This window comes from Xanthomonas sp. CFBP 8445, from assembly GCF_025666235.1.
Taxonomy (GTDB): Bacteria; Pseudomonadota; Gammaproteobacteria; order Xanthomonadales; family Xanthomonadaceae; genus Xanthomonas_A; species Xanthomonas_A indica.
This window is the reverse complement of record NZ_CP102594.1, coordinates 2258805-2484387: the sequence shown is the minus strand read 5'-3', so window position 1 is coordinate 2484387 and position 225583 is coordinate 2258805. Positions and strand designations below refer to the sequence as shown.

201 protein-coding genes, 5 tRNA genes, 2 pseudogenes and 1 riboswitch (2 of these 209 only partly in view) are annotated in these 225583 nt (G+C 67.2%); of the genes and pseudogenes, 80 read left to right on the top strand and 128 right to left on the bottom strand.

Annotation, left to right across the window (positions count from 1 at the left end; all coding sequences use genetic code 11):
* The 29 genes from NUG21_RS10605 to NUG21_RS10465 all read right to left on the bottom strand — a co-directional run.
* Positions 1-468, bottom strand: partial view of an aromatic ring-hydroxylating oxygenase subunit alpha gene (locus NUG21_RS10605; RefSeq protein WP_263390835.1) — the start only. The gene continues 672 nt to the left of window position 1, outside the view; 468 of the gene's 1140 nt are visible here — the first part of the coding sequence; the start codon lies at positions 466-468; its stop codon lies off the left edge, out of view.
* Positions 469-493: 25 nt separating this feature from the next.
* Complete coding sequence (locus NUG21_RS10600) at positions 494-1135, bottom strand: acetyltransferase (protein ID WP_263390834.1); 642 nt, start codon at positions 1133-1135, stop codon at positions 494-496.
* Positions 1132-1893, bottom strand: coding sequence for an SDR family NAD(P)-dependent oxidoreductase (locus tag NUG21_RS10595; RefSeq protein WP_160947174.1), 762 nt, complete (start codon positions 1891-1893; stop codon positions 1132-1134). Before NUG21_RS10595 ends, NUG21_RS10600 begins: the two co-directional genes overlap by 4 nt.
* Positions 1894-1907: 14 nt before the next feature.
* Entirely contained in the window at positions 1908-2669 is a 762-nt protein-coding gene (locus NUG21_RS10590; RefSeq protein ID WP_263390833.1) for an SDR family NAD(P)-dependent oxidoreductase, read from the bottom strand.
* 2 nt (positions 2670-2671) lie between these two features.
* Complete coding sequence (locus NUG21_RS10585; protein WP_019796188.1) at positions 2672-3712, bottom strand: ketoacyl-ACP synthase III; 1041 nt, start codon at positions 3710-3712, stop codon at positions 2672-2674.
* Between the two features lies 1 nt (position 3713).
* Complete coding sequence (locus NUG21_RS10580) at positions 3714-3938, bottom strand: acyl carrier protein (protein WP_019796187.1); 225 nt, start codon at positions 3936-3938, stop codon at positions 3714-3716.
* Positions 3935-5113 (bottom strand): DegT/DnrJ/EryC1/StrS family aminotransferase, encoded by a 1179-nt coding sequence (locus NUG21_RS10575; RefSeq protein WP_019796186.1) that lies wholly within the window; start codon positions 5111-5113, stop codon positions 3935-3937. The genes NUG21_RS10580 and NUG21_RS10575 overlap by 4 nt, the downstream gene beginning before the upstream one ends.
* A gap of 271 nt (positions 5114-5384) precedes the next feature.
* Positions 5385-6872 (bottom strand): sigma-54 dependent transcriptional regulator, encoded by a 1488-nt coding sequence (locus NUG21_RS10570; protein WP_242083494.1) that lies wholly within the window; start codon positions 6870-6872, stop codon positions 5385-5387.
* Complete coding sequence (locus NUG21_RS10565; RefSeq protein ID WP_010341669.1) at positions 6869-7252, bottom strand: response regulator; 384 nt, start codon at positions 7250-7252, stop codon at positions 6869-6871. The genes NUG21_RS10570 and NUG21_RS10565 overlap by 4 nt, the downstream gene beginning before the upstream one ends.
* 15 nt (positions 7253-7267) lie before the next feature.
* Positions 7268-8671, bottom strand: coding sequence for an RNA polymerase factor sigma-54 (rpoN, locus tag NUG21_RS10560; RefSeq protein ID WP_263390832.1), 1404 nt, complete (start codon positions 8669-8671; stop codon positions 7268-7270).
* Positions 8672-8939: 268 nt separating this feature from the next.
* On the bottom strand, positions 8940-9572 hold the full coding sequence (locus tag NUG21_RS10555; RefSeq protein WP_017908534.1) for a response regulator: 633 nt from the start codon (positions 9570-9572) through the stop codon (positions 8940-8942).
* 90 nt (positions 9573-9662) lie between these two features.
* Positions 9663-10241 (bottom strand): PilZ domain-containing protein, encoded by a 579-nt coding sequence (locus NUG21_RS10550; protein WP_263390831.1) that lies wholly within the window; start codon positions 10239-10241, stop codon positions 9663-9665.
* On the bottom strand, positions 10238-10537 hold the full coding sequence (locus NUG21_RS10545) for a hypothetical protein (RefSeq protein WP_160947182.1): 300 nt from the start codon (positions 10535-10537) through the stop codon (positions 10238-10240). Before NUG21_RS10545 ends, NUG21_RS10550 begins: the two co-directional genes overlap by 4 nt.
* The gene (gene fliS / locus NUG21_RS10540; protein WP_010341674.1) at positions 10534-10953 is read right to left on the bottom strand and encodes a flagellar export chaperone FliS; all 420 of its coding nucleotides are present in this window, start codon (positions 10951-10953) and stop codon (positions 10534-10536) included. The genes NUG21_RS10545 and fliS overlap by 4 nt, the downstream gene beginning before the upstream one ends.
* A gap of 147 nt (positions 10954-11100) precedes the next feature.
* Positions 11101-12423 (bottom strand): flagellar filament capping protein FliD, encoded by a 1323-nt coding sequence (gene fliD, locus NUG21_RS10535; protein WP_160947183.1) that lies wholly within the window; start codon positions 12421-12423, stop codon positions 11101-11103.
* A gap of 198 nt (positions 12424-12621) precedes the next feature.
* Positions 12622-13809: a flagellin gene (locus NUG21_RS10530; protein WP_160947184.1), complete on the bottom strand. Its 1188-nt coding sequence runs from the start codon at positions 13807-13809 to the stop codon at positions 12622-12624.
* A 571-nt stretch (positions 13810-14380) separates the two neighbouring features.
* A complete protein-coding gene (locus NUG21_RS10525) occupies positions 14381-15568 on the bottom strand; it encodes a flagellin (protein ID WP_160947185.1) in 1188 nt (395 codons plus the stop codon).
* 336 nt (positions 15569-15904) lie between these two features.
* Entirely contained in the window at positions 15905-17107 is a 1203-nt protein-coding gene (flgL, locus tag NUG21_RS10520; RefSeq protein WP_160947186.1) for a flagellar hook-associated protein FlgL, read from the bottom strand.
* Positions 17104-18978, bottom strand: a complete 1875-nt coding sequence (flgK, locus tag NUG21_RS10515) for a flagellar hook-associated protein FlgK (RefSeq protein WP_160947187.1) — start codon at positions 18976-18978, stop codon at positions 17104-17106. The genes flgL and flgK overlap by 4 nt, the downstream gene beginning before the upstream one ends.
* Before the next feature lie 11 nt (positions 18979-18989).
* Positions 18990-20198: a flagellar assembly peptidoglycan hydrolase FlgJ gene (gene flgJ, locus NUG21_RS10510; protein WP_263390830.1), complete on the bottom strand. Its 1209-nt coding sequence runs from the start codon at positions 20196-20198 to the stop codon at positions 18990-18992.
* 1 nt (position 20199) lies between these two features.
* Complete coding sequence (locus NUG21_RS10505) at positions 20200-21318, bottom strand: flagellar basal body P-ring protein FlgI (protein WP_019796242.1); 1119 nt, start codon at positions 21316-21318, stop codon at positions 20200-20202.
* Between the two features lie 8 nt (positions 21319-21326).
* A complete protein-coding gene (gene flgH, locus NUG21_RS10500; protein ID WP_160947189.1) occupies positions 21327-22028 on the bottom strand; it encodes a flagellar basal body L-ring protein FlgH in 702 nt (233 codons plus the stop codon).
* A gap of 23 nt (positions 22029-22051) precedes the next feature.
* A complete protein-coding gene (flgG, locus tag NUG21_RS10495) occupies positions 22052-22837 on the bottom strand; it encodes a flagellar basal-body rod protein FlgG (protein WP_019800423.1) in 786 nt (261 codons plus the stop codon).
* Positions 22838-22940: 103 nt separating this feature from the next.
* Positions 22941-23696 carry a flagellar basal-body rod protein FlgF gene (locus NUG21_RS10490; protein ID WP_010341757.1) on the bottom strand — a complete coding sequence of 252 codons (756 nt, stop codon included), beginning with the start codon at positions 23694-23696 and terminating at the stop codon, positions 22941-22943.
* Positions 23697-23844: 148 nt separating this feature from the next.
* Positions 23845-25068 carry a flagellar hook protein FlgE gene (gene flgE / locus NUG21_RS10485; protein ID WP_160947191.1) on the bottom strand — a complete coding sequence of 408 codons (1224 nt, stop codon included), beginning with the start codon at positions 25066-25068 and terminating at the stop codon, positions 23845-23847.
* Positions 25069-25098: 30 nt separating this feature from the next.
* Positions 25099-25773 (bottom strand): flagellar hook capping FlgD N-terminal domain-containing protein, encoded by a 675-nt coding sequence (locus tag NUG21_RS10480; protein ID WP_019796597.1) that lies wholly within the window; start codon positions 25771-25773, stop codon positions 25099-25101.
* A 40-nt stretch (positions 25774-25813) separates the two neighbouring features.
* A complete protein-coding gene (flgC, locus tag NUG21_RS10475) occupies positions 25814-26221 on the bottom strand; it encodes a flagellar basal body rod protein FlgC (RefSeq protein ID WP_160947193.1) in 408 nt (135 codons plus the stop codon).
* Positions 26222-26224: 3 nt separating this feature from the next.
* Complete coding sequence (gene flgB, locus NUG21_RS10470; RefSeq protein ID WP_242083481.1) at positions 26225-26623, bottom strand: flagellar basal body rod protein FlgB; 399 nt, start codon at positions 26621-26623, stop codon at positions 26225-26227.
* A gap of 164 nt (positions 26624-26787) precedes the next feature.
* Entirely contained in the window at positions 26788-27738 is a 951-nt protein-coding gene (locus tag NUG21_RS10465; RefSeq protein WP_160947292.1) for a chemotaxis protein, read from the bottom strand.
* A 113-nt stretch (positions 27739-27851) separates the two neighbouring features.
* Between NUG21_RS10465 and flgA the strand changes: the two genes are divergently transcribed.
* From flgA to NUG21_RS10445, 4 genes are all read left to right on the top strand, one after another.
* Complete coding sequence (gene flgA, locus NUG21_RS10460) at positions 27852-28496, top strand: flagellar basal body P-ring formation chaperone FlgA (RefSeq protein WP_160947195.1); 645 nt, start codon at positions 27852-27854, stop codon at positions 28494-28496.
* A 66-nt stretch (positions 28497-28562) separates the two neighbouring features.
* Positions 28563-28880, top strand: coding sequence for a flagellar biosynthesis anti-sigma factor FlgM (flgM, locus tag NUG21_RS10455; protein ID WP_048489805.1), 318 nt, complete (start codon positions 28563-28565; stop codon positions 28878-28880).
* A gap of 2 nt (positions 28881-28882) precedes the next feature.
* Entirely contained in the window at positions 28883-29221 is a 339-nt protein-coding gene (locus tag NUG21_RS10450; protein WP_209231584.1) for a flagellar protein FlgN, read from the top strand.
* An 84-nt stretch (positions 29222-29305) separates the two neighbouring features.
* A complete protein-coding gene (locus NUG21_RS10445) occupies positions 29306-30526 on the top strand; it encodes an ATP-binding protein (protein ID WP_160947197.1) in 1221 nt (406 codons plus the stop codon).
* Between the two features lie 134 nt (positions 30527-30660).
* On the opposite strand, the gene NUG21_RS10440 is transcribed toward NUG21_RS10445, so the two are convergent.
* Both NUG21_RS10440 and NUG21_RS10435 read right to left on the bottom strand, forming a co-directional pair.
* Positions 30661-32385 (bottom strand): EAL domain-containing protein, encoded by a 1725-nt coding sequence (locus tag NUG21_RS10440; RefSeq protein ID WP_160947198.1) that lies wholly within the window; start codon positions 32383-32385, stop codon positions 30661-30663.
* 4 nt (positions 32386-32389) lie between these two features.
* On the bottom strand, positions 32390-34492 hold the full coding sequence (locus NUG21_RS10435; protein ID WP_237473153.1) for a PAS domain-containing sensor histidine kinase: 2103 nt from the start codon (positions 34490-34492) through the stop codon (positions 32390-32392).
* A gap of 163 nt (positions 34493-34655) precedes the next feature.
* Here NUG21_RS10435 and NUG21_RS10430 point away from each other — a divergent pair, with 163 nt between their 5' ends.
* The 3 genes from NUG21_RS10430 (at position 34656) to NUG21_RS10420 (ending at position 41058) form a co-directional block, all read left to right on the top strand.
* Positions 34656-37445 carry a sensor domain-containing protein gene (locus NUG21_RS10430; RefSeq protein ID WP_263390829.1) on the top strand — a complete coding sequence of 930 codons (2790 nt, stop codon included), beginning with the start codon at positions 34656-34658 and terminating at the stop codon, positions 37443-37445.
* Positions 37446-37964: 519 nt separating this feature from the next.
* Positions 37965-39722, top strand: a complete 1758-nt coding sequence (locus NUG21_RS10425) for an ABC transporter permease (RefSeq protein WP_263390828.1) — start codon at positions 37965-37967, stop codon at positions 39720-39722.
* A gap of 16 nt (positions 39723-39738) precedes the next feature.
* Positions 39739-41058 (top strand): ABC transporter ATP-binding protein, encoded by a 1320-nt coding sequence (locus NUG21_RS10420; protein ID WP_160947201.1) that lies wholly within the window; start codon positions 39739-39741, stop codon positions 41056-41058.
* Between the two features lie 1005 nt (positions 41059-42063).
* On the opposite strand, the gene NUG21_RS10415 is transcribed toward NUG21_RS10420, so the two are convergent.
* The 6 genes from NUG21_RS10415 to NUG21_RS10390 form a co-directional block, all read right to left on the bottom strand.
* The gene (locus NUG21_RS10415; RefSeq protein WP_263390827.1) at positions 42064-42363 is read right to left on the bottom strand and encodes a hypothetical protein; all 300 of its coding nucleotides are present in this window, start codon (positions 42361-42363) and stop codon (positions 42064-42066) included.
* A 131-nt stretch (positions 42364-42494) separates the two neighbouring features.
* Positions 42495-43685 carry a methyl-accepting chemotaxis protein gene (locus NUG21_RS10410; protein ID WP_160947203.1) on the bottom strand — a complete coding sequence of 397 codons (1191 nt, stop codon included), beginning with the start codon at positions 43683-43685 and terminating at the stop codon, positions 42495-42497.
* Positions 43686-43847: 162 nt separating this feature from the next.
* Positions 43848-44462 carry a high frequency lysogenization protein HflD gene (hflD, locus tag NUG21_RS10405; RefSeq protein ID WP_160947204.1) on the bottom strand — a complete coding sequence of 205 codons (615 nt, stop codon included), beginning with the start codon at positions 44460-44462 and terminating at the stop codon, positions 43848-43850.
* On the bottom strand, positions 44459-45601 hold the full coding sequence (gene mnmA, locus NUG21_RS10400) for a tRNA 2-thiouridine(34) synthase MnmA (protein ID WP_263390826.1): 1143 nt from the start codon (positions 45599-45601) through the stop codon (positions 44459-44461). Before mnmA ends, hflD begins: the two co-directional genes overlap by 4 nt.
* Positions 45598-46056, bottom strand: coding sequence for an NUDIX hydrolase (locus NUG21_RS10395; protein ID WP_242083469.1), 459 nt, complete (start codon positions 46054-46056; stop codon positions 45598-45600). Before NUG21_RS10395 ends, mnmA begins: the two co-directional genes overlap by 4 nt.
* Positions 46056-46559, bottom strand: a complete 504-nt coding sequence (locus NUG21_RS10390; protein WP_263390825.1) for a hypothetical protein — start codon at positions 46557-46559, stop codon at positions 46056-46058. The genes NUG21_RS10395 and NUG21_RS10390 overlap by 1 nt, the downstream gene beginning before the upstream one ends.
* A 76-nt stretch (positions 46560-46635) precedes the next feature.
* On the opposite strand from NUG21_RS10390, the gene clpS reads away from it, so the two are divergent.
* Entirely contained in the window at positions 46636-46956 is a 321-nt protein-coding gene (clpS, locus tag NUG21_RS10385; RefSeq protein ID WP_019796528.1) for an ATP-dependent Clp protease adapter ClpS, read from the top strand.
* A 124-nt stretch (positions 46957-47080) separates the two neighbouring features.
* Positions 47081-49363: an ATP-dependent Clp protease ATP-binding subunit ClpA gene (gene clpA / locus NUG21_RS10380; protein WP_160947208.1), complete on the top strand. Its 2283-nt coding sequence runs from the start codon at positions 47081-47083 to the stop codon at positions 49361-49363.
* A gap of 126 nt (positions 49364-49489) precedes the next feature.
* On the opposite strand, the gene infA is transcribed toward clpA, so the two are convergent.
* The 4 genes from infA to trxB form a co-directional block, all read right to left on the bottom strand.
* The gene (infA, locus tag NUG21_RS10375; protein WP_004425677.1) at positions 49490-49708 is read right to left on the bottom strand and encodes a translation initiation factor IF-1; all 219 of its coding nucleotides are present in this window, start codon (positions 49706-49708) and stop codon (positions 49490-49492) included.
* A gap of 92 nt (positions 49709-49800) precedes the next feature.
* On the bottom strand, positions 49801-50538 hold the full coding sequence (gene aat, locus NUG21_RS10370; protein WP_263393010.1) for a leucyl/phenylalanyl-tRNA--protein transferase: 738 nt from the start codon (positions 50536-50538) through the stop codon (positions 49801-49803).
* 22 nt (positions 50539-50560) lie between these two features.
* Complete coding sequence (locus NUG21_RS10365; RefSeq protein WP_263393009.1) at positions 50561-51685, bottom strand: GNAT family N-acetyltransferase; 1125 nt, start codon at positions 51683-51685, stop codon at positions 50561-50563.
* 114 nt (positions 51686-51799) lie between these two features.
* A complete protein-coding gene (gene trxB, locus NUG21_RS10360; protein ID WP_010341722.1) occupies positions 51800-52768 on the bottom strand; it encodes a thioredoxin-disulfide reductase in 969 nt (322 codons plus the stop codon).
* 287 nt (positions 52769-53055) lie between these two features.
* On the opposite strand from trxB, the gene NUG21_RS10355 reads away from it, so the two are divergent.
* From NUG21_RS10355 to lolA, 3 genes are all read left to right on the top strand, one after another.
* A complete protein-coding gene (locus tag NUG21_RS10355) occupies positions 53056-55413 on the top strand; it encodes a DNA translocase FtsK (RefSeq protein WP_017909556.1) in 2358 nt (785 codons plus the stop codon).
* 53 nt (positions 55414-55466) lie between these two features.
* Positions 55467-57407, top strand: a complete 1941-nt coding sequence (locus NUG21_RS10350) for a DUF3857 domain-containing transglutaminase family protein (protein WP_263393063.1) — start codon at positions 55467-55469, stop codon at positions 57405-57407.
* Between the two features lie 86 nt (positions 57408-57493).
* Positions 57494-58120, top strand: coding sequence for an outer membrane lipoprotein periplasmic chaperone LolA (gene lolA / locus NUG21_RS10345; protein WP_010341718.1), 627 nt, complete (start codon positions 57494-57496; stop codon positions 58118-58120).
* Between the two features lie 46 nt (positions 58121-58166).
* Here lolA and dmeF read toward each other — a convergent pair whose 3' ends face one another.
* Positions 58167-59294, bottom strand: a complete 1128-nt coding sequence (gene dmeF / locus NUG21_RS10340) for a CDF family Co(II)/Ni(II) efflux transporter DmeF (RefSeq protein ID WP_263393008.1) — start codon at positions 59292-59294, stop codon at positions 58167-58169.
* 141 nt (positions 59295-59435) lie between these two features.
* On the opposite strand from dmeF, the gene NUG21_RS10335 reads away from it, so the two are divergent.
* Entirely contained in the window at positions 59436-60809 is a 1374-nt protein-coding gene (locus NUG21_RS10335) for a replication-associated recombination protein A (RefSeq protein ID WP_184502430.1), read from the top strand.
* Between the two features lies 1 nt (position 60810).
* Positions 60811-60880: riboswitch (Fluoride riboswitch) on the top strand.
* Between the two features lie 110 nt (positions 60881-60990).
* A complete protein-coding gene (gene crcB / locus NUG21_RS10330; RefSeq protein WP_263393007.1) occupies positions 60991-61410 on the top strand; it encodes a fluoride efflux transporter CrcB in 420 nt (139 codons plus the stop codon).
* 46 nt (positions 61411-61456) lie between these two features.
* On the opposite strand, the gene NUG21_RS10325 is transcribed toward crcB, so the two are convergent.
* From NUG21_RS10325 to NUG21_RS10245, 17 genes are all read right to left on the bottom strand, one after another.
* Positions 61457-61789 (bottom strand): DUF3325 domain-containing protein, encoded by a 333-nt coding sequence (locus tag NUG21_RS10325; protein ID WP_263393006.1) that lies wholly within the window; start codon positions 61787-61789, stop codon positions 61457-61459.
* A complete protein-coding gene (locus tag NUG21_RS10320) occupies positions 61786-63402 on the bottom strand; it encodes a PepSY-associated TM helix domain-containing protein (RefSeq protein ID WP_263393005.1) in 1617 nt (538 codons plus the stop codon). Before NUG21_RS10320 ends, NUG21_RS10325 begins: the two co-directional genes overlap by 4 nt.
* Positions 63399-63674: a DUF3649 domain-containing protein gene (locus NUG21_RS10315; protein WP_160947216.1), complete on the bottom strand. Its 276-nt coding sequence runs from the start codon at positions 63672-63674 to the stop codon at positions 63399-63401. Before NUG21_RS10315 ends, NUG21_RS10320 begins: the two co-directional genes overlap by 4 nt.
* A 339-nt stretch (positions 63675-64013) precedes the next feature.
* Positions 64014-64664, bottom strand: a complete 651-nt coding sequence (locus tag NUG21_RS10310) for a tetratricopeptide repeat protein (RefSeq protein ID WP_160947217.1) — start codon at positions 64662-64664, stop codon at positions 64014-64016.
* A complete protein-coding gene (locus NUG21_RS10305; RefSeq protein ID WP_160947218.1) occupies positions 64661-65137 on the bottom strand; it encodes a cytochrome c-type biogenesis protein in 477 nt (158 codons plus the stop codon). Before NUG21_RS10305 ends, NUG21_RS10310 begins: the two co-directional genes overlap by 4 nt.
* Positions 65134-65676 carry a DsbE family thiol:disulfide interchange protein gene (locus tag NUG21_RS10300; RefSeq protein WP_263393004.1) on the bottom strand — a complete coding sequence of 181 codons (543 nt, stop codon included), beginning with the start codon at positions 65674-65676 and terminating at the stop codon, positions 65134-65136. Before NUG21_RS10300 ends, NUG21_RS10305 begins: the two co-directional genes overlap by 4 nt.
* Entirely contained in the window at positions 65673-67643 is a 1971-nt protein-coding gene (locus NUG21_RS10295; protein WP_263393003.1) for a heme lyase CcmF/NrfE family subunit, read from the bottom strand. The genes NUG21_RS10300 and NUG21_RS10295 overlap by 4 nt, the downstream gene beginning before the upstream one ends.
* 37 nt (positions 67644-67680) lie before the next feature.
* Complete coding sequence (gene ccmE, locus NUG21_RS10290; RefSeq protein ID WP_242083432.1) at positions 67681-68145, bottom strand: cytochrome c maturation protein CcmE; 465 nt, start codon at positions 68143-68145, stop codon at positions 67681-67683.
* A complete protein-coding gene (gene ccmD / locus NUG21_RS10285) occupies positions 68129-68341 on the bottom strand; it encodes a heme exporter protein CcmD (protein WP_160947222.1) in 213 nt (70 codons plus the stop codon). Before ccmD ends, ccmE begins: the two co-directional genes overlap by 17 nt.
* A complete protein-coding gene (locus NUG21_RS10280) occupies positions 68338-69141 on the bottom strand; it encodes a heme ABC transporter permease (RefSeq protein ID WP_263393002.1) in 804 nt (267 codons plus the stop codon). The genes ccmD and NUG21_RS10280 overlap by 4 nt, the downstream gene beginning before the upstream one ends.
* Positions 69142-69150: 9 nt before the next feature.
* The gene (locus NUG21_RS10275; protein WP_263393001.1) at positions 69151-70470 is read right to left on the bottom strand and encodes a S8 family serine peptidase; all 1320 of its coding nucleotides are present in this window, start codon (positions 70468-70470) and stop codon (positions 69151-69153) included.
* Positions 70467-71108 (bottom strand): zf-HC2 domain-containing protein, encoded by a 642-nt coding sequence (locus NUG21_RS10270; protein WP_160947225.1) that lies wholly within the window; start codon positions 71106-71108, stop codon positions 70467-70469. The genes NUG21_RS10275 and NUG21_RS10270 overlap by 4 nt, the downstream gene beginning before the upstream one ends.
* Positions 71108-71689 (bottom strand): RNA polymerase sigma factor, encoded by a 582-nt coding sequence (locus NUG21_RS10265; RefSeq protein ID WP_242083424.1) that lies wholly within the window; start codon positions 71687-71689, stop codon positions 71108-71110. The genes NUG21_RS10270 and NUG21_RS10265 overlap by 1 nt, the downstream gene beginning before the upstream one ends.
* Before the next feature lie 63 nt (positions 71690-71752).
* Positions 71753-72442 carry a hypothetical protein gene (locus NUG21_RS10260; RefSeq protein WP_263393000.1) on the bottom strand — a complete coding sequence of 230 codons (690 nt, stop codon included), beginning with the start codon at positions 72440-72442 and terminating at the stop codon, positions 71753-71755.
* Between the two features lie 240 nt (positions 72443-72682).
* The gene (locus NUG21_RS10255; RefSeq protein WP_263392999.1) at positions 72683-73078 is read right to left on the bottom strand and encodes a c-type cytochrome; all 396 of its coding nucleotides are present in this window, start codon (positions 73076-73078) and stop codon (positions 72683-72685) included.
* A 23-nt stretch (positions 73079-73101) separates the two neighbouring features.
* Positions 73102-74466 (bottom strand): cytochrome C, encoded by a 1365-nt coding sequence (locus tag NUG21_RS10250; RefSeq protein WP_242083420.1) that lies wholly within the window; start codon positions 74464-74466, stop codon positions 73102-73104.
* Positions 74467-74528: 62 nt separating this feature from the next.
* Positions 74529-75041, bottom strand: a complete 513-nt coding sequence (locus tag NUG21_RS10245; protein ID WP_317852489.1) for a cytochrome b — start codon at positions 75039-75041, stop codon at positions 74529-74531.
* Between the two features lie 278 nt (positions 75042-75319).
* On the opposite strand from NUG21_RS10245, the gene NUG21_RS10240 reads away from it, so the two are divergent.
* From NUG21_RS10240 to NUG21_RS10170, 15 genes are all read left to right on the top strand, one after another.
* On the top strand, positions 75320-75736 hold the full coding sequence (locus tag NUG21_RS10240) for a sugar 3,4-ketoisomerase (protein ID WP_019798041.1): 417 nt from the start codon (positions 75320-75322) through the stop codon (positions 75734-75736).
* Between the two features lie 3 nt (positions 75737-75739).
* The gene (locus NUG21_RS10235) at positions 75740-76405 is read left to right on the top strand and encodes an acetyltransferase (RefSeq protein ID WP_019798042.1); all 666 of its coding nucleotides are present in this window, start codon (positions 75740-75742) and stop codon (positions 76403-76405) included.
* 5 nt (positions 76406-76410) lie between these two features.
* Positions 76411-77370, top strand: coding sequence for a glycoside hydrolase family protein (locus NUG21_RS10230; RefSeq protein WP_263392997.1), 960 nt, complete (start codon positions 76411-76413; stop codon positions 77368-77370).
* The gene (locus NUG21_RS10225) at positions 77357-78292 is read left to right on the top strand and encodes a GNAT family N-acetyltransferase (RefSeq protein ID WP_263392996.1); all 936 of its coding nucleotides are present in this window, start codon (positions 77357-77359) and stop codon (positions 78290-78292) included. Before NUG21_RS10230 ends, NUG21_RS10225 begins: the two co-directional genes overlap by 14 nt.
* Positions 78289-79419: a DegT/DnrJ/EryC1/StrS family aminotransferase gene (locus NUG21_RS10220; RefSeq protein ID WP_263392995.1), complete on the top strand. Its 1131-nt coding sequence runs from the start codon at positions 78289-78291 to the stop codon at positions 79417-79419. Before NUG21_RS10225 ends, NUG21_RS10220 begins: the two co-directional genes overlap by 4 nt.
* Entirely contained in the window at positions 79416-80669 is a 1254-nt protein-coding gene (locus NUG21_RS10215) for an O-antigen translocase (protein ID WP_263392994.1), read from the top strand. The genes NUG21_RS10220 and NUG21_RS10215 overlap by 4 nt, the downstream gene beginning before the upstream one ends.
* A complete protein-coding gene (locus NUG21_RS10210) occupies positions 80669-81610 on the top strand; it encodes a glycosyltransferase family 2 protein (protein ID WP_263392993.1) in 942 nt (313 codons plus the stop codon). The genes NUG21_RS10215 and NUG21_RS10210 overlap by 1 nt, the downstream gene beginning before the upstream one ends.
* Positions 81607-82773 carry a hypothetical protein gene (locus tag NUG21_RS10205; RefSeq protein WP_263392992.1) on the top strand — a complete coding sequence of 389 codons (1167 nt, stop codon included), beginning with the start codon at positions 81607-81609 and terminating at the stop codon, positions 82771-82773. Before NUG21_RS10210 ends, NUG21_RS10205 begins: the two co-directional genes overlap by 4 nt.
* A gap of 11 nt (positions 82774-82784) precedes the next feature.
* On the top strand, positions 82785-83630 hold the full coding sequence (locus NUG21_RS10200) for a Wzz/FepE/Etk N-terminal domain-containing protein (RefSeq protein ID WP_160947236.1): 846 nt from the start codon (positions 82785-82787) through the stop codon (positions 83628-83630).
* Between the two features lie 109 nt (positions 83631-83739).
* Positions 83740-84588, top strand: a complete 849-nt coding sequence (locus NUG21_RS10195; RefSeq protein WP_263392991.1) for a class I SAM-dependent methyltransferase — start codon at positions 83740-83742, stop codon at positions 84586-84588.
* Positions 84589-84590: 2 nt separating this feature from the next.
* Positions 84591-85823 (top strand): amidohydrolase family protein, encoded by a 1233-nt coding sequence (locus NUG21_RS10190; RefSeq protein WP_263392990.1) that lies wholly within the window; start codon positions 84591-84593, stop codon positions 85821-85823.
* Positions 85820-86515 carry a class I SAM-dependent methyltransferase gene (locus NUG21_RS10185; RefSeq protein ID WP_263392989.1) on the top strand — a complete coding sequence of 232 codons (696 nt, stop codon included), beginning with the start codon at positions 85820-85822 and terminating at the stop codon, positions 86513-86515. Before NUG21_RS10190 ends, NUG21_RS10185 begins: the two co-directional genes overlap by 4 nt.
* Before the next feature lie 23 nt (positions 86516-86538).
* Entirely contained in the window at positions 86539-88050 is a 1512-nt protein-coding gene (locus NUG21_RS10180; RefSeq protein ID WP_263392988.1) for a B12-binding domain-containing radical SAM protein, read from the top strand.
* Between the two features lie 2 nt (positions 88051-88052).
* A complete protein-coding gene (locus NUG21_RS10175; protein ID WP_263392987.1) occupies positions 88053-89201 on the top strand; it encodes a glycosyltransferase family 4 protein in 1149 nt (382 codons plus the stop codon).
* Complete coding sequence (locus tag NUG21_RS10170; RefSeq protein ID WP_263392986.1) at positions 89198-90334, top strand: glycosyltransferase family 4 protein; 1137 nt, start codon at positions 89198-89200, stop codon at positions 90332-90334. The genes NUG21_RS10175 and NUG21_RS10170 overlap by 4 nt, the downstream gene beginning before the upstream one ends.
* Before the next feature lie 165 nt (positions 90335-90499).
* Here the strand turns inward: NUG21_RS10170 and NUG21_RS10165 are convergent, their stop codons facing one another.
* The gene (locus NUG21_RS10165; protein WP_263392985.1) at positions 90500-91783 is read right to left on the bottom strand and encodes a nucleotidyltransferase family protein; all 1284 of its coding nucleotides are present in this window, start codon (positions 91781-91783) and stop codon (positions 90500-90502) included.
* On the bottom strand, positions 91780-93282 hold the full coding sequence (locus NUG21_RS10160; protein WP_263392984.1) for a B12-binding domain-containing radical SAM protein: 1503 nt from the start codon (positions 93280-93282) through the stop codon (positions 91780-91782). Before NUG21_RS10160 ends, NUG21_RS10165 begins: the two co-directional genes overlap by 4 nt.
* A 184-nt stretch (positions 93283-93466) precedes the next feature.
* Between NUG21_RS10160 and NUG21_RS10155 the strand changes: the two genes are divergently transcribed.
* From NUG21_RS10155 to NUG21_RS10145, 3 genes are all read left to right on the top strand, one after another.
* Complete coding sequence (locus NUG21_RS10155; RefSeq protein ID WP_263392983.1) at positions 93467-94528, top strand: phosphoenolpyruvate carboxykinase (ATP); 1062 nt, start codon at positions 93467-93469, stop codon at positions 94526-94528.
* A 99-nt stretch (positions 94529-94627) separates the two neighbouring features.
* Positions 94628-96349, top strand: coding sequence for an ATP-binding cassette domain-containing protein (locus NUG21_RS10150; protein WP_263392982.1), 1722 nt, complete (start codon positions 94628-94630; stop codon positions 96347-96349).
* 134 nt (positions 96350-96483) lie between these two features.
* Complete coding sequence (locus NUG21_RS10145; RefSeq protein ID WP_263392981.1) at positions 96484-96924, top strand: hypothetical protein; 441 nt, start codon at positions 96484-96486, stop codon at positions 96922-96924.
* Positions 96925-97024: 100 nt separating this feature from the next.
* On the opposite strand, the gene NUG21_RS10140 is transcribed toward NUG21_RS10145, so the two are convergent.
* The 3 genes from NUG21_RS10140 to NUG21_RS10130 form a co-directional block, all read right to left on the bottom strand.
* Positions 97025-97306, bottom strand: coding sequence for a hypothetical protein (locus tag NUG21_RS10140; protein WP_019797703.1), 282 nt, complete (start codon positions 97304-97306; stop codon positions 97025-97027).
* A 279-nt stretch (positions 97307-97585) separates the two neighbouring features.
* A complete protein-coding gene (locus tag NUG21_RS10135; protein ID WP_263392980.1) occupies positions 97586-98863 on the bottom strand; it encodes a phospholipase D-like domain-containing protein in 1278 nt (425 codons plus the stop codon).
* A gap of 375 nt (positions 98864-99238) precedes the next feature.
* Positions 99239-99469, bottom strand: a complete 231-nt coding sequence (locus NUG21_RS10130; RefSeq protein ID WP_019798004.1) for a hypothetical protein — start codon at positions 99467-99469, stop codon at positions 99239-99241.
* A 161-nt stretch (positions 99470-99630) separates the two neighbouring features.
* On the opposite strand from NUG21_RS10130, the gene NUG21_RS10125 reads away from it, so the two are divergent.
* From NUG21_RS10125 to NUG21_RS10100, 6 genes are read left to right on the top strand one after another with little or no spacing between them, the layout of a single operon-like run.
* Positions 99631-100167, top strand: coding sequence for a ZrgA family zinc uptake protein (locus NUG21_RS10125; protein ID WP_263392979.1), 537 nt, complete (start codon positions 99631-99633; stop codon positions 100165-100167).
* Positions 100164-100877, top strand: a complete 714-nt coding sequence (locus NUG21_RS10120) for an ABC transporter ATP-binding protein (protein ID WP_263392978.1) — start codon at positions 100164-100166, stop codon at positions 100875-100877. The genes NUG21_RS10125 and NUG21_RS10120 overlap by 4 nt, the downstream gene beginning before the upstream one ends.
* A gap of 2 nt (positions 100878-100879) precedes the next feature.
* The gene (locus NUG21_RS10115; RefSeq protein WP_317852488.1) at positions 100880-102133 is read left to right on the top strand and encodes an ABC transporter permease; all 1254 of its coding nucleotides are present in this window, start codon (positions 100880-100882) and stop codon (positions 102131-102133) included.
* 2 nt (positions 102134-102135) lie between these two features.
* Positions 102136-102729 carry a DUF3299 domain-containing protein gene (locus NUG21_RS10110; protein ID WP_263392976.1) on the top strand — a complete coding sequence of 198 codons (594 nt, stop codon included), beginning with the start codon at positions 102136-102138 and terminating at the stop codon, positions 102727-102729.
* Positions 102716-103375 carry a DUF3299 domain-containing protein gene (locus NUG21_RS10105; protein ID WP_263392975.1) on the top strand — a complete coding sequence of 220 codons (660 nt, stop codon included), beginning with the start codon at positions 102716-102718 and terminating at the stop codon, positions 103373-103375. Before NUG21_RS10110 ends, NUG21_RS10105 begins: the two co-directional genes overlap by 14 nt.
* A 12-nt stretch (positions 103376-103387) precedes the next feature.
* A complete protein-coding gene (locus NUG21_RS10100) occupies positions 103388-104194 on the top strand; it encodes a hypothetical protein (protein WP_263392974.1) in 807 nt (268 codons plus the stop codon).
* A 122-nt stretch (positions 104195-104316) separates the two neighbouring features.
* Here the strand turns inward: NUG21_RS10100 and NUG21_RS10095 are convergent, their stop codons facing one another.
* Positions 104317-105234 carry a LysR family transcriptional regulator gene (locus tag NUG21_RS10095; protein WP_263392973.1) on the bottom strand — a complete coding sequence of 306 codons (918 nt, stop codon included), beginning with the start codon at positions 105232-105234 and terminating at the stop codon, positions 104317-104319.
* A gap of 137 nt (positions 105235-105371) precedes the next feature.
* Here NUG21_RS10095 and NUG21_RS10090 point away from each other — a divergent pair, with 137 nt between their 5' ends.
* Positions 105372-105749 (top strand): FAD-dependent oxidoreductase, encoded by a 378-nt coding sequence (locus NUG21_RS10090; RefSeq protein WP_019796030.1) that lies wholly within the window; start codon positions 105372-105374, stop codon positions 105747-105749.
* A 299-nt stretch (positions 105750-106048) separates the two neighbouring features.
* Here NUG21_RS10090 and NUG21_RS10080 read toward each other — a convergent pair whose 3' ends face one another.
* Positions 106049-107056 carry a hypothetical protein gene (locus tag NUG21_RS10080; RefSeq protein WP_263392972.1) on the bottom strand — a complete coding sequence of 336 codons (1008 nt, stop codon included), beginning with the start codon at positions 107054-107056 and terminating at the stop codon, positions 106049-106051.
* A 271-nt stretch (positions 107057-107327) separates the two neighbouring features.
* Here NUG21_RS10080 and NUG21_RS10075 point away from each other — a divergent pair, with 271 nt between their 5' ends.
* Genes NUG21_RS10075 through NUG21_RS10050 form a run of 6 tightly spaced genes read left to right on the top strand, consistent with a single transcriptional unit; the run spans position 107328 to position 118265 of the window.
* Positions 107328-108263 (top strand): DUF4007 family protein, encoded by a 936-nt coding sequence (locus tag NUG21_RS10075; RefSeq protein ID WP_263392971.1) that lies wholly within the window; start codon positions 107328-107330, stop codon positions 108261-108263.
* On the top strand, positions 108253-111579 hold the full coding sequence (locus NUG21_RS10070) for a hypothetical protein (protein WP_263392970.1): 3327 nt from the start codon (positions 108253-108255) through the stop codon (positions 111577-111579). Before NUG21_RS10075 ends, NUG21_RS10070 begins: the two co-directional genes overlap by 11 nt.
* Positions 111572-112408, top strand: a complete 837-nt coding sequence (locus tag NUG21_RS10065) for a phosphoadenosine phosphosulfate reductase domain-containing protein (protein WP_263392969.1) — start codon at positions 111572-111574, stop codon at positions 112406-112408. Before NUG21_RS10070 ends, NUG21_RS10065 begins: the two co-directional genes overlap by 8 nt.
* Positions 112405-113616: a cysteine desulfurase family protein gene (locus tag NUG21_RS10060; RefSeq protein ID WP_263392968.1), complete on the top strand. Its 1212-nt coding sequence runs from the start codon at positions 112405-112407 to the stop codon at positions 113614-113616. Before NUG21_RS10065 ends, NUG21_RS10060 begins: the two co-directional genes overlap by 4 nt.
* A 54-nt stretch (positions 113617-113670) precedes the next feature.
* On the top strand, positions 113671-116082 hold the full coding sequence (locus tag NUG21_RS10055) for a sensor histidine kinase (protein WP_263392967.1): 2412 nt from the start codon (positions 113671-113673) through the stop codon (positions 116080-116082).
* Complete coding sequence (locus NUG21_RS10050; RefSeq protein ID WP_263392966.1) at positions 116079-118265, top strand: hypothetical protein; 2187 nt, start codon at positions 116079-116081, stop codon at positions 118263-118265. The genes NUG21_RS10055 and NUG21_RS10050 overlap by 4 nt, the downstream gene beginning before the upstream one ends.
* 30 nt (positions 118266-118295) lie before the next feature.
* Here the strand turns inward: NUG21_RS10050 and NUG21_RS10045 are convergent.
* The 3 genes and pseudogenes from NUG21_RS10045 to NUG21_RS10035 form a co-directional block, all read right to left on the bottom strand.
* Positions 118296-118883, bottom strand: a pseudogene (locus NUG21_RS10045) (site-specific integrase); the annotation flags it as partial.
* 793 nt (positions 118884-119676) lie between these two features.
* Positions 119677-120204 (bottom strand): hypothetical protein, encoded by a 528-nt coding sequence (locus tag NUG21_RS10040; RefSeq protein WP_263392965.1) that lies wholly within the window; start codon positions 120202-120204, stop codon positions 119677-119679.
* On the bottom strand, positions 120201-120827 hold the full coding sequence (locus tag NUG21_RS10035; protein ID WP_263392964.1) for a VC1465 family Xer recombination activation factor: 627 nt from the start codon (positions 120825-120827) through the stop codon (positions 120201-120203). The genes NUG21_RS10040 and NUG21_RS10035 overlap by 4 nt, the downstream gene beginning before the upstream one ends.
* Positions 120828-121312: 485 nt before the next feature.
* Between NUG21_RS10035 and NUG21_RS10030 the strand changes: the two genes are divergently transcribed.
* From NUG21_RS10030 to NUG21_RS10020, 3 genes are all read left to right on the top strand, one after another.
* Positions 121313-123154 carry a TnsB C-terminal domain-containing protein gene (locus tag NUG21_RS10030; protein WP_263392963.1) on the top strand — a complete coding sequence of 614 codons (1842 nt, stop codon included), beginning with the start codon at positions 121313-121315 and terminating at the stop codon, positions 123152-123154.
* Positions 123151-124008, top strand: a complete 858-nt coding sequence (locus NUG21_RS10025; RefSeq protein ID WP_263392962.1) for a TniB family NTP-binding protein — start codon at positions 123151-123153, stop codon at positions 124006-124008. The genes NUG21_RS10030 and NUG21_RS10025 overlap by 4 nt, the downstream gene beginning before the upstream one ends.
* Before the next feature lie 962 nt (positions 124009-124970).
* Positions 124971-125258, top strand: coding sequence for a hypothetical protein (locus tag NUG21_RS10020; RefSeq protein WP_263392961.1), 288 nt, complete (start codon positions 124971-124973; stop codon positions 125256-125258).
* 51 nt (positions 125259-125309) lie between these two features.
* Here the strand turns inward: NUG21_RS10020 and NUG21_RS10015 are convergent, their stop codons facing one another.
* Positions 125310-125693 carry a helix-turn-helix domain-containing protein gene (locus NUG21_RS10015; protein ID WP_317852479.1) on the bottom strand — a complete coding sequence of 128 codons (384 nt, stop codon included), beginning with the start codon at positions 125691-125693 and terminating at the stop codon, positions 125310-125312.
* Positions 125694-126101: 408 nt separating this feature from the next.
* Here NUG21_RS10015 and NUG21_RS10010 point away from each other — a divergent pair, with 408 nt between their 5' ends.
* Both NUG21_RS10010 and NUG21_RS10005 read left to right on the top strand, forming a co-directional pair.
* Positions 126102-126506, top strand: a complete 405-nt coding sequence (locus tag NUG21_RS10010) for an H-NS histone family protein (RefSeq protein ID WP_263392960.1) — start codon at positions 126102-126104, stop codon at positions 126504-126506.
* Between the two features lie 634 nt (positions 126507-127140).
* Positions 127141-127362, top strand: a complete 222-nt coding sequence (locus tag NUG21_RS10005) for a hypothetical protein (RefSeq protein WP_019797490.1) — start codon at positions 127141-127143, stop codon at positions 127360-127362.
* Between the two features lie 1064 nt (positions 127363-128426).
* Here the strand turns inward: NUG21_RS10005 and NUG21_RS10000 are convergent.
* On the bottom strand, positions 128427-129005 hold the full coding sequence (locus tag NUG21_RS10000) for an HNH endonuclease (RefSeq protein WP_263392959.1): 579 nt from the start codon (positions 129003-129005) through the stop codon (positions 128427-128429).
* Positions 129002-130348, bottom strand: coding sequence for an AAA family ATPase (locus tag NUG21_RS09995; protein ID WP_263392958.1), 1347 nt, complete (start codon positions 130346-130348; stop codon positions 129002-129004). The genes NUG21_RS10000 and NUG21_RS09995 overlap by 4 nt, the downstream gene beginning before the upstream one ends.
* Positions 130349-130763: 415 nt before the next feature.
* Between NUG21_RS09995 and NUG21_RS09990 the strand changes: the two genes are divergently transcribed.
* The 3 genes from NUG21_RS09990 (at position 130764) to NUG21_RS09980 (ending at position 140391) form a co-directional block, all read left to right on the top strand.
* Complete coding sequence (locus NUG21_RS09990) at positions 130764-131525, top strand: hypothetical protein (RefSeq protein WP_263392957.1); 762 nt, start codon at positions 130764-130766, stop codon at positions 131523-131525.
* Between the two features lie 302 nt (positions 131526-131827).
* Entirely contained in the window at positions 131828-135019 is a 3192-nt protein-coding gene (locus NUG21_RS09985) for a CHAT domain-containing protein (RefSeq protein WP_263392956.1), read from the top strand.
* A 266-nt stretch (positions 135020-135285) separates the two neighbouring features.
* A complete protein-coding gene (locus NUG21_RS09980) occupies positions 135286-140391 on the top strand; it encodes a P-loop NTPase family protein (protein ID WP_263392955.1) in 5106 nt (1701 codons plus the stop codon).
* A 126-nt stretch (positions 140392-140517) separates the two neighbouring features.
* Here the strand turns inward: NUG21_RS09980 and NUG21_RS09975 are convergent, their stop codons facing one another.
* The 4 genes from NUG21_RS09975 to NUG21_RS09960 form a co-directional block, all read right to left on the bottom strand.
* Positions 140518-141447 carry a hypothetical protein gene (locus NUG21_RS09975; protein WP_263392954.1) on the bottom strand — a complete coding sequence of 310 codons (930 nt, stop codon included), beginning with the start codon at positions 141445-141447 and terminating at the stop codon, positions 140518-140520.
* Entirely contained in the window at positions 141444-142400 is a 957-nt protein-coding gene (locus NUG21_RS09970) for an MvdC/MvdD family ATP grasp protein (RefSeq protein ID WP_263392953.1), read from the bottom strand. The genes NUG21_RS09975 and NUG21_RS09970 overlap by 4 nt, the downstream gene beginning before the upstream one ends.
* Positions 142400-142858, bottom strand: coding sequence for a hypothetical protein (locus NUG21_RS09965; protein WP_263392952.1), 459 nt, complete (start codon positions 142856-142858; stop codon positions 142400-142402). The genes NUG21_RS09970 and NUG21_RS09965 overlap by 1 nt, the downstream gene beginning before the upstream one ends.
* A 269-nt stretch (positions 142859-143127) precedes the next feature.
* On the bottom strand, positions 143128-144213 hold the full coding sequence (locus NUG21_RS09960) for a site-specific integrase (RefSeq protein ID WP_263392951.1): 1086 nt from the start codon (positions 144211-144213) through the stop codon (positions 143128-143130).
* Between the two features lie 104 nt (positions 144214-144317).
* Here NUG21_RS09960 and NUG21_RS09955 point away from each other — a divergent pair, with 104 nt between their 5' ends.
* Complete coding sequence (locus NUG21_RS09955) at positions 144318-145262, top strand: DNA-binding protein (RefSeq protein WP_263392950.1); 945 nt, start codon at positions 144318-144320, stop codon at positions 145260-145262.
* 667 nt (positions 145263-145929) lie between these two features.
* On the opposite strand, the gene NUG21_RS09950 is transcribed toward NUG21_RS09955, so the two are convergent.
* From NUG21_RS09950 to NUG21_RS09900, 11 genes are all read right to left on the bottom strand, one after another.
* Positions 145930-146061 (bottom strand): hypothetical protein, encoded by a 132-nt coding sequence (locus NUG21_RS09950; RefSeq protein WP_263392949.1) that lies wholly within the window; start codon positions 146059-146061, stop codon positions 145930-145932.
* A gap of 6 nt (positions 146062-146067) precedes the next feature.
* Positions 146068-146346 carry a hypothetical protein gene (locus tag NUG21_RS09945; RefSeq protein ID WP_263392948.1) on the bottom strand — a complete coding sequence of 93 codons (279 nt, stop codon included), beginning with the start codon at positions 146344-146346 and terminating at the stop codon, positions 146068-146070.
* A 2-nt stretch (positions 146347-146348) separates the two neighbouring features.
* On the bottom strand, positions 146349-147521 hold the full coding sequence (locus tag NUG21_RS09940; protein ID WP_263392947.1) for a zonular occludens toxin domain-containing protein: 1173 nt from the start codon (positions 147519-147521) through the stop codon (positions 146349-146351).
* Positions 147521-147811: a DUF2523 family protein gene (locus NUG21_RS09935; protein ID WP_019795968.1), complete on the bottom strand. Its 291-nt coding sequence runs from the start codon at positions 147809-147811 to the stop codon at positions 147521-147523. The genes NUG21_RS09940 and NUG21_RS09935 overlap by 1 nt, the downstream gene beginning before the upstream one ends.
* Entirely contained in the window at positions 147811-149178 is a 1368-nt protein-coding gene (locus NUG21_RS09930; protein ID WP_263392946.1) for a hypothetical protein, read from the bottom strand. The genes NUG21_RS09935 and NUG21_RS09930 overlap by 1 nt, the downstream gene beginning before the upstream one ends.
* A gap of 151 nt (positions 149179-149329) precedes the next feature.
* Positions 149330-149548, bottom strand: coding sequence for a hypothetical protein (locus NUG21_RS09925; RefSeq protein WP_019795971.1), 219 nt, complete (start codon positions 149546-149548; stop codon positions 149330-149332).
* Positions 149549-149803: 255 nt separating this feature from the next.
* Positions 149804-150091 (bottom strand): G5P family DNA-binding protein, encoded by a 288-nt coding sequence (locus tag NUG21_RS09920; RefSeq protein ID WP_263392945.1) that lies wholly within the window; start codon positions 150089-150091, stop codon positions 149804-149806.
* Positions 150092-150194: 103 nt separating this feature from the next.
* Positions 150195-151253, bottom strand: a complete 1059-nt coding sequence (locus tag NUG21_RS09915; RefSeq protein ID WP_263392944.1) for a replication initiation factor domain-containing protein — start codon at positions 151251-151253, stop codon at positions 150195-150197.
* The gene (locus NUG21_RS09910; RefSeq protein WP_019795975.1) at positions 151250-151387 is read right to left on the bottom strand and encodes a hypothetical protein; all 138 of its coding nucleotides are present in this window, start codon (positions 151385-151387) and stop codon (positions 151250-151252) included. Before NUG21_RS09910 ends, NUG21_RS09915 begins: the two co-directional genes overlap by 4 nt.
* Positions 151380-151565 (bottom strand): hypothetical protein, encoded by a 186-nt coding sequence (locus NUG21_RS09905; protein ID WP_019795976.1) that lies wholly within the window; start codon positions 151563-151565, stop codon positions 151380-151382. Before NUG21_RS09905 ends, NUG21_RS09910 begins: the two co-directional genes overlap by 8 nt.
* Positions 151565-151717 carry a hypothetical protein gene (locus NUG21_RS09900; protein WP_019795977.1) on the bottom strand — a complete coding sequence of 51 codons (153 nt, stop codon included), beginning with the start codon at positions 151715-151717 and terminating at the stop codon, positions 151565-151567. The genes NUG21_RS09905 and NUG21_RS09900 overlap by 1 nt, the downstream gene beginning before the upstream one ends.
* Before the next feature lie 128 nt (positions 151718-151845).
* Between NUG21_RS09900 and NUG21_RS09895 the strand changes: the two genes are divergently transcribed.
* Positions 151846-152232 carry a DUF3693 domain-containing protein gene (locus tag NUG21_RS09895; protein WP_019795978.1) on the top strand — a complete coding sequence of 129 codons (387 nt, stop codon included), beginning with the start codon at positions 151846-151848 and terminating at the stop codon, positions 152230-152232.
* A 41-nt stretch (positions 152233-152273) separates the two neighbouring features.
* On the opposite strand, the gene NUG21_RS09890 is transcribed toward NUG21_RS09895, so the two are convergent.
* Genes NUG21_RS09890 through NUG21_RS09880 form a run of 3 tightly spaced genes read right to left on the bottom strand, consistent with a single transcriptional unit; the run spans position 152274 to position 154482 of the window.
* On the bottom strand, positions 152274-152489 hold the full coding sequence (locus NUG21_RS09890; RefSeq protein ID WP_263392943.1) for a hypothetical protein: 216 nt from the start codon (positions 152487-152489) through the stop codon (positions 152274-152276).
* Between the two features lie 56 nt (positions 152490-152545).
* On the bottom strand, positions 152546-153796 hold the full coding sequence (locus NUG21_RS09885) for a sensor histidine kinase (RefSeq protein ID WP_263392942.1): 1251 nt from the start codon (positions 153794-153796) through the stop codon (positions 152546-152548).
* Positions 153793-154482: a response regulator gene (locus NUG21_RS09880; protein ID WP_019796034.1), complete on the bottom strand. Its 690-nt coding sequence runs from the start codon at positions 154480-154482 to the stop codon at positions 153793-153795. Before NUG21_RS09880 ends, NUG21_RS09885 begins: the two co-directional genes overlap by 4 nt.
* 108 nt (positions 154483-154590) lie before the next feature.
* On the opposite strand from NUG21_RS09880, the gene NUG21_RS09875 reads away from it, so the two are divergent.
* The 5 genes from NUG21_RS09875 to NUG21_RS09855 are packed head-to-tail and all read left to right on the top strand — an operon-like array spanning position 154591 to position 162977.
* Positions 154591-156051 (top strand): efflux transporter outer membrane subunit, encoded by a 1461-nt coding sequence (locus NUG21_RS09875; RefSeq protein WP_263392941.1) that lies wholly within the window; start codon positions 154591-154593, stop codon positions 156049-156051.
* A gap of 26 nt (positions 156052-156077) precedes the next feature.
* Positions 156078-156896, top strand: coding sequence for a MipA/OmpV family protein (locus NUG21_RS09870; protein WP_263392940.1), 819 nt, complete (start codon positions 156078-156080; stop codon positions 156894-156896).
* 23 nt (positions 156897-156919) lie between these two features.
* Entirely contained in the window at positions 156920-158038 is a 1119-nt protein-coding gene (locus NUG21_RS09865; protein WP_263392939.1) for an efflux RND transporter periplasmic adaptor subunit, read from the top strand.
* On the top strand, positions 158035-161109 hold the full coding sequence (locus NUG21_RS09860) for an efflux RND transporter permease subunit (protein ID WP_263392938.1): 3075 nt from the start codon (positions 158035-158037) through the stop codon (positions 161107-161109). Before NUG21_RS09865 ends, NUG21_RS09860 begins: the two co-directional genes overlap by 4 nt.
* Complete coding sequence (locus NUG21_RS09855) at positions 161106-162977, top strand: esterase/lipase family protein (RefSeq protein ID WP_263392937.1); 1872 nt, start codon at positions 161106-161108, stop codon at positions 162975-162977. Before NUG21_RS09860 ends, NUG21_RS09855 begins: the two co-directional genes overlap by 4 nt.
* Positions 162978-163283: 306 nt before the next feature.
* On the opposite strand, the gene NUG21_RS09850 is transcribed toward NUG21_RS09855, so the two are convergent.
* The 4 genes from NUG21_RS09850 to NUG21_RS09835 all read right to left on the bottom strand — a co-directional run bounded on the left by NUG21_RS09850 (position 163284) and on the right by NUG21_RS09835 (position 163788).
* A tRNA-Glu gene (locus tag NUG21_RS09850) sits at positions 163284-163359 on the bottom strand.
* A gap of 44 nt (positions 163360-163403) precedes the next feature.
* Positions 163404-163479 (bottom strand) — tRNA-Ala (locus NUG21_RS09845).
* A 112-nt stretch (positions 163480-163591) separates the two neighbouring features.
* Positions 163592-163667, bottom strand: a tRNA-Glu gene (locus NUG21_RS09840).
* A gap of 45 nt (positions 163668-163712) precedes the next feature.
* Positions 163713-163788 (bottom strand) — tRNA-Ala (locus NUG21_RS09835).
* Between the two features lie 423 nt (positions 163789-164211).
* Here NUG21_RS09835 and NUG21_RS09830 point away from each other — a divergent pair.
* The 3 genes from NUG21_RS09830 to NUG21_RS09820 all read left to right on the top strand — a co-directional run bounded on the left by NUG21_RS09830 (position 164212) and on the right by NUG21_RS09820 (position 168822).
* Positions 164212-164298, top strand: a tRNA-Leu gene (locus NUG21_RS09830).
* A 179-nt stretch (positions 164299-164477) separates the two neighbouring features.
* On the top strand, positions 164478-164858 hold the full coding sequence (locus tag NUG21_RS09825; protein ID WP_048489724.1) for a response regulator: 381 nt from the start codon (positions 164478-164480) through the stop codon (positions 164856-164858).
* Between the two features lie 160 nt (positions 164859-165018).
* On the top strand, positions 165019-168822 hold the full coding sequence (locus NUG21_RS09820) for a PAS domain-containing protein (RefSeq protein ID WP_263392936.1): 3804 nt from the start codon (positions 165019-165021) through the stop codon (positions 168820-168822).
* A gap of 55 nt (positions 168823-168877) precedes the next feature.
* Here the strand turns inward: NUG21_RS09820 and NUG21_RS09815 are convergent, their stop codons facing one another.
* From NUG21_RS09815 to NUG21_RS09805, 3 genes are all read right to left on the bottom strand, one after another.
* On the bottom strand, positions 168878-171247 hold the full coding sequence (locus NUG21_RS09815) for a Tex family protein (RefSeq protein ID WP_263392935.1): 2370 nt from the start codon (positions 171245-171247) through the stop codon (positions 168878-168880).
* 96 nt (positions 171248-171343) lie between these two features.
* Positions 171344-172909, bottom strand: a complete 1566-nt coding sequence (locus tag NUG21_RS09810; protein WP_237473194.1) for a hybrid sensor histidine kinase/response regulator — start codon at positions 172907-172909, stop codon at positions 171344-171346.
* A 144-nt stretch (positions 172910-173053) separates the two neighbouring features.
* Positions 173054-173269, bottom strand: a complete 216-nt coding sequence (locus NUG21_RS09805; protein WP_019795894.1) for a hypothetical protein — start codon at positions 173267-173269, stop codon at positions 173054-173056.
* Between the two features lie 177 nt (positions 173270-173446).
* Between NUG21_RS09805 and NUG21_RS09800 the strand changes: the two genes are divergently transcribed.
* Positions 173447-174658 (top strand): NAD(P)/FAD-dependent oxidoreductase, encoded by a 1212-nt coding sequence (locus NUG21_RS09800; protein ID WP_242083288.1) that lies wholly within the window; start codon positions 173447-173449, stop codon positions 174656-174658.
* Between the two features lie 138 nt (positions 174659-174796).
* Here the strand turns inward: NUG21_RS09800 and NUG21_RS09795 are convergent, their stop codons facing one another.
* From NUG21_RS09795 to NUG21_RS09775, 5 genes are all read right to left on the bottom strand, one after another.
* A complete protein-coding gene (locus NUG21_RS09795) occupies positions 174797-175252 on the bottom strand; it encodes a hypothetical protein (RefSeq protein ID WP_242083306.1) in 456 nt (151 codons plus the stop codon).
* The gene (locus NUG21_RS09790; RefSeq protein ID WP_026144177.1) at positions 175249-175449 is read right to left on the bottom strand and encodes a PspC domain-containing protein; all 201 of its coding nucleotides are present in this window, start codon (positions 175447-175449) and stop codon (positions 175249-175251) included. Before NUG21_RS09790 ends, NUG21_RS09795 begins: the two co-directional genes overlap by 4 nt.
* An 81-nt stretch (positions 175450-175530) precedes the next feature.
* Positions 175531-176607, bottom strand: coding sequence for a class III poly(R)-hydroxyalkanoic acid synthase subunit PhaC (locus NUG21_RS09785; protein WP_263392934.1), 1077 nt, complete (start codon positions 176605-176607; stop codon positions 175531-175533).
* Positions 176604-177716 (bottom strand): class III poly(R)-hydroxyalkanoic acid synthase subunit PhaE, encoded by a 1113-nt coding sequence (phaE, locus tag NUG21_RS09780; protein ID WP_263392933.1) that lies wholly within the window; start codon positions 177714-177716, stop codon positions 176604-176606. Before phaE ends, NUG21_RS09785 begins: the two co-directional genes overlap by 4 nt.
* Positions 177717-177761: 45 nt before the next feature.
* The gene (locus NUG21_RS09775) at positions 177762-178376 is read right to left on the bottom strand and encodes a CDP-alcohol phosphatidyltransferase family protein (RefSeq protein WP_017909499.1); all 615 of its coding nucleotides are present in this window, start codon (positions 178374-178376) and stop codon (positions 177762-177764) included.
* A gap of 143 nt (positions 178377-178519) precedes the next feature.
* Here NUG21_RS09775 and NUG21_RS09770 point away from each other — a divergent pair, with 143 nt between their 5' ends.
* Positions 178520-179278, top strand: a complete 759-nt coding sequence (locus NUG21_RS09770; protein ID WP_263392932.1) for a 3-hydroxybutyrate dehydrogenase — start codon at positions 178520-178522, stop codon at positions 179276-179278.
* A 478-nt stretch (positions 179279-179756) separates the two neighbouring features.
* Here the strand turns inward: NUG21_RS09770 and NUG21_RS09765 are convergent, their stop codons facing one another.
* The 3 genes from NUG21_RS09765 to NUG21_RS09755 form a co-directional block, all read right to left on the bottom strand.
* Positions 179757-180245: an NUDIX hydrolase gene (locus NUG21_RS09765; RefSeq protein ID WP_160947273.1), complete on the bottom strand. Its 489-nt coding sequence runs from the start codon at positions 180243-180245 to the stop codon at positions 179757-179759.
* 69 nt (positions 180246-180314) lie between these two features.
* On the bottom strand, positions 180315-180821 hold the full coding sequence (locus NUG21_RS09760; RefSeq protein ID WP_160947274.1) for a DUF1249 domain-containing protein: 507 nt from the start codon (positions 180819-180821) through the stop codon (positions 180315-180317).
* 137 nt (positions 180822-180958) lie between these two features.
* The gene (locus tag NUG21_RS09755; RefSeq protein WP_160947275.1) at positions 180959-181780 is read right to left on the bottom strand and encodes a posphoenolpyruvate synthetase regulatory kinase/phosphorylase PpsR; all 822 of its coding nucleotides are present in this window, start codon (positions 181778-181780) and stop codon (positions 180959-180961) included.
* A 145-nt stretch (positions 181781-181925) separates the two neighbouring features.
* Here NUG21_RS09755 and ppsA point away from each other — a divergent pair, with 145 nt between their 5' ends.
* Both ppsA and NUG21_RS09745 read left to right on the top strand, forming a co-directional pair.
* The gene (ppsA, locus tag NUG21_RS09750; protein ID WP_152237568.1) at positions 181926-184301 is read left to right on the top strand and encodes a phosphoenolpyruvate synthase; all 2376 of its coding nucleotides are present in this window, start codon (positions 181926-181928) and stop codon (positions 184299-184301) included.
* The gene (locus NUG21_RS09745) at positions 184301-185263 is read left to right on the top strand and encodes a mechanosensitive ion channel family protein (protein ID WP_160947304.1); all 963 of its coding nucleotides are present in this window, start codon (positions 184301-184303) and stop codon (positions 185261-185263) included. Before ppsA ends, NUG21_RS09745 begins: the two co-directional genes overlap by 1 nt.
* Positions 185264-185360: 97 nt before the next feature.
* Here NUG21_RS09745 and orn read toward each other — a convergent pair whose 3' ends face one another.
* The 3 genes from orn to mntR all read right to left on the bottom strand — a co-directional run bounded on the left by orn (position 185361) and on the right by mntR (position 186995).
* A complete protein-coding gene (gene orn / locus NUG21_RS09740) occupies positions 185361-185933 on the bottom strand; it encodes an oligoribonuclease (protein ID WP_263392931.1) in 573 nt (190 codons plus the stop codon).
* Between the two features lie 100 nt (positions 185934-186033).
* The gene (gene tadA / locus NUG21_RS09735) at positions 186034-186534 is read right to left on the bottom strand and encodes a tRNA adenosine(34) deaminase TadA (RefSeq protein ID WP_263392930.1); all 501 of its coding nucleotides are present in this window, start codon (positions 186532-186534) and stop codon (positions 186034-186036) included.
* On the bottom strand, positions 186531-186995 hold the full coding sequence (mntR, locus tag NUG21_RS09730; protein WP_019798789.1) for a manganese-binding transcriptional regulator MntR: 465 nt from the start codon (positions 186993-186995) through the stop codon (positions 186531-186533). The genes tadA and mntR overlap by 4 nt, the downstream gene beginning before the upstream one ends.
* 149 nt (positions 186996-187144) lie before the next feature.
* On the opposite strand from mntR, the gene NUG21_RS09725 reads away from it, so the two are divergent.
* Positions 187145-188494 (top strand): Nramp family divalent metal transporter, encoded by a 1350-nt coding sequence (locus tag NUG21_RS09725; RefSeq protein WP_263392929.1) that lies wholly within the window; start codon positions 187145-187147, stop codon positions 188492-188494.
* An 84-nt stretch (positions 188495-188578) separates the two neighbouring features.
* On the opposite strand, the gene NUG21_RS09720 is transcribed toward NUG21_RS09725, so the two are convergent.
* Positions 188579-188944 (bottom strand): nuclear transport factor 2 family protein, encoded by a 366-nt coding sequence (locus tag NUG21_RS09720; RefSeq protein ID WP_019796068.1) that lies wholly within the window; start codon positions 188942-188944, stop codon positions 188579-188581.
* A 374-nt stretch (positions 188945-189318) separates the two neighbouring features.
* On the opposite strand from NUG21_RS09720, the gene NUG21_RS09715 reads away from it, so the two are divergent.
* The gene (locus tag NUG21_RS09715) at positions 189319-190896 is read left to right on the top strand and encodes an MASE1 domain-containing protein (RefSeq protein WP_263392928.1); all 1578 of its coding nucleotides are present in this window, start codon (positions 189319-189321) and stop codon (positions 190894-190896) included.
* Here the strand turns inward: NUG21_RS09715 and NUG21_RS09710 are convergent.
* Positions 190818-191237, bottom strand: coding sequence for a hypothetical protein (locus NUG21_RS09710; protein WP_160947280.1), 420 nt, complete (start codon positions 191235-191237; stop codon positions 190818-190820). The two genes, NUG21_RS09715 and NUG21_RS09710, sit on opposite strands and share 79 nt — an antisense overlap.
* Before the next feature lie 316 nt (positions 191238-191553).
* Between NUG21_RS09710 and NUG21_RS09705 the strand changes: the two genes are divergently transcribed.
* Positions 191554-191997, top strand: a complete 444-nt coding sequence (locus tag NUG21_RS09705) for an Rrf2 family transcriptional regulator (RefSeq protein WP_019798467.1) — start codon at positions 191554-191556, stop codon at positions 191995-191997.
* A 2-nt stretch (positions 191998-191999) separates the two neighbouring features.
* Positions 192000-192908 carry an NAD(P)/FAD-dependent oxidoreductase gene (locus NUG21_RS09700; RefSeq protein WP_263392927.1) on the top strand — a complete coding sequence of 303 codons (909 nt, stop codon included), beginning with the start codon at positions 192000-192002 and terminating at the stop codon, positions 192906-192908.
* Positions 192909-193075: 167 nt separating this feature from the next.
* Here NUG21_RS09700 and NUG21_RS09695 read toward each other — a convergent pair whose 3' ends face one another.
* From NUG21_RS09695 to NUG21_RS09685, 3 genes are all read right to left on the bottom strand, one after another.
* On the bottom strand, positions 193076-195202 hold the full coding sequence (locus NUG21_RS09695; protein WP_263392926.1) for a hybrid sensor histidine kinase/response regulator: 2127 nt from the start codon (positions 195200-195202) through the stop codon (positions 193076-193078).
* A 557-nt stretch (positions 195203-195759) separates the two neighbouring features.
* Positions 195760-196539 (bottom strand): glycine betaine ABC transporter substrate-binding protein, encoded by a 780-nt coding sequence (locus tag NUG21_RS09690; protein ID WP_263392925.1) that lies wholly within the window; start codon positions 196537-196539, stop codon positions 195760-195762.
* 106 nt (positions 196540-196645) lie between these two features.
* Positions 196646-197932, bottom strand: a complete 1287-nt coding sequence (locus tag NUG21_RS09685; protein ID WP_263392924.1) for an L-dopachrome tautomerase-related protein — start codon at positions 197930-197932, stop codon at positions 196646-196648.
* 35 nt (positions 197933-197967) lie between these two features.
* Between NUG21_RS09685 and NUG21_RS09680 the strand changes: the two genes are divergently transcribed.
* From NUG21_RS09680 to NUG21_RS09670, 3 genes are all read left to right on the top strand, one after another.
* Complete coding sequence (locus tag NUG21_RS09680; RefSeq protein ID WP_263392923.1) at positions 197968-198849, top strand: LysR family transcriptional regulator; 882 nt, start codon at positions 197968-197970, stop codon at positions 198847-198849.
* Between the two features lie 183 nt (positions 198850-199032).
* Positions 199033-200046: a zinc-binding alcohol dehydrogenase family protein gene (locus tag NUG21_RS09675; protein WP_019795900.1), complete on the top strand. Its 1014-nt coding sequence runs from the start codon at positions 199033-199035 to the stop codon at positions 200044-200046.
* A gap of 87 nt (positions 200047-200133) precedes the next feature.
* A complete protein-coding gene (locus tag NUG21_RS09670) occupies positions 200134-200952 on the top strand; it encodes a DJ-1/PfpI family protein (protein ID WP_263392922.1) in 819 nt (272 codons plus the stop codon).
* Between the two features lie 124 nt (positions 200953-201076).
* Here the strand turns inward: NUG21_RS09670 and NUG21_RS09665 are convergent.
* Positions 201077-201338, bottom strand: a pseudogene (locus NUG21_RS09665) (LysR family transcriptional regulator); the annotation flags it as partial.
* A gap of 61 nt (positions 201339-201399) precedes the next feature.
* Positions 201400-202287, bottom strand: a complete 888-nt coding sequence (locus NUG21_RS09660; RefSeq protein WP_019796253.1) for a LysR family transcriptional regulator — start codon at positions 202285-202287, stop codon at positions 201400-201402.
* A 110-nt stretch (positions 202288-202397) separates the two neighbouring features.
* Here NUG21_RS09660 and NUG21_RS09655 point away from each other — a divergent pair, with 110 nt between their 5' ends.
* Positions 202398-203174 carry a class I SAM-dependent methyltransferase gene (locus NUG21_RS09655; protein ID WP_263392921.1) on the top strand — a complete coding sequence of 259 codons (777 nt, stop codon included), beginning with the start codon at positions 202398-202400 and terminating at the stop codon, positions 203172-203174.
* Positions 203175-203453: 279 nt separating this feature from the next.
* Positions 203454-203909, top strand: coding sequence for an acetyltransferase (locus tag NUG21_RS09650; protein WP_019796255.1), 456 nt, complete (start codon positions 203454-203456; stop codon positions 203907-203909).
* A gap of 69 nt (positions 203910-203978) precedes the next feature.
* On the opposite strand, the gene NUG21_RS09645 is transcribed toward NUG21_RS09650, so the two are convergent.
* The 3 genes from NUG21_RS09645 to NUG21_RS09635 form a co-directional block, all read right to left on the bottom strand.
* Entirely contained in the window at positions 203979-205664 is a 1686-nt protein-coding gene (locus NUG21_RS09645; protein ID WP_263392920.1) for an FAD-dependent monooxygenase, read from the bottom strand.
* A gap of 43 nt (positions 205665-205707) precedes the next feature.
* Positions 205708-206163, bottom strand: coding sequence for a MarR family winged helix-turn-helix transcriptional regulator (locus NUG21_RS09640; RefSeq protein WP_263392919.1), 456 nt, complete (start codon positions 206161-206163; stop codon positions 205708-205710).
* Positions 206164-206330: 167 nt separating this feature from the next.
* A complete protein-coding gene (locus NUG21_RS09635) occupies positions 206331-207221 on the bottom strand; it encodes a LysR family transcriptional regulator (RefSeq protein WP_263392918.1) in 891 nt (296 codons plus the stop codon).
* 107 nt (positions 207222-207328) lie between these two features.
* Between NUG21_RS09635 and NUG21_RS09630 the strand changes: the two genes are divergently transcribed.
* Both NUG21_RS09630 and NUG21_RS09625 read left to right on the top strand, forming a co-directional pair.
* Complete coding sequence (locus tag NUG21_RS09630) at positions 207329-208900, top strand: proton-conducting transporter transmembrane domain-containing protein (protein ID WP_263392917.1); 1572 nt, start codon at positions 207329-207331, stop codon at positions 208898-208900.
* A 24-nt stretch (positions 208901-208924) separates the two neighbouring features.
* Positions 208925-211360 carry a YbcC family protein gene (locus NUG21_RS09625; RefSeq protein ID WP_263392916.1) on the top strand — a complete coding sequence of 812 codons (2436 nt, stop codon included), beginning with the start codon at positions 208925-208927 and terminating at the stop codon, positions 211358-211360.
* A 147-nt stretch (positions 211361-211507) separates the two neighbouring features.
* Here the strand turns inward: NUG21_RS09625 and guaA are convergent, their stop codons facing one another.
* From guaA to folD, 3 genes are all read right to left on the bottom strand, one after another.
* Positions 211508-213073, bottom strand: coding sequence for a glutamine-hydrolyzing GMP synthase (guaA, locus tag NUG21_RS09620; RefSeq protein ID WP_263392915.1), 1566 nt, complete (start codon positions 213071-213073; stop codon positions 211508-211510).
* Between the two features lie 126 nt (positions 213074-213199).
* Positions 213200-214657, bottom strand: coding sequence for an IMP dehydrogenase (gene guaB / locus NUG21_RS09615; protein WP_160947802.1), 1458 nt, complete (start codon positions 214655-214657; stop codon positions 213200-213202).
* Between the two features lie 286 nt (positions 214658-214943).
* On the bottom strand, positions 214944-215837 hold the full coding sequence (gene folD, locus NUG21_RS09610) for a bifunctional methylenetetrahydrofolate dehydrogenase/methenyltetrahydrofolate cyclohydrolase FolD (RefSeq protein WP_263392914.1): 894 nt from the start codon (positions 215835-215837) through the stop codon (positions 214944-214946).
* Positions 215838-215888: 51 nt separating this feature from the next.
* On the opposite strand from folD, the gene NUG21_RS09605 reads away from it, so the two are divergent.
* Both NUG21_RS09605 and NUG21_RS09600 read left to right on the top strand, forming a co-directional pair.
* Positions 215889-216185 carry a DUF1244 domain-containing protein gene (locus NUG21_RS09605; RefSeq protein WP_019800098.1) on the top strand — a complete coding sequence of 99 codons (297 nt, stop codon included), beginning with the start codon at positions 215889-215891 and terminating at the stop codon, positions 216183-216185.
* A 2-nt stretch (positions 216186-216187) separates the two neighbouring features.
* The gene (locus NUG21_RS09600) at positions 216188-216961 is read left to right on the top strand and encodes an alpha/beta hydrolase (RefSeq protein WP_263392913.1); all 774 of its coding nucleotides are present in this window, start codon (positions 216188-216190) and stop codon (positions 216959-216961) included.
* Between the two features lie 300 nt (positions 216962-217261).
* On the opposite strand, the gene NUG21_RS09595 is transcribed toward NUG21_RS09600, so the two are convergent.
* The 7 genes from NUG21_RS09595 to NUG21_RS09565 form a co-directional block, all read right to left on the bottom strand.
* Positions 217262-219112, bottom strand: a complete 1851-nt coding sequence (locus NUG21_RS09595) for a monovalent cation:proton antiporter-2 (CPA2) family protein (protein ID WP_263392912.1) — start codon at positions 219110-219112, stop codon at positions 217262-217264.
* 428 nt (positions 219113-219540) lie between these two features.
* Positions 219541-220677: a molybdopterin-synthase adenylyltransferase MoeB gene (moeB, locus tag NUG21_RS09590; RefSeq protein ID WP_263392911.1), complete on the bottom strand. Its 1137-nt coding sequence runs from the start codon at positions 220675-220677 to the stop codon at positions 219541-219543.
* Between the two features lie 51 nt (positions 220678-220728).
* The gene (gene glp / locus NUG21_RS09585) at positions 220729-221946 is read right to left on the bottom strand and encodes a molybdopterin molybdotransferase MoeA (protein WP_160947807.1); all 1218 of its coding nucleotides are present in this window, start codon (positions 221944-221946) and stop codon (positions 220729-220731) included.
* Positions 221943-222548 carry a molybdenum cofactor guanylyltransferase gene (locus NUG21_RS09580; RefSeq protein ID WP_263392910.1) on the bottom strand — a complete coding sequence of 202 codons (606 nt, stop codon included), beginning with the start codon at positions 222546-222548 and terminating at the stop codon, positions 221943-221945. Before NUG21_RS09580 ends, glp begins: the two co-directional genes overlap by 4 nt.
* Positions 222549-222555: 7 nt before the next feature.
* On the bottom strand, positions 222556-223953 hold the full coding sequence (gene der / locus NUG21_RS09575; RefSeq protein ID WP_263392909.1) for a ribosome biogenesis GTPase Der: 1398 nt from the start codon (positions 223951-223953) through the stop codon (positions 222556-222558).
* Between the two features lie 18 nt (positions 223954-223971).
* Positions 223972-225327, bottom strand: a complete 1356-nt coding sequence (gene bamB, locus NUG21_RS09570) for an outer membrane protein assembly factor BamB (protein WP_160947810.1) — start codon at positions 225325-225327, stop codon at positions 223972-223974.
* On the bottom strand, positions 225327-225583 hold the end of the coding sequence (locus NUG21_RS09565; protein WP_160947811.1) for a YfgM family protein. 382 nt of this gene lie beyond the right edge of the window; only the last 257 of its 639 coding nucleotides appear in the window; the start codon falls outside the window, past its right edge; its stop codon occupies positions 225327-225329. The genes bamB and NUG21_RS09565 overlap by 1 nt, the downstream gene beginning before the upstream one ends.

Genomic DNA, 225583 nt, shown 5'->3' with positions numbered 1-225583 from the left:
GTCAAGGAACGCCGGCGCGAACTGTTCCTCCAGCGGCAGCGGCTGCGTGGCCATGTTCACGAACAACAGTTCGCCGACCTGCTGCACATGCAGTTTGGTCAGGCAGATGCCGGCCTTCTCTTCGGCGGTGAACTGGTACAGGCCGGAATTGGGCAGCCCGCGCAGTTCGCCCTCGGCGCCGAACGACCAGGCGTGGTACGGGCACACCAGCGGGCGCTTGCCGTGCGATTCGATCTGGATCGCCGACTGCCGGTGCGGGCACTGGTTGAGGAAGGCGCGGATGCCGGCCTCGGTGCGCTGCACCAGCACCGGCACCCCGGCCACCTGGCGCGCGAAGAACTGGTTGCGCTCGCGCACCATGGAGGCGAAGCCGACGAAGATCCACAGCGTGCCGAACAGCCGCTGCTGTTCCAGGCGCAGGCTGTGCGGGCTGACGTAGTGCTCGGCATCGAGGGCGTGGCGGGTCATGCGGAACGGCGTCCTGAGTGTGGAGTCAACGGCTGAAGATGGTCCGCGCCGGATTCCCGGCGACGGTGACGTTGGGCGGGACGTCCTTGACCACCACGCTGCCGGCACCGATCACCGCGCCGTCGCCGATCGCGATGCCGGGCAGCACGGTGGCGTGGGGGTGGATGACCACGTCGTTGCCGATGCGCGCGCCGCCGCCGACGAACACGAAGTTGCCGATCTGCACGTAATCGCCGATCACCACATCGTGGCCGATGATGGTGGTGGCGAGGATGGTGACGAACTCGCCGATGCGGCTGTCTGCGCCGATCGACACACCGACCTCGAACAGGCTGCCGCGCCCGATCGGCGTCTCCGAGGCTTCGCGCAGGCGAGGGCGCAGCACCATGAAGTCGGCCCCGCGTTCCAGCAGCGGCTGGCTGTAGCGGCGGCGCGCGGCCGGATCGCCCAGCGCACAGACGAACAGGTCGCCGGGCGCCGGCTGGTAGGTGTCCGGGTCGCCGAGCAGCGGCCAGCGCAAGCCGGGCGCCAATGCGCTGCGGCTGTCCAGGAAGCCCTTGATGTCCCAGGCCTGGCCATAGTCCGGATCGTCGGCGCATGCCATCGCCGCCACGCCGCGGCCGAAGCCGCCGGCGCCGACGATCAGGACATGTTGCGGCACGGTCATACGTACTCCACGCCGCCATCCATGCTGAAGGCCTGGCCGGTCACCTTGCTGCTCGCCTGCGACAGGAAATACAGGCATGCCAGGGCGACGTCCTGGGGCGTGCCGATGCCCAGCGGATAACGCGCGCGGTTCTCCTCGAGCCAGGCCTTGTCCTCGCTGGTCAGCGGCGTTTCGACCAGACTCGGGCACAGGGCGTTGGCGCGGATGTTACGCCGCACCAATTCCAGTGCCAGCGGGCGCAAGGTGCCGATCAAGGCGGCCTTGGAGCCGGCATAGGGGCCCACGCCGACGGTGCCGGTGAGCGCGGCGATGGACGACAGGAACACGATCGAACTGCCGGGGCGCAGCGACTGCCGCGCCAGCAGATGCCGGGTGAGCATCGTCGGCGCGATGTAGTTGATCGCCATCACTTCGTTGAGAAACGGTTCGCTGACCAGCTTCATCGGCGACAGGCCACGGATGCCGGCGCTGTGCACGACGCCATCGAGCGGGCCGCACTCGGCGGCGAGCCGTTGCACGGTGGCTGCCTCGCTCAGGTCGCCGGCGAACAGGCGATGGCCGTTGCCAGGCAAGGCGTCCAGCACGGCCTGCAGACGTGCCTGATCGCGTCCAGCCACGATCAGTTGCGCACCCGCGCCGGCGCAGGTCTTCGCGACCGCCTCGCCGATCCCCTTCGAGGCGCCGGTCACCAGCACGGCCTTGCCGTCCAGTCCATACAACCCACGCAGCAGCGCGGAGGGTTCGTCCAACAGGGACATCAGGGTTTCCATGTTCATAGGCGCATCGGCAGGGAGAGGCCGCCATCGATGGTCAGGGTGCTGCGGGTGATCCAGCGGCTGGCGGCGGACAACAGATAGACCGTGCCCTTGGCGATATCGTCGGCATCGATGCGCCCGAGCGGCGTCAGGCTGATCTTGTTTTCCATTTTCGCCGTGGCGCCGAGGGCGTCGAGCATTGGCGTATGCACATAGCCAGGTGCGATGCAGTTGGCGCGGATGCCACGCTTGGCCTGTTCCAGCGCCAGCGTGCGTACCGCGGCCTCCAGCGCGGCCTTGGATCCGGCATAGCCGGCGCTGGCCTGCGGTGCTGCCCGTGCGGTCAGGGCGGATACGTAGACCAGCGACGCACCCGAGGCCAGGCGACGTTTGGCCAGCAACTGTTGAGTAAGTGCGACCGGCGCCAGATAGTTCACCGCCAGCATCTGTTGCAGGTGCTGTTCGGCGGCCATGTGGAACGGCACCAGGGTCGCGATCCCGGCGCACGACGCCAGCCCGTGGTAGTGCTCCGCCGCTTCCAGCAGGCGCGTGCGGGTGGCCGGTTCGGTCAGGTCGCCATCGATGGTCCGATGCCCGGCGCCGTGCAGCGCGTCGGCGACCGCCTGCAGCCGCGCGCGATCGCGTCCGTTGAGCACCAGGGTGGCGCCGAAGCGCGCGCACAGCGTCGCGACAGCGGCGCCGATGCCCGAGGAAGCACCGGTCACCAGGATGGTCTTGCCCTGCAGCCCGAAGGCGTCGGTGGGTGCGGCAGGCGCCATCGTCAGGACTCGATCAGGTCGGGGAACACCGCGCCGTCGATATCGACCAGGCAGGTGCCCCAGGACAGGCCGATGCCGAAGCCGCACAGCAGCACGCGCTTGCGACTTTCTTCCAGCTCCTTGTTGATTCGCGCGGTCATGGTCACCGGCAGCGAGGCGCCGCTGGTGTTGCCGAAATCGTGCAGGGTGGAGGGCACCTTTTCCGGGGGCAGGCCGAGCTTCTTGCGGATGGTCTCGTTGATCATCCGGTTGGCCTGGTGGAACACGAAGTAATCGATCTCGTCCTTGGACACGCCGCTGTAGTCGAGCAGCTTCTGCACCGCCGGCGGTACCCGCTGGGTGGAGAAGCTCAGCACTGCCACGCCGTCCAGTTGCAGGTCCACGCCGCGGTGCCAACGGTCGTGCTCGTCGGCCCGGTACGGGATCAGGTGCTGCACCCCGACCGGTTCGCGATGGCCGCCCACCGGCAGGATGATCGCGCGGTAGCCGCTGCCGTCGCTGTTGAGGTCGAAATGCATCGGCGCCGCATCGGCGCTGAATTCCAGCGCGGTAGCGGTGCCGGAGTCGGAAAAGATCGGGTCCTCCAGGTTGGCACTGCGGTCACCGACCAGCAGCAAGCCCTTCTTGACCCCGCCGGCGGCGATCATGGAGCCAAGCAGATTGATGCCGAACGGATAGGCCGAGCAGCCCAGGTTGACGTCGAAGGCCACGGTGGCATGCGACAGGCCCAGGCGGTCCTGCAGGATGATGGCGGTCGCCGGGATCGGATAATCCGGCGACTGGGTGACCACGATCAGCGCATCGACCTCCTCGCGCTGCCATTGCAGGCGCTCCAGCAGCACCTGCGCCGCGTCGAAGGCCAGGTCGGAAAAGCACTGCCATTCCGCGGCCATGCGTCGGGTCTCGATGCCGATGTTGCGCACCAGCCGCTCGCGCTCGGAGCGGATCTGCGGCCGGCAATCGGTCAGATTGGAGACAACGCGCTTGGGTACGCAGGTCGCCATGCCGGCGAAGCGTACGTTGTGCAGCGTGGAGGTCGGCATGCTACGCCTCGGTCAGCTTGTAGAGGTCGCCCAGGGTGACCACGGCGGCCAGATGCTCGCCGGTGATGGTCTTGCCGTACTCCGAGTCGAACATCACGATCACGCCCAGCGCGGCCAGCGAATCCCACTCGGGCAGGTCGCGCAACACCGTGTCCATGTTCACCTCGACCGGATTCTGGAAGTCGGTCGCGGACAGGAAATTCTCGATAAACGTCTTTTGGCTCATGCTGCGGGTTCCACGGGTTGGGCGAAGGAGGGAGGGACGAGGGTGCAACGGGAATCGGACGCGGGCATGACGCCGCCCGCCGCGGCGATCAGGTCGACGATGGCATCCACCTGCTCGGCCGCCAGTCCGGGAAAGATCGGTAGGCACAGCACGCGTTCGGCCATCTGCCGCGCCACCGGCAGGCCGGCCGGCGCCGAGGAGGGCAGGCCGCGGTACATCGGGAAATCGCTGATCAGCGGGTAGAAATAGCGGCGCACCAGGATGTCGTGGCTGCGCAGCAGCCGGTGCAGTTCGTCGCGCGCCAGCGGGAAGGCGTCCTCGACCAGGATCGGGAACGAGGCGTAGTTGGACAGCGCCGGCGCCCTCGGCGCCAGGCAACGGATTCCCGGCACCTGCGCCAGGCGCCGCCGGTACTGCGCATCGATCGCGCCGCGCTGCGTCAGCGCGTCGTCGATGTGCTGCAGTTGCAGCAGCCCGAAGGCGGCGTTGATCTCGCTCATCTTGCCGTTGATGCCGGTCGCCACCACGGTGGTCTCGTCGACGAAACCGAAGTTCTTCAGCCGGCTGATGCGCTGGTAGGTCTTGGCGTCCGGGCAGACGATGGCGCCGCCCTCGAAGGTGTTGAACACCTTGGTGGCGTGGAAGCTGAGCACGCTGAGGTCGCCGTGGCGCAGGATCGAGCCGCCCTCGTCCTTGACCCCGAATGCATGCGCGGCGTCGTAGATCACCTTGAGGTTGTAGGTGTCGGCGATGCGTTCGATCGCGGTGGTGTCGCAGGGCGTGCCGTAGCAGTGCACCGGCATGATCGCGGTGGTGTGCGGGGTGATCGCTGCTTCGATCTTCAGCGGATCCAGGTTCATGGTCTGCGGATCGATGTCCACGAACACCGGCTTGATGCCGCGCCACAACAGCGAATGCGCGGTGGCGACGAACGAATACGGCGTGGTGATGACCTCGCCGGTGATGCGCAGCGCCTGCAGCGCAGTCAGCAGGGCCAGAGTGCCGTTGGTCAGCAGCGCCAGGTGGTTCACCCCCAGGTACTCGGCCAGGGCCTTCTCCAGCGCCCGGTGCATGTCGCCGCCGTTGGTCAGGATGCGGCTGCGCCAGATCTGCTCCAGGTACGGGACGAACGCCTCCAGGGGCGGCAGCAGCGGACTGGTGACGGGGATGGACATGGGACCTGCCTGGCGACGGGTGGAAGTCCCCGGTGCGGAACGCGCCGCCCGGTGCTGTGGAAACGTGAAGCAAGCCACATGCCAAACCCGCTGTCCACTGTCGGCGTGGCCGACCAGGATGCGCTGCCGGCGAACGCCGCGTGGCCATCGCGCACGCATGCCGCCTGCGCGCGCTCGCGCGCGTGGATGGGGAGAGCAGGGAAGGAAGGGAAAGGAGCCCGTGGCCAGGCGGGCGCGCCGGGTGCGGCCGCACCCGGCGCCGTGCGCCGACTCAGCTGGCCAGTTCGGTCTGGTCGCGGTCGATGCCGTACTTGCGCAGCTTCTCGACCAGGGTGGTGCGCCGCAGGCCCAGCAATTGCGCTGCATGCGCGACCACGCCCTGGGTGCGCTCCAGCGCCTCGTTGATCAGCGCCAGCTCGATGTTGGCCATGTGCCCACGCAGGTCCAGGCCGCTTTCCGGCAGCGTCGCTGCAGCCGCCGTCGGCGCATCGGCGTCCGCGCTGGCCGGCTTGCCACCGGCGTGCAGGTCGACCACGTTGGGCACCCGCCGCGGATCGGCCGCGATCGGCGCCGGCGGCGCCGATACGTCGATGGACGAGGCGAAGTCGCCGCGGTAGCGCGCCGGCAGGTCCTGCACCCGCACCAGGCCGCCGGGATGCAGCACGGCCAGGCGTTCGACCAGGTTGGTCAGCTCGCGCACATTGCCCGGCCACTCGTAGCTGCGCAGCGCCTGCAAGGCCTCTTCGGAGAAGCGCACTTCGCCGCGCCCGGTCCGCGCCAGCTGCGCGGCGATGGTGTGCACCAGCGCCGGCAGGTCGTCGCTGCGTTCGCGCAGCGCTGGCATCTCGATCGGGAACACGTTGAGCCGGTAGAACAGATCCTCGCGGAACTGGTTGCCGGCGATGCGCTCTTCCAGGTTGCGGTGGGTGGCGGCGATCACCCGCACGTTGCAGCGGATGGTGACGTTGCCGCCGACCCGCTCGAAGCTGCGCTCCTGCAGCACGCGCAGCAGCTTGACCTGCATCGGCAGGCTCATGTCGCCGATCTCGTCGAGCAGCAGGGTGCCGCCCTCGGCCATCTCGAAACGGCCCTTGCGCGCGCTCAGCGCGCCGGTGAACGAGCCCTTCTCGTGGCCGAACAGCTCGCTTTCCAGCAGATCCGGCGGGATCGCGCCGCAGTTGATCGCCACGAACGGGCCGTCGCGGCGCGGCGACTGCTGGTGGATCGCCCGCGCCACCACTTCCTTGCCGGTGCCGGACTCGCCCAGCACCAGCACGGTGGTATCGAACGCGGCGACCTGGTCGATCAGGCGGCGCAGGCGGGTCACCGCCGCGCTTGTACCGGTCGGGCCGTTGTCCTGTGCGGCACCGGCCTGGTGCTCGGCGTCCAGCCGCTTGAGGCTGGCGCGGCGCAGCAGGGTTTCCAGTTGCGCGTGGCGCAGCGGCGCTTCCAGCTGCCACACGTTGGCTTCGTGCAGGCCGTGGCGCTGGGCGAACGCCTGCGCGTCGTCATTGAGCAGCAGCACCGGCGGCGGCAGCGAACTGCGTGCCACCCAGCCGAAGAAGGCATCGGCCTGCTCCTGGTCGTCGAGCCCGCCGACCAGGATCGCCATCCATTCGGTCTGCCGGTGCCGGCCGGGCTGCACGTCGGCGACGTCGGTGACCCAGCGCGGGTTGAGGTCCATGAATTCGAGCAGGCTCACGGTCCGCTCGGCGCGCACCGCGTCGTCGTCGATCACCAGGATCCGCGATTCGCTCATGCCGGTACTCCTTCGGTCCGAAGCCCCTCCAGGATCGGCATCACTTCCTGGATGTAGGACAGCTTGCTGACGAAGTTGTCGGCGCCGGCGCGCATGGCATGCTCGCGGTGCTCGGCGTCGTCGAAATGGCTGGCGATCACGATGTACGGCGCCTGGTCCTGGGTCTTGATCAGGCGCGTGGCCTGCAGGCCGCCCATCTCGGGCATGGCCAGGTCCATCAGCACCACCTGCGGGCGCAACGACTCGGACCGCTCGATGGCTTCCAGGCCATTGGCGGCGCTGCCGATCACTTCCATCCAGTCGAGCTTGCGGAAGTGGCGCATGGCGGCGTTGATGAAACCTTCGTGGTCGTCGACCAGAAGCACGGACAATTTGTTCATATGCGTCGTTTTTCCTTAGCCCACACGGGCCAGCAGCGGTTTGCTGCCGCGGCGGCGTTCGCGTGCGGGAGCGATGTCCAATTGTTCACGATACTTGGCGACTGTGCGCCTTGCCACGTTCACGCCCTGTCGCGACAGCAGTCCGGCGATGGCCTCGTCGGCCAGCGGCCGCCCGGCCGGCTCGGATTCGATCAGGCGCCGGACCATGGCGCGCACCGCCTGCCCGGACACCGCGGCGCCTTCCAGGCGCACGGCGAAGAAGTGCTTCAGCTCGAACGTGCCGCGCGGGGTCTGCAGGTACTTGCCGGTGGTGATGCGCGAGATGGTCGACTCGTGCATGCCGATCGCCTCGGCCACCTCTTTCAGGGTCAGCGGCGCCATCGCTTCCTCGCCCTTGACCAGGAACGCCGACTGGCGCTCGACGATGGCGCGGGTGGTGCGCAACAGGGTCTCGTAGCGCATCGACAGGCCGCGGGTCAGCCAGCGCGCTTCCTGCAGCATCTCGCGCAGCGGCTGCGCGGCGTCGCCGGCCTCGGCCAGGGCGCGCTCGTGCATCGGGTTGACGGTGACGCGGTGGGTGGTGGCCGGGTTGAGCGCCACCCGCCAGGTGCCGTCGGCATGCCAGGCGACCACGTCCGGCAGTACATGGCCGGCGTCCTGCGGCTGCAGGCTGTCGCCGGGCCGCGGCTGCAGCGACAGGATCAGTCGCACCGCCTCGCGCACGTCGTCGGTCTCGGCATCGAGCTGGCGCCCGAGCAGCGCGTAGTCGTGGCTGGCCAGCAGGTTGAGATCGCCCTCGAGGATGCGCGCGGCCAGGTGGCGGCCCGGCACGCGGCCGGGCAGGTCGCTCAACTGCGCCTGTAGGCATTCGCGCAGGTCGCAGGCGGCCAGGCCGGCCGGGTCGCCGTGCAGCAGGCGCTGGCGCACCGCTTCGGCCTGCGCCACCGGCAGGCCCAGGCGTGCGCTGGCCAGTTGCTGCAGGGTGTCGAGCGGGCCGTCCAGGTAACCGGCATCGTCGCAGTGTTCCAGCCAGAACGCGGCCGCTTCCAGTTCCAGTGCCGGCAGTTCCAGGGCCAGCCGCTGCAGCACGCGCAGGTGCGGGTCGGTGGATTCGCCGGCGGCGATGCGCTGCATGCGATCGTCTTCGCCGTCGTTCCAGCCGGCGGCCGGGATGTCCCACATCGAGGATTCGGGCAGTTCGTCGAACGCCGCGGTTTCCAGCGCCGCATCCTCGTGCTTGACCACCGGCTCGATCACGCCCTCGGGCTCTTCCAGTTCGAGCAGCGGATTGGTTTCCAGCGCGCGGCGGATTTCCAGTTCCAGTTGCATGCCGTCGAGTTGCAGCAGCCGGATCGACTGCAGCAGTTGCGGGGTCAGATGCAGTTGCTGGCCCAGTTGGGCGGAAACGGTCGGCTTCATGCGGACTCCCTCGGTTCGGCGCCAATACGCTGGCGCCCGTGGAACGCATACTGCTTGTCGCCCGACGGTAACAGAATCGGGGGGTTCCTGAGTAGGGTGGTCAAATTCCTGACAGGCTGTCAGGAATTTCCCGACGTACGGGTCGTGGACGCCGGACAGTCGACGGCGCAATGCCTTATTTGGCGGGCATCGGATGGATCGGTGCCGCCTGCTGACCGGTTAAGGCAAACGCCATGCCAATGTTCCGTGTCGGGATGCCGTCCCCAATTCAGCTCAACTCGCCCTGGTGGCGTGCGGCCAGCAGGACCAGATCGTTGGCACGGCGGCAGCCCAGCGATTCCATCATTCGCGCGCGGTGCGTCTCCACGGTCTTGACGCTGATGCCCAGGTCCGAGGCGATTTCCTTGTTGCTCTGGCCGCGGCCGATCTGGCGCAGGATCTCGCGCTGCCGCGGCGACAGCGCGGCGATGCCCACCGGGCGCTCGCGGCCGAGCATCGGCGCGATCATCTTGGAGGAGATCTGCGGGCTCAGGAACACCTGGTTGGCGCTGGCCGCGCGCAGCGCCAGTTCCAGTTCCAGCGGGGCGGCGTCCTTGACCACGAAGCCAGTGGCGCCGCGGTCCAGCGCATCGCGCACGTGCACCGGATCGTCGTGCATCGACATCATCACCACCCGGGTCTTGGGCGAGCTGTGCAGTACGTCGGTGAGGGCGTCCAGGCCGCTGCGTCCCGGCAGGGACAGGTCCATCAGGACCAGGTCGGGGCGGTGCAGGGTGGCCAAATCCACCGCTTGCTGCGCGTTGCTGGCCTCGGCGACCACATCGACGTCCGCAAACGTCTGCAGCAGCCGGCTCAGGCCGGCGCGTACCAGGGTGTGATCGTCGACGATGATGACTCGCACGGTGAGGTCCTTCTATTCAGATCCGCACCTTAGCCGAGCCGCTCGCCGCCGCCAACCTCGGCGCGGCGGCCGGGCGCGGCGGGAGCCGGCTCAGCGCGCCCGCCGGCTGTCGGCGATCTGCCGGCGGTGCAGCCGGAACAGGTGGCGTTCCAGAGCCTCTTCCAGGCCGGGCGGCTGTGTCTCGAACCGTAGCCAAAGTTGCACGACCCCGGCAGTGGTGGCCTCGGCCAGCACCCGCACCGGCAGTTCCAGGTGGTCCGGCAGCCAGTCCGAGGGCTGCAGGCGCAGCAGGCCGGCGGCGCCGGCGCCGGCGCCGGAGCGCGCGCCCAGTTCCAGTCGCACGCCGCGCCGCGACCAGCACAGCGGCCGCAGCGGCAGGGCATCCTCGTGCTGGCGTGCCAGCCGACCTAGCAGGACCAGCATCAGGTCGAGCTTGGCCTCCATCCGCTGCGTCTGCGCATTGGCGTCGCTGCGCTCGTCGTTGCCATCTTCGCCGCGCAGATCCTCGATCTGCGCCAGGCTGCGCAGCAGCGCTTCGCCGGCGGCGAGGCGGCCGGCGCCATTGCCCAGGCGGAAATCCGCTGGCAGCGCCAGTTCGCAACTGAGCGTGTCGTGGAACAGCTCGGCGTCGGCCGGATGCTGCGCCGCGCTGTCCGGGCCCACGTTCATCCCAGCAGTCCGGCCTGCGAATAGAGCCGCGCGGCGTGGCTGGACTGGCGGCTGCTGCGCAGCCAGGCCGCCGCATGGTCGCGCTCCATGCGCATCTGAGCGGTCACCGCCTGCTGCAGGGCGAGCAGCGGCTTGAGCGCCTCGCGCGAGCGGTCCGCGTCGTCCTGCTGCAGATACGCCTGCAGGCGCCGCGCATGGTCGGTCACCATCGCCTGGGCCAGGGCATAGTCGTCGCCGCGCAGGATCTCGCGCAGTTCGTGCAGGTCGTTGTGCAGGTCGGCGAGCTGGATGCTCACGATGCGTTCGCCGTGGCCAGTTCGCGCTGCTGCGCGGGAATGGCGGCCCAGGCCGCGTCGATTTCGCTGAGCAGTTCCAGCGCTTCGGTCAGCGCGGCGTCGTCGTTGTGCAGGTTGGCTTCGGTGAGCCGGTGCATCACGTAGTCGTAGAGCGCCGACAGGTTGCCGGCGATCTCGCCGCCGGCCTCGTGGTCGAGCGAGCCGTTGAGATGGCCGACGATGGCGCAGGCCTCGCCGATCGCCTTGCCCTTGCGCGCCTGGTCGCCCTGCGCGAGGCAGGCCTGGGCCTGGCGGATGCGCTGGCAGGCGCCGGCGAACAGCATGGCGACCAGCTTGTGCGGATCGGCATCCGTGACGCTGGTGGAAATGCCCATCTTGCGATATTGCTCAGCGTACTGGCGGCTGGAACCGTACATGGAAAACTCCTCGGGTGGACTGGCGGGCCTGGCGCTATGCCGGTTGGCGGCGGCGCCGGGCGGTTGTTGCCGCAGATCCACAATGACTGTCGATACTCTTCATATCGGCCGCGACGCGCTTCGACTTGAGCCGCGGCCGTGCGTGCGTCAGCTGAATTGCTTGGTCAGACTGTCGCTCACGCCCTGCATCTGTGTGACCAGGGTTTCCATCGCCGTGAAGCGCGCGGTGTACTGGTCGCTCAGCGTCTGCATGCGCGCGTCCAGATCGTTGAGCTGGTCGGTCAGATCGGAAATGTGCTTGTTGAGCGCGTCGGTCCGCTGGGTCAGCGTGCCATTGGTGGTGTCCAGGTTGCTCTTCAGCAGCGTGCTCATCCCGGTGCCGAAGGTGCCGGCGCTGCCGAGCATGGTCTTGGCCGCCGAGGGATCGGCGGCCACGGCGGTATCGAACTTGCTGCTGTCCAGGCTCATCACACCGTCTTTGTCGATGGTGACGCCCAGCGCCATCAACCCGCTGACGTTGTCGCTGACCAGCCGCCGCAGCGACTGCTGCAGGCCGCGCACCATCGCATCGCCGGTCATCGGCGAGGCCTTCTTGTTGGTGGCGTCGTAGGCGCTGGAGGACTTCAGGACGCTGTTGGCCGAGTTGTAGGCGCTGACCAACGCGGTCAGGTTCGCTTTCAGCGGGCTGTTGTCGCTGGTGATATTGAGATTGTAGGTGGTGCCGGCAACCGCCTTGGTCAGATTGATCGCGACCCCGGGGACGATGTCGGCGATGGTGTTGCTGCTGGACGTACGCTGGAAGCCGTCCACCTTCACCACCGCGTCGTCGGCGGCGATGGTCTGGGTCAGGCCGCCGTTGTTGCCGGGCGGGTAGGTGAGATTGGCCAGGCCGCCGTCGCCGCCGGAGGTGGTGATAGTCAGCGCGCCCTTGGTGCCGGAGTTGACCGCGTTGAGCACCAGGTGGTCGCCATCGTCGGCAGTGACCACGCTGGCGGTCACGCCGGCGCCGTTGGCGGCCTTGTTGATGAAGGCGGCCACGTCGCTGAGTTTGCTGCCAGCATCGACGTTGACATTGAGCGTAGTGCTGCCGTAGGCGATCGTCAGGGTGCCGCCGCCGACCACAGCGCCGCTGGCGTAGGCCGACGAGGTCAGCTTCTGCGACTGCGCCAGTTTCACCACCTCGATGCCGTACTTGCCGGCATTGGCGCTGGAGGTGACCGTGGCGGTATAGCCCGCGCCGTCGTCGATGTTCGCCTTGTAGGCGCCCTTGTCGGCGCTGTCGGAGAGGGTGTTCATCGCCGTCTGCAGGTTGGACAGCGCGCTCTTGATCGTACTCAAGGACGACAGCTGCGCGGTGGAGGCGGTGCCGTCGCGGTTGATCCGGTCTTCCTGCGGCTGGCGTTCCTTCGACACCAGTTTGGCGACGAAGGTCGGGATGTCCAGGCCTGAGCCGATTCCAGTGGTGGACATGATCGCGTTCCTTGAGGTGGCCGGCGCGCGATGCGCCAGCGGCTGAGGGGAGTATCGGCGCGCGGAGGAGCTTCTTGAGCGCCGCCTGCGCGTCGTGACGGCTTCCCGTTGCTATGCAAATCCTGTGCCGAGTCCCTGGCGTCAAAAAAAAGGCCCCTCCTTGCGGAGGGGCCTGGTGTCGCGCTGCGGCTGCGACGCTTAGCCCTGGAGCAGGCTCAGCACGCTCTGCGGCGCCTGCTTGGCCTGGGCCAGCATCGCGGTGCCGGCCTGCTGCAGGATCTGCGTGCGGGTCAGCTCGGCGGTTTCCTTGGCGTAGTCGGTGTCGCGGATGCGGCTGCGCGAGGCCGACAGGTTCTCCGAGGTGGAGCTCAGGTTGGCGATGGTGGAGGTGAAGCGGTTCTGGATCGCACCCATGTCGGCGCGCGAGGAGTTCACCGCGGTCAGCGCGTTGTCGACGATGCTCAGCGCCTTCTGCGCGCCCTGGAAGGTGGAGATGTCCAGGTCCTGCAGGTAGTTGGTGGTACCGGCGTTGGCGGTGGCGCTGGCGGCGATGCCGGCGTTGCTGAAGGTGATGCCGGTGGCACCGGTGGCCGAGCCTGCGGTGAACGAGAAGTCCTGGCCGCCCTTCACCGATTCCAGCTTCAGCGCGCTGCTGGTCGGATCGATCGAGGCGTACACGCCGGTCTGGGCCAGCTGGTCGTTGATCGCCGAGGCGATCTTCTTGGCCACGTCGGCACCGGCGTCGCCGTTGGCCACGGCGACCGAGGCGATGCTGACGCCGTTGATGACCATGCCGGAGAAGCTGCCGCTGGCGGTCGCGGTGCCGGAGGCCAGGGCAGCCGAGCCGGTCTGGGTGGCGGCGAAGCCGGCCTTGCCCAGGGCCGAGGCGCTGGCGTTGACGATGCTGTTGATGCCGATGGTCTGGCCGGCGTCGGCGCCGACCTGGAACAGCGCGCCGGAGAACGAGCCGTCCAGCAGCTTGGTGCCGTTGAAGTTGGTCTGCTTGGAGACGCGGTCGATTTCCGCGGTCAGCTGCTTGACTTCCGAGTTCAGCGCACCACGGTCGGTGGTGGAGTTGGTGGCGTTGGCCGACTGCACCGACAGCTCGCGGATACGCTGCAGGTTGTTGCCGATCTCGACCATCGCGCCTTCGGCGGTCTGCGCCAGCGAGATGCCGTCGTTGGCGTTGCGCGAGGCCACGTCCAGACCACGGATCTGGGTGGTGAAGCGCTCGGAGATCGCCAGACCGGCGGCGTCGTCCTTGGCGCTGTTGATGCGCAGGCCGGAGGACAGACGCTGGATCGTCGTCGCCAGGCTGGCGCTGGTGGTGTTGAGGTTGCGCTGAGCATTCAGCGACATTACGTTGGTATTGATTACCTGTGCCATTTTGACATCTCCTCTAAGCGATTTGTCCGGCAACCCGTTGGTGCCTGGAGCCTCCGCAGGGGGCCATCAATTGGCCAGTGCCGCTGCTGGTATAAGTAACGGCACTCGGTGCGCAACCTTTAGCGATTCGCTGCGAAAAAACACAGCAATTCGCTGATTTGCAACGGGTCCGGAATGCGGCGAAAAGCTTGTTTCGGCCGCGCCCGGACAAACTTTAGGTCGATCGTTCACATCCGCTACAAGGTGGGGGAGGAGCTTGAAGAAAGGCTGGCTCGACCGTCTCCCGGCAATGCTTGTTGCCCACGACCGGAACAGGTCGCAGATCATCCGCGCTGTGCCAAGCGGCGTACTACCGGGCCACGCAGGTCGAGCCAGTCCTGCCGCTGCAACCGGACCGACGGCCGAACACGCGACCTGGAGAGCGGCGGCGAGTGTGGCTCTACCGGCACGGTGAATACCGATGCAGGGCGGATGCGCCGCCGCCTTCAACATGCGCGCCCGGTGCTGGAGGAAGGAATAAAAAAGGCCCCTCCTTGCGGAGGGGCCTGGTGTCGCGCTGCGGCTGCGACGCTTAGCCCTGGAGCAGGCTCAGCACGCTCTGCGGCGCCTGCTTGGCCTGGGCCAGCATCGCGGTGCCGGCCTGCTGCAGGATCTGCGTGCGGGTCAGCTCGGCGGTTTCCTTGGCGTAGTCGGTGTCGCGGATGCGGCTGCGCGAGGCCGACAGGTTCTCCGAGGTGGAGCTCAGGTTGGCGATGGTGGAGGTGAAGCGGTTCTGGATCGCACCCATGTCGGCGCGCGAGGAGTTCACCGCGGTCAGCGCGTTGTCGACGATGCTCAGCGCCTTCTGCGCGCCCTGGAAGGTGGAGATGTCCAGGTCCTGCAGGTAGTTGGTGGTACCGGCGTTGGCGGTGGCGCTGGCGGCGATGCCGGCGTTGCTGAAGGTGATGCCGGTGGCACCGGTGGCCGAGCCTGCGGTGAACGAGAAGTCCTGGCCGCCCTTCACCGATTCCAGCTTCAGCGCGCTGCTGGTCGGATCGATCGAGGCGTACACGCCGGTCTGGGCCAGCTGGTCGTTGATCGCCGAGGCGATCTTCTTGGCCACGTCGGCACCGGCGTCGCCGTTGGCCACGGCGACCGAGGCGATGCTGACGCCGTTGATGACCATGCCGGAGAAGCTGCCGCTGGCGGTCGCGGTGCCGGAGGCCAGGGCAGCCGAGCCGGTCTGGGTGGCGGCGAAGCCGGCCTTGCCCAGGGCCGAGGCGCTGGCGTTGACGATGCTGTTGATGCCGATGGTCTGGCCGGCGTCGGCGCCGACCTGGAACAGCGCGCCGGAGAACGAGCCGTCCAGCAGCTTGGTGCCGTTGAAGTTGGTCTGCTTGGAGACGCGGTCGATTTCCGCGGTCAGCTGCTTGACTTCCGAGTTCAGCGCACCACGGTCGGTGGTGGAGTTGGTGGCGTTGGCCGACTGCACCGACAGCTCGCGGATACGCTGCAGGTTGTTGCCGATCTCGACCATCGCGCCTTCGGCGGTCTGCGCCAGCGAGATGCCGTCGTTGGCGTTGCGCGAGGCCACGTCCAGACCACGGATCTGGGTGGTGAAGCGCTCGGAGATCGCCAGACCGGCGGCGTCGTCCTTGGCGCTGTTGATGCGCAGGCCGGAGGACAGACGCTGGATCGTCGTCGCCAGGCTGGTGCTGGTGGTGTTGAGGTTGCGCTGAGCGTTCAGCGACATTACGTTGGTATTGATGACCTGTGCCATTTTGATATCTCCTCTTAGCGATTTGTCCGGCGACCGGTTGGTGCCTGGAGTCTCCGCAGGGGGCCATCAATTGGCCAGTGCGGCTGGTGATATAAGTAACGGCGACAGGCTCGCAACCTTTAGCGATTCACTGCAGAAAATTTGCCGTTCCGGCGATGCGCCAAACATCGGGAACACCGCGGAGAGCCTTTCTCGGCCGCATTCCGGCAAACTTTAGGGCTGCATGCGCGTTGTCTACTTATCCAGCGGCGATGGCGATCTTTTGTATAACGCGAAAGGCCCGGAGGCGTCGCCGCGCTCCGGGCCTTTTGGTATATCGGGTTTATTGCGTGATGATCAGAGCCGGTCGAACAGCGACATCTTCTGCATCTGGGTAAAGATGGTTTGTGCCGCTTTCAGCGCCGACTGTTCCAGCTGGTACTGGGAAATCGCCTGGGCGTAGTCGAGGTCGCGCAGCGAGGACAGGGTGGTCTTCAGGGTGACGTTGTTGGCTTCGCGCAGGTCGGTGGCGTTGTCGATCGCCGCCAGTTGGGCGCCGCCGGCGGCGCGCGCGTCGATCATCTTCGATGAGGCCTGGGTGATGTCGCGCATCGACGATTGCAGGCCGTTCTGCAGCGCGGCCTTGGCGGTGGGGGTGATGGGATCGGTGTTGAGCAGGTTGACCAGGTTGCTGATCGTGGAGAACACGTCCTTGGTGGTCGATGGGCCGATCTGGAAGCTGTCGCCGGCGGCGGGCGCGCCGTCCACGCGCATCTTCAGCCCGGGCAGGCCAATGCTCTCGCCGGCGGTATACGTGCCGGTGTTGACCACGGTGCCGCTGCTGTCGCGTACCTCGTAGGTGGTGGCGGCGGTGAACACGACGTTGTAGCTGCCGCCGTTCCAGGCGCTGCCGGAGCCGTCGCGGCTGAAATCCAGCAACAGGCCGGTGCCGGTGTTGCCGGCGGCCGCGTGCGCGTCCACGGTGCCGTCGCCGGTGGGCACGCGCATGAAGATCTCGCTGCCGGGCAGGGCGTCGGAGACCTTGGTATCCGGCGCGATCTCCACGCTGCGCTGGGTCTGATTGCCGCTGTAGACCACGTTGCCGGAGACCACCGCGAACGGCGCGGCGTCGTCGGCGGTGCCGCCGAACAGGTAGCGGCCGGAGCCGTCGGTGCTGTTGGACAGGCTCAGCAGGCTGTCGTGCAGGGTCTTCAGTTCCGCGGCGATGGCCTTGCGGTCGGGGGTGGCCAGCGCCGAACTATTGGCTTCGACCGTCAGATCCTTGACCCGGGCCATCAGGTCGCCGGCCTGCGACAACGCGTTTTCCTGCAGGTTGAGGCGGTTCTGCACATTGGTGGCGTTGTCGCCGAAGCGCGCCAGCGCCGCTACCGTGCGATCCAGGCTGACCGCGGTGCCGGCGGCGACTGGGTCGTCGGCGGCGCTGACAATGCGCTGGCCGGTGGAGAGCTGCTGCTGCAGGTGCGAGATCGTCGCCTGCTTGCCGAGCATGGTGTTGAGCGACTGATTGAAGATCATGCCGCTGGAGATGCGATTGCTCATCGGACCGCGCTCAGGATGGACTGGAACAGGGTGTCGGCGGTGGAGATCAGGCGCGAGGCCGCCTGGTAGGCCTGCTGCAGCCGCAGCATGTCCGCCGCTTCCTCGTCGAGGTTGACGCCGGACAGCGAGTCGCGCGCGTCCTGGGCGCTGCTCTGGATCACGTCCTGCGCGTCGGCCGCGTACTTGGCCTGGCGCGCCGACGAGCCGATCGTGGTGGTCAGGCCGGCCACCGCGCCGTTGAGGGTGATGGTGCCGCCGTTGAAGGCCTTGGAATCGTCGAGGTTGGACAGCAGCAGCGCGTTGCCGTTGTTGCTCGAGCCGACCCCGGTCGGGCCCACCGCGAAGCTGTCGCCGGCGGACGGGACGCCGTCCATGGTCAGGCTCCAGCCGTTGGCGCTGATGGTCTGGCCGGCGGTGTAGGTCTGCGGTGCGCCGCCGTTGATCGAGTAATGGGTGGAATCGATGAAGGCGATGTTCGCCGGCGTCAGCAGATTGGCGTTGCTGGCGTCGGTCGCGGAGACGTTGCTGACCTTGCCGGTCCCCAGGTTGCTCAGCGTGGCGCTGGCCTGGATCGGCGTGGCCGCGGCGATGCGCGAGGGGTCGGTGATGGCCACGGACAGCTTGCTGATGGCGTTGGCGGTGGGCTGCAGCAGGAACTTGTCGCCGCTGGCGGCGGTGCCGGATACCTGCAGGGTCACGCCGTTGACCACGAACGGATCGGCGCTGGTGCCGGACCCGGTCATCGGGATGCTGGCGCCGGTATCGGCGCGGCTGGCGTTCCAGCTCGTGCCGTTGTAGGTCAGCAGCAGGTTCTGCCCGTCGAGCTTGCTCAGGTCGCTGACGCTGGCGGTGAATGCGGCCGTGCCGGTGTTGGCGCTGTTGCCGTCCACGCTCGGCGGCGGCAGATTGAAGAAATCGCCGCCCATCTGCCCGTACAGGTCCATGCCGGCGTGGTGCTGCTGGTTGTAGCTGCTGGCCAGCCCGGTGGCGATGCGGCCGAGCTCGGCCTTGGTCGGGTCCAGGACGGTGCTGCGGAACTCCAGGAAGCCGCCGATCTGCCCGCCCAGCGCCTTTTCGCTCAGCGGAGTCGTGCCGCCCTGGGTCTTCACCGCGATTTGCAGCCGCTCCGGCTGGTAGGGATCGGGACTAGCGACCAGCGTCGAGGCGTTGGTCCCGACCACCATCGCCTGGCCGCCGGAGGTGTAGACGTTCATCATCCCCCCATCCTGCTGGATGACGCTGCCGCCGGTGTAGCCGATCAGCTGGCTGATCATCTGGTCGCGGCGATCGAGCAGGTCCGGCGCGGCAGCATTGGCGTTGGAGCCGATCTGGCCGTTGAGCTTGGCGATCTCGGTGGCCAGGCGGTTGGCTTCGGCGGTGCCGGCCAGCAGGCCGTTGTTGACCTCGCTGCCGAGCGAGTCGAGCTGGCCGTTGAGCTGCTTGAAGCGGGTCACCAGCGAATTGCCGGCGTCCAGCAGGTTCTGCCGGTTGGCGCTTGCCGAAGCGTTGGAGGACAGGCCGCTGGTGGCGTCGAAGAAGTTCGACCACTGCCCGGCGATGCTGGTGGCCTTGTCCGAGAACAGCCCGTCGACGCGGCTGGACAGGCTGGACAGCTGCTTCAGCCGCGCGACTTCGCCAGTGCTGTCGAACAGGCGCGAGATCGCCAACTGGTCGGCGACGCGGGAAACGTCGGTGATCTGGGTGCCGTTGCCGATGAACTCGCTGCCGTACTGGCTGGGGACCGTGGTCGCGAACGTCGTCCGCTGCCGGCTGTAGCCGTCGGTGTTGATGTTGGCGACGTTGTGGCTGACCGTCGACAGGGCCCGCTGGAAGGCGAGCAGGGCACCGGTACCGGTAGAGAGGATGGACATGGGCGGCTACCTCAGCGGCGCACGAGGCCGGACGAATCGACGGTGCTGGCCAGCACGCGCTCGATGCCGCCGGCGGCGGCGCTGCCGATCGCGGCGACCGCGCGGCCGATGGTCGGGCCGCCGGCGATGGCGGCGATCTTGGCCGCGTAGGCCGGGTCGGTGGCGTAGCCGGCGCGCTGCAGGCCCTGGGCGAAGCCGCGGATGTCGGTGCCGGCCTTCAGCGCCTGCTGGTAGCGCGGATTGGTCTTCAGCAGGCGCACGTAGTCGGCGAAGCTCTCCGCTGGCGAGGAATAGGCGCGGAAATCGGCGGTCTGCGACTGCTTGACCCCGTCCACGTACTCGTGGGTGCCGGTGGTCACGCGATCGCCGTCCCAGCCGGTGGCCTTGATCCCGAACAGGTTGTTGGAACTGGCGCCGTCGCCGCGGGAGATGCCGCGGCGGCCCCAGCCGGTTTCCAGCGCGGCCTGCGCGACCAGGGCGCGGGCGTCCACGCCCAGTTCCTGCGCGGCCTTCTGCGCATGGTTCCAGATCTTGGCGACGAAGCCTTCCGGGGTGCGCTCGCCGAGGCTGGCCGCGGCGGCGTTGGCGGCCGCGGCGGCGCTGGGATCGATGGCATTGCCGCTGTCGGCGGCCGCCTGCACGTTCGACCAGCGGTCGTCGGCGCCGGCCCAGGACAGGCCGGCGCTGCCGTCGGCCGGGCTGCTGCCGATGGCCTGATGCATGGCGCTGCTCTCGCGGCCGGCGATCATGTCCAGCACTTGCTGCTGCGGCGAGGCGGTCGCCTCGGCGCCGCTCCACGGGCCGACGCCGGCGCCGGCTGCGGCACCGGCGGCGAGCGCGGCCTCGCCCTGCAGCGGCATCGGGCCGTTGCCGGATTGGCCGGACACCAGCGAATAGGCCTTGGCCGCCTTGGCCGCATCCAGCGCGGTGTTCGGGGTGCCGGTCGCCGCCGGCTGCCCGCCGCCGAGCTGCTTGGCGATCATCGCCGCCAGGCCCAGCCCCTTGCCGTCGGTCAGGCCCTTGGCCAACTGCTGGTCGTACATGTCGCGGAAGGTCTGGTTCTCGCCCGGGAACAGCGAATTGCCGAAGCTGGCCTGGCGCATGCTCTTGACCAGCATGTTGGCGAACTGCCCTTCGAGCTGGCGCGAGACCTTGTCGATCTTGGCCGGATCGTTCTGGGTAGAGGCGTGCAGGTCGAAGGGAGCGGCCGAGATACGCATGTCAGATCACCTCCAGCTCCGCGCTCAGGGCACCGGCCTGCTTGAGCGCTTCCAGAATCGCGATCAGGTCGCCAGGTGCGGCGCCGACCTCGTTGACCGCCCGTACGATCTGATCCAGCGAGGTGCCGCCCTCGAACTTGAACATGCGGCTGCCTTCGTTGGTGGCGGTGATGGTGGACTTGGGCGTGGCCACGGTCTGGCCGCCGCTCAGGGCATTCGGCTGGCTGACCTGGGTGCCTTCGCTGATGGTCACCGTCAGCGAGCCGTGCGAGATCGCCGCCGGGCTGACCCGGACCTGCGAGCCGATCACCACCGTGCCGGTGCGGGCATTGACCACGACCTTGGCCGGTGCCGCGCCCGGCGACAGCTCGACGTTCTCGATGCGTGCCAGCAGGCCGATGCGCGCGCTCTGGTCGGTGGGCGAACGCACCGCCACGGTGGAGCCGTCCACCGCGTGCGCGCTGCCGGGGCCGAAGGTGCTTTCCAGCGCCGAGACCATGCGCGAGACGGTGGTGAAATCGGGCTGATGCAGGTTCAGGGTGATCTCGCCGGTGTTGCCGAACACGTCCGGCAGCGCACGTTCTACCGTCGCGCCGTTGGGGATCAGGCCGACGCTGGGCACGTTCACCGAGATCCGCGAACCGTCCTTGCCCTGCGCACCGAAGCCGCCGACCACCAGGTTGCCCTGGGCGACCGCATAGACCTGGCCGTCGGCGCCCTTCAGCGGCGCCATCAGCAGCGTGCCGCCGCGCAACGAGATGGCGTTGCCGATCGAGGAGACGGTGATGTCGATGGTCTGGCCCGGCTTGGCGAACGCCGGCAACTGCGCGCTGATCGCCACCGCGGCGACGTTCTTCAACTGCGGGTTGACGTTGGCCGGCACGTTGACGCCCAGCTCGCCGAGCATGTTCTTCAGGCTCTGCACGGTGAAAGGCGCCTGGCTGGTGCGGTCGCCGCTGCCGTCCAGGCCGACCACCAGGCCATAGCCGACCAGCGCGTTGTTGCGCACGCCGCCGACCTGGGCCAGGTCCTTGATGCGTTCGGCCGCGGCCGGCGCGGCCAGGCCCGCGCACAGGGCGACGGCGGCGAGCAGGCGGCAGGGCAGGGACAGGAGATTCATGGCGGGCCTCAGTACGGCGAGATGCGCGAGTTGAAGAAGCGGCTCAGCCAGCCCATCGCGTTGGACTGCGCGACCGCGCCGCGGCCGCCGTAGGCGATGCGCGCTTCGGCCACCTTGCTGGAAGGGATGGTGTTGTCCGGGGCGATGTCGGCGGCGCGGACCACGCCCTGCACCTGCACCAGTTCGTCGCCCTGGTTCAGCCGCAGGTTCTTCTGGCCCTGGATCACCAGGTTGCCGTTGGGCAGGCGCTGCATCACGGTCACGGTGATGCTGCCCTGCATGGTGTTGCTCTGCGCGGTGTTGCCCTTGCCGGCGAAGCTGCGGTCGCCGCTGGTGGAATTGTTGAGGATGTTGGTGCCGTTGACGGTCAGTGGCGCGCCGAGCAGGGTCGGCGTGGCCATGGTCACCGCATCCTTCTTGCTGATGCTGGTGTTGGCGGTGCTGCTGGCGTTGGTGCTTTCGACCAGGGTGATGGTCAGCAGGTCGCCGACGTCGCGGGCACGGCGGTCCGAATACAGCTGCAGGCCGGGGCCGGCGGCGTAGATCGCACCGGCGGTGGGTTGCGCCTGCGGCGCCATCACCGGCGTGATCGGCGCCATCGGCGCGTACGGGCGCACGTCGCCGGCGGCGACGCCCAGGCCGGCGCAACCGCCGAGCAGGACCGGCAGCAGCAGCGCGGCGGAGAAGGAGAGAGAGGACAGGCGCGACATGGCGGATTCCGGAGGCGAGGGGATCAGACGTTGTTGTTCAGATAGCCGAGCATGGAGTCGGTGGTGGAGATGGCCTTGGCGTTCATCTCGTAGGCGCGCTGGGTCTCGATCATGCTCACCAGCTCTTCCACCACATTGACGTTGCTGCCTTCCAGGGCGCCCTGCGCGATCTTGCCCAGGCCGTTGAGGCCGGGCGTGCCGTTGGTGGCCGGGCCGGAGGCGGCGGTTTCCACGTACAGGTTCTGGCCCTGGGCCTGCAGGCCGGAGGGATTGATGAAGTCGGTGAGGGTCAGCGAGCCGACCTGCAGCGCGGCGGCGGTGCCGGCGACCTGCACGCTCACCGTGCCGTCGGAGCCGATGGTCACCGACTGCGCGCCTTCCGGGATCTGGATGCCCGGCTGGATCGGGTAGCCGCTGTTGGTGACCAATTGGCCCTGCGCATCGATCTGGAAGCTGCCGTCGCGGGTGTAGGCCGAGGTGCCGTCCGGCATCTGCACTTCGAAGAAGCCGCGGCCGTTGACCATCACGTCCAGGGCGCGGTCGGTCTGCTGCTGGCTGCCCTGCTCGAAATCCTTGGCGGTGGCGACCACGCGCACGCCGGTACCCACCTGCAGGCCCGAAGGCAGCTGCGTCTGCGAGGAGCTGGCGCCGCCGGGCTGCCGCAGCTGTTGGTACAGCAGGTCCTCGAAGTTGGCGCGGTCGCGCTTGAAACCGGTGGTGTTGGTGTTGGCCAGGTTGTTGGAGACGACCGACATGCGCGTCTGCTGCGCATCCAGTCCGGTCTTGGCGACCCACAAAGCCTGATTCATGACCCGAATTCCTCTGATGGTGGCCCCGGCACGACGCGCCGCGGGCGCAGGGACTGATGCATGTGCCGTGCCAAACCGGCGCCTGCAGGCGCCGCGGCGCGCCTTAGCCGTTCAGACGCAGCAGGGTGTTGGCCGACTGCGCGTTCTCGTCGCCGTTCTTGATGACCTTCACCTGCATTTCGAACTGGCGCTGCAACTGGATCATCTGCACCAGCGCGCCGGCGGCATCGACGTTGCTGCCCTCGAGCACGCCGGTGCGCAGCGAATTGCCGGTCGCCGGCGCGAAGGCCTTGGCCGGATCGTCGCTGACGTTGCGCATCAGGCCGTCGGGACGGCGGGTGAGCTGGTCCGCCGGCGCCTGCACCACCTTCAGGGTGGCGACGGTGCTCATCGCGGTGGGGGCTTCGCCCAGCGGCACGATCGACACCGTGCCGTCGTTGCCGATTTCCAGCGACTGATGCGGCGGGATCGACACCGGGTTGCCCTGGTCATCGAGCACCGCATGGCCGCTGGCGGTGACCAGCTGGCCGTTCGGGGTCAGCGCCAACTCGCCGCCGCGCGTGTACGCCTCCTTGCCGTCGGCGGACTGCACCGCCAGCCAGCGGTCGGCGTCCAGCGACAGATCCAGCGGATTGCCGGTCTGGTGCTGCGCGCCGACATCGCGGTTGAACCCCTGGTCGATGTGCAGCGCATCGATGCGCGACGGATAACCGGCGCCGGGAATCCGATACGCCTCGGTGTTGGCCAGCGCCGCCTTGAACCCGGAGGTCTCGACGTTGGCCAGATTGTGCGACACGGTGGCCTGCGCCTGCAGCGAAGCGCGGGCGCCGGTCATGGCGACGTAGAGGGCTTTGTCCATGGGTGTGAACCGTGATTGGAGAGACGGGATTCGGGATTCGAAGAAGCTGCAGTGCCGCAGACGATCGGAAATGGTGGCTCAAGCTGACGCCCGTTCGGCAGGGCGCCAGCGGTGACGAATCACCAATCCCGAATCACCAATCCCAGCCTTAACGCATATTGATGATCGTCTGCGTGACCTGATCCTGGGTCGAGATCACCTGGGAGTTGGCCTGGAAGTTGCGCTGGGCCACGATCATGTTCACCAGCTGCTCGGTCAGGTCGACGGTGGAGGATTCCAGTGCGCCGGACTGCACGCTGCCGAAGTCCGAGGTCGCCGGCGAGCCGGTGCGGGCGATGCCCGAGGCCGAGCTTTCCGCCCAGGCGTTGTCGCCGAGCGAACTCAGGCCCTGCGGGTTGACGAAGTTGGTCACCGCGATCTGGCCCAGCGCCTTGTCCGCGTTGTTGGAGTAACGCGCGTAGACGATGCCTTTCTCGTCGATGCTGATCGAGTTGAGCTTGCCGCTGGCGTAGCCGTCCTGGGTCGCGCCGCGCAGGGCGAAGGCCTCGCCGTACTGGGTCGACCCGAACATGTTCAGGGTCAGCGACAGGGTGCCGGCACCGGTGGCGGGGGTGAAGGAACCCAGCGCGATCTTGCCGTCGGCCGGGCTGACCAGCGCGCCGCTGCTGGAGAACTGCAGCGTGCTGGCGCCGCCGGCGGCCACGCCGTCCACGTAGTTGTAGACGGTCCACTGGTTGGGCGTGGAAGTCTTGACGAAGTACGAGGTCTGCACGTGGGCCACGCCCAGCGAATCGTAGACCGTGGTGCCGCCGCTGGAGTTGTTGTAGCTGTTGGCGTCGTTCGGATCGAACGTGGCCACCGTCGGCGGCTGGGTGTTGCCGGGCAGGGTGAAGGTCAGGTTGACCGTGCTGGACTGCTTGGGCGGGCTGTCGGTGGTCAGCAGCTGCAGGTCGGTCAGGGTGCCGGCCGCGAAGCCGTTGCCGTTGCTTGCCGGCGGGAACACCTGCAGCCGCGCGCCCTGCGGATTGACCACATAGCCGTTGGCGTCGGTCTGGAAGTTGCCGGCGCGCGAGTACACGCGGGCGCCGTTGTTGGACAGGGTGAAGAAGCCGGAACCGGAAATGGCCAGGTCCAGGCTGCGCCCGGTCGGATCGATGGTGCCCTGCGAGAACTGCTGGGCGACGTTGCTGACACGCACGCCCGAACCCACCGCGTTGCGCGCCAGGCCGTAGCCGTTGAGCGTGAACTGGTCGGCGAACTCGGCGCGCGAGCCCTTGAAGCCGGTGGTGTTGGCGTTGGCGATGTTGTTGGCGGTGACGTTGAGGTCGGTATTGGCCGCCCTGAGGCCGGACAGCGATGTATTGAAACCCATGGTGGACTCCTGTGGATGGTCGGCGTGGCGTTAGCTGACGCGGAGAACGTTGGTCAGCGGCGTGGTGCCGAGCCCGGTCAGGTCGAGATAGATGCCGTCCGATCCGATGATGGCGCTCTCGACCGGCGCCTGGACGTAGGTGGACAGGGACAGCTGGTTGCCCTGGGCATCGGTCTGCCCAGCGGTGATGCTGTAGCTGCCGGCCGGCATGCGCTTGCCGCTGGCGTCGGTGCCGTCCCAGGCGAAATCGAGCTGGCCGGCCTTGTCGGCGGTCAGGCTGATCTTCTTGATCGGCTGGCCGTTGGCGTCGCTGACGGTGACGTCGACCACGCCCGCGGCCTTGGCCGCGACCAGGCCGCCGGTGCTGCCCTCGGCACCCAGCGGCAGCGTCGCCGACGGCACCAGCACCTTGTGCCCGATCAGGTTGGCGCCGCGCAGCACCTGGTCGGTGCTCATCGACGAGGACAGCGCGGTCACGGTCTTGTTGAGGTCGCCGATGCCCTGCACGGTGGACAGCTGCGCCATCTGCGCGACCATCTGGCTGTTGTCCATCGGCTTGAGCGGATCCTGGTGCTGCAGCTGCTCGGTCATCAGCTTCAGGAAGTCGGCCTGCTGCAGCGCCTTGTTCTTGGTCGTGCTGGTGTTGCTCGAGGCGCTCAGGCCCAGGCTGGAATAGGTAGTGTCGGTGGAGGTGACGCTGGTCATGGAAGCGGTCCTGGAACGTGACGCGGCGGAGGGAGGGCGATCAGCGGCCCATGGTCAAGGTAGCCAGCGCCAGTTCCTTGGCGGTGTTGAGGACCTCCACGCCGGCCTGGTAATTGCGCGAGGCGGAGATCAGGTTGACCATCTGCGAGACCGGGTCCACATCGGGCGAATAGATGTAGCCGTCGGCGTCGGCGAGCGGATGGCCGGGTTCGTAGCGCTTGATCGGCGGTGCGTTGGTCGTGGCGATTTGCTTGACGTTGACCGAGGTCAGGCTGCTGTCGTGCGGATTGCGCACCGCCTGGAAGATCGGCTCGATCGGCTTGTAGGCCGCCTCCGCCGAACCGGCCACCGAATCGGCGTTGGACAGGTTGCTGGCGATGGTGCTCATGCGCACCGACTGCGCCTGCAGCGCGGAGCCGGCGACGTCGAAGATCGGCAGGTTGCTCATGGCTTATTGGCCTGTGATCGCGGTGAGCATGCTGCGCACCTTGGATTCGAGGAAGCTCAGCGAGGCGCGGTACTCCAGCGCGGCGCGGCCGTAGGCGGCGCGTTCGGCATCCGGGTCGACGGTGTTGCCGTCCAGGCTGGGCTGGCTGGCGACGCGGGTGACCTGGAACGGGTTCAGGCCATCGCCGCCGACCGCGATGTGGCGGCTGTCGTCGACCGCGAGTTGGGTACCCTCGCGCTGTCCCTGCGCGGCGCGCATCGCCGCGTCGAAATCCAGGTCCTGGGCCTTGTACCCGGGCGTGTCGACGTTGCTGAGGTTGCTGGCGATCAGCTTCATGCGCTGCTCGCGCAGCGGCAGGGCGTCGCCGTGGACGCCGAAGTAGGCTGTGATCGGATTGGACATGGCACGATCCCGCGGTTCGTTGCCGAAACCACAGGCAAGGCGCGTGCCAAAGTCGGGCGCAAGGCCCGTGAAATCAGGGGTTGCCGCGGGAGGCGGGGAGCGCCCGCGCGCGCTATAGCGCTATAGAAGGTCAGGCAGGCCGCGCGGCAGGCGCGGCGCCCGGGTCAGGCGGCCGCCTGCGCGGCCGCGGCCACGACCCGCAGCCGCGCCAGCACGTACTCGGCCAGCTCGTTGGGGCTGTACTTGGCCACGAAGGCGTTGGCGCCCACGCGCTCGACCATCGCATTGTTGAACACGCCCGACAGCGAGGTGTGCAACAGCACGTACAGGCCGGACAGGCCGGCATGGCGGCGGATTTCCGTCGTCAGCGTATAGCCGTCCATCGCCGGCATCTCGATGTCCGAGATCACCATGGCGTAGCGCTCGGCCGGATTCTCGCCCGCGGCGTGGATCTGCAAGAGATGGTCCAAGGCCTGGCGGCCGTCGGAGAGCAGGGTCGCCGCGACCCCGAGCTGGTCCAGCACGCTGCGGATCTGCTGCCGCGCCACGCGCGAGTCGTCGACCACCAGCACCTGCAACTGCGGGCCGGTGAGCGCCAGCGACGGGTCCAGGTTGGCCTCGACCCGGGTCTGGGCGATGTCGGCCAGCACGCTTTCCACGTCGATCACCTGGATCAGTTCGCCCTGGAAGCGGGTCACCGCGGTCAGGTAGCTGGATTCGGCGCCCAGTTCCGGCGGCGGATGGATGTCTTCCACCGCGATGTTGACGATGCGCTCCACGCCGCTGACCAGGAAGCCCTGCACCGAGCGGTTGAACTCGGTCACCACCAGATAGCCTGGCGCGGTGTCCGCGTTCGGCTCGCGCTCCGGGTGGCCGATGGCCAGGCCCAGGTCGAGCACCGGGACCGAGCGCCCACGCACGTCGGCGACGCCGGAGAACTGCAGCGGCAGCCCCGGCACCTGGAACAGCTCCGGCCGGCGCAGCACTTCCTGCACCTTGAAGACGTTCACGCCAAAAAGCTGGCGACCACCCAGCCGGAACAACAGCAGGGCAAGCCGGTTGTGGCCCGCCAAGCGGGTGCGCTGGTCGATTCGGTTGAGAAGGTCGTGACTCATGGCGTTCATATCGGCGCTGTCGCGGCGGAACTTGAGGGCAGCGCGCAGATCGACCATGCGGTTTCCGGCACGGTCTTTGCATCGTGTCGGCGACCTTTCCGAGAGAGACGGCGATGCGCCCGATCCTATTGCTGGTCCTGCTGGCTGCCACGCCGGCCTGGGCCACGGACTTCCAGTCGGTGGACTCGATCCGCGCTGCGGCGCTGTCCCTGGCCGGTGCCGACGCCGATGCCGAGGCGACCCTGGACCCGTCGGTGCGGGTGCCGCTGTGCCCGGTGCCGCTGCAGGCCCAGCCGACCGGCACCACGACCGTGGAAGTGAGTTGCCCGCGCGACACCGGCTGGCGCCTGTTCGTGCCGGTCAAGGTGCGGCGCATGCAGCACGTCCTGGTGCTGGCGCGCGGCCTGTCCGCTGGAGAAACCATCGGCGCGGCCGATATCGTCCCCGAGAAGCGCGACGCGGCGCGCATCGTCGGCGCCGCGATGACCGAGCCGGAGGCGGCGATCGGCAAGGTGGTACGGCGGACCCTGCCGGCCGGCACCTTGTTGTCCGCCACCGATCTGGTCGCACCGCGGCTGGTCCGGCGCGGCGACAATGTGGCGCTGGTGGCCCGCAGCGGCGGCCTGGAAGTGCGCATGTCCGGGCGCGCACTGGGCGATGCGGGCGAAAACGAGCGGGTGACCGTCGAAAACCTGTCGTCCAAACGCATCGTTCAGGGAACTGTGTCACAAAATGGCGACGTTTTAGTGACGCGATGAGATCCCGGCTAAAGTTCTCCGACGCTGTGCCGTTACTTACACCGAACCCGTAACAGGATGTCCGTCATGACCCAGAAAATTGAAGGGAGTTTGCCGAGCCCGGCCACCCTTCGCACGTCGTCCGTCTCGACCAAGGCCGCCTCCGGCGCGTCCGAGGAAGGCAAGGACCGTGCGGTCGGTGCGGCCGCTGCAACCGACAGCCTGCGCCTGACCGGCGAAGCCTCCGGCCTGCAGACCCTGCAACGCCAACTGTCGGCCGCTCCGGCGGTGGACAGCAGCCGCGTCGACGCGGTGCGCTCGGCGCTGCAGAACGGCAGCTACAAGATCAACCCCGACGCGATCGCCAGCCGCATGATCGACATGGATCGGCAACTCGGCGCATGAACATGTCCGTGACCAACCCCCTGCAGCAGCTCAGCGACGCGCTCGCCGGCGAGCGCCAGGCGTTGTTGGATCACAACGTGGAAGGCCTCATGCAGGCGACCAGCGCCAAGCTGGCGGCCCTGCGCGCACTGGAGGCCGACGTGCCCGCCGGCGCCGAGGCCGAACTGCGCCTGCGCGAACTGGCCGACGCCAACCGCGCCAACGGCGCGCTGCTGTCGCGGCGCAGGCGCGAGGTCAATTGGGCGCTGCGCCACCTCGGCCGCAGCGAGAGCGCGTCGTCCTACGACGCCAACGGCCAGTCCAGCACGCCGCTCGCCCAGCGTCCCCTGGCGATCGCGTAAGCCGCAGCGCGTCCCTGTGCGGGGCGCGCATCCGCCGGCGGCAACGGCGTATATTGGGCATCCATCGATCGCCCGCGGCCTGTCGTGAATTTCGCCGAAATCAATCCCACCGAACCGCTTGTCCTGCCTGCGCGCGAGCAACTGCTCGCCCTGAGCGAACTGTTGTACGAAGGCGTGGTGCTGTTCCGCGCCGACGGCCAGCTGCTGCTGGCCAACAGCGCCGCGCGCCGCCATCTTTCCGGCGCCGACGCCGGCGGCCTGGCTGCGCACCTGGCGCAGTGGCTGCCCAGCGATGCGTTGTCGCAGGCGCGCAGCAGCGGCCGCTGGAGCGGCAGCCTGCCGACCGAGCAGCACGTGGTGCTGGCGCATCTGTACTTCCATGCCGACGCGAGCGGCGGCCATTACCTGATGCTGATCCAGGGCATCGAAGGCCAGCAGGACTACGAACAGGAACTGCAGCAGCGCCACGCCGAACTGCGTCAGGCCTATCTGCGCCTCAACGGCGCCCAGGAAAAACTGCTGCAGTCGGAGAAGATGGCCTCGATCGGCCAGCTCGCCGCCGGCGTCGCCCACGAGATCAACAACCCGATCGGCTACGTCCACTCCAACCTGGGCAGCCTGCAGGAATACCTGCGCAGCCTGTTCACCCTGATCGAGGCCTACGAGCGCGCCCTGCGCGCGCCCGACCCGAAGGCGCTGATCCCGGAGATCGACGACATCCGCAACCGCTTCGACATCGACTTCATCAGCCGCGACCTGCCGCAACTGATGGCCGAGTCGCGCGAAGGCATCGAGCGGGTCACCCGCATCGTCCGCGACCTCAAGGACTTCTCGTATTCCGGCCGTGAGGAGTCGTGGAAGCTGGTGGACCTGCACTCGGGCCTGGAATCCACGATCAACATCATCTGGAACGAGCTCAAGTACAAGGTCACCCTGGAGCGCCACTACGGCAACCTGCCGCTGGTGGAGTGCCTGCCGTCCGAGCTCAACCAGGTGTACATGAACCTGCTGCTCAACGCCGGCCAGGCGATCGGCGAGCGCGGCACCATCGTGGTCAGCACCGGCCAGGACGGCGAAGAGGTGTGGATCGAGTTCAAGGACTCCGGCGCCGGCATTCCTGCGGACCTGCTGCAGCGCATCTTCGACCCGTTCTTCACCACCAAGCCGGTCGGCAGCGGCACCGGCCTGGGCCTGTCGATTTCCTACGGCATCATCAACAAGCACCACGGCCGCATCGACGTCAGCAGCACCGTGGGCGAAGGCTCCACGTTCCGGATCGTGATTCCGGTGAGGCAGCCGAAATAGGGCGGGGATTCGGGATTGGGATTGGGGATTCGTGAAGGCGCGGTGTCGGCGTTTCATTTTCATGCACGGATGGGAGCAGAAGACGCCAAGCCGCTTTTGCCAATCCCTAATCCCCAATGCCCAATCCCGGCTTCTCAGGGCCCCGCATCCCGGCGCTGTTCGTCGTGCGTGCGGAAGGCCTGGCGGATGTGTTCGCGGAGTTCGTCGTCGTTCCAGGGCTTGGTCAGGAAGCGGTAGATCGCGCCCCGGTTGATCGCGTCGGTGACGGTGGCCAGGTCGGTGTAGCCGGACAGGACCAGGCGGATGGTGTCGGGGTAGAGCATCTTCACCCGGCCCAGGAACTCGGTGCCGCTCATGTCGGACATGCGCTGGTCGGACAGGATCACCTGCACGTCGTTGGTGGCGAGCAGGTCGAAGGCGTCGCGGACGTTGCCGGCGGCGAGGATGCGGTAGCCGTCGCGGCGGAACAGGCGCACCAGCGAGCGCAGCACGTTCTCCTCGTCGTCGAGCAGCAGCAGGGTGCGGTCCGGGCGGGTCTCGGTGAACGATTCCGGGCGCAGGTAGCGCCGGCGCAGGGCCATGCCGGCGGCTTCGGCCGACATCGGTTCGCCGAACAGGTAGCCCTGGAAGATGTCGCAGTCGTTGCGGCGCAGGAAGCCCAGTTGCGCCTGCGATTCGACGCCGTTGGCGATCACCACCATGCCCAGCTGGTGGCCCATGGCGATGATCGCACGCGCGATCGCCGCCTCGCGGTTGCCGGCCGGCGCGCTCTTGATGAAGCTGCGATCGATCTTGAGCTTGTCCACCGGGTAGCGCACCAGCGCGCTGAGGCTGGAATCGCCGGTACCGAAGTTGTCCAGGCTCAGGCTGATGCCTTCGCGGCACAGGTTGGCCAGGGTCTCGTGGACGAAGTTGACGTTGTTGGTCAGCGCGCTCTCGTTGATCTCCAGCACCACCATCTGCGGCGGCACCCCGGCCACCTGCAGCGCCGACATCACTTCGTTGAAGAAGGTCGGGCGCAGCAGCTGCAGGGTGGAGACGTTGACCGCGATGGTGAAGTCGTCGAAGCCCTGGTCGCGCCATAGCCGCGCCTGGCGCAGCGCGCCTTCCATCACCCAGGTGCCGATCTGCACGATCACGCCCAGGCGCTCGGCGGTGCGCATGAAGCGCTCCGGCACCAGGATGCCCAGGGTCGGCGACTGCCAGCGCAGCAGCGATTCCATGCCGACCACGCGGCCGTCGCGGGCGCTGACCATCGGCTGGTAGCGCAGGCGCAGTTCGCCGTTGGGAATGGCGTCGACGATCTGCCGCGAGATGATGCTCTCGCTGTGCGCGCTCGGCGGGCCGTCGGCGGCGTACAGGCGCACCAGGTTGCCGCCTTCGCGCGCGGCCTGGTAGACCGCGTCCTCGGCGAAGTCGAGCAGGGTCGACAGCCGCGTGGAATGCTCGGGGCACAGGCTCACGCCGATCTTGCCGGTCATGAACAGGGTGTACGGCAGCACCGACAGCGGCAGCTCGATCTGTTGCCGGATCTCCTCGGCGAAGGCTTCCGGCGGCGGCACGTCGGCGGTGCGCGGCACCGCCATCACCAGTTCGTCGCTGCCGTGGCGCCACAGCAGGCCGCGGCCGCGCAGGTGCGCCTGCAGCCGGTGCGCGAGCAGCGCCAGCGCCTGGTCGCCGACCTCCGGACTCATGTTCTCGTTGATCGAGGCGAAGTGGTCGATGTCGATGTGCAGCAGCATCACCCCCGGCCCGCCGGCCAAGGCCTCGGCGATCATGCCGGTCAGGGCGGGGTGACCCGCACCCAGGCGCGACGGCAATTCGTCGTCCACGGGTACGGCGCTGGCGGGATTCCACATCGGCTCAGGCTCCAGGCGGGGGCGACGGCGGTGCCGCGGTGGTGTAGGGCAGGCACAGCGTCACCCGGGTGCCGGCGCCGGGCGCGGTGTCGATCTGCAGGGTACCGCCGGCGCTCTGCGCGCGCTCGCGCATCACGATCAGGCCCAAGCCGCGCGGCCCGGCCGGATCGAAGCCGTCGCCATCGTCGACCACTTCCAGGCGTAGGCGCTGGCGTTCCTCGTCGCCCAGGGTCATCCGCACCTCGCCGGCGCTGGCATGGCGCAGCACGTTGGTCAGGCTCTCCTGGGCGATGCGGAAACAGGCCTGTTCGACCTCGCCGCTGGGCCGCTCGGGCAGGGGCGCGATGTCCAGTTGCAGGCGCACCGGCGAGGCGCGGAACAGCATGCCGGCCTGCCAGCGCAGCGCCGCTTCCAGGCCGAGCGCGTCCAGTTGCGGCGGCCGCAGCAGGGTGGAGAGGTTACGCAGCTTGGTGATGCTGCTGTCGGCCAGATTCACGATCTCGCTCAGGTCCTCGCGGCGGCGCTCGGCGTCGGTCTCGTCCAGCGCCGCATGCGCGGACAGCTTCATCGCGGTGATCGCCTGGCCGATGTCGTCGTGCAGGTCGCGCGAGATCGCGCGGCGCTCGTCTTCCTGCAGCGAGAACAAGCGCCGCGCCATCGCCTGCAGTTCGCGGTTGCTCTGCGCCAGCGCATCGCGCATGCGTTCCGGTTCGCTGAGGTCGCGCACGATCAGCAGCTTGCAGTCGCGCCCGCTGTAGCGGACGTTGCCGAACGACAGCCCGGCGTGGAACAGCGAACCGTCGCGGCGGCACATGCGCGCGGTGGCGCCGCGCTCGCCCTTGGCGCCGGCCGCGCCCATCCGCTGCCGCACCAACGCCAGGTCGGCGCTGTCGACCAGGCCCTGCAGCGGCTCGCCGAGCAGGTTCTCGCCCTCGAAGCCGAACTGCCCGGCGCAGGCGGCGTTGGCGTACAGCACGTGTTCCTGGTGCAGGATCGCCACACCGTCGGGCAGCACCCGCACCAACTCGCGGAACTGCTCCTCGCGCTCGTGCAGCAGGCGCCGCGAGCGCTCGTGCTCGGTCACGTCCTGCAGGGTGCCGTGCACGCTGGCGCCGCCCGCGTCGTCGGCGACCGATTCGGCGCGCAGGTGCAGCATGCGCGCCTGGCCGTCGGCGGCCAGCACCGGCAGCAGCATGTCCAGTTGCAGCGGCGCGCTGCCGCACAGGTCCTCGATCACCCGCTGGATGCGCGCCTGCGACGGCACGTCGGGCGGTACCAGCAGCTCTTCCAGGCGGTGTTGGCGCGGCTGGTCCGGGACGCGCCGGCCGAGCATCCGGTAGACCTGCTCGGAATAGCTGCCCAGGCCGCTGGCCCGGTCGAGCTGCCAGGAGCCCAGCCGCGCGATCGACTGCGCCTCCTGCAGATGCCGCAGGGCCTGGTCGCGGCGGCGCTGCGCGTCGTACTCGGCGCTGCGGTCGCTGATCACCACCAGCCGCGCCTGCCGGCCGTGGTAGTCCAGGCTGGTGCTGCGCGCCTCGGCCATGCATTGGCTGTCGTCGCGCAGGCGCAACGGCTCGGCCACCACGCAGGTCTTGGACGGGGTCTGCCGGATCGTCTCGATCACCTCGGCCAGGCGGGCGCTGACGCTGGGCGGCCACAGCCGGGACAGTTCCAGTCCGACGAATTCGTCGTGCGACCAGCCGAAGAAGGCGACCGCGGCGGGGTTCACATCGAGGATGCGCAGGGTTTCCAGGTCGTAGACCAGCATCGGGCTGGGATTAGCATGGAACATTTGCCGGTAGCCGGCCTCCGACAGCGCCAGCCGGGTGTGCGCCTGCACCGCGGCGCGCACCAGCGGGCGCAGCAGGTAATACAGGGCGACCGCGGTCAACGCCAGGAACAGGGCGTCGTTGACCAATTGCAAGGCGATCAACGTGCCGGGATCGTCTACGAAATGCGCCAGAACCAGGTCGCTGCCGATCGACAGCGCCAGTCCCAGCAGGACGTACAGCAGCACCGCGCGCCAGATGCCGCGATCCAGGCGTTGCGCCAGGCGCATGCCGGAGGTCGCCTGGATGGGCAGGGAACTGTCGCGTTGTGGTTGCATGCCCCGGCAGCCTGCTGCGGTGGTCCGTGTCCGGCGGACATCTTAGCCGCTGATGGCCGCCGCGGCCCATCGCCGGGCGGCGCGGGCGCTCAATTAATGCCACCGGGTGCCGTTATCACCTTCGACCGCTGGCCTTCAGGGCGGCGAAACGGAGTATCTCGGCGTGGATCAAGGCGTCATCGCAAGCTTGCTGCAGCACCCGCTCACCTCGGCGCTCGTCCTGCTGGACGCCGATGGCAGGCCGCTGGCGGCGAACCGGGCAGCGCAGGCACTGGAGTTGCCGCGCACCGTGGAGGCGTACGCCGAGCTGTTGCGTGCGGCCCGCGAGCGCCTGCTCGGCGGCGAGACCATGCTGGCCTGCGCGCTGCCGGGCACCGCCGGGCGACGCCTGGACGGCTGGCTGCGCGCGGTCCGTGACGACAGCGGCGGCCTGCTGGCCTACACCCTCAGCGTGCCCGAACCGGTCGGCAGCGACGGCGCCACCCGCTGGGAGATCGCCCTGGACAGCGCCGAGCACGGCCTGTGGGACTGGGACATCCCCAGCGACACCATTTTCCGCTCCGAGCGCTGGAAACGCATGCTCGGCTATGCCGGCGACGCCCCGGCCGACGGCCTGAACGCGCTGCTGCCGCTGGTCCACGGCGACGACCAGGAGCGCCTGCGCCAGGCGATCCGCACGCATTTCGAGGGCCGCACCGAAACCTACATGTGCGAGTTCCGCCTGCGCCGGCAGGACGGGCAGTGGCACTGGATCCTGGACCGCGGCCGCATCGTCGCGCGCACCGCCGACGGCAGCCCGCTGCGCATGATCGGCACGCACACCGACATCCACGAGCAGAAGCTGCTCGAGCAGCGCCTGCGCGACCAGCAGACCCTGCTGCGCGAGGCGCAGCGCATGACCCGCATGGGCAGCTGGTCCTGGGACCCGCTGGGCGACCGGGTATGGTGCTCGCGCGAGTTCCTGCGCGTCACCGGCCTGGACGAACAACGGGCGCCGAGCAGCCGTGGCTGGCTGCGCCTGCTCAGCCGCGATTCGCGGGCGCAGCTGGTCTCGATCTGGCGGCGCATGGCGCGCGAGGCCAAGCCGGCCAATTTCGAGGTCGAGCTGGTGCGTGGCAGCGAGTCGCCGCTGCACCTGCGGGTGTGGGCGCAGCCGCAGGTGGAGGCCGATGGCCGCATCCAGCGCGTGCTCGGCCAGGTGCAGAACATCACCGAGCAGCGCCAGACCGACGCGCTGATCCGCTGGCGCACCGAACTGCTCAACCGCGTTTCGGCGCTGGGCAAGATCGGTGGCTGCGAGATCGAGGTCGGTACCCGGCGCATGCAATGGACCGAGGAGTGCTACCGCATCCATGGCCTGCGCAAGGAGGCCATCGACCTGGACCACGCGCTGGCGCTGTACACCCAGGACTCGCGCGATGCGTTCGAGTCGGCGCTGGTGCGCATCGCCGAGGGCGGCCTGCCGGAGCAGTTGGACCTGTGCTTCCACCGCCCGTCCGGGCAGCGCATCTGGGTGCAGGTACTGATCGAACTGGACGAGCGCGACGGCCTGCCGCCGCGCTTCGTGGTGCTGTTCCGCGACATCACCCGCGAGCGCGAGGCCAGCGAGCGCATCGAGTTGCTGGCCCACTACGACCTGCTGACCGGCCTGCCGAACCGGCAACTGCTGCGCGAGCAGGCCGAGAAGGCGATGCACGATGCGGTGGAGCGCGGCACCACGCTGGCGATGCTGTTCGTCGACCTGGACGGCTTCAAGAGCATCAACGATTCCTTCGGCCACGCCACCGGCGACGCCTTGCTGAAGCTGGCGGCCACCCGCATGCACCAGCAACTGCGCACCAGCGACCTGTTCGGCCGCTTCAGCGGCGACGAGTTCGTGGTGGTGCTGCGCGACCTGGCCGAGCCCGGCGACGCCGGACACGTGGCGCGCAAGCTGATCGCGGCGCTGGCCGAGCCGCTGCACAGCGGCGAGAACGTGATCAAGATCGGCGCCAGCATCGGCATCGCGCTGATGGAGGACGGCCGCCAGGACTTCGATGGCCTGCTGCGCGCGGCCGACGCGGCGATGTACGCGGCCAAGGAATCCGGGCGCAACACCTGCCACTACTACAGCCAGGACGTGCTGCTGCGCGCGCAGCGGCGCCTGGAGATCGAGCACGCCCTGCACGGCGCGCTGGACCGCGAGGAGTTCTCGCTGGTGTACCAGCCGCTGGTGCATGCGGCGGGCGAGCGGGCGCCGGCGGTGGAAGCGCTGCTGCGCTGGCATCGCCCCGGCCACGGCCACTGCAACCCGGCCGAGTTCATCCCGATCGCCGAGGAATGCGGCGAGATCGTGCGCCTGGGCGATTGGGTGATCGGCGAGGCCTGCCGCCAGGCCGCGGCCTGGGATGCGGCGGGGCTGAGCTTCGACCGCGTCTCGGTGAACGTCTCGGCAATGCAGTTGCGCGACCGCGGCTTTGCCGAGCGGGTGATTGAACTGTGCCAGCGCAATGGCTGGTCGCCGAAGCGGCTGGAACTGGAGCTGACCGAGTCGGCGCTGATCCGCGACAGCGAGTCGCTGCGCCGCTGCTTCGAGCTGTTCGAGCAGGAAGGCGTGCTGCTGGCGGTGGACGATTTCGGTACCGGCTTCTCCAACCTGCATTACCTCAACCGCTTCCCGGTGCAGCGGCTGAAGATCGACCGCAGCTTCGTGCAGGACATGTTGCACGACAGCGGCACCGCCAAGGTCACCCAGGCGATCGTGCAACTCGGCCACGCGCTGGGCATGCAGGTGGTGGCCGAGGGGGTGGAGACGGTGCAGGAAGAAGCCTTGTTGCGCGAGCAGGGCTGCGACGAGATCCAGGGCTATCTGCACTCGCGGCCGTTGCCGCCGCGCGAGCTGGCGGCCTGGTTGCGCGCGCGCAACCAGGTGGCGCCGGCGACGCATCCGCGGCTGGTGCTGGCTGCGCAGTGAACGCGCGGCGCCGCGTGCGCCGCGCGGACTTGCGGCGCCGCAGCAGCTGGCTATACTGCGCGCGCCCATCGTTTCCCGGCCAGAGGCCACCTTCCTTGGACAGTCATCCTAGACCGACGCTGCAGCGACAGAGCTGACAGGACCGCCACGGTCTGGGTCGTCCCAGATGGGTCCCGTCCGCTCAGGACGGGATCGTTCGCCAGCCTCTCGCGGCTGGCCTTGATTCCGAGAATGCGCAAGCCCGATCCGCGAGGACTCCGAGCGTAGCCCCTGGCGTTCCCATCGTCGGAGCCGCCCATGCGCCTGCCATCGCCATCGTCCCTGATTCGTTCGCCGCTGTGCGCTTGCGTGGCGCGGCGACGACGTGCGTACGCCATCCCGTCGGTGCATGCCCGCGCGGCCGGCAGCGGCTGACGCACGGCGTACATCTTCCCCGGTCACACTGGGCGGTCCGCGTCGCGACCCGCGCCAGCGTCCTTTTATCTGCGGCGCCGCCTGCCGCTCCTGCCGGATCTTCCCATGCTGCCATTCGCCCGCGACCGCTCCGCGCCCGGACAGCTCGCCGCACGTCCCGGCGTGCTGCCCAACCTGCACGATCTTGCGGTGTTCGCGCTGCTGCTGGGCCTGGGCGCGCTGCTGCTGCACGGCGCATCGGACATGCGCGCGCCGCTGCCGCCAGCCGGCACCGCCGCGGTGTCGCTGGATCTGTGGCAGTTGCCCGAGTACGGCCTGCGCACCACCTTGCGCATGTTCGCGGCGATGGCCGCCTCGCTGGTGTTCACCTTCGTGGTGGCGACCCTGGCCGCCAAGAGCCGGCGCGCCGAGCGGGTGATCGTGCCGGCACTGGACATCCTGCAGTCGGTGCCGGTGCTGGGCTTCCTCACCTTCACCGTGACCTTCTTCCTGGGCCTGTTCCCCGGCCGCCAGATCGGCGCCGAACTGGCCTCGATCTTCGCCATCTTCACCAGCCAGGCCTGGAACATGGCGTTCTCGTTCTACCAGTCGCTGCGCAACGTGCCGCGCGACCTGGACGAGGTGTCGCGCGGTTTCGGGCTCAGCGCCTGGCAACGCTTCTGGCGGCTGGAGGCGCCGTACGCGACGCCCTCGCTGATCTGGAACATGATGATGTCCATGTCCGGCGGCTGGTTCTTCGTGGTCGCCTCCGAGGCGATCAGCGTCGGCGACCACACCCTGGAACTGCCCGGCATCGGCTCGTACCTGGCGCTGGCGATCGCCCAGCGCAACTTCGCCGCGGTCGGCTGGGCGGTGGTGGCGATGGCGGTGCTGATCGCGCTGTACGACCAGCTGCTGTTCCGCCCGATCGTGGCCTGGTCGGACAAGTTCCGCGCCGAACTCACCGCCTCGCAGGACAAGCCGCAGTCGTGGCTGTACGACCTGTTGCGGCGCACGCGCCTGGCCAAGCGGCTGGTCGCGCCGCTGGCCTGGGTCTGGCAGCGCGCCATGCTGGTTCGCTGGGCGCCGCGGCACCAGCCGCAGCCCGTGGCGACGACGCGCGAACCCGGCCGCAGTGGCGTGTGGGGCGATCGGTTGTGGAGCGCGGCGCTGGCGCTGGCCGGCGCGGCCGCGGCCTGGTTCGCCTACGACTATGGCCGTCGCCACCTGGGCCTGCACGACCTGGCCGAGGCCTTCGGCGGCGGTCTGGCTACGCTGTTGCGCGTGGTGGTGCTGATCGCCCTGGCCAGCGTGGTGTGGGTGCCGATCGGGGTGTGGATCGGGCTGCGCCCGAAGGTGGCGCAGCGGGTGCAGCCGCTGGCGCAGTTCCTGGCCGCGTTCCCCGCCAACGTGCTGTTCCCGTTCGCGGTGCTGGCCATCGTCAGCACCGGCGCCGATCCCAACATCTGGCTGTCGCCGCTGATGATCCTCGGCACCCAGTGGTACATCCTGTTCAACGTGATCGCCGGCGCCAGCGCGTTCCCCACCGACCTGCGCGAGGCCGCCACCATCTACCACCTGCGCTCGTGGACCTGGTGGCGGCGGGTGATCCTGCCCGGCATCTTCCCGTACTACATCACCGGCGCGCTGACCGCGTCGGGCGGTTCCTGGAACGCCAGCATCGTCGCCGAACTGGCCAGCTGGGGCCACACCCAGGTGCAGGCCTACGGCCTCGGCGCCTACATCGCCCGTGCCACGGCCGCCGGCGATGGCCCGCGGGTGTTGCTCGGGGTGGCGGTGATGTCGCTGTTCGTGACCCTCTTCAACCGCGCGGTCTGGCGACGCCTGTACGTCTTCGCCGAACGCCGCCTGCGTTTCGACTGATTCCTGGAGACCGACCATGAGCTATTCCGCAAGCGTGCCCGAACGCGCCCCGCTGGTCCGCGTGCAGGGCGTGCGCAAGAGCTACGACAAGGGCGGGGCGACGCCGCTGGTGGTGCTGGAGGATGTCGACCTGACCCTGCACTCGGGGCAGATCGTGGGCCTGCTCGGCCGTTCCGGCTCGGGCAAGTCGACCCTGCTGCGCGCCATCGCCGGGCTGCTGCAGCCCAGCGCGGGCAGCATCGCCTTCCGCGACGCCGCGCCGGGCCAGGTGGCCGACGACATCGCCATGGTGTTCCAGAGCTTCGCCCTGTTCCCGTGGCTGACCGTGCTGCAGAACGTGGAAGTGGGCCTGGAGGCGCGCGGGGTGGCTGCCGACGAGCGCCGCCGGCGCGCCCTGGCGGCGATCGACCTGATCGGCCTGGACGGTTACGAAGGCGCCTACCCGAAGGAACTGTCCGGCGGCATGCGCCAGCGCGTGGGCCTGGCGCGGGCGCTGGTGGTGCGGCCGAAGCTGCTGCTGATGGACGAGCCGTTCTCCGCGCTGGACGTGCTGACCGCCGAGACCCTGCGCACCGACCTGCTGGACCTGTGGTCGGAAGGGCGCATGCCGATCGAATCGATCCTGATGGTCACCCACAACATCGAGGAAGCGGTGCTGATGTGCGACCGCATCGTCATCTTCGGCGCCAATCCCGGGCGGGTGATCGGCGAGATCGAGGTGACCCTGCCGCAGCCGCGCAACCGCCTGGCGCCGGCGTTCCGTGCGTTGGTGGACGACATCTATGCACGCATGACCGCCAGCCCGCAGCGGCCGCAGACCCGCGAAGGCGTGTTCCCGGGCAGCGGCATCGCCATGGTGTTGCCGCGCGTCTCGAGCAACCTGCTGGCCGGCCTGATCGAAGCGGTGGCGGCCGAGCCGTACCATGGCCGTGCCGACCTGCCGCCGCTGGCGGCCGGGCTGCAGCTGGAAGTGGACGAACTGTTCCCAATCGCCGAGACCCTGCAACTGCTGCGCTTCGCCGTGTTCGAGCAGGGCGACCTGCAACTGACGCCGGCCGGGCAGCGCTTCGCCGAACTGGGCACCGACGCGCGCAAGCAACTGTTCGCCCAGCACCTGGCCACCTACGTGCCGCTGGCGGCGCACATCCGCCGCGTGCTCGACGAACGTCCGGCGCATCACGCGCCGGCACGCCGTTTCCGCGACGAGTTGGAAGACCACATGTCCGAGAGCTATGCGGCGGAGACGGTGCAGGCGGTCACCAGCTGGGCGCGCTACGCCGAGTACTTCGCCTACGACAAGCAGGCGGATCTGTTCTCGCTGGAAAATCCGAGCTGACCGGGAGGTGGTGTAGGCGTCGCGTAGAAGCGGCGTCAGCCGCGACCCGAGACCGAACATTGCAGGAGCTGTGGCTGCCGCGACCGGGCATTCCCGCGGCAGCCGGGGCTGCGACGAAGGGAGCGGCGTTAGAGCGTGCTGTCGCCACACGCAAAGGAGCTTGTGCGAGGGACTTCAGTCCCGACGGCAGGAACATCAATGTCACCGGACGGCGTCATGCGTCGCGACTGAAGTCGCTCCCACCGTGATGCTTTGCAGCGATCGGACGCTCCTGATCGCGGAATGGCTCAGCGGCGCGCTGGGTGCCGTGCTTGCTGGTTTGCGATGCGTAATGGCGTGCTGGTCGATGTATCGCATCTCGCCACCGAATGCATCTTCGCATCGATGCCGGGATCTGCCAAAGGTGTGGGAGGGACTTCAGTCCCGACTGCAGGAACATCAATGTCACCGGACGGCGTCATGCGTCGCGACTGAAGTCGCTCCCACCGTGATGCTTTGCAGCGACCGGACGCTCCAGATCGCGGAATGGCTCCAGCGGCGCGACTGGATGCCGTGCTCGCTGGCTTTTTGCGATGCGTAATGGCGTGCTGGTCGATGTGTCGCATCTCGCCACCGAATCCGCTCTCGCATCACCGATGCCGGGATCTGATCGCAAGGTGTGGGAGGGACTTCAGTCCCGACTGCATGCGGCCGGCCGGGCACGTGTCGCTCGCTTGTCACGTTTGAAAAACGCCGCGCATCGCGGCCTTTGCCAAGGTCGGCAAGTTCCGCCGTGCCCGCGTAGGAGCGGCTTCAGCCGCGACGGGGCATTCCCGATACCGCCTGTCGCGGCTGAAGCCGCTCCTGCGGCCGCGAAGTGTGCATTGATTGATCGGCCTCCTGCACCAAACGAAATCGAGGGAGATGAGGCCGGGTCACGCTCTACCGGCTCCCTCTCTGGCGGTGCCCTGAACCCACTGCCACAGCAAGCTTCGCTCGGTACCGGCGCGGCCGCCGCGATCCCGCTCAGTCGCCGTCGTAGAGCGGAAAGTGCACCGGTGGCGCCGGCGTGCCGGCGGCCGCCACCGCGCTGCCGTTCAGGCCCATGTCCCAGGCCAGGCCGGCCCAGATCGGGTCGGCGATGCGCGCGTCCTGTGGTGCCGGGGCGCGCGCGATCAGCAACTGCCGCAGTTCGGCCTGGGCCAGCGTCTCCAGCCGCCGCAGTGCGTGGCCGGGTTGGCGCGGCGCGGCCACCGGCCGGAGGCCAGTGTCCGTCACCGGCTCGGACGAGGGCGCGTGGGCGCTGCTGCTTTCATCGCAGGACATGGCCGCAACTCGGGACAGGGACTGGAGAGGCATCGACATCGACGGGGCCGGACGGGAAGGGCAGAGACGACAAGCCCCGGCAGGGGCCGGGGACTCGTCGGTTCATGGCACGGAGGACGACAAGGCGGGCTTTAGAACAGCTCGACCGTGCCGGCGCCCATGCTCTGCTGCGCCACCGGCTTGTGCGGCGGACGCTCCCACTCGGTGCGCATGTCGCGCAGACGGTTGCCGACCCGCTGCAGGGCGTCGATCAGTTCGTGATCGAACACGCCGCCATTGCGGTGCAGCAGTTCCTGCAGCGCCACGGCCTCGCGGTTGATCGCGGTCAGGCGGTCCAGGTGGGTGTGCACGCCGCCCAGGGCCTGGGTCGCGATGTCCTCGAACTGCAGGGCGCGCACCGCTTCGGCGACGCTGCTGTCGATGGCGCGGCCGCACTCGGAGATCTCGCGCATGCCGTCGCCCAGCGAGTGGTTGATCGCGGCCACGTTGTCCAGCATCGCCGCGGCTTCGGCCCGCGCCTCGCGGGAGCGGTCCATGTCGCGCGAGGCCATGTTCGAGACCGTCTCGCGGACCTTGGCGATGGCGTCCTTGGAGCTGTGCGCCAGCTTGCGGATCTGCTCGTTGAAGGTGGTCGAGCGCTCGGAGAGGTTGCGCACCTCGTCGGCCACCACCGCGAAGCCGCGGCCCGCCTCACCGGCGCGCGCCGCTTCGATCGCCGCGTTCAGCGCCAGCAGGTTGGTCTGGTCGGCGATCGACTTGACGTCCTCCAGCAGGGCGAAGATGCCGTCCAGGTGCTGGGACATGTCGTCGATGTAGTGCACCGTGGTGCTGCTCTGGCCGCTGACCTGCTCCAGCGCCTCCACCAGCTGCTCCATGCGCTGGCTGGCATGCTGGGCGAAGCGGGCCACGTCCACGCCGGCACCGCCGTCTTCGCCGGCGCGGTCGACGATGCGGGCCAGCGCCACGCTTTGCTGCCGCGACTTGCGGTTCATCGCCTCGAAGCTGCCGCCCAGGCCGCTGACCGCCTGGCGGATCAGTTCGCGGGCACGTTCGATCTCGGAGCGGGAGCCCTCGATCTCGTTGCCGACGAAGCTGCGCAGCTCGGTCAGCAGGTGGTCCTGCTCGCGCATGACCTTGGCCTGCTCCGGCGAGCGCCGGGTCTGGCTGTACGCGGTCCAGCCGGCGAAACCGAGCCAGCTCAGCGTCATCGTGGTGAGGATGGCCCAACGGACCGGGGCCGGCCAATCGAAACCGGCGGCGATGGGGAACAGCAGCGTCAGGGCGAGCGGGGCGGCCAGACGGATCAGGAGGCGTGAGTACATGGAAGTTCTCGGCAGATTCACGATTGCTGTATCGGCCGTCCCCCCCGGGTCTTTAGCAACGCAGTGAGCGGATCATCGAAACCTGCCGACATTCGTACGATCGACGTCGCAGAACGGCCGCGAGCGGCGCACTGACGACTTCGCAACGGCGCCCCAACGGGCTCAGCGCAGCGCGCGGTCCACGGTCTCGCGCATGCGCCGCTTGGCCAGCAGGAAGTCCCACAGGCTGCCGCCCATCTGCCGCCACAGCACCGCCGAGCGCACTGCCGCCAGCAGCAGCGCACGGATCTCCGCCACCACCCCGGCCTGGCCCAGGTAATGCGGGTTGCCTTGCACCATCACCCGCGGGCGCAGGTGGCTGATGGTGTCGGCATAGAGCTGGCCCAGCGCCGCGATCACCTCCGGGTGGGTGCTGTCGCCATGGCGCTCCACCAGCGGTGCGATCCGGGCGAGGCCGGCGTCGACCTTGGCATCGGTCTCGGCATCGCCGGCGAAGCGCCGTTCCAGCTGGATCACCGCCAGCGCCAGCCGCGGCAGCACCTCGTCCTGGCCCTGGTTGCGGAAGTAGTTGTGCAGCAGGCGCAGGCCCGGCGCCAGGTCGGCACGGCGGCCGTAGACCGCTTCGGGGCTGGGCGCATCGATGCGGAACACGCTGTCGAGCAGGGTGCGCACCAGCGACGCCTCCGACTGGCCGGTCTCGGCGATGCGCCGCACCTGCTGCAGGGCCTGGGCCACGCCCGCCAGCGCCAGCATGCGCGCGTCCATGGAATCGGTCATCGAATGGTGTCCTCGTGTACGGCGGGGGCCTGCTGCGCCAGGCGGCGCTCCAGCGGGGCATCGGTGGTGGCGATCACGGCGCCGCCCAGGCATTCCTCGCCCTGGTACAGCACCAGCGATTGCCCGGGGGTGACGGCGCGCTGCGGGCGCGCGAAGCGCACCGCCAGGCGGCCGTCGTCGCCGACCTCGACCGTGCACGGTTCGTCGGCCTGGCGGTAGCGGGTCTGTGCGGTGCAGTCGAAGCGCCGTGCCGGCGGCGCGCCGGCGATCCAGTGGGCGGTCTCGGACTGCAGCCGGTTGGCCATCAGGTAGGGGCTGTCGCGGTCCTGGTCGACGTACAGCACGTTGCGGGCGACGTCCTTGCCGATCACGTACCACGGCGCCGCGGCGCGGCCGCGCACCCCGCCGATGTTCAGGCCCTCGCGCTGGCCCAGGGTGAAGTAGAACACGCCCGGATGCTCGGCCACGACCTGCTCGTGCGGGTCGCGGATCTCGCCGCGCCGCGCCGGCAGGTACCGGCCCAGGAATTCGCGGAAATCGCGCTCGCCGATGAAGCAGATGCCGGTGGAGTCCTTCTTGGCGTGGGTCGGCAGGCCGGCCTCGCGGGCGATGCGCCGCACCTGCTCCTTGGGCAGTTCGCCGACCGGGAACAGGGTCGCGGCCAGTTGCGCCTGGCCCAACTGGTGCAGGAAGTAGCTCTGGTCCTTGTTGCGGTCCAGCCCGCGCAGCAGCCGCCAGCGGCCACCGACGCTGTCCACCCGCGCATAGTGGCCGGTGGCGATGCGCTCGGCGCCGAGCTCGCGCGCCGCGTCCAGGAAATGCTTGAACTTGACCTCGCGGTTGCACAGTACGTCCGGGTTGGGCGTGCGCCCGGCGGCGTACTCGGCCAGGAAGTGCGCGAACACCCCTTGCCAGTACTCCTGCGAAAAATCGCGGAAATGGAACGGGATGCCGAGCCGGCCGCACACCGCCACCGCATCGCGGCGGTCGTCGTCGGCGCGGCAGTCGCCGCTGCCGTCGTCGGCCCAGTTCTGCATGAACAGGCCGGACACCGCCGCGCCCTGCTGGACCAGTTGCCAGGCCGCCACCGACGAATCCACGCCGCCGGAGACCCCGACCATGACCGCAGCGCCGCTCATGCCACCTGCCGCAACAGGTCCAGCGGGTAGCGGCGCCCGGCCAGGTAGTCGGCCACCACCTGCCACACCAGCGGGCTGCGCCAGCGCGGCGCGGCGGCCTCCAGCTCGGCCGGGGTCATCCACAGCGCCCGCACGATGCCGGTGTCCAGCGGCCGCTGCGGATCGTGCGCGACCGGGTCGGCGGCAAAGGCGAAGCGCAGGTAGTGGCGGCCGTTGTCGGCCTTCCACTGGTAGGCGCCGATGAAGGCGGTCGGCTGCACCTGCCAGCCGGTTTCCTCCAGCGTCTCGCGCACCGCGGCCTCGATCAGGCTCTCGTCCGGTTCCAGGTGGCCGGCCGGCTGGTTCAGCACCAGCGCACCGGCGATCGCTTCCTCGACCTGCAGCAGGCGCCCGTCGCGCACCACCACCGTGGCCACGGTCACATCGGGCTGCCAGGGTTCGGCGGTCGCCGTCATCAGAACAGGTCCTTGCCGCCGTTGAGTTCGGCGTCCATCGCGTCGGCGCCGCGTGCGGCCGCCTCCAGCGCCTCGCGCAGCGCCGCATCGTCGGCATCGGCGGGGATCTTGACCACGAACACCGCGGTGCCGCCCTGGCGCACCCAGCCGCCGAGGATGTCCGACTGCGCGTCCTCCAGCAGCCGGTTGGCGACCTTGGCGGGCAGGCTGTCGCCCTGCGCCTGGTAGGCCGGCGACCACACCTCGCGGATGCGGTAGCTGCCGAAGGTCTCCACCAGCGAGCGCACGTAGGTGAGCTGCTTGCGCTCGCCGCCGTTCTCGCGCAGGCCGAACAGCACCTGGTAGTCGCCGTCCTCGTCGGCCTGCGCGTCGTAGCCCAGCGCCTGCAAGCGCTTGCCCAGCGCCGCATCCGGCGGCGTGGCGGCCGCCGGCATGGCGGCGGCGAGCAGCGCGGCGAACAGCGGAAGCTTGGGGAACATCGTCGAATGCATGCGAAGCGCCATCGAAAGGAGGGGAATTGTGCGGGCAGGGCCGGCGATCGTCCAATCCGGGCCGGCGGCCCCCGTATATAATGGGCAGATGCCCCGCAAGAATTCCCCCGAGCACGATCATGGCGTCATGGTGGAGACCGGCAAGCCGGAAATCGCCCGACCGCCGATGTATCAGGTGCTGCTGCTGAACGACGACTACACCCCGATGGACTTCGTGGTGACCGTCCTGCAGCAGTTCTTCTCCCTGGACCTGGAACGCGCCACCCAGGTGATGCTGCACGTGCATACCCGCGGCCGCGGCGTCTGCGGGGTGTATACCCGCGAGGTGGCTGAATCCAAGGTGGCTCAGGTGAACGAGTTCTCGAGGATGAACCAGCACCCCCTGTTGTGCACGATGGAAAAAGCCTGATAGTGGGAGGCGTCGGCTCCCGGTCTGCCCGGACTAACGCGGTCTGAACACACTGATCCGATAGGGTTGTGGAAATCTCGCAGCTCAAGCCACATATCGTTGGCAACAGACGTCGGAGTGCACCATGTTCAGCAAAGATCTCGAGCAGACCATCGGCCAGTGCTACAAGCGCGCCCGGGAAGCCCGTCATGAGTTCATGACGGTGGAACACCTGCTGTTGGCGCTGCTCGACAATCCCTCCGCCCAGGCCGTGCTCAAGGCCTGCGGCGCCGATGTCGACCGCCTGCGCAGCGACCTGGAACAGGCCATCGAAGCCTCGGTGGCGCGCCTGGCCGACGACGACGGCCGCGACACCCAGCCCACCCTGGGCTTCCAGCGGGTGCTGCAGCGGGCGGTCTACCACGTGCAGTCCTCGGGCAAGAAGGAGGTCAGCGGCGCGAACGTGCTGGTGGCGATCTTCGGCGAGAAGGACTCGCACGCGGTGTATTTCCTGAACCAGCAGGACATCACCCGCCTGGACATCGTCAACTACCTGTCCCACGGCATCGCCAAGATGGGCGAGGACGGCGAACACGCGGCCCCGGCCGACGGCGAGCCCAAGGGCGAGGCGGGCGAGGGCGAGCCGAAGGGCGACGCCCTGGCCGAATACGCCACCAACCTGAACGAGCAGGCCCGCAACGGCCGCATCGACCCGCTGGTGGGCCGCGGCGACGAGATCGAGCGCACCATCCAGGTGCTGTGCCGCCGCCGCAAGAACAACCCGCTGTACGTGGGCGAGGCCGGCGTCGGCAAGACCGCCATCGCCGAGGGCCTGGCCAAGCGCATCGTCGAGGGCAGCGTGCCCCAGGTGCTGGCCGATGCGGTGATCTTCTCGCTCGACCTGGGCGCGCTGGTCGCCGGCACCAAGTACCGCGGCGACTTCGAGAAGCGCCTGAAGGGCGTGCTGACTTCGCTGAAGAAGGTGCCCAACGCGGTGCTGTTCATCGACGAGATCCACACCATCATCGGCGCCGGTTCCGCCTCCGGCGGCACCATGGACGCGTCCAACCTGATCAAGCCGGCGCTGTCCTCGGGCGAGTTGCGCTGCATCGGTTCGACCACGTTCCAGGAATACCGCGGCATCTTCGAGAAGGATCGCGCCCTGGCGCGGCGCTTCCAGAAGATCGACATCGTCGAGCCGACCGTGGGCGAGACCTTCGAGATCCTGCAGGGTCTCAAGCCCAAGTACGAGGCGCACCACGGCGTGACCTATGCCGACGACGCGCTGCAGGCGGCGGTGGACCTGTCGGTCAAGCACATCGGCGACCGGCTGCTGCCGGACAAGGCGATCGACGTGATCGACGAGGCCGGTGCGCGCCAGCGGCTGCTGCCGGAAGGCCAGCGCAAGGAACTGATCGACATCGAGGAGATCGAGACCATCGTCGCCAAGATGGCGCGGATCCCGGCCAAGCAGGTCAGCGCCACCGACAAGGACGTGCTGCAGCACCTGGAGCGCAACCTGAAGATGGTGATCTTCGGCCAGGATCCGGCGATCGAGACGCTGTCCTCGTCGATCAAGCTGGCGCGCTCGGGCCTGGCCAATCCGGAGAAGCCGATCGGCAACTTCCTGTTCGCAGGCCCCACCGGCGTGGGCAAGACCGAGGTCACCAAGCAGCTGGCGCTGCAGTTGGGCATCGAACTGGTGCGCTTCGACATGTCCGAATACATGGAGCCGCATTCGATCAGCCGCCTGATCGGCGCGCCTCCGGGCTATGTCGGCTTCGACCAGGGCGGCCTGCTGACCGAGAAGATCGTCAAGACCCCGCACTGCGTGCTGCTGCTGGACGAGGTGGAGAAGGCGCATCCGGACATCTTCAACATCCTGTTGCAGGTCATGGACCGCGGCGTGCTCACCGATACCAACGGGCGCGAGGCGAACTTCAAGAACGTGATCCTGGTGATGACCACCAATGCCGGCGCCACCCAGGCCTCGCGGCGCTCGATCGGCTTCACCCAGCAGGACCACTCCACCGATGCGATGGAGATCATCCGCCGCAGTTTCACCCCGGAGTTCCGCAACCGCCTGGACGCGGTAGTGCAGTTCCAGCCGCTGGCCTTCAGCCACATCCTGCGCGTGGTCGACAAGTTCGTGATCGAGCTGGAGATGTTGCTGCAGGAGAAGCACGTGTCGCTGTCGGCGACTCCGACCGCCCGCGACTGGCTGGCCCAGCACGGCTTCGACCCGCTGATGGGCGCGCGGCCGATGGCGCGGGTGATCCAGGACAAGGTCAAGCGCCCGCTGGCCGACGAGTTGCTGTTCGGCAAGCTGGTCAACGGCGGCCGCGTCACCATCGACGTGCGCGACGGCGAGCTGGTGGTGGAGACCCAGGCCGAACCGGAGCGCCTGCTGCCGGCGACGGTGGACTGAGGCCGGGCAGGCACGACGAAAGGCGGCTGCAGAGGCTGCAGCCGCCTGGCGAGGTCACCGTCGTTCCATCGTTGCAGACGCGAAAGGCGGCCATTGGCCGCCTTCTTCATGTCCGCCCGTGGCGGATTACTTCATGCGGTAGGTGATGCGACCCTTGGTCAGGTCGTACGGGGTCATTTCGACCTTCACCCGGTCGCCGGTCAGGATGCGGATGTAGTTCTTGCGCATGCGGCCGGAGATGTGGGCGATGATTTCGTGCCCGTTTTCCAGCTTGACCCGGAACGTGGTATTGGGCAACGTCTCGCTGACGGTGCCTTCGAATTCGATGGAGTCGTCTTTCGACATGTAATCCTGTGCGATTCGGAACGGCCAAAGGCCTGAAGAGCGAGGATTTTACTCGCCTGGGCCGCGCCATGCAAAGTTTGCGTTAATCCCGCTCAGCCCTGGGCCAGTTCCAGCGCCGCCAGCGACCCGAATCGCGACGTCCACGACCCGGTCTCGGCGGGCGCCGCCGCCAACGGGGCGATGGCCTCCAGGAAGCGGGTACGCGGCCAGCGCTCGGCGCCGAGGCTGAGCAGGTGGGCGTTCTCCACCTGCGCATCGATCAGCGGCCAGCCCCAGCCGTGCAGGCGCCGCGCCAGCGCCGCCAGCGCCACCTTGGAGCCGCCGCTGCGGGCGCTGAACATGCTCTCGCCGAAGAACATGTGCCCGCGCGTCACCCCATAGATGCCGCCGACCAGGTCGCTGCCGTCGAACACCTCCACCGAATGCGCGTGGCCGGCCTGGTGCAGGGCCAGGTAGGCCGCGCGCATCGGTGCGGTGATCCAGGTGCCGTCTTGGCCGCGGCGCGGGAGTTGCGCGCAGGCGTCGATGACCTGGGCGAAGGCGGTATCGGCGCGCACCGTCCACGGCGAGCGCCGCAGGCTGCGGCGGAAGCGCGAGGACAGGCGCACCCCGTCGCTGCGGAACACGGTGCGCGGGTCCGGGCTCCACCACAGGATCGGCTCGCCATCGGAATACCAGGGGAAGATGCCCTGCGCATAGGCCGCGAGCAGCCGGGTCGGCGACAGGTCGCCGCCGACCGCGAGCAGGCCGTCCGGTTCGCGCAGGGCGCTGGACGGCGGCGGGAACGGGGCGGCGGGATCGGCCGCGAGCAGGGCAGGGAGACGACGCATCGCCGGAAGCCTAGCCGATGCCTCAGGCGTCGTGGCGGAACGGCGAATGGCGCTGCAGCGCCGCCGCGTGCTGGCGGACCTCGGCACGCTCCTGCGCGCACCACTCGGCCAGGGGCGCGCGGAAGCCGGGGTCGGCAATCCAGTGGCGGCTGCGCACCAGCCGCGGCAGGAAGCCGCGGGCGATCTTGTGCTGGCCCTGCGCACCCGGCTCGAAGCGGGTCAGGCCCTCGCGCAGGCAATAGTCGATGCCCTGGTAGTAGCAGGTCTCGAAGTGCAGGCCGGGCAGGGGCTCGCCGCCCCAGTAGCGGCCGTACAAGGTGTCGCCGCCGCGCAGGCAGAACGCGCCGGCGACCGGCACACCTTCATGCATGGCCAGGAAGATCAGCAGGTTGCGCGGCATCGTTCGCGCAAGATGCGCGAAGAAGTCCAGGGTCAGCGCCGGCGAATTGCCGTAGTCATCGAAGGTGCGCAGGTAGAACCCGTACATCGCCTCCAGATCGGCAGCGCTGGCCTCGTCGCCGTGCAGTACGCGGAAGCCGACGCCAGCGCGCTGCACCTTGGCCCGCTCCTGGCGGATGTTCTTGCGGTGCTTGTGGTCCATCGCGCCCAGGTAGTCGTCGAAGCCAGCCCAGCCGGCCTCGTTGTGCCACTGGTACTGCACGTCGTTGCGCTCCAGCCAATCGGCGCCGAACGCGGCGTCCTCCTCGGCGCGGTGGAAGTTGACGTGGGCCGAGGACAGGCCGGTGCTTTCGGCGAGCGCCTGCATGGCCGCCAGCAACTCCTGTCGGGCGGCCGGGTCGCGCGCCAGCAGCCGCGGCCCGGTCACCGGCGAGTAGGGCACCGCGCACAGCCACTTGGGGAAGTAGTCCTGGCCGTAGCGCGCGTAGGCATGCGCCCAGGCGTGGTCGAACACGAATTCCCCGTGCGAGTTGCTTTTCAGGTACCCGGGCGCGGCCGCGACCAGCGTCTCGCCGTCCCAGACGCTGAGATGCAGCGGGCTCCAACCCCAGTCCGGGCGCAGGCAGCCGTGCTGCTCCAGGCCGGCCAGGAAGGCGTGGGCGACGAACGGATTGCGGCCGTCGTGCAGCGCGTCCCAGTCGGCGGCGGCGACGGTGTCGAGCCGGCGCAGCCAGCGGATCCGGCTCATCGCCCCGGCCGCCGCAGCAGAACGGCGACCCGACCGCCGGTTGCCTCGGCGCGCGCGCTTGCCGGCGCGCGGCGACTGCCGGCGCGAGGCCGGCAGCTCAGAACGTGCGCGGACTCAGGCACCCTTGTCCAGATAGCGCTCGGCGTCCAGCGCGGCCATGCAGCCGAAGCCGGCCGAGGTGATCGCCTGGCGGTAGTGCTGGTCGGCCACGTCGCCGGCGGCGAACACGCCCGGCACCGAGGTCTCGGTGGCGGCGCCGCCCAGGCCGGAGCGGATCTCCAGGTAGCCGTTGTGCATGGCCAACTGGCCATCGAACAGCTGGGTGTTCGGGTGATGGCCGATGGCGACGAAGAAGCCGTGCGCCTCCAGGTCGCGGGTGCTGCCGTCCTGCACCGACTTGACCCGCACGCCGGTGACGCCGGCCTCATTGCCCAGCACTTCGTCCACCTGGTGATGCCAGACGGTCTCGATCTTGCCGGCGGCGACCTTGGCGAACAGCTTGTCCTGCATGATCTTCTCCGCGCGCAAGGTGTCGCGGCGGTGCACCAGGTAGACCTTGCGGGCGATGTTGGACAGGTACAGCGCCTCTTCCACGGCGGTGTTGCCGCCGCCGACCACGACCACGTCCTGGTCCTTGTAGAAGAAGCCGTCGCAGGTGGCGCAGGCGGACACGCCGCGGCCCTTGAACGCCTCTTCCGAGGGAATGCCCAGGTACTTGGCGGTGGCGCCGGTGGCGATGATCAGCGCGTCGCAGGTGTAGTCGCCGCTGTCGCCGCTGAGCCGGAACGGGCGCTGCGACAGGTCGGCGGTGTGGATGTGGTCGAAGATCACCTCGGTCTCGAAGCGCTCGGCATGCGCCTGCATGCGCGCCATCAGGTCCGGGCCCATCAGGCCGTGCGGGTCGCCGGGCCAGTTGTCGACCTCGGTGGTGGTCATCAGCTGGCCGCCCTGCTGCAGGCCGGTGATCACCACGGGCTTGAGGTTGGCGCGCGCGGCGTAGACCGCGGCGGTCCAGCCGGCCGGGCCGGAACCCAGGATCAGCAGGCGGGAATGCTTGGCGGAATTGGCGGCAGAGGGGCTCATGTATACTCGCGAACAGGGTGAAATGGCGGCGGAAACGCGGCATTGCGCGGGGTCCGGCGAAGGCGCATAGAGTGGCGGCCGGCCTGGAACGAATCAAGCCGCGTGGCGGAAACGCTGCGGCCCGCCGCGACCGACGGCCTCCGCGGCACGCCAGTGCATGCTGCCAGCAGGCACCGCCGCGGCACAGCGGCGCGAGACCGGACGATTCAGGTAGCGCCTGCTGAAATGCAAGGGCGAGTCGTTTATTATCAATCACTAACGATGCATTTCTAAGGTTTGGTCATAGCGTGGCGAAGCAGGTTCCGGAACGCGGCAAATCCCAGGGCGCCAATGCGGCGGCACGCAAGCAGGGCGCCGCGCCCAACCCACGCCGGCAGAAGCTGTGGCGCGATCTGGCGCTGATCGCGATCGCGCCGCTGTTGCTGTACCTGCTGGCCAGCCTGGCCACGTATTCGGCCACCGATCCGGGCTGGTCGCATACCGGCAGCGTGGTCGCGCCGGTGCACAACATGGGCGGCAAGTTCGGCGCCTGGATCGCCGACGTGCTGCTGCAACTGTTCGGCTACGTGGCCTTCCTGCTGCCGGTGGTGATCGGCGCGATCTCCTGGATCGCGCTGTTCGGCATGGACCAGGACGGCGACGGCGAGGCCGACCTCGGCCCGGCGCTGCGCCTGGTCGGCATCGTCGGCTTCCTGATCGCCGCCACCGGGCTGCTGCACCTGCGCCTGTTCGCCGGCGACGTGGCCGGCGCCGGCGGCATCCTCGGCAAGCTGGTCGGCAATTCGCTGGGCGCCGGCTTCGGCGCGCTCGGCGCCAACCTGTTCGTGCTGGTGCTGCTGCTGGTGTCGGTGACCCTGGCCACCGGGCTGTCCTGGTTCGCGGTGATGGAGCGCATCGGCAAGGCGGTGATGACCCTGCCGGCGCTGGCCCGACGCGGCACCCAGCAGGCCAACGAATGGCAGCAGACCCGCGCCATGCGCGAGGAACGCGAGGAAGTGCGCAAGGTCGACGCGGTGCAGCGCGCCAAGCGCGAGCCGGTCAAGATCGAGCCGCCGCCGGCGCCGGTGGTGGAGAAGAGCGAGCGCGCCAAGCGCGAGCAGCAGATCCCGCTGTTCCACGGCACCGGCAGCGACCCGTCCGGGGTGCCGCCGCTGGCGCTGCTGGACGACCCCAAGCCGCAGGCCAAGGGCTATTCCGAGGAGACCCTGGAAACCCTGTCGCGGCAGATCGAGTTCAAGCTCAAGGACTTCCGCATCGAGGCGCAGGTGGTCGGCGCCTATCCCGGTCCGGTCATCACCCGCTTCGAGATCGAGCCGGCGCCGGGCATCAAGGTCAGCCAGATCAGCTCGCTGGACAAGGACATCGCCCGCGGCCTGTCGGTGAAGTCGGTGCGCGTGGTCGACGTGATCCCGGGCAAGTCGGTGATCGGCCTGGAAATCCCCAACGTCAGCCGCGAGATGATCTATCTCAGCGAGCTGCTGCGCTCCAAGGAATACGACAAGTCGGCCAGCCCGCTGACCCTGGCCCTGGGCAAGGACATCGCCGGGCGTCCGACCGTGGCCGATCTGGCGCGCATGCCGCACCTGCTGGTCGCCGGTACCACCGGCTCGGGCAAGTCGGTGGCGGTCAACGCAATGGTGCTGAGCCTGCTGTACAAGGCCTCGGCCAAGGACCTGCGGATGCTGATGATCGACCCGAAGATGCTCGAACTGAGCGTCTACCAGGGCATCCCGCATCTGCTGGCGCCGGTGGTCACCGACATGAAGGAGGCCGCCAACGGCCTGCGCTGGTGCGTGGCGGAGATGGAGCGCCGCTACAAGCTGATGAGCGCGGTCGGCGTGCGCAACCTGGCCGGCTTCAACAAGAAGGTCAAGGACGCGCAGGACGCCGGGCAGCCGCTGATGGACCCGCTGTTCAAGCCCAACCCGGACCTGGCCGAGGCGCCGCGGCCGCTGGACACGCTGCCGTTCATCGTCATCTTCATCGACGAATTCGCCGACATGATGATGATCGTCGGCAAGAAGGTCGAAGAACTGATCGCGCGCCTGGCGCAGAAGGCCCGTGCCGCCGGCATCCACCTGATCCTGGCCACCCAGCGCCCCTCGGTGGACGTGATCACCGGCCTGATCAAGGCCAACATCCCGACCCGCATCGCCTTCCAGGTCAGTTCCAAGATCGACTCGCGCACCATCCTCGACCAGTCCGGCGCCGAGACCCTGCTGGGCCACGGCGACATGCTGTACCTGCCGCCGGGCACGGCGATGCCGGACCGCGTGCACGGCGCCTTCGTCAGCGACGAAGAAGTGCACCGCGTGGTGGAGCACCTCAAGGCCAGCGGCCCTGCCGACTACATCGAGGGCGTGCTCGACGAGGTGCAGACCATGGGCGACGGCACCGTGATCGGCGCCACCGGCCTGCCCGAAGCCGGCGGCGGTGGCGGCGACGAGTCCGACCCGCTGTACGACGAGGCCCTGCGCATCGTCACCGAGACCCGCCGCGCCTCGATTTCCGGCGTGCAGCGGCGGCTGAAGATCGGCTACAACCGTGCCGCGCGGCTGATCGAGGCGATGGAAGCCGCCGGCGTGGTCAGCCCGCCCGAACACAACGGCGACCGCAGCGTGCTGGCGCCGCCGCCGCCGAAGTGAGCCGCACCGCGCCCTCGGCCGGCCATGGCCGGCGCCTGCGTGGACCGGCGCCACTGCGCGCGGTGGGATGGTTGCTCGGCTCGTCGCTGCTGGCGCTGGCCGGCCTCGCCACGGCGCAACCGGCGCCGACCGCGGAGCGCGACACCGACCAGCCGGCCACGACCGCACCGGTGGTCAGCAACAACTACAGCTACGTGCGCTACCGCGCCGACTACGAGGTGCGCGAGGACGCCACCAGCGTGGAGACCGACGAGGTCGAACTGCTGCTCAAGACCAAGGCCGGCGTCGACCAGTTCAGCCAGGTGCGCCTGAGCTACAGCGAGAAGCTGGAGACGCTGGAGGTGCTGTCCGCCTACACGCTGACCCCGGACGGGCTGCGCCACGACGTGCCGGCCGACAAGATCTACACCCAGGAGAGCTATTCCAGCGCGGCGGCGGCGATGTACGCCGACCGCAAGGTCAAGGTGGTGGTGTTTCCCAACCTGATGCCCGGCGCGCGCCTGGTGTACCGGGTGCGCCGTACCCAGAACGTGCCGTACTTCCCCGGCTACTTCAGCCTGTGGGAGACCTTCAGCGTGTTCTCCCAGTACGACGACGCCACGGTGACCCTGGTGGCGCCGCGGCGCTTGCAGATGCACCTGTACACGCGCGGCGTGCAGGGCAGCAACACGCCGCAGATCGACGGCGAGCAGGCGCGCTGGCAGTGGCACTACAGCCGCCGCGAGCCGATGAAGAGCCAGAACTGGTCGGCGGCGACCTGGGAATTCAGCCCGACCATCATGGCCAGCAGCTTCCGCCGCTGGGCGCAGATGGCCCAGGCCTACCAGAACAGCAGCGCCGCCGCCGCGCAGGTCACGCCCAAGGTGCGCGCCCGCGCCGAACAGATCACCGCCGGCATCAGCGATCGCCGCGCGCAGGCCGCGGCGCTGTACGAATGGGTGGCGCGCAACATCCGCTACGTGGCGGTGTACCTGGGCAACGGCGGGCTGCAGCCGAACAGCGCCGACAGCATCCTCGACAACCACTACGGCGACTGCAAGGACCACACCGTGGTGCTGGAAGCGCTGCTGGCGGCCAAGGGCATCGCCAGCACGCCGGTGTTGATCGGCGCGCAGGGCGGGCCGACCCTGCCGGAGGTGCCGGTACTGGGCCGGTTCAACCACGCCATCACCTATCTGCCCGAGTTCAAGCTGTACGTGGACTCCACCAGCCCGTACGCGCGCTTCGGCCAGTTGCCGGCCGGCGACCTCGGCGCGCCGGTGCTGCACACCGCCGACGGCACCCTGGCGCGCACGCCGCCGGACGACGCCAAGCGCAACCGCTACCTGGTCGAGACCGACTATCGCTTCGCCGCCGACGGCAGCCTGAGCGGCATCACCCGCCTGGACAGCGGCGATGTCGGCGAGGTCGGCCTGCGCACGATGTTCGTGCAGCTCAACGCGCAGAACCGCACCCGCATCGAGGAATCGATCCTCGCCGCCTCCGGCTTCGACGGCAGCGGCGAGTTGCTGCTGCAGGGCGCGCCGCAGGATCTGCGCCGGCCGTTCGGCTACGCCTACCGCTTCCGCGCGCACGACTACGTGGACTTCGGCGTGGTCGGCGGCATGAGCCTGCCGCTGATGCCCGGCGCCGATTCGGTGCGCGGGGTCTACAGCACCGCCTCGGCCGAGCGCAATCTGACCCCGTTCTACTGCAACGACAACGCACGCAGCGAGACCTACCGGCTGACCTTCCCCGACAGCGTGCCGATCATCGCGATTCCGGCCGACACCCATTTCCGCAATGCCGCCGGCGAATACGCTGCGACCTGGGTGCGCGACGGGCAGACCGTCACCGCCACGCACACGCTGCACCGGCGCGCGATCCACGGCCCGGCGGCGCTGTGCCAGCCGCAGGATTACGCCGCCTTCCGCGAGCTGTACCAGCAGGTGCGGCGCGGCTTCCGCGGGCAGATCCTGTACGGCGACCTGAGCCGGATGCAGACCGGGCCGTAGCCCTGGCTCGGCCGCGACATCACTCTGATCGCCTATTCAGGCGTGCCGCGTCACACTTCCCACACTCCATCCGGAAATCCATCCGCATGCTTCGCACACTTCGCTACACCGTCCTCGCCACCGCGCTGCTGGCCGGCTCCGCCTTCGCCGGCGCCCGCGAGGACCTCACTGCCTTCACCCGCGGGCTGAAGGGCCTGGACGGCCAGTTCGCGCAGAAGGTCTACGACGGCAAGGGCACGCTGAAGGAAAGCTCCAGCGGCCGCGTCGCCCTGTCGGCGCCGCGCCTGTTCCGCTGGGAGTACCGCAAGCCCTATACCCAGCTGATCGTCGCCGACGGCAGCAAGGTCTGGGTGTACGACCCGGACCTGAAGCAGGCCACGGTGCGCGCGCAGGGCAGCGAGGAACAGAACAGCCCGCTGACCGCGCTGATCGATCCGGGCAAGCTCGACCGCCAGTACGACGTCAGCGAGGAAGCGGTGGCCCGCGACGGGCTGCAGTGGCTGACCATGACGCCGAAGGTGGACACCGAGGCCAGCTTCCAGATGGCCAAGCTCGGCTTCGACCGCAACGGCCTGGCGCGCATGGAAGTGGTCGACCCGGTCGGCCAGCGCACCGAGATCAGCTTCAGCGACTGGAAGCGCAATCCGGCCTTCGCCACCGGCACCTTCCGCTACGTCCCGGACAAGGACGTGGACGTGGTCGGCGACCGCTGAGCCGGCTGCTGCCGCGCGCCGTCTCGGTGCGCGGCGGTCTTCCCGGTCATTCCGGGCAGGTCTGCACTTCGATGCTGACGTGGCCCAGGGTGGCCACGCCCTGCAGGCGCGCGTGGTAGAACGCCGCCGGCCGCGGCCGGTGGGTCACCAGCGACACGATCGCCGCGTGCTGGCCGGGGCCGACCCGCCACACGTGCAGGTCGGCGATGCGCTCGTCGTCCTGCTGCAGGCGGTCGCGAATCTGCGCCTGCAGTGCCGCCGGCGCCGAGGCGTCGAGCAGCACCGCGCCGGTGTCGCGCAGCAGCGCCAGCGACCAGCGTGCGATGACGATGGCGCCGACGATGCCCATCAACGCATCGGTCCAGGTCCAGCCCAGGTACTTGGCCAGCAGCAGGGCGACGATCGCCATCACCGAGGTCAGCGCGTCGGCCAGCACGTGCATGTAGGCCGAGCGCAGGTTGTGGTCGGCGTGCGCGTGGCGGTCGTGGCTGGCGGCCTGCGCGGTCGCGACGTGGGCGTGTGCGTGCCCGTGGTGATCGTGCGGGGGGTGATGGTCGTGACCGTGCGCGTGATCGTGGTCATGCCCAGCGTGGTGCGCGTGCGCATGGTCGTCATGCCGGTGCCTGGCATGGGCATGGCCGTGTTCGTGATGATGGCCGTGACTATGGCCATGCCCATGCCCGTGCCCGTGCCCATGCCCGTGATCATGATGGTGGTCGGCGCCCAGCATCCAGGCGCTGAGCAGGTTCACCAGCAGGCCCAGCGCCGCGATCCACAGGGCCTCGTCGTAGGCGATATGGACCGGCTGCGCCAGGCGCAGCGCCGACTCCACGCCGATGCCCAGCGCGATCAGCGCCAGGATCAGCGCGCTGGAAAAGCCCGCCAGGTCGCCGACCTTGCCGGTGCCGAAGGTGAAACGCGGATTGTGCCGGTGCCGCCGCGCGAACCAGTAGGCGAAGCCGGCCAGCGACAGCGCGCCGGCGTGGGTGGCCATGTGCAGACCGTCGGCCAGCAGCGCCATCGAGCCGGTCCACCAGCCGGCGACGATCTCCACGAGCATCATCGCGGCGGTCAGCGCCACCACCGACCAGGTGCGGCGCGCATTGCGCTCGTGGCGCGTGCCGAGGAAATCGTGCTGATGGGTGAACGCATCCAGGGTGTCGTGGTGGCTCATGGCAGGGGCGGCCGGGCAGGGGAGGCGTCGCGATTCTAGCGCTCGCGTTGGCGCCACGCGGGCCTGCGGCGCCAGGCACACCGCGGCCGGGCTGCATGCTGGAGGCAAGGCGTGCACGGGCCGCGGCGATAGAATGGGCGCATGGCCAAACGCAGACCCTTCGCTTCCGACACCCCCGATCTGCTGAGCGTCGACCGCGAGGCCATGCGCCCGCTGGCCGAGCGCATGCGCCCGCGCACGCTGGACGAGATGGTTGGGCAGAAGCGCCTGCTCGCGCCGACCAGCGCACTGCGCCGCGCGGTCGCCGCCGGTCGCGTGCATTCGATGATCCTGTGGGGGCCGCCCGGCTGCGGCAAGACCACCCTGGCATTGCTGCTGGCGCAATACGCCGAGGCCGAGTTCAAGGCGATCTCGGCGGTGCTGTCCGGCCTGCCGGAGGTGCGGCTGGTGCTGGCCGAGGCCGCGCAACGTTTCGCCGACGGGCGCCGCACGGTGCTGTTCGTCGACGAGGTGCACCGCTTCAACAAGGCGCAGCAGGACGCGTTCCTGCCGCACATCGAGCGCGGCACCATCCTGTTCGTCGGCGCCACCACCGAGAATCCCTCGTTCGAGCTGAATTCGGCGCTGCTGTCGCGCTGCCGCGTGCACGTGCTGGAGGCGGTGTCGCCGCAGGACATCGCCGAGGCGCTGCAGCGGGCGCTGCACGATCCCGAGCGCGGGCTCGGCGCCGAGCCGTTGCGCGTGTCCGACGCGGCGCTGCTGGAGATCGCCGGCGCCGCCGATGGCGACGTGCGGCGTGCGCTGACCCTGCTGGAGATCGCCGCCGAACTGGCCCAGGACGAGGGCGGCGAGATCACCGCGCAGACCCTGCAGCAGGTGCTGGCCGACCGCACCCGCCGCTTCGACAAGGGCGGCGAGCAGTTCTACGACCAGATCTCGGCGCTGCACAAGTCGGTGCGCAGCTCCAATCCCGACGCGGCGCTGTACTGGCTCACGCGCATGCTCGATGGCGGCTGCGACCCGGCCTACCTGGCGCGGCGGCTGACCCGCATGGCGATCGAGGACATCGGCCTGGCCGATCCGCGCGCGCAGTCGATGGCGCTGGAAGCCTGGGACATCTACGAGCGCCTGGGCAGTCCCGAAGGCGAACTGGCCTTCGCGCAACTGGTGCTGTACCTGGCCAGCACCGCCAAGTCCAACGCCGGCTATGCCGCGTTCAACCAGGCCAAGGCCGAAGTGCGCGAGACCGGCACCCAGGAGGTGCCGCTGCACTTGCGCAACGCGCCGACCAAGCTGATGAAGACCCTGGGCTATGGCGCCGACTACCAGTACGACCACGATGCCGAGGGCGGCATCGCCCTGGACCAGACCGGCTTTCCCGATGCGATGGGCGAGCGGGTCTACTACCGGCCGGTGGAACGCGGCCTGGAGATCAAGCTCAAGGACAAGCTCGACCGCCTGCGCGCCGCGCGCGAACAGGCGCGGGCTGACAAGGCCGGGCGATCGACCGCATAATCGGCGCACAGGAGATGGCATTCCTCCTCGAACCGCCCGCAGCACTGCGCGCTGATGATGCCTGCCCAACCCCCGCCGGGGTGGCAGGTCCGCGCCCCGGCATCGTCCTTGTGGAGAATCCGATGCCCGTTCTTTCTGGTTTTTCTGCTGCCGCTCCGGCGTTCGTCTCGCGGAGGCGCGCATGAACCTGACCCTGTGGTGGCAGCAACTGCTGCTGGCGATGGCCGGCGGCGCGGTCGGCTCCGGTCTGCGCTTCGCGGTCGGCAGCGCGCTGCTGCAACGCTACGGCGCCGGTTTCCCGTGGGGCACGCTGGCGGTGAACCTGGTCGGCGCCTTCGTCGGCGGCTTCCTGCTGGTGTGGGTCGAAGGCCGCGGCGCCAGCGCGCCGTACTGGCGGGCGCTGCTGATCGTCGGCCTGGTCGGCGGACTGACCACGTTCTCCTCGCTGATGATGGAAAGCATGGTGTTCGTGCGCAACGGCCGCCTCGGCATGGTCCCGCTGTACCTGGCGATCACCCTGGCGGCAGGGCTGGTGCTGGTGTTCGCCGGCGCGCGCACCGCCGCGGAACTGCGGGCGCCGACGGTGGCCGCCGATCGCTGAGTAAGGCGGGCCTAGGGCCGGCCGGAGAAGTGGTGGCAGGCCCGCCCTAGGCCAATAGGGCGGCGCCCACGCCCAGCGGCGGCGCCAGCAGCGCCAGCGGCACGATCAGCCGTGGCCGGTACGGCAGCAGGCCCAGGGTCAGCAGCGCCGCACTGGCGCTGAGCGAGCCCACCCACAGCACTGGGCCGATACCCCAGCCGCGCGCGGCGACGCAGCAGGCGAATGCCGCGCCCAGCAGCAGCCAGCCGGCGGCCTGCAGTTGTCGCATCCGCGGCGCCGACGCGCGATGTGCGCCATACAGTTCGAGCTGGTGCTTCTCCATGCCCAGGCACAGCGCAACGAAGCCGGAGAAGGCCAGGCACAGGCCGAGCGCGGTCATGCGCCCTCCGTGGCCAGCACCGGCTTGCCCGATCCGCCGCGCTCCCGGGCGCGGCGTTCGGCCGCCGATAGCGGCGGTTGCCAACGCTGCATGCGTCGCGCAGCCAATGCCAGGGCCAGGCCGAGGAACAGGCAGACCAGATCGAATCCGGCCAGCGCCCAGTCGCCCGCCAGCAGGCTCACGCCCAGGTGCGCGTCGGTGGTGACGGCGTTGAGCAGCGGCAGCAAGCCGAACAACGCCGCCCCCGCATACAGTTGCCAGACCCACATCGCCCGTTTCGGCCACACCTGCGCAGCGAGCAGGGCCGCGGCCCAGGCCAGGAAGAACACCGCCGCTTCGCGCTCCGGGCGTGCCTCCAGGTGCAGCGGCAGCAGCCGGTTGCCCCAGAAATAGGCGGCGAAGGCGATCGGCAGCCCGGCCACGGTGCCGATGTTGAGCGCGTCGACCAGGCGCAGGCCCAGGCCGATGCGTCCGGCCTTGGCGTGCTTGGGCCGCTCCTTGACCGCCCACAGGATCGCGCCGCTGGCCACCATCAGGCAGCCGAGCAGGCCGCAGCCGAAGAACAGCCAGCGCAGCCAGGGGCCGGCGAAGTGCGCCAGGTGCAGGCCGTACAGGGTGCTGCGGGTTTCCGCGGCGGCGCCCAGCTCACCGCTGCGGCCGAGGATCTGGCCGCTGCCCGCGTCCAGCAGCAATGATGGCGTGGTGTAACCCAGGCGCTGGCCGTCGCCCTGGCGGATCTGGATGGCCGCGGCCGCGTCGCCGGCGTTGTACACGGTGAAGCCGGCGATCGGCGCCTGCGCGCCCCATTCGCGGCGCGCCACGTCCAGCAGTTGCGCGATCGGCAGCATGCGCCCGGGCGTGCCGCTGGCCTCGCGCAGGTTCTGCGGTTCCTGGAATGCCTCGGCGTAGAACGCCTGCTCGGCGTCGGGGTAGGCGGTCTTGATGCCCCAGGGCAGGTACATCAGCATCAGCGTGACCAGCCCGGTGTAGGTGATCATCGCGTGGTAGGGCAGGGCGAGCACCGCGCTGGCATTGTGGAAGTCCAGCCACGAGCGCTGGCCCTTGGCCGGACGGAAGGTGAAGAAGTCCTTGAAGATCTTCTTGTGGGTGATCACGCCGCTGATGATCGCCACCAGCATGAACATCGCGCAGAAGCCGACGATGTAGCGCGCCCACAGCGCCGGGATGTAGTGCAGGTCGAAGTGCAGGCGGTAGAAGAAGTCGCCGCCGCGGGTGTCGCGGGTCTGGCTGGCCTCGCCGCTGACCGGGTCGAGCAGGGCGTTGCCGAACATCTCCTTGCGGCTCTGGCGGGCGCCGTCGGCCGGCGGCGGATTGCGCCAGAACAGGTCGGTGAACGGCGCGCGCGGATTGGCCAGCGACACGAACCACTGCGGCGACTGCGGCGCCTCGCGCTGCAGCAGCGCCACCGCGCGTGCGGCGACCACGTCGGTGCTCGGTTGTGCGGCCGGCAGCTCCGGACGCATCCAGCGGCTGATCTCGTTGCGGAAATAGCTGGCGGTGCCGGCCATGAAGATCAGCAGCAGCACCCAGGACACCAGCAGGCCGCTCCAGGTGTGCAGCCAGGCCATCGATTGGCGGAATCCCTGCTTCATGGCGCGTGCTGCTGCAGCCAGGCGATAGCCAGCGCCATCGGCGCCAGCAGCGCCGCGATGCCCAGCCAGGCACGCCCGGCGCTGTGCGCGGCGAACGCCCACAGCGCGGTGCAGGCGCAGACCAGGATGCCCAGCATCATCCCGCTCAATACCGCCTGCGCGCGCACCGAGGGCCACAGCAGCGGCAGCAGCACCGCGGTGGCCGCGGCCAGCGCATAGCCGCCGACGATCGCGGCCAGGGTGCGCGCCAGCACGCCCAACCACGGTGGCAAGGAGCGGCGCCGCGGCGTCGCCGGGGCGTCAGGGGCGTGGAGCGAGGAGGAAGAAGCAGACATGCAGGCCCGTAGGGAGGAAGCACCGGCTGGGCAGCGGAGGACAGCGCGTGGCGGCGGTGGGTGAGATGTCAGTTAATGATACGCATTCCTATCTTTGGCGCAAATGCGGGGAGATGAACCGGGCGCTGGTGTAGTTGGCGCTGCCGCCACGCTGGGCTGCGTCATGGCATGTTCCGCGATCCCTTCATGCAAGCCGTCGCTGCGGACACGCTGAAACGCATGCTCGAGCAGGCTCTTTGAACAACTCGCGTCGCCGCCGCGATGGCTGCGACCGCGTCAGCGCGGCGCTGCGTTCCCCGGCGAGCCATTGGCCGCCATCGCCTCAGCCGTGGTGATCTTCTGCGTCACCGCCTCGCGCAGCGGCGACGCGGCGGGCAGCAGGGTCAGCAGGTGGCGCCAGTCGTCGGCCGCGTCGGCATAGCGCTGCCGCTGGAAGGCGGCGATGCCGCGCATCCACAGCGCCCGCTGGTTGTCCGGTTGCTGCGCCAGCACTCGGCCGAGCATGGCGCGTGCGGGGTTGCCCACGGCGAGATCGGCGCGTTGCGCGATGTCGGTCTCGGCCCAGCCGAGCAGGGCCTCGACGTTGTCCGGGGCGATCCGCAGGGCCTGCGCATAGGCTTGCTGCGCGTCGTGCGGGCGCTGCGCCTGTTGCGCGTCCCAGGCCTGCTGCAGCCAGCCTTGCAGCCGTTGCGCGGTCTGCTCCGGTGCAGCCGGTGGCAGCGGTTGCAGGGGGACGCCGGCCAGGGCCGTCGGCGTGCCGATGCGCCAGTACAGGCTGGCGCCGAGCAGCGGCAGCAGCACCGCCAGCAGCAGGGCGATGCCGCGTTGCGGACGCGCGCCGGGACGCTGGGCGAGCAGGGGGCGCAGCACGGCGAACAGGGCGATGCCGAGCATCGCCGCGGCGGTGAGGAGGAAGCCCAGCGTCACCAGGCATCCTCCGCGTCAGGCTCCACTGCCGCGGTGCCGATGGCGCGACGGCGCTGGCGCAGCGTCGCCACGACCATGCCGGCGCCACCCAGCAGCAACAGCGCCGGCCCGAACCACAGCAGCCAGGTACCCGGCGCCAGCGGCGGGTCGTACAGCACGAAGGCCGAGTAGCGATCGACCATGTACTGCTTGATCTGCGCATCGCTGCGCCCGGCCTGGAGTTGCGCGAATACCTGGTGGCGCAGGTCGCGCGCCAGGGTCGCGTCGGAATCGGCCAGGTTCTCGTTCTGGCAGACCAGGCAGCGCAGTTGCGCGGTCAGGTGCTGGAAGCGCTGCTCCTGCGCGCGGTCCTTGAACGGCAGCGGGTCCACCGCCTGGGCCAGCCCCGGCACTGCACCGCCCAGCAGCCACAGCAGCACCAGCAGCCGCCACCACGGCGTACGCCGGCGCGTCCGTGCGATGGGAGTGCTCATCGCCGTGCTCCATCGAGCGCCGCGATCGCCGGGCGTAGCTCGTCGGCGAGCACCTGCGGCGTCAGCACGCCGACATGCTTGTAGCGGACCACGCCGTCGGCATCGATCAGGAAGGTTTCCGGCGCGCCATACACGCCCAGGTCGATCGCACGCTGGCCATCGGCATCTACCAGCACCAGCGCGTACGGATTGCCGCGCTGCGCCAGCCAGGCGGCGGTGTCGTGCGGATCGTCGCGGTAGGCGTAGCCGACCAGGGACACGCCCAGTTGCCGGGCCTGCGCCATCAGCAGCGGATGCTCCTCGCTGCAGGCCATGCACCAGCTGGCGAACACGTTGAGCAGATACGGGCGGCCGCGCAGCGCCTGGCTGCCGCTGCGCAGGTCGGGGCGGTCCAGGCGCGGCAGCGCGAACGCCGGCACCGGCTTGCCCAGCAGCGGCGAGGGTACGTCGCGCGGGTCGTGGTTACGGCTCCACCACAGGCCGAACCCGAACAACGCGGCCAGCAACAGGAAACCGGCCAGCGGCAGCAGCCGGCTCATGGTGCGGCGCCCGCGAGCGCCGCCGGCGTGACGGCGCTGTCCGCGGTCGGCTGTGCACGCAAGCGGCGCGCGCCGGCGCTGACGAAACCGCCGAGCATCATCAGCAGGCCGCCGGCCCAGATCCAGCGGATGAACGGCTTGTCGTACAGGCGCAGGGTCCAGCCGTATTCGATGTGCTGGTCGTCGACCGGCTCGCCCAGCGCGACGTACAGGTCGCGCAGCACGCCGGCATCGATCGCCGCCTCGGTCTGGATGCGCTCGCTGCTGTACAGGCGCTTCTGCGGATGCAGCACCGCCACGACGGCGCCGTCGCGCAGCACGGTCACGGTGCCTTGCTCGGCCTTCCAGTTGGGGCCGTCGACCAGGCGCACGCCATCGAAGCGAAACGCATGGGCGCCGATTTGCGCGCTCTGGCCAGGATCCAGGCGCACGTCGCGTTCCACCGACAGGCTTTCCGACAGCAGCACGCCGGCCACGAACACCGCCACCCCGGCATGCGCCAGCAGCATGCCGGCCAGTTCGGCAGGGAAGCGGCGGCCGCGCGGCGCGCTGCGCCAGCGGGTCAGCGCATACAGCGCGGTGCCGACGCCGACCCAGGCCGCGGCCGCCACCCCGGCCACCGCACGCAGCGTGCCCGCGCTCAGCAGCCATGCCAGGAGCGCGCAGGCCAGTGCGGCCAGCCCGGCGCGCGCGGCCACCGCGCGCAGTGCACTGGGCTCGGTGCGACCCCAGCGCAGATAGGGACCGAACGGCAACAGCAGCACCACCGGCAGCATCAGCAGCGGGAACAGCAGGCCGAAGTAGGGCGGACCGACCGAGAGCTTGCCCAGCCGCAGCGCATCGCCGAGCAGCGGGAACAGCGTGCCCAGCAGCACCATCGCCGCGGCCACGCTGAGCATCAGGTTGCCGACCAGGATCGCGGTCTCCCGCGACAACGCAGCGAACGGCTTGCCCGCGGCCAGGCGCGGCGCGCGCAGCGCATACAGCAGCAACGAGCCGCCGACCACCAGCACCAGGAAGCCGAGGATGTACAGGCCGCGGCGCGGATCGGCGGCGAAGGCGTGCACCGAGGTCAGCACGCCGGAGCGCACCAGGAAGGTGCCCAGCAACGACAGCGAGAACGCCAGGATCGACAGCAGCAGGGTCCAGGCGCCGAGTGCGCCGCGTTTCTCGGTGACCGCCTGGGTGTGGATCAGCGCCGCGCCGACCAGCCACGGCATGAAGCTGGCGTTTTCCACCGGATCCCAGAACCACCAGCCGCCCCAGCCCAGTTCGGCGTAGGCCCACCAGCTGCCGGCGACGATGCCGGCGCTGAGGAAGCCCCAGGCGACGTTGGTCCACGGCCGCGCCCAGCGCACCCAGGCCTGCTGCTGCTCGCCACCGAGCAGGGCGGCGATCGCGAAGGCGAACGCCACCGAGAAGCCGACGTAGCCGGTGTACAGCACCGGCGGATGCAGCACCATGCCCGGGTCCTGCAGCACCGGATTGAGCTCGCTGCCGTCGCGCGGCATCGGCGACAGCCGCGCGAACGGATTGGAGGTGAACAGCACGAACGCCAGGAAGCCGCTGGCGATCAGCCCGAGCACGCCGAGCACGCGTGCGGCGAAGACCTCGGGCAGATGCCGGCCGCTGCGCGCCAGCGCCACCGTCCACAGGTTGAGGATGGCGATCCACAGCAGCAGCGAGCCTTCGTGCGCGCCCCACACCGCGGCCAGCCGGTAGTACCAGGGCTGCGTCAGGTTGGCGTTGGCGGCCACGTAGCGCACCGAGAAATCCAACTGCAGCAACACGTAGGCGAGCAGGGCGAAGGCCAGCCAGGCGAAGCCGGCCTGGGCGTAGGCGGCCGGCCGCGCCACCGCCATCCAGGCGCGCTGGCCGCGCCAGGCGCCGAGCAGCGGCAGCACGCCCTGCACCAGCGCCAGCAGCAAGGCCAGGATCAGCGCGCACTGGCCGAGTTCGGCGCTCATGTCGACACGCTCGCGGCGCTGCGGATCAGACCGTGTGTCATGGCTTGACCGCCGCCGCAGCGCCCGTACCGACGCGATTGGCGTGCGCCTGCGCCATCGCGTCCTTCAGTTCCTGCGGCATGTAGGTCTCGTCGTGCTTGGCCAGCACTTCGGTGGCGACGAAGCGCGCGCCCTGCATCGAGCCGGTGGCGATCACCGCCTGGTTGTCGCGGAACAGGTCGGGCAGGATGCCGGTGTAGGCCACGTCGGTGGCGCCGGCCTTGTCGATCACGGTGAACTGCACCTGCAGCGCATCGGCGCTGCGCCTGATCGAGCCGGCCTTGACCATGCCGCCGAGCCGGAACACCCGGTAGTCCCTGGCCGCGCCGGCCTGCACCTGGCTGGGGGTGAACAGGTAGCTGATGTTGTGCTGCAGGGCCAGCACGAACAGGCTGGTGGCCAGCGCGGCGGCGCCCAGCAACAGCAGCACCAGCAGCAGGCGGCGCCTACGGGTGGGATGCATCGCCAACTCCAGGGGCGACGGCGTTGCCGCGGGCGCGGCGGGCCTGTTCGCGGGCCACTTGCGCGCGGATCCCCGCGAGCAGGCGACGTTGGCGGCGGCGTGGCAGCAGGCTGTCCAGGAGCAGCACGACCAAGGCCAACGCGTACGCACTCCATACGTAGACGGCGTAGCCGCCCATCGCCCAGAACCCGCTCATGCCGCGTGCTCCGCGGGCAGCGCTGCGGTGTCCACGGGCGTCGCCGCCGGCGCTGCCTGCAGCGCGAGCGCACGCACCCAGGCCTTGCCGCGCTCCAGCGCCAGCAAGTCGGTGCGCATGCGCCCGCACAGGCTGGCGACGTAATACAACTTGCTGGCGACCACGCTGGTCAGCAGCGGCCACAGCATCGACAGCGGCATCTTCGACGGGCCGAGCACGCGCACGGTGGAGCCCTGGTGCAGCGTGTTCCACCAGACCACCGAGTAATGCACGATCGGCAGGTTGATCAGCCCGACCAGCGCCAGCAGCGCGGCGGCACGCGCGCCCTGGCGCGGATCGTCGATGGCGCGATGCAGGCCGATCACGCCCAGGTACAGGAACAGCAGCACCAGCTCCGAGGTCAGCCGTGCGTCCCAGGTCCACCAAGTGCCCCACATCGGCCGGCCCCACAGCGAGCCGGTGCACAGGGTGACGAAGGTGAAGGCCGCGCCGATCGGCGCCGACGCCGTGCAGGCGATTTCCGCCAGTTTCACCCGCCACACCAGCGCGACCAGGCCGGCCACGCCCATCGCCGCGTAGACGAACAGGCTCATCCACGCGCAGGGCACGTGCACGAACATGATGCGGTAGGCGTCGTGCTGCTGGTAATCCGGCGGCGCCAGCACCAGCCCGCCGTAGCCGGCCACGGCGCCGAGCAGCACGGCCGCCGCCAGACTCCACGGACGCACCGCGCCGGCGACGCGATAGGCCGTCGGCGGTGCGCCGAGCCGGTGCAACCAGAGCGGGATCCAGGAATGCATGGAGTGCCTTCAGCGGGCGAGGGGAGCGCTGCGCGGCAGCGCCTGCACCGCAGCGGCGGCGTCCACCTGCAGCAGGCCGTCGCGCTGGCGGCTGGTGCGCAGCAGCAGGTCGTGCACGCTGCGCGCGTCCAGTTGCGGCGCCAGCGCCAGCAGCAGCGCGACCACGCCGCTGACGTGGGCCGTGGCCATCGACGAGCCGGAGGTGAAGTCGTAGCCGCCGTTGGGCTGGGTGGTGAGGATGTCCTCGCCCGGCGCGCTGAGCACGCCAGGCGGCGCCGGCGTGGCGGCGCTGCTGCGCACCACGATCACCCCGGGAATGCCGTCGGGAAACCCGTCCAGGCGGCCGTTGGGCGGCATCGCCGCGACCACGATGCGGCCATCGCGCAGCAGGTGTTCCAGCAACTTGCGCAGCAGCGGGTCGGCCGGGCCGCCGAGGCTGAGATTGATGATGCGGGTGCGGGTGTCGCCGATCGCCGCCAGCGCCTTGGCCAGGGTGAAGGAATTGCAGCCGGCGCCGGCGCCGGGCCGCTGCGGATACCAGCAGGCCTTGTAGACGTCGAGCATCGCCTTCGGCGCGATGCCGACGATGCCCAGGTGATTGTTGCTGCCGGCGGCGATGATGCCGGCGACCTCGGTGCCGTGGTGGTCGCGGTTGAACGCGCCCGGATCGGCGGCGACCAGGTCGCGGGTGTTGCGCAGGCGCCCGCGCAGGTCCGGATGGGCGGTGTCCACGCCGGTGTCGACGATCGCCACGTCCACGCCCTGGCCCTGGCTCAGCGCCTGCGCAGTGGCCGCATTGGTGGCGGCGAAGCCGCGCTGCATGTCCACGTAGGGGTCGTTGTAGCGCAGCGGCTGCGCCGGCGCGGCGGCCTGGCTGTCGGCCGAATACGTGCCGAAATCCTGCAGCGGCTGCGACAGCGCCACACGGTCGTCCCTGGCCAATTGCGCCAGCAGCGCGGCACGGTCGCTGCCCGGCGCCGGCTCCAGCACCACGCAGTACAGCCCCAATGCCTTGATCGGCCAGCCGGCCACCTGGCGCAGGCCGTAGCGCTTGTTCAGCGCGTCCAGGGTGGCCACCGCCTGGGTGCCGGCGCCGTAGTAGCGCGCCGAAGCGTAGCCGAGCAGGTTGGAGCCGGCGTGGCGGCTGGGCGCGGCCATCGGGTTGGCCACGGCGAGGACGATCTGGCGCTGGCTGTCCAGCGCCGGCGACGGATCCAGGCCGGGCGCCTTGGCCGCGGCCGCAGGATCGGCGACCGCCGTCGGCGCGGCGTGGGCGCAGGCGCCCAGGCCCAGGCAGGCGACGAGCAGGCTGGCGAGATGCAGCTTCATGGCGCGGCGATCGGCTCCGCCAGGCGGATGCCGGCGGTGGCGCGCAACTGCTGCACGCTGCGCTGCGGCTGCGCCGCCGCGCCAGCCTGGGTCGGCACCACGGTGTAGGCGCCGGCCGCATTGGGGCCGCCGATCACCCGCAGCTGCAGCTTGCGCAGCAGCGCGTCCCAGTCGGCCAGGGTCATGCGCGCATCCGGCACCACCCGGATCGCGTCGGCCGCCAGCGGCTGCGCGGCGTCGCTGAGGGTGCGGTAGGCAGTGCTGCGCTCGTGCTCGGCGGACAGGCGCAGGCCCAGCACGCCCAGGCCGATCGCCTGCAGCAGGGCGGCGGCGACCAGCGCCCGCGTGGTCCAGCTGGCGCGGCGGCGCTGCGGCGGCGCCTGCGGGACCGGTGCGTCCAGGCGCTGCAGCAGGCGCTGCAGCCCGGCCTCGGCGTCCACCGGCACGTCGCTGGGCAGGGTCATGGCCATGCGCAGGCGGCTCTGCTGGGCGAACTCGGCGCTACAGTGCTGGCACTTGGCCAGGTGCGCCACCAGCCACGCGTTTTCTTGTTCCGTGGCGCTGTCCTGCAGCACCCACGGCATCAGTTCCCAGGCGTGCGCGCACTCGTTGCCTGGCTCGTTGAAGCCCGATTTCATCACGCGCTCTCCGTCAGCGTGGACGCGCCGCCGGCCAATCCCGGCAGCACGTTGCGAAGCTTGACCCGGGCATGGAACAGCCGGGCCTTGATGGTGCCCACCGGGCACTGCATGATCGCGGCGACCTCTTCCAGCTTGTGGCCGAGGCCGTAGACCAGTTCCACCACCAGGCGCTGGTCGGCCGACAGGCGCTCCAGGCCCTTGCCCAGCCAGTCGCGCAACTCGCGATCCTCGTCCGGGTCGGCGGCCGCGGCGTGGTCCTCGGCCATCGCCCCGTCGTCGATCGCATCGTCGCTGTGGTGGCGGATCGCCTTGAGCCCGCAGCGGTAGGCGATGCCCATGATCCAGGTCGAGACCTGCGAGTCGCCGCGGAAGTCGCCGGCCTTCTGCCAGACGATCCAGAAGCAATCGTTGATCGCTTCCTCGATGATGTCCGGGCGCCGGGTCAGCCGCGACAGGAACCGGCACAGGCGGCCGTGGTAGGCGCGGTACAGGCGGGCCAGGGCTTCGCGGTCGCTGGCCGCCATGCGCCGGAGCAGCATGCGGTCGGTGGCATCGCCGAGCAGGTCGGTGTCGTTCATGGGGGCAGGTGTGGCAACGGGCACCGGTATGTGCCGGGGCGGCACGGAAAGGTTGCGCTCGACTCAGAAGCTGCGGGAGAGGCTGGCCACCCAGGGCCACAGGCCGCGGTCGGCATAGCCGGTGCGGGCGTTGCTGAACACGCGGTCCACCTCCACGCTCCAGCGCCCGGCGTTCCAGATCAGCCCGGCGTGGCCGTAGCGATAGTGCGCGGTGTACTCCAGTCCGTACAGGGCCGGTGGCGCCTGGCTGACGCCGGCCCCCACCGACAGCGACAGCGGGCCGGCCAGCGGCTGGTGCGCGGTCAGGTCGAGCGCGCCGTACCAGCGCTGCTGCAGGCTGCTGTCGGGCATGCGGAAGGCGGCCAGCGACAGGCTCAGGCGGTCGCGATAGCTCCAGCCCAGGCTGACCTCGTCGCGGTTGAACACGCGGTTGGCGCGCGACCCAGGGTAGCGGTACAGCAGCGCCTCGGCCTGCAGTTGCCAGCTGTCGGACAGGGTCCAGCTGCGCGACAGGCCGACGCTGCCCATCAGCACCTTGCCCGGCGCATCCAGCGCCACGCTGGCCGCGCCGCTCAGCGACCAGCCCGGCGCCGGCAACCAGAACAGCGCGCCCTGCAGGGTCGGGGTGCTGCGGGTCACGGCGATGCCGCGGTCGACCAGTTGCGAGCTGATCCCGGCGGCGCCGCCGACATCGCCGGCCGTGGCGACCGGGGCGTGCAGCGCGGCGAGCGCCAGGCCCACCGCCAGTGCCACGCCGGCACCTGCGCGCCGTGACCGCCGGCCCGCGCCGGCGGTCCCGCCGATGCGGGCGCTCAGCATGCGCGGCCCGCTCCGCTCCGCGGCGCAGGGAGGCGGCGGGAGGCAGGGGCGATGCGCCGAGGGCGGCAGGGCAAACGCACGGTGGCTTAAGGCTCGCAGGTCAGGAATCGGGGACGGGCGCGGCGCGATGGCCGGCCCGTCGGGCGCCGAATATGACCGGATCGGGCAGCCAGTTCAATGCAGGCTGTGCAGGTAGGCGATCAGGTCCTGCAACTGCTTGGCATCGTCCAGACCGTCGTACTTCATCTTGCCGCCGGGCAGGGCCTTGGACGCCGGCTGCGACAGGTAGCTGCGCAGCGTGTCGTCGCTCCAGGTCCACTGGCTCTGCTTCATCGCGTCGGAATAGGCGTAGTCGGGCACGCTGCCGGCGCGGCGCCCGACCACGCCGAACAGGGTCGGGCCTTTCTTGTTCTTGGCCGGCGCGGCGCTGTGGCATTCGGCGCATTCGCTCGCGAACACGCCGGCGCCGGGCGCGCCGCCGGCGGCATGCGCGGACGGCGCCACCGCGGCGGCCAGCGGCAGCAGGCCGGCGAGCAGGGTGCACAGGGGCAGGGCATTGGTGCGTTTCATGGGGGAAGCTCCATGCGGGGGAATCAAAAGGCCAGGCTCAGGCTCAGCGCGAACTGGTTGAGGTCGCGCGGGCGGGTGACCGGGGTGGCACCGAACACGTTGCCGGTGCTGCCGTTGAACTTGCTGAAACGGAACCAGGTCGCGGACAGGCGCAGGTTGGAGATCGACGAAACGCTGTCGTCCTTGCCGAACGGCGCCCACGAGGCGCTGATCAGGTTGCTGGTGGTGTCCGGCGCGCCGTACGGGCGGTAGCGGAACGGATCGTCCGAACCGGTGTTGATGAAGTGCGCCAACAGCAGGCTGTAGCTCTGCTTGTAGGTGTAGTTGAGGCTGATCGACTGGTCGCGCACGTTGGCCCGGCGCGGGCCGGCCACGGCCGGATTGGTCGGGTCGATCAGCGCGCTGCCGTAGCGGCGGCGCTCGTAGATGTTGAGGTAGCCGAGCTTGAGGATGTGCTCGCGGGTGCCCAGGAACTGGTAGTTGAGGTCGTAGCCGAGATCGGTGAAGTCGTCGCGCGGACCGGTGCTGCGCGGCAGCTGCCGGCGCGTGGTCAGCGCGACTACGCCGGCGGAGAAGAACTGCCGCTTGAGGTCCTTCATGTAGCTCAGGCGCAGGTAGCCGGTGTCGCTGAGCTTGCCCGGATCGCCGCCGACGGCGTAGCCCAGATCGTCCTGGGTCGACACCGGCAGCGCGGTGTAGGTGCCGAGTTCGCCATACCAGTTGCGGTCGTACAGGCCGTAGACGCTGGCGCCGATCACCCGGTTGGACAGCGACGACTGGTTGAGCAGGGTGGTCGAACTGGCATAGGCCGAGGCCGGACCCAGGCCGGAGGCGTTGGGCAGCATGCCGATCGGATCCTGGCTGCCGGGATTGTTGTTGACGCTGACGCCGAGCAGGGTGTCCTTGCCGCCGAGCTGGAAGCGCTTGAACACCGCGCGCAGGTCCACGTTGTCCAGGCGCGTGGTGTAGTCGTTCTTGCCGTTGTTGCTGGTGGCGACCTTGACGTAGCCGCCGACGTTGTCGGTGATGCGCCCGGCCAGGTACAGGTCGGCCTCGCTGAAGCGGGTGCGGCTCTCGCCGCGCGCCGGCACGCTGCGGTTGGCGGTGAGCTGGGCGGAGGCCGGGATCTTGGTGCCGTTGCCGTCGCTGTCGGTATAGCCGCCGAGCTTGAAGCGCATGCCGTACGGGGTCAGCGCCGGGCCGTAGGCGCCGATGTGGCAGTCGGCGCAGGACGAGCCGGTCTGCCGTGCGAACGCCGGCACCGCGGCGGCGCGCGGGCTCAGCACCAGCAGCAGCGAGCCCAGCGCCGACCACAGCAGCGCCTGCTCGGCGCCGCGCGTCCTGTCGCTGCGGGAGAAGGTGGAGGGGGACGACGGGGCCTGGTGCATGCGGAAAGTCCTTTGGCGGGTGGGTGCGGCGACGGACGGAAGCGGGGGAGGGGCGAATCGACTCAGCGGCGGCGCAGGAACGGCAGCATCCGTTGCAGCACGGCGTCGCGGCGCACGAGGTGGTGCCACAGCGCCGCGCCGATGTGCAGCACGATCAGGCCCAGCAGCAACCAGGCCGCGTCCACGTGCCAGGCGCCCAAGGTGTCGGCGAGATCGGGATCGGGCGCGACCAGCTCCGGCAGGGTGGCGCCGAACAGATGCACCGGCTTGCCCATCGACTGGCTCAGTGCCCAGCCCAGCACCGGCAGGGTCAGCAGCAGTGCGTACATCACCACGTGGGTGGCGCCGGCCAGCAAGCGCATCAGCGCCGAGCCGGCGTCCGCGTCGTGGCGCTTGCCCAGGCGCATCCGCAACACGACCCGCACGCAGAACAGGCCGAGCACGAACAGGCCGAAGTGGCGGTGGCCTTCCAGCAGCCACTGTCGCCACATGCGGCCTTCGACTTCCTCGCGCAGCAGGATCAACCCCGCCGCCAGCACCAGGCACAGCACGGTGAGCCAGTGCAGCCAGACCATCGGCCGCGGCAACGCCGCCGACGCGGCAGCGGGGGAAACGGGCGGTGTCGGCGCGGCCGGCGTGGGGGAGGTCATGGCGGTACGCGGTGTCCTTGGAGGCGACGAGGGGGCCCGCGGCGCGATGCGGCTCGGCATCGCGGCAGCGGTGGTCGTCGATGGGTGCCGGCCCTGCGGCGAAAGGTTGCGTCGCCGGTGCGCGTCGCGAGTGCGCAACCTTTCCGCGGACGCGCGGCACTCAGCCTGGACGCTCCGATGCGGAGCCCGGGTCGGGCACTCTGATGGCAATCGAACGAATCCAGTTGCGGACGCACGGCGACGCGCGCGGCCAGCTCGTGGCGCTGGAACAACAGCGCGACGTACCTTTCGACATCCGCCGCGTGTACTACCTGTTCGCCACCCGCAACGGCGTACACCGCGGCCAGCATGCGCATCGCCATCTCAACCAACTGGCGGTGGCGTTGCATGGGTCGGTGTCGTTCCTGCTCGACGACGGCAGCGGCCCGGTGCAGGTGGTGCTGGACGACCCGCGGCAGGGCCTGCTGCTGGGCAGCATGGTCTGGCGCGATCTGTACGACTTCAGCGAGGACTGCGTGCTGATGGTGCTCGCCGACCAGGCCTACGACCCGGCCGACTACATCTTCGACTACGACGAGTTCCTACGCGAAGCCGCGGGCGTGCGCCGGCAGGAGGCCTAGGCCATGGCGCGTCCCCTGGTCATCGTCGGCGCCGGCGAACTGGCGCAGATCGCCTGCGAATACTTCACCCACGACAGCAACTACGAAGTGCTGGCCTTCAGCGTGGAGCGCGACTACCTGGCCACGCCGACCCTGGCCGGTCTGCCGGTGGTGGCCTACGAGGCGCTCGAGCAGCGCTATCCGCCGTCGCAGGTGGACGTGTTCGTGGCGATTCCGGCCAGCGGCCTCAACCGGCTGCGCACGCGCTTCTACCTGGACGCCAAGCGTCGCGGCTACCGCATGGCCAGCTACGTCAGCTCGCAGGCGTTCGTGTGGCGCAACGTGGAACTGGGCGAGCACTGCTTCGTGTTCGAGCACAACGTGCTGCAGCCGTTCACCCGCATCGGCGCCAACTGCATCCTGTGGAGCGGCAACCACGTCGGCCACCGCACGGTCCTCCACGACCATGTGTTCCTGGCTTCGCATGCGGTGATTTCGGGCTACTGCGAGATCGGCGCGAGCAGCTTCGTCGGGGTCAATGCCACGCTCAGCGACCGGGTCAAGGTCGCCGCCGACAACGTGATCGGCGCCGGTGCGCTGCTGACCCGCGACACCGAGCCCGGACGCATCTACGTCGGTGCGCCGGCGCGGGCGGTGGCCGGCAAGTCCAGCTTCGACGTGGACCTGTGAGGCGCATGTTCGCCTGGCACAAACGCGGCCTGGTGTTCGACACCGCACGCGACGGCGTCGGCGGCTGGATGCGACACTCGGCGCTGACGCCGACGCCGCTGCGCCTGGATGCCGAGCGCCTGCGCATCTACGCCGGCTTCCGCGACCATGCCGGGATCAGCCGCATCGGCTATGTCGACGTGCGCGCCGACGATCCGACCCGGGTGCTCGGCGTCAGCGCCGCACCGGTGCTCGACATCGGCCGCGCCGGCTGTTTCGACGACAACGGCATGATCCTCGGCGATGTGGTGCACGGGCCGGACGGCCTGTACATGTTCTATGTCGGCTTCCAGCAGGTGGCGCGGGCCAAGTTCCTGGCCTTTACCGGCCTGGCGGTGTCCAGCGACGGCGGCGACACCTTCCAGCGCCGCCAGGACACGCCGCTGCTGGACCGCGCGCCCGGCCGCAGCACCATCGCCGCGGTACACTCGGCGCGGTATCGCGATGGCCGCTGGCGGCTGTGGTACGCGGTCGGCGACGACTGGGAATGGATCGGCGGCACGCCGTACCCGCGCTACCACATCCGCTGCGTGGAAACCGACGACCTGCAGGCGATTCCACGGCAGGACACGCTTTGCCTGCAGCCGCAGGGCGACGAGTACCGCATCGGCCGCCCGCGGGTGTACCGGTACGATGGCCGCCATGTGATGCTCTTCACCCACGGCAGCCGCGACGGTGCCTATCTGCCGGGCATGGCGGTCAGCGACGACGGCCGCCACTGGCAGCGCTGCGACGCCGCGTTGGGCCTGCCGCTGTCGGCCAACGGCTGGGACGCACGCACGCTGTGCTACCCGGCACTGATCCGCCATGGCGGGCGCCTGCTGCTGTTCTACAACGGCAACGACATGGGTCGCGATGGCTTCGGCGTGGCCGAAGCGGTGCTGCCCGCCGGCATGGTCTGGGAGGACGCCGATGCTGTCGGTTAGGCCCTACACCGCGGCCGATGCGCCGACGTGGGATGCCGTGGTGGCGGCCTCGCGCAATGGCAATCTGCTGCATCGACGCGGCTACATGGATTACCACGCGACGCGCTTCGTCGACGCCTCCTTGCTGGTCGAGCACGCCGGCACGCCGGTGGCGGTGTTCCCGGCCAACCGCGAGGGCGATGCCGTGGCCAGCCATGCCGGTCTCAGCTATGCCGGCTTGCTGTCGACCCATGCGCTGCGCGCGACGGCGACGCTGGAGGCACTCGAGCGCATCGCGGCGCACTATCGCGACGCCGGCGTGCGCACGCTGCTGTACAAGGCAGTGCCGCATCTGTTCCACCGTAGCCCCGCGGAAGAGGACCTGTACGCGCTGCACCGGCTCGGCGCGCGCCTGCAGCGCCGCGACCTGTCTTCGGCGGTGCCGCTACGCCAACCGCCGCGCATGGCTGCCGCGCGCAAGCGGTCGGTGGCCAAGGCGCGCCGCGCCGGGCTGCGCGTGCAGCGCGTGGACGACCCGGCGCCGCTGCACGCGCTGCTGGGCGAAGTGCTGCAACGCCACGATGCGCGTCCGACCCACAGCCTGGAGGAACTGCGCCTGCTGTGCGCACGCTTCCCGGCGCAGATCGTGCCCTACGAAGTCCGCGACGGCGCGGAGCTGCTGGCCGGCACGCTGGTGTACGACTTCGGCCACGTTGTCCACACCCAATACCTGGCCTGTTCGGAACAGGGCCGCCGCGCCGATGCGCTGAGCCTGCTGCTGGCCGAGCTGATCGAGCAGGTCTACGCGCAGCGCGACGTCCTCAGCCTGGGCATCTCCACCGAGCAGCAGGGCCAGGTGCTCAACGCCGGCCTGGTCGAGCAGAAGGAACGGTTCGGGGCGCGCGCCGTGGTGCACGATTTCTACCGCTGGGAGTTGCAATGAGCCTGCCGCCGGCCAGCGTGCCGTTCCTCGACCTGCGCGCCAGCAACGCGCGCTACGCCGACGAGCTGAAGGCCGCGGCGGCGCGGGTGATCGATTCCGGCTGGTACGTGCTGGGCGAGGAACTGGAGGCCTTCGAGCGCGAGTTCGCCGCCTACTGCGGCACCGCCCACGCCATCGGCGTCGGCAACGGCATGGACGCGCTGACCCTGATCCTGCGCGGCTACCGTGCGCTGGGCCGGCTGCGCGACGGCGACGAGGTGCTGGTGCCGGGCAATACCTTCATCGCCAGCTTGCTGGCGATCAGCGAGAACCGGCTGCGGCCGGTGCAGCTGGAACCGGAGGCAGCCAGCTTCAATCTGGACCCGGCGCAGGTGGAACGGGCGATCGGCCCGCGCACGAAGGCAATCCTGGCGGTGCACCTGTACGGGCAGCTGGCCGACATGGCCGCGCTGCGCAGCATCGCCGAGCGGCATGACCTGCTGCTGCTCGAGGACGCGGCGCAGGCGCACGGCGCGCGTCGCGACGGCCGTCACGCCGGCAGTTTCGGCGATGCCGCCGGCTTCAGCTTCTTTCCCGGCAAGAACCTGGGCGCGCTCGGCGACGGCGGCGCGGTGACCACCGACGACGACGCGCTCGCGGCGCAGATCCGGGTGCTGCGCAACTACGGCTCGGACATCAAGTACCGGCATCTGCTGCAGGGTGTGAACTCGCGCCTGGACGAGCTGCAGGCGGCGTTGTTGCGGGTCAAGCTGCACCATCTGGATGCCGACATCGCCGCGCGCCGCGCGATCGCCCAGCGCTACCTCGACGGCATCGCGCATCCGCGGATCGCGTTGCCGCAGGTGGCCGACCCGGCCGCGCATGCCTGGCACCTGTTCGTGGTGCGCTGTGCGCAGCGCGATGCGCTGCAACAGCACCTGCAGGCGCACGGCGTGCACTGCCTGGTGCATTACCCGACACCGCCGCACCGGCAGCCGGCCTATCCGGAACTGGCCGCGCTGCAGCTGCCGCTGTGCGAGCAGTTGGCGGCCGAAGTGCTCAGCCTGCCGATCGGTCCCACCCTGGACGATGCGGCGGTGGCGCAGGTGATCGACGCATGCCAGCGTTTCGGCGGCGGGGCGGCATGAACGTGCTGCGCAGCGGCGTGTACAGCGGCGTGGCCACCGCGGCCAAGCTGCTGGCCGCGTTGCTGGTACTCAAGCTGGTGGCGGTGTACGCCGGCCCGGCCGGGGTCGCCCGGCTCGGCCAGTTCACCAGCCTGATGTCGTTGCTGGCGGTCGTGGCTGGCGGCGGCATCGGCGCCGGCGTGGTCAAGTACGTGGCCGAGTACCGCGACGATGCGCCGGCGCTGGCCCGGCTGCTCGGCAGCGCACTGGGCTATGCCTGCGTCGCGGCCTGCGCGATGGGCGTGGCCGCGCTGCTGTGCAGCCGCCTGATCGCCGATCGCCTGCTCGGCGACGCGCAGTACCAGCCACTGATCTGCGTGCTGGCGGTGGCGCAACTCGGCATCGCCCTGGCCAACTACATCCTGGCGGTGGTCAACGGCTTCATGGACGTACGCCGGCTGGCCTTCATCCAGGTCGTGGGCGCGGTGCTGAGCGTGCTGCTGGTGGCCGCGCTGGCGTACGGCATGGGCCTGCACGGGGCGTTGCTCGGCCTGGTGCTGGGGCAGGTGGCCTGGCTGTGCACCGGGTTGCCCGCACTGCGGCGCAGCCCGTACTTCCGCCGCGAGATGCTGCGCATCCGCTTCGATCCCGCAATGGTACGACGGCTGGCCGCCTTCTCGACGATGACCCTGGCCTCGGCACTGCTGCCGCTGCTGGTCAACATCGGCGTGCGCGACCACCTGGCCGGCCAGTTCGGCTGGCAGCAGGTCGGCTATTGGCAGGCGGTGAGCCGCGTCTCCGATGCCTATCTGCTGTTCTTCACCACCGCCATCAATGTCTACTACCTGCCCAAGCTGGCGGCGCTGCAGACGCGTGGCGCGCTGCTGCAGGAACTGCGCGGCGCCTACCGCTACGTGCTGCCGGCGGTGATCGTGGCTGCGGCGGCGGTGTACCTGTGCCGCGGCTGGATCACCCGGTTGCTGTTCTCGCCCGATTTCGCCGCCGCGCTGCCGCTGTACGCGCCGCAACTGCTCGGCGACGTGCTCAAGATCGCCTCCTTCGTGCTGTCCTACCTGATGCTGGCCAAGGCGATGACCCGGCTGTTCGTGCTCTCCGAATGCCTGTTCGCGGCCAGCTACCTGGGCCTGGTGGTGCTGTTCACCGCGCACATGGGCCTGATCGGCGCGGCCTACGCGTTCGCCTGCAACTACGCGCTGTACCTGGCGTTCAACGTGCTGGTGGTGCGCCGCTACCTGCGAGGACTGGGCTGATGGACGTACCGCACACGCCGCCGACGCTGCCACTGGTGTCGATCCTGATCCCGGCCTACAACCACGCGCGCTTCGTGCAGCGCTGCCTGGACAGCGTGCTGGAGGATCCGTACCCGAACAAGGAGTTGGTGATCGTCGACGACGGCTCCAGCGACGGCACCGCCGACTGCATCGCCGCGTGGATCGCGCAGCATGGCGACACGCTGCACGTGCGCTTCTGGCCGCGCGAGAACCTCGGCATCGCCGCCACCCTCAACCACCTGGTGGCGATGGCCCGCGGCGAGTTCCTGCGTCTGGGCGCCAGCGACGACTATCTGCTGCCGGGCGGATTGGGCGTGCAGGTGGCGTATCTGGGCGCGCATCCGCACAAGGCGGCGGTGATCGGCGATGCCATCGTGGTCGACGCGCAGGATCGCACCGTGCACCAGAGCAGCATGCGCGACCTGCACGGCGTGGACAAACGCCTGTACCTGAGCGAGGCCGGCATCCGCCGCGCGGTGATCCGCCACTGGGCGGTGAGCGGGGCCGTGGCGCTGGTCCGGCGCAGAGCGCTGCAGCCGGGCGCGGCCTGGGACGAAGGCCTGCGCATCGAGGACTGGGATTTCTTCCTGCGCCTGGTCGCGCGAGACGCCCTGGGCTTCCTGGACGTGGCGGTGTGCGCCTACCGCGTGCACGACCACAACGCCAGCCGCACCCGGCACCTGCCCAGCCGCCTGGCCAACCTGGCCGAGTCGCGGCAGGTCGCGCTGCGCCGCGCGCGCTTGTTCGATCCGGCCTGCCGTACCTTGCTGCACGCGCAGGCGCACTACATCGCCGCCAAGATCGCGTTCCTGCGGCGCAGCCCGCTGGCGCTGGGCGGGCACTTGCTGGCGCATGCGTGGCTGTCGCTGTTGGCGCGGCTGCACCAGGGCGGCCGGCCGGCGCTGGCCGAACGCGCATGAAGCGGCTGCTGCGCCTGCCGTCGGCCTACTTCGGCCTGCCGCTGCTGCTGAGCTGCGCGCTGACCCTGCTGACGTTCGATCTGCCGCCGGGCTATCTCGCCGGCATCGCGCTGCTGGCCGCCGTGGCGCTGGCGACGTTGGCGCTGGATGCGCTGCTCGGCATCCGCCTGCCGCCGCTGGCGGCGTTCCGGGCGCGCGAGTACGCCGGCACCCGCGAGGCCTTCGTCGCGCTCGGCCTGGCTGCCGCAGTCGGGCTGTTCTGCCTGCTGGACCTGCTGCTGTTCCCGATCCCGTTGCTGCACGACCCCTCGGCTTACGCCGACCTGAGCCCGCTGCAGGCGCACGTGCGGCATGTGTCGAACATGTGCTGGATCCTGCCGCCGATCGGCCTGCTGTGCGTGCGCGCGCGCAGCGTGCGCAACGCGCTGCTGCTGGCCGGTTTCGCCTTCCCGGTGCTGGTGATCGACCGCAACCGGCTGTTCGCGGCGGTGTTCAGTGTCGGCCTGTTGCTGTTGCTGCGCCGCGAGCCGGCGCGGCCGCTGCCGTGGAAGCGGGTGCTGGCGCTGCTGTGCGCCGCCGCCGCCGCGTTCTCGCTGCTGGGCACGCTGCGCTCCGGCTCGCTGGACTCGGTGGCGCTGCCGTTCGGCGCGCTGTACCGGGCCGCGCCGCAGGGCATCAAGTGGCTGCTGCTGTACATCGGCGCCGGCCCGTACAACTTCGGCGCGCTGCTCAGCAAGGGCTACGCCAACGCCAGTTTCCTGGTCAATCAGCTGGTGCCGCTGAGCGGTTCCATCGCCACCGCCGGCACCGGCATCCCGCTGGATGCGCCGAACATCAATGTCGGCACCGAGTTCCTGCCGTTCCTGCTGGCGGGCGGCCCCGGCGCCGCGCTGGCGGCGATGCTGGCCCTGTACGCGGCGCTGCTATGGAGCGTGCGCCTGCTTGGCCGCGGTGTGGCGCTGTTCAACCTGCTGGTGTTCCTGCGCATCGCCTACGCCTGCGTGATGTCGTCGTTCGCGCCGCAGGCCTTCACCTGGACCAATGCTGGCTTCGTCGCGCTGTGCCTGCTGCTGCATGCCTGCAGCGCCTTGCTGCCGAACCGCCGCTGCGCCGTACCGGCCGCGGGCCTGCCTTCCGTTTCCCCGAGATCCCCGCTGCCATGACCGACACCGCCATGCCCCAAGACGAAATCTACCTGATCGACCTGTGGCGGATCCTGCGACGGGAATGGCGCTGGTGCCTGCTGCCTCTGCTGCTGGCCCTGGCGCTGGCGGCACTGTTCCTGCACGGCGCAACCCGCCAGTGGCAGGCCACCGCCTGGGTGCAGGTCGGCGAGTTCGGCCCGACCCCGTCCGGGCGCGACCCCAAGCTGGAGCCGTTCCAGCGGGTGATCGACCGGATCAAGACGCGGCTGTTCCAGGACCAGGTGCTGCACAGCGCCGGCGTCGCGCCGGACAGCCGCCAGGCTGCGCTGTACCGCGACAGCCTCAAGCTGGACCCGGACCCGTACGCCAACCTGATCCAGCTGACCCTGCGCGCCGAATCGCCGCAGCAGGCGCGGCAACTCGCCGCGGCCACCATCGCACAGCTGCAGGCGCTGCACCGGCGCATCCAGGCCGGGCCGCTGCAGCAGGCCACTGCGCGGTTGCAGGAACTGGCCGCGGACATCGCCGCCACCCAGGCCGAGCGCGAGCGCCTGCTGCAGCAGCAGCGCGATGGCCGCGGCAGCGTCGAGCAGCAATTGCTCGGCAACATGCTGCTGTCGGAGAAGACCACCACGCTGCGCGGCCTCAAGGCCGAGCGCGAGGATCTGCTCGGCCGGCTCGGCGCCCGCTACACCTACGACACCTCGGCGCCCTGGCAGACCTACGTGCCGCCGCGCGCGGCGTTCCCCAATCCGGTGCTGGTGCTGGCGGCGGCCCTGCTGGCCGGGCTCGGCGGCGGCGTGCTGGCCGCGGTGGCGCGCAACGCACTGCGCCGGCGCCAGGCGCGGCCTTCACGGGCGCACGCCGTCGCATGACGGCAGCCCGCCGATTCAACCAAACGGCACGACCGACGCACCTACCTGCACCACCACGCGATGGGTTCGCGTGGATTCCGACAAGGGCAGGGCAGTGGAGACAGGGCAGGTGACAGCGAATGGCAAGGCGGGCGCCGCGGCGCACACGACCACTCTGGACCCGGTGCGGTTGCTGGATACGCAGCGCGCCTTCGACAGCGTGGCCGCCGACTACGATGGCCCGCGCGGCAACAACGCGCTGATCCAGCGCATGCGCAAGACCCTGTGGGACACGGTGGGCACGCAGTTGCCGGTCGGCTCGCGCCTGGTCGACCTGGGTTGCGGCACCGGTCTGGACGCGCATGCCTTCGCCCAGCGCGGCTACCGCGTGCTGGCCACCGACTGGTCGCCGCAGATGGTGGAACGCACCCGTGGCCGCGCCCAGGATGCGAGCCTGCATGGGCGGCTCAGCGTGGCCCATGTCGGCATCCAGCAGTTGGACCTGCTCGACGGCGAGTTCGACGGCATGTACTCCAACTTCGGCCCGCTCAACTGCGCGCCGGACCTGCCCGAGGTCGCCGGCCACTGCGCTCGGCTGCTGCGTCGCGACGGCCGCCTGGTGTTTTCGGTGATCGGCCGGCTGTGTCCGTGGGAGCTGGGCCACTATCTGCTGCGCGGGCGGCTGCGCCGTGCCGCCGTCCGCGCCGCGCGTGGCGCCACCGCGGTGGGCATGAACGGCCACACGATCTGGACCTGGTACTACCTGCCACGCGAGTTCTACCGCGCATTCGCGCCGCACTTCGCGCTGGAGTCGTACCGCGCGCTCAGCCTGTGCCTGCCGCCACCGTACCTGGTCGACCACTACCAGCGGCACCCGCGCCTGGGCGAGGCGCTGGGCCGTCTGGACGACCGCATCGGCGGCTGGCCGCTGCTGCGCGACATGGGAGATCACTTCCTGATCGTGATGCGCAAGCGCTGAGCATGGCCGTGCCTGCCGCCCCCGTCGACGTCTGCCTGGACGGTGTGCGCGTCGCGCATGCCGCCGGCGCGATGCACGCGCCGCTGGCGCTGCGCGACGGCCGCATCGCCACGGCGGCCGCGCCGACCGCGCTGCGCATCGCCCTGCCTGGGCACCTGGTGTTGCCCGGCCTGATCAACGCGCACGACCATCTGCACGTCAATGCGGTACCGCCGCTGCCGCAGGCCGCGCCGTTCGCCAACAGCTACGCCTGGATCGACGCCTTCGCCGCGCATTTCCGCACTGCGGCGGTGGCCGCCGCGCTGACGCTGCCCAAGCCGCTGCGGCTGCGCCACGGCGGGCTGAAGAACCTGCTGGCCGGGGTGACCTGCGTGGCCCACCACGATCCCTGGCATGCGGCGCTGGACGCGGCCGACTTCCCGGTGGCGCTGCTGCGCGAGTTCGGCTGGAGCTATACCTTGCATGGCCCCGATTACGGCCCGCCGCTGGCGCAGAGCTTCTCCGCGGCGTCCGCCGCCGGGTGGCCCTGGATGATCCACCTGGCCGAAGGCACCGACACGGCGGCCGCCGGCGAACTCGCCGAGCTGGAGCGGCGCGGCTACCTGGCCGGCAACACGGTGCTGATCCACGGCGTCGGCCTGGGCGCGGACGACGTCACGCGCGTGCTCGCCCGCGGCGCAGCCGTGGTGTGGTGCCCGAGCAGCAACCTGACGCTACTAGGACGCACCCTGGACCCGCAGCGCCTGAACGCCGCGGGACGCCTGGCGCTGGGCAGCGATGCGCGCGTCAGCGGTGGCCGCGACCTGCTCGACGACCTGCGCCTGGCCGCCGCCCATGGTCTGGACGCGTCCCAGGCACTGCGCCTGGCCACGAACGCCGCCGCCGACATCCTGCGCTTGCCGGATCGCGGCCATCTGGGCCCGGGCGCGCATGCCGATCTGGTGATCGTCGCCGACCATGGCGGCGCGCCGGCCCGGAGCCTGGTCGGGCTGCCGCGCAGCGCACTGCGTGCAGTGGTGCGCGACGGGCGGCCACGGATCGCCGATCCCGATTTCGCCGCGTGGTTCGCCGCCGTCGGTGTGGACGCGGTGTCGGTGACGTTGGACGGGGCCCCCAAACTGCTGGCCGCGGAGCTGGCCGATCCTGAGCTGCTGGCGCTGGAGCCGGGCCTGGAACTTCAGGTTGCGCCGCCGCGTTCATGCACGGCGGACCTACAGCAGGCGTGCCAGGCATGAGCGCAGTGCCGACCCTCGATCCGCTCGCCGCCTACGCGCTGTGGGCGGACAGCTACCCGGCGCAGGCGCACAACCCGGTGATGCAGGCCGAACAGCGCGCCATGCTGGCGTTGCTGCCGCCGTCGTTGCGCGGGCGGCACGTGCTCGATGCCGGCTGCGGCAGCGGCCGCTATCTGCTGCATGCGCTGCAGCGGGGCGCCACGCATGTCACCGGCGTTGACCTGTCGCCGCAGATGCTGGCGCGCGCCGCGCAGGAACTGGCCGACGTCGATGGCGGCCGCTGCAGCTTGCGCGAGGGCAGCCTGGAGGCCTTGCCGCTGGCCGACGCCAGCGTCGACCTGAGTCTCTGCGCGCTGGCGCTGGGGCATCTGCCGCAGTTGCCGCCGGCCCTGGCGCAACTGCACCGCGTCACCCGGCCGGGCGGCTGGGTGCTGTGCAGCGACGTGCACCCGATCGGCCCGGCGCTGGGCTGGCGCCGCGACTTCAAGGCCGGCGGCCAGCGCTACGCGGTGCATCACACCCAGCATCTGTACAGCCACTGGCATGCCGCCTGTGCCGCGCTCGGGCTGGCCATCGACGCCGTCAGCGAACCGATGCTCGACCGGGCGGACATTCCCGCCGGCGCCCATTTCGATCCCGCTGCATTGCAGGTGCCGGTGGCCCTGGTGCTGCGCCTGCGGCGGCTGCCGTGACCCCCGTCCTGCGTTCGCCCGGTATGTCCTCCACACCCAACACGCTGCTGGTTAATCCCACCATCACCAAGCCGTCCAGCGCCCGCTTCCCGCTGTCGCTGCTGAACCTGGCGGCGGCGCTGGATCGCCACGGCGACAGCCGCATCATCGACGGCAACGTCGACCGCGATTTCATCGACCGCAGCCTGCAGGCGCTGCAGGAGCAGCACTATGACGCGGTCGGCATCAGCGTGATGGGCGGGCCGCAACTGGCGCCGTCGATCGCACTGTCGCAGGCCATCCGCGCACGCTTCCCGGCGCTGCCGATCGTCTGGGGCGGCTACTTCCCCACGCTGTACCCGGACACCGCGCTGGCCGCGCCGTACGTGGATTACGCGATCCGCGCGCAGGGCGAGGACACCTTGCCGGAACTGCTGGCCGCCTTGCGCGGCGAGGGGCCGACGCTGGCGCAGGTCGATGGGCTGTCCTGGAAGCAGGATGGCACCGTGGTGCACAACCGCAACCGCGCCTTCCAGCGCGGCGACGCGCTGCCGTCGCTGCCGTACGAGAAGCTCGGCGAGCCGCGCCGCTATCTCGGCCGCACCTTCCTCGGCCGCCGCACCGCCTCGCACCAGGCCGCGCTGGGCTGCCGCTTCCGCTGCACCTTCTGCGGGGTGGCGGCGATGTTCGGCGGCGCCACCGCCTTGCCGACCGCGGCACGCCTGGAACGCGAGCTTGGGTATCTGAAGTACGGCCTGGGCGCCGATTCGATCCAGTTCTTCGACCACAACTTCTTCGACCGCGAAGCCGACATGATTCCGCTGCTGGAGGTGATGGCGAAGCTGGAACTGCCGTGGTGGTGCTATGCCCGCGCGGACGCGCTGCTCAACCTGTCCGAGAGCACCTGGAAGCTGGTGCGCAAGAGCCGCCTGCGCATGGCCTACATCGGCGCCGAGTCGCCGAGCGGGGCGATGCTCAAGGAGATCCGCAAGGGCACGCGGCCGGACCAGACCCTGGAAGTGGCCGAGCTGTGCCGGCGCAACGGGGTGATCCCCGAACTGTCGTTCATGGTCGCGCCACCGCAGGACAGCGAGCGCGAGACCGAACAGACCTTCGAGTTCATCCGCGAGCTGAAGCGGATCAACCCGCAGTCGGAAATCATCGTCTACGTGTACACCCCGCTGCCCGAGAGCAGCCGCCACGAGAAGGACCGCGGCCGCCGCGCGGGCATGCCCTTGCTCGATCGCGACGGCGTGCCGGTGCAGTTCCCGCGTACGCCGGAGGAATGGGCGCAGCCGCAGTGGGTGGACTACGCCTGCCACGCCGATGCGCCCTGGCTCACCGATGCGCTGCGCCAGCGCATCCGCGATTTCGTCACCGTGCTCGGCTGCCGCTATCCCACTGCGCAGGACCAGCGCTCGCCGGGCTGGGCCAAGCGCGGGCTCAGCGCGCTGGCCGCCTGGCGCTACCGCTACCGGCGCTACGACCGGCCGTGGGAGCTGAACCTGGCCAACCGGCTGGTGCGCCTGCACCGGCCGCAGGTGTCCGGAATCTGAGCATGGCCGGCACCGCCGCCCGTACCGTGCATGCCGTGCAGCTCAACTTCGTGCCGCTGCCGGACGGGGTGACGCCGGACCAGGCATTCGCGAGGTGGCCGTCGTTGGCCGATATCGCCGAGGCGGTGGCCAGCGCGGGCACCCGCGTGTCGGTGATCCAGACCGCCGCACTCGATGCGCAGTTGCGGCGCAACGGTGTCGACTATCACTTCCTGCGCCGTGCCGATGCCGGGCGCCGGCGCCATCTGCGGCGCGTCGCCGCATTGCTGGCCGAACTCGACGCCGACGTGGTGCACGTGCACGGCCTGCAGTTCGCGCGCGAGGCGGCGACGCTGGCGCGCTGGCAGCCATCGCGGCCCATCCTGCTGCAGGACCACGCCAATCGCCCACCGCGCTGGTGGCGGCGACCGCAGTGGCGGCGCTGGTACGCGGCGGCGGCCGGCATCGCCTTCACTTCGCTGGACCTGGCGCGCGGCTTCGTCGGTGCCGGGTTGTTCGCCGGGTCCACGCGCCTGTTCGCCATTCCCGAATCCAGTTGTCGTTTCACTCCCGGCGAGCGCGACCAGGCACGCCGCGACAGCGGACTGCACGGCGCGCCCTGCGTGCTGTGGGTCGGCCATCTGAGCGAGGGCAAGGATCCGCTCACCGTGCTCGAAGGGGTGGCCCGGGCCAGCGAGCAATTGCCCGGATTGCAGCTGTTCTGCGCGTTCGGCACTGCGCCACTGCTGCCGATGGTGCAGCAGCGCATCCAGGCCGATCCGCGCCTGGCCGGCCGCGTGCACCTGCTGGGCAGGGTGGAGCACGCGCAGATCCAGACCATGATGCGTGCGGCCGACCTGTTCGTATCCGCCAGCCTGGCCGAGAGCTGCGGCTACGCCGCGCTTGAAGCCTATGCCTGCGGCGCGGTGCCGGTGCTGACCGACATTCCGGCGTTCCGTGCGCTCAGCGATGGCGGCCGGGTCGGGGCGCTGTGGCCCTGCGGCGACACCGAACGCCTGGCAGCTGCACTACTGCGGTCATCACGCGACGGGCCATCGCGGGCGCTGGTGCGCGCGCATTTCGATGCGCAGTTGTCGTTCGCGGCGGTGGGGCGGCGCTGGGCACGGGCCTATGCGCAGCTGCTCGGCGCCGCGCCGCGGAGCGCGCCATGAAGCTGGCCCTTGTGGTGCCGGGCGGCGTCGACCGCAGCGGCGAGTACCGGGTGATTCCGGCCTTCCTGAGCCTCATCGAGCGCCTGGCGCGCGTGCACGACCTGCACGTGTTCGTGCTGCACCAGGAACCGCTGCCGGCGCAGTGGGAGCTACTGGGCGCGCGCATCCACAACATCGGCGCGGCGCGCACGCGCTGGCGCGCGATCGCGGCGATCCGCGCCGAACACCGCCGCGCGCCGTTCGACGCGGTGCAGTCGCTGTTCTCCGGCCACTGCAGCCTGATCGCGGTGGCGGCGGCGCGCTGGCTGCGGCGCCCGAGCCTGGTGCACATCGCCGGCGGCGAACTGGTCGCACTGCACGCGATCGGTTACGGCGGCCGGCGCAAATGGCCGGGACGGCTGCGCGAGGCGCTGGTGTTGCGGCTGGCGGACGCGGTCACCGCGGCCAGCGCGCCCATCCTCGACAGCCTGCAGGCGCTGGGCATCGCCGCCGAACGCGTGCCGCTGGGCGTGGACCTGCGCACCTGGCCGCCGCGCGCGCCGCGCCCGCGTGGGGACGGGCCGGCGCGGCTGCTGCACGTGGCCAGCCTCAACCCGGTCAAGGACCAGCCGACCCTGCTGCGCGCCCTCGCTGCGCTGGCCCGCGCCGGAGTCGACTTCCGCATCGATCTGGTCGGCGTGGACACGCTCGACGGTGCGATGCAGCGCTTGGCCGCCACGCTGGGCCTGAGCGAGCGCGTGCGCTTCCTCGGCTTCAAGACCCAGCGCGACCTGCGGCCGCTGGTGGAGGCGGCGGATCTGCTGGTGCTGTCGTCGCAGCACGAGGCCGGGCCGCTGGTGCTGCTGGAAGCGGCGGTGGCCGGGGTGCCGACGGTGGGGACCTCGGTCGGTCATCTGCAGGAGTGGGCGCCATCGGCGGCGCTGGGGGTACCGGTCGGCGACTGGGCCGGGCTGGCCGATGCGCTGCGCCAGGTGCTCAGCGACGACGAACTGCGCCTGCGCCTGGCCTGGGCGGCGCAATGCCGGGCCGTGCGCGAGGATGCCGACTGCAGCGTGCGCGGCTTCACCGCGCTGTACCAGCGTGTGTGCGCACCACGCAACGCCGATGGCCGACGCACCGTGCGGAATGGTTGACGCGCAGCGCGGCGTCAGGACAACGCGCGTTCGCGACGAATCCGGTCGTATCGACTTGTCTTGCAGGAGCGGCTTCAGCCGCGACAGCCATCAGCGGTGACGCGTGGCGCGGCTGCAGCCGCGCCTACAACGGCGGTTCACCGCGCTCCCTGGTGACAGCGAGCGTCAGTCCGACGACGGCGCATAGCCTTGCAGCGCGGTCCGCACCGCGTACAGCGTGTCCATCCGCGGCACCGGGTGCAGCAGCCGCTGCAGCACGCGGCGGCGCTGCGGCAGGCGCACCCAGTCCTGGCCCTGCAACCACAGTTGGGTGCGGATCATCTCGGCACGTTCCTGCCGGCTTTCCGCCGAGGGCTGCAGGCGCTGACGCAGATAGTCCAGCACTTCGCGGCCAGAGCGTGCCCATTCGATGCCCGGCAGTGCCGGCAGCCACAGTTGCGAACACGACGCCGCGGTCAGGTCCAGCCCGCGTGCGCGCAGCCGCAACAGCGGCGGACATTGCGCACGCAGTTGCTTCAGGACCGCCGGCGGAATCGCCGCGCGGTAGTAACGCAACATCAGCCGCAGCGGCGGCCACGCCCACCAGGCGTCGGCACCGGCCACGAGTTGCCAGTCGCTGGCGCGCATGTGCGGGGCGAGCAGGGCCAGGTCGTGCAGGTGCATCAGCCGCAGGCTGCGGCTGCACAGCCCGCCGGCCGCGTGCAGCAGCAGATGGCGCATCAGCGCGCCGTTGCTCGGGTAGGGACGCAAGCCGGGCTTGCCGTCGCGCGGCAGGAGTTGCGTGCCGAGGTCGACGGTGCGCAGCGGCAGGCGCTCCTGGATGCGTACATGCAGTTCGATGTTGATCGGCGTATCGCGGTGCTCGCCCAGCGCGGCCACGGCCTGCGCCTGTGCCGGGCGGAAGGTCTGGTGCTTCCATTGCGCGAACTCGGCCACGTAGCCCAGTGCGCCGAGCAGCGTCGCTGCGCGCTCGGCGTCCTCCGGACGCACCAGCAGGTCGATGTCGGCCATTGGCCGGTCGCCCGGCCGATACAGGCCTTGCGCATGCAGCGCCGCACCCTTCAGTGGCACGATCGCCAGGCCGGCGGTCTGCGCCAGGGCGTCGATCCGCTGCAGCAGTGCGTCGATGCGCTGGTAGCGCTGCGCCACGTGCTCGCGCTGTGCGTCGAGGAAGGCGCGCCACCGCCGGTCCTGCCACTGCGAGCGCCCGCTCAGCAACGGCGCCACGCCATGCGCCACCGCCGCCGCCGCGGCCAGTTGCCAGTGCAGGCCGTTCCAGGTCGGCATCGGCCCGCCGGGACGCGCCAGTTCGTGCGCCAGGGTCTCGGTGGCCAGGCGCAGGCCGCGGCCGATGCGCCGCAGCGGCAGTGACGCGGGCGCCGCCGCCGGTGCGGCTGTCGGCAGGTCGGCCGCCACGGCCGGATCCGATGACGTCGCCACGTCGGTCATGCGCGTTGCACCAGCGGAATGCGGCGGCGGCCGCCAGCGTCGAGCACTTTTTCCGCCTGCGCGGGCGGCGCCTCGGTCCGATGCTGCGCCTCCCGCGCGATCAGCGCCGCCCAGTCGGCGTCCAGCACTGCCCAGTCCTGCGCGTGCGCCGGGGCCGCGTCTTCGCGGCATTGCAGGTCCACCTGCCGGTGCAGCAGGTCGCGCACCCGGCGGTAGAACGCCGAGTCGTAGGCGCCGCGAAACATCATCGCCAGGTCGTCGCTGTCCTGCCAATGCGTCTTGCGCCCGAGCTGATCCTTGACCTGCTGGTAGAACACGGTGCCGGGCAGCGGATAGGACACGCTGACGCCGATGTCGTCCGGGCGCGCCTGCGCCACCAGCCGGCGCGTGGCGAGGATGTCCTCCAGCTGTTCGTCCAGGTAGCCCAGCTGCAGGAAGAAGCCGACGCGAATCCCTTGCGCCCCCAAGCGCTGGCGTGCGGCGATCACACCCTCCACGTCGGTGCCCTTGGTCATCTTGTCGAGGATGCGCTGGCTGCCGCTCTCGGCGCCGATCCAGGCCTCGCGGCAACCGGCCCGCGCCAGGGCCGCGGTCATGCGCTCGCTGCACAGGTCGGCGCGGGTCTGGATGGTGAAGGGCACCGCGCCATCGGCGGCGGCCAGCGCGTCGGCGAACTCCTCCACCCAGTCGACGTGGAAGCCGAAGATGTCGTCGGCCATCCACACATGATCGGGCGCGACGTTGCGCTTGAGTTGGGTCATCTCCGCGGCCACGTCCTGCGCCTCGCGGCGCTTGTAGTGATTGCCCCAGATTGGCTTGGCGCACCAGTTGCAGCGGAACGGGCAGCCGCGCGAGGCGGCCATGTTCAGGCTGAAATGGCCGTGCCGCTGCTGCCAGAACGCACGGTACCGTGCGATGTCCAGCAAGTCCCAGGCCGCGGTCACCGACAGCCGCGGATCCGGCGGCCGCGCGCCGATCTGCGCGCGCTTGAGCTGCGGCAGCACCGCACTGGCCACCTCGGCCAGGCCAGCCACCCAGCGCGCCGGGTCGATGTCCGGCTCCGCCTGCAGGCGCGCCACCAGTTCCAGCAAGGCCGCGATGCCTTCGCCGATCAGCACCGCGTCGGCACCGGCGGCAAGGAATGCCTCCGGATGGTCCGATGCGTCGGAGCCGGCGACGATCACGCGGCTACCGCCGGCGCGCGCCTCGGCGATCATCCGGCACGCGGCCTCGCGCATCCGGCTCAGGCACATCTTGGTGAGAAAGTTGAAGTTGTCCTCGTAGACCACCACCAGGTCCGGCTGCTGTGTGCGCACGGCGTCGTTGTAGTCCTCCACGCCCTCGGCCAGCATCGCGTCGAACAGCGTCACGTGGTGCCCGTGCTGGCGCAGCAGCGCCGCCACCTGCAGCGTGGCCAGCGGCGGGTACGGTTTTCCGCGTTCCCATTGCTTGGGGTCGTAGCGCAGGAAGTAGGAGTGGCTGACCTGGATCTTGAGCATCGGCGGAAGGTCTCGTTCGGCGCCGCGGGGGAAGGGCGCATGCAGCGATGGCCGCGCGCAGGTGGCCGTGGCGGTAGGTGCCGGGGCTGCGTCGTTTGGTTGCGCGCCGCGTGGTTGCCGCCGGCGCAACCTTTGGCTGCGGCAGGCGCACCCACGCTGCATCCCCTCAAGCGACTCTTCTCCGATGCCGCGATCGACCCTGCGTGTCCTGGACGCGGCGGCCAGCGACCACGCCACGCCCGTCGTCGCTGCTGGCGGCGCCTGCGATCCGTTCCACACTCGACTGCGGCGCCCGCACACGCTCAGCAAGCAACTGCTCGGCGGCCGCTTCCACTTCGAAAGCAACAGTCCGGCGCTGCTGGCCTTGGTGGAAGCGGCCTTCGGCGCGGTACCGGCGCATCGCCTGCCGGAGAGCGCTTCGTTCCGCATTGAGCTGACCCTGGTGGACCGCAGCGACGCACCCTACGCGCTGGCGGTGGAGCCGCCGCCGGTGCAGACCCATTCCGGCGCCGGCGTGCTGAGCGGGGTGATCGATGCGCACAACTACGTGGTGCTGGTGCCCGAGCAGGGCAGGGCGCTGGTGGTGGTGTCCGAGGACATGCTCGCCCACGCCTACCATGTGCGTTACGAACTGATCGAATTCGCGGTGTTCGTCCTGGCCGCGCGCGGCATGCACCTGGTGCCGCTGCACGGCGCCTGCGTCGGCCGCGATGGCCGCGGCGTGCTGTTGCTCGGCGGCAGCGGCGCCGGCAAGTCGACGCTGGCCCTGCACAGTCTGCTGCGCGGGCTGGAGTTCCTCGCCGAGGACGCCCTGTTCGTCGCACCGCAGTACCTGCTCGCTACCGGCATCGGCAACTTCCTGCACCTGCGGCCGGAGCTGTTGCGTCTGCTCGACTCGCAGACCCGCGCCTGGATTGCCGCGGCGCCGCTGATCCGCCGCCGCAGCGGGGCGCTCAAGCACGAGGTGGACATCCGCCACGGCGACGGACGCCTGGCCCAGGCACCGTTGCGCCTGGTCGCGGCGGTGTTCGTCTCGGCCACCCTGGCGGCCGATCCACAGCGGATGCTGCAGCCGGTCGCCGACGCGGACGTGGCCGCGCGCCTGGCCGCGGACCAGCCCTATGCCGCTGGCCAGCCGCATTGGCCATTGTTCGCGCGCCAGTTGCAGCGGCTGGGCGTGTACGAGCTCCAGCGCGGCACGCATCCGGAGGCTTCGGTCGATGCACTGCAGACGCTGTTGGCTTGAGGCCCCGCGCGCCACCAGGAAACCGGCGACGCAGGATGCCGGCGCGCATGCGCGGCGGCTGGGCGCGGCGTCGATCGCCCATCACGCAGACGCCAGCGGATGAGCGCGCGTCCGGACCCCGCATCGCACTTGCTGCGCGCCTTCGTCGCCGTGCTCGGCCGTGGCGAGCGCCTGCGCATCGCCGGGTACGTGCTGCTGTCGCTGCTCGGCGCGCTGGCCGGCGCGCTCGCCGCGGTCGCATTGGTGCCGCTGGTGCAACCCGGCCATGTGCTGGCCCTGGCCGGCCACGCCTTGCCGTTGCCGGCCGGTTTCTTCGCGCAGAGCCTGCTGTTCGTCTCCGCCAGCAGCGGCTTCGCGCTGCTGCGCTGCTGGGGGACGCGACTGGCCGCGGACCTGGCCAGCCGCCACGCGCTGGATCTGCGCAGACACGTGCACGCGCGCTTGCTGCAGGCGCCATTGCCGGCACTGGCCGATGCCAGCTCGGCGGAAATCGCCAACCTGCTCACCTACAACGTCGAGATCGTGGTACAGGGCTTCAGCGCGCTGCTGCAGCTGCTGGTGGCGGCGATCACCGCGGCGGTGAGCCTGGCCGCCGCGTTCCTGGTCTCGCCCATCCTGGTGCTGGCGCTGCCGCCGCTGCTGGCGCTGGGCCTGCTCGCCTTCCGCATCGCCGGGCATGAACAGGCCCGGGTCAGCCGCCAGTACGTGGCCGACATGACCCGGCTGTTCTGGCTCAGCGAGGATTTCCCGCGGCGCCTGCGCCACGTGCGCTCGTTCGCCCGCGAGGCGCGCGAGCAGGAAGCCTACGACGCGATCGCCGGTCGGCTCGCCGATGGCTACGCGCGGCAGCAGGCGCTGGTCGCCTCCGGCCGCCTGCTGCTGGAACTGGCGGCGGTAGCGGCCATCGCCGCGATCATGCTGCTGGCCGGGGTCTGGCACGGCATCGACGGCGGCGCGCTGATCACCGTCGGGCTGCTGCTGGGGCGGCTGTTGCCGTACCTGGTCTCGACCCGGCAGAGCGTGCAGCAACTGCGCTCGGCCACGCCGGCATTGGACCTGTGGCAGCGCTACGTCGCACTTGGCACGGAATCGCCGGCGTTGCAGGCCCCGGCGGCGGCACAGCCCGCTGCAGCGGCAGAGCTGACACCACCGCCACCGATCCAGATCGAACGCATCGGGCTGGTACCGCCGCTGGCCGCGGTCGCCTTGAACGACCTGGTCCTGGCGCCGGGCACCCTGACGCTGATCAGCGGCCCGTCCGGGGTCGGCAAAAGCAGCCTGATGGACGCCTTGGCCGGCATGGTCGCGCCCCCGCAGTTCGCCGCCCACTGCGACGGCTGCACGCTCGACTTCGCCGGCTATCGCGCCGCGCTGCAGCCCTTGGCCTACGTCGCCCAGGGCGTGCGCCCCTGGCAGCACACGGTGCGGCACTGCCTGGCCTGGGCGGCGCCGGCCGCGAGCGAGGCGGCGATGTGGGAAGCGCTGCGCGATGTCGGCCTGGCCGCACGCCTGCAGGGCGGCGGCGGCCTGGACACCGCCGCGCATGGCGTCGGTGCACGCCTGTCCGGCGGCGAACTGCAGCGGCTGCTGCTGGCCCAGGTGCTGCTGCGGCAACCGCGCGTGGCCTTGCTCGACGAAGCCACCAGCGCCCTCGACGCCGTCGCCGAGCAGCAAGTCTTGGGCACGCTGCGGCGCCGCTTGCCGCACACCGCCCTGGTGGCGGTCTCGCACCGCCTCGGCCTGTCCGCCATCGCCGACCAGTGCGTGATGGTGCAACGCGCGACCGTGGCGCCACTGCTGCTGGCCGATCGCGCGTCCTGAGCGAGCGCAGCGGTGCTCTGGCGGGGCCTGCCGCTATTGCCTGCAACTGCGCTAGGCGCCCACGGGTGCTAGGCGCGGTTTTGTCTAAGCGGCATGGACTGAGCGTCGCTAAGCTCTCCGCACAGGGGGAGATCATGGACGTCATGCAACGGGCAGCCGCAGGGCTGCTGCTCATCGCCGTCTCGGCGACCGTATTCGCACAAACACGCTCGGCGGTCGGGCGGGGCGTCGAGCGTGTGAATCCGCAGCGTAACGTCGCCCCGATTCCAAGCCTGGATTGCCGCAAGCTGCTGGCAAACGATCCACGTCCCTGGACCCATGCCTATTGCGAGCACGTGGACTTCTCCATGCAGGACAGCCTGGCCCATACCTTCGGCCGGCCACGGCCGTCGCAGATCCAACTCGACATTCCCGCGCTGGGCACTGCCGAAGCGCGGGCCGCCGGTGTTTCCTGTTCGGAGGGGCGTGTGATCCGCAAAGTGGGCAACGGCTGGGAGCAGGCGCTGGACCGCGATCGCAATTACCTGCGGTGCAGACCGTCGGTGGAGCTGCCGTCGGGATTCATTGGCAGGTGACGGCACGTGTGTGCTCGGCGCATGCGCAAAAAACAAGACCCCGCAAGCGGGGCATCGTTCGCGTTCGACTCGTGTAGGCGTGCGTCACCTCACGTCCAACTCAGCCCTGTGGGATGTCGCACTTCATCTTCCCATCCACGTAGTACGGCTTGGGAACATCCGGATTCTGGCTGGTCTTCTCGAACACCACCTCGAACGAATCGGGGTCCGGCGTGCCCTTGCGCGACGTGCAGGCCTCCTGCAACTTCTTCTTGACCGCGGCAATACCGGCGTCGCGGTTGGCGCCGTCGGCGCTGTTGGTCAGGTTGGCGACCTCGGCGAAGGCCGGCGAGGCGAGTCCCAGCAAGCTCCCTGCGAACACGAATGCGTGCAGCTTCTTCATGGCGTCTCCTTGTTTGGATGTCCGTACGCAGTTGGAGGCGCACGCCGCAGCGCATGCGGCAAGGCCTGGTGCAGCGTCGCCCTCCAGCGCGGGGCCAGGATAGGGAGCGTGGGTTAAGGCCTCGTGGGGACGGCTGTTGCACGCCGTCGCAGCGCCCCCGGCGCATCGACGATGCATATCCATCTCGGCTGCGTTCTCTGTCCGATGACGCGACGAAGCGCGCATCGGCCCAGGAGTACCCAACCTGAAGGCTGCATGCCGCCAGCACGGACGCGGAGCCTATTCGGTACGCGGCGCTTCGTAGTTCTGGCCAGGCTGCAACGTCGTCACATAGGGCCCGTTCCAGTCGCGGTCGAAGATGCGCGTCAGCGTCTCGGCCGGCCCCTTGCCCTTGACGAACACCGAGGCGTCCACCGCGGTGTTGAAGTAGCTCCATTCCCAATTGCCGGTGCCGATGACGCTGCTGCGGTCGTCGGCCACCGCGTACTTGGCGTGCTCCACCCGCGCATACGGAATGAAGCCTTGCGGCGCCGGCGGCAGGCGGCTGAACTTCACCGCAATATTCGGCAGCGCGGCCAGGCTTTTCAGATACGCCTGCATCGGTTCGCGCAGCGCCCAGTCGGCGACAATGATGTGCACTTGCACGCCGCGCGCGGCGGCATCGCGGATGGCGCTGTCGACCGGCGCCCACCAACCCTTGGGTCCGAAGCTGCGAATCGCCGAGAGCGTCATCACCTGGATGCGCAGCGCATGCTGGCTGGCGCGGATCATGTCGACCAGCGCCGGCTCCTCGGCGGTGACCCAGGCCGGCTGCAGCGCCGGCGGGCTGAAGGCAGGGAAGGCGATCAGTGGCGCGTCGCTGCCGGCATCGAGCAGCACCGGATCGGTGGCGGTGACCGGCGCGAAGTCCGGCGGCTGCACGCCGCGGACCTGCGCCTTGGCCAGATCGCCTTCGTCGGCCAGGCGCCAGCTGTAATCGAAACTGGCCGCGAAGGTCTTGGCGAACCGCGCATCGTCGATGCGCGCGCCGATCTCGTGGATCTGCTCCAGCGCCCGCCAGTCCCAGTTCTGGCTGCCGACGAACACGCTGGCGTCGTCGACGATCATGTACTTGGCGTGCAGCACGCCGCCGGTCAGGGTGTCGACCGGCAGCACCCGCACCGTGACGCCCGGTACCTTGCGCAGCCAGGCGACGCTGTCGGGATTCTTGGCCAGGAAGGTGTGGTCGACCAGCAGATGCACTGCCACGCCGGCGCGGGCGCGGGCGGCCAGCGCGTCCAGCACCGGGGTCAGGCCGGTGCCGGGTTTCTCGGAGATGTAGAAGGCGGCAATGTCGATGCGCTGCTTGGCGCCATTGATCATGGCCAGCCAGGTGCGCTGGGTGCGCGGCACCCCAGGCTCGCCGTAGACGCTGGCCTCGGGCACGCTTTCGACGATCTGGAACTGCGACGCCTGCGGCCTGGCCTCAAGCCCAGTCGCTGCCGAGAGCAGCAGGCAAGCCAGCGCGGACAGGAGGCGACGCGCGCGATGCGCACTGGCGGGGGAAGAAAGACGCACGTTGGGGGTCCTTGCGGAAGCTGGGAAAGTGGATGCCGGAGGGCTGTGCGCGTGCATGCTACCGGCAGCTGCCGTGGCTGGGCAGTCCGCGGTTGTCGCGCACCTGTCATAGAGAGGCGCGTGTAGCGAATGTGCTCCGGATGGGGAGGCCAGGGCAGTCCGCGCCAACAACGCCACGGATCAGCGTGCCGCCGGTGCGCGCCGGTCGCAGCGGCCGCCACTAGCCTGACGACCCGGCGCGATCAGTGGATCAGCGCATCACCGTCCCATCCAGCCGAGCACCCACGGGCAGACCTGCGGTGCAGCGTTTTTGCAGCAGACGGCCACCAACGTTGCACCCCAGACCCAACCACCGCGGCAGCCGAGGATGACGGCTCAGCCGCGACCGTCAGCGAATGCCGCCTGCGCCTGCGCGAACCACTGCAGCACCTGCTGGCGATGCGGCTCGCCCCAGCAGCGCACGAACTGCTGGGTGTGATGGTCGGTGGGGTCGTTCAGCGCGGCGATGCGCTGCGCGATATACGCCCGGTCGAGGCGCAAGCCGCAGTCGACCTCGATGCAGTGGCGCCAGGCGCTGTAGCCGTCGGGAATGATGGAAGAAGACATCGAAGTCCTTGAAGTTCGGCGCCCATCGCGGCGCAGGCCTGCCGCGCGACACATCGGTAATGGCCGCAGGCGAACCGCGGCTGACTGACGGCAGCGCAAGGCTTGCACCCGTGCTCGCTTGTTCACTAATGTTATAGTGTAACTCAACCGATGCGCTGCATATGCGACCTGGCATTCCCCTGATCCTGCTGTTTCTCTTCGCCAGTTCGCCCGCCGCCGCAGCGGTTCGCCACCATGGCCCGCACGTGCACGGCCAGGCCAACCTGGAGGTCGCCGTCGATGGCACTGCCGTGGACGTGCAACTCAGCGCGCCCGGCATCGGCATCCTCGATTTCGAACATCCGGCGCGCGATGCCGGCGAACGCCAGCGCCTGGCGGCCGCGGTCGCCACCCTGCGCAGTGCCGGCTGGTTGCAGTTCCCGGTCGCCGCGACCTGTTCGCTGCGCAGCGCGCAGGTCACCACCGAGGGCTACGACGTGGCGATGGCCGATCCGGACGAACCCGGCCACACCCACGCCGGGTTCCACGCCCACTACGCGTTCGACTGCGCGCAGCCGGCGCGACTCGACCACCTGCAGGTGTTGCTGCCGCAGCGTTTCCCGGGGCTGCACACGGTGCTGGTGGACGTCGCCACCGCGGCCGGCCAGGGCCGCACCGAGGTGGTGGCCGGGCAGCCCCGGGTGAAGTTGCCGGAATGAACCAGCCGCATGTCGTCGAACTGACCGAGGTGCGCTTCGGCTATCCCGGCGCCACCGCGCCGGTGCTGGACATCGCAGCGTTTGAACTGCCGCGTGGGCAACAGCTGTTGCTGCGCGGCGCCAGCGGCTCGGGCAAGAGCACCTTGCTGGCGTTGATCGCCGGCGTAATGCAGCCCAACGCCGGCCGCGTGCACGTGGCCGGGCAGGACCTGGCGGCCTTGCGCAAGGCCGCGCGCGACCGCTTCCGTGCCGACCACTGCGGTGTGGTGTTCCAGCAGTTCAACCTGCTGCCGTTCCTCAGCACCCGCGACAACATCGCGCTGGGCCTGCAGTTCTCGGCGCGCCGCAGTCGATTGGCCGCGGGCACGCAGGCGCTGGACACCGAGATCGAACGGCTGATGGTCGCGCTGGGCCTGGACGTGGCGGCGCTGTGGTCGCGTCCGGCCGCCCGCCTCAGCGTCGGCCAGCAACAACGCGTGGCCGCGGCGCGCGCGTTGATCGCGCGGCCGCCCTTATTGCTCGCCGACGAACCCACCTCCGCGCTCGACCCGGTCGCGGCGCAGGCCTTCCTGCACTTGCTGTTCGCCGAGTGCCGGCAGGGCGGTACCAGCTCGATCGTGGTCAGCCACGATCCGTCGATCGCACCGCTGTTCGACGCCCAGGCCGACCTGGCCACGCTCAACCGCGCCAGCGCCGGAGGTACACGATGACGCTGTTGAAGCTGGCCCTGGCCAGCCTGCGCAGCCGGCGCCTGGGCGTGGCATTGACGGTGTTGGTGATCACGTTGAGCGTGACCCTGCTGCTGGGCGTGGAGCGGATCCGCACCCAGGCGCATGAAGGCTTCGCCAGCACCGTCTCGGGTACCGACCTGATCGTCGGCGCGCGCTCGGGCCCGGTGAACCTGCTGCTGTATTCGGTGTTCCACATCGGCGACGCCACCAACAACGTCTCCTGGAAGAGCTACCAGGACCTGAGCGCGATGCCCGAGGTGAAGTGGGCGGTGCCGCTGTCGCTGGGCGATTCCTACCGGGGCTATCGGGTGGTCGGCACCAGCACCGGATTTTTCGAGCACTACCACTATGGTGCCAAGCATCCGCTGGCGTTCGCGCAGGGCAGGGCGTTCGACGACCTCTACGATGCGGTGATCGGTGCCGACGTCGCCGCGGCGCTCGGCCGCCATCTCGGCGACGAGATCGTGCTGACCCATGGCACCGGTCGGATCAGCCTGGCCACCCATGCCGACAAGCCGTTCCGGATCGTCGGCATCCTGCATCGCACCGGCACGCCGGTGGATTCCAGCGTGCTGGTGTCGCTGCAGGCGATCGAGGCCATCCATATCGACTGGCATTCGGGCGTGCACCTGCCGGGCCACCATGTCAGCGCCGCGCAGGCGAGGGCGATGGACCTGACCCCGGACACCATCACCGCCTTCATGCTCGGCCTGAAGACCCGCATCGCCACCTTCTCGGTGCAGCGGCGGATCAACGAGTACCCGGAGGAAGCGATGCTGGCGATCATGCCGGGCGTCACCCTGCAGCAGCTCTGGGGCACGTTGGGCACCGCCGAAGGCGCGCTGCGCATGATCGCCTCGCTGGTGGTGCTGCTCGGCCTGGTGTCGATGGTCGCGCTGCTGGTTGCCACGCTGCAGGAGCGCCGGCGCGAGATGGCGATCCTGCGCGCGGTCGGCGCACGGCCGCGCGACATCGCCTGGCTGCTGCTGTTCGAGGCCGGCCTGGTCACCGTGGTGTCGTGCGCGCTGGCGCTGCTGGTGGTGACCGCGGCAAGCTGGCTGGCGCGCGGCTGGGTGCTCGATCATTTCGGCCTGGCGATCAACCGCATCGCACCCAGCGCGGCGGAATGGGGCTGGCTCGGCTGCGTGCTGCTGGCCGGGGTGCTCGCCGGCATCGTGCCGGCGCTGCTGGCCTATCGCCGCACCCTGGCCGATGGCCTGTCGCCGGAGCTGTGAGCATGACGCGCTGGATGTTTCCCTTGTTGGCGCTCGCCGTGTTGTGCGGTTGCGGCCGACAGCAACCCGCCGCCCCGAAACAGCCGCAGCAGACAGCTGCGGCGCAGCCGGCACCGATCGCCGAGACGGCGATCAACCCACCGCTGGGCGAGCCCGATGCCGACGGCTATCGCGAACTGGACTGGAGCGCGATGCTGCCGCCGGCCGAATTGAAGGCGCTGGAAAACAGCGACGAAGCGCCAGTCAACCACACTGGCAAGCAGGCGATGCCGCAGACCGGCACCTACAACACCGTGGCGGCCGTGCTGGCGCGCAAGGTGCGCCTGCCGGGCTACGTGGTACCGCTGGACAGCGACGACGCCGGGCGTGTGCGCGAGTTCCTGTTCGTGCCGTACTACGGCGCCTGCATCCACGTACCGCCACCGCCGCCGAACCAGATCGTGCATGTGCGCCTGGACACCCCGATCGACCCGCCCGACATGTACAGCCCGTTCTACCTGAGCGGCCAACTGCGTGCCGAGACTCTCCATGGCGAACTCGCCGGCACCGCCTACACTATGGAGCAGGCCCACCTGCATCCCTATGAAAAAGGCTGAGCGCTATCTCCCGCTGGCAATGGTGCTGTGCCTGCTGGCGGCTTGCCACGGCGACGGCGGGCAGGCTGGCACCACGTCGGCACCAGCACGTGCTGCGGCGCATGCGCCCGCCCACGCGACCGCAGACGCCGACGCTGTTCCGGACACGGTCGAACGCTGGGAACAACTGGCGCCGGCCAACGATATCTACCAACGCCCGCCGCCGCGCATCAGCACGGCCTGGCGCGGCGACGCCGCGGTGATGGACCAGCCGGCGCCCGTCGACGATGGCCCGTCCGTAGTCAACGGCATGCCGATCGACCATTCCGGCACCCAGCGCGCCGCCCAGTTCGGCTCGTCGCAAGTGGTGAAGGGCCTGGAAGGCAAGCGCTTCGCCCTGGACGGCTACGTGGTGCCGCTGGAAAGCGACGACCAGGGCAGGGTCAGCGAACTGCTGTTCGTGCCGTTCTATGGCGCGTGCATCCACGTGCCGCCACCGCCACCGAACCAGATCCTGCATGTGGTGCTGCGCACCCCGATCGACGTACCCGAGCTGTGGGATCCGTTCCACCTGCAGGGGCGGCTACATCTGGCCGACTTCAAGGCCGATATCGCCAATGCCACCTACGAAGCAGAGGACGCCACGATCACCCCGGTGCAGGGCTGAGGGCGCGGGGCGATGCGTCTGAAGTCGCCGATGCGTTTGGCGATCGCGATCGCCGCCTGTGCGGTCGTCGTTGCCGGCGGCGTACTGTTGGCATTGCGCACGCACCGGCACGTGGCACCGACACCGCGTGCTGCTGCGACCACGGCGACCCACACGCCAACTGCGCCCGCATTTCATGTCGCGCCATTGTCCGAAGATGCAGCCGACAAGCGCATCACCGCACTGCTGCACAGCGATCCCGCATTCGCGCGCGACGCCACGTTCCTGATTGCGGCCAGCGTGCGCGAACGCTGCGCACCGGCGCATGCCGGCGAACTGGCGAAGATGGCCAACCGCGCACGCCTGCCAGTACTGGTCGCAACGTCAGAGGTGACCGCACGCGAACCCGACCTGGACCATCCGATCTACCAGGCGATCCAGCGCATCGCCGCCGCGGCACCCTGCGGCCGCACGCTCGACCTGACGGCGACCGGCCTGCCGCTGCAACTGGACCCGGAACGCTACGCGGCAGCGTTCCCCGACAGCTACTACCAACCCACGCTGGACACTGTGCCGCATGAATACGCCGGCAGGCCGCTAGGCGCCCGCGCGGCACAGGAATGCCAGTCCATCGCCTACGCAGTCCTGCCGCTGGGCCGGGATGGCTGGCAGTGCAGGGCGCTCTGGTCCGGCATGCGCCCGCGGATGGTCAAGGCTTGCGAACAAGCCCGCAGCGAAGCCGGGCAGGGGGCGGGTGAGGCGATTCCGCCGGAGGTCGCGAACCGGCTGACACCGGTGGTGGCGGGCTTGCTGGAGAAGTTGCCGGAGTCCTGTCGCTGAGCGCGTGCTTGTGCTTTTGCAAGGCGGAAGCTAACGGCTGCGAGCGGCAGGAGTTTGCAAAGACAGAAGTTCGCGGAACAACTGATTAGGCAGGTTCCCACGCCACCTTGTCGCGCTCTGCCTTACGTTGACTTGCCCCCGAACCCCTGCAACCGCACCTGGATGAACTCCAGTAAGGCCCGGACCCGCGCAGTGACCGAATGACGGTGACTGTAGGCGCCGAGCAATTGCAGGGGTGCAGGGCTTAGATCCAATCGCACTTCTTGCAAGCGGCCCGCGGCAAGATCGTCCTGGCATGGGTGGGCTGCAACGATCGCGAAGCCAAGGCCCTGGCGCGCGCCCGCCACCGCAAGTTCCCCGCTGTTGACGCGGTAGCGACTGCGCACGGGCACCTTCACGATTTCGCCCGCAGGATCGAGAAACTGCCAGGGCTGCCCCTTCAGTGCGCTCAGGGTGGTGATGCACGGCAAGGACTTGAGGTCGCGCACGTGGCGCGGCGTTCCGGTTTGGGCCAATAGCGCGGGGGACGCGACCACGATGCTGGGCAATGTCGCCAGTTCGCGGGTGATGAACGCACTGTCGTCCTGACGCCCGCGGTGGAAGACGATGGAGAGGTCCATGTCCTCACGCAACACTTCCAGGCCGGTCAGGCGCGTGTCGCATTCCAACTCGATGCCCGGCTGCAGGCTGCAGAATTCGGCAAGGATAGGCGCGAGCAGCCTGGGCGCTTCGTTGGGCATGCACATCCTGAGAGGCCCCTTCAATTCGCCCTGTACCGCGCCAAGCTCCTCCTCCGTGGACAACAAGGCGTCGAGGACAGATTTGGCGCGCTCGTACACCAGCCTGCCGGCCTCCGTCATGCGCAGATGGCGCGTGCTGCGTTCCAGCAAGCGCACGCCCAGCCTGCGCTCCAGTGCCGCGACGTGACGGCTGACATTCGACGACGGCAGGGCCAGCAGGCGCCCTGCGCCGGAAAAGCTCTGCTCGTCGACGACGGCCACGTAGACGCGGACTGCATTCAGGTCGAGCTTGTCGCGCACCGTTATCCCACCTGAGGTATGAAAGCCCGCCATTTTTGCATGCTAGTTTGCGCAATTGGTGGGGACCAAGATGCACTCCCGTCCAACGGCTGCCCTGTAACGGCACGCCTGGACCAATTGAATCGGGATGCATCGGCATGGAGATCGGAATACTGGGCGGCGGCATCGCAGGCTTGAGCGTGGCCCTCGCGTTGCACAAGCAGGGGCACACCGTGCGCGTCTATGAACGTCGGAACGGGCCGGCCACCATGGGCGCTGGCGTGACGCTTTGGCCCAACGCTGGCTTTGTGCTGCAGGAACTCGGGTTGTTGGAGGATGTCAGGGCGGTGGGCGGTCGGCCATTGTCGGTACACCGCAAAGACGCAGCGGGTGATTCGCTGGGAGGCCTGGACATCACGTTGCTGGACCGACTCATGGGCTACCCAACCCATACCATCTTGCGTCGCGACCTGCAGTTTTTGCGATTCGGCTGGCGCAGGCTCGCGAACATGCCGGCTTGTCGCAGAAGCAGCTAGGCATCCTTGCCGGCTTGGATCCTTCCGTGGCCAGTCCCCGAATCAATCAATAAGAGCGTGGCAGGCACTAGCCCCAGCTCAAGACAGCCAAACAGTTCGCCGAAGTCCTTGGTATCCCGCCAGCGTTTCTGTACACGGACGATGAACTGCTGGCTGAGTTGCTATTGCGGTGGAACGACCTCTCTGTCCGTAAGAAGAGGGACGTACTCAAGAGCATCGAGAAGGTCCGACCAAGCGGGCACCACGAAAGACCCGGGGGTCGCACCCTCAGCCTTCCGGGATACCGTTAGAAGTTAGAATTACGGCACTGACTTGGACGCGGGCCCGGTCATATTCGGCATTGAATTGCCCGGCATGGCCTCGTCCCAGAGCTTGATCGAGAACGCCGACCACCGCTCGAGGTTTTCCTGTAGAAAGGCAATGCCCTTGTTGAGCTCCGCATCCAGCTCAATTGGATACAGCACGTTGTAGGTGATTCCCTGCAGTTCCTCCGGGTTGCTGGCCTTGGCCGCAACTTCCCGCAGGATGCTGAAGTGCGCCAGGTACCTGCCTAATAGGTCGGTCAGATCGGCATGTGCGGCCAGCACGAGGCCACCCTTGTCGTGGATCAGCGCACTCATCTTCTCCCCAATGGCCACAATCTCGTTGACCATGGGTAACGTCTCCTTGTGCTCGGTAGCTAGCTCGTACATAGCCTTAATTAGGCGAAAACGAGCACGATTACCGGCAGAGTCGTAGATGAAAAGATGCTCGACGTCCGCCTCCTTTTCCATCCGGAATCGATCGGGATCCTTCTTGGCGAGATGGTCGCAAAGCTGCCTGCGTACCCCGGAGGAGCGCTGCAACATCAGCAGCAACGGGTGGTAGAACTCGTGTGCTTGCCTGGATCGGTAGTCAATGATTTTGGTCTGGGCCTCGAATGCGGTGGTGGCGCGATGAGCCTTCTCACTTGCTGCCATCTGGCGCCGCTGCAGCCAGACGTTGATGGCACCACCGACGAATACGCCGAACAGTCCCAAGAGTGCGGGCAGCAACTTCTCCCATCCACTTGGCTTGTTGTCGGCGATTGCCTGACGCAGCCGCTCCTCGCTTGCTCGCAGATCGGCTTGAAGAACAACCGGCTCCAGCTTCCCGACGGTCGAGGGCGGCGCAAGGGTGTGCTGTTTGAGGCTCGGGGGCGCGATATCAGGGGCGGAGGCCGGGGGCGCAACGGCGGCAGGAGCGGCAGCCGTTGCGCCCCCAGATCTAGCGGCCGGCGTCGCGAAAGGGGAGGCGCTCAGCCACCCAAGGGTCAGAAGCAACCCCATTGGGACCTTCCGTATGTCCATCGTCACTTACCCCTTGTATCCCTGCGTAAATCCTAACCCGCATTCAGCCGGCCGCGGTTGCGGTGCTGCAGTGCGGTGCGGTAGATGTCGAGATTGGCGCATACTAGCCCGTGCCCAGGAGCTTCCGTTTCACTTTAATCAATAAAAACAATTACTTGCGCGCGCCTTGGATCAAGGGGCGCGAGTGAACTGGCGGCATTCACCAGTGAGATCATTGTCTACTGGCGGGGTCCGCCAGTAGACTCTGACCATGGCAACGTCCTCCCTCCCAGACAGTATTCAATTTTCCGGTCACGAGACTTTTCCCCTACGCCAACTGTGGTTGCGTAAGGCCTACGAGGCCGCGACACACTCGGACTATGCGGACAACGCCAAATCGGCGTTCGTCCCGGAAAATGGCATTCGACGATTCGGGGTCGGCAAAAACATGGTCGCCGCCATCCGGCATTGGGCCTTGGCCTGTGACGTGCTCGAAGAGCAGCCCGTAGGAAAATTGGGGGTCGGTGGAGTAGGGCGAGCGCTGTTCGGCAGCCGCGGCCTAGACCCGTACCTGGAGAAGCCGGCAAGCGCATGGTGGGTGCATTGGCTCCTCGCCGGTCGTGCCATGCGCTCCACGACATGGTGGTGGGTCTTCAATCGCATCACGCAGCAAACGTTCGATGCCGACACGGTAGCCGATTCATTGACGCATGCGGCCGCACAGGGCGGGCACAGGGTGTCTCGAGTGACACTCAAACGCGATGTCGATGTGTGCGTGCGCTGCTATGTGGCGCGGCGTGATGGGCGTGCGGCCGATGACGCCGCGGAGCCTTTGCTTGCCGATCTCGGACTCCTCGCCGAAGGGCCAACGGGGACATTTCGCTTCCGGCGAGGACCACAATCATCATTGCCGGACGGGCTATTCGCACTGGCGTTGCTGGAATTCTGGGAAGCCAAGCAACGCGCCGACGGTTCTGGCCAAGCCACGCTTTCGTTCGAAACCATCGCCCATGAATTCGGTGCGCCCGGCCGCGTCTTCAAACTCGACGAAAACTCCGTAGGCGACCGTCTGGTCGGTCTCGAAGATATTTCAGAAGGCCAATTGCGCTGGAGTGATACAGCCGGAGTGCGCCAAGTCAGTCTGGTGTTCAAGGAATCTCCAGATGCCCTCAGGCAGCGGCTACTGAGGCATGCGTATGGCAAGTAACGCTGACCTTCGCATCTATGTCACCTCCCGATTCCAACGCTCCGTGCAGCTGGAGTCGGATCTGGGGCGTGAGGACGCGCTTGATGGCTATATCTGCCAAGCAAGCCCGCGCAATGCACTGTCGATCGTGGCCCGCCACCTCAACGAGTCGCAGCAGCGAGCTTTCACTTGGACGGGGCCTTATGGTGGCGGCAAATCGACTCTCGCGCTCGCCTTGGCCCAATTGGCCGGCGGAACGCCCGCAATCCGGAAGCGTGCCAAGCAGGCGCTGCTGATCGAGAACGAGGACGAAATCTGGAAGGCTTTCGGTAGCAAGAAGCCGTGGCTGGTCGTGCCTGTGGTAGGACGCAGGCAGACCATCGAAGAAGCGATTGGCCAAGCGATCGATAAGCATGCCCCGCAGCGGGGTCCCAAGCGCCTGCGCAATGGCCGTCGCGACGTGGTCGCCGAACTCGTCCGGCGAGCAGGATCGAATGAGCACGGAGGCGTATTGCTGGTGCTGGATGAGATGGGCAAGCTCCTTGAAGCCGCCGCCGCGGCAGGCGAGGACATCTACGTCTTCCAGGAACTCGCGGAAGCGGCCAGCCGTAGCAGCGGCAAGCTCGTCGTCGTGGGCGTCCTACATCAGGCCTTCGACCAGTACGCCACCCGCTCCGGGCGCAGTGTCCAATCAGAGTGGGCCAAGGTCCAAGGACGCTTTGTCGATGTTCCGGTAGTCGCCGGGACCGATGAAGTCATCGCTCTGATTGGTGGGGCGATCCAGACTGAAGAAGCCCATGGCGCCAGCAAAGCGGTTGCGCAGGTCATTGCCAAGGCCATTCAACGCCGACGGCCGGCCTCGCCGGCAACACTCGCCGATGCCCTGGATCGTTGTTGGCCGCTCCACCCGGTGACCGCAGCGCTGCTGGGGCCTTGCTCGCGTCGGCGTTTTGGCCAGAACGAACGCAGCGTATTCGGTTTCCTGAGCTCGGCCGAACCACTGGGATTCCGCGAGTTTTTGGCCGGTCACACCCGCAAGTCGATCGACTACTACCAGCCGGCGCGCTTTTGGGACTACCTGCGGGCGAACTTCGAACCAGCCATCCTGGCCTCTGCCGATGGCCACCGTTGGGCGACCAGTGCCGAGGCCATTGAACGCGTGGAAGCCCGCTTTCGTGAGCCTCACGTATCACTGGCCAAAACCATCGCCTTGATCGAGTTGTTCCGAAATGGATCGGGGCTGGCCGCGAGCAATGAGGTCCTGGAGCGTTCGGTCGGCGATTACTCACCCAAGGAAATTCAATCTGCCTTGCGGGATCTGGCTACCGCCAGCATTGCGATCTACCGCAAGCACAACGAAGCTTGGGCTATCTACGCCGGCAGCGACTTTGACATCGATGCTGCCGTGGATGCAGCCAAGCGCGAACGCAGTCAGAGCATCGACGACCAGCTTAAGCGCCTGGGGGTGCTCCCGCCACTGACGGCGCGCAAACACTATTCCAAAACCGGTACCCTCCGCTGGTTCGAGCGCACCGTGACCACGCCGCGTGGCGCGATGAATCTCACGGGCCAACGTAATCGCTCACAAACCGGACGCTTTGTCCTACTTGTGCCCGACGAGGAAACTTCCGCCGAGCAACTCGAGCAGACGGCGCGCGATCTGGCGAAACAAGCCGTCGATGGATTGGGTCTGTTCGGTGTGCCCAAGGGGCACCACCGTCTGGCCGAATATGCCAGTGAGCTCGCGGCCCTGGATCACGTTGCGGAGTCCACGCCGTCATTGGAAAACGATAGCGTGGCGCGGCGCGAGATCAATGCAAGACTGCAGCAGCTGCGGGGAGATCTCGAGGCGGCCCTGCGCGATGCGTTTGCCGCGGCGACATGGTTCAGCGCGGGCAAGCACTATCACCCCAGCGCCGATGAGGGCCTGTCGCCGACGGCAAGCCGCGTCTGCGACGCGGTCTTCAAACACGCACCGCATATCTTCAGCGAATTGGTCAACCGTGATGTGCTGTCATCTAACGCGGCCAAGGCGCAACGTCTGCTGATGCATCGGATGTTGTCCCATGGGGATAGCCCGGAACTGGACTACTCGGGCTACCCCGCGGACGCCGGCCTCTACTACACCATCCTGGCCGCGTTGGGCTTGCATCGCACTGTGAAAGGGCGGGGCGTCTTTGCTTCGCCGGATAACGCTTTGGACTCACCCGGCGCCGAGTCGCTCACGACGCTGTGGAAGCACTGGCGACAACAGTTGATCGATGCGGAAGGGGCGATCTCCCTGGACGAGTGGTATGACACCGCCCGGCAGATCCCGTACGGCGTGAAGAATGGCGTGCTGCCCATTCTGGCGTTGGCGTTTCTCCTGGCGCATCGCAGCGAAATCGCCGTCTACGTCGACGGCGTGTTCTGCCCAAATCTTACCGATGCCGACGTGGACGAGTGGCTCCAAGATCCCTCGCGTATCGGCTGGAAGTGGGTGCGTATGGATGCGTCCGCCAAGCAGATGCTGACGCTGCTGTCCGCACGCCTAGAAGACGCCGTGCAGCGCCCCGTGTCCGCCGATCCTCTGGATTCTGCGCGGGCGCTCGTGGCCTGGACGTTGTCGCTTCCTCAATGGACGCAGAGAACGACTAGAGTTGGCGAACTGGCCCGCGATACACGTACGCTGCTGGTTCGTGCATCCGACCCGGTCAAAACCCTCTTTGTGGACCTGCCCGAAGTCCTGGGCACCGGGCGCAATGGCAAGGCACTGGTCGCCGAAGTGGGCCGGATCGTCGAAGAGTTGACCCAAGCCTATCCCCGTGCCTTGAAGGCATTGGAAGCCAAGATGCTCGATCGGATCGACCACGTCGGTCCCTTAACCAAACTGCAAGCTCGCGCCCAAGCGGTGCGCGGCATCAGTGGCGACCTGAAGCTGGAGGCGTTTGCCGGCAGGCTTATGGCCTACAGCGGAACGGATGAAGACATCGAAAGCCTGGCTGCACTGGCCGTAAACAAGCCGGCGCGAGAGTTCAGTGACAACGACCTGGATCACGCGGCGGTGCAGCTTTCGCAGTGGGCGTTCGAATTCCGTCGCATTGAAGCATTGGCCTCGGTGCAAGGCCGGCCTGCCGGACGACGGGCATTGGCCGTGGTGTTCGGCGGGCACGACACGGTCTCGGCGACGATCGACGTCGCGGAGGCCGACAGCCCGGCCATCACGCGTATGCGCGACGACCTGATCGGTCCCCTTCGCGCCAAGGGCGTGAAGCCGGATCTATTGCTTGCGGCCTTGGTTGAAGCGGGTGCGATGGTGCTGGAAGAACTGCAGGCGGAGGAGGTGGGCCGTGGCTGACAGGCATGTGCTCGGCATCTCCGGTGGCAAAGACAGTGCGGCGCTGGCTGTCTACATGCGTCTACATTATCCGGAGCTGGATCTCCAGTACTTCTTCACCGACACGGGCAAAGAATTGCCGGAGGTCTACGAGTTTCTCGGCAGTCTGGAGGGCTTCCTGGGAAAGCCGATCCTGCGCCTGAATCCTCAGCGAGACTTCGATTTCTGGTTGCGGGAATACGGTCACTTCCTTCCCTCGGTTAAGACTCGCTGGTGCACGCGACAACTGAAGCTCGTTCCTTTCCGTAACTGGATAAAACCTTGGCTGGAGGCGGGCGACCGCGTTCACAGCTATGTTGCAATCCGTTCGGATGAGTCTCATCGCGAAGGCTATGACTCGGGCCATGAAAATCTGAATGTCCACCTGCCTTTCCGAGATGCGGGCGTCGACCACGCAGGCGTCTTGGAACTACTGCACGGTGCCGGAGTTGGGCTGCCTAAGTACTACGATTGGCGGTCGCGCAGCGGATGCACGTTCTGCTTCTTCCAGCAGAAGATTGAATGGGTTCGTCTAAAGCAACAGCATCCGGATCGATTTGAAGAAGCCAAGCGCTACGAGAAAAGTGCGCTTGAACATGGGTCTCCGTTTACCTGGAGCGATCGCGAATCGCTCGTGGAACTGGAGCAACCGGCCCGAGTGGCGGCAATCGAACGCGAATACGAGCTGCGGAAGGCCCGCGCCAGGGCGAAAGTTCGTCCCAATCCTCTGCGACCGGTAGAGCAGGGCGACGGCGTGGAGATGGAGGACATTTTCTCGGGCGGCAAGGCGTGTTTGGTGTGCCACAAATGACGGACCAATCCGCCCGATCGGAGCCGATATATCTCGATTTCGCTGCATCCGCACCGCCCGCGGAGGAAGTCGTCGATGCCATGCTGCCGTGGCTTAGGGGCCAACACGCCAATCCACATGCTGATCATTGGCACGGTCAACGCGCCGCACGGGCGGTCGAAGAAGCACGGGCTGCCATTGCGACGCTGATAGGGGGCGATCCGGATGGGGTAGTCTTCACCTCTGGGGCCACGGAGGCCAACAACCTGGCGCTGAAGGGCCTATTGAGTCTGCATCGGACTCGGCTGTGGTTGAGCGGTGTCGAGCACAAATCGCTATTAGAGCCAGCGCGAGCGCTCAATCGCGACGGCACCGAAGTGAACATGCTCGAAGTCGACGATCAGGGGCATGTGCTTCCTTCCGCACTCGCCGATAAGTTGGCCATGGATGATCGCCGGCCGGGATTAGTGGCGGTGGGGCACGGCAACAACGAGATTGGTACCGTCCAGGACATCGCAGCGCTGGCTGGTATCGCCCATGAGTACGGACACTATCTGCATGTCGATGCCTCGCAAACAGCCGGTCATATTTCGCTGTCGGTGATTGACGACGAGATCGACTTGCTTTGTCTTTCCAGTCACAAGATGTACGGCCCCGCGGGGATTGGTGCTCTGTACGTCGATCCTCGCATACTGCCCGAGCTGCGTCCTTTGCTGCATGGCGGCGGCCAAGAGCAAGGTCTTCGGTCCGGCACGGTGGCGCCGTTCCTCGCAGTTGGATTCGGCAAGGCCGCCGAGTTGGCGCGCCGTACAGCTGATCAGCATCGCCTTCACCTGGAATGCCTGGCACGCACTTTCCTGGATGCCCTTGATACGCAAGGTCTGGCCTACACGGTGTTGGGCGATCCGGTCCGACGCCTACCAGGTCATGTGAGCATTCGCATTCCCGGCGTGGAGGCCGATGACGTCTTGGGACGTTTGTTACCTTGGCTTTCTGCATCAAGCGGTGCTGCCTGCGCATCGGGCGAGCTTCGAGCCTCCCATGTCCTGCGGGCATTAGGATTGGACGAAACCCAAGCGAGCCAAGTAATTCGTTTCAGCTTTGGCCGCCCGAGTCAATTGGAACAAGCGGAGGAAGCGGGAAAACGGTTGGTGAACGTCGTAGGGCGTGTCCAAGCGCAAGCGACGTCAGACAGTACGACAGCACTTTCGCGTGTCGGCATGACCTAACGTGGCACACGGCTGGGCATACGGCCACTCGATATATCAGGGAGGGAGCGGGGGATGGCAAAATCGAAGAAGAAGCAGCCGCCGGCACGCAAGCGCCGGACAGTTACAGCCAACGGCACCGGCTTTCGCGTAGCCGCCCGCACGCTGCTGCATCTGGGGCGTGAACTCATCACCTCCGATGAGATTGCAATCAACGAGTTGCTCAAGAACTCCTTCGATGCCGGCTCACCCACGGTCAAGGTTCGACTGGTTTGCCCGGTTCCTAGCGCATTGCTTCAGCGCCTCGCCCAACAGGTGCGGAACAGCACCGGCTCCCTGCCGCAGCATTTGAAAGATGTAATCGAGCAACTAAAGATTGCCGCTCAACAGCGCGAGGCCGCAGCGGCGACCAGCGCGCATTTCGATCAGGTCCTAGCTCGACTTGGTCATGCCCGGACGGCGTTAGATGCGGTGCGCCTCCTTGAGGAAATGAACTTCATCGAGGTCCAAGACACCGGGTGCGGTATCGCCGAAGACAAGATCCTGCCGGTGTTCCTTACCGTGGGGACGGACTTCAAGGTGGGCTCCACCCCACCAGCTAACATCGACGAGTATTTGGGTAACAAGGGCATCGGTCGCTTGGCCATGATGCGCCTTGGCGAACGCGCACATGTGGAAACCTGGGTCACCAATGCCTCTCGCGCCTCGGCGGTGGAGTTCGACTGGCGGTTGTTTGACAACGCGAAGCTGCAAATCGCTGATGTGCCGGTGGAGGTGCATCGGATTCCGCGTCCATCGGAGGCACCGGCCGGAACAATCGTTCGTATTTTTGCGCTGCGCAGCGACTGGGTCATGGGCGGAGAGCCGCTCAAGGAACTGCAATCTTTTGTTCGTCGGCTGCGTAGTCCCTTCTCCAAGGCCCGTCGCTTCCGCATCAGCATCAGCGTCAATGACCTGCCCCCAATCGCCTTTCCGCCTCTGGCCGATGAAGTCAGGAACTTGGCCGATCAGCATCTCCTTCTGGATTTTTATCCCCAGAACGTCAAAGACGCCAAAGACGAGATCCTCACCGTCAGTCTCAAGCTCGCACCGGATGATGACTCGGCGGATGTCCAAACGCGCAGCGCCGGGATCGTCGGAAACAGCCTGCTGCCCGGTGGCGTAACCCTGGAAGAACTCAAGGCCATTGGCCCTTTTAAGCTGCACATCATGCGATTCAATCGCCGGTCGATGCGCAGAAAATCAAAGGACTGGGAAGCCATCATTCGTCCCGAATTGGATATCTGGTCCGGTGGAATCGCCATCTACCGAGACGGGTTCCGCGTTGGCTTTACGGGTTCCGAGCGCGATGGTGACTGGCTAGGCTTGGACCACAAGGCGTTGCGCGGGAGCGGTTACATTGTCAACCGCATCCAGGTCGTGGGCGCGCTCGAAATCACACACAAAGGCAATCCGCAGCTGATCGACCTAACCAACCGCGAAGGGCTGGTGACCACACCTGAGGCCGAATTACTCAAGCTGATGCTACTGAAGTATGCGATTGCCCCTTTGCGCTCATTGGTTGAAGCCAACGACGAGGCGATCAAGCGTCAGGAACTGGAGAACCTGGTCAACGAGGGCACTTCGACCTTGAACGATCGCCTGACGCTTGCCAAGCAAGAACTGGCATCGCTCAAATCTGAGGTGCCCAAGAACCTGCGCACAACGGTTAACTCGTTGGACGAGCATCTGCATTTCATTAGCACCCAGGTGACGAAGTTTGAGACGGCGATCGAGAAGGCCAGCGAAGGGCGTGAGGACATCCTGGAACTAGCGGGAATCGGCAACGTCATGCACGGCGTTATGCACGAACTAACCCGTACCACCGCTCAGACGCGAAAACTGATGCTCGAACTGGCGCAGGACGCGGATGAGGACACTCGGGCGCTTCTCAATAAACTTGAGGAAGAGATTCGCGCAATCAATACGCGGCTGCGCCAGCTTGATCCGCTTATGCCGGGTGCTCGCCACGTTAAGCGCGATATCGAGGTCGTCAAACTTACCGAAACGATCCTCAATGGCTATGCGGCGCGTTTCACGCGTCACGAAATCGATTTCGATATCAAGGTCACCCCGAAAGGCGCCACGGCGAAGGTCCGCATGGTGCCCGGCTTCCTCAGCCTGGCCTTGGAGAACCTGATCAGCAACTCCGTCTATTGGATCGGCCAGCGCAAGGACACCACCGAACGTGGCCTGATCGAAATCGAGATTGACGCAAAGGCAAACACTATCAGCGTGACCGACAATGGGCCTGGGGTGGTGTCAACCGATCGCGAGCGAATCTTCTTGCCCGGCTTCACATTGCGGGCGAAGGGCAAGGGGTACGGCTTGTACCTGGCGCGTGAGGTGGCCGAATACCATGGAGGCAAGCTGTACTTGGATCCGAACGGCGGTGACGACGGCCAGTTGCGTACGTTCATTCTGGAACTGCCGGGTGCAGACAAATGAGCTTGACCGAGGTTTTCCGGAGCGCCAACATCAATCGCATTCTGATCGTGGACGACGATCTGTCTCGGGTTGTCGACATGACGACCCTCGATCAGCACGGCGATGGTGTCGTCATCTCCCAAGTGCTTGCCGACCCGGATCATGATTACACCTTTGCGCTCGACGATGTACTGGAATGCATGGGCCGCCCGCATGCCAACGCGAACGAGCGACTCGAGGCGCTGAAAGATCCAGAGATACGTGCGCAGGCGCATGTCGTCCTGCGCGATGCCTTCGATCGCGCGGTACAACACCGCGATGACATGCATGTGCCTTTGGATAAGGTCAAAGGCTGGCTTACCGCAAATGGAGTTGAGATCGACGAGTGGGCCGAGGTGAAAGACCTCCCGGAAGCGGATCGGTACGATCTGCTGGTCGTGGATTACTTTCTGGTGGACAACGATCCGCAGGCTACCTACGAGCTCATTAGGCAGTTCAAGCAGGACCACGCGAACCGCGAACATCCCTTGTTGGTCATCCTGATGTCATCCGACATCGACGCAATTCGCGGTCATTTCGAGGGGATCCGAGATAAATGCAAGATTTCGGCCTCGCGGTTTCGCATCCTGGCGAAGCCGGTGGCGGCAAATCCCGACGCCGACGAGGATGTGAAGGAGAAATGGCTACGCGCCCTGCGGCAGTTGGCCGCGGAGCGTGGGTTGGTGGCGCCGATCGAGCGTTTCGTCGGGGCTTGGGAGCATAGCTTGAAGGTAGCGGCCGAGCAGATGATCCTCCGGCTGTACGACCTAGATGCCAGTGCGTTTGCCCTGCTTGCGACCACTGCGAAGCGCGACTCGATGAAGATCGAGGAATATCTTGCCGACGTCCTATCGCGGCGGATCAGCGCGGAGGCCGAAGAGCATAGTTTTCCGTTCAAAGAAATCGATGCGCTGAGATTGGCACTCAATGAGGCGCAGGGCACCATCGCGCCGACCATCGATCAAGGCGTTGAAGTGCGTCACGCCCAACGGGCGATTCGAAGCTTGATGAGTGATGTGGTCTGGCACCGACGGCCGTGGTGGGAGCCCCCGGGCCGCCCGCCCAAGATCGACGGGCCGATCACAGCGGCTGCGACGACCAATGCTGTCCTCGCCACAGCGACAGCTGCGCCCGAGACGGGGTCAACTGCACCGGTGGAGGTGGCTGCGGCCGAAGGGCAGGGTAATGCTGTCGTCGCTGACGGCATTGCCGGCCAAGAGGCAATGTCTGCGAACGCAGGGGCTGCAGGTGCGGATGAAGCTGCAGCCGCGTCGCCTGGCCCCGTGGAAGGGGAAGTGCCTGCACCACCTCCGGCAGCCGGGACGTCGCTGACACGTACGGCAGCCCACCTGACCTGGATGAAGCGCTATATCCGCTTCGGCACTGTATTGCGCGAGAGGGGCGGCGCGAAGCGTCACTTCGTCAACCTGACGCAAGCTTGCGACATTCAGTCCGAAAAGCTTTCGGACGTGGAGGATGTCCATTACCTGTTCGTTCAAGGCCGAAAACTTCCCGTAGATCGAGTTGCAGCAGGCGAAAAAATGTTTGACTCGCCCTACTACTGCGACGATCTGGACTCCGACGAGTTTTTTACGCTTCAGTGGGGCCTGCGTCAGCCCTTCACACCCTCCATGGCCACGCTATTGGACACGCTCGAGGACTACGAGTGGGTGGGACAACTTCGAAACGACGCAGCCTATGCGGTCTTGGCAAAATACGTGTCGCAAGCCTCACGCGTGGCCCAGATCCGTATGCCCAAGATCTATCGCTATGCCGTGTCGGTCTACCACAAGCAGGCTACAGGCTGGATCAAACAGCAGATGGCCTCGCCCCGCGAGGCGAGTGCCTGGCAAATCGATAACAAAGAATGGAGGCTCCAGTTTTCTGTCGCTGACGCCCGAGCGCTTTTGGCTTATGCCAGTGGCGTGGCGGACGCCAAAAAGCCTGACTTGGTATCCGGACTGGTCCGCGGCCTCAAGGTTAAGACGGAGTCAGGAACTCCTCTCTCTTCGAAAAAGGTCAATGACACTACGGCAATTTTGATGAGAGTCGATGCTAGTGCCGACTTGGACGATGCGGCCCTTCTTGCCCAGATCGAGGGGCACGACAAGTGCAAAACGGCGGCCGTGGACGCCATGTTGATCGTCACCCGCGCAATGAGCTAGGCGTGTCGTTCGTTCGAGCTGCGCACGTCCTCAGTCATCGGCCGGGCTGTTTACACTGTCAAGCAAGCGCGCCGCCGGGTTGTCGCTGACCCCACCGGCCTGGAAATACCCGATCGCCGCCGCTACCGACTGGTGCCCGGTCAATTGCATTAGGGCGGGCAGGGCGACGCCCTGACGACCGCCCTCGGTAATGAAGCCCGAGCACGGACTGTGCCCGCCGAAATCGCCTTCGAGACCGGCCCGCTTCGCGCGGCGCTGGATGATCAGGGCCACGGCCTTGTCCGACAGGCCGGCACCGATCCGTGCCCCCCACAGGCGCCGGAAAATCAGCCCTTCGGTCAGCCCGCTGGCCGTCAACCAGGCCGCCATGGCCTCGGCCGCCACGCCGAGCAGCGGCTTGTCCGGTGACGAGGTGGCCGTGGGGCCGGCCTACTGGGTTTTGCTGTGGTGCAGGTGGTAGACGTAGGTCCGCGCGTCCTGCTTATGCAGGTCGGGCAAGTCCGCCGCCGCCACCTCGCTGCGTCGGTGCCCGCCGCTGGCGAACGCGAAGTAGAGCAGGGCGCGATCGCGCAGCCCCTCCAGGGAGTCGTCGCAGGTGGCCACGAGGGCGTCGAGCTCGCGCCAACAGATGGCGCACGGCTGGGGCTTCGCTTGGATCGTGTCCGTGGATAGGGAAAAAGCCTTTGAAATCAAGCGGGGGCACGATCCAAGCGAAAAGGACACCAACTAAAGAAACTGACAATCTGCGACGGGGATGGCCGGCCGCGCCCCCGTCCGGGGACATGTCCAATTTCGCATAATGTATCTCGGTTCATTATACGTCGCATGAGTTAATCCTTATTCCTGGCTGATCGTAAATGAAAGTGTCGACACATGCAAAAACTTCCTGAGATTATTTCGTGACGCATCATGAAAATAGATCAGGCACCTTGTCGATCGGCACCGCAGTTTGCTGCAGGAGAAATTAAAAGCAGCACTCAGGGCGCGAGCTTTTTGCCGATGCAAAGGGAAAGAAAATGCCCGCGCCAAACATGACGGCGGGCTGGTAGATCTCAAAATGTTTGCGCGGGGTGCCCCCGCACCCCAGATCAGATAATTACGTGACGCCTCACAGAACTATTCCAAGCCGATGATCGCCGCGCTGATTGAGTGAGGAAAGCACTGCTGCAAGCTGGCCAGGCCAGACACGACCAAACCTCAGAGCAAGATCAGGACGGCCGGAATAGTAAAGGGCGAAGAAGACACGCAGGTACTTGCACATGAGCCACATGCGGGGCTTCGTCACGGGGAAAGTGACCGAGCGATACAGGCCAAAGCAAGCAAAGCGGAAGTTACGTAGGCGGCGCTCACGACGAGCGCGAAATCGGGTGCGCGGATGCATGGTTCCCCCTTTCAGTGACGCGTGACGAAATCAGAGAGGCTTGCCGTTGCGGAGAACATCGCGCCAGACAGCAGATGAGCCTCCTTTGGAGTTCCACAGTCGGTCAGAGTAGCTCTCTGCCATGAGGTACTCATGGTGGAAAGAGGCGCCAATGATGCCGGTAGGAGCGAAGCGAGCAGGGCAGGTGAGGAAGGTTTGAAGCTTCGATCCATGCCGACGGCGAAGACCGGTACGCTTGGCGCTCTTGGTAGGCAGGCGTGCGCCACGCCCGCCAGACGCTGACGCTGCAGGCAGTCGTGGCACACGCCGCTGGGCCAGGGGCGAAGGCAGCTCCTGGTCTAGACCGGCGGAGAGGATCTGAGCCAGCGCGTCATGGGCACACGACTGGGAGAGAGCAACTGCCTGAGCATCGAGGTACTGACGGACAGCAAGGGCGACCAAGGCGTTGAGCGAGATACCCAGATCCTTGGCCTTGGCTGCGGCCTGGGTCTTGAGCGGGTCGACCAAGCGAACGTTGGGCGCGGTCTTGCGGGACGGCGCGGGAGCCTGGTCGCTCATGCGGTCCTCCGCAGAGCCAGGTCCTGAGACTTTTGGCCCGTGTTACTGCTCGGGCCAACCGGCGCGTGCCGGGGAAGGTGTGGGAACTGTGCTGGTGCGGTAGTACAGGTTGCCTGCGTATCCACCAGCCGGACCGGTGAAAAGTCCCCGGATGTGTCGACACTCTGCCGACAAGGCGTAGACACGGACGGCTTGAAGACCCACGCCGGCGCGCGGCAGTGACCGACCATAGCAGTGGCCACATGGGTGGGCAACACGCCGCGGCGCTTGGCCATGATGTTGCGAAACTCCTGCGCCTGCAGGATCAGGAGCGACCACCACACCAGGTCGCTGGAGCGCAGCTCACGGCCCTCAGGCGTTGCCAGGACGTTGCCGCGCACCTGGAAGCCGGTCCAGTCGGGACCGAGCAGCTTGCCGCCCCTGAGGACGCGCATGAGCTTGTAGGCGGTATAGGGGATGCGAGCTCGAGCGGACTCCCAGTTGGAGACCGTCCGGACGCTGACGCGCAGGAGCTTGGCGCAGTCGGGGATGCTCAGGCCGAGGGTGATGCGGGCGGTGCGGAACTGCTCAGCGTGGTGGCGGATCTGCAACTGTGGATTGCTTTGGTTCGTGTCTCCGTCCAAGTCGTTGATGCTTAAGGACTTCGCCAGAGCAGCTCACGGGCGAGCGTCGTTGGAAGATCCCAAGGACACGATCTAAAGAGAAAAGTCGCCTCCTGGACGCGATCGCCAGCGGGGCGGGGTGCTTGAGCCATTCGACTGACGCGCGCAGTCCGGCACTAGTTCGAATGCGCCCCGGCGAGCACAACAAAACGATAGTCTAAAGACTATAAATACCTTTTCTGATCAATGCGTTGCGATTGCGCGACGCTTCTTCGCGTGCTAATTCTGCGCCGCCGCATGCTGCGGTGACTGTCAATCGGCGGAGACGCGAACTATGGCCTGACGCACTTGGATGCCTGTGGCTAGAACGACGAAAGGCCAGGGTTGGCGCCCTGACCTTTCTGAACAACCGGATGATCCGCCGATTGGGGCTAGCCTTTCATACTTCCCTTTCCCTGTCAACAGGGGGAGCGGGCTTCTATTGCGTCGGGTCTGAGGACCCAACGATGAGCTTGAACATGAGGGCCTCGCGCCCAGTTAGGGATCTGGTCGTAAAGCCGGGTGAATTGGTGATGTGCGGGGGAAAGCTTTCACGGATTCTCAACTGCGTAGCCCCGGACAAGATCCACGTGAAGACCGAAGGTGCTGCCGAGTTTCAATGGGTTGGGATCGGTGAACTTTCTGCTTACGAGCATCTCGCCGTCAAAGGCAAGATCAGGCACGTGTCCCAAAACGATCCTGATCAGGAAGCAGCTGCACGCGAATGGACGCGTGCCCTTGGCCGGGCGGTCAAAGAGCAGGGTTCCAAGCTACTTGCGCCGACGTGCCAAAGCCTGGCTGCCAAGTTCGGCGTTTCGACCAAGACGGTGCGCCGTCGTTGGAAGCTGCATTGCGATAACCCGCTACCTGCATCTCAGTTGCCTAGCATGCCTGGCCCGACACCTAACGCAAGATTTTTGTCGCCGTTGGTAGAGAGCTTGATTGCTTCAGCTATAGATGAGGTCTATCTGGTACGAGAAGGCAGCACCGTTTCGGCGGTGGTCCGTAGATGCGCTCAACTTGCACAACAAGCCGATGTGCCAGCACCAAGCTACGCGGCTGTTAGTGCACGGATAAAAGCGCGTGATCCGCTCCAAGTGGCCGTCAAACGGAAAGGGTCCCACGAGGCGCATGCAAAGCAGTCCCCCTCCATACGCGGACTTGAAACGACATATCCGCTCGAAGTCGTGCAGATCGACCACGCGTTGGTTGATTTGATGGTGGTGAGCCCATTGACCAGGCAAGTCATCGGGCGCCCGTGGATAACCCTGGCGATCGATGTTTTTACTCGTTGTGTTGTTGGCTACTACATGAGCTTCGACCCGCCCGATCAAACGTCAGTGGCTCTCACCCTGGAACATAGCTGTCTACCCAAGGAGAAATGGCTCCACTCCTTAGGACTAAGGGAAAAGGTTACCTATCCGATGTTCGGTAAGATGTCCCGGATTGCCTGGGACAACGCGAAGACATTCAAGACAAAATCGCTGCTTGCACAATGCGAACGGTACGGAATCGAAGTGCGCCCTAGGCCGGTTCGCCGCCCGCACTATGGCGCTTACATCGAGCGCTACATTGGGACGATGATGGGTGCGGTGCACTTGCTGCCAGGCACAACGTTCTCGAACTCTAAGCAACGAGGGGACTATCAATCGGAGAAGAAAGCAATCCTCACATTTACCGAGCTTGAGCAATGGCTTGCGTTGGAGATTGCTGGCGTGTATCACAACAGCCCGCATAGGGGTTTGGCTGGCCGTACACCAGCCCAGGTTTGGGAACAGTCTTGGACAAACGCTCAGGGAGTGACTAGGTTTCCCCCAATTATTGGGAACCCTCGAGACTTCACTCTTGGGTTTCTTCCTGCCACTGGAAGAAAGATTGGGCGGACAGGTATCCAGCTGCACTCGCTGCACTACTGGGACCCAGCCCTTACGCCGTTCATAAACGATGGAATCGAGCATAGGGTCCACTTCAGCCAACGAGACCTCAGCAAGGTCTATTTGTATGCCGGCAGTGACTATCTTGATGTGCCGCTACTGGATCGCTCAAGGGAACCCTTCTCTCTATGGGAGCTTCGGGATATCCGTGCGCACCTTAAAAATGAGGGCCGAAGGGCTTCATCAGAGAGCGAACTCTTCGAGGCAATGGAATTGCAACGCAGCATCTTACTCGACGCGGCAAGTAGCTCTAAGAGGGCACGCCGGAAGGTGGCCAGGTTGCCAGAACCTAGGCAAGGGCAGCACAAGCACGGCGAGGTCGACTACACAACACCGGTGGAACCCATTCGGGCAAGCCTGGGAGAAGTGGAATGAAGAACGCCAATGCTCCCGAGTCCACGGTTGCGGTCCCGTATCTAGAAGGCGACCTGCCATTTGTACTGAGTTCGCCCTCTATAAGCATATTAAAGATACTGAGCCGGCTGCGCGCAGGTGAGTACAAGCGCAGCCGCCCTGTGTGCCTCCATATTGTCGCCGCAGCCGGAAGCGGCAAGAGCAGACTTCTAAATCACTATATGTCGCAGGTGTCAGCGGCGCGGGAAACGAGCGGATCCAGATACCGAGAGGCAATCTTAATTGAGGCCCCCTATGACGGAAATTGCATGAAGATGTGCCGGTCCATCATTAATGCATGTCTACCTGGATACCCGATTCGTAAGGCCCAGAACATCCATGAGCAGGTCGCGGATGTCCTTCATGCTTCAGGGGTTAAGCAGCTGCTGATCGACGAAGCTGGACACATCCTCAATGCGGGCAAGGCCGGCCAGCAATATACCTTGGCGTTGATCAAGTCCATATGTAACTTGGGCATCACGGTCTGTATTGCGACAACCAAGAACATGGTCAATGTGCTAGCTGCGGACGAGCAGCTGGCCTCACGCTTCAAGAAGGTCGAGCTACCTGTCTGGGGTGAATCAATGGAGTTCCGCCAGTTTCTTGCCGGTATAGAAGCTGAGTTGAACCTACCGAGTCCCTCGCATCTCGACAGCAAGACTGTTATTCGCTGGCTCACCGCTCATGACTGCTGCGTTACGTTCAGACTCCTCGAGGTGGTGATCGGTGCCGCCCGGATGGCGCATGCCAGGGGGCAGGAGCGAATCACCATCGAATTGCTCGACGAGTGCTGGAAAGCTGGCCTAGGCGAAGAAGGCAAGGGCAATGAAGGTTGAAGATTTGCCTGACGCCGCCGTTCCGTTTCCAGGTGAGAGCGTCTTTTCGTGGCTTGAAGCTACAAGGCAGAGGCTGGGCCTTGCTCCGTCTGAATGGAGAGAGTGGTGTGGCTTCTCACCCCGCGAACCTGAGCGACGGTCCGATGGCAGTGCCTGGGGTAAGCTCCCTACGGAGTTAGACCGTATAGAGCTAATACCAGCAGCTTGGCGTATCGAGGGCACATGGAGACAAATTGCATGCCCCAGATGCGTACTCCCGGTCGACAAGGGAATTAGGTATCCGGTACTGGTGGACTGGCTCGATGCACGAACTATCGCTTGTAGCCGGCATCAGTTGCTTTTGTGCTACTTCCCTGCCGATGACCCCGTGCCAGTTACTGTGAATCAAGAGATCCAGGGTTTATACGAATGGCTCCAGCAATGGCGGCAAGGAACAATCGAGCGACAGGATGCTCGGCTTCGCCGCGACCTGGTTTTGGCGTCCGGACGAAACTGGGGTCCAGGTTTTTCAAAAATCGCCAGCGCTGAGCTCGCATGGGTCATTGAAGGGATGGGTTGGCGATTGCCAAGAACTCAAAGCTGTTACCGTCCGCTAGGGCCGCCCCGGATTGGTGCGCTCGGCCCGCTCGACAGGGCGGCTGCTTTGCTCGGAGCGTACCGGGCCTGGACGGCTTTGAGAGACCCATCCTCGCAATCGCTTCCCGACTGGCCCACTGCGGCGTGGGAATGGCTTGAACGCCGATTGCGCTCAGGCGCAGGACCACGGGTAGGGGCGATGCTCGGGGGTGTCCTTGTGGCGAGGCGGGGCCGGCGTAGGTGACTCTTGTCGCCGCCAGCCCAAGCAGCATCGATGCGCACAGCTGGGCGAGCAACTCCATCACTGGTGCAATAGTGCGGCAGGGCGGAAGATAGATGGATCTGCTTCGTGATTTTTTCAGTTAAATTAATTAACGGATAACAATGTGAAATTTAGATTGATGACTAATGTGATCAAATATCGCCAGGGCTACGTCGAAATCTCAAACATCCATGCAGGGTGCGTGAATCTAGAGGTCTGGTCTATCAATCCGGTTAATGAACTTAAAGAAGGTGAGGGCGCATGCAACGAACTCGAAGATGATCACGTTACAGGAAACGTTGAGGTTGAACTGAGTCCAGAGGGAGTGAAAGCGCTGATCAATGCGCTGCAAAAAGCACTGAGCGAATCTCTCGACTCAGCTAACGTGTCTGATGATAAAAATCAAGCTTAATTTGCTGTGGCAGCCTTGATCGCACGGGCCAACGCTAACGCCAAGCAGATTTTATTTTTCGTGGCCTAGCGAACTAACCCACTGAGCGAGTGCGATATTTGGCTCTACACCTTCTGACACTTTGTGTAAGCATTTCGCCAATTGTGATTGTTGATCTGGCGACAAAGCGCCGATTTCCAGAATGGCATCAGCCATTTCTGGGGTGCTCGCTAAAAGATATGCTGGGGGCACTCCTAGGATTTCGGCCAGTTTATCGAGGTTGTCGAATCCAACGGCTGTGACCTGACGCTCGTAGCGGTTTATTCGGGAGGAACCCTTCTCCTTGCCCAGACCCATACGATCACCCAAGGCTCTCTGGCTTAGCCCACGCAGCTGCCGAGCCTGCTTGAGGCGGGCAGCAAAAATGGCGCGGACAGACAGCAGCTCTTGGGACACGTAGACAACAGGGTTGCGGGGTGTCTCATGAGCATGAACAAACCTCTTCCTCTCGTGCAGTCTCTATCTGTAGGATAGAGGGTACAGAGCCGGCAAAAACGTGACCGGATACGCAATCTCATAGGGGGATGCATGAAAATAGGCGCAATCATCTTCAGTGTGGCCACAATTTGGGGGGTGGGGGTCACGGTTGGCTGCAGCAGACCTACGCAAGATGTGGACTATTACAAAGCCCATCCTGAGGAGCGGAGCAGAGTGGTCGCGGATTGCGGCCGAGACCTTAGCAAGGCGCAGAGGAGAGACGACTGTGCAAATGCTGAGAAAGCGGAATTCGAGGGTAAGCCCGTAAAGAAAACTCCCGGTAAGGCGTATTAAGCCCACTAGAGTTGCTGGCGGATTAAATTACGAATGACAAAACTACCTCTTGCAACCATCTTCAGCGCTAAATCTAAAATCCGAGAAGAGCTTCGCAAGCTTGAGGAACAAGAAGTAGCGCTCCGCCAAGAACAGGCCGCCTACGCTGTAGCCGAAATTGTAGGTTTGCTGTCCCAATACAGCGACTATTTCACGCCGAAACAAAAGGCCGAACTGGCCATCGCCATCGGCGCTAGGAGCATTGGCCGTAGCAGCAAGGCTGCCACTGCCCACACCAAGAAGGAAATTACCCCGAAGTATTGGCTGCCCCATACTCAGGAGACTTGGTCGGGCCGCGGACGCACTCCTTTGGCATTCAAGGCGTGGGAGGGTACGGTGGCTTATAAGCAGTGGAAGGCCAGTCATCCGAATGAAAGGTTCCCGAAGTATCCCGGATGATCGGCAACCTGGATGATGTGGAGTATCCGAGGAGGTGTGGTCTTAGGGTGTCCGGAGTTGATCAGCGACGGGAAATCAGGGCCTCCTATTTTGATGGACTATCGCTGGCAATTGAACTTGATTCGCGGAATTTTTAAGGTCCGGGACAGCTCATTAGAAAAAGAACGATGCGTGCGCTTGTGCGTAGGTTTTTTCTGATCTTGCTCTCAGCCTTCAACTGATCACAGGTTCGCCTTTCTCATGGCAAAGTGATCCCGTCATCTAGGCCGTTTCACCCACCATGGTTGGGGGCGGAGGCAAGAACCTCCAATCAAGCGCTGACGATCACGGGCCCCGCATGTGGGGCCTTTGCTTTGCGCCGATCATGATTGCGGCCCTGGAGGAGTGCAGGGCGCGCGCCTTGGCCGAGACTTAGGGTATCCATTTGTCCAATCCTGTAGACGGTTTTTCTACGCCTATGGGCGGCGCTTGCGGCTCCTTCGGCCCAGCAGTAGCGTCTGGGGCGCACCTTCAAGGAACGAACGATGAAATCCTTCTCCGCGATAGTGATTGGAGTGGCCATGATGGCCGCCGGATTGTGCCCGTTCGCCAGGGCGGCGGCGGAGCCGGCGTTGAGCCCCGCCGACGTGAGGGCATGGGGGAAAGCGTTCCCGCCGGCAAAAACAACGTCAGTCTGTCGCCGCTGTTCAAGGCCTACGTGTTCGAGAAGGCAGGCCTCAAGTTCGTTCAAATCAACTCGTTGAAGGACGAGGTCATCACTGTCATCGTGGTCACGCCTGGTGCGGAATCCCGACTGCCGATCGGTTCCGCCGCAAGCCAGCCGCTGCCGATGCTCGAGGGCGACGTGTCCAGCTGAGCGGATGCGCTCGTTTGAGTGGGCCCCTAGTTAGAGCTGTACCTCGTGAGCAAAAGAGATGGCGACCTCGTTGTGTGAAACGTTCCGCTCCCTCGCATTTTCGACCCATGCACAGCTTTCCAAAGCGCGTCGTGTAGGTCACCAGCCTATGGAGGAGACGTTTACGGATCTTAATATTCTTGAGTTGAAGGACCGCCACCCTCTCGAGATATATTCAAAAACTTTTAGTAAGCGCAGAGAGGGAGTCAATGGGGCTGACTGGGAGTGGTGGCTTACAAATAGCTCACGGAATGCCTGGCTGGGCTTGCGAGTGCAGGCCAAAGTTATCCACTTAGCAACTGACACGTTTCCCCACCTCCACTACAAGAGTGGAAAGCCCAAGATCTATCAGTTAGACCGAATAAGGACAGAGGCTTTTCGTGATGGACTGGTGCCTCTTTATTGCTTCTATACGCATAGTGCGCCCCAAACGAACAGCCCCGGCGTTCCTTGTGGCTCCTTTCCATATGCGCCCGAATCATACGGCTGTTCGCTAGCTTCCCTAGAGCACGTGTCCGCACTTCAAGATGCCGGGGAATTGCACGATCTCGCTTCGGTCATGGCTGCAGCAATTCCTTGGCACTGCCTTGTTTGCTGCGCTGGCTATGCAAAGGGCGACCTGCCTCACAGGGCTCGGGAATTTCTTCAAGCGCGATTTGCTTTGGGAGAGAGTGAGGCACCAATCAACTCGCCTCGTATTAGCTTGATCGAACGACCTCCAAGTTATGTCTTAAACGCAGTCGAGGGCCGCGAGGGTGAGTACTTGCCAGACCACACTCGAGGCGTCCTCGTCATCGCGCCCCGCGAAGATGGCTAAATCGTTCAAGCCAACGCTATTTCACGGCTGGGCTTAACTCAAACGTTAAGGCACGAAAGATAAAGCCACTGCTGAAAAGGTAGAGCCCGCTTTTTCGGACACTTTGGGCGTAGACGTCGATACCGACCTTCGTGCTAAGAGCTAATTCGGGGGGGGGGCAATATAGTTCCTTGGCCAAAGTTGGCTACAATATCACCTGGCCATCTAACTAGCGCTCATGGAATTGATGGCGTTGCATAACGGCGTTTAAGTCGTTGAATAGCTCCTCGCTCATGCCTAATTCATTTAAATAACGCCCCAGATTGCAGACATAGATGGTGTAGCTGCCCTTTTCACTGAAGGGTATGTAGAGGATGCCTGCCCGCCGTATATGCTCTGAGTAGTCATCAAAATGGGGATGAACGATCCGGAAACTACCAGGGTCTTCTGGATATGCTACTGGTACCCGCCCCTTAACCGGCGGATCGGCATGAACCTCTCTGTTACTCTTGTACTCATTGCAGTCAGGGCAACAGACGCAAAGGTTGAGTGGCTCGAACATGTAGTTGAGGTAGATCGACTTGGGCGCAATATGTTCGACGGGTGACCCCACGGCAGCCCTAACGGCCAGTGGATTAAGGCAATAAACACACCTAAAGAGCTGTGCGCGCCGATAGTGATCGCGGATCTCGCAGCGAACTAATTCGAGACTTTCATCAGCCCACATTCTATGATCGAACGCAGGGTCGGCGCGTATGGCAGAAATTCTATTGATTGCATCATCACTGAAAACTATGGCACGAATCATGACTGCCCCTGACTGATAAGCTCTCCGACTGAGTCGATCAGGGTTCTAAGCTTGTCACTTGAATCCAATTTCGCACGCGTGGTAAAAAGCCAATCGATCTCAAGCTTCATCTCCCGCGTAATAGTCCGGCCAGCGCGGACTTGCGCGATTAGGTTGAAGCAAACCCTGGAGATGTACTCGTTCATCATTCCGGGCGCGTCAAATAGCTCGGCCAGTTGGTAGTCCGCCGAGCGGCGCTCGAACAGCGATGCTGGATAGAGCTGTTTTTTGCGCAGGTGATATATAAAAGATCCAGCGCCGCTCAGGCGTGCGATGATCTGGGGTGAGTGTGTAGCGATCACAAACTGGCAACCTCTGTAATGCGAGAAGGCTGTCTGCAGCAGCGCCATGAATCGCTCCTGCCATTCAGGATGGAGGCTGATTTCGGGCTCATCTATCAGCACTAGGGAGTTGTTCTGGATATGACCTGCCACGCCGAGCATCAGTACCAACAAACACTGCTCGCCGGAACTGGCGCGCTTGAGGCTGAAAGCCACCTGCTTATGCTTCTGCACCTCGATGTCCATAAGCCTAATCAAGTTCTCGTCAAATAGCCTTAATATTGCTCTCAGTTGCTTGGCCCTAACCGGAGAGCCTCCAAGGCTTGCAGTGTTGGTACGAAAGTCAACCGTCATCCTCAATGTGCCCGGAAAATTAATGAAGTCGGCGGCGATGGACAGGTCCTTTAAGACTTCTTGGAAACCTTCGGTACTTTCAAGGATAGCTGCAAGTCGGGTATCAATCGTGTACTTGTATGAATCATGCTCAAAGGAAACCTTGTCGTCCTTGCGCAAGTAGCGGCCCGACGGATCGTCTGCCTTTGTGCGCTGGAACTGTGGTTTCAAGATGAAGTCGAAGACAGGAGAGAATGACAGCGAATCCAGCACACCAAGCAAGTTCAAACTTGGAGGAGTCTCTGCCAACTTTGAAAGTAATCCACGAGCCGCGGACGACAGCAGAGAAACGGCTGATGAGGCGCCGTAGATGCCCTCGCCGCGCATACCCACGTACCGATAGTTCTTCTGTGCCTTGGCCGGCCGCCTCGGCGGGGCGGGAAACTTGTCGAAAGGACTCGTTGACGCGGCGATGACCATGGGATCCGGTGCCCGACTGTGTCGCCCGACATCATTACGGCCATGAAGTTCTCGTACGCGCGATCGCGCAATTTCTGACAAGAGACGGCTTTTACCGACGCCGTTTTCACCCACTATAACCGTAAAGGTGTTGTCCCAGGCTTCGACTGTGGCTTCTTCAACAAGACGCACTGCTTCGTTGTCGTGGTAGATCTCAAATATTCGTTGCATCGGGGACTCTCCGTGTCTTCGCCAAGGATACTGACAGAATTTGGGTGGCTCTCCAAGCGTCGGCGGCTCGGCCTGCTTCGCTCTCTACGTCACTTCTGATCCCAATCGGGCATCCCAGGCCTTCCAGACAGCATCTGGTACCGCTTTCTTTGATAGTATTAGATTTGGGAATCGGCCTACTTGTTAGCCGGGCCTTGCACCCTTATGATCAAGGTGCACTAATGAGTGTTCCGCCGTGCGGCGCACAGCGAATAAATGCTAGTGCGTCCCCACTTGGACCGATTCTGCACTCTTGTTTACAGGGCACCGGGCTCCTAAGATCGAGCCGTACTAGGGAGTAGCGCGCTGTAAGGGTTGCCATGAATAATCGTATAGCCGAACCGCGTATCCGGCCATTAGGTAATTAGATGCTGCCATGAATTCTAAAGCGATTGGGGAAAGTCTAAAGCGCTGGTTCAACTCCACCGGATTTCCACTGGAAATCGAGGCCGCACGCTCATTTAAACATGCTTCGTTTTCAGTTGAACAATCATCCGCTTATGTCGACCCTGAGACGGAGAAAGGCCGAGAGATTGACTTGCTCGCTTACCGCCGTGATGCCACAGGCTGCTTCAATGCTTTTTTCGCTGTTGAGTGTAAGTCGAGCGATAAGCCTTGGGTCGTCCTCACCAGTCGCGACCAACATACCAGATATGGAGGACTTCACATAGCTTTGCTATCTCAAGGTGCTCGGCATGCGCTAGGCGATAATATTATTGATTACGTGCGCATCTATGCAGAAATTTTCGGACCTTCATGCGGCGGCTATGCTCTTAAGCAGGCGTTCTCCGGGCAATCAGATCTGGCATACGCAGCGTCTGTTGGTTCCTTAAAAGCTGCGTCATGGATTTCCAGTGAGGAGGAGCTAGGTCTTGTGTTCGGCTTTCCTGTTATTGTAGTTAATACCACGATATATGAGTACTCCGAATCTCTCTCCGGCGAACAGAATTTTACGGAAGTCCCAGATAGCTCTTTCGAGTTCAGGGCATACTGGAAGCAAAATAAACGAGCCTTTGTTCGTATTGTCTCAAGCGCACATCTGGATTCTTTTACCCAAAAGTGCAAGCTGCTAGTGGAGCAATATCAGCAATTGTTCTCAAGAGATATATATCGTGCTTTTCGAGGCAATATCAAGTGATAATTCGAACCGAGGTCCACTTCGCGCGTATGCTTTGATCTGCTTTTGTAAGCGCACTTTTGTTTCCAAAAGCTAAAATGGATGGGGCGGGGGATAGGGATGTTTATCGAGGACGGCCGAAGCTGGGTGGCGATCGCCAAAACGATCAGTCGAAGGGTTTGATCTTCATAAAGCAAAGCGCGGAAGCGTTCTCACTTGCGTGATCCGACCACAGCCGTCACCGCAGCTTATCTGGTTGCGGGTTAAGCTGGCTGGCACAGGATGACTCGGTGGGCTCCATGGGAAAATCTCGCAACGCTACTATGGACGACCAAGACCCGATGAATCATGACCCACTAGCACAGATAAAAGAACAACTATCGCAATGCAACGATTTGCTTCGGACTGGCGAAATTGGTGCGGCACTGCAGCTTCTCGATTCGATCAAGATGCCTAGCGAGGAGGATAGGAAGTTCTTGCGCATTAATATGCTGCATGCAGCTGATCTGCCCGTGCAGGCTTACGAAGAACTCAAGACGTTGTCTCGCAGCCCGGCCCCTAACCCCGAGGCGTTGTTACTCTTGGCCCTCGTTTGTGCGAACGCGGGCGCAGATATCGACGCCGAAAACTTCCTGCGCGCCATACTCAATGAACCGCTCTTGCGCTCATCCATCGAAAAGGCGATAGCGACCGCCCTGCAGATTCGGTCAAATGATCTCGCTCTCCATTTCGAGAACAGAGTGTTGGAGGAAGATCCTGCCACGGATCAGGCGCGGCAAATACGCTGGTACAGAGCCCTGACGCAGGGCGACTTCATCCGCGCAGTTGGAAACATTTCCGCTCAAGATCATCGACTGCGAGAGCCGCTGTATGCGTTGCAAATGGCCCTGGTCGATACCAACCCGCCGGACTACACTAAGGCACTATCCGCTTGTAACGATTGCCCCCGCGGGACCGCCGTCCCGGTGGCTGCCGTAAAGCATATCCTGCGCCAAGGGGCAGCGTCGGAAGCAATCCGCATTGCCAAGACCTTTGCAAGCAATCCGCGCGGACCAGAAGTTGGTGCGTTGCTCGATGTCCTGGACTGGCTTCTGCTTCACCGGTCGAAGCACAGCTGGCCAACGATGGCTAATGACGCCGAGACCCTGATTCTTGGCGTCATCGACTATCTCTCAACCCGAACCATGCGGGAGGGTGTCAGGAGTCGACTGATAAGCTTGCTCTCTGTGGAGCGGAGCGGAGACTACGGCCTTCCGATCATTGTTTCTACAATGCTCCGGTTAAGCCGCATTCAGATTGTAATGGACTGCCCATCAGATGCCGAGTTCATCAGATTAGACAGGCTTGAACAGAATGGGTTCTTGCGCGAGGCCTTTACCTGGCTGAGTTCTCGATCGCCCTGCGTGCCGGGCAGAACCATCTTGCCCGCTCATATCCTCCGGGATCCACCGGATGCGGTGGTGACGACGGTCAGCCATCTCATTTCCTCCTGGGATGATCCGCTGGCAAGCGAAGAGGAGATCGAGCACTTCATGCACTGGGTGCTTCTTGGGACTTCGGTCGCACCGCATGCCAAGCGGCCCAACCAAGATATTTCCCTGATTCGAGTCGCTGCGACTCAACTCGCCAATGCAGGCCAGGCCCAGCTTGCGCGCAACCTCTGCGAGCAAATTTTATTATCGAGCGTGGGATCCAAGAGCCGGGCGCAGGCCGCGTGGTTCGCCATGTCTGACATCTATGCTCGGACGTCGGATCTTCTGACTAGTTGCGTAGCGTTCGCCTGTGCACTGCGTAGCTGCTCGGAAGGTCAGTTGATCACCGGCTGGAACGAACTGAATAGCTTGGTGTGCCTGCTGCGTGCGGCGAGGTTGTTCGATTGGGCGCGTGACGCGCTTCGAGAATCCAATGCAGCGCTGCAATCGATCGATCACTATGCGTCGGTGAGCCATCAACAGGACTTTCTCGGCCTGACCATCGACATGCAGGAAGTCTTGACGGATCCGCCCAGCTACAGGGAACGGTTACCTCCCTTGGTCGTGAGGGCCTGCGACAATGCAAGGGAAGTCATGGAGAGGAAGGAAAGCCCTACGCAAATTCTCATCATGCTGAGCCAGTTGATCGATATCTGTACGACGGTTGGAGTGGAAGCTCCCACTGGCGCGGTCGATGTGCAGAAGGCCCTACGCGGTCAATCTGCGCAAGGCAATTCTCTAGCCGCGGCGGTCGGCATCGATGATTCCGCCTCCACTCTAATGTTCAACCTGTATCGGTCGATTGGCGACGCACGATACTCGAATGATGCCGCTCATGATTCCTCCAAAATCGCAATCTTGGCACGAAACTACCTAACGCTTAATGCCGCAAAGGTAGCGCCGGAAGAACTTCTGGTTGCCTTTGAGATGTGCGCGGACGGAGGCGTAGCCGCACCTGGCTGGATCGCCAATCCGCGGCCGCCGGCGCGGTTCCAAGCACCAGAAGCGTTCCTGGTCATGGCAGAATATCTCCGCCAACGAGGTATTGCTTTGGTCATGGGTACGCTCAATAACCGAGGCGAGTTGTTGACCCTGCGCGTCAACGACGGTGTCGCCCACTTGATCGAGGAGACCGGGTTCAGCTACAGCTGGTTCCAGAACTGGGAAAAGACCTATCCCTACGCCTATGGAAACGAGAAAGAGGGCGTGCAATCTTTCTACAGCGACCGCGAACTCATGCTTCACACGCTTGATGGCTGCAACTTAGCGGCGTTCCCAGGTTCGGCCACGTTGGTCATTATGGACACGGAACTTCGATCCATTCCACCGAACATCCTATTGGCTAATGGCGTACTGGCCGGGTCGCAATATCCGATCGGCGCGGCCCCTTCGCTGACGTGGCTTGCAGAAGCTTATCGTCGCGAGCAAACGGGCGACGGTCGACTGTGCGCATGGATCTCCAATGGCGGTGCGGGAGAGAGCCTAAACATGCTGGTGGAGAATCTTGCGCCAACCTTCGAGGAGCACGGATTTCATTTCGATACCGGCAGCGAGGTGCCCATCGGCATTGGCGGCGCCGACCTTGCGATCATTGCAGCGCACGGCAATGTATCGCCAGAAGGCCAGTACTTTCATGCGCTCAACGACGAGGGAACCTTGAAGATCCCGGCAGAGGCGCTGGCTACTGCGCTGCGCAATGTACGGGTCGTCGTGCTCTTCGTCTGTAACGGCGGACGATCCGATAAAGTGCCGGGCGCAAACACTACCAGCGGGCTTGCCAAGCAGCTTCTTAATGCCGGCTGCTCTACCGTCATCGCCTCTCCTTGGCCAATTCAGGCCGTTACCGCATTGGCGTGGATTCCAGAGTTCCTGAGGCAATGGCAAGAGGGGAGCAACATAATGGAGGCTTGTTTCCGGGCCAACCAGGCTATCGCCGGAGAAAATCCGTCGCGGAATCTTGCGATGAACCTCTTTGGCGATCCCTGCCAATGTCGGAGTCCTGTGCCCGGCGTATCCGTCAGCGCGGCTAGTTCGCCTGCATAGGGGAGTCGCACGTCCTTGAAAGCATTACTGAGTTGCAGCATGGTGCTCGTCGCCTTCCGTGCTTGAGATGTCCGCGACACGGAGCATTGGTCCATAGCCCATCCCCGGCACCATGTCTGCTCTTGGGTGCGGATTCAACCGATTGCTGCAACCCACTGAAGAAGCCTAGGTAGTAGAGTTAGATTGATTTCGGGGATAGGCGACGGCGACAGACGGGATCCTCAGCCTCATAAGGGCCACGCACCCGGTGCGATTCAAGGCAGAATATGGCAATGCACCGTGACGATCCCACCGCCCTCAGTCATGACTCGAGTCCCGCTGCACGCGGCGGCGCCGGCTCCTACATCGAAGGCGAGCTTGGTGCGTTCTACCTGCTGGCGCTCCTCGCCGATATCGAGCCGCGAGGATTGCCCGGGGCGCGCATCCAGCGCGTTCGTTACCAAGGCGTGGATCAGGGTTTCTCGCTTGACGATCTGGTGATCCACGGAACATCTCATGCTGGTGAGACGCTGCTGGAGATTCAGTCGAAGCGGACAATCTCGTTCGCCCCGAAGGACACGGTATTCGAAGAGGTCTGCAGGCAAGTAGCCAGGAATAACGCACAAGATATTCCCGAAGATAGGCATCGGCTTGCGGTTGCGACGCAACGGACGAGCAGGGCCATCTCAGGTCCATATCAAGACGTCCTGGAATGGGCGCGCAAAGCTGCGACCGGAGCCGAGTTCTTCAGCCGACTGGCGGCTAAAGGCGTATCCGGGCTCGACATGCGAAAATTCTGCAACACTTTCCGTACGAACCTCGTGGCGGCAGGGGTTGCGGACGATGACAGTGCGATCTGGCGTTTCATTAGGCGGTTCCTGATCCTAGAGTTCGACTTCGAGTCGAGTGCGCCGCTGGCAAGAACCCACGGGTTGTTCGTTGCCAGACAGATCCTCGCCCCAGGGGACACTCCGCGAGCGGAAGCGCTATGGAGCAACCTCATAGAAATTTCGCTCGAGAGGGCAAAGGCGGGCGGCTTCGTCGAACGCGTCGAACTGCGAGGCCTGCTCTCTGACCGGGGCTTCCGCCTCTCAGGCGACCGGAACTTCTCCGCAGCAAGGCTGAAACTGGCAGAGAGATCACGACAGGCCTTGGCCGAGATCGGTAACAGCGTCGCCGGAGTCCAACTTCCTCGACTCAAAGCGATCGAGGCGCTCGACTTAGCACTCGATCAGCATCGCTTCGTCGAGATCAGCGGTGGTCCTGGCGTCGGCAAGTCGGCGGTGCTCAAGCATGCCGCCGAACGCATCATTTCTCAAGCCAACGTTCTCGTCCTCGATCCGGTTAGCACGCCGGAGGGCGGTTGGGCGGCCTTGGCACAGACATTGGATCTTCAGGCAACGGCACGGGAGTTCTTGGGGGATTTAGCAACGAGCGGTGGCGCAGTGATTTTCATCGACAGCCTCGAGATGTTCACGTCTCCTGCGCGACGCCGAACGGTCAACGATCTGCTGCGGGAAGTCGCCGCAATCGAAGGCTTGTTGATCGTCGCCACATCACGACCGGAGTACCGGGTTGACGGAGACGACTGGCTTGCGCCGGAGTTGGTATCACTGCTTGGACCGATCCACGCGGTCGTCGTCGGCGAGCTTGACGACGATGAAGTCGAGACCTTGCGCCAGCATGCCCCAGAGCTTCGGGAGCTCCTGGCGCCGGGACACGCCGCCGCCGCCATCGTCCGAAACCTGTACAGGCTCTCGAGACTGCTCAAGGTGCCATCAACCACGGCGATCCGGTCGGAGGCGGCACTTGCAAGCCACTGGTGGCGGACCGCGGACTCCGTGGAACCCTCCGACCGGCGAGCGGCCCAGCGGCTAATGGCCGATCTCGCGGACGCCGCCTTAGCAGGTGGCAACGCGATTGAGGTCCGTGACGATTCGCCCGCGCGCAACCACCTCCTGCGATCCCAGACTCTGACAGAGCCCAGGCGAGACCATCTGCGTTTCTACCACGACGTGCTTCGGGACTGGGCTGTGGGCGCCCGCCTGCACGAGGATCCCGATCGCTTCAACGCGCTATACCTCGGAGCTCCGGCTTCGGCGAAGGTCGCACGCGGTGTGGAGTTCGCCGGGCGCTTTGCGCTGGAGAACGCCGACGGCTCGCAATGGCTTGCGCTCCTCGAAAGATTGTCGGCTTCTGGGTCTCACAGTTCCTGGCGGCGTCAAGTGCTATTGGCGATTGTTCGCTCAGAACTTTCAGTAAACTTGCTTGAGCGCTGTAGCGCGGCGCTTCTCGCGCGAGACGGAGCGCTGCTCATAGAGCTTTGCGTCGCCGTGACGGCAGTGGAAACAATGGCGCCCGCTGACATAGCGCGAGACCTGACTGGCGAATCGGCGGCATGGTTGTCCTCGCTCCCGAAGGCCATCCGCGTACCGACGACCGCATCCGCGTCGAGGCTGATGGACTGGTGCTTCCGCCACTCAGCGGAGATTCCGCTTCAGGCGATTTCGCCTGTCGTCAAGATTGTGCAGGCCCTGTACCTATTGGTTACCGGCGCACCAAGATTGGCCACATCTATCGCTGGGATGCTCTTCGGCTGGCTGCGCCAACTCGATGAGCCTGATGCGGACGTCCTGATTCCTGCGGGGACCACGCCATTGCGTATCGACCGCAGGTCAATGGTGCGGGAGCTTAGGGCAGTGTCCTTGCTACTATCCGCCTACGCACCAGAACAGACGAAGGCCTATCTGCGTGCAGTCGCCGCGGAGAAAGGAGGCTTCAAGCTTAGGGAGATCCGTCCATTCAGCGCGACGATCGCACGCGTAGCACCGCGGGAACTCGCCAATCTCGTTGAGGCAAGTCTGATCGAATCTCAAGACCGTCGAGAGCAGACTCGGCGCCGTCGGGATAAAGCGTTCAGTTTCAACGACAGCGACTACCTGCCACCATCGCCGGCGCAGACGCCATTTTTAGACCTGCTGGAGGCGGAGCCCGCCGTGGGCCTCGACTTAGTACGCAAGCTCGTCGATGAAGCTATTGCCGACCGATCTGCTTACGGCGATCCGGAATCGACCGGATTCTTACTAAAGCTTGACGACGGCTCGCGTTTTTTCCCATGGCCTCAAACTTATCTCTGGTCGCGCGACCAGGCTCGGGAGTATTCAGTGGCGTCTGCGCTAATGGCGTTGGAAGCTTGGGGGCACGGCCGTGTCGAGGCCGGCGAGCAGTTGGATGCCGTAATAGCCGACATTCTCGGCGCCGACGGCAGTTGTGCGGCTTATCTACTTGTGGCGATCGATCTTCTGTTGTCCCACTGGCCGGCGAGTCGGGAGTTGTTGGTTCCCTTCATCGCGTCCCCGGAATTGTTGGCGGCGGATCGAGGAAGGGCAGCGCATGATTCCTTGTCGACATTGGGCTTCGGCGTTGCCCAGGAACCGGACGGAAGAATACGTCTCGCTGATCTCCAAGCAAAACGCTCGCGAGGTGTTGCGCTCGAGAGATTCTTGCCGGGCTATCTTCGGGACGACGAAGCGTCTCGGCGGGTGAGAATACTGCTCCAAAAAGCCGTTGTTAGGACTAGACCGTACGCTGCGCATGCGGACTTTAGCGATCCAGGGTTTATGGGTACCTATGCGCTGAACGTGCTTGACGAACGCAATTGGGTCGCAGTTGGAGACCGGCGCGAGTATCGATCACCACCGGCGGAGGCGGAGCATCTGGCGCGCCTTGATGAACATCATAGCGATCGCCGTCGCTCCATCGAAATCGAATCTAAGATCCAGCTCGCGATACACGACCTCGCGCACGCCAATGCTGCCGTCGCACGTGAATCCGTAGAGTTCGCGAACGGCAAACTGCCGGATGACACCGATTCCGATGTGCTTCGGTCGAGGTCGACCCGTCTTGCGGCGACGGCGATGCTTGCGGCGCGCGACGGCGATGACGCGCTGCTGGATGAACACGAGGATTGGGTGCGCGAGGTTGTCAGGCTCATCTTGTCCCAGGAGGGAGACAGCTTCCGCACTTCAAGCTCAGCACTCGCCTACAATCCTCAAGCCCTCTCGGTGCTGGCATTGATCCATCTTTGGTGCCGGCGCGACCGAAATTCCGATCGCGATGCACTGCTTCGCGCTGCAACGCGGCAGGACCGTTGCGCGCTGCCGGCGTTCTTGGCGGCGCTGGATGTCATCGCTGGAACCGATCCGCGTTTGCTGAAGTCTGCCGCGCGCGCCGCCTTCGCCACGAGTCGTTGGAGGCGCAGCCCCTGGGACGAGGCCAAGGCGGAAGCGGCCAGATACGAACGTGAGAAGGAGAACATCGATTGCCTGACAGTCGAAGCCGAGGCTGTTTGGCTGGACGGCGGTTCCGAACCTGCCTGGCCCGCCTTTCCGGAGGAAGAGCCGGTTCTCAGTCAATACACACGTGTGCAAAGCTCGCGCTCGGCGGAAATCGATAATTTCGAAGATGCAGCAAGCCCAAGACGGATTCCAGAAGCGAGCGTTCACGTTGACACTCAGGCTGTCGCGCTGTGGCTGAATCTTCTGGCGGACAACGATTTGGCACGGGAATGGCATTCGGAGATCGTCGAAGCCTATGCCATATGGTCCGCAAGGAAAAACGGATTCGGTCATCCGCCTGATATCGAGTTAGATCGAGAGGTTATGGAATGGAACAACGTTTTTTACGTCTTCGTCGCAAACGAGTTGATGGACGCCAGCGACGATCGGTTCGATGAACTGCTGGCGCAGATCGAAGCACTTCCGGATCGCTCGTTCGGAGACGTTTCGGAGATCGTGCTCCACACCGCCGATGTCTGTTATTTCAACGACGTATCGCGCCCCCCCGAGCGTGCGGTGGAGCTTCGCCGTCGGCTGGTGGCCCGCGCTTCGAAGTTGCGTTACTGGAACCGCGATCCACGACCGGGTGATCTGTCGATTGATCGCGACATCGGTGGTGTGGTCGCCAAGTTATTGTTGAATACGCATAACCTGATCGGTGGCACCACCAGCCACCTCGTACCAGCGGTGTTTGATCGCATCGATCCTATTCTGGAGGTGCTGCGCCCGTTCGTACGGGGTGGCCCCACTCCCTTCGTCGCATTGTGCACAATGAACATGCTGCTCGTAGCTCCACGGGTGCGGCATCTCGATTTCCTTCTGCATGCTGCGGAAGAGTGGCTCAAGCGGCTGCCTACCGATATCGGGATGTGGGTGGAGCTCGGAATCGGCCGGCAGCTAGTGGAATGGCTGAAGACAGCTGCGGAGGAAGATTCGGCGCTACTCACGCCCGCCCATCCGATGCGCAATCGTATCGACAGCATTGTCGGACAACTCGTTGAGCTTGGCGTTCCGGGGAGCTATGATTTCGAGAGTCTCGTGGAGCGGAGCAGTTGATTGACCGTGTCGGATGCATTTTCACGAACAGGCTTTCAGCACTAGCTCCACCGCCACTAGGACTGCTTAGCGCTGTTCGTGGCCGATAATGTGGTGCAAGCAACGTTAGAGATGGAAAGCCGAACATCAGGGCTGTTTGCTAGGCTCAGCGCGTTTCGAAGTGACTGGTGTCTCAGGGTCTTGATTGGCCGCTGGATCGGTCGAAGGGTTGCTCATATGATTTGCAGAAAGGCGTTGGATCTCAAGCCGCAATTTGGCCAGATCCTCCTGCATACTGAGCTGTTCGACGCGCAGCACCTCTGTTTGATCGACTTGGTCGATCAAGGTTTCTAGCGTTCTGTTGAGTTGCGACAGCGCGGGATCCGGGGTGGATTTCTGGCGACCGGTCGCCGCGGCGATGCTTGGAACCACCACCGCGCCTGCAAGCAAGACGAGCGCAACCGAGATCGCCAGGAACATCTGCGATGCGCGAATGAAGTTCGCGACATGGTCGTTGAGCGCCTGTTGCTTGATGTACACGTAGAGCAAGCCGCGTCCATGGAAATCGTCGGTCGCCCTCCTGAAGGCGCGGGAAACAACGACGCTATCGATGCCAAGTTCCTCGCGTTCTCGAACGGACATGGCTCGCAGGATGGCGAGAAAGCCCATAACCATACTGGTGATAGCCAGCGCGACCAGGAGCAGGCAGGTATGCCTGACCCACGCGGAGATCGACGGCTCCTTGACGATGAAAGCCGACAGGGCGATGACAATGGGTGCGGCAATCCCGAGGCCGGAAAGCGTCGCCGTCGATTTCTGCTCGAGGTGCGCAGAGCGTGTCCTTGCGGCGTCCCATAGTTGTTCGATCCGCTGCAGCAACTTAGGACGGATCGTACCCTTCGGCGAGTTCGTGGTGATGCTCTGCTCCGGGGATGGAGCCGTGCCGTACGCAGAGAGTGTGTGGTGCAGCAACACGAAGAAGGTCGCTATGCTCTTCTTCGCGGCATCAAAATATGTCCGAAAAGAGACCGGAAGGCGGCTCGGTGGTTTAGAAAGGTAGTCTCGGGCCTGGCTCATCGTCCTTCCTGGTGTTGAGGATGGAACAGATCGATGAAGGCATCGCGCAGGGGAAGGTCGAGTTCAAGTTCCAGCCATGCCCATTCGCCAGCTGGATTAACTTCAAGGAAGAACAGTTCGCCCTCCGGCGATTGGACGAAGTCGAAGGCGCCGTAGACCAGATCTAGCGCTTTCAACAGCTTCTTGCAGTTGTCGACGACTGGCTCGGGAAGCGTGCAAGGACGATAGATCAGATCATTGGGGCACGACCTCCAGTCGATTTCGGCATCGGGGGCTGTTTCGATGGCGACGGGGAATGCACGGTCTCCAATGACCGTGAGCCTGATGTCCAAGCCCTTGGGTACCAGCTTCTGCAGCAGCGTTGGGAATGCGCAGGAGGCTATCTCAGCAAGGTCGTCCTCCATGACCTCCCAAGTGCGCACGGCGAACCATTGCGACCGTGTGGCGACGAGACCTTGGGAGATCGGCTTGCAGATGATGCGTCCATGCTGCTTCGCGAAGGACTGCAGCTCTCTAGGGTCGCTGCTGATGATCGTGGCCGGGATCTGAAGGCCGTAATGCGGTGCAAGGGCGAGCTGGCGCACCTTGCGCTCGGCGCGCTCCGTTGCGCCGATGGGGTTCACCCACCTGACGCCCCCGGTTTCAGGCAACAGGCCTTCTAAGAGATAGCGAAGCTCCTGCGCCGCGAATCTCCTGAACTCCTCCGGTACGTCTTCAAGGCCGACGGGATGGATGGCACGTCGATACCAGACGGCGTCGACACTGGCCAATGGTGCCTCCCTGAACTCGCTGCGCAGTAGTGCGTTGATGCCGGACGAATCACAGTGGATCGAGTACCTGAGATTAGCGGCATCCTCGGAATCCAGCCGGAAGTAGTCGATGCCTTTCTCTTCCATGCGTGTGATCATGAAGTCGGCGGCGAGATCGTCCCGGTTGCTAACGATCAGCAGCATCAGTACCGGCCTTCATCACTAATGCGTTCCGATTGATCGTGACCTTCGCTGGTTGCTGTAACGACGGTCTCTCCAAAATCGGAGGCACGCACGGATTCGGAGTGATCGACGCCTTCTGAGGTTTCGGTTATGACGGTCTCGCCCCAATCGGAGGCGCGGATGCCCTCCGATTGATCAATGCCCTCGGAGGTTTTGGTTGTGACGGTCTCACCCCAGTCGGAGGCACGAGTAACCTCCGATTGGTCGATGCCTTCGGAAGTTCTCGTTGTTATGGTTTCCCCCCAGTCGCTGCGCTGGCGGCTGTTCGGGCGCACATGCTCCGCTACTACCGGAAGTCCGGAGTCCCTAGAGATCCAGAGTTGGCGCATTGGATCGAATACCCGGCTTGGGTCAGGTACGTGTCCCGGTATGGGCTTTCGAGACTTCAGCACGAATGGCTGGCGACGCGACTCATTCATATCGGCTCCCGTTAAACAATAAATCTGGCAACTATGAATCGTACGACACGGCAATGCGATGCAAGGGGTGGCAAGCCGGACAATCAGAATCCGACAAATGTGCTGCCGGAACGCTGGCCGCACCGTTTGCTTGTAAATGCTCCACAGCGGTGGCCACGGTCCGATGAGCGGTCAGGTCCAGGAGCCCCTCTGCCGGCTTAACAACTCCGCTGATCCAAGGGTAACCCGCCAATTTGGTCTAGATGAGCACTTCAAGAGCTTAGGGCAGGTCAGTCTTCCAGTAGACGAGCGGCGGGATTCATCACAGCGCCGCCCGATTGGAAATACCCCACGATACTCGACACCGACCGGTGTTCGGTCAGTTGCATGATCGCCGGCAGCGTCACACCTTGGCGGCTGGCCTCGGTCACGAACCCTGACCTTAGACTGTGCCCGCCAAAATCCCCCTCCAGTCCAGCCAGTCGCGCCCGCCGCTGTACGATCTCGCCTACCGCGGCCGGAGACAGGGCAGGGCCGACGCGCTGCTTCCACAGCCGTCGGAAGATCGCCCCTTCGGTGATCCCGGCTGCGTCCAGCCAGGCCTGCAGTGCGAGGGCGGCCCGATCGAGCACCGGCTTGTCCGGGGTCGAACTCGCGGTAACACCGGCCTGCTGGGTCTTGCTGTGCTCCAGGCGGTAGATGTAGCCCGCCTCGCCGATCCGGCGCAGGTCTCGCAGGTCGGCGGCGGCGATTTCACTGCGCCGGCGCCCACCGCTGGCAAACCCGAAGCAGAGTAGGGCGCGATCCCGTATTCCTTCCAGGCTGTCGTCGCAGGTAGCCAGCAGGGCTTCCAGCTCCGGCAGGGTGATCGCGGTCTTCTTGCGCGGCCGCTCGCCGCGTTTGACTGCGGCTCGGGCGGCGCGGCTGAGCACCGTGCGGATCGCTGGCTGTTCGCAGGGATTGGTCACCTGTTTGAGCCTGTGCGCGGTGGACAGCACGGCAACTCGATGCCGCACGGTGGCCAAGGTCCAGGGCCCAAGCTTGGCCTTCAAGCCGGCCGCCACCAAGGCCTGGTCCACGATCGGCGGCAGCTCCCACGCCAGCTCACCGTCAGTCGAGCGGCGCTGCACGTGATCGACCACAAACTGCAGCACAGTGGCTTCGGGCACCGGCAATGCGAGCTCGATGCCGTAGCGCGCCGCATGCCATCCGGCCCAGTAGCGCAGGGCACTGGTGTAGCTGCGGGTGGTGTTCTCGGCCGCTGCTTCGGCCAGCAGCTCGCGCACCGCGTCCGCCGCCTGTTGCGCCAGCTGTTCGGGCAGTACCAGCTGGTGGACGGTCTGGGCGAGGGCGGCACTAGTGGAATTAGCATCCATAGTATGTAATGTACGCTACGAATCAGCAGGCGTAGCCACGATAATCATCACTTATCGCGAGTACGTCAACTGCGGGGCAGGGCGCCAATCCGGGAGGCACTTCAATGGCCAGAGGCATCACAGAATCAGATGTTCACGCCGCCGCCGACGCGCTTGTCGCGCTGGGCGAACGTCCGACCGTCGAACGCATCCGTGCTCATCTTGGTACAGGCTCCCCGAATACCGTCGTTCGGTGGCTGGAGACATGGTGGCGCGGATTGGGGACGCGCCTGGCGCAAAACGACCAGATCCGCGTAGTCACAGCCAATGTGCCCGAGGCAGTGGCAGCCCTGGCAGGGAAGTGGTGGGCGTTAGCTCTTAACCATGCGCGGAACCATGCCGATGAAGCCATCGCCAGTGAGCGTGCCGCCGTACTGAGCGCCCGAGATGAATTAGAACGCGATCGCCACAGCATCCAGGCCGAACTCGGCCGGCTTAGGGGCGAGGCAGAGGTGGCTCATCACGCCGAACAGCTCGCGACAGCCCGCGCCGGCGAACTCGAGCGTCTCGTTGCGCAACTCCAGCAGCAGCTAGATGAGTTCTGCCAGCAGCGCGACGCGGCAACACTGCGTGTATCAGAAGTAGAAAGAGCCTGCGAAGCACTGCAGATTCAGCTTCAGCATGTGCAGGAAGCGGCGCGTGCTGAGCGCGACACTTTGATCCAGCATGTGCGTGCTACGGAAGACCGTGCACATGCGGAAGTGGATCGGGCGCGCCAGGAGACCAAGGAGGCTCAACAGCAACTGATGAGCCTCCGAAAAGAAGTTGCAATGGCCGAACGGCTGCATGGCGAGGAGCTTGAGCGCGCGAAGGCCACGGTCTCCCAGACTCGCCAGGAACTTACCGTCCAGCAAGCGCGTGCCGACGCGTTGGAGGCACAGCTGGCCAAATTGAACGATCTCCCTGCGGCACTCGAAGCGGCTTGGCACCAACGTGTTGGACACGGTCAGCCCAAGCCTCCTAAACCAGCACGCTCTAGGCGTACTCGCGGCAAAGTGGCTGCAACCTGACACCGATCAAGCTGCTCTGCATAGCGACACTGGCACGAAGAGCGTCCACGCGTTACTTTGGATCGTGTCCTTGGAGAGGGAAAAAAGCCTTTGAAATCAAGCAGGGGCACGATCCAAACGAAAAGGACACGAACTAAAGAAACTGACAGCAACGGGGATGGCCGGCCGCGCCCCCGTCCGGGGACATAGCTAATTTCGCATAATGTATCTTATGTTCGGACGCTGGTTCGCCAGGCTGCGCAGGCTGTTCACGCCACCCCGGCCAGGATGGCCCGCCGAATGGAGTTCGGCGCATGCGTGATCGGAAACTGACCGGCCCCTGGGCCGGTTTTTCGTTTGAGGCCGGGATGCTGGTGACACCTGAAGGCAGGCGCATCGACGCATGGACGCTACGACACTGGTCGCTGACATGCACCATCGCAGACGAATGGCGCCGGATGATGGACGAGTGCCGGCAACGCGAGCGCGGAAAGACGCTGGCCCGGAAAGGTAGCGTCGCGTACATGCGGGACAAGCTGCGCGAAGATCTGGAAAAGAAGCGGTCAGCAGGAGGTGGTCAGTCGAGGTGCGAGCCTGGGCAGGTAGGCCGACCAGGTCGTGGGCGCCGGCGGACCTAGCGCGGGTGAGGCGTTGACCGTAGGGGGCGATGCCCCCTACACCCCTGGGGCTAGCGCAGGGGTCGGAACAACGAGGCGCCGAGGCGAGTGGCGCGGATGCCGGAGACCAGGCCGAGGATCGAGAACACGATGACCTCGGCGAGCAGGATGGTGCGAAACCAGTCGATGTTGCCCATATCCATGACGCGTCACGCCTTCGGGTAGCGGGTGGCCAACTCGGCAACGAGGCGGGCCACAGTGGCACGGGCAGATCCGTTGTCGATGCTCTTGCGGATCAGATCCAACAGCAGGCTATCAGAGAGTTGAGCGGGGCGCGCATGCCCTACCCTCAGCCGCTTGGCCTTGCGCTGGCGGTACGCGGCCGCTCGCTCCGCATCGGTCTTGGCGGCGATGCCATCGGCCGGCGGTCGACCAGGTCGACCGCGCAGGGGCATTTCAAGGGTGCCGGGGTCTCTGTCGTCGCGCATGGTCACATCTCCAGGGTGGTAGCCGGGGTATAGGTCTCTGACTTCGCCTGAGGGTGCTCCGGGAACGTGCCCTGGGCGCGGGGAAGCTTGGCGATCACGCTGCCCTGCAGGGGCGCGCCAGCGTGCGCCTGGGGCGCGTCCTGGGCCTGGGGCGGTACGTAGGGTGCCGGCGGGGCGCTGGGCTGCTTGTACGGGTTGTAGGGCGGCCCGTTGAGGGCGACCGTACGGCACTGCGGCTGCGGCAGGTCGTACTTGGTGCCCTGCTCCGTCATGCAGGTGCAGCTCGGCTCGGTGGTGTGGCCCTGGCCGTCTTTGCCGCCGAGGCTGGACATGCAGAAAAGCTGGGGCTGGCCGACCGGAGCGGCGCCATCGTAGATGGGCGCGGTCCAGGGCATCGTGGGGAACCTGGCCAGGTGCGCAGTGGCGTAGTCGGTCGCCGTGGCGTAGGTGCGCGCGACGCCCCCCCCGCGCTCGATCGTACCTCCCTTCGCGGTGGTGCCGTCGCGCGTTTGCTGAGGGTGCTCTGCTGGATCGTGCTCAGCCTGATAGCCGGCGATCTTGCTGGCGAAATACCAGCGGATGCCGAAGAGGATTACGGCGAGCACCACCAGGCCGCCGACAACGTAGCGGATCCACATCGGCACGGTGCGCTTGGTGGTCACCAGCGTGGTGCTGGTGTAGTAGTCGAACACGTATTTCGGGCGCACCCAATCGACGATGTCGTTGCAAGCGCCCTGAACGTTGCTCTGATACTGGTTCCAGCGCTTGAGCTTGGTCTTGCTGCGCATGACCGAGGTCTGGCGCACGTGCACATGCTCTTCGTAGAGCCCGCGCAAGAAGGGATCGAGTTGCAGGCCCTGCTGCGCGATCAGGATGAAGTCAAAGCCGCGATGACGATGGCGGGCCATCGCTTCGACATGGTCGGGGACCTTGGCGCCGGGGTTGCGGTTCGGAAAAACGGTGTAGCACTCATCAAGGAGGATCACCGCACCATCGGGCAGATCCTGCCACTTGGTGGGATCGTCCAGATAGGTGAAACCGGCCTTCTCGTAGTCCAGATCCTTCACTCCGCTGGCGTAGATCTTGCGGCCCTCCTTCTTGAAGGTGAACGCCTTGTCGAGCGCATACGCGGTCTTGCCGTGGCCGGGCTGGCCGGTGACGAGGTAGAGGGCCATTAGGACGCCTTAAGCTTGGTCAGGATGGCGGCCTGGGCGCGGTTAGCGAGCCAGGCGGAAAGGATCATGGTCGTGGCGACACCGAACCCGGACGCGTTGAAGTAGGCATAGGCCACCGCAGGCAGACCGCCGATGTAGCCCTGGATGAGGGACTTCAGCGCTGGCATGGCGATTTCGTGCGTGGCGAAACCAATGCCGAAGGCGAGCAGCACGCGGCCGATGATGCCGGGCAGGTACTGACGCAGACCTTGCAGAAGCGCGGCAACCAGGGCGCCGATGATCATGGGCATTACGCACCCCCTCGGGACAGGATGAAGGCGGAGACGATGGCGGCACCGAGGATGCAGATGGCAGACATGGCTTTGACCCACTCGCAGAAAATGGGAGGCGGCGACGCGAGCGTGGAGAGGAAGCCATCAGCCAACTGACTACCACCGCCAGCGGTGGCGAAGCCGATGCAGGTGCCAACGCCGCCACCGAAGCCGGACGTGTCCAGATCGTCGGTGGACAGCTTGTTGGTCGTGAGCACCTTCGTGTCGTCGGCAGTGGCGCCGGCGCCGGGGTCCTGGCTCATGCCGTTGACCTTCGTCCACGCGGGTTGATCGCCAGAGTTGTCGCTGCCCTTCCCTCCTGCGAGCTTCTCGGTGGCGCATGCGGTGCGCCACTGCATGAGCAACGAGGCGTACTCCATCGCGTCGCACTTATCGCCGGTGCAAATGGGCGGTGTGCTGCAGGCGCCGCCTGCGATGTTGCGGTTGCGCCGCGTGTTGCAGTCAATGCGCCATTGAATGCGGGCCTGCCCACACATGACAGGATCGCCACTGCATGACGGTGGGGAATCGCAGGAATCACCGCCGGAGAAGGACGATTTGTCATCCTTGCCATCGTCGTCGCTGTCTTCGTCGTCGGGCTTGCCGTCGCCATCTTTGTCAGGTTTGCACGTCCCGTCGGAACCCATGGCCTGGCCGGTAGAACAGGCATCGGGCTTCTTGACGCAGCTGCCGTCAGGGCCTTTCACCTGGCCTTGAGGACACTCGCTTTCCTTCGCCTTACAGGTGCCGTCCTGCTGCTGCACCATGCCATCGGGGCAAGGCTCCGGGGCGCACTTGCCGACTCCGTTAGGAGACTGGCCCTTGGGGCACTCCTCCTTCTTCGGCTCACAGACGTTTAGGACAGGGTTCCAGTACTGAGAATCGCTGCATTCCTTGGGGAAATCGGAAGTGCTGCACACCCCGCCGGCACTGTAGATGGCGGTGCTGGTGCCATCAGCGTTACGCGACCAATACCCAACACAACCGGAGTCGCAGGAAGTAGAACCGGATTTGGGAGAAAAGGTCGAAGTGAAGGAAGGCCGCTTGTCGCACGTGTTGGCGCTGGGATAGCGATATTCGGGGTCGTTGTTGGAGCCTCGAATGAATACCTGGCAAGCAGCTTGCGCGCCAGTTTGGCCGGTGCTGCCTGAGACTCGGACGGCGTAGCACGAATAGATGGGATCTTGGGCAGCCTTCGCGCAGTTGATGACGACCTGATAAGTGGATTTATCGTCGTCAACACGTCCAGCTACAGCGCCGGAATCAGAGGCGCATGCGGAGTAGGCAGCACCTTGATCAGAGTAGCTCGCGGCAATGCCCTCCTGACAAAGCAGGAGGGCAACCACGAGGATGATCAGCTGTCGAAAGCGAGCCACACGGCCCCCAGCATCGCGATCATGACGAAGTAACCGACGTATTGCATTGATGCCCCCTATTTCGTGACGCGCGATAAAAAGGAAAGGGCGGGTTTCCCCGCCCTGCCCTACCTTGCTGGGATCAGCCGCCGCCAGCGCGCTGGCTCTTGCGGATGATGACGACCACGCCGGTGAGCGTCAGCACCGCAGCACCGATGAGATAGAGCGTGCTCTTGTCCATCGAAGCGGTGGCGGCGTCGGCCAGCGGATCGGCAGCGAAGGCCGAACCGGTGACCACCAGGGCGGTGACGCCGGCGACGCCGGCAGCGATCTTGTTGCGGAGGAACTGGATCTTGGACACGGGTATCTCCTGTTGAGTGGGATTTGTGACGCGACACGGATTAGCCACCTGCGACCCGGCGGGACTGCCGGATCATGAAACCCACGGACCAACAGCCAACGATGCCGGCTGAAATGACCAGGGAATCAGCCACGCTGAGCGGCGGCGGAAAGCTCGACGTGGGGCCATAGAACGGATAGGCGCACTGGGCTGTTGAGGCGTCGTAGTCGGACGCTTTGCAGTGCAGCGTCAGCACGGTCTCTCCGTCCATGGGTACTACGCCGCCTTGACCGGGGCGGGCTGCTGGGCGGGCTTGTCGACGCGCACCAGGGTGGGCTTACGCGGAAGGCCGAGGTCGCCGTACTGGTTGACGGTGACGTTGTCTTCCAGGTTCAGGTCGTAGATGCCCGGCTCGTAGGGCGGTTCCTTGCCGAGATCGAGGCGAACCGTCTGGCGAAACTTCGGAGTCTCGGCGCTGGCCTCCTGGGTGCGGATGATGCCGCTGCGGCCACCCTTCTCCCAGTGCTTCTCGTTGACGTGGATGCTGGTGATGGTGATCTTCATGGTGCTGGTTTCCTGATGGTGATGGCGCTGGTGGTGGGACATTCCGTGATGCGTCACGGGCGGCGGTTGGCCCCGCGCCGCAAGCGGCACGGTGCCTGTGGTGCTAGGCAAGGTCGGGGAAGAGTTGATCCAACTGATTGGACAGGCGAATCTCTAACTCACACTGAGACAGATGCTTGAAACGACCAGGCACACCGTCGTGCATGAGGTAGCGCTGCATCACCGAAACGGCGTAGTCGCGGGAGCGCGCCATGCAGGCATTCCAGAGGACACAAAGGGCGGTGCCTGCCTGGGTGTCGATGAAATCGATCATGGCTTTCGCGGAGGGATTGACCATGCGCTCTTTGAGCTGCAAGCGGTCAAGCTCACCGATGACAAGGTCAGCGAGGATCGCGTAGGCACCGCGGTAGTACTTGCCGGGGTTTGTCAGAACGTCCAAAGGAAGGTCGATGCGCTTGGCGTAGAGGCGCAACTCGCAACGCACCCAGGGGCTTTCCGGGTCGCCAAGCTGCTTGCCTTTCTCGTAGACGCAAAGTTCCTTGTGACCTTTCTGGCCGACGTAGAGCGTGCAGCCCTTGCCACTACCCTCGTCGCTCTGGTGACGCGCCTGAGGCGGGCGGCCATTGGACGTGAACGCACCCTGGTGGTACGCCTGGCGGAAGTAATCAACGTCGAAGGTCAGACCAGAATGGTCATCGACGGCGATATCAGCGCGGGTCAGGTGAGCGCCGAGGTCGTCCGCGATGCGCTCGACGTAGGGCCAGCTGGGAACGTGGGTGCACCCCTGCCCTGTCAGGCTGATGCAGACCTCCCCGGTGTCGGAAACGCCGATCTTGCCGCAGACGGATGAGGTCTCATCGATCAGCGTGGCGCTGCGCTCATAGCGGAAGTTCCAGAGGCGCTCGAGCAAGGGGCCGGCGACGATGCTGCCAGAGGTGCCGAAGACGTAGGCCACCATGTCCTGGGCGCTCATGCGCTTGAGCAGCTTCACGGCCTTGTCGGTGTCGAAAACGAGGGTGCAGAAGTCAATCAGCGGCTTCGACAGGCCGTCCGGGGTCTGAGACTTTTGGCCCGTGTTACTGCTCGGGCCAACCGGGTGTGCCGGCCGATTGCACAGCTGCGCCGGTGAAAAGGGGTGGTAGAGGGCAACCAGGAGGCTCATCGAGCGTCGTTCCTGACTTTGATCGCGAGCGGCGCTGCCACGACGGCGACGACCGGAATGAGATACAGCGCGAGGAGCGCGCAGGCGATCAGGTGATCGAGCAGGGAGAACTGGGACCAGTCGGGGTTATGCACGGCGGGCGGCCTCCCGCTTGGCTTCCTGCACCATGCAGTAGGCGCGGAAGTCGGCCTCAAGCTGCTGGTCAATGCGGCGATCGAACCAGCGCGCATAGGCGAAGTAGCCGCGGATAAGCAAGGCGACAGCCAGAACGCCGGCAATGGCAAGCTGGACTGAGAGAATTTCGTGACTCATCACCGAATCTCCCCGAGGCGGAAGGCTTGGTAGCGGCGCTCGATGGCGGTGTTGACCTGGTCGACCAGGTCGAAGCGGCTGCGAGGGCGGAAGACGGCACGCGCGCGGAAGAGCTTGCACAGCGGCATGGCTGCGAGGCGTTCGATGTCCATTCGTGAATCCCCTGTCCCCTACCCGACCCGTGGCCCCCGGGGGGTGCCGGGGGGCGGGGTGTCGAACAACGCTCGACACGGGGCATATGTAAAATGAGGATCGACTGTTATGTCAAGGAAAATTCAACATGCAGACCCTGAACGTTCTTCTTGACAAGGCGCGGAAAAACTGTCCTAGCGACTCCGACAACTCGTTGTCGAAGCAAATCGGGGTGTCTAGGTCTGCGGTGTCGGTGTGGCGACGTGGCGGCCAGATCACGAATGAGCACCTGATGGCGCTGATAGATCTAGCGAAGGCAGATCCCGCACTGGCTACGAAGGTGAGGGAAGAGGCGTCGGAAACAGAAGTTGAGCGGCGGGCGTGGGCAACGCTGTGGGACAGGCTAAGCGCGGCCGCCGCGGTGGTCGCGCTGGTGGTGCTGACAATCGGCACCGTGCCGGCGGCGCATCAAAAAAAGACCATTGAAATCAATGGCTTGCACGGCTCCGGTGCGGATAAAATGTATCTTATGTAAAATTCGTATGCCGCAGCGCCGCTCGCGTCCACGTCACCCGTTCAACGCTTCTCCAGCCGCCGCCGTATCTGCGACATCTGCCTGGCACTGAAGTTGCCGCCGTGGCGATCCAGCAACGCAACCACGGTCGCGTGCGCCTCGTCAGCCCGGCGCTGCAACTCCTGGATGGCGGCGTGCTCGATGGCTTGCCATTCCTCGGCGGTCTTGCCCGTTGGGACGGCCTGGCGCTGGCGGTTGGTATCCAATGCGGTACTCACGTGGAAGCCTGGGACTGAACGTCTCCGTTCGTGCAGCGGACTTTACCGCACCGATCTCACGCTTGCCGTTTGCGCGGATGTGGCGCAGGCGCACTGCTGCGACCCGCGCCCGCATCACCTGCTAACCCGGACGGCAACCGCACCTGGGCGCATAGTCCGCCGCCCCCGCGATTGGCGAATTCCAGCGCACCGCCGTGCGCTTGGCAGATGGCCGCGACGATCGACAGGCCCAGGCCGCTGCCGCCGGAATGGCGCGCACGCGAGTCGTCGGCGCGCCAGAAACGGTCGCCCATGCGTGCCAGGGCGTCTTCGTCGACGCCGGGGCCGCGATCGGCGACGCGGATCAGCACGCCATCGGCATCGGCTTGCGCCTCCAGCGCCAGCTCGCCGCCGGCCGCGGCGTAGCGCAGTGCGTTGTCGATCAGCACCGACAGCACCTGGCCCAGGCGGTCGCGGTCGGCGCTGATTTGCAACTGCTCGGGAATGCGCACGTGCACGTGCATGCCCGCCTCCTGCAGCGGCTGCGCGGCCCAGGTCAGGCGCTCGCGGACCAGCGCACCGAGCGCGAACCGCTGCGGTTCCAGCATCAGCTGGTTGGCGCGGGCCATCGACAGCAGGTGCAGGTCGCCGACCAGGCGATTGATCTGCTCCAGCTGGCGCTGGACCATGCGCAGTTGCTCCTCGCTGCTCGGGAACACCTGGTCGAGCATGCCCTGCACTCGCCCCATCGCGGCGTTGAGCGGGGTGCGCAGTTCGTGCGCCAGCATCGCGCTGGACTCGCGCACTTCGCGCTCGTACTGCTGCAACTGCGCGCTCATGCCGTTGAAGTCGATCGCCAGCCCGGCCAGTTCGTCGGGCGCACCGGGGACCACCCGGGCGCGCGCGGCGAAATCGCCGTCGCTGATGCGCCGCGCCGCCTCGGCCACGTTGGAGAACTGCCGCGACAGCGGCCGCGAGGCGAGCAGGCCGCAGACCACGATCACCGGGATCGACGCCAGCACCATGCCGGCCAGCAGCCACCAGTCGCGGCTGGCCAGCCCGGGCAGGAAGTCGGCCACGTCGTAATAGGTTTCGAACAGTTCCCACAGGCGCCGCGCATTGCTGTGCGGATCCTCGCGCAGCTGCAGCATCTCCTGCCGCGCCTGCGGCGGCAGGCGGCTCAGGGTGGACACGTCCCAGATCGCGAAGCGCAGCACCATGCCCAGCGCGATCGCGATGATGGTCAGCACTGCCAGCGCACTCATGCGCAGGCCCACCCACTGCCACAGCGGCGCGTGGCGCTTGCGGCGGAACCAAGACCAGTTCATCGGAAGCGGTAGCCGATGGCGCGCACCGTCACCAACAGGCCGGTGACCTGCTCATGCTCCAGCTTCTTGCGCAGGTTGTGCACGTGCGCATCCACCACCCGCTCCAGCGCATCGCTGTCGGGCAGGCAGATCTCCAGCAGTTCGCTGCGGGTGAAGGCCTTGAACGGCGTCTTCATCAACGTGGCCAGGATATTGAACTCGGTCGGGGTCAGCTCCAGCGCCACCTCCTGGCCGTCGGCAGCGCGCACGGTGGCGCGCACCGCCGCGGTGTCCACGGTAAGCCGCTCGTGACGCAGCGGCTCCTCGCTGGCACGCGCCGGCCCGGCGCGGCGCAGCACCGCATACACCCGCGCCACCACTTCCTTGGGGCTGTACGGCTTGACCACGTAATCGTCGGCGCCGTAGCGCAGCGCGCCAAGCTTTTCCGGCTCGTCGCCCATCGCGGTGACCATGATCACCGGCGTGTCGCTGCTGCGGCGGATCGTGGACAGCACCTCGGTGCCGCTGAGCCGTGGCAGCATCACGTCCAGCAGCACCAGGTCCGGTTTCCACTGCGCATGCACCGCCACCGCCTTCTGCCCGTCCTCGGCGATAGTGACCTCGAAGCCGTCGCGGCGCAGGTAGGCCTCGAGGATGCTGGCGCTGTCGGCATCGTCTTCGACCAGCAGGATCTTCTTCGCGTGCATTGCCTGGTGCCCGTTTTCGCGTCTTGATGGAATCTTGAAGATTCCTAGAAGGCGGCTTGAACATGCCCGCCGATGCTGGCAGTCGAGTTCGATCACCCGACCGCCGCCATGATTCTACCGTCCCCGTTGCTCCGCCCGCGTCGCGCCCACGCCCTGCTCGGCCTGCTCGCGCTCGCCCTGGGGGGCTGCTCCTTGGCGCCGGTCTACCAGCGCCCGCAACCTGCCCTGCCCCCTACGCTGGGCGCGACCGCCGCAACCACTGGCACTGCCCAGGACCGCAGCGACAGCGCACTCACGGATCAGGAACAGCAGTTCGTGCGGGCGTTCTCGCCGCAGCACGACCTGGCCCCCCTCGTGACCCAGGCGCTGGCCCACGACCCGGACTTCCGCAATGCCGTGCTGACCGTGCAGCAGGCGCGCGCCCAGTACCGCATCGAACGCGCGCAGCAGCTGCCGCAACTCGGACTCGATGCCCAGGGCACGCGCCGCAGCTACGACGACGCGGCCACGCAGGCACGCTATGGCCAGAAGCTGAGCACCGTCGCGGTCGGCGTGGACGGCTTCGAACTGGACCTGTTCGGCAAGCTGGCGTCGCTGTCGGCGGCGGCGCAGCAGCGCTACCTGGCCACCGAAGAAGGTCGTCAGGCGGCGCGCGGTGCGCTGGTCGCCGAAGTCCTCCGGGCCTACACGCTGGAACGTTCCGCCCTGCAGAGCCGGCAGCAGGTGCAGACCATCGCCGAGCACAGCGCCGCGCTGCTGGCGATCGCCACGCGCCAGCAGGCAGTCGGGCTGATTTCCCAAGATGCGCTGGACCGCCAGCGCCACGACGACGACCAGGCGCAGGCGCGCGCGCAGCAGGCCGCCAGCGACCACGCCGCCGCTCGCCGCGCCCTGCAATTGCTCGCTGGCTACGCCGCGCCCGACGGGGCCGGCACCTTGCAGGAGCTGTTGCCCGGCGCCGAGCAGGACGACGGCCGCGCCTGGCGCGACCTCGATTCGCAGCTGCTGCTGCAGCGCCCGGACGTGCGCCAGGCCGAGGCCGAACTGCGCGCGCGCAATGCCGACATCGGCGCCGCACGCGCCGCCTTCTTCCCGTCGATCCGGCTGAGCACCTCGCTGGGCACCGCCAGCGAGGCCTTGAACGGCCTGTTCATGCCCGGCAGCCGCACCTGGAGTTTCATGCCGCAACTGGTGCTGCCGCTGTTCGACGGCGGCCGCAACCGCGCCAACCTGGATCTCGCACAGCTGCGCAAGGACGGCGCGGTGGCCGACTACGAGAAGACCGTGGAAGCGGCGTTCCGCGAGGTCGCCGATGCGCTGGATGCGCTGCCGGCGCTGCAGCAGCGCGAACGTGGCGAACGGACCAACCTGGAACGCGAACGCCAACGCGTGGCGCGCCTGCAGCAGCGCGTCGCGCAAGGCCTGCAGGACCGCCCCGAGTTGCTGGCCGGCGACATCCAGGCCGCCCAGGCCGAACTGGCGCACCTGCAGGCCCGCCAGGACCTGTTGCTCGATCGCATCGCGCTGTTCCGCGCGTTCTATGGCGTGCCGCTGCCGCACGCGCCCTGACCTTTCCCCCACCCGAGGTTGCCCCGATGAAACATGTCCTCTCCGTTCTGTCGCCCACGCTGACCGTAGCCTTGCTGGCACTGCCGCCGACCGCGCATGCCGCAGACCCCGACCCGGCGCCCAGCGCCGGCCTGTTCGGCGACCGCACCCAACTGAGCGTGGGCGCTGGCGCCATGCTGACCCCGCGCTATGCCGGTTCCGCCGACGATCGCGTGCAGGCGGTGCCGGTGTTCTCGGTGCAGCGCGGCATCCTGTTCGCCGACACAGTGCGTGGTGCCGGCGTGCAATTCCAGAACGCGCACGGCTTCTCCGCCAGCCAGTCGTTCGGCTACGACCTCGGCCGCCTGCAGCGCAACAGCAGCTGGCGCCCCGGCTCCAAGAACCTGGCCGGCATGGGCGACGTGCCCGGCGCGATCACCGCGCGCAGCCTGGTCATGCAGCAACTCACCCCGTACCTGGCGCTGGACGCCGAGGCCGAGTTCGCGCTGAAGGACGGCGCGCGCCGCAACCGCTACCGCGCCGGGGCGCGCTTCACCCTGCTGCAGGCCGCGGCCGACAACGTGACCCTGGACCTGGACACGCACTTCGGCGACCGCCGCTTCAACCAGGCGTACTTCGGCGTCACCGATGCGCAGAGCCTGGCCAGCGGCTTTCAGCCGCATCGCGCCGATGCCGGCGTGTACGCCTACACGGTCGGTGCCGAATGGGACCACACCCTGTCGCCGCACTGGACCGCCTCGCTGCTGCTCAACGCCACCCGCTACGTCGGCCCCGCCGACGGCAGCCCGGTGGTGCGTCGCCGCGCGGGTGCCGGCGGCGGCGCCACCCTCACCTACACCTTCTGATCGCTTCCGGGACACCGCCGACCATGATCCTGCGCCCCACCCTGCTTCTCCCGCTGTGCCTGGCGCTGGCCGCGCTGGCGTTGTCCGGCTGCGACCGCGAGGCCCCGCCGCCGGCCGATGCGCCGCGCGCGGTCAAGCTGGAAACCGTCGGCGGCGACGCCGCGCACGACAGCATCCGCTACCTCGCCCAGGTGCGCCAGCAACAGCGCGCCGACCTCGGCTTCGAAGGCGGAGGCCGCATCGCCACCATCGCCGTGGACGTGGGCGACCGCGTGCACGCCGGCCAGGTGCTCGCGCGCCTGGATCCGGAACCGAACGCCCTGCGCCTGCAGCAGGCCGAGGCCGGCGTCGGCATCGCCGCGGCCGACCTGCAGCAGCAACAGACCCAGCTCGCCCAGCAGCAGGCCATGTTCGACGACGGCGCCGCCTCCGCGGCAACCCTGACCGCGGCCAAGAGCGCCTTCGCCGCGGCGCAGGCGCGGGTGCGCAGCGCGCAATCGGACCTGGCGCTGGCGCGCCGCGCGGTGCGCCAGTCGGAACTGCGTGCGCCGTTCGACGGCAGCGTGGTGGCACGGCTGCAGCAACCCGACACTCTGATCGGCACCGGCCAGCCGGTGCTGCAATTGGACGGCGCCGATCGCGCGCAGGTGCTGGCGACGCTGCCGGCCGAGCGCGCAGCGGCGCTGCAACCCGGCCAGCGTGTGCTCGCCTACCGCAGCAGTGCGCCGCAGCAAGGCTTGCCGCTGCGCCTGCGCAGCGTGTCCGAACGCGTGGACGGCGGCGCCACCGTGCAGGCGCTGTTCGACAGCGCCAGCGCCGATGCAACGCAGCCGCGCAGCGGCGAATCGCTGCTGCTGGCCTTGCCCGACAGCGTTGCCGACCAGGCACCGAGCGTGCCGCTGAGCGCGCTGCTCCCGAGCATGGCCGATGGCCAGACCATGGTGTTCGTGTACCGCCAGGACAGCGGCAGCGTGCGTCGCCGCCGGGTCGTGATCGGGCACAGCGATGGCGGCCGCGTGCAGATCCTGCGCGGCCTGGCCGCGGGCGAGCGCATCGTCGCCGCCGGCGCCGCCTTCCTCCACGACGGCCAGCACGTGGTGCCGTTCCGTCCCACCACCCGCCTCGGCACCGTCTCGCCATGAACCTGACCCGCGCCACCCTGCAGTCCAGCCGCCTGGCACTGTTCAGCGCCGCCCTGATCCTGATCGGCGGCATCGTCACCTTCCTCGGCTTCCCCTCGCAGGAAGAGCCCAGCGTGACCGTGCGCGATGCGATCGTGCAGGTCGGTTTCCCCGGCATGCCCAGCGAACGCGTGGAGAACCTGCTCGCGCGCCCGCTGGAGGAACGGCTGCGTGAGGTCAGCGGCCTGAAGAAGATCGTCACCACCATCCATCCCGGCAGCGCCATCGTGCAGGTCACCGCGCAGGACAGCGTCAAGGATCTGCCGGCGCTGTGGCAGCGGGTGCGCAGCAAGGCGGCCGAGGCCGGCGCCGAGCTGCCCGCGGGCACCCAGGGGCCGCTGGTGGACGACGACTTCGGCCGCGTCGCCATCGCCTCGATCGCGGTCACCGCGCCCGGCTTCAACACCGCCGAGATGCTCGGACCGCTGCGGCAGATGCGCGCGCAGCTGTATGCCGTGCCGGGCGTCGAGCGGGTCACCTTCCACGGCCTGCAGGACGAACGCGTCTACGTCGCCTTCGACCGGACCAGGTTGGGCGAAGCCGGCCTCACCCCCGCCGCGGTCGCGCAGCAACTGCGCGCGCAGAACGTGGTCGCCGGTGGCGGCCTGGTCGCCGCATCGGGCATGGCGATGACCGTGACCACCTCCGGCGAAGTGCGCGACCTGGACGACCTGCGCAATACGCCCATCGCGACGCAGGGCACCGACGGCCCGCGGCAGATCCCGCTGGCGCAACTGGCGCGCATCGAGCTGATGCCGGTGGATCCGCCGGAGACCGGCGCGATCTACCAGGGCCAGCCGGCCGTGGTGGTGGCGGTGTCGATGGCGCCGGGCAACAACGTCGCCGAGGTCGGCAAGGCGCTGCGGCGCACCCTGGGCGAGACCGCCAAGGCGCTGCCGGTGGGCTTCGCGCAGCACGTGGTCACCTTCCAGGCCGACGTGGTCGAGCGCGAGATGGGCAAGATGCACCACGTGATGGGCGAGACCATCGTCATCGTGATGGCGGTGGTGATGCTGTTCCTCGGCTGGCGCACCGGCCTGATCGTCGGCGCGATCGTGCCGCTGACCATCCTCGGCGCGCTGATCGCCATGCGGGCGCTGAACGTGGAACTGCAGACCGTGTCCATCGCCGCGATCATCCTGGCGCTGGGCCTGCTGGTGGACAACGGCATCGTCATCGCCGAGGACATCGAACGGCGCCTGGCCGCTGGCGAAGAACGCCGCGCCGCCTGCGAGGCCGCCGGCCGCAGCCTGGCGATCCCGCTGCTGACCTCCTCGCTGGTGATCGTGCTGGCGTTTTCGCCGTTCTTCTTCGGCCAGACCAGCACCAACGAATACATGCGCTCGCTGGCGATCGTGCTGGCAGTGACCCTGCTCGGCTCGTGGCTGCTCAGCATCACCATCACCCCGTTGCTGTGCATGTACTTCGCCCGCGCGCATGCCGCGCCGGCCGACGGCCACGGCGACACCTATACGTCCAGGCCGTACCGCCTGTACCGGCGCGCGATCGAAGCACTGCTGGCGCACAAGGCACTGTTCCTGGGCAGCATGCTTGCGCTGCTGGCACTGGCGGTGACGGTGCTGGTCTCGGTGCCGTACAGCTTCCTGCCCAAGTCCGACCGCCTGCAGTTCCAGATGCCGGTGACCCTGCAGCCCGGCAGCGATGCGCGCGAGACCCTGCGCACCGTGCAGTCGATCAGCCAATGGCTGGCCGACCGCCGGCAGAACCCGCAGATCGTCGACAGCATCGGCTATGTCGCCGATGGCGGCCCGCGCATCGTGCTCGGGCTGAACCCGCCGCTGCCGGCGGCCAACATCGCCTACTTCACCGTCAGCGTGCGGCCGGGCACCGACATCGACGCGCTGATCGCCAAGGTGCGCACCCACCTGCGCCAGGCGTATCCGGCGGTGCGCGCCGAGCCCAAGCGCTTTTCGCTGGGCTCCACCGAATCCGGCGTGGCCATCTACCGGGTGATCGGCCCGGACGAGGCGCAACTGCGCCGCCTCGCCGCCGGCATCGCCGACGCCTTGCGCGCCCTGCCCGGCACGCTGGACGTCAGCGACGATTGGGACAGCCGCATTCCGCGCTACGTGGTGCAGGTGGACCAGGCCAAGGCGCGCCGCGCCGGCGTCGCCAGCGAGGACATCGCCCAGGCGCTGCAGCTGCGCTACGGCGGCGTGGACGCTTCGGTGATCCGCGACGACGGCAGCAACGTGCCGATCGTGCTGCGCGGCGACAGCGACCAGCGTGCACGCGGCGGCAACCCGGGCGACACGCCGATCTATCCGTCCTCCGGCGCTGCGCCGCTGCCGCTGTCGGCGATCGCCGACATCCGGCTGAGTTCGGAACCCTCGACGATCCAGCGCCGCAACCTGAGCCGCGCCATCACCATCACCGGCCGCAACCCGGACCTGACCACCGACCAGGTGGTGGATGCGCTTGCCGACAAGGTGGCGGCGTTGCGCCTGCCGCCGGGTTACCGCATCGAGATGGGCGGCGAGTTGGAGGACGCGGCCGAAGCCAACCAGGCGCTGCTGCAGTACATGCCGCATGCGCTGGGCGCGATCCTGCTGCTGTTCGTGTGGCAGTTCAATTCGTTCCGCAAGCTGTTCATCGTGGTCGCCAGCATTCCGTTCGTGCTGATCGGCGCCACCCTCGCCCTGCTGGTCACCGGCTATCCGTTCGGCTTCATGGCCACCTTCGGCCTGCTCGCGCTGGCCGGCATCATCGTCAACAACGCGGTGCTGCTGCTCGAGCGGATCGAGGCCGAACTGGCCGATGGCCTGGGTCGGCACGAGGCGGTGATCGCCGCGGCGGTCAAGCGCCTGCGCCCGATCGTGATGACCAAGCTGACCTGCATCGTCGGCCTGATTCCGCTGATGCTGTTCGCCGGGCCGTTGTGGACCGGCATGGCCATCACCATGATCGGCGGCCTGGCCCTGGGCACGCTGGTGACCCTGGGGGTGATCCCGGTGCTGTACGACCTGCTGTTCGCGCGCCGTGCGGGCATGCCGGCGAAGGCCGCGGCATGAGACGCCAGCGCTGGCGCCGCGTGGCGCTGGCCTGCGTCGTGCTGGGGCTGGCGCAGTGCGCCGGCGGCTGCGCCAGCGTCACGCTGCAGCGCGTGGATGCCGCGCGCTACATCCAGGCCAAGCGTGGCGACGCCCTGAGCGCCGCGCGCCCCAGCGATGCCGCCCTGCAGACGCTGAACGTCGCCGGCCTCGACGCGGCAAGCTGCACGGCAACGGTTGCGCCATGCGTCGAGCAGTTGCTCGGCAACACCGACCTGGACCAGGAACGCGTCCTGGCGACGGCGTCGGAACTGTCGCTCCTGGCCGCGCAGCGTGCCGCCAGGCAGCAGCCGGACGGCGATGCCACGCTGGCCGCCTGGCTGCAGACCGCGCGCTACGCCTACGCCTACCTGTTCTTCAGCGGACGCACGCCCAGCGAACGCGCCTTCGAGGAACGCCAGACCCAGGTGCGCGACTATTACAACTATGCCGTGCAGCAGGCAGTGACCGCGTTGTTTGCGCGCTACCAGCGGCATCCGCCTGCCACCCACGACGCCGATGCGCCGATTGCCGCCCTGCCCGAGTGGACGGTGACGCTGGATGCCAGCGGCATCGGCAGTCCAAAGGACATGCCGATGCCCGAAGCGATGCTGGCGGCCAGCGGCCTGCGCTTCGACGGGCTGCGCAGCGTCTATCGGCGCGACGGGTTCGGTGCGGAAATGGTCGCGGTCCTGCCGCGGCCGGCGCCGGACGTCATCGGCGCTGCCGACGCCGCTCCCGCCTACAGCGACATGCCCACGCCCAACCTCACGGTCTTGCTGCGCTTCGACGGCCGCACTCTCAAAGAGGTATTGGCCGGCCACAGCGCCCACGTGGAGGTCCACGATCCCTCGCTCAGCGAGCGGGTGGCGATGGGCGGTGCCGACGTGCCGCTGGCCGCCAACTTCAGCGCCGGCTATGGCGTATGGATGGCCCGCGCCGGCTTCGCCGCGCAATCGCTGCGCACCCTGCTTGGCCTGGGGCACGGCATCGACCGGCCGCACGTGTTCCTGACCCAGCCCTACGATCCGAACCGGCGCGTACTGGTGCTGCTGCATGGGCTGGCCAGCAGCCCGGAGGCGTGGGTGAACCTGGCCAACGACCTGCTCGGCGATCCGCAGGTCCGCGCGCGCTACCAGATCTGGCTGGTGTACTACCCGACCAACCTGCCGATTCCCTACACCCACCTGCAGGTGCGCACGGCGCTGCAACAGACGCTGGACCAGTTCGATCCGCAGCGCCGCAGCGTGTCCGCACACGACATGGTGTTGATCGGGCACAGTATGGGCGGTGTGCTGGCGCGCTTGATGGTGTCCTCCAGCGACGGCGAGCGGCTGTGGCGCACCTTGTTCGATGGGGCCGCGCTGGATCCGCAGGCGCGCCAGGCGCTGCAAGCCAGGCTCGGACCGATGCTGCATTTCGCGCCGATGCCGGAAGTATCCGAAGCGATCTTCCTGGCCACCCCGCAGCGCGGCACGCCCGAGGCCGCCGGTACCCTCGGCGAACTGGCGCGCGCCGTGATCGGCCTGCCCCGTCGCGTCCTGGATCAGTTCAAGGACATTGCCGGCAAGGACATGCTCGGCCCACTGCCCAACAGCATCGACAGCCTCAGCGACCGCGATCCCTTCATCCTTGCCGCGGCGCAGTTGCCGATCTCACCGCAGGTGAGCTACCACTCGATCATCGGGCAGGAGGATCCGCGCGTGCCGCTGACGCAGTCCAGCGACGGCATCGTGCCGTATTGGAGCGCCCACCTGCCCGGCGCCGCCTCGGAAACGGTGATCGTCTCCGGGCATAGCGTGCAACGGACGCCGCAGGCGATCCTGCAGATCCGCCGGCTGCTGCATTGAGCGGGCGCCGCAGCGTAATAGCCCCTCTCCCCTCGGGAGAGGTTGGGGTGAGGGTACGGCACATCCACGTGCGTTCGAAATGCCAAGGCGCATGTCACGACAGTTGAAATGTCGTGCGCGTCCGACCCTCATCCGCCCCTGCAGTGCACCTTCTCCCACAGGGAGAAGGAAGGAGCCAAAGCCCCTCTCCCTCTGGGAGAAGGGTTGGGGTGAGGGTACGGGCGCACCCCCCGCCATCTCCAGGACGCCGCCACGACCTCAGCACGCATAAAAAAACACCCGGCGATGCCGGGTGTTTTCGAAGAGTGGCGTCCCCACGGGGATTCGAACCCCGGTCGCCACCGTGAAAGGGTGATGTCCTAGGCCTCTAGACGATGGGGACGCAGATAACGATGTTGCTTTGCGGACGGCCTATGTCCGAAAAGTTGGTGGAGCCAGCCGGGATCGAACCGGCGACCTCTTGCATGCCATGCAAGCGCTCTCCCAGCTGAGCTATGGCCCCACGTGTACTGGCAGAAGCGGAATCTTACCCGACTTTCTTCCGATGTACAAACCCCGCACTCAATGCGTTCGGCAGAGCCGAACCCGGATGCGTGCGAGGAATTCCTGCAAATTGGCGTCCCCACGGGGATTCGAACCCCGGTCGCCACCGTGAAAGGGTGATGTCCTAGGCCTCTAGACGATGGGGACGCTGTTAACGATGTCGCTTTGCGGACAGGCCTACGTCCGAAAAGTTGGTGGAGCCAGCCGGGATCGAACCGGCGACCTCTTGCATGCCATGCAAGCGCTCTCCCAGCTGAGCTATGGCCCCACGTGCTGCGAGGAGCGGAATATTAACGATCGTGATCGGCACACGCAAGCGTTTTTTTGCGGAACGTGTGTGGCATCGCCAAGGCACCCGCCATACCTCATCGAATCGTCGTGGGCGCCTGCATTCCACGACGCGCGAGCCTCGCATCGACCATCACAACGATGTGGGTCCATGGCAGTACGCGGCACAGAAACGCTGCCGAGCGTCTGCAGCCATGCCCCGCGCGCAATTGACGATATCGGCACAACACGAAGCGCCCCTGGGAAGCGCGACACGGATGTCGCGACGGCGTACCGCCTATAGAGAGAGCGGCCCGGGAACGCCCCGCCCACTGCCATCCCTCTCCCCTGCCCCACACTGGGACAGCACCGGCATGGCGCCGCTAGCGGCACGGCCGCACAGTCGGCTATACTCCGCGGCCGCGCCGAAGTGGCGGAATCGGTAGACGCAGCGGACTCAAAATCCGCCGCCCTTAAAAGCGTGTGGGTTCGAGTCCCACCTTCGGCACCAGGACTGACGGCAGCTTCGGCTGCCGTTTGTTTTTTGCGCGACCGCCGCGTGTTTGCACGACCGCCGGTGCGTCGATGGCGATCACAGGTAAACGCTTCATCTTCCGGCGGCCGTTTGTCTAGGCGGCGGCAGTGACGGTCCCGCTATACTTTCCGTTCCCAAACCTTAACGAGCAAGCGATGTCGGCATTGCGGGGCCTGCGTATCCTGGTGGTCGAGAACGACGAGATGAACGCCACGCTGCTGGAACTGCAGCTTGCCCAGGCGGGCGCCGAGGTGGTCGGTGTCGCCGCCTCCGTGCAGCAGGCCCTTGCGCTGATCGACAGCGAACGCCCCGACCGGGCCGTGCTCGACTTCCGCCTTTCCGCTGGCGAGACCAGCGAGCCGGTGGCGCGGGCGCTGAGCGAACGCGGAACGCCCTTCGTGCTTGCCACCGGCGTGGCCGCCGATGCCCTGCCCACCGGCTTCGCCGCCGGCGTGGTGCTGACCAAGCCCTATCTGTCCGAACAGCTGATCAAGGCCTTGCAGGACGCTCACGCCAAGACGACCGCACGCCCCTGAGAATCCCCGATCGTAAGCCCGCCGCCTGGCGGGGACGATTTCGAGGGACTCCACCATCAACGCCCAGGACTGTTCGCCGCCCCCTGTCCGGTTTCCCGCCGGCAGCGCCACGGGAGCCTTGCTGCGCGCCATCGATTGGCATGAGCACGAACTGGGGCCGATGGAGCAGTGGCCGAAGAGCCTGCTCACCGCGCTGTCGATCTGCCTGAACTCGCGGTTCCCGATGGCGGTGCGCTGGGGCGAGCGCCAGTTCAACCTCTACAACGACGCCTACGTGCCGATCCTCGGCCTGCGCCACCCGCAGGGCTTCGCGCGGCCGATGGAAGAGGTGTGGCCGGACGTGTGGCCGGAGGTCCGGGCACAGGCCGACCAGGTCATGGCCAGCGGCGAATCGACCTGGAACGAACATATCCCGTTGACGATGATGCGCAACGGCTACAGCGAGCAGGTGTACTTCACCTTCTCCTACAGCCCGCTGTTCGACGACGACGGCCATATCGCCGGCGTGCTGTGCGTGTGCACCGAAGACACCGCGCGGATCACCCTGGCCCGCGAACGCGATGCCCTGCTCAAGGCGCTGGACGCGCAACGCGCGCAGATGGCCGATGCTTTCGAGCAGTCGCCGGCGGCGCTGGCGATCCTGCGCGGCCCGGACTACGTGATCGAGACCGTCAACCGGCGCTACCAGCAGTTGGTCGGACCGCGCGAGGTGGTCGGCCGTCCGCTGCTCGAAGCCATTCCGGAAATCCGGCAGCAGGGCATCATTGGCCTGCTCGACAGCGTCCGCAGCAGCGGTCAGGCGTTCATCGACGAGGCGATGACCTTCCAGCTCTGCCGCACGACCCACGAAGCGACCTCGGAAACCACGCTGGAATGCGTGTATCAGCCGATGCACGATGCCGAGGGCAAGGTCAGCGGGATCCTGGTGCACGGCATCGACCGCACCGAGCAGGCGCGCGCGCAGGCGCACGACAGCTTCCTGCTGATGCTCGAGGACACGCTGCAGAACCTGCACAGCGTCGAAGCGATCTGCGAGACCGGGGCCGCCCTGCTCGGCCAGCACCTGGGCGCCAGCCGCTGCGCCTACGCGATCGTCGAGGCCGACGAGGATGCCTTCGACGTGCGCGCCGACTACGTCGATGGCGCCACGCACCTGACCGGGCGCTCGCGCTTCAGCGACTTCGGCAGCGACCTGCTGGACTGCATGCGCGAGAACCGGCCGTGGGTGGTGCAGGACACCGAGACCCACCGGCCGCCGATGCGGATGGACGATCCGAACTATCGGCGCCTGGGCATGCGCGCGGTGCTCACCGCCCCGCTGCACAAGGCTGGCCGGCTGGTCGCGGCGATCGGCGTGCACCAGACCCAGCCGCGGGTGTGGATGTCAGCCGAGATCGAGCTGGTGCGGTTGGTGGCGGCGCGCTGCTGGGAATCGATGGAACGCGCGGGCGCGCAAAGCGAACTGGCCAGCAGTGCCGCGCGGCTGCGCGAACTGGCCGATGCGATGCCGCAGATCGTGTTCACCGCCATGCCGGACGGCCACGTCGACTACTTCAACCGCCGTTGGTACGAATACACCGGGCTGCCGCTCGGCGAGGCCGGCTATGACAGCTGGCGCCATGTGCATACCGAGGAAGGCCTGGCACGGGTGATGGAGGTGTGGCCGGAGGCGCTGCGCAGCGGCAAGCCGTACGAGATCGAGTACCCGCTGCGCCGCCATGACGGCGAGTACCGCTGGCATCTCGGCCGCGCCCTGCCGATCCGCGACGACAGCGGCCGCATCGTGCGCTGGATCGGCACCAATACCGACATCCACGACCGCCGCCTGGTCGAGCAGCGCCTGCAGGAAAGCGAGCTGCGCTTCCGCCAGCTGTGCGACAACGCCCCGGTGATGATCTGGATGTCCAATGCCGACGGCGACTGCGAATACGTCAGCCGCCAATGGTATCTGTTCACCGGGCAGAGCGAGCAGGAGGCGATGGGCAGCGGTTGGCAGGAAAAGATCCATGCCGACGACCTGGCCGCCATCGGCCGCACCTTGGCGCGCGCCTGCGCCGACCGGCGCGGCTACACCATTGAGTACCGCCTGCGCCGCCATGATGGCGAGTATCGCTGGTGCGTGGACACCGCCACGCCGCGCTTCAGTTCGTCGGGGCAGTTCCTCGGCTTCATCGGCTCGCTGCTGGACATCGCCGAGCGCAAACGCATCGAGAACGCCACCACCGCCGAGCGCGCCGCGCTGGAGATGATCACCACCGGCAAGCCGCTCAACGCGGTGCTGGAGGCGATCGCGCGCGGCATCGAGTCGCAGAGCGATGTCGGCTTGCGCTGCACCATCATGCTGGTGGACGAGCATCGCCAGTGCCTGCTGGAAGGGGCGGCGCCGAGCATGCCGCCCGCCTTCCGCAAGGCAGTGCAGCGCCTGCCGATCGGTCCCAACACCGGTTGCTGCGGACGCGCCGCCTACCTGCGCCGGCAGGTGCTGTGCAGCGATGTGCGGGTGAATCCGCATTGGCAAGCCTACCTGGCCACCGCCCTGGAAGCGGACATCATCGCCTGCTGCTCGACGCCGATCCTGGCCAGCGACGGCGAAGTGCTGGGCGTAGTCGCGCTGTACTACCCGTTCGTGCACTACCCCAATCCGCACGAACAGGATCTGGCGCGCTCGGCCTCGCACCTGGCCGGCATCATCATCGAGCGCCGCGGCACCGATCTGCGCCTGCAGCAGCTGCTCGCCGCCGAACAGAGCGCGCGCAGCGAGGCCGAGCGCGCCAGCCGCATGAAGGACGAATTCCTGGCCACGCTCAGCCATGAGTTGCGCACGCCGCTCAACGCGATCCTCGGCTGGTCGCGGCTGATGCAGGACGAGGCGGTGCGCGAGAAGGACCTGGTCAGAGGCCTGGAAGTCATCGAACGCAGCGCCCACTCGCAGGCGCAGATCATCGATGACCTGCTGGACATGAGCGCCATCCTGTCCGGCAAGGTGCACCTGGAGCCGGACGAGTTGGACCTGCGCGCATTGCTGGCCGAGACCATCGATGCGGCCCGTCCCGGCGCGCAGAACAAGGGCATCGACATCGTGCTGGTCGCCGACGACGCCACCGCCCTGCCCTACCTGGGCGATGCGGTGCGGCTGCAGCAGGTGCTGACCAACCTGATCGGCAATGCGATCAAGTTCACCCCCAGCGCCGGCACCGTCACGGTGACCCTGGACAGCACCAGTACCCACGTGCGCATCGCCATCGGCGATACCGGTATCGGTATCGACCCGGTGTTCCTGCCGCACGTGTTCGACCGCTTCCGCCAGGCCGATGCGAGCAGCACGCGCAGTGCCGGCGGCCTCGGCCTGGGCCTGGCGATCGCCAAGCAGCTGGCCGAACTGCACCAGGGGCAGTTGTCGGTCAGCAGCGACGGTGTCGGTCTCGGCGCGACCTTCACCCTGCTGCTGCCGCGCAACGACTTGCACGGCCTGGACGCGATCCGCCGCGGCGACGACGCGGCGATGCCAGGCGGCGTGCTGCGACGCGGCGGCATCCGCCTGGACGGCGTACGCGTGCTGGTGGTGGACGACGACATGGATTCGCGCGGCGTCACCCAGCGCTTCCTGCAGGAAGCCGGCGCCGTGGTCGAGACCGCGGTCTGCGCCGACGATGCCGAGGCGCTGCTGCGCGAGCGGCCGTATGCCCTGCTGGTCAGCGACGTGGGCATGCCACGCCGCGACGGCCACAGCCTGATCCGCAGCGTGCGCGCCCGCGGCGCTGGCGCAGCCAGCCGCATCCCGGCCATCGCGCTGACTGCCTATGTGCGCAGCGAGGATCGCGCGCTGGCCCTGGAAGCCGGCTTCGATGCACACCTGGGCAAGCCGGTGGATCCGGTCAAGTTGCTCGGACTGGCCGCATCGCTGGTGGCACCGCCGCCGGCTACGCTCGCCACCGACCAGAGTTCGCGCGCCGAACCGGCCTGATCCGGCGCAGCGCACGACCGCAGCTTGCGGTCGCGCCGGCCTTCCTCCTGCAACCTCAGCCGCGTTTGGCGCGGGCGAACGCGTCGGCCAGCGCACTGTTCACCGGCGCTGCCACCGTCGTGGCCGGACGCGGCCTGGCGTTGCCGCCGCCGGAGTTGCCGCGCCCGTCGCGCTCGCGCCGCGGCGGGCCACCGGCACCCCGCGCGCCGCTGTCGCGCTCGGCCGGACGCGCCGGCGCCGGCGCGTCGTCCAGGCGCCGGGTCAGCGCGATGCGCTTGCGCGCCACGTCCACCTCCAGCACCTTGACCTTGACGATGTCGCCGGCCTTGACCACGTCGCGCGGATCCTTGACGTAGCTGTCCGAGAGCGCGGAGATGTGCACCAGGCCGTCCTGGTGCACGCCGATGTCGACGAACGCGCCGAACGCGGCGACGTTGCTGACCACACCCTCCAGCACCATGCCCGGCTTGAGGTCCTTGATGTCTTCCACGCCCTCGGCGAAACGCGCGGCCTTGAACTCCGGACGCGGGTCGCGGCCGGGCTTTTCCAGTTCCTTGAGGATGTCGCGCACGGTGGGCAGGCCGAACTTCTCGTCGGTGAACTGGTCCGGCTTGAGCCCGCGCAGGAAGCCGCCGTCGCCGATCAGCGCCTTGATCGGCTTGCCGGTGGCGCCGACGATGCGCTCCACCACCGGGTAGGCTTCCGGGTGCACCGCCGAGGCGTCCAGCGGTTCCTCGCCATCGGCGATGCGCAGGAAGCCGGCGCACTGCTCGAAGGTCTTCTCGCCCAGCCGCGGCACCTTGAGCAGATCCTTGCGGCGCTTGAACGGGCCGTTGTCGTCGCGGTGGCGCACGATGTTCTCGGCCACGCTCGACGACAGCCCGGACACGCGCGACAGCAGCGCTGCCGAGGCGGTGTTGACGTACACGCCGACTGCGTTCACGCAGTCCTCCACGCGCGCGTCCAGCGCTCGCGCCAGGCGGTACTGGTCGACGTCGTGCTGGTACTGGCCCACGCCGATGGCCTTGGGCTCGATCTTGACCAGCTCCGCCAGCGGATCCTGCAGGCGCCGCGCGATCGACACCGCACCGCGTAGCGACACGTCGAGCTGCGGGAACTCCTTGGCGGCGAACTCGGAGGCCGAATACACCGAAGCGCCGGCCTCGCTGACCACGATCTTCTCCAGCTTCAGCTGCGGGTTCTGCTTGATCAGGTCCGCGGCCAGCTTGTCGGTCTCGCGGCTGGCGGTGCCGTTGCCGATCGCGATCAGCTCGACGCCGTGCTGGGTGCACAGCTGCCGCAGCGTGTGCAGCGACTGGTCCCACTGCCGGCGCGGCTCGTGCGGGTAGATGGTGTCGGTCGCCAGCAGCTTGCCGGTGGCGTCGACCACCGCGACCTTGCAGCCGGTGCGGATGCCGGGGTCCAGGCCCAGGGTCACGCGCGGCCCGGCCGGCGCCGCCAGCATCAGGTCCTGCAGATTGTCGCCGAACACCGCGATCGCCTCGGCCTCGGCCTTTTCGCGGGCCTGGTTGAACAGGTCCAGCAGCAGGTGCATGTGCAGCTTGGCGCGCCAGGTCATGCGGCAGGCATCCAGCAGCCAGCGGTCGCCGGGGCGGCCCTGGTTGGCGATGCCGGCGCGCAGCGCGACGCGGCCTTCGGCGTACTGATGGCCGGCCTCGGCCTCGTTGCCGGGATCCAGTTCCAGGTACACGATCTCCTCGCGGCGCGCGCGGAACAGCGCCAGCAACCGGTGCGAGGGAATCTTGGCCAGCGCTTCGGCATGATCGAAGTAGTCGCGGTACTTGGCGCCTTCCTGCTCCTTGCCCTCGGACACGCGGGCGCGGATCACCCCGACCTCGCCCAGCCAGCTGCGCAGTTCGCCGACCAGCGCGGCATCTTCGCCCCAGCGCTCCATGAGGATCGCGCGTGCGCCTTCCAGCGCGGCCTTGACGTCGGCCACGCCCTTGTCGGCATCGACGAAGCCGGCGGCGAAGGTCTCCGGCACCAGGCTCGGATCGGCCAGCAGGCCGTCGGCCAGCGGCTCCAGCCCGGCCTCGCGGGCGATCTGCGCGCGGGTGCGGCGCTTGGGCTTGTACGGCAGGTACAGATCTTCCAGCCGCGACTTGGTGTCGGCGGCGACGATCTCCGCGCGCAGTTCGTCGCTGAGCTTGCCCTGCTCGGCGATGCTGGCCAGCACCGCGGCGCGGCGCTCTTCCAGTTCGCGCAGATAGGTCAGGCGCACTTCCAGGTTGCGCAACTGGGTATCGTCCAGCCCGCCGGTGACTTCCTTGCGGTAGCGCGCGATGAACGGGACGCTGGCGCCCTCGTCGAGCAGGGCGATGGCGGCGCGCGCCTGCGCCGGCTGCGCGCCGATCTCGGCGGCGATGGTGTGGGCGATCTGCTGGGCGAGCTGAGTGTCGTGCATTGCGTCCGGCCGAAGCCGCCTTGCGGAAAACCCGCATTTTCGCAGTGCGCGCGCCGCCGGGGAACCCGTTGACAGGCGCGCGCCGACCTGGCCGCGTCAGCTCACCCCGTTGGGGCCGTCCAGCACCATGCGCACCTTGCGGGTGAGCTCCTGGCGGTTGTAGGGCTTGGCCAAGACGTCGAACTCGTTGCCGCCAGCGTCGGTGCGCTCGATCGAGGATTCGGCGTAGCCGGTGGTCAGCAGCACCTTGATCTTGGGCCGGCGCCGCCGCGCCTCGCGCGCCAGCATCACCCCGTTGAGGCCGCCCGGCATGATCAGATCCGAATACAGCAGGTCCACGTGCACGCCGGTATCGAGCAGCTCCAGCGCCTCGCGGGCGTTGTAGACCACGTGCGTGGCATAGCCCTGGTCCTCCAGGAACAGCCGCGCCAGCTCGGCGATGTCCGGCCGGTCCTCGACGATCAGGATGGTCTCGTCGCCCTGGCGGTCGAACGGACGGCGCGTGCGCGAATCGCGCGGCGCCATGTTCTCGACGTTGTCGTCGATCGGGAAGTACAGGCGCACGGTGGTGCCGTGGCCCTCCTCCGAATACAGGCGTACCGCGCCGCCGGATTGCTTGGCGAAGCCGTACACCATCGACAGGCCCAGGCCGGTGCCCTTGCCTTCTTCCTTGGTGGTGAAGAACGGATCCAGCACCCGCGCCAGTACCTCCGGCGGCATGCCGCTGCCGTTGTCGGTGATCGACACGCAGACGTAGTGACCGGGCAGCAGGTTGTCGTAGGTGGTGGGTTCGTCGGCGCGCACCGACACGTTGCGGGTCTGGATCACCAGGCGCGGCGACGCCTGGTCGGCCATGGCGTCGCGGGCGTTGATCAGGATGTTCAGCAGCGCCACTTCGGCCTGGGTCGGGTCGATCCGGCAGTTGCGCAGGTCCGGCGCCAGTTCCAGCGAGAACGCGATGCCGTCGCCCAGCGTGCGCTCGGCCACATCGCTCATGCCGGCCACCAGGGCATTGAGGTTGAGTACCCGCCCTTCCAGCTTCTGCTTGCGCGCGAACGCCAGCAACTGCTGGGTCAGGCGCGCGGCCTGGCCCGCGGCGTCGCGCGCGCGCTCCACGCTCTTGCGCAGCAGCAATGGGTTCAGCGGATCGCTCTCGACCGCATGTTCGATCAGTTCCAGGTACCCGGACATGACCTGCAGCAGATTGTTGAAGTCGTGCGCGATGCCGCCGGTGAGCTGGCCCAGCGCTTCCATCTTCTGCGCCTGGCGCAGCGCGTCCTCGGCGTCGCGGCGGCGGCTGACATCCAGCTGCGACCCGAAGAAATAGACCAGTTCGCCGCGATCGTCGTAGACCGGAGAGATGTACAGCGCGTTCCAGAAGCTGGAACCGTCCTTGCGGTAGTTGAGGATCTCCACCGCCACTTCGTCGTGCGTGGTGATCGCATCGCGCACACTGCGCACCGTCTCGCGGTCGGTGTCCGGCCCCTGCAGGAAGCGGCAGTTGTTGCCGATCAGCTCATCGCGGCTGTACCCGGTCATCTCCAGGAACGCGCGATTGACGAAAATGATCGGGTTGTCCGGCTGCCGCGGATCGGTCACGATCATCGGCATGCGCGTGGTCTGCACCGCAGCGAAGAAGATATCGCTACGCTGGTTGGACATGTCGGTGGGTGCGTTCGGGTCGACGGTCGTCGGCGGCGCCGGGCTGTTACTGGTTTCTGGTGCGGGCATGGTCGATGGCAGGTCGGTGCGAACCGTCGCTGGCCCGCCTAGGCGGGCGGCCACACCGGGGTTCGCACGCCGGCGTCAACGCGAATAATACCTGTGCAGCCGTTCCACGACGAACTCGTCCTGCAGCGATTCCAGCGCCATGATCCGCACCTGCCGATCGCTCACCGCCAGCAAGCGCTCGACATAGATCTCCGGGCCTGCCTCGGTTTCCTTCATGGACTTGCGGAAACCGTAGGGCACCACGCCCTTCTCTCCGTCCTTGCTGCCACCGATGTACAGAACGACCGACATGACGCTTCCTCTACAGGGAATTCGTGGAACTGGCGCGCACCATACACAGCGCCATGTGAGGGACTTCTGCACCGAGGTTAATCGCGGCTGTTTGCCCCAAGGTGACGCCTGCGCCGCCTCACGCGAACTTAACCGGGCCTGCGCGTAAGTCGCACATCCTTTCTGCGCCGGGTCGTCATGGATCTTAAAAGCGGCTATCCCTTCTGGTCGGTCCGCAACGGGCTGATGCAGAGTTTTCCGCAACTGCGCGACGACGTGCGCTGCGATGTCGCCGTCGTTGGCGGCGGCATTACCGGCGCGTTGATCGCCGAGGAGCTGAGTACCCACGGGCATGCCGTGACGGTCCTGGAGCAGCGCGACATCGGCTGGGGCAGCACCGCGGCCAGCACCGCCCTGCTGCAGTACGAGATCGACACCCACCTGATCGACCTGGCCAAGCGCTATGGCGAACCCGCCGCCGCGCTGGCCTACGGTGCCTGCGCGCAGGCGCTGGAGCAATTGCGCGACCTGGTGCGGCCGCTGCGCGACGTCGACTTCTCCCGCAACGACAGCCTCTACTACGCCAGCAAACGCCGGCACGTGCGGGTGCTGCAGGAAGAGCTGGAGGTACGCGCGCGGCACGGCCTGAACGTGGAATGGCTGGACGCGCGGGCGCTGGACACGGACTACGGCATCCAGGCGCACGGCGCGATTCTCAGCCACCAGGCGGCGCGGGTGGATCCGTACCGCCTCACCTACCGTCTGCTCGGCCGGGCGTTCCGGCGCGGCGTCGGCGTCTACGACCGCACCCGCATCGCGCGGATCGTGGTCAATGGCCGCGGCGTGACCCTGCACACCGACCAGGGCGCGCAGGTGCGCGCCGGCCACGTGGTGATGGCCGCCGGCTACGCCAATCAGCACTGGCTGGACCAGCGCGTGGCGCGCAACCGCAGCAGCTATGCCTTCGTCAGCGACCCGCTGGATCCGTCCGCGCTCGGCCCGCTGCACGACACCATGGTCTGGGAGAGCGCGCGGCCGTATCTGTACCTGCGCAGCACCGGCAACGGCCGCATCGTCGCCGGCGGCGAGGACGACAGCGTCGACGTGCCCGCACGACGCGATGCGCGCGTGGACAGCAAGGCACGGACGCTCTCGCGCAAGATCGCCAAGGCGATCCCCGGGCTGGAGCTGCAGCCGACCTTCGCCTGGGCCGGCACCTTCGCCGAGACCGAAGACGGCCTTCCGTTCTTCGGCCCGCATCCGCAGCACGGCCCGCGCGTGCAGTTCGCCATGGCCTACGGCGGCAACGGCATCACCTACAGCATGATCGGCGCCGGCCTGCTGCGCGCGCAGATCGAGCGGCACGCGCACCCGCTCAAGCGCCTGTTCGGTTTTTCACGACTGGATTGACGGCAGCCATTCGCAAGGACGTGGGTCGCTCGTAGGAGCGGCTTCAGCCGCGACCAGGCATTGCCAGGAACGCCCGTCGCGGCTGAAGCCGCTCCTACGCGATGACCTCGTGCATGGCCAAAGCAGCGGTTTGCGCACTCAGCCCGTGCCCGGCCACCAGCCGCGACCGTACAGCGCGTAGCGATCGGCAGCCCGCTCCAGGGGATTGCGCACGCTGACCCCACCGCAGGCCAGGTACACCGGCAGGAACAGCGGCCCCAGCAGCATGTACTGCAGCACGTGCGCACGTTCGTGGTCGCCGAGCCGCACCGCCGGATGCCGGCAGCGACCGGCGGCGTGCTCGTAGGTGGCGCAGGCCACGTCCAGATCGTCGGCGCTGAGCAGGATCACGTTGCCCAGCGTCATCGCCCCGCGCGGCCGCAACGGCACCCGTTCGAACACCAGCGCCAGTTCGCGGCGGCTGAAACGCAAGCGCGCACCGAAGGCCAGCGCGATGCTCCCGGCAAGTACACCAAGCAAGGTATTGGGCGAAGTCCACAGGGCGCCGACGGCGATGCCGGCACGGCGCCAGGCCAGCGGCAGCGGCCGCTTCAGTCGGCTTCGTTGGGAATCAGCAGCCACAGGATCAGGTAGACCAGGATGCCGGGGAACGCGGCCGAGACGATCGACCCGACCACGTACAGCACCCGCAGCAGGGTCGCATTCCAGCCGAAGCGGTGGGCGATGCCGCCCATCACGCCCGCGATCATGCGGTCGTTCAACGAGCGCGACAGCGAACGGGGTTGCGACATGGCGGCGGCTCCAGCGACGGCGGCGCCCCACTCTACCCGCGCCGACGCGGGTCCCGCGTGACGGCGCGATGGGGCCAGCGCTCAGTGTCCGCCATCGCGCTCGGCCAGCCAGCGGTGCAGTGCCGCCGGTACTTCGCGCTGGGCGCGGCCGGAGACATAGATACCGATGTGGCCGCCGCGGAAACTCAGTTCGGCATAGTCGCGGCTGCCGACCACACCGCGCAGCGCCCGCGACGCGTCCGGCGGCACCAGGTGGTCCTGCTCGGCATAGACATTGAGCACCGGCATGGTGACCCGGCCCAGGTCCACGGTGTGGGTGCCGATGCGCGCGCGCCCGTGCATCAGCGCGTTGTCCTGGTAGAACTGCTTGACGAACTCGCGGAAGGTCTCGCCGGCCAGATCCGGCGAATCGAAGATCCATTTCTCCATGCGCAGGAAATCCTCCAGCGCCCGCGGATCGTCGAGGATGTCGAGCAGGCCCACGTATTTCTGCAGGTTCAGCCGGAACGGCTTGAGCATCAGGTAGCTGACGTTCATCAGGTCCGCCGGCACGTTGCCGAGCGTGTCCACGAACAGGTCGACGTCGACCTGCCGCGCCCAGTTGGACAGCATGTTGTCCGGGGTGTGGAAATCCACCGGCGTGACCATGGTGACCAGGTTGCGCACCTTCTCCGGCTGCAGCGCGGAGTAGCACAGCGAGAACGTGCCGCCCTGGCAGATCCCGAGCATGTTGACCGGCGCGCCGTCGCCGGCCGCGCGCAGGTGGTCCACCGCGCCATCGATGTAGCGCAGCAGGTAGTCCTCCAGCGTCAGGTAGCGCTCGGAGCGGTCCGGGTAGCCCCAGTCCAGCACATAGACGTCCTCGCCCAGCGCCAGCAGGCCCTGCACCAGCGAGCGGTCCGCCTGCAGGTCGACCATGTACGGGCGATTGACCAGAGCATAGACGATCAGCAGCGGCACCTTGGCGGTGGGCGGGCGGTCGCCGACGAAGCGATACAGCACCACCTTGCCGTCGCGCCACACTTCCTGGCGCACGGTGGCGCCGTAGTCCACCGCGTCCAGGCCAGGCAGCACGCGCAGGCCTTCGAGCAGCTTGCGCTGCAGCTCCAGGGTTTCCTGGACCAGATCGTCGCTGCTGAAACTCAACGGCCCTTTCATGAACGACTCCGACGCGCGGCGGGCGCGGCCCCGGCGCGGCGCGGCGCGGCCGCCGGCGCAGCCTTGGCTTTGGCTTTGGATTTGGATGCGGTCGCCGCGGTCTTGGCAGCGGGCGCGCCGGCGGCCGTGTTCCTGGCGTTTTTCCTTGGCGAGGTCGGCGTGGCCGCGGCAGGTGCGGGCGTCACGGCCGGACCGGCGGTCGCGCCCTGCCCGTCGCCACGCTCCAAGCGCCGCAGCCGCCGCTCCAGCTCGGCAATGCGCCGATGCGCGGCATCCAGTTCCGTGCGCGTCGGCAGGCCCACCTGCTCGCAGACCTGCTCGGTCTCGCGCTGCAGCAAGGCGCGCAGGCGCATCTGCGCATTGGCGACGTCGGCGTAGACCTGGCGGAACTCCGGCGACAGCGCGGCCGCCGCATAGGCCTCCTCGGCCGCATCGATCCACAGATCGAACATCGCCCGCGCGTTGGTCAGTTGCCGGCCCGGATCCTCGTGCGCGCGCAGCTTCTCCTCGAACAGGCCGAAGGCGCGGTCGATGGCGCCCTGCAGCAGTCCCAGGTAGGCCTGCAACTGCGCCTGGTAGTCCTGCTGCGCCTTGGCCAGCGCCTGCCAGCGCGCCTGGTGGTTGCGCGCCGGGCCGAACCCGGGCATCTGCAGCCACGGCCCGCTGTCGCGCTGCAGGCCCTGCAGCCACTGCGCCGCCTGCTGCAACCAGGGGTCGATCCCGGCCTGGCCGGTGCCGCGCACCGCGCCCAGCAGCCACTGCAGCAACTGCTCGCGCTGGCCCTGCACCTGGCGTTTCCAGGCCTCGGCGACCTCGGCGCTGCTGGCGTCGCGGCCGGCGAACCGCGCGGCCACCTGCTGCATCGCGCCGAGCCAGTCGCCGGCATGCTGCTGGAACTGCGCCACTGCGTCCTCGGCCTGCGGCGCGCTGCCGCGCGGCAGCCACTGGCTCCAGGCCGCGATCGCCTCGCGCCAGGAGCCGGTACCGTCGCCGGCCGCGGCGGACGCGGGGGCCGGGGCGCCCTGGCGCAACGCGGCGCTCCAGGCCTCCCAGTACTGCCGCGTCATCGCCTCGAAATCGCCGGCGCCACCGCCGCCGCTAGCCTTCATCGCCAATCTCCCGAACTGGCCCGCGATGATAGCAACCCGCTGCGATCAGGGCTTGGGGATGCGCAGCGTCTTGCTGATCATCAGCGAGCCGGACAGCGCGAACAGCAGCGCCAGCGGGTGCAGCAGCCACGGTCCCAGCCGCCACTCGCCCCACCACAAGGCGTCGCCGATGTGGCCCAGGTGCGCGGCGATCGCCAGCACGATGACCAGCCCCAGGCTGCTCGGGATCGGCGTGCCCTCGAAGTACGGCACCTTGTCGCCGTCGCCGGCGATCTGCTCGGCGGTGACGTTGTAGCGGGCCAGGCGGCTGACCCCGCAGCAGACGAAGAAACTCAGCACCAGCCAGTCCCAACCGCCCTGCATGCCGCAGGCGTAGGCCAGCGCGGCCGGGGCCACGCCGAAGGAGATCACGTCGGCCAGCGAATCCAGCTCGCGGCCCAGCGTCGAGGACGACTTGCGCCAGCGCGCCACCCGGCCGTCGAGCGCGTCGAACACGAACGCCAGCGGAATCAACGCCATGCCGAACAGCAGGTCGCTGCGGCGGCCGTCCTGCAGGAAGCGCATCGCCGCGAACACCGCACCGGTTCCGCAGAAGGCATTGGCCAGGGTGAACCAGTCGGCCAGCTGGAATTCGCGCAGCATGGAGAAGTGGCGTTTCATCGGCATAACGTGGCGGATCCGGCGTGAGCGGCGAGCGACGGCACAGGGTAGCGTGGCGCCGCCGCACTGGCGAGCGGCCCGCTGCCGGGGCGCGCGGTGCGCTGCTACGCTGACCGCCCCCACTTTCGCGCAGGTATTGCCCCATGCAGACCGTCCTGATCACCGGTGCCGCCAGCGGCATCGGCGCCGGCATCGCCCACGAGTTGGCGGCCGGCGGCCGCCACGTCGTCGTCAGCGACCTCGACCTGGCTGCCGCCGAGGCGGTCGCCGCGCAGCTGCGCCAGGCTGGCGGCTCGGCAGAAGCGGTGGCGCTGGACGTGGCCAGCGCCGACAGCATCCAGGCCGCGCTTGCCGCGCTGAGCCGGCCGGTGGACGTGCTGGTCAACAACGCCGGTCTGCAACACGTGGCGCCGCTGCAGGAGTTCCCGATGGAGAAGTGGGGCCTGCTGGTGGAGGTGATGCTCACCGGCGTGGCGCGGCTGACCCAGGCGGTGCTGCCGGGCATGCGCGAACGCGGCTTCGGCCGCATCGTCAATATCGGCAGCATCCACTCGCTGGTCGCCAGCCCGTACAAGAGTGCCTATGTCGCCGCCAAGCACGGCCTGGTCGGCTTCTCCAAGGTCATCGCACTGGAGACCGCCGATACCGACATCACCATCAACACGCTCTGCCCCAGCTACGTGAAGACGCCGCTGGTGGACAGGCAGATCGCCGACCAGGCCCGCACCCGCGGCATCTCCGAAGCCGACGTGATCGCCCAGGTGATGCTCAAGCCGATGCCCAAGGGCGTGTTCATCGCCTACGACGAACTGGCCGGCTGCGTGGCATTCCTGGCCTCGCCGGCGGCACGCAACATCACCGCGCAGACCATCGCCATCGACGGCGGCTGGACCGCGCAGTAGCGCTGCGACGCGCACGCACGTGCGACGATGCGGGCGCGCGATCGACGCTGGCGAATTTTTCGCCAGCGCGGCGGCGGCCGTTGTGGCACAACGCCACCGGTCCCTTATCCACAGCGTTCGTGCGATTTCATCCACACCGGCTGTGGAGAAGTGCGACCCGGACTGCTGAAATTTTCACCACCCGGCAAAATCGGGCAGGCATTTCAGCGACTTGCCACGCTTGCCCACAGGCTTGTGCAGGAACGATCCACAGCTGCTGTGGACAAGCCGGAGGCGAGAGAGATGAGGCTGTTCCTTCTCCTGTCGGGGGAAGGTGGCCCGAAGGGCCGGATGAGGGTACGGCGGAGCCTGACGCAACAAAACTCCGCGAATCGCTTTCGCGCCGCACCCTTGTCCCACCCCACCCAAACCCCGCGGGTCGCTTTCGCGCCGTACCCTCACCCCAACCCCTCTCCCGGCGGGAGAGGGGCTTTAAGTGTCAGACCCGCGAATAGCGCCAGGACTGCATGCGTCCGTCGCGGTACGGCATGACCCCATGGAACGGGCGCGGGTCGCCATCGAACACCAGCGGCAGGAAGTGGCGGTCGCCCTCCCACATCGGCAGCGTGTCCATCTGCGCGATCGGCACCCAGGCCAGCGCGCCCTCGGCGTTCTCGGCGAACGGTTCGCCGCTGTAGGCCTCGATCAGGAACACGAAGCCCAGCCAGTCCTCGCCGTGCTTGCCGAACCCCGGCCAACTGATGGTGCCGCGCAACTGCAGCGCCTCGCAGGTGATGCCGGCTTCCTCCAGGATCTCGCGGCGCATGCCGGCCAGCACGTCCTCGTCCGCCTCCAGCTTGCCGCCCAGGCCGTTGTACTTGCCCAGGTGATGGTCGCCGGGCCGGGCGTTGCGGTGGACCAGCAGCACCTGGCTGCGGTCGGGCGAGAGCACGTAGCCCAAGGTGGCGACGATGGGGGTGTAAGGCATGCGGCGACGGCAGGTGGCAACGGGCGCGCAGTATGCCGTATCCGCGCGGCCGCCTGGTCTATCCGGAGGCTAGACGGCGGGCGTCGCCGCGTCCTGCGAGGCGCGCGGCAGCGGCGGCGCCGGCCGCAGCGTGGCCACGCCATGGCCGCGCTCGGCCAGGTATTCCAGCCATTTGCCGAGGAAGGTGTTCATGCGCATGCGGTGGCTGATCAGTTCCGCCGGCGGCGGGTACAGCCCCATCACGTCCTGCCAGCGGCGGCCGACATAGCAATGGGTGGTCTCGGCCTGGCGCGCGTCCAGGTACAGGCGCACATAGGCCGAGGGGTCCGGCTCGCCGGTCAGCGGATCGCACAGGTCGTAAGTCAGGCGCAGTTCGACGGTGTAGCGATGGCGCTCGATCACGTCCAGGCGCAGGTCCAGGCCGTCGCCGATGCTGGAGACGTAGCTGCCGGCGGCCAGATCGGCCGGCACGAACAAACGGTTCAGGTGCAGGTAGTTCTCGGCGTACAGCCCCATCAGCCAGCCGAAACGGCTGAGCCGGGGGATGCGTTCGCTGCGGGTCAGGGCGTGCTGCATGGACCGATCCTACACGCTGGATCGCGCCGGCGGCAGCATTGACGGATCGATGCCGTGGGCCTACCGTGGAACTCCGTGCGGCGACGTGCGGAAATGCCATTGCCGCCAGGAACGGCCCCGCCCGTCGCCCTGCCCGTTCAGAACATCTCGCGCTGCAATCCCAGCGTCGCCAGCACCTTGCTGGAAATCTCCTCGATCGAGGTATGCGTGGTGCTCAGCGTCGGAATCCGTTCCATGCGGAACATGGTTTCGGCCGCCGCGACTTCGCGTCGGCAGGTCTCCGCATTGGAGTAACGCGAATTCGGCCGCCGCTCCTGGCGGATCTGCTGCAGCCGCTCCGGATCGATGGTCAGCCCGAACAGCTTGTTGCGGTACGGCCGCAGCCGCGGCGGCAGCCGATCGCTCTCCAGGTCCTCGTCGGTCAACGGATAGTTGGCCGCACGCACGCCGTAGTGCAGCGCCAGGTAGATGCAGGTCGGCGTCTTGCCCGCGCGCGAGACGGCCACCAGGATCACGTCGGCCTCGTCGTAGGTGAGCGCGATGCCGTCGTCGTGCGCCAGCGCGAAGTTCATCGCGTTGATGCGGCGGTGGTAGGTCTCGAAATCGACCAGGCCGTGCGCCTGCCCCACTCGCGAGTGCCGCGGCGCGTTCAATTCGCGCTCCAGCGGCTCGATGAAGGGCGCGAACACGTCGAGCATCAACGCACCGCTTTCGGCCAGCAGCATGCTCAACTGCGGATCGACGCAGGAGTTGACCACGATCGGCCGAACCTGGTACCGCTCGCCCGCGGCATGGATGCGTTGCGCCGCATCGCGGGCTTTTTCCGGATCGTCTACGAACGACATGCGGTCGGTGACGAAGCTGAAACCGCTGAACTGGGTGAGCAGGCTATGCCCAATGGTTTCAGCGGTGATACCGGTTCCATCGGACACGTAGAACACCGGTCTGATCGTCGACATTGCCTGCATTCTCCTGGCTGAAACCCAACGGATACGCCCGCTTCGCTTGTGCCGGCTCGGGTACGCACTGCATCATATCGGCTTCTTCCCTCACGGACGCGGCCATTCAGCCCGCCTCGGGCGATGGCCTAACGGAGCATCGCGCTTGAACGAGAACATCCTGTGGTTGCATGAGCTGCGCCTGGCCGACCTGGCCCGCGTCGGTGGCAAGAATTCCTCCCTCGGCGAAATGATCGGCAACCTGGCGGGCCTCGGAGTCTCCGTGCCGGGCGGCTTCGCCACCACCGCCGAAGCGTTCAAGGCCTTCGTCGCCCACAACGATCTGTACCAGCGCATCTTCGACAAGCTGGCCACGCTGGACGTGGAAGACGTGGGCGCGCTCACTGCGGCCGGCAAGGAGATCCGCGGCTGGGTGATCGACGCGCCGCTGCAGCCGGAACTGGACCAGGCGATCCGCGACGCCTACGCGCAGCTGTGCAACGAGAACGGCGGCGGCGACGTGGCCGTCGCGGTACGCTCCTCGGCCACCGCCGAGGACCTGCCCGATGCCAGCTTCGCCGGCCAGCAGGAGACCTTCCTCAACGTGACCGGCGCCGACGACGTGGTGCACAAGGTCAAGGAAGTCTTCGCCAGCCTCTACAACGATCGCGCCATCGCCTACCGCGTGCATCACGGCTTCAAGCACGAGGACGTGTTCCTCTCGGCCGGCGTGCAGCTGATGGTGCGCTCGGGCGTCGGCGCGTCCGGCGTGCTGTTCACCCTGGACACCGAGTCCGGTTTCCGCGACGTGGTGTTCGTTACCTCCAGCTTCGGCCTCGGCGAAATGGTCGTGCAGGGCGCGGTCAATCCGGACGAGTTCTACGTCTACAAGCCCACCCTCAAGGCCGGCAAGCCGGCGATCCTGCGCCGCTCGCTGGGCAGCAAGCTGATCCGCATGGTGTATTCGGACGTGCCGGGCGAGCGCGTGCGCATCGAGGACACCCCGGCGCAGCTGCGCAACACGTTCTCGATCAGCGACGAGGACGTGCAGGAACTGGCCAAGCAGGCACTGGTGATCGAGCAGCACTACCAGCGGCCGATGGACATCGAGTGGGCGAAGGATGGCGTCAGCGGCAAGCTGTTCATCGTGCAGGCGCGCCCGGAGACGGTGAAGTCGCGCGGCCACGCGACCCAGATCGAACGCTTCGCGCTGCAGCAGCGCGGCGAGGTGATCGCCGAAGGCCGCGCCATCGGCCAGAAGATCGGCGCCGGCGTCGCCCGCGTGGTGCGCAGCCTGGAGGACATGAACCGGGTGCAGCCTGGCGACGTGCTGGTCGCGGACATGACCGATCCCGACTGGGAGCCGGTGATGAAGCGCGCCTCGGCGATCGTCACCAACCGCGGCGGCCGTACTTGCCACGCGGCGATCATCGCCCGCGAACTGGGCGTGCCGGCAGTGGTCGGCACCGGCAATGCGATGGAGCTGGTCGAGGACGGCAAGGAAGTGACGGTCAGCTGCGCCGAAGGCGATACCGGCTACATCTACGGCGGGCGCCTGCCGTTCGAGCGCACCACCACCGATCTCGGCAACATGCCGCCGGCGCCGCTGAAGATCATGATGAACGTGGCCAACCCGGAGCGCGCGTTCGACTTCGGCCAGTTGCCCAACGCCGGCATCGGCCTGGCGCGCCTGGAGATGATCATCGCCGCGCACATCGGCATCCATCCCAATGCGCTGCTGGAGTACGCCAAGCAGGACGCGGCGACCAAGAAGAAGATCGACGAGAAGATCGCCGGCTACGCCGACCCGGTGAGCTTCTACGTCAACCGCTTGGCCGAAGGCATCGCCACGCTGACCGCGTCGGTGGCGCCGCACCCGGTGATCGTGCGCCTGTCGGACTTCAAGTCCAACGAGTACGCCAACCTGATCGGCGGCAGCAACTACGAGCCGCACGAAGAGAACCCGATGATCGGCTTCCGCGGCGCCAGCCGCTACGTCGATCCGAGCTTCGCCGCCGCGTTCGCACTGGAATGCAAGGCCGTGCTCAAGGTCCGCAACGAGATGGGCCTGGACAACATGTGGGTCATGATCCCGTTCGTGCGCACCCTCGAGGAAGGCCGCAAGGTCGTCGAGGTGCTGGCCAGCAACGGCCTGCGCCAGGGCGAGAACGGGCTGAAGATCATCATGATGTGCGAGGTGCCGTCGAACGCGCTGTTGGCCGAGGAATTCCTGGAGATCTTCGACGGCTTCTCGATCGGCTCCAACGACCTGACCCAGCTGACGCTCGGTCTGGACCGCGATTCCTCGATCGTGGCGCACCTGTTCGACGAGCGTAATCCGGCGGTCAAGAAGATGCTGTCGATGGCGATCAAGGCCGCGCGCGCCAAGGGCAAGTACGTGGGCATCTGTGGCCAGGGTCCGTCGGATCACCCGGACCTGGCCGAATGGCTGATGCAGGAAGGCATCGAGTCGGTATCGCTGAACCCGGACACCGTGGTCGACACCTGGCTGCGTCTGGCCAAGCTGAAGAGCAAGGGATGATGGCGATGGCGCAGTCGTGGCTGACGGCACTGACGGCGGCCGCCACGGCCGCCGCTCCGGCGACGCCGGCCACGCGCCCGTTCGACTGGCGCACGCTGGACTGGTCGCAGTACGCGCTCAACTGGGGCGTGGCGATCCTGATCCTGGTGATCGGAATGTGGATCGCCAAGCGCCTGAGCCTGTGGTTGCAGCGCGTCCTGCTGCGTGCGCGGGTGGAAACCACGCTCAGCAACTTCCTGCGCAACGTCGCCTATGCGTTGATGCTGGTGCTGGTGCTGGTCACTGCGCTGCAGAAGATCGGCGTGCCGCCGACCTCGCTGTTCGCCGTGCTCGGCGCCGCCGGCCTGGCCGTGGGCCTGGCGCTGAAGGACTCCCTGTCCAACATCGCCTCCGGGGTGATGCTGATCGTGCTGCGGCCGATGCGCGACGGCGACCACGTCGTGGTGGCCGGCCAGGAAGGCGTGGTCGACGAGATCCGGATCTTCCAGACCCGCATCCGCACCTTCGACGAGCGCATGGTGACCCTGCCCAACAGCACCATCACCACCGCGCCGATCGTCAACTACAGCACCCTGCCCAACCGGCGCCTGGAGATCACCGTCGGCGTCGGCTACGGCGACGACCTGAAGAAGGCGCAGGAACTGTTGCTGAAGATCGCCCAGGACAATCCGAACATCCTGAAGACCCCCGCTCCATTCGTGCAGGTCACCAACCTGGGCGAAAGCACGGTGGACCTGATGCTGTTCGGCTACGCCAAGAATGGCGATTTCGGCGCGGCCAAGAGCACCACGCTGGAGCAGATCCGCAACCAGTTGCTGGAGAATGGGCTCAGCATTCCGTATCCGCAGCGCGACCTGCACGTGTACCACCACGATGCCGACGGCCGCCCGATCGCGGAGTTGTTGACCAAGGGCGTCACCGACGACGGCGAGACCAAGCCGGGACCGCCGCTGGCGCGCTGAGCGGCGGCGTCATCCTCGTTATCTCTTGCATCCGCCCGACACGCATCGGGCGGCGTGCCGCATCGCCCCGCAGCGGCGCGAAGGCCCGGAGCGCGGGTCAGCCCTCGCCCTGCCCGCCCAGCCTGCCCATGAACGGACGGTAGTAGCGCAGTTCGTCGATGGAGTCGTGCACGTCGCTGAGCGCGGTATGCGAGGAGGTCTTGGTCAGTCCGGCCGACACCGTCGGCGCCCAGCGCCGCGCCAGTTCCTTCAGCGTCGACACGTCCAGGTTGCGGTAATGGAAGAAACGCTCCAGCCGCGGCATCTGCCGGTGCAGGAAGCGCCGGTCCTGGCAGATCGAGTTGCCGCACATCGGCGAGGTGCCGGGCTTGCACCACTGGGTCAGGAACGCCATGGTCTCGGCCTCGGCCTCGGCCAGCGTGACCCGGCTGTCGAGCACGCGCTGCCACAGGCCGGAGTGGCGGTGCTGGTTGCGGTTCCACTCGTCCATCGCCTCCAGCGTCTGCAGCGGATGGGCAATGGCGAACTCCGGTCCTTCGGCCAACACGTTGAGTTGAGCGTCGGTCACCACCGTGGCGATTTCGATGATCGAATCGCGATCGGTATCCAAGCCGGTCATTTCCAGATCGATCCAGATCAGCCGATCGTTCGCCACGTGCGCTTGCGCCATATCACCGTCCTGTCGTTCGCGGCGGCGATGCCGGCGCGGGAGTGTCGTATCAAGCGTCAATGATACCGCGCGGGCTGCGCGACCGGCAGGGGCGTGGCGCTCACGCGCCGAGTGGCGGCTTGCCGCGCTTGGCGCGGAAATAGTTGGTCAGGCGCGTGCTGGCCGCCGCCGCCAGCACCCCGCCACGCACCTGCACGCGGTGGTTGTGGCGCGGGTCGGCGAGCAGGTCGAACACGCTGCCGCAGGCGCCGGTCTTGGGATCGGTGGCGGCATAGACCAGTTCCGCCACCCGCGCGTGCACCACCGCCATCGCGCACATCGCGCACGGCTCCAGGGTCACGTACAGGCGGCTGCCGACCAGGCGGTGGTTGCCGAGCCGGCGGCCGGCCTGGCGCAGCGCGACGATCTCGGCATGCGCGCTGGGGTCGTGCTCGGCGATGTTGAGGTTCCAGCCCTCGCCCAACACCGTGTCGTCGGCCGAGACCAGCACTGCGCCGACCGGGATCTCGTCGAAGTCGCGCTCGGCGCGTTCGGCCAGGGCCAGCGCGTGGCGCATCCAGTGCTCGTCGCGCGCCTGTTGCACGTCCTCGCCGAGGCTCATCGCGGCGCGCTGTGCTTGCGCACGAACTCGGCGAACACCGCCAGCGTCGCTTCGCTGACATGGTGCTCGATGCCCTCGGCGTCGCGGCGCGCGGTGTCGGGATCGATCCCCAGGGCCAGCAGGAACTGCTCCACGGTCTGGTGGCGCTGCCGGCTGGCGGCGGCCAACGCCTCGCCCTCGGCGGTCAGGAACACGCCACGATACGGACGCTGCACCACCCAGCCACCCTTGACCAGGCGCTTGAGCATCTTGGCCACGGTCGGCTGGGCCACGCCCAGGCGCGCGGCGATATCCACCTGCCGCGCTTCGCCGCCATCGGCGAGCAGGTCGGAAATCAACTCCACGTAGTCCTCGATCAGCTCCAGGCGGTGCGCTTCACGCACCTGGCGGAAGCTTTCGACCTGCACCTCGGCGTCGAGCAGCACCGCCGTCGGCGCCATCGACTTCCCGCTTTTCTGCATTGCAACGCCCTTGTCCGGTGCCGGCGCCCGCCGGCCACCCGCCTATTCTGGCCGAAATCCGGGCTATCGCAGCGATTTGAATTGCCAATGCTAATCCATATAGCACCTGCTATATACTCGTTCGCACCCCGCCTCACCCCGTGGTTGCCATGGCCGCCCCCCTGCCCCTGCCCCGTTCCGCTGCCGAACACGCCAGCCGTGGCGAGCCGCGCCCCAGCCTGGGGGCGATGCACGCCAGCGTCGCCGTGCCGCGCACCGGCCTGGGCTGGCGCCGCTTTCTGGCCTTCCTCGGGCCCGGCTACATGGTCTCGGTCGGCTACATGGATCCGGGCAACTGGGCGACCGACATCGCCGGCGGCTCGCACTTCGGCTACCTGCTGCTGTCGGTGATCCTGCTGTCCAACCTGATGGCGATCGTGCTGCAGGGCCTGGCTGCGCGCCTGGGCATCGCCACCGGCCTGGATCTGGCCCAGGCCTGCCGCGCGCACTATTCCAAGCCGGTGAACTTCCTGCTGTGGCTGGCCTGCGAGGCCGCCATCATCGCCTGCGACCTGGCCGAGGTGATCGGCACCGCGATCGCGCTGAAGCTGCTGTTCGGCATTCCACTGACCGCCGGCGCGATCATCACCTCGGTCGACGCGCTGCTGGTGCTGTTCCTGATGCGCCGCGGCTTCCGCGCGCTGGAAGCGTTCGTGATCGCCCTGCTGACGGTGATCTTCGCCTGCTTCCTGGTGCAGATCGTGCTGGCCGCGCCGCCGCTGCGCGAGGTGCTGGCCGGCTTCATCCCACGCGCGCAGGTGGTGACCGATCCGGCCGCGCTGTACCTGGCGATCGGCATCATCGGCGCGACGGTGATGCCGCACAACCTGTACCTGCATTCCTCGATCGTGCAGACCCGCGCCTACGAACGCACCGACCAGGGCCGCCGTTCGGCGCTGCGCTGGGCATTGACCGACAGCACCATCGCGCTGAGCCTGGCACTGTTCGTCAATGCTGCGATCCTGATCCTCGCCGCCGCGGTATTCCATGCGCACGGCCGCACCGACGTGGAGGAAATCGAACAGGCACACGAACTGCTGGCGCCGATGCTCGGCGTCGGCCTGGCCTCGACCCTGTTCGCGGTGGCGCTGCTGGCCTCCGGCATCAATTCCACCGTTACGGCCACGCTTGCCGGGCAGATCGTGATGGAAGGCTTCCTGCACCTGCGCCTGCCGCCATGGGCGCGGCGCCTGCTGACCCGCGGCCTGGCGATCGTGCCGGTAGTCGCGGTGACCTCGCTGTACGGCGAGCAGGGCACGGCCAAGCTGCTGGTGCTGAGCCAGGTGGTGCTGTCGATGCAGTTGCCGTTCGCGGTGATCCCGCTGGTGCGTTTCGTCACCGACAAGCAACGCATGGGCCCGCTGGTGGTGCGCCGTGGGCTGGCCTGGCTGGCCTGGGCGATCGCCGCGCTGATCGTGGTACTGAACCTGAAGCTGCTGGCGGACACCTTGTTGCACTGAGCGATCCTGGCGTCGCGCCGTGCGCAGACGCGCACGCGACGGCGCGATAAGAATGGATGCCAGAGGCCGGATGCGCGCTCGCGGCTAACCGTCCTGCGCTGCAGACAGCGGCACCACGTACGCCTCCAGTTCCGCCATCTGCCCATCGCGAAATCGCCAGACGTCGCAGTAGGAGAACAGCGACGTCCCGGCGTCGCCGGTAGCGAGCGCGATCTGGCCGATGGCCACGACGTGGCCATCGCCGACGATGAACTTGCGGGCGTCGAACTGCGGTGGCTGCCGGTAGGCCTCGGCCATCCACTCCCTCACCGCCTGCTTGCCTCGGAGTGTCCGCTCGCCGATGAAGTGCCAGGTCGTATCTTCGGTGCAGTGAACGAGAAAGCCTTCGTGATCGCCTGCGGCGAGGGCGGCATTCGCGGCCTGCAGGATGTGCTGGTTCGCCTCGGTCATCGGGACGGTCTCCTCTGGCTTGGAACTATCGAGATGGCGCGAGCCTAGCGTCGCCGGTGTCGCGCCTGCGTCCACGCGGCGCCTGCATCGCCGCGCGAGCGACCGAAACGCACGCAAGCGTTGCGACGATACGATGCAGAAGCCGTGTGCAAGTGTGGAGCCCTGCCAGAGAGGCACTGACGCGCCATCGCAATGAGCGAACGGGCTGTCGTGATCGCGAACGCGCGGATGCAGACGCGGAAACACGAACACGCATCCACCTGCATCCGTCGACCACGTGCGACGCATCTCACACTGTCGTCCCACGACCAACTGTCTACCCTCGACGCCGATCCGGCTTATACAGTAGCGGCGACACACCACGGATGGCGGGGATGGCCGCAGGACGAGATATCGCCAGAGGCGTTCTACTGAGCGCTGCCTACTGTGCCGCGTTCCTGCTGGCCTGGCGCTGCTCCGTAGACCAGTGGTATCTGCCGGCAGGCGTGCGCGTCGCCAGCCTGCTGTTCCTGCCCGCGCGGCGCTGGCCGTGGTTGCTGGCCGGCGATGCCGCCGCGCTGCTGACGCTGCGCATTCCCATGAGCGAGACCTGGGGAGCGAGTGCCGCCTGGGCGTATCTGAGTCCGTTCCTGCTGATGCCGGCGGTATCGCTGCTGCCGGTCCTGATGCGTCAGCGCATTCCGGATCTGGCGCGCAACGATCACTGGCTGCTGCCGCTGACGCTGGCGACCGCGCTGTGGAGCACGCTCTGCAACATCGCGATCAACACCGCACTGGGCGGTCCGACGGGGCCGGCGCCGCTGGATGTGCTGCTGCGCTACTGGCTGGGCGATTACCTGGGCACCTTGATGTTCGTGCTCCCCGCGTTGCTGTGGCTGCGCCGCGACGAGCCTGCGCAGATGCAGGCCTCGCTGCTGCGCGAGGGCCTGGCGTCGATCGCCGCGGCCGTCGTGCTGTCGGCGTCGATCGCCGCCGTCGACGATGCCGTGCTGCGGCAGGTGCTGCTGGTGCTGCTGGTGGTCCCGGCGATCGTGCTGACGCTGCGCCATGGCTGGCGGGGCGCGGCGCTCGGCGTGGTGCTGGCGAACGTGGCCGTGGCGCTGTCCATGCCCAGGGCCGTCGCACCCGGCATGCACGACGCCGACGCGTTCGTGGTGCAGATCCTGCTCGCGGCCACCGCCACGGTGATGTTCGCGTTCGGATCGCGCATCTCCGCGGCCTGCCGGCACATGCGCGACGACGGGCGCATGCGCGAGCAGGCGCTGGCCTTCGCGCAGGCCGGGTACCTGTCGGCCGAACGCACGCTGCGCCGGCGGGTGGTCGACTACACCGACCTCAGCACCCAGATCAACAAGCTGCGCCGCGACGTGGTGGAAGACCTGCGCGCGCGCGGCCATTACGCCGCCGCCATGCAGATGACCCGCACCGGCGTGATCCAGGCGCAACTGCTGGACGAATACGTCACCGCGCTGTATCCGCTCGGGATCGAGACGCATGGGCTGTATCCCACCCTGCGCTCGCCGACCTTCGCCAACCTGTGCGCGACGGAGTTCCGCTGCCGCCTGCATGGCGATCCGCAGCGGCTGTCGCTGGGCCTGCAGCTGGTGGCCTATCGCTGCATCCTCGACGCCATCGAGACGCTGCCCGTGGCCCACACCCACCTGCTGCAGGCGCGGGTATGGCGTGCGAGGGGCCGGCAAGGCATCGCCATCCGCATCACCGCCGATGCGGCGATGCTGAGCGCGCTGCGCCGCCGCCCGGAGGCGCCGGACCGCGAACTGGCGGTCCGCCTGCAGGCGCATGGCGGCACCTGCCGGCGCCGCCATGCGTTGAGCTTCAGCTTTCTGGTGTCCGAAAGCGCGTCCCCCCGGGCTCACTCTGCCGGCGTGATCTCCCATGCGTCGCCGCTGGCATGGCTGCGCAGCCGCACCACGACTTCCGACGTCCGATAGACCACGCGGCCCGGCACCAGTGGCGCCGCCGTCAGCGAGACGCGCGCCACGTCGCTGCCCATCGGCAGCACCCACAGCGTCTTGCCGATGCGGCCGACCGCGGCGCGCACCACGCCGCTGGCGTCGTTGATCTGCAGGTAGTTCACGCCATCGCGCGAGAACTCATAGACGCGCCAGGCCGAATCCGTAGCGAGATTCAGCGCCTTGGGCACGCTTTCCCCCAAGCCCTTGCCGACGACCCCGTGCCCGCCGGAGGGGCAGCACGACTGCGCCTGCGCCTGAAAGGACAGCGCCAGTCCCGCCGCGACCACGATTGCCAAGCCCTTCGCCTTCGTTTCCATTCCATCGATCCTTTCCCACCCGGGGAATTCCGCCTGCATCTCAGGCTGGATCAAGGTACGTGGTCCGGGCCGGGAAGCGGTCGACAAACACCACGGTGGCGATGATGCGAAACCAGGTCGTGGCCATTCCTCGGTGAACAAGCGCCATGCCACCGAATACCACCATGTCGCGATCGCGGCGAATCCGGTCGCACTCGGCGCGCCTTACGGACGACAGGTGCGCAAATGTTCCACGGCACATCCGTTGATCGCGATCGCAGCGCCGGCACCCAGGTCGCACTTGACCCGCCACAGCTTTCGAAACATCATTAGTTACATGAAACGCGACAGCCGCCTGTCTTCTGTCCTGCATGCCCTGCTGCACATGGCCGAGCACGATGGCCCCATGACCTCCGACTCCCTGGCCCAGTGCCTGGGAACCAACCCCGTCGTGGTCCGGCGGACCATGGGGTACTTGCGCGGCGCCGGCATCGTGACCTCGGACCGCGGGCATGCCGGCGGATGGCGCATCCACGCCGACCTGGCCGCGGTCACCTTGCGCCAGTTGCACGAGGCGCTGGGCGAACCCGCCCTGTTCGCCATCGGCAATCGGCACGAAGCCCCGGAATGTCTGGTGGAGCAAGCGGTGAATGCCGCACTCGAAGGCACGTTCGCAGAGGCCGAGGCGTTGCTGTTGAAGCGGTTTTCGGAGATCACCCTTGCCGACCTGGCCGCGGACTTCGCGCGCCGGCATGCGGCAGCACGACGTACCAGGAGTTGAGCATGCACCACGACACCATCATCATCGGCGGCAGCTATGCAGGCATGGCCGCCGCCCTGCAATTGCTGCGGGCACGCCGCTCCGTGCTGGTGATCGATGCGGGCCAGCGCCGCAATCGCACCGCCCCCCATGCACATGGCTTCCTCGGCCAGGACGGCGTGCCGCCGGACGCCATCGCGGCGACCGCGCGCCAGCAACTCGACGCCTATCCGACGCTGGCCTGGCTGGACGCACACGCCCTGACCGCCACCGGCTCCCTGGACGCCTTCAGCGTGACCACCTCCGATGGCGGCACGCACCAGGGCCGTCGCATCCTGCTGGCCACCGGCGTGGCCGATCAGCTTCCGGCCGTCGCCGGTCTTGCCGAACGCTGGGGCACGGCCGTGTTCCACTGCCCGTACTGCCACGGCTACGAGCTGGATCAGGGCCGCATCGGCATCGTCGGCGCCGGCGCGCTGTCCGCACACCAGGCCGAACTGCTCACCGAATGGGGCCATGTGACCTTGCTCGTCAACGGCGCGCTGCAGCTGGACGAGGCGGCCAGGGACCGCCTGACCGGCCGCGGCGTGACGATCGAGGAGGCGGCCATCGACAGGATCGAGGGGCACGCCGACGTGGTCCTGGCCGACGGTCGCCGGCTGGTCTTCGCCGGCCTGTTCACGGCCCCGCGCACCGCCCCGTCCGGCCCCCTGGCCGAGGCCATGGGCTGCCTGCAGGAAGAGACGCCAATGGGCATCCAGGTCCGCATCGATGCCGAGCACAGGACCTCGGTGGCCGGTGTCTTCGCGTGCGGCGACGTGGCGAAAGCGCCGCATTCGCTGTCACTGGCCGTCGCCAGCGGCGCCATGGCAGGCTCCCAGGTTCACCGCTCGCTGGTATGGCCGGAGACCTTCGCCGCGCCGCCAGCATAAGCGCGCACAAGATGACGCCCTCTCGGATTCCGTGGCCCTAGCGGGCTACGCCGAGCAAACCGCGCGGACGCGGTCATGCCACGTGTGGTCGCTTGGCCGGGCTGCGCATCACCGCACGGGCCACAGCGCACCAGGCGCGACGTGCGCGTGTGCCGACCCTGGTCAGGTCAGCCGAGCCCGGCGAACAGGCCGTGCAACTCGGCAAATCCCACCGGCTTGACCAGATGCGCGTCGAACCCGGCGCGCGCCGAATCCTGCCGATCGCCATCCTGTCCCCAGCCGGTCAACGCGACGATGGTGATGTCCCTGCCCCAGTCGCATTCGCGGATGCGGCGGCACGCTTCGTGGCCGTCCATGCCGGGCATGCCGATGTCCATCAGGATCACCTCCGGGCGCATGCGTGCGCCCATCGCCAGCGCTTCCTCGCCGCCTCCGGCGGTGCGCACGTCATGCCCGTCCAGTTCCAGCAGCGCGGCCAGCGCCAGCGCGATATCCGCGTTGTCGTCGACCACCAGGATCCGGCGCGCGATGTGTGACGACCTGGCATCCGCGGTGCCCGACGCCGCGGCCGGCGCGGCGTCGGCGGGAAGCCGCACGACGAAGGCGCTGCCCTTGCCGGCTCCCTCGCTGCGCGCTTCGACGGTGCCGCCGTGCATCTCGACCAGTTGCCTGACCAGCATCAGGCCGATGCCGAGTCCGCCTTGCGCACGCTCCAGCGTGCGGTCCACCTGGGTGAACAGTTCGAAGATGGCGTCGATCTTGTCCGGCGGAATGCCGGAGCCGTTGTCCTCGACCACGACCTCGACGCTGCCCTCGATCGCTTCGACCCGGACTTCGATGTCTCCCCCGGGAGGCGTGTACTTGCACGCATTGGTGAGCAGGTTTCCGAACACCTGGGTCAGACGGACCGGGTCTCCCTGCAGCGGCAGCGGTGCCTGCGGCAACACCACGCGCAACCGATGCCGCTGCTGGTCCAGCGCAGGACGGCAGACCTCGACCGCCTGCTGGATCACCTCGGCCAGCAGCAGCGGCTCGCGCCGCAGCTCCAGCTTGCCCTGCTTGATGCGGTTGACGTCGAGCAGGTCGTCCACCAGCCGCACCAGGTGCCGCACCTGCCGCTCCATGACCTCCTGCGCCTTCCGCGACAGCGCTTCGTTGCCGTGCGAGCGCTTGAGCACTTCCAGCATGTTGCGCAACGGCGCCAACGGGTTGCGCAGTTCGTGCGCGAGCATGGCCAGGAACTCGTCCTTGCGTTGCCGCTCCTTCGCCAGCTCCGTCTCGATCTGATGGCGCTCCACCAGTTCGGCGGCCTGCCGCGCGAGCAGGTCGATGTAGCGCAGCGCGTCCGGGTCGGGGCCGCCCGGCCAACGGTAGTGGTTGTTGAGCATGCCCAGCAGCCGCCCATCGCGGCTGAGCAACGGCGTGCACTGGATGGAGCGGATCTGGTCCTCCATCACGATCTCCAGGCCCAGCGTGCCCTGCAGGCCCTCCAGCTTCTCCACATCGGCCACCACCAGACGCTGCACCTGCTTCGCCGCCTCCCCGCAACTGGCGTCCCACCCGTCCTCGCGGAAATGCTCGACCAGCCGCGTCCCCAGGCCCTGGTGCACGACGATCCGTAACGTTTTCCTGATCGGATCGAAAATCTGGATGTTGCCCTTGTCGGTGCCCGAGATGTCGGCGGCCGCCGCCAGGATCTTCTGCAGCAGCGGCTCGAACTCCCCTGGCCCGACCAGTTCGGCGCTCAATTCCTGCAGCCGGGCGAGTGCGGCCATCTCCTTGCGCAGATGCGCGGCCGCCCGTTCCCGCTCCACCACGATGCTGGTCGCCAGTGCGCCGAATTCGGCGACCTTGCGCTCCCACGCAGTGGCCTGCCGCGCTTCCGCAAGACACAGAAAGAACGATCCGACCGCCTTGCCGCCCTGCCCGATGGCCGGATGCGAATAGCACGCCAGAATGCCGTTTTCCAGGCAAAGCGCGCGCCAGGGCGCGGCCCACTGCGGCGCGTGCTCCACGTCCTCGCATTCGACCGGACGCCCTTCGTGGATGGCAGTCCCGCAGGTGCCGATGAGCGCCTCCCCGATCGGCAAGCCGCGGATGGCCGCGGCGAACGCAGGTGGAAAGTGCGACGAGTAACCGTCGCCCATCGTGCGGCGGTCCTGGCTCGCCAACAACACGCAGGCACGGGCATCGGGCACAAGGCGGCCGACGGCATCGGTGAGCGCATCCAGGCACTCGGCCATGGGCGCGCCAGACGCGATCATGAGCAGCGCTTTGCGCTGCTCCGCGTCCAATTGCGCATCGCGCTGGGCCTGTGCCAGTTCTCGGTACACGTGCACCTATTTACATGGCCGCAGCGGTGTTAATGAATAACACTGAAGACGGTTCGTCTTGAATGAAACCGAGATCCGCTGAAAGCACGGCTTCCACGGTCCGGCGAAAGGCCATGTTGGCATAGGTGCCGCGTGAAGCGCGTGCGACATGCATCAAGGTCTGCAGCCGAAGCTGCGTCGAAACGTCTCGAAACGCAGGCACTTGGCGCCCGACCTCCGCGCCACCACCGGTCCCGACCCTCCTTATGCGAGGTCCAGCCCCTGCAGTCCGGCGCCGTGCGATCTGCATACCGCAGGACACGCGGCGCGCCCGCTCCACGTCAGCGCCAGCCGCCGCCCTGGACGGCACCCACGCAGCAAGGTCATGCGGCAAGCGAATCGTGACGAGGCGTTCAGTGGAGCTCCATCGGCCTCCACCTGGTGCTCGAGGATTGCGCGCGCCTTCGCCCTGCTGCGAGCGAGACGCAATGCAGCGCGCCTGCGTGGAGACGCCTTCCTGGCAGAACGAAGGGACGTGGCTAGCCGGTAGTGTGCAACCAGCGACGAGCGGCCTCCAACGGATCCACCCGATCGCGCGAGACGAGATAATCCAGCCGCGAAACGGCGTCATTGCCGAGGGATGTGCTGCGCAATGCCGACGCTGCCTCCGCAGGCAACCGGTGCATCACCTCGTGGCGCGCCACCAGTGTCGCCTCGTCGGCGCCGCCCATCACCCCCAGCGGATCCTGCAGTGGTCGAATCGCGTATTGCTCATGCAGGAACTGCGGCTTCCACAACGGCAGCACGACCCAACGGCCGTGCTGCACCGCATGTTCGTACGCCGCCACGCAGTCGTCCAGCGTGCCGTTCTCGAAGTGGTAACCGGCCTCTGCGAGGCCATACTGCGTCATCGCCGTGCGCGAGAACCGGCTGATGCCCGCGCCCGCGCCGATGCCCTGGATGCGCTTGTGCATGCGCGCAGCCACCTCCGGCTTGCGCAGATCCTCGATCGAGGACACCAGGGCCTGCGGCACGTCGTCCGGCACGCCCCAGTACGCGTAGGGGCGGTAGAGAACGGCGACCTTCTCGAACCTGCTCGCCATCGGAGCGAAATAGACGCCGTGGCTGTCGGGCAGCCATGCGCTGCACAACATGTCGGCCGCGCCCGCGTGCAGTTGCTCGAAGGCCTGCGCATGCGGTGCCAGCGTTTCCGTCACGTCCACGCCATGGCGGGCAAGAACGGACCGGATCACACCGGATGCCGCACGATGAAACGAGAGATCGATCGTCAGCAGACGAATCTGCAGGGTCCGGGCCATGCGATTTGATTCCGGGGAGAGAGACGCCGACTCAGCCGGCGCTCTCTGATGGGCGGAAGGACTGCGCGGCGCGCCCGGCGACGAGCATGCCGCACCTGACGCGCAGCTAGCGCTGGCCTGCCGGCAGATCGACCCGGTACAGCTTCACCGGGAAACGAATGGTCGATGTGCCTTGATTGAAGGCCGGCGCACCGTCGATCTGCGCAACCGGCAGGTAGACGTGGCCCTGGCCATCGAGATACGGCGCATCGGCCCAACGCAGATCGCGATCGTGCGCGATCGTCGATACCGTCCCGTCCGGCGCACGCCGCATCAGGGTGTTGTCGGCCAGCGGCGTGTAGTACAGGCTGCCATCGGCGCCCATCGCGGTGCCACCGATCGGCGGATTGTCGAACCATGGGCGCACCTGCTGCGCGAGTGCCGCGTCGTCGATGCCGTCATCATCCAGATAGCGCGTCTCGATCTGCGACAGGGGGCCGGTCAGTGGGCCGAAGTACAGGGTGCGGCCATCCGGGCTCAGCTCCAACGGATCGGCATTGACCTGCAGCGGCTTGCCATCGTTGCCGGTCAGCACCTTGCCATTGACGATGATCCTGTCGTTGGCGCGGGCGCGGGCGAACGCTGCGCCATCGAAGCGGCGCCTCGCACGGCCGCTGTCCAGGTCCAGCACGATCACCGCGCCTTCGCCGGCATCGGTCAGGTAGGCATGTCCACCCTGGATGCGGATGTCGTCGACATAGGAGTGGTCGCGGATCACCTCTTTCGGGAAGATGTAGACGCGCACCACGCGATCGGTGCGGGGATCGATGTGGACGACCTTGGCGCCATCGGCCACGGGCGTGCCGCCGAACGCTGGCGTGCCCGTGTCGACGATCCAGAGGTCGCCGCGTGCGTCCTGGTGGATCGCGTTGACGCTGACGAACGCGCGCGCCGCCGCGCTGCCCGGCGTCCAGCTGTTCCAGCCGGCGGCCGGATAGGGGACAAGTGCGCCATGGTTCTGCGCGATGGCCACGGCAGGCCCCGTATTGCCGGTCCAGCGCGGCGCACTGACGATGAAGCGCCCTCGCCCATCCAGCGCCACCGCATTCCACGGCATCTGCTGGCTCTCGCGCACGACGACGAGCGTTGCGGGGGATGCCGTCGCCGCCGATGCGGCGACGGAAGCTGCGAACGCACCGCAAGCTGCGAGGCTGGCGGCGACAAACAAGACCCAGCGAGGCCGGGCGAAGTGGTGTGGCATGGGTTTCTCCAGCAGGACGTGTGAATGAGAGGCCTGCCGGAGTGTGGTGAGTCGACCTGTCCGGAAACAGCACCCGGCGGGGCAAGCAGTCTTGTGATAATTTTGAAAATCACACCATCGCCGCCGTCCCGTGCCATGCGTGGTGCGGCGCATCTGCTGGAAAGACCTGGATGATCAGACTGGAAGACGTGCGGATCTTCGTGTCCGCGGCCGACCATGGCAGCCTGTCGGCGGCAGCCCGCCAACTGGACCTCACGCCGGCGGTCGCAAGCGTGGCGCTGAAGCGGCTGGAGACCGAACTCGGCACCCGGCTGCTCGCGCGATCGACACGCAGCCTGCGGCTGACGCCGGATGGCGAACGCTATTTGCAGTACGCGCGCAACGTGCTGGAGCAGGTCGAGGCCGGACGCAACGCGGTGGCCCAAAGCCGGAAAATGATCGGCGGTGCGGTGTCGCTGTCGATGCCGTCCGACCTGGGGCGCACCGTGTTGCTGCGATGGCTGGACGCGTTCCAGGCGCAGTACCCGAGCGTCTCCCTGCAGATCCGCATCGGCGACCAGATCACCGACATGATCCGTGCCCCGGTCAGCGTCGCCATCCGCTATAGCGTTTCCGAAGACTCCTCGCTGGTCGCGCTGCCGCTGGCGCCCGAGAACCGGCGCGTGCTGTGCGCGTCGCCCGGTTACTTTCTGCGCCACGGGCGGCCGACGACACCGGCCGATCTGGCCAGGCACAACTGCCTGCGCTTTGCCCTGAGCGATGCCCTGCACGACCGCTGGACCTTCTTCGGCGGCGGCACGCCGGAGGTGGTGACCGTGCACGGCGACCGCAGCAGCGACGACGGGGAACTGGTCCGGCGCTGGGCCGTCGCAGGGCTCGGCATCGCCTACAAATCCAGGCTGGATGTGCTGGACGACCTGCGCGCCGGCCGCCTCGAGGCGGCACTGCCGGAATTTGAAGGGGAACGCGCGCCGCTGCATCTGGTCTGCGCGCATCGGGCGATGCTGTCGCCCACGGTCAACGCATTGCGCGACTTCCTGCTGCACAGGATCAACGGCTATCTGGAATGAAACAGACGGGCGCCTCGCGCCTGACCGGTATATTTCAAAATAATTTTGAAGCTGATATCGCGCATGGCGCCTGTGACCGCAGGCCGCGCAAGACGATCATGGCGTGAGCCGAACCGGCCCGCAGCGCAACGACGCATTGCCGCCGTGCGCCGGCTCGATCCTGTCCTGAGTCCGGAGCGCACTATGAAAGCCATTGGCTACTACCGCAACCTGCCGATCAGCGATGCCGACGCGCTGGTCGAGCTGACACTGCCCGACCCTGTTCCCGGTGCGCACGACCTGCTGGTGGAGGTCCGCGCGGTGTCGGTCAATCCGGTCGACGTCAAGATCCGCGCAAACGTCGCGCCGGAAGCCGGCCAGCCCAAGGTGCTTGGCTGGGATGCAGCCGGCGTGGTGCGCGCCGTGGGCACCGCCGTCACGCGTTTCAAGCCCGGCGACAAGGTGTGGTACGCCGGCGCATTGCAGCGCCCCGGCACCAACAGCGAGTTGCATCTGGTCGATGAGCGCATCGCCGGGCGGATGCCGCAGCGCATCGATTTCGCGGCGGCGGCGGCCCTGCCGCTGACCACCATCACGGCTTGGGAATTGCTGTTCGATCGCCTGAACATTCCGGAAGGCGACCAATCGCAAGGCGCCACGCTGCTGGTGATCGGCGCGGCCGGTGGCGTCGGCTCGATCCTCGTGCAACTGGCGCGACGGCTCACCGGCCTCACCGTGATCGGCACCGCGTCGCGTCCGGAAACCGCCAAATGGGTCGGCGACCTCGGCGCGCACCACGTGATCGACCACACCAAGCCGCTGTCCGAGGAACTGCGGCGCATCGGCTTCGCCGGCGTCGACTACGTCGCGAGCCTGAACCAGAGCGACCGCCATTTCGACGAGATCGTCGCCGCGATCAACCCGCAGGGGCACGTCGCGCTCATCGACGATCCCGATCACATCGACGTCCGCAAGCTGAAAACCAAGAGCGTGTCGCTGCATTGGGAATTCATGTTCACGCGTTCGATGCACGCGACGCCGGACCAGATCCGCCAGCACGAACTGCTGACCCGCGTCGGATCGCTGATCGATGCCGGCGTGCTGCGCACCACGCTCGCCGGACACTTCGGCACGGTGAATGCCGCCAATCTGCGGCGCGCGCACGAATGGATCGAGACGCATCGCGCCCGCGGCAAGATCGTGCTCGAGGGCTTCTGAGCGGCCTGCACGGCGCCGCCCCCCTGTCAGTCCCCGTCGGCAACCGACGGCCCAGCGACCACCTACCGCCATCAAGAGGAGAACAGCATGCCCAACTCTGGAGACCCCATGGACCACAACCCGATGCGCCGGTATGTCAGCCAGTTGGGGCTGTTCGGCCTGGGCGCATTGTTGGCCAGCCCCCGCGTGATGGCCGCGGCGTCCACGCCAGCGAGCTCGCCGTCGAAGACGCATCCGGACAGCACGACGACGCCGGGCTCCGCGGCGCCGACGAAGGTGGTGATCCTGCTGTTCCCGGGCACCACCATGCTCGACTGGATCGGCCCCTACGAACTGCTCCATCGGGTACCGGGCATCGACCTGGTGCTCGCGGCCAAGACCCGCGATCCCTACCGCAGCGACAGTGGCATGGTGACCTATCAGGCGAATGCGCTGATCCAGGACATCGACAAGGTCGACGTCCTGCTCATCCCGGGCGGCGGCATGGGCGTGCGCGACGTTTCCAACGATGCCGACGTCATGGGCTGGATCCGGCGTATCGACAGGACATCGCGAATCACCGCAAGTGTCTGCACCGGCGCCCTGATCCTGGGCCGCGCCGGGCTGCTGCGCGGCCGCCGCGCCACCACGCACTGGGCCTTGCAGAACATGCTGAACGACCAGGGCGCGACCTATGTGGACGAGCGCTGGGTGGTCAGCGACAAGTACTGGACCTCCGCGGGCGTCTCGGCCGGCCTGGACATGACGCTGGCGCTCATCGGCCACCTGCGCGGGGATGCGGAAGCGATGAAGGCACAGCTGAAGATCCAGTACGACCCGAAGCCGCCGTTCCATGCAGGCGCCTGGTCGACGGCGCCGGCCGCCATTCGCGAAGCGGTAGGGGCGCCGATGCCCAGCCACGGCTGATGCCGTCGAAGGCGCTCGCGGCCGCCCGCCGAGCGATACGCTGCCGAGCATTCCACGCGCCACGCAGAAACCACAGCGGACATCCCGAGGTTTGCCGGGCCGCGCCATGCTGCCACGATCTGCGGCGCACGCCGAGGCGATCAGCCGAGGCGTGGAATCCCACGCGCAAGCTGTCGTCCACCGTCGGCAGGATGATGGGATGACTTCGAAGGCGATCGGCGACACTGGCGGCATGGCCCAGCCGGTCGCGTGTCCACCAGGCTGACCGGATGCTCGGCGAGCCGGTGGGTGACGAACGGGGTCAGCGCGTCGCCAGGGGGTGCCTGATTCAGCAGGACGACGTCGAGGTTCGGCGCTTCCAGCGCCCGCAGCAGTTCGCAGGCGCTCGATACGCAGCCCAGGCAGGCGACTACCGGCGCACAGCGGGACGGGATACGCCGCGCCGGCTCATGCGTCCTTCGCCAACGCTACCAAACGCGCCAACGGCGAGCCGGATGGCGCATCGCGCCAGATCAAGGTCAACGGGATGGTGAACGCAGATGCCGGATCCAGCTCGCGGTACACCACGCTCTCGCGATGCAGCGACTGCAGCGCCATCGGCACGATCGCAATGCCCTGCCCGGCTGCCACCATGGCGGCAGCGGACAGCAGACGCGGCACGCTCGCCACAGCGCGCGGCGCGAAACCGGCACGGTGGCACGCAGCGGACAGCACGTCCAGGATGCCCGGACCGTCCGGGCTGCGATACAGCACGAACTCCTCCATCGCCAGGTCTTCCAGCGCCAACGCACCGGTTGCCGCGCCCAGCCGGTGTCCACGTGGCAGCGCGACCACCACTGCTTCTTCGCACAGGGTGACGGCGTGCAGGGGCGCAAAGCGCTCGGCGGGAGCGCGCACGAATGCCGCGTCCATCTCTTCGGCCCTCACCGCACGAAACAGGCTGTCGGTAGCATTTTCGCGTACATCCAACGCCACTTGGGAATGGCGTTCGCGAAACATCCGCAGGATCCGCGGTACCAGCGGATGCAGCGCAGCCGAACTGGTGTAGCCCATCACCAGTCGACCCAACTGCCCCTGCGCCGCACACCGGACGCGAACGACGGCGTCGTCGGCCGCGGCCAGAATGGCCTGCGCATCCGCCAGGAACACGCGCCCTGCATCGTTGAGGCGCACGCTGCGCGGTGTCCGCTGGAACAGTTCGACACCCAGTTCGCGCTCCAGGTCGCGGATCTGCTGGCTGAGCGGCGGCTGCTGAATGCCCAGATGTGCCGCCGCCCTGGTGACGCTCTGCGCGGCTGCCACGGCGACGAAATAACGGAGATGGCGCAATTCCATGGCGCCAATGATATTCAGAATATCTGCTCATGGTAGCAAGCAGATATTTTACATTCCCATTATCCCTATCTAGCATCGCAGGCCGTGCATCCCGCCATGGACCACTGCCAATGCCCATTGATTTCCACGCACACCAGAACCGATACACCTACTCCGGCAGGGACGTCGATCCCGCCTGGATGGACGCCGTGCACGCCCTTGTCGAACCTGTCGGCAAGCGAATTGCCGACGTCGGCTGCGGCGGCGGACTTTACGCGCTGGCCTGGCATGCGCTGGGTGCCGCCCAGGTCACGGGTGTGGATTTCTCCGCGGAGATGGTGGCTGCGAGCCGCGAGCGAGGCACGGGCGTGGACAACGTCTGCTTCGTGCAAGGCACCGCCACCGCGACGGGGCTGCCCACGGCGAGCTGCGACGTGGTGTTCCAGCGCGCATTGATTCACCACCTGCCGGACTACGTGGCGTGCTTTGCCGAGGCGCGTCGCCTGCTGGCGCCCGGTGGCCGCCTGCTCGTGCAGGACCGCACACCCGAGGACGTCGACCTCCCTGGATCCGGCACGCACCTGCGCGGCTACTTCTTCGACCTGTTTCCGCGGCTTCGCGCCATCGAGGCCGGCCGTCGGCCTACGCACGCGACCGTCGCGGCGGCCATGCACGCTGCCGGCTTCACCGACATCGCCGAGCATTCGCTGTGGGAAACACGCAAACGCTACGCTAGCGTCGAATCGCTGGCCCTCGACCTGGCGGCACGCACGGGTCGCTCGATCCTGCACGAACTGAGCGATGACGAACTGCAGTCCTTGATCGACGACCTCCGTCGCCGATTGCCTGCGCATGGGGAAATCGTCGAGCAAGACCGCTGGACCCTCTGGGTAGCACGACCCGCCTGATGCGCGTGCATGCGCCACCACGCACGGCGCTCGCCTCATCAGCGGCGCGGAGACAGGCGCTGCGATGGCCAGGCAGGCCATCGGCGCCCGCGGCGATCTGCATGCCATACTGATCGAAGCCGCCGCAGGGCTTCGGCATCGTGCCGGTGCCATGCCTCCACGTCGAGACCGAATTCGGCGACTCCGATGTGTCGATCCACGTGCTCGGATCGATCCCCTGAAAATGCGCCATCCAAGCACTGCAACGCTTCGACGGCCACTCCTGAAACGCAACGAGACATGAAAACCGACAACACCACGATCGCGATCCGGCGCGCTCGTCCCGATGAGGGAGCACGCGCAGTCCAGATCTGGCAGGAGGCGGTCGATGCGACACACGACTTCCTGTCGGCGCAGGATCGCCTTGCCATCCAGACGATGGTGCGCGAATTCCTGCCCAGCGCGCCGCTGTGGTTTGCCGTGGATGCGCACGACCGTCCACTGGCGCTGATGCTCATCGAAGACGGGCATATGCAGGCGTTGTTCGTCGACCCCGCGTCTCGTGGCACCGGTGTCGGCGCCGCGCTGGTGCGGCACGGCCTCGCGCTGCACCCGCGCATGACCACCGACGTCAACGAACAGAACCATCAGGCTGTCGGCTTCTACGAAAGGATGGGCTTCAGGCGCACAGGGCGGTCCCCGCACGACCACCAGGGCAAGCCCTATCCGCTCATCCACCTGGAATATGCGCCTTAAAACACCCTCTGGCATCGCCCCCGCGCCATGCCGCGGGGCCACCAACTGCGGCAGACCTGCACGCTCGCCCTAACCGCCAAAGATCCTGGCGCAGTACGCGCGCAGCAGGTCCGGCGCGTCGAGCGGGCCACGGAAGGCGATATGGCCATCGGGCCGGACCAGCACCATCGCAGGTTGACGCTCGATGCCATAGGCGCCGTGCGCCAGCCCATCCAGATCGAACAGCGCCGTGGCATCGCCGGCCTGCGGCACCGCCCGGCCGAGGATCAAGCGGGGCCGGATCCACTCCCACACCTGCAACTGCGCCAGTGCATCACGCATCGCAACCAGGGCGTCCTGCTGACGGGCATCGAACAGCAACAAGGTCCAGCCCCAGGTCACGCCGTCGGGGTTGTACAGATGCGCGAACAACGTCGTCGAGGACAGATCCTGGGCGATGACGGCCGCATCCGGTGCGCGGTCGCCGGGATGGGGAACGCGCCGATGCACGACCTCTCGCAGTCCGTTGAGGTGGTCCTCGTTCAACGGACTGTCGGGATAGGCGACGGAAAGTTGCTGGAGATCGTCGGTGCCCTGAATCAGCGCGCCGATGTTGGGCAGGAAACTGGCTGCGATCCCCATGGCCGCGTCCTTGATCGCGCCCCGGTACACGCTGTTCTTGAAGCCTTTTTCCTGCTGCGCGTCCAGACGGCTGTGCTCGCCGCCGCGCTCCACGCCGTAGGATTCCAGCAGCACCGGCGCGGCCTTGCCGTGCAAGGCCATTGCCAATCGCCACGAAAGACCGACCGCATCCTGCAGCCCGGCGTTCATGCCCTGGCCGCCTGCGGGCAGCGTGAGATGGCCGGCATCGCCTACCAGGAACACGCGTCCGTCGGCGTAACGCGGGGTCACGCCGTGCTGGAAGCGGCTGTGGGTGATCCAGATCGGATCGCTGAGCTCCAGCGTCTCGTCCTCGGTGACCTCGCGCGCGATGGCCTGCAGCTCTTCCAGCGTCGGATCGCGATCGGGAATGCCCGCGTCGTCGGACAGGAAGAACAGCCGGTGGTAGCCCTCCCACACCGGCAGCACGCCGCAGAAGCCCTTGGGGTAATAGAAGAACCAGAGGTGATCGAAATCGGTGGAACGCCGCCAGCGCAGCTTGGCATCAAGTTGTCGATTGATGCAGTGCGGCAGCTTTTCCGTCGCGAAGTCCGCGCCAATCCGCTTACGCACGAAGCCTTCGGCCCCGTCCGCACCGACCAGATAGCGGCAGCGCAGTCGTTCGAGGGGGATGCCCGCGATTTCCGCGCCAGCGTCGTCCACCGTCGCGATCGCCACGGTGACGCCATCGGCATCCTGCTCGACCTCGACCACCTTGCGCCCGCGTTCCAGCGCGGCACCGCCGGCTGCGATCCGCTGCGCCAGAGTGTTCTCGATGACATCCTGTCCGCTGTAGAGCACCTCCGGATAGGGACTGTCGACCTGCGCGATGTCGATCGGATCCACCGTCTTGCCGTTCAACAGCGTGTGGATGTGGGTGATCCGATGCGCCTGCTCCGCCAGGGCGTCGCGGATGCCGATGCTCGCCAGCAGTTCCTGCGGGCGCGCCCACAGATTGTTGGCGCGAGAATGCGGCTTGGGCTGCGTGCGCTGCTCGAAGATGCGGAATCGCACTCCGTGGTGGGCCAACGCGCAGGCGGTGGTCAGGCCGACCGGTCCGCCGCCGATGATGATGACGTCCGTCTCGGACCCATCGATGTGCGAAGCAGGCTCCATGGTCTCTCCTGGTGATGGACGCGTTGCGGTATCGGCCTCTGCCTTATCCCGCCAAGGACTGGTCGAGCGCATCGCGCATTTCCACGAGCACTGCGATGGCCGTGCTGACGCGCTCGGCGCCCAAGCGTTCGATCAGTTGCTGGTCGAGCGCCGCGACCGCGGCCTCGGCGGCGCCCAGGGCCGCGCGCCCTGCCGGCGTCAACACCACGAGCTTGGCGCGCACATGATGCGGATTGGCTTCGAACACGACGAACCCGTGTTCGGCCAGCAGCTCCACGACGCGCTGGACCGCCTGCCGGGTCAGCCCCATGTTGCGGGCGATATGCGCCACCGGAAGCGGCACCGGCGAGTACCCGAGCGCGCCGAGCACCTGCCACCAGGCGGTGGTCAGCCCGATCGGGCGCACCAGTCGGTTGCCCATGTCGATCAGGCGGCCATTGGTGGCGAACACCGCGAGGACCAGTTCGCGAACCAGCAGGGGAAGGTTCTCGGAAGTCATGCATCATCCTGTCTATTTGACAGCATATTGTCAATCTACACAGCCAGCGACTTCGTTTCTCGACCGACGCACGCGCACTGCCGCGGCGTGGCGGCCGATCTTCGGCAACTACTGCTGAGTCCTACTCGGGTTAACCGCCTAAGCCCCTTAGGGCGACGGATCGGGCGCTACATGCCTGCTTGCGCAGCCGCCGGCTGCAGCAGCAGCCGCACCAACGGATTGGGGAAGCGCCGCGACATGGTGACGGCATGGAAGGTCTCCACGATGTCCGGCAATTGGTCGCCTTCCACCAGCACGCCCGCGGCGATCTCGTCCTTGACCACGATCGGCGGGAGCACGGCCAGGCCGATGTCCTCGCGCGCCAGCAACCGCATCATCGCCATGTCCTCCACTTCCGCCACGATCTGCGGGCGCACGCCCAGGCGATCGGCCAGGGCGTCGAATCCCGCACGCACGCTGTTGTCCACCGTCGGCAGGATGATGGGGTGGGTTCGAAGGCGATCGGCGACGCTGGCGGCATGGCCCAGCCGGTCCGGCGTGCCCACCAGGCTCACCGGGCGCTCGGCGAGCCGGTGGGTGACGAACGGCGTCAGCGCATCGCCGGGTGGCGCCTGATTCAGCAGGACGACGTCGAGGTTGAGCGCTTCCAGCGCCCGCAGCAGTTCGCCGGCACTGCCCGAGCGCAGGATCAGGTCGATGTCGGGACGGCCGAGCAGCGGCCGCAGGAACTCCAGCTGGAAGTTGCGCGACAGCGTGGCCAGCGAGCCGACCCGCAGCGCCTGCCGCGCGGCACCGGTCTGCCGCAGCGTGCCCAGCAGCTCATCGCCGGTGGCGAAGATCGCGTCGGCATGGTCGAGCACGATCTGCCCGGCCTCGGTCAGGTGCAGTTGCCGCCCGCGCCGCTCGAACAGCGCATGGCCGAGGCGCTCCTCGAGCTTGCGGATCTGCACCGACAGGGCCGATTGGGTGAGGTGGAGCCGTTCGGCGGTGCGGGTCAGATTGCCGTCGTGGGCCACGGCCCAGAAGTAGCGCAGGTGGTTGTAGTTCAGGGCGGCCATCGTTCGATAATAGCGAACGATATCGTGAAAATAATGAATTTTTGTTGGATCCCACCGATCGCTATCGTGGCGCCGCCCGCCACCGTGCCCGATCCGAGGGGATTGCCTTGTCGCTCTATCTGCTGCCGCTTTCTGCACCGTTCCTGCTGCTGGTCGCCGCCGTGTTCGGCTTCGTTCGCAGCGGCCGACGTCCCCGCCTGCTGCCGGTCTTCGCCGAGGGCACCGCGCTCGGCGCGCTGATCGTCGCCATCGCCTCGCTGGCGCTGCTGATCGCGCGCGGCGCCGGCGACAGCGGCGTGATTGGCTGGAGCGGCATCGGCCTCTCGGTCCGGCTCGATGCGGTGAGCGCCACGATGCTGCTGCTGGTCGCCTTCGTCGGCTGGATCGTGGTGCGCTACACCCGCACCTATCTCGACGGCGAGGCGCGACAGGGCTATTTCACCGGCTGGCTGTGCATCGCGCTCGCGGCGGTGCTGCTGCTGGTGCAGGCGGGCAACCTGGTCCAGGTCGTGGTGGCCTGGATCGCGACCAGCGTCGCGCTCAATCGCCTGCTGCTGTTCTATCCCGACCGCGTGGCGGCGCGGCGCGCCGCGCGCAAGAAGCGCCTGTTCTCCAGCATCGGCGCCATCGCCCTGATCTCAGCGGCGCTGCTTGTCTGGAAGAGCCTGGGCACCACCGATATCGCCACGATCAACACGCTGGCGCGCAGCGGCCAGCACCATTGGTTGCTGACGGCCGCCGCCGCCCTGCTCGCGCTGGCCGCAGTGCTGAAATCGGCGCAGTTCCCCACCCATGGCTGGCTCACCGAGATGATGGAGGCGCCCACGCCGGTGTCGGCGCTGCTGCACGCCGGCGTGGTCAACGGCGGCGGCTTCCTGCTGATCCGCTTCGCCGACCTGATGCTGGCCGCCCCCGGCGTGCTGGCCGTGCTGGCGATGCTGGGCGGGTTCACCGCGCTGTTCGGGGCGCTGGTGATGTTGACCCAGCCCGCGGTCAAGACCTCGCTGGCCTGGTCGACGGTCGCGCAGATGGGTTTCATGATCCTGCAGTGCGGGCTGGCGCTGTTTCCGCTGGCGCTGCTGCACATCGTCGCGCACTCGCTGTACAAGGCACATGCCTTCCTGGCCTCCGGCGGTGCCGTCGAGCAAGTGGCATCCATTCGCAGGCCCGGGCCGGTTGCCGTGCCCAATGGGGCGGCGGTGGGCCGCGCGTTTCTGATCGCGCTGGCGATCTATGTCGGGATCGGCGCCGCCTTCGGGTTCGCCTTCGGCTTCGGGCACAAGTCGCCACAGGCGCTGGCCCTGGGCGCCATCCTGATCTTCGGTGTGGCCTACCTGCTGGCCCAGGGCCTGGCCGATGCCGCACCGCGCCCACTCACCCGCAAGACCGCGCTCTACGCCAGCGCCGCTGCGGTCGGCTATTTCGCGCTGCAGACCGCCGCCCAATGGCTGACCGCCGGCGTGCTGCCGGCAACGCCGGCGCCGGGCCGGCTGGAGTGGACGCTGATGGCGCTGGCGGTGCTGAGCTTCGGCCTGGTGGCGGTGGCGCAGGCGCTGTTCCCGCTGTGGGCGACGCACCCGGCCGCCGCCGGACTGCGCGTGCATCTCTCCAACGGCCTGTATGCCAACGCCACGCTCGATCGCCTGCTCGGCGGCTGGTCCGTCCGCAAGACCTCGTGACTCCCTAACCGCCAGGACACCCCCATGCTGATGACCACCACCGACGCGTCGCCCCTGTCCCACGCTACGATCATCGCCGCCGCCGCGCGTGCGGCACGCGCCATTCCCCCGTTGTGGCCGCTGGCCTCGAGCGTGGCGGTCAATCCCTTCCTCGGCCAAGCCGGCGAACCGCTGCCGATCGCGGCGGCACGGCTACGGCGCGCAGCCGGCATCGCCGTGGCCATGCCGCGCCCCTGGTATGTGGAGCGGCTGCAGTCCGGCGACATCGCCGAGGAGGATCTGCAGGCGGCCTGGCACCACGCGCCGGCCGCGCTGCGCCCGCCGAGCTTGTCCGCACTGAAGCGCGCCACCGAAGCCACGCGCCCTGCCCCGCGCGCTATCCCGACGGTCGCCGACCTGGTGCGCGCTGCCTCGGCGATCGACTGGCCGGGCATCGTCGACGAGCGCATCGGACACTGGGCCGCCGCCTATTTCGACCAGGGCCAGGCGCTGTGGGTCGCCGGACAGTCCGGTGGCGCCTACAGCGCCTGGCGTCAGGTCGCGATGCACGATCTGACGCCGGAAATCGCCGGACTCACGCGATTCGCACAGCAGGTGGCGGATGCGCCAGCGACTGCCGAAGGCGCGATCGTCGAGGGGGTTGCCCGCCTCGGCCTCCCGCCAGACGCCCTGGACGGCTATTTCCACCGGCTGCTGACCACGCTGGGCGGCTGGAGCCAAGTCGCCCGCTATCGGCTCTGGCAGGCGGAATTGAGCGGCGGAACCGATCCTTGCGTCACCGACCTGCTCGCCATCCGCATCAGCTGGGACGCCGCGCTGCTGGGCAAGTTCGGTGCGGCGATGGCGCCGCAGTGGCAGGGCGCCATCGCCGACTACGCCATGCCGGTGGCGGCGACCACGGACGATATCGTCGACAGCATCCTGCAGGAAGCAGCCGAACGCGCGGCACAGCGGCGACTCGACGCCACGCTTGCAGCGCCCGCCTCAGCCCCTGCCGCGCCTGCCCGCATGGCGCTGCAGATGGCCTTCTGCATCGACGTGCGCTCGGAAGTGTTCCGCCGCGCACTGGAAAGCCTCGATGCGGGCATCCAGACCCTCGGATTCGCCGGCTTCTTCGGACTGGGCATCGGCCATCGGCAGTTCGCCTCGGATGTGGTCGAGGCGCGCCTTCCGGTGCTGCTGACGCCGGGTTTGCATACCTGCGCAGGAGAGACGACGTCGTCGCTGGCCAAGTCCGACCTCGCCGCGCGGATCACGGCGCGAGCGAAACGGGCCTGGGGACGCTTCAAGCTGGCCGCCATTTCCTCGTTCGCCTTCGTCGAGGCCACCGGCCCGATCTACGTCGCCAAGCTGCTGCGCGATGGATTGGGACTGACCCGTCATCCCGCGCCGAACGACCCCGCGCCGCGCCCGGCCGACGCGCTCGATCTCGACGCGCGGTTGACCATGGCCACCCGCATCCTCAAGGCGATGTCGCTCACCACCGATTTCGCTCGGTTGGTCGTGATCGCCGGCCACGGGGCAAACGTGGTCAACAACCCCCATGCCAGCGCCCTGCACTGCGGCGCCTGCGGTGGCTACTCGGGCGAAGTGAACGCGCGGCTGCTCGCCGCACTGCTCAACGACCCCCAGGTGCGCGCCGGCCTTGTCGAACGCGGCATCGCGATTCCCGCGGATACCTTGTTCGTGGCTGCACTGCACGACACCACGACCGACGCAGTCACGCTCTACAGCGCCGATCATCCCTCGCCCGGTCATGCCGCCGATCTCGAGCAGGCGGCGCGTTGGCTGCATGCCGCCGGCGCGCTGGCACGGGGCGAGCGCGCCCTGCGCCTGCCGCGCGCACAACGCAGCCAGGACATCGCGCATCGTGCCCGCGACTGGGCCGAACTGCGCCCCGAATGGGCGTTGGCCGGCTGCCAGGCCTTCATCGCCGCGCCGCGCTCGCGCACGGCCGGGCGCGACCTGGCCGGACGGGCCTTCCTGCACGACTACGACTGGCGCCGCGACGAAGGCTTTGGCGTGCTGGAGCTGATCCTGACCGCGCCGGTCGTGGTCGCCAGCTGGATCAGCCTGCAGTACTACGGCTCGACGGTGGCGCCCGAAGTCTTCGGCGCGGGCAACAAGCTGCTGCACAACGTCACCGGCGGCATCGGCGTGGTCGAGGGCAACGGCGGCCTGCTGCGCGGCGGACTCCCCTGGCAATCGGTCCATGACGGCGAACGGCTGATCCACGAACCGCTGCGGCTGTCGGTACTGATCGAAGCACCGACCGACGCGATCACCGACATCCTCGAACGCCATCCGCAGGTTCGCGCGCTGTTCGATAATCGCTGGCTGCATCTTTTCGCGCTGGACGACGCAGGGCGGATGGCGTGGCGCTACACCGGCGATCTAAGCTGGGAAGCGCGCTTCAACGTTGCCGCCTCAAAGCGCGCCGCCGCGGCGGCGCTCACTTGAAGCAGCCTTCACCACCTACTCGGCACTAAAACGGCAAACGCGCGAGGGCTAGTCTGGCTTCTTTGCTGGCCCAGAGAAATGCCGCACCGATCAAATCATCGGTGCGGCATTTCCGATAGAGGACGATCGCCTCGAAAGAACCGGACGTCACTCCCACTCGATCGTCGCCGGCGGCTTGCCGGAGATGTCGTACACCACCCTTGAGACACCACGCAGTTCGTTGATGATGCGGTTGCTCACCGTGCCGAGGAAGTCGTACGGCAGGTGCGCCCAGTGCGCGGTCATGAAGTCGATGGTCTCCACCGCGCGCAGCGCGATCACCCACTCGTAGGCGCGGGCGTCGCCGACCACGCCGACCGACTTGACCGGCAGGAACACGGCGAAGGCCTGGCTGGTCTTGTCGTACAGGTCGGCCTTGCGCAGCTCCTCGATGAAGATCGCATCGGCCTTGGCCAGCAGTTCGGCGTACTCGCGCTTCACCTCGCCGAGGATGCGCACGCCCAGCCCGGGGCCGGGGAACGGATGGCGGTAGACCATGCTGCGCGGCAGGCCGAGTTCGACGCCCAGGCGCCGCACTTCGTCCTTGAACAGCTCGCGCAGCGGCTCGACCAGGCCCAGCTTCATGTGCTCTGGCAGGCCGCCGACGTTGTGGTGGCTCTTGATGACGTGCGCCTTGCCGGTCTTGCTGCCGGCCGACTCGATCACGTCGGGGTAGATGGTGCCCTGCGCCAGCCACTTGGCGTTGCGGAGCTTGTTCGACTCTTCGTCGAAGATCTCCACGAACAGGTTGCCGATGATCTTGCGCTTGGCTTCCGGGTCGCTGACGCCGGCCAGCGCCTGGAAGTAGCGGTCCGCGGCGTTGACGCGGATGACCTTGACGCCCATGTGCTCGGCGAACATCGCCATCACCTGGTCGCCTTCCTGCCAGCGCAGCAGGCCGGTGTCGACGAACACGCAGGTCAGCTTGTCGCCGATCGCCTTGTGCAGCAGCGCGGCGACCACCGACGAATCGACGCCGCCGGACAGGCCGAGGATCACCTCGTCCTCGCCGACCTGGGCGCGCACGCGGGCGATCTGGTCGTCGATGATGTTGGCCGCGGTCCACAGCGTGGCGCAGCCGCACACGTCGACCACGAAGCGGCGCAGCAGGGTCTGGCCCTGCAGGGTGTGGGTGACTTCCGGGTGGAACTGCACGCCGTACCAGCGCTTGGCGTCGTTGGCCATGGCCGCGACCGGGATGCGGTCGGTGACGGCGGTGATGGTGAAGCCCGGCGGCACCTGCGACACGTGGTCACCGTGGCTCATCCACACGTTCAAGCGCGCGCTGCCGGGATGATCGCTGAGCCCGGAGAACAGCGCATCGGCGGCCACCACCTCGACTTCGGCATGGCCGAACTCGCGCTGATCCGCCGCTTCGGTGGCGCCACCAAGCTGCGCGGCCAGGGTCTGCATGCCGTAGCAGATGCCGAAGATCGGCAGGCCGCTGTCGAACACTTCCTGCGGTGCGGCCGGCGCCCCCGGCAGCGTGGTCGATTCCGGGCCGCCGGAGAGGATGATGCCCTTGGCGCCGAAGCCGGCGATCTCGGCCGGATCGTGGTCCCACGCCCAGATCTCGCAATACACGCCCAGTTCGCGAATGCGCCGCGCGATCAACTGCGTGTACTGCGCACCGAAATCGAGGATGAGGATCTTGTCGCTGTGGATGTTGGTCATTGGGGCCGGGATTGGGGATTCGGGAGTCGGGATTCGCAACAGCGGGGGGCCGCGCTGCACACGGCCGCTGGAGACGCGGCGGGCGACGAATCCCCAGTCGCGAGTCCCCACTCCCGCGCATGGGCATCAGCCCATGCGGTAGTTCGGCGGTTCCTTGGTGATCTGCACGTCGTGGACGTGACTCTCGCGCTGGCCGGCACCGGTGATGGTGACGAACTTCGGCTTGGTGCGCATGTCCTCGATGGTGGCGCAGCCCACGTAGCCCATGGTCGCGCGCAGGCCGCCGATCAGCTGGTGGATGATGCCGCTGAGCGGGCCGCGGTACGGCACGCGGCCTTCGATGCCTTCCGGCACCAGCTTATCGGCGTCGGAGGCGTCCTGGAAGTAACGGTCCTTGCTGCCCTTCTCCATCGCGCCCAGGCTGCCCATGCCGCGGTAGCTCTTGTAGCTGCGGCCCTGGAACAGTTCGACCTCGCCCGGAGCTTCCTCGGTGCCGGCGAACAGGCCGCCGACCATCACCGTGGAGGCGCCGGCGACCAGCGCCTTGCCGATGTCGCCGGAGTAGCGGATGCCGCCGTCGGCGATCAGCGGGATGCGGTCCTGCAGCGCCTCGGCGACCATGTCGATCGCGGTGATCTGCGGCACGCCGACACCGGCGACCACGCGCGTGGTGCAGATCGAGCCGGGGCCCACGCCGACCTTGACCGCGTCGGCGCCGGCGTCCATCAGCGCCAGCGCGGCGTCGCCGGTGACGATGTTGCCGCCGATCACCTGCAGCTGCGGATAGGTCTTCTTGACCCAGGCCACGCGCTCGATCACGCCCTGCGAATGACCATGCGCGGTATCGACGATGACCACGTCCACGCCGGCCGCAGCCAGCAGTTCCACGCGCTGTTCGGTATCGCCGCCGACGCCCACCGCGGCGCCGACCAGCAGCCGCGTGGCGGCATCCTTGGCGGCGTTGGGGTTGTCGGTCTTCTTCTGGATGTCCTTGACCGTGATCAGGCCGCGCAGCTCGAAGCCGTCGTTGACCACCAGGATCTTCTCGATGCGGTGGCGGTGCAGCAGCTGCAGCACTTCCTCGTCGCTGGCGCCTTCGCGCACGGTGACCAGGCGATCCTTCTTGGTCATGATGTGGCGGACCGGATCGTCGAGCTTCTTCTCGAAGCGCATGTCGCGGCTGGTGACGATGCCGACCAGCTCGCTGCCGTCCACCACCGGCACGCCGGAGATGTTGCGGGCGCGGGTGAGTTTCAGCACCTCGCCGATGGTGGTCTCCGGACCGACCGTGAACGGCTCGGTGATGACGCCGGCCTCGAACTTCTTGACCTTGGCCACTTCGGCGGCCTGCTGCGCCGGGGTCAGGTTCTTGTGGATGATGCCGATGCCGCCGAGCTGGGCCATGGCCACCGCCAGGCGGTGCTCGGTGACCGTGTCCATCGCAGCCGAGAGGATCGGCAGTTTCAGGCGCAGGTCGCGGGTCAGCCGGGTTTCCAGGCTGACGTCCTTGGGCAGGACGGTCGAATGGGCGGGGACGAGCGAGACGTCGTCGTAGGTGAGAGCTTCAGCCTGGATGCGCAGCATCGGCGGACCCGAGTGTGGGGAAGCGCGGCATTTTAACGCATTGGGGCGGGGATTTGGGAGTCGGGATTGGGGATTCGTCAAGACGGCCGCCTGCGCAGTCGATCGTTTGCTTGGCTGTCAAATGGCCGATTCGAAGGCCTACCGATCCCGGATGCGCCGTGCATGCGCTTTTGCTGTTGCCTTTAACGAATCTCGAATCCCGAATCCCCAATCCCGGCCACTGCCTTTAACGAATCCCGAATCCCGAATCCCCAATCCCGCGCAGCCTTCAACGAATCCCGAATTCCTAATCCCGACTCCCCGCCGCCTCAGCGGCCTCAATCGTGTTCTGCATCAGCGTGGCCACGGTCATCGGCCCCACGCCGCCCGGCACCGGGGTGATCCAGCTGGCGCGCTGCGCCGCCGCGTCGAAGCCGACGTCGCCGACCAGGCGGCCGTCGTCCAGGCGGTTGATGCCGACGTCGATCACCACCGCGCCCGGCTTGACCCACTCGCCCGGGATCAGCCCGGGACGGCCCACCGCCACCACCAGGATGTCGGCGTCGCGCACCCGCGCCTGCAGCACCTCCGGCGGGGTGAACTTGTGGCAGCAGCTGACCGTGCAGCCGGCGATCAGCAGTTCCAGCGCCATCGGCCGGCCGACGTGGTTGCTGACGCCGACGATGGTGGCGTTGCGCCCGCGCACCGGCTGGTCGGTATGCGCCAGCAGGGTGACGATGCCGCGTGGCGTGCACGGACGCAGGCCGAACTCGCGCAGCGCCAGGTGACCGACGTTCTCCGGATGGAAACCGTCCACGTCCTTGCGTGGATCGATGCGGTGGATCAGCCGGCTGGCATCGGGGATGCCCGGCAGCGGCAACTGCACCAGGATGCCGTGGATCTTGGGATCGGCATTGAGCCGGTCGATCAGCGCCAGCAGCTCGGCTTCGCTGGTGCCGGCCGGCAGGTCGTAGTCGAACGCCTCGATGCCGACCTTCTCGGCCGCGCGGCGCTTGTTGCGCACGTACACCGTGGAGGCCGGATCGCCGCCCACCAGCACCACCGCCAGCCCGGGCCGCGACTGCCCGGCCGCCAGCCGCGCGTCGACCCGCGCCTTGAGCTGGTCGAGCAGGTCGTCGGCGATGCGCCGCCCGTCGAGGATGCGGGCCGGGACGGAGGAGACGGGCGCGGAATCGGTCATCGGGGCGGGCGGGTGTAGAGTCGGGGGATGTCCATTGTCCCCGATTCCGCCATGACCGACACCACCCGCATCGAGGCCGCCGCCTTCCGCCGCCTATTGCAGCACCTCAATCACGACCGCCCCGACGTGCAGAACATCGACCTGATGATCCTGGCCGGGTTCTGCCGCAACTGCCTGGCCGACTGGTACCGCGAGGCGGCGGCGGCCGAAGGCGAAGATCTCAGCAAGGAACAGGCGCGCGAACGCGTCTACGGCATGCCGTTCGCCGACTGGAAGGCGCAGCACCAGGCCGAGGCCACCCCGGCGCAACTGGCCGCCTTCGCCGAGGCGCAGCGCAAGCACGGCTAGCGATGCTGCGCTACACCGCGATCGCGGCCGCCATTCTCGTCGCCGCCTATCTGGTGGTCTGTGCCCTGCTCTACCTGGGCCAGCGCGACCTGCTGTACGTCCCGCAGGGCACGCGGGTGGCACCGGCGCAGACCGACTTCGCGCTGCGACGCAGCGCGGACGTGCAGGTGCGCGGCTGGCAGGTCAATCCTGGCCGCGACAAGGTGCTGCTGTACTTCGGCGGCAATGCCGAGGACCTGCGCCAGGCACGCGCGCAGCTGCAGGCCGCCCTGCCCGACCACAGCCTCTACCTGCTCGCCTACCGCGGCTATGGCGCCAGCGATGGCACACCCAGCGAGACCGCACTGGTCGGCGATGCCGTGGCGCTGTACGACCACGTGCGCGCCGCGCAGCCGCAGGCGCAGATCGCGGTGCTGGGGCGCAGCCTGGGCAGCGGCGTGGCCAGTCAACTGGCGGCACGTCGCGCGGTGGCGCGGCTGGTGCTGGTGACGCCGTTCGACAGCCTGGTCTCGGCGGCGCAGGCGCACTATCCGTGGGTCCCTGTGCGCTGGCTGCTGCGCGACCGCTACGACTCGGCGCGGGCCTTGCGCGCCTACCGCGGCCCGCTGCTGATCCTGCGTGCCGGCCATGATCAAGTGGTGCCGCCGGCCAGCACCGATGCCCTGCTCAAGGCCCTGCCGCAGCGCCCGACCGTGGTCGCTTTCTCGCAGGCCGACCACAACGACATCAGCGACGATCCAGGCTACATGCGGGCGCTGCAGGCGTTCTTTCGCTGAGGCTGGACGCCTGTCGTAGAAGCGGCTTCAGCCGCGACAGTGTCTTCCCGGGAAGGCACTGTCGCGGCTGAAGCCGCGCCATAACTCCCCGCCGCCGATTGTGGTTACGTGCCGTCACGTTGCTGCGCTGGCGCCATCGAACGACATCAGCGACGATCCTGGGCTACGTGCAGGCGTTGCAGGCGCTCTTTCGCTGAGGCTGGGCGCCTGTCGTAGGCACGGCTTTAGCCGCGACCAGGCGTTCCCGGGAAGACACTGTCGCGGCTGAAGCCGCTCCTACAGTTGCGTCAACAAGCGAGGCTATGCGTCGTCGCGTTCCTGCATCGGCTCCGCCACTGGCACGCCTTCCGGATTCAGCGTGCGGCTCTCGCGCCGCGGCGGCGTGAACGGGGTCGGCGTGGGCACCGCCGGGGTGATGTTGCCGTACATCAGGCCGGTGCCGGCGCGCACCGTGCCGGCGGCGATCTCCAGTTCCAGCCGCTCGGCATCGCGGCGGCGGATCTCGCGGGCGATGGAGCGGGCTTCGCTCTCGTCCATGCCCAGTTCGATCAGCGCGGCCTGGCCGAACTCCACCGCGGATTCGAAGGTTTCGCGGATGTGATAGTCGACGCCGGCGGCGATCAGTTCCAGCGCGTGCTCGCGGTCGTAGGAACGCACCAGCAGCTTGGCCTGCGGGAATTCGTGCCTGGCCAGTTCGACGATGCGGTTGGCCGCCTCGCGGTTGTCGACGCACACCGCGATGGCGCGGGCGCTGTGCGCGCCGGAGGCGTGCAGCACGTCCAGGCGGGTGCCGTCGCCGTAGTAGATCTTGAAGCCGAACTTGGCCGCGCTCTGGATCATCTCGATGTCGTTGTCGATGATGGTCACGTCCACGTCGCGCGCCAGCAGCGACTGGCTGGCGACCTGGCCGAAGCGACCGAAGCCGATGATCAGCACGCTGCCGGTGAGGCCGTCGGCCGCATCCACGCCTTCCATCGACGGCGCTTCCACCGGTGCCCAGCGTCGGTACAGCAGCACGAACAGCGGCGTCAGCGCCATCGACAGCACCACGATGGCGGTCAGGTTGGCGTTGATCTGCGCGTCGATGACGCCGGCGCCGCTGGCGGCGGCGAACAGCACGAAGGCGAACTCGCCGCCCTGCGCCATCAGCACGCCGCGATCCAGCGCCTGCGCATGGCCGCTGCCGGTGAGCCGCGCGACCAGGTAGATGCACGCGGCCTTGGCCACCATGAAGGCAAGCACGCCGCTGAGGATCAGGGTCCAGTTGGCTGCCACCACCGCCAGGTTCAGCGCCATGCCGACACCGAGGAAGAACAGCCCCAGCAGGATGCCGCGGAATGGCTCGATGTCGGCTTCGATCTGGTGGCGGAAGGTCGATTCGGACAGCAGCACGCCGGCCAGGAACGCGCCCATCGCCATCGACAGCCCGCCGAGCTGCATCAGCAGCGCCGCACCCAGCACCACCAGCAAGGCGGCCGCGGTCATGACTTCGCGCGCCTTGGCCGCAGCCAGCAGCCGGAACAGCGGATTGAGCAGCCAGCGCCCGGCCGCCAGCAGACCGACGATCGCCGCGGCACCGATGCCGATGCCGATCCAGCGCGACGGCGCCGAGGCATCCGCCGGCACCGGCGCCATCCACGCCACCACCGCCAACAGCGGCACGATCAACAGGTCTTCGAACAGCAGGATCGCCACGATCTTCTGCCCGGCCGGCAAGGCGATGTCGCCGCGCTCGCCGAGCAACTGCATCACCACCGCGGTGGAGGTCAGCACGAAGCCCGATGCGGCGATGAAGGCCACCGGCAACGGAAACCCGAAGGCCAGGCCGACGCCGGTCAGCACGCTGGCGCAGACGATGATCTGCGCGGTGCCCAGACCGAAGATCTGCTTGCGCAGGCTCCACAGGTGCGATGGCCGCATTTCCAGGCCGATCACGAACAGGAACATGACCACGCCCAGTTCAGCGACGTGCAGGATGGCCTGCGGATCGGAGAACCAGCCCAGACCGAACGGACCGATCGCCAGGCCGGCTGCGAGATAGCCGAGCACCGAGCCCAGGCCGAGCCGACGGAACACCGGCACCGCCACCACGGCGGCGCCGAGCAGCGCCACCACCTTGATCAATTCGCTGCTGTCGGCTGCACTCGTCATGCCCCGATTCTACGCACAAGGCCGGAGCATCCCCATGGATCGGGATGCGAGGTGAGACGCGGCGCACTGCGTGGTGTGCGCAACGCGCCTTCGTGAGGCGTGCACGCGATCGTGCACCGGACGATCGCGATCATGCGATCAATCCACGGACCACGCCTACCTTCTCCCATCGGGAGAAGGTGCCCCGAAGGGGCGGATGAGGGCGCGGGTGCGGCTGTGTACAACGACGGCTAGTGCAGCCAGGCATTGCGAAGCGCTTCGCGCCCGTACCCTCACCCCAACCCCTCTCCCGAGGGGAGAGGGGCTTAAGCGTCGCGACACTGCTTCGGCCACCGGGACCCCACTTCCCTTCTCCCATCGGGAGAAGGTGCCCCGAAGGGGCGGATGAGGGTACGGACGCCGCCGCGAACAGCGACACCTAATGACAGCTAAGGCTCAGCGCCACAGAACTGTGCATAGTCGATATAGCCTGGAAACGGCCGGTCCGGCGCGCACAGCGGGCACTGAGGATCGGCGGACAGGCGGGTTTCGCGGAAGCGCATCGCCAGCGCGTCGAAATGCAGCAGGCGGCCGCGCAGCGGTTCGCCGATGTCCAGCAGCAGCTTCAAGACCTCATTGGCCTGCAGCAGACCGACGATGCCGGGCAGCACGCCGAGGACGCCCGCATCGGCGCAGTTCGGTGCGAACTCCGGCGGCGGCGGCTCCGGGAACAGGCAGCGGTAGCACGGTGCCTGCCCACGCCGGCGGCCGGCGTCGAACACGCTGACCTGGCCCTCGAAGCGCTGCACCGCGCCGTACACCAACGGCTTGCCCAGCTTCACGCAGGCATCGTTGAGCAGGTAGCGCGCGGGGAAATTGTCCGAGCCGTCCAGCACCACGTCCACGTCCTGCAGCAGCCGCTCGACGTTGCCGGCGGTGACCCGCTCGCGCACCGCCTCCACCCGCACGCCCGGATTCAGGGCGCCCAGGCTTGCCGCGGCCGAGTCCACCTTGGCCTGGCCGATCCGCGCGTCGCCGTGCAGGATCTGCCGCTGCAGGTTGCTGCGCTCGACCACGTCGTCGTCGGCGATGCGCAACTGCCCCACCCCGGCCGCGGCCAGGTAGAAACCGGCCGGCGAGCCCAGGCCGCCGGCGCCGACCAGCAGCACGCGCGCGGCCTGCAGCCGCCGCTGGCCCTCGACCCCGACTTCGGGCAGGCGCAGATGCCGCGAATAGCGGTCGAAGAAGTCCTCCTGCTCCGGCGCCAGCGCCGGCCGCTGCAGCGGCAAGCCCTCGCGCTGCCAGCGCGTGGTGCCGCCCAGCACCGAGGCGACCTGCGGGTAGCCGGCCTGTTCCAGGAACACCGCGGTGTCGTGCGAGCGCTTGCCGCTCTGGCAGATCAGCAGCACCTCGGTCCCGGTGCCGAGATAGGCGGCCGGGTCAGCCTGCAACTGCGCGCGGGCCACGCCCTGCGCGCCGGCGGCCATGCCGGTGGCGCGCTCGTGCTCCTCGCGGATGTCGAGCAAGCGCGCACCCTGCGCCTGCCGCGCCTGCGCCTGTGCCGGGGTCAGTTCTCGAATGCCCATGCGCGCATTATCGGCGCAAACCGGGCCCGCGTCCGCCGCCCGCCGCGCCGCTCAGTACGGCACCACCTCGACCACGTCGCCGGCCTGGAACTGGCGCGCGCCCTCCTCCAACCGCAGCAGCACGTCGCTGTCGGCGGCGCCGCGCAGGCGATGCGAGCCGTCCGCAGGATTCGGTTCCGCCCACAGTTGGCCGTGCGCATCGCAGCGCATGCGCCCGCGCAGGAACTCCAGCCGGTCGTGGCGTTTGTCCCAGCCGGACGCCAGCCGTGCGCGCCAGGCCCGGTGCGGCTCGCTGCGCCGCTGCAGCGCATCCAGCAAGGGCCGCCCGATCGCCAGGAAGGTCGCCAGCACCGACACCGGATTGCCCGGCAGGCCGAGGAACAGGGCGCGATCCCACTCGCCGAACAGCAGCGGCATGCCCGGGCGCATGCGCACCTTCCAGAACAGGATGCGGCCGTGCTCGGCCAGCAGCCGCGGCAGGTAGTCCTTCTCGCCGGCGGAGACGCCGCCGCAGGTCAGCACCACGTCGAACGCCGAGGCCGCATCGGCGAGCATGGCCTGGATGCGCTGCGGATCGTCCGGCAGGGTCGGCCACGCCGTCGGCGCCAGACCGAGCAGGCGCAGCTGCGCCATCAGCATGTCGCGGTTGCTGTTGTAGATCTGGCCCGGCTGCAACGGCAGGCCCGGCTCGACCAATTCGTCGCCGGTGGCGAAGACCGCCACGGTCGGCCGCGCCGCCACCGTCAGTTGGTCCATGCCCAGGGCCGCGGCCAGGCCGATCCGCGAGGGCGTCAGCAGCATGCCGGCCTCGAGCACGCGCTCGCCGGCGCGCACATCCTCGCCGCGCGCACGCACATGCGCGCCGGCGGCGATCCCATCCGGAATCTGCACTAAGCCGTCGTGCTCGTGCACGTTCTCCTTGATCACCACCGTATCCGCACCGGCCGGCAGTGGCGCGCCGGTGGTCACCCGCAGGCATTCGCCGGGTGCCAGTGCCTGCTGCCGATCGGCGCCGGCGAACTGCTCGCCGGCCAGGCGCAAGTCGGTCGGCGCCCCCGGGGCCAGGTCGGCATGGCGCAGCGCGAAGCCGTCCATCGCGCTGTTGGCGAACGGCGGCAGGTCGATCGGCGCCTCCAGCGGTTCCAGCAGGATGCGGCCGTCGGCGCGCGACGCCGCCAGGCGCTCGCTGTTGACGGGGCGGGCACGCGCGGCGGCAGCGACGATCGCCAGCGCGTCGGTGTAGGCGATCCGGGAGGGATAGTCGGTCATGGTGGCGGCAGGATACCCGCTGCGGCCAGGTCCTGCGGCGTGTTCAGATTGCCCAGCACGAGTTCCGGCAACGGCACGGGCGTCATTCGCAGGCGCTGATGCACCGCGCGCGGCGCATAGCGGGCGGCCGCCAGCGCCTCTTCCAGCGCCGGGCGCAGCGCGGCCACCCGATACAGCGCCACCAGCGGCTGCGCGCCGGCGGCATCCTCGACCCAGGCGCCATCGCGGTCCGCAGCGGCCGCGGCCAGCACGATCGGAAGGTCCGGAGGCAACCGGCACAGGTCGACCGGCACGGTCAGCAGCCAGGGCGTGGCGCAGGCGGCGGCGAGTGCGTCCAGCCCGGCGATCGGTCCCAGCGAACGTTCGGCCTCGGCCGGCGCCGCGACACGGTCCGGCAGCGCCTGCAGGCCGATGCCGGCATAGCGCGACAGGCTGCGGTTGGCGCTGACCAGCACTGCGGCCACCTGCGGCGCCAACGCCTGCACCAGCCATTGCACCTGCGCCTGCCCGTCGCGTTGCAGCCAGGCCTTGTCACACCCGCCCAGGCGTTGCGCGCGGCCGCCGGCGAGAATGCCGAGGGTGATCGCGCGCTGCGGGTCCATCGTGCGGCTACTTGCCGCGGACGTGCTTCATCAGGCGCCGCTTCTTGGCGATCTGGCGCTCAGTCAGCACGTTCTTCTTGCCTTCGTACGGATTGGCGCCTTCGCGGAACATGAAGCGCACCGGCGTGCCGACCAGCTTGAAGCGCTTGCGGAAGAAGTTCTCCAGGTAGCGCTTGTACGACTCGGGCAGCACCTTCAGGCGCGTGCCGTGGACGATGAAGGTCGGCGGGTTGCTGCCGCCCGGATGCACGTAGCGCAGCTTGGAAACGTGGCCGCGGATGCTCGGCGGCGGATTGCTCTCGTAGGCGATTTCCAGCGCCTGGTTGACTTCGCTGGTGCTGAACTCGCGCACCGCCGAGGCGTGCGCGCGATGGATCGCCTGGAACAACTCGCGCATGCCCGAGCCATGCTTGGCGGAAATGCGCACCGCCTCGGCCCAGCTGACGAACCCGAGCTTGCGCGACAGCAGATCCTCGGCCTGGGCGCGCTGGTAGTCGCTCTGCCCGTCCCACTTGTTGATCGCCACCACCAAGGCGCGACCGGCGTCGAGGATCGCACCGAGCACGGTCGCGTCCTGGTCGGTCACGCCTTCGCCGGCATCGAGCATCAGCACCGCCACCTGACACTGCTCGATCGCCTGCAGCGTCTTGAACGCGCTGAACTTCTCCACCGCTTCTTCGACGCGGCCGCGACGGCGCAGGCCGGCGGTGTCGATCAGCCGATACAGGCGGCCGTCGCGCTCCAGATCCACCGCGATCGAGTCGCGGGTGGTGCCGGGCACCTCGGAGGCGATCATGCGCTCCTCGCCCAGCAGGCGATTGACCAGGGTCGACTTGCCGACATTCGGGCGGCCAACGAAGGCGATGCGCATGCGCGCCGGATCGGTGTCCAGGGTCTCGCCGGCACCCTCTTCCGGCAGCCGCTCCAGCACCTCATCGAGCAGATCGTCGATGCCGTGGCGGTGCGCCGCGGAGACCGCAATGGCGTCGCCGAGGCCGTAGCGCGCGAACTCGGCACGCACCTGGTCCTCGTCGGTGCCGTCGATCTTGTTGATCAGCAGCAGGGTCGGCCGCGCCAGCTTGCGCAGCCAGGCCAGGATCTCGTCGTCGAGTGCGGACGACCCCTCGCGGCCGTCGACCACGAACAGGATCAGGTCGGCCTCGCCGGCCGCGGCGCGCGCCTGCTCGGCGGTGGCGCCGGCCAGGCCTTCCTCTTCGCCGGAGATGCCGCCGGTATCGACGATCACGAACGGGGTCTCCGGCGCCAGCCGGCACACCCCGTAGTGGCGATCGCGGGTGACGCCGGGCTGGTCGTGGACCAGCGCGTCACGGCTGCGCGTCAGCGCGTTGAACAGCGTGGACTTGCCGACATTCGGCCGTCCAACCAGGGCGACCAGCGGCAGCATCGCGACATCCTTCTTTTGTTATTGACCCAACCGGAACGCGGTCAGGTCGCCTTTCGTGTTCTGCATCAGCAGGATTCCGTCCGCGACCACCGGCTGCGCCACCAGCGGCTGGCGTCCGACCCGCTCGCGCGCGGCGAACTCGCCGTTGTCGAGCCGCAGCCAGTGCAGATAGCCCTTGTAGTCGCCCACCACGGCGTAATCGCCCTGGATCGCCACGCCGGTCAGCGAGCGACGCGCCAGCCCCGGCTGCGACCACATCGCCGATCCGGAGGCCTTGTCCAGCGCCCACACGGTGCCGGCGTTGTCGGCCACCACCACGTTGCCGGAGCTGACGCCGACGCCGCCGGCGCCGCCATGATCGCGGTTCCACAGCGGGCGGCCGCTGGGGCCTTCCAGCGCCACGGTCTCGTTCTTGAAACTGGTGGCGTACAGCGTGGTGCCGTCGAGCACCGGTGCGCCGTCGACGTCGGACATGCGCTCCAGTTCGGTACGGCCTTCCGGCACGCCGATGGTCTGCTCCCACAGCACGCGGCCATCCTGCATCGCAAGCGCGGCCAGGGTGCCGTCGTCGTTGCCGATGAACAGCACGCCCGGACCCGCCACTACCGGCGCGTTGCCGCGCACGGTCAGGCTCGGCAGTTCCTGCGCATTGAACCAGCGCTGCTGGCCGGTGGCCGCATCGAAGGCGGTGGTGCGGCCGTCGTTGCTGCGCACGAACACCATGTTCTGCGCGATCACCGGCGCGGCGATGACTTCGTTGGGCACCTTGGCGCGCCACTTCTCGGTGCCGTTGGCGGCATCGAGCGCGATCACCTCGCCGTCCAGCGCACCGACCACCACCAAGCCGTCGCCCACGCCCGGACCGCCGGCAAAGCGCGGCAGCGGACGCTTCTTCTCGAGCCGCTTGCGCTCCTTGGCCTGCTGCTTCTCGTTGCGCAGGCGCTGCTTGTAGGCGGCGCGCTCGTCCTTGGACAGGTTCTTGCCGGACTCGCTCTCGACCTGGCTCTTCGGCTGGTCCTCGACCTGCGACAGCTGCTGCTTGCGCGCCTGCTTGGCGTCGTATTCCCAGAGGGTCTTGCCGGTCTGCAGATCCAGCGCGTAGACCGTGCCGGAGGTCGCGGCCGCATACACCTTGCCGTCGGCCACCACCGGATGCTGGCGCACGCCGATGCGGCGCTCGCCCTTGCCGGCGTCGGTGGACCACAGCTTCACCACCTTCACCGACGGGGTGAATTTCACCAGTTCGGCCGGCTCGGCGGCTTTCTTGGCGGCCGCATCCTTGCCGGCGAACCAGCCCTTGACGGTGGTGCAGCCGGACAGCGCCAGACCCAGCAGGGCCACGGTGGCGACACGCTTGAACATGACTACCTTCATCAGATCGGCTCCGCGGCATTCGGCACGCTGCCGCCCGCATCCATCAATTTCGTTTCGACCACGCGCCGCTGCGGCGAGGCCACGTCCAGGCTGGTCAGCGCCTTGCTGTACGCATCGCGCGCCGCGTCGCGCTTGCCCTGCGCGATCAGCGCATCGCCGCGAATTTCCAGGCCTTGCGCGTCGGTGGCCGAGGCCACCAGGGGCAGCGCGTCCTGCGGCTTGCCGCCGGAAATCAGCAGCCGGGCCACGCGGTGGT

Excerpts from the sequence above, each read along its gene's own strand:
- NUG21_RS10600 (WP_263390834.1), bottom strand. The coding sequence starts at position 1,135 with ATGACCGTGCCGCAACATGTCCTGATCGTCGGCGCCGGCGGCTTCGGC.
- NUG21_RS10595 (WP_160947174.1), bottom strand. The coding sequence starts at position 1,893 with ATGTCCCTGTTGGACGAACCCTCCGCGCTGCTGCGTGGGTTGTATGGA.
- NUG21_RS10590 (WP_263390833.1), bottom strand. The coding sequence starts at position 2,669 with ATGGCGCCTGCCGCACCCACCGACGCCTTCGGGCTGCAGGGCAAGACC.
- NUG21_RS10585 (WP_019796188.1), bottom strand. The coding sequence starts at position 3,712 with ATGCCGACCTCCACGCTGCACAACGTACGCTTCGCCGGCATGGCGACC.
- NUG21_RS10580 (WP_019796187.1), bottom strand. The coding sequence starts at position 3,938 with ATGAGCCAAAAGACGTTTATCGAGAATTTCCTGTCCGCGACCGACTTC.
- NUG21_RS10575 (WP_019796186.1), bottom strand. The coding sequence starts at position 5,113 with ATGTCCATCCCCGTCACCAGTCCGCTGCTGCCGCCCCTGGAGGCGTTC.
- NUG21_RS10570 (WP_242083494.1), bottom strand. The coding sequence starts at position 6,872 with ATGAGCGAATCGCGGATCCTGGTGATCGACGACGACGCGGTGCGCGCC.
- NUG21_RS10565 (WP_010341669.1), bottom strand. The coding sequence starts at position 7,252 with ATGAACAAATTGTCCGTGCTTCTGGTCGACGACCACGAAGGTTTCATC.
- rpoN (WP_263390832.1), bottom strand. The coding sequence starts at position 8,671 with ATGAAGCCGACCGTTTCCGCCCAACTGGGCCAGCAACTGCATCTGACC.
- NUG21_RS10550 (WP_263390831.1), bottom strand. The coding sequence starts at position 10,241 with ATGAACGTGGGCCCGGACAGCGCGGCGCAGCATCCGGCCGACGCCGAG.
- fliS (WP_010341674.1), bottom strand. The coding sequence starts at position 10,953 with ATGTACGGTTCCAGCCGCCAGTACGCTGAGCAATATCGCAAGATGGGC.
- fliD (WP_160947183.1), bottom strand. The coding sequence starts at position 12,423 with ATGTCCACCACTGGAATCGGCTCAGGCCTGGACATCCCGACCTTCGTC.
- NUG21_RS10530 (WP_160947184.1), bottom strand. The coding sequence starts at position 13,809 with ATGGCACAGGTAATCAATACCAACGTAATGTCGCTGAATGCTCAGCGC.
- NUG21_RS10525 (WP_160947185.1), bottom strand. The coding sequence starts at position 15,568 with ATGGCACAGGTCATCAATACCAACGTAATGTCGCTGAACGCTCAGCGC.
- flgL (WP_160947186.1), bottom strand. The coding sequence starts at position 17,107 with ATGAGCAATCGCATCTCCAGCGGCATGATCTTCAATCAGTCGCTCAAC.
- flgK (WP_160947187.1), bottom strand. The coding sequence starts at position 18,978 with ATGTCCATCCTCTCTACCGGTACCGGTGCCCTGCTCGCCTTCCAGCGG.
- flgJ (WP_263390830.1), bottom strand. The coding sequence starts at position 20,198 with ATGCGTATCTCGGCCGCTCCCTTCGACCTGCACGCCTCTACCCAGAAC.
- NUG21_RS10505 (WP_019796242.1), bottom strand. The coding sequence starts at position 21,318 with ATGAATCTCCTGTCCCTGCCCTGCCGCCTGCTCGCCGCCGTCGCCCTG.
- flgH (WP_160947189.1), bottom strand. The coding sequence starts at position 22,028 with ATGTCGCGCCTGTCCTCTCTCTCCTTCTCCGCCGCGCTGCTGCTGCCG.
- flgG (WP_019800423.1), bottom strand. The coding sequence starts at position 22,837 with ATGAATCAGGCTTTGTGGGTCGCCAAGACCGGACTGGATGCGCAGCAG.
- NUG21_RS10490 (WP_010341757.1), bottom strand. The coding sequence starts at position 23,696 with ATGGACAAAGCCCTCTACGTCGCCATGACCGGCGCCCGCGCTTCGCTG.
- flgE (WP_160947191.1), bottom strand. The coding sequence starts at position 25,068 with ATGGGTTTCAATACATCGCTGTCCGGCCTCAGGGCGGCCAATACCGAC.
- NUG21_RS10480 (WP_019796597.1), bottom strand. The coding sequence starts at position 25,773 with ATGACCAGCGTCACCTCCACCGACACTACCTATTCCAGCCTGGGCCTG.
- flgC (WP_160947193.1), bottom strand. The coding sequence starts at position 26,221 with ATGAGCAACCTGCCGATCTTCGACGTCGCCGGCTCCGCGCTGCAGGCG.
- flgB (WP_242083481.1), bottom strand. The coding sequence starts at position 26,623 with ATGTCCAATCCGATCACAGCCTACTTCGGCGTCCACGGCGACGCCCTG.
- NUG21_RS10465 (WP_160947292.1), bottom strand. The coding sequence starts at position 27,738 with ATGAGTCACGACCTTCTCAACCGAATCGACCAGCGCACCCGCTTGGCG.
- flgA (WP_160947195.1), top strand. The coding sequence starts at position 27,852 with ATGCGCCCGATCCTATTGCTGGTCCTGCTGGCTGCCACGCCGGCCTGG.
- flgM (WP_048489805.1), top strand. The coding sequence starts at position 28,563 with ATGACCCAGAAAATTGAAGGGAGTTTGCCGAGCCCGGCCACCCTTCGC.
- NUG21_RS10450 (WP_209231584.1), top strand. The coding sequence starts at position 28,883 with ATGTCCGTGACCAACCCCCTGCAGCAGCTCAGCGACGCGCTCGCCGGC.
- NUG21_RS10440 (WP_160947198.1), bottom strand. The coding sequence starts at position 32,385 with ATGTGGAATCCCGCCAGCGCCGTACCCGTGGACGACGAATTGCCGTCG.
- NUG21_RS10435 (WP_237473153.1), bottom strand. The coding sequence starts at position 34,492 with ATGCAACCACAACGCGACAGTTCCCTGCCCATCCAGGCGACCTCCGGC.
- NUG21_RS10425 (WP_263390828.1), top strand. The coding sequence starts at position 37,965 with ATGCTGCCATTCGCCCGCGACCGCTCCGCGCCCGGACAGCTCGCCGCA.
- NUG21_RS10420 (WP_160947201.1), top strand. The coding sequence starts at position 39,739 with ATGAGCTATTCCGCAAGCGTGCCCGAACGCGCCCCGCTGGTCCGCGTG.
- NUG21_RS10415 (WP_263390827.1), bottom strand. The coding sequence starts at position 42,363 with ATGTCCTGCGATGAAAGCAGCAGCGCCCACGCGCCCTCGTCCGAGCCG.
- NUG21_RS10410 (WP_160947203.1), bottom strand. The coding sequence starts at position 43,685 with ATGTACTCACGCCTCCTGATCCGTCTGGCCGCCCCGCTCGCCCTGACG.
- hflD (WP_160947204.1), bottom strand. The coding sequence starts at position 44,462 with ATGACCGATTCCATGGACGCGCGCATGCTGGCGCTGGCGGGCGTGGCC.
- mnmA (WP_263390826.1), bottom strand. The coding sequence starts at position 45,601 with ATGAGCGGCGCTGCGGTCATGGTCGGGGTCTCCGGCGGCGTGGATTCG.
- NUG21_RS10395 (WP_242083469.1), bottom strand. The coding sequence starts at position 46,056 with ATGACGGCGACCGCCGAACCCTGGCAGCCCGATGTGACCGTGGCCACG.
- NUG21_RS10390 (WP_263390825.1), bottom strand. The coding sequence starts at position 46,559 with ATGGCGCTTCGCATGCATTCGACGATGTTCCCCAAGCTTCCGCTGTTC.
- clpS (WP_019796528.1), top strand. The coding sequence starts at position 46,636 with ATGCCCCGCAAGAATTCCCCCGAGCACGATCATGGCGTCATGGTGGAG.
- clpA (WP_160947208.1), top strand. The coding sequence starts at position 47,081 with ATGTTCAGCAAAGATCTCGAGCAGACCATCGGCCAGTGCTACAAGCGC.
- infA (WP_004425677.1), bottom strand. The coding sequence starts at position 49,708 with ATGTCGAAAGACGACTCCATCGAATTCGAAGGCACCGTCAGCGAGACG.
- aat (WP_263393010.1), bottom strand. The coding sequence starts at position 50,538 with ATGCGTCGTCTCCCTGCCCTGCTCGCGGCCGATCCCGCCGCCCCGTTC.
- NUG21_RS10365 (WP_263393009.1), bottom strand. The coding sequence starts at position 51,685 with ATGAGCCGGATCCGCTGGCTGCGCCGGCTCGACACCGTCGCCGCCGCC.
- trxB (WP_010341722.1), bottom strand. The coding sequence starts at position 52,768 with ATGAGCCCCTCTGCCGCCAATTCCGCCAAGCATTCCCGCCTGCTGATC.
- lolA (WP_010341718.1), top strand. The coding sequence starts at position 57,494 with ATGCTTCGCACACTTCGCTACACCGTCCTCGCCACCGCGCTGCTGGCC.
- dmeF (WP_263393008.1), bottom strand. The coding sequence starts at position 59,294 with ATGAGCCACCACGACACCCTGGATGCGTTCACCCATCAGCACGATTTC.
- NUG21_RS10335 (WP_184502430.1), top strand. The coding sequence starts at position 59,436 with ATGGCCAAACGCAGACCCTTCGCTTCCGACACCCCCGATCTGCTGAGC.
- crcB (WP_263393007.1), top strand. The coding sequence starts at position 60,991 with ATGAACCTGACCCTGTGGTGGCAGCAACTGCTGCTGGCGATGGCCGGC.
- NUG21_RS10325 (WP_263393006.1), bottom strand. The coding sequence starts at position 61,789 with ATGACCGCGCTCGGCCTGTGCCTGGCCTTCTCCGGCTTCGTTGCGCTG.
- NUG21_RS10320 (WP_263393005.1), bottom strand. The coding sequence starts at position 63,402 with ATGAAGCAGGGATTCCGCCAATCGATGGCCTGGCTGCACACCTGGAGC.
- NUG21_RS10305 (WP_160947218.1), bottom strand. The coding sequence starts at position 65,137 with ATGAGCACTCCCATCGCACGGACGCGCCGGCGTACGCCGTGGTGGCGG.
- NUG21_RS10300 (WP_263393004.1), bottom strand. The coding sequence starts at position 65,676 with ATGAGCCGGCTGCTGCCGCTGGCCGGTTTCCTGTTGCTGGCCGCGTTG.
- NUG21_RS10295 (WP_263393003.1), bottom strand. The coding sequence starts at position 67,643 with ATGAGCGCCGAACTCGGCCAGTGCGCGCTGATCCTGGCCTTGCTGCTG.
- ccmE (WP_242083432.1), bottom strand. The coding sequence starts at position 68,145 with ATGCATCCCACCCGTAGGCGCCGCCTGCTGCTGGTGCTGCTGTTGCTG.
- ccmD (WP_160947222.1), bottom strand. The coding sequence starts at position 68,341 with ATGAGCGGGTTCTGGGCGATGGGCGGCTACGCCGTCTACGTATGGAGT.
- NUG21_RS10280 (WP_263393002.1), bottom strand. The coding sequence starts at position 69,141 with ATGCATTCCTGGATCCCGCTCTGGTTGCACCGGCTCGGCGCACCGCCG.
- NUG21_RS10275 (WP_263393001.1), bottom strand. The coding sequence starts at position 70,470 with ATGAAGCTGCATCTCGCCAGCCTGCTCGTCGCCTGCCTGGGCCTGGGC.
- NUG21_RS10270 (WP_160947225.1), bottom strand. The coding sequence starts at position 71,108 with ATGAAATCGGGCTTCAACGAGCCAGGCAACGAGTGCGCGCACGCCTGG.
- NUG21_RS10265 (WP_242083424.1), bottom strand. The coding sequence starts at position 71,689 with ATGAACGACACCGACCTGCTCGGCGATGCCACCGACCGCATGCTGCTC.
- NUG21_RS10255 (WP_263392999.1), bottom strand. The coding sequence starts at position 73,078 with ATGAAACGCACCAATGCCCTGCCCCTGTGCACCCTGCTCGCCGGCCTG.
- NUG21_RS10250 (WP_242083420.1), bottom strand. The coding sequence starts at position 74,466 with ATGCACCAGGCCCCGTCGTCCCCCTCCACCTTCTCCCGCAGCGACAGG.
- NUG21_RS10245 (WP_317852489.1), bottom strand. The coding sequence starts at position 75,041 with ATGGTCTGGCTGCACTGGCTCACCGTGCTGTGCCTGGTGCTGGCGGCG.
- NUG21_RS10240 (WP_019798041.1), top strand. The coding sequence starts at position 75,320 with ATGGCAATCGAACGAATCCAGTTGCGGACGCACGGCGACGCGCGCGGC.
- NUG21_RS10235 (WP_019798042.1), top strand. The coding sequence starts at position 75,740 with ATGGCGCGTCCCCTGGTCATCGTCGGCGCCGGCGAACTGGCGCAGATC.
- NUG21_RS10230 (WP_263392997.1), top strand. The coding sequence starts at position 76,411 with ATGTTCGCCTGGCACAAACGCGGCCTGGTGTTCGACACCGCACGCGAC.
- NUG21_RS10225 (WP_263392996.1), top strand. The coding sequence starts at position 77,357 with ATGCTGTCGGTTAGGCCCTACACCGCGGCCGATGCGCCGACGTGGGAT.
- NUG21_RS10220 (WP_263392995.1), top strand. The coding sequence starts at position 78,289 with ATGAGCCTGCCGCCGGCCAGCGTGCCGTTCCTCGACCTGCGCGCCAGC.
- NUG21_RS10215 (WP_263392994.1), top strand. The coding sequence starts at position 79,416 with ATGAACGTGCTGCGCAGCGGCGTGTACAGCGGCGTGGCCACCGCGGCC.
- NUG21_RS10210 (WP_263392993.1), top strand. The coding sequence starts at position 80,669 with ATGGACGTACCGCACACGCCGCCGACGCTGCCACTGGTGTCGATCCTG.
- NUG21_RS10205 (WP_263392992.1), top strand. The coding sequence starts at position 81,607 with ATGAAGCGGCTGCTGCGCCTGCCGTCGGCCTACTTCGGCCTGCCGCTG.
- NUG21_RS10200 (WP_160947236.1), top strand. The coding sequence starts at position 82,785 with ATGCCCCAAGACGAAATCTACCTGATCGACCTGTGGCGGATCCTGCGA.
- NUG21_RS10190 (WP_263392990.1), top strand. The coding sequence starts at position 84,591 with ATGGCCGTGCCTGCCGCCCCCGTCGACGTCTGCCTGGACGGTGTGCGC.
- NUG21_RS10185 (WP_263392989.1), top strand. The coding sequence starts at position 85,820 with ATGAGCGCAGTGCCGACCCTCGATCCGCTCGCCGCCTACGCGCTGTGG.
- NUG21_RS10180 (WP_263392988.1), top strand. The coding sequence starts at position 86,539 with ATGTCCTCCACACCCAACACGCTGCTGGTTAATCCCACCATCACCAAG.
- NUG21_RS10175 (WP_263392987.1), top strand. The coding sequence starts at position 88,053 with ATGGCCGGCACCGCCGCCCGTACCGTGCATGCCGTGCAGCTCAACTTC.
- NUG21_RS10170 (WP_263392986.1), top strand. The coding sequence starts at position 89,198 with ATGAAGCTGGCCCTTGTGGTGCCGGGCGGCGTCGACCGCAGCGGCGAG.
- NUG21_RS10165 (WP_263392985.1), bottom strand. The coding sequence starts at position 91,783 with ATGACCGACGTGGCGACGTCATCGGATCCGGCCGTGGCGGCCGACCTG.
- NUG21_RS10160 (WP_263392984.1), bottom strand. The coding sequence starts at position 93,282 with ATGCTCAAGATCCAGGTCAGCCACTCCTACTTCCTGCGCTACGACCCC.
- NUG21_RS10155 (WP_263392983.1), top strand. The coding sequence starts at position 93,467 with ATGCCGCGATCGACCCTGCGTGTCCTGGACGCGGCGGCCAGCGACCAC.
- NUG21_RS10150 (WP_263392982.1), top strand. The coding sequence starts at position 94,628 with ATGAGCGCGCGTCCGGACCCCGCATCGCACTTGCTGCGCGCCTTCGTC.
- NUG21_RS10145 (WP_263392981.1), top strand. The coding sequence starts at position 96,484 with ATGGACGTCATGCAACGGGCAGCCGCAGGGCTGCTGCTCATCGCCGTC.
- NUG21_RS10140 (WP_019797703.1), bottom strand. The coding sequence starts at position 97,306 with ATGAAGAAGCTGCACGCATTCGTGTTCGCAGGGAGCTTGCTGGGACTC.
- NUG21_RS10130 (WP_019798004.1), bottom strand. The coding sequence starts at position 99,469 with ATGTCTTCTTCCATCATTCCCGACGGCTACAGCGCCTGGCGCCACTGC.
- NUG21_RS10125 (WP_263392979.1), top strand. The coding sequence starts at position 99,631 with ATGCGACCTGGCATTCCCCTGATCCTGCTGTTTCTCTTCGCCAGTTCG.
- NUG21_RS10120 (WP_263392978.1), top strand. The coding sequence starts at position 100,164 with ATGAACCAGCCGCATGTCGTCGAACTGACCGAGGTGCGCTTCGGCTAT.
- NUG21_RS10110 (WP_263392976.1), top strand. The coding sequence starts at position 102,136 with ATGACGCGCTGGATGTTTCCCTTGTTGGCGCTCGCCGTGTTGTGCGGT.
- NUG21_RS10105 (WP_263392975.1), top strand. The coding sequence starts at position 102,716 with ATGAAAAAGGCTGAGCGCTATCTCCCGCTGGCAATGGTGCTGTGCCTG.
- NUG21_RS10100 (WP_263392974.1), top strand. The coding sequence starts at position 103,388 with ATGCGTCTGAAGTCGCCGATGCGTTTGGCGATCGCGATCGCCGCCTGT.
- NUG21_RS10090 (WP_019796030.1), top strand. The coding sequence starts at position 105,372 with ATGGAGATCGGAATACTGGGCGGCGGCATCGCAGGCTTGAGCGTGGCC.
- NUG21_RS10080 (WP_263392972.1), bottom strand. The coding sequence starts at position 107,056 with ATGGGGTTGCTTCTGACCCTTGGGTGGCTGAGCGCCTCCCCTTTCGCG.
- NUG21_RS10075 (WP_263392971.1), top strand. The coding sequence starts at position 107,328 with ATGGCAACGTCCTCCCTCCCAGACAGTATTCAATTTTCCGGTCACGAG.
- NUG21_RS10070 (WP_263392970.1), top strand. The coding sequence starts at position 108,253 with ATGGCAAGTAACGCTGACCTTCGCATCTATGTCACCTCCCGATTCCAA.
- NUG21_RS10060 (WP_263392968.1), top strand. The coding sequence starts at position 112,405 with ATGACGGACCAATCCGCCCGATCGGAGCCGATATATCTCGATTTCGCT.
- NUG21_RS10055 (WP_263392967.1), top strand. The coding sequence starts at position 113,671 with ATGGCAAAATCGAAGAAGAAGCAGCCGCCGGCACGCAAGCGCCGGACA.
- NUG21_RS10050 (WP_263392966.1), top strand. The coding sequence starts at position 116,079 with ATGAGCTTGACCGAGGTTTTCCGGAGCGCCAACATCAATCGCATTCTG.
- NUG21_RS10040 (WP_263392965.1), bottom strand. The coding sequence starts at position 120,204 with ATGAGCGACCAGGCTCCCGCGCCGTCCCGCAAGACCGCGCCCAACGTT.
- NUG21_RS10030 (WP_263392963.1), top strand. The coding sequence starts at position 121,313 with ATGAGCTTGAACATGAGGGCCTCGCGCCCAGTTAGGGATCTGGTCGTA.
- NUG21_RS10025 (WP_263392962.1), top strand. The coding sequence starts at position 123,151 with ATGAAGAACGCCAATGCTCCCGAGTCCACGGTTGCGGTCCCGTATCTA.
- NUG21_RS10010 (WP_263392960.1), top strand. The coding sequence starts at position 126,102 with ATGACAAAACTACCTCTTGCAACCATCTTCAGCGCTAAATCTAAAATC.
- NUG21_RS10005 (WP_019797490.1), top strand. The coding sequence starts at position 127,141 with ATGGGGGAAAGCGTTCCCGCCGGCAAAAACAACGTCAGTCTGTCGCCG.
- NUG21_RS10000 (WP_263392959.1), bottom strand. The coding sequence starts at position 129,005 with ATGATTCGTGCCATAGTTTTCAGTGATGATGCAATCAATAGAATTTCT.
- NUG21_RS09995 (WP_263392958.1), bottom strand. The coding sequence starts at position 130,348 with ATGCAACGAATATTTGAGATCTACCACGACAACGAAGCAGTGCGTCTT.
- NUG21_RS09990 (WP_263392957.1), top strand. The coding sequence starts at position 130,764 with ATGAATTCTAAAGCGATTGGGGAAAGTCTAAAGCGCTGGTTCAACTCC.
- NUG21_RS09985 (WP_263392956.1), top strand. The coding sequence starts at position 131,828 with ATGGACGACCAAGACCCGATGAATCATGACCCACTAGCACAGATAAAA.
- NUG21_RS09980 (WP_263392955.1), top strand. The coding sequence starts at position 135,286 with ATGGCAATGCACCGTGACGATCCCACCGCCCTCAGTCATGACTCGAGT.
- NUG21_RS09975 (WP_263392954.1), bottom strand. The coding sequence starts at position 141,447 with ATGAGCCAGGCCCGAGACTACCTTTCTAAACCACCGAGCCGCCTTCCG.
- NUG21_RS09970 (WP_263392953.1), bottom strand. The coding sequence starts at position 142,400 with ATGCTGCTGATCGTTAGCAACCGGGACGATCTCGCCGCCGACTTCATG.
- NUG21_RS09965 (WP_263392952.1), bottom strand. The coding sequence starts at position 142,858 with ATGAATGAGTCGCGTCGCCAGCCATTCGTGCTGAAGTCTCGAAAGCCC.
- NUG21_RS09960 (WP_263392951.1), bottom strand. The coding sequence starts at position 144,213 with ATGGATGCTAATTCCACTAGTGCCGCCCTCGCCCAGACCGTCCACCAG.
- NUG21_RS09955 (WP_263392950.1), top strand. The coding sequence starts at position 144,318 with ATGGCCAGAGGCATCACAGAATCAGATGTTCACGCCGCCGCCGACGCG.
- NUG21_RS09950 (WP_263392949.1), bottom strand. The coding sequence starts at position 146,061 with ATGGATATGGGCAACATCGACTGGTTTCGCACCATCCTGCTCGCCGAG.
- NUG21_RS09945 (WP_263392948.1), bottom strand. The coding sequence starts at position 146,346 with ATGCGCGACGACAGAGACCCCGGCACCCTTGAAATGCCCCTGCGCGGT.
- NUG21_RS09940 (WP_263392947.1), bottom strand. The coding sequence starts at position 147,521 with ATGGCCCTCTACCTCGTCACCGGCCAGCCCGGCCACGGCAAGACCGCG.
- NUG21_RS09935 (WP_019795968.1), bottom strand. The coding sequence starts at position 147,811 with ATGCCCATGATCATCGGCGCCCTGGTTGCCGCGCTTCTGCAAGGTCTG.
- NUG21_RS09920 (WP_263392945.1), bottom strand. The coding sequence starts at position 150,091 with ATGAAGATCACCATCACCAGCATCCACGTCAACGAGAAGCACTGGGAG.
- NUG21_RS09915 (WP_263392944.1), bottom strand. The coding sequence starts at position 151,253 with ATGAGCCTCCTGGTTGCCCTCTACCACCCCTTTTCACCGGCGCAGCTG.
- NUG21_RS09905 (WP_019795976.1), bottom strand. The coding sequence starts at position 151,565 with ATGAGTCACGAAATTCTCTCAGTCCAGCTTGCCATTGCCGGCGTTCTG.
- NUG21_RS09900 (WP_019795977.1), bottom strand. The coding sequence starts at position 151,717 with ATGGACATCGAACGCCTCGCAGCCATGCCGCTGTGCAAGCTCTTCCGC.
- NUG21_RS09895 (WP_019795978.1), top strand. The coding sequence starts at position 151,846 with ATGCAGACCCTGAACGTTCTTCTTGACAAGGCGCGGAAAAACTGTCCT.
- NUG21_RS09885 (WP_263392942.1), bottom strand. The coding sequence starts at position 153,796 with ATGAACTGGTCTTGGTTCCGCCGCAAGCGCCACGCGCCGCTGTGGCAG.
- NUG21_RS09880 (WP_019796034.1), bottom strand. The coding sequence starts at position 154,482 with ATGCACGCGAAGAAGATCCTGCTGGTCGAAGACGATGCCGACAGCGCC.
- NUG21_RS09875 (WP_263392941.1), top strand. The coding sequence starts at position 154,591 with ATGATTCTACCGTCCCCGTTGCTCCGCCCGCGTCGCGCCCACGCCCTG.
- NUG21_RS09870 (WP_263392940.1), top strand. The coding sequence starts at position 156,078 with ATGAAACATGTCCTCTCCGTTCTGTCGCCCACGCTGACCGTAGCCTTG.
- NUG21_RS09865 (WP_263392939.1), top strand. The coding sequence starts at position 156,920 with ATGATCCTGCGCCCCACCCTGCTTCTCCCGCTGTGCCTGGCGCTGGCC.
- NUG21_RS09860 (WP_263392938.1), top strand. The coding sequence starts at position 158,035 with ATGAACCTGACCCGCGCCACCCTGCAGTCCAGCCGCCTGGCACTGTTC.
- NUG21_RS09855 (WP_263392937.1), top strand. The coding sequence starts at position 161,106 with ATGAGACGCCAGCGCTGGCGCCGCGTGGCGCTGGCCTGCGTCGTGCTG.
- NUG21_RS09825 (WP_048489724.1), top strand. The coding sequence starts at position 164,478 with ATGTCGGCATTGCGGGGCCTGCGTATCCTGGTGGTCGAGAACGACGAG.
- NUG21_RS09820 (WP_263392936.1), top strand. The coding sequence starts at position 165,019 with ATGGAGCAGTGGCCGAAGAGCCTGCTCACCGCGCTGTCGATCTGCCTG.
- NUG21_RS09815 (WP_263392935.1), bottom strand. The coding sequence starts at position 171,247 with ATGCACGACACTCAGCTCGCCCAGCAGATCGCCCACACCATCGCCGCC.
- NUG21_RS09810 (WP_237473194.1), bottom strand. The coding sequence starts at position 172,909 with ATGTCCAACCAGCGTAGCGATATCTTCTTCGCTGCGGTGCAGACCACG.
- NUG21_RS09805 (WP_019795894.1), bottom strand. The coding sequence starts at position 173,269 with ATGTCGGTCGTTCTGTACATCGGTGGCAGCAAGGACGGAGAGAAGGGC.
- NUG21_RS09800 (WP_242083288.1), top strand. The coding sequence starts at position 173,447 with ATGGATCTTAAAAGCGGCTATCCCTTCTGGTCGGTCCGCAACGGGCTG.
- NUG21_RS09790 (WP_026144177.1), bottom strand. The coding sequence starts at position 175,449 with ATGTCGCAACCCCGTTCGCTGTCGCGCTCGTTGAACGACCGCATGATC.
- NUG21_RS09785 (WP_263392934.1), bottom strand. The coding sequence starts at position 176,607 with ATGAAAGGGCCGTTGAGTTTCAGCAGCGACGATCTGGTCCAGGAAACC.
- phaE (WP_263392933.1), bottom strand. The coding sequence starts at position 177,716 with ATGAAGGCTAGCGGCGGCGGTGGCGCCGGCGATTTCGAGGCGATGACG.
- NUG21_RS09775 (WP_017909499.1), bottom strand. The coding sequence starts at position 178,376 with ATGAAACGCCACTTCTCCATGCTGCGCGAATTCCAGCTGGCCGACTGG.
- NUG21_RS09770 (WP_263392932.1), top strand. The coding sequence starts at position 178,520 with ATGCAGACCGTCCTGATCACCGGTGCCGCCAGCGGCATCGGCGCCGGC.
- NUG21_RS09765 (WP_160947273.1), bottom strand. The coding sequence starts at position 180,245 with ATGCCTTACACCCCCATCGTCGCCACCTTGGGCTACGTGCTCTCGCCC.
- NUG21_RS09760 (WP_160947274.1), bottom strand. The coding sequence starts at position 180,821 with ATGCAGCACGCCCTGACCCGCAGCGAACGCATCCCCCGGCTCAGCCGT.
- NUG21_RS09755 (WP_160947275.1), bottom strand. The coding sequence starts at position 181,780 with ATGTCGACGATCAGACCGGTGTTCTACGTGTCCGATGGAACCGGTATC.
- NUG21_RS09745 (WP_160947304.1), top strand. The coding sequence starts at position 184,301 with ATGGCGATGGCGCAGTCGTGGCTGACGGCACTGACGGCGGCCGCCACG.
- orn (WP_263392931.1), bottom strand. The coding sequence starts at position 185,933 with ATGGCGCAAGCGCACGTGGCGAACGATCGGCTGATCTGGATCGATCTG.
- tadA (WP_263392930.1), bottom strand. The coding sequence starts at position 186,534 with ATGAGCCTCGGCGAGGACGTGCAACAGGCGCGCGACGAGCACTGGATG.
- mntR (WP_019798789.1), bottom strand. The coding sequence starts at position 186,995 with ATGCAGAAAAGCGGGAAGTCGATGGCGCCGACGGCGGTGCTGCTCGAC.
- NUG21_RS09725 (WP_263392929.1), top strand. The coding sequence starts at position 187,145 with ATGGCCGCCCCCCTGCCCCTGCCCCGTTCCGCTGCCGAACACGCCAGC.
- NUG21_RS09720 (WP_019796068.1), bottom strand. The coding sequence starts at position 188,944 with ATGACCGAGGCGAACCAGCACATCCTGCAGGCCGCGAATGCCGCCCTC.
- NUG21_RS09715 (WP_263392928.1), top strand. The coding sequence starts at position 189,319 with ATGGCCGCAGGACGAGATATCGCCAGAGGCGTTCTACTGAGCGCTGCC.
- NUG21_RS09710 (WP_160947280.1), bottom strand. The coding sequence starts at position 191,237 with ATGGAAACGAAGGCGAAGGGCTTGGCAATCGTGGTCGCGGCGGGACTG.
- NUG21_RS09705 (WP_019798467.1), top strand. The coding sequence starts at position 191,554 with ATGAAACGCGACAGCCGCCTGTCTTCTGTCCTGCATGCCCTGCTGCAC.
- NUG21_RS09700 (WP_263392927.1), top strand. The coding sequence starts at position 192,000 with ATGCACCACGACACCATCATCATCGGCGGCAGCTATGCAGGCATGGCC.
- NUG21_RS09690 (WP_263392925.1), bottom strand. The coding sequence starts at position 196,539 with ATGGCCCGGACCCTGCAGATTCGTCTGCTGACGATCGATCTCTCGTTT.
- NUG21_RS09685 (WP_263392924.1), bottom strand. The coding sequence starts at position 197,932 with ATGCGCCGCACCACGCATGGCACGGGACGGCGGCGATGGTGTGATTTT.
- NUG21_RS09675 (WP_019795900.1), top strand. The coding sequence starts at position 199,033 with ATGAAAGCCATTGGCTACTACCGCAACCTGCCGATCAGCGATGCCGAC.
- NUG21_RS09670 (WP_263392922.1), top strand. The coding sequence starts at position 200,134 with ATGCCCAACTCTGGAGACCCCATGGACCACAACCCGATGCGCCGGTAT.
- NUG21_RS09660 (WP_019796253.1), bottom strand. The coding sequence starts at position 202,287 with ATGGAATTGCGCCATCTCCGTTATTTCGTCGCCGTGGCAGCCGCGCAG.
- NUG21_RS09655 (WP_263392921.1), top strand. The coding sequence starts at position 202,398 with ATGCCCATTGATTTCCACGCACACCAGAACCGATACACCTACTCCGGC.
- NUG21_RS09650 (WP_019796255.1), top strand. The coding sequence starts at position 203,454 with ATGAAAACCGACAACACCACGATCGCGATCCGGCGCGCTCGTCCCGAT.
- NUG21_RS09645 (WP_263392920.1), bottom strand. The coding sequence starts at position 205,664 with ATGGAGCCTGCTTCGCACATCGATGGGTCCGAGACGGACGTCATCATC.
- NUG21_RS09640 (WP_263392919.1), bottom strand. The coding sequence starts at position 206,163 with ATGACTTCCGAGAACCTTCCCCTGCTGGTTCGCGAACTGGTCCTCGCG.
- NUG21_RS09635 (WP_263392918.1), bottom strand. The coding sequence starts at position 207,221 with ATGGCCGCCCTGAACTACAACCACCTGCGCTACTTCTGGGCCGTGGCC.
- NUG21_RS09625 (WP_263392916.1), top strand. The coding sequence starts at position 208,925 with ATGCTGATGACCACCACCGACGCGTCGCCCCTGTCCCACGCTACGATC.
- guaA (WP_263392915.1), bottom strand. The coding sequence starts at position 213,073 with ATGACCAACATCCACAGCGACAAGATCCTCATCCTCGATTTCGGTGCG.
- guaB (WP_160947802.1), bottom strand. The coding sequence starts at position 214,657 with ATGCTGCGCATCCAGGCTGAAGCTCTCACCTACGACGACGTCTCGCTC.
- folD (WP_263392914.1), bottom strand. The coding sequence starts at position 215,837 with ATGACCGATTCCGCGCCCGTCTCCTCCGTCCCGGCCCGCATCCTCGAC.
- NUG21_RS09605 (WP_019800098.1), top strand. The coding sequence starts at position 215,889 with ATGACCGACACCACCCGCATCGAGGCCGCCGCCTTCCGCCGCCTATTG.
- NUG21_RS09600 (WP_263392913.1), top strand. The coding sequence starts at position 216,188 with ATGCTGCGCTACACCGCGATCGCGGCCGCCATTCTCGTCGCCGCCTAT.
- NUG21_RS09595 (WP_263392912.1), bottom strand. The coding sequence starts at position 219,112 with ATGACGAGTGCAGCCGACAGCAGCGAATTGATCAAGGTGGTGGCGCTG.
- moeB (WP_263392911.1), bottom strand. The coding sequence starts at position 220,677 with ATGGGCATTCGAGAACTGACCCCGGCACAGGCGCAGGCGCGGCAGGCG.
- glp (WP_160947807.1), bottom strand. The coding sequence starts at position 221,946 with ATGACCGACTATCCCTCCCGGATCGCCTACACCGACGCGCTGGCGATC.
- NUG21_RS09580 (WP_263392910.1), bottom strand. The coding sequence starts at position 222,548 with ATGGACCCGCAGCGCGCGATCACCCTCGGCATTCTCGCCGGCGGCCGC.
- der (WP_263392909.1), bottom strand. The coding sequence starts at position 223,953 with ATGCTGCCGCTGGTCGCCCTGGTTGGACGGCCGAATGTCGGCAAGTCC.
- bamB (WP_160947810.1), bottom strand. The coding sequence starts at position 225,327 with ATGAAGGTAGTCATGTTCAAGCGTGTCGCCACCGTGGCCCTGCTGGGT.